The organism is Kitasatospora griseola (assembly GCF_044999035.1).
Lineage (GTDB): Bacteria > Actinomycetota > Actinomycetes > Streptomycetales > Streptomycetaceae > Kitasatospora > Kitasatospora griseola.
Map to the genome: position 1 here is coordinate 1 of NZ_CP173361.1, position 181,153 is coordinate 181,153.

Annotated in this window: 162 protein-coding genes, 3 pseudogenes and 4 CRISPR repeat arrays; of the genes and pseudogenes, 90 read left to right on the top strand and 75 right to left on the bottom strand. The window is 71.2% G+C overall.

The window, feature by feature from the left end:
• Window positions 1-130: 130 nt before the first annotated feature.
• A complete protein-coding gene (locus tag ACI1MP_RS37120) occupies window positions 131-934 on the top strand; it encodes a hypothetical protein (protein WP_404870890.1) in 804 nt (267 codons plus the stop codon).
• Window positions 935-1,069: 135 nt separating this feature from the next.
• Here ACI1MP_RS37120 and ACI1MP_RS37125 read toward each other — a convergent pair whose 3' ends face one another.
• Window positions 1,070-2,665, bottom strand: coding sequence for a replication-relaxation family protein (locus ACI1MP_RS37125; protein WP_404870891.1), 1,596 nt, complete (start codon window positions 2,663-2,665; stop codon window positions 1,070-1,072).
• Window positions 2,666-3,158: 493 nt separating this feature from the next.
• A complete protein-coding gene (locus tag ACI1MP_RS37130; RefSeq protein WP_404867251.1) occupies window positions 3,159-4,211 on the bottom strand; it encodes a hypothetical protein in 1,053 nt (350 codons plus the stop codon).
• 631 nt (window positions 4,212-4,842) lie between these two features.
• Here ACI1MP_RS37130 and ACI1MP_RS37135 point away from each other — a divergent pair.
• The 4 genes from ACI1MP_RS37135 (at window position 4,843) to ACI1MP_RS37150 (ending at window position 6,148) form a co-directional block, all read left to right on the top strand.
• A complete protein-coding gene (locus ACI1MP_RS37135) occupies window positions 4,843-4,983 on the top strand; it encodes a hypothetical protein (RefSeq protein WP_404867252.1) in 141 nt (46 codons plus the stop codon).
• A 108-nt stretch (window positions 4,984-5,091) separates the two neighbouring features.
• Window positions 5,092-5,373 (top strand): hypothetical protein, encoded by a 282-nt coding sequence (locus tag ACI1MP_RS37140; protein WP_404867253.1) that lies wholly within the window; start codon window positions 5,092-5,094, stop codon window positions 5,371-5,373.
• A gap of 24 nt (window positions 5,374-5,397) precedes the next feature.
• Entirely contained in the window at window positions 5,398-5,703 is a 306-nt protein-coding gene (locus ACI1MP_RS37145; protein WP_404867254.1) for a hypothetical protein, read from the top strand.
• An 88-nt stretch (window positions 5,704-5,791) separates the two neighbouring features.
• The gene (locus ACI1MP_RS37150; protein WP_404867255.1) at window positions 5,792-6,148 is read left to right on the top strand and encodes a hypothetical protein; all 357 of its coding nucleotides are present in this window, start codon (window positions 5,792-5,794) and stop codon (window positions 6,146-6,148) included.
• A 672-nt stretch (window positions 6,149-6,820) separates the two neighbouring features.
• Here the strand turns inward: ACI1MP_RS37150 and ACI1MP_RS37155 are convergent.
• Window positions 6,821-7,351, bottom strand: a complete 531-nt coding sequence (locus tag ACI1MP_RS37155; RefSeq protein ID WP_404867256.1) for a hypothetical protein — start codon at window positions 7,349-7,351, stop codon at window positions 6,821-6,823.
• A gap of 79 nt (window positions 7,352-7,430) precedes the next feature.
• On the opposite strand from ACI1MP_RS37155, the gene ACI1MP_RS37160 reads away from it, so the two are divergent.
• Complete coding sequence (locus ACI1MP_RS37160; protein ID WP_404867257.1) at window positions 7,431-7,751, top strand: hypothetical protein; 321 nt, start codon at window positions 7,431-7,433, stop codon at window positions 7,749-7,751.
• A 68-nt stretch (window positions 7,752-7,819) separates the two neighbouring features.
• Complete coding sequence (locus ACI1MP_RS37165; protein ID WP_404867258.1) at window positions 7,820-8,254, top strand: hypothetical protein; 435 nt, start codon at window positions 7,820-7,822, stop codon at window positions 8,252-8,254.
• Window positions 8,255-8,324: 70 nt separating this feature from the next.
• Here ACI1MP_RS37165 and ACI1MP_RS37170 read toward each other — a convergent pair whose 3' ends face one another.
• On the bottom strand, window positions 8,325-8,849 hold the full coding sequence (locus tag ACI1MP_RS37170) for a hypothetical protein (protein WP_404867259.1): 525 nt from the start codon (window positions 8,847-8,849) through the stop codon (window positions 8,325-8,327).
• A 277-nt stretch (window positions 8,850-9,126) separates the two neighbouring features.
• Between ACI1MP_RS37170 and ACI1MP_RS37175 the strand changes: the two genes are divergently transcribed.
• Both ACI1MP_RS37175 and ACI1MP_RS37180 read left to right on the top strand, forming a co-directional pair.
• Window positions 9,127-9,342, top strand: coding sequence for a hypothetical protein (locus ACI1MP_RS37175; RefSeq protein ID WP_404870892.1), 216 nt, complete (start codon window positions 9,127-9,129; stop codon window positions 9,340-9,342).
• 321 nt (window positions 9,343-9,663) lie between these two features.
• On the top strand, window positions 9,664-9,885 hold the full coding sequence (locus ACI1MP_RS37180; protein WP_404870893.1) for a hypothetical protein: 222 nt from the start codon (window positions 9,664-9,666) through the stop codon (window positions 9,883-9,885).
• A gap of 165 nt (window positions 9,886-10,050) precedes the next feature.
• On the opposite strand, the gene ACI1MP_RS37185 is transcribed toward ACI1MP_RS37180, so the two are convergent.
• The 5 genes from ACI1MP_RS37185 to ACI1MP_RS37205 all read right to left on the bottom strand — a co-directional run bounded on the left by ACI1MP_RS37185 (window position 10,051) and on the right by ACI1MP_RS37205 (window position 13,424).
• The gene (locus ACI1MP_RS37185) at window positions 10,051-10,197 is read right to left on the bottom strand and encodes a hypothetical protein (RefSeq protein WP_404870894.1); all 147 of its coding nucleotides are present in this window, start codon (window positions 10,195-10,197) and stop codon (window positions 10,051-10,053) included.
• 10 nt (window positions 10,198-10,207) lie between these two features.
• Window positions 10,208-10,639 (bottom strand): hypothetical protein, encoded by a 432-nt coding sequence (locus ACI1MP_RS37190; RefSeq protein ID WP_404870895.1) that lies wholly within the window; start codon window positions 10,637-10,639, stop codon window positions 10,208-10,210.
• A gap of 222 nt (window positions 10,640-10,861) precedes the next feature.
• Window positions 10,862-11,500, bottom strand: a complete 639-nt coding sequence (locus tag ACI1MP_RS37195) for a hypothetical protein (protein WP_404870896.1) — start codon at window positions 11,498-11,500, stop codon at window positions 10,862-10,864.
• 675 nt (window positions 11,501-12,175) lie between these two features.
• A complete protein-coding gene (locus tag ACI1MP_RS37200; RefSeq protein ID WP_404870897.1) occupies window positions 12,176-12,796 on the bottom strand; it encodes a hypothetical protein in 621 nt (206 codons plus the stop codon).
• Between the two features lie 91 nt (window positions 12,797-12,887).
• Window positions 12,888-13,424: a YrhB domain-containing protein gene (locus tag ACI1MP_RS37205; RefSeq protein WP_404870898.1), complete on the bottom strand. Its 537-nt coding sequence runs from the start codon at window positions 13,422-13,424 to the stop codon at window positions 12,888-12,890.
• A 270-nt stretch (window positions 13,425-13,694) separates the two neighbouring features.
• Between ACI1MP_RS37205 and ACI1MP_RS37210 the strand changes: the two genes are divergently transcribed.
• Window positions 13,695-14,402 (top strand): hypothetical protein, encoded by a 708-nt coding sequence (locus tag ACI1MP_RS37210; protein ID WP_404870899.1) that lies wholly within the window; start codon window positions 13,695-13,697, stop codon window positions 14,400-14,402.
• A gap of 116 nt (window positions 14,403-14,518) precedes the next feature.
• Here the strand turns inward: ACI1MP_RS37210 and ACI1MP_RS37215 are convergent, their stop codons facing one another.
• A complete protein-coding gene (locus tag ACI1MP_RS37215) occupies window positions 14,519-16,021 on the bottom strand; it encodes a hypothetical protein (protein ID WP_404870900.1) in 1,503 nt (500 codons plus the stop codon).
• Window positions 16,022-16,367: 346 nt separating this feature from the next.
• Between ACI1MP_RS37215 and ACI1MP_RS37220 the strand changes: the two genes are divergently transcribed.
• Window positions 16,368-16,811, top strand: a complete 444-nt coding sequence (locus tag ACI1MP_RS37220; RefSeq protein WP_404870901.1) for a hypothetical protein — start codon at window positions 16,368-16,370, stop codon at window positions 16,809-16,811.
• Window positions 16,812-16,901: 90 nt separating this feature from the next.
• On the opposite strand, the gene ACI1MP_RS37225 is transcribed toward ACI1MP_RS37220, so the two are convergent.
• Window positions 16,902-17,111, bottom strand: coding sequence for a hypothetical protein (locus tag ACI1MP_RS37225; protein WP_404870902.1), 210 nt, complete (start codon window positions 17,109-17,111; stop codon window positions 16,902-16,904).
• 551 nt (window positions 17,112-17,662) lie between these two features.
• On the opposite strand from ACI1MP_RS37225, the gene ACI1MP_RS37230 reads away from it, so the two are divergent.
• Together ACI1MP_RS37230 and ACI1MP_RS37235 are read left to right on the top strand one after the other, a co-directional pair.
• The gene (locus ACI1MP_RS37230) at window positions 17,663-18,064 is read left to right on the top strand and encodes a peptidase inhibitor family I36 protein (RefSeq protein WP_404870903.1); all 402 of its coding nucleotides are present in this window, start codon (window positions 17,663-17,665) and stop codon (window positions 18,062-18,064) included.
• A 93-nt stretch (window positions 18,065-18,157) separates the two neighbouring features.
• Window positions 18,158-18,625, top strand: a complete 468-nt coding sequence (locus ACI1MP_RS37235) for an RICIN domain-containing protein (RefSeq protein WP_404870904.1) — start codon at window positions 18,158-18,160, stop codon at window positions 18,623-18,625.
• Between the two features lie 208 nt (window positions 18,626-18,833).
• On the opposite strand, the gene ACI1MP_RS37240 is transcribed toward ACI1MP_RS37235, so the two are convergent.
• The 3 genes from ACI1MP_RS37240 to ACI1MP_RS37250 all read right to left on the bottom strand — a co-directional run bounded on the left by ACI1MP_RS37240 (window position 18,834) and on the right by ACI1MP_RS37250 (window position 19,814).
• Complete coding sequence (locus ACI1MP_RS37240; RefSeq protein ID WP_404870905.1) at window positions 18,834-19,043, bottom strand: hypothetical protein; 210 nt, start codon at window positions 19,041-19,043, stop codon at window positions 18,834-18,836.
• A gap of 109 nt (window positions 19,044-19,152) precedes the next feature.
• A complete protein-coding gene (locus tag ACI1MP_RS37245; RefSeq protein WP_404870906.1) occupies window positions 19,153-19,479 on the bottom strand; it encodes a hypothetical protein in 327 nt (108 codons plus the stop codon).
• A complete protein-coding gene (locus tag ACI1MP_RS37250) occupies window positions 19,476-19,814 on the bottom strand; it encodes a hypothetical protein (protein WP_404870907.1) in 339 nt (112 codons plus the stop codon). Before ACI1MP_RS37250 ends, ACI1MP_RS37245 begins: the two co-directional genes overlap by 4 nt.
• 180 nt (window positions 19,815-19,994) lie before the next feature.
• On the opposite strand from ACI1MP_RS37250, the gene ACI1MP_RS37255 reads away from it, so the two are divergent.
• Entirely contained in the window at window positions 19,995-20,225 is a 231-nt protein-coding gene (locus ACI1MP_RS37255) for a hypothetical protein (RefSeq protein WP_404870908.1), read from the top strand.
• A 383-nt stretch (window positions 20,226-20,608) separates the two neighbouring features.
• On the opposite strand, the gene ACI1MP_RS37260 is transcribed toward ACI1MP_RS37255, so the two are convergent.
• Both ACI1MP_RS37260 and ACI1MP_RS37265 read right to left on the bottom strand, forming a co-directional pair.
• Window positions 20,609-20,731 carry a hypothetical protein gene (locus ACI1MP_RS37260; RefSeq protein WP_404870909.1) on the bottom strand — a complete coding sequence of 41 codons (123 nt, stop codon included), beginning with the start codon at window positions 20,729-20,731 and terminating at the stop codon, window positions 20,609-20,611.
• A 463-nt stretch (window positions 20,732-21,194) separates the two neighbouring features.
• Window positions 21,195-21,419, bottom strand: coding sequence for a hypothetical protein (locus ACI1MP_RS37265; protein ID WP_404870910.1), 225 nt, complete (start codon window positions 21,417-21,419; stop codon window positions 21,195-21,197).
• A 125-nt stretch (window positions 21,420-21,544) separates the two neighbouring features.
• Between ACI1MP_RS37265 and ACI1MP_RS37270 the strand changes: the two genes are divergently transcribed.
• Both ACI1MP_RS37270 and ACI1MP_RS37275 read left to right on the top strand, forming a co-directional pair.
• Window positions 21,545-21,865 carry a hypothetical protein gene (locus tag ACI1MP_RS37270; protein WP_404870911.1) on the top strand — a complete coding sequence of 107 codons (321 nt, stop codon included), beginning with the start codon at window positions 21,545-21,547 and terminating at the stop codon, window positions 21,863-21,865.
• A 361-nt stretch (window positions 21,866-22,226) separates the two neighbouring features.
• On the top strand, window positions 22,227-23,441 hold the full coding sequence (locus tag ACI1MP_RS37275) for an IS30 family transposase (RefSeq protein WP_404871018.1): 1,215 nt from the start codon (window positions 22,227-22,229) through the stop codon (window positions 23,439-23,441).
• Window positions 23,442-24,097: 656 nt separating this feature from the next.
• On the opposite strand, the gene ACI1MP_RS37280 is transcribed toward ACI1MP_RS37275, so the two are convergent.
• Window positions 24,098-24,811: an HNH endonuclease family protein gene (locus ACI1MP_RS37280; protein WP_404870912.1), complete on the bottom strand. Its 714-nt coding sequence runs from the start codon at window positions 24,809-24,811 to the stop codon at window positions 24,098-24,100.
• 171 nt (window positions 24,812-24,982) lie between these two features.
• Here ACI1MP_RS37280 and ACI1MP_RS37285 point away from each other — a divergent pair, with 171 nt between their 5' ends.
• Window positions 24,983-25,741 (top strand): hypothetical protein, encoded by a 759-nt coding sequence (locus ACI1MP_RS37285; RefSeq protein WP_404870913.1) that lies wholly within the window; start codon window positions 24,983-24,985, stop codon window positions 25,739-25,741.
• 315 nt (window positions 25,742-26,056) lie between these two features.
• Here ACI1MP_RS37285 and ACI1MP_RS37290 read toward each other — a convergent pair whose 3' ends face one another.
• The 5 genes from ACI1MP_RS37290 to ACI1MP_RS37310 form a co-directional block, all read right to left on the bottom strand.
• Window positions 26,057-26,812, bottom strand: coding sequence for a hypothetical protein (locus tag ACI1MP_RS37290; protein WP_404870914.1), 756 nt, complete (start codon window positions 26,810-26,812; stop codon window positions 26,057-26,059).
• Window positions 26,813-26,949: 137 nt separating this feature from the next.
• Window positions 26,950-27,717, bottom strand: a complete 768-nt coding sequence (locus ACI1MP_RS37295) for a hypothetical protein (protein WP_404870915.1) — start codon at window positions 27,715-27,717, stop codon at window positions 26,950-26,952.
• 69 nt (window positions 27,718-27,786) lie between these two features.
• Window positions 27,787-28,191, bottom strand: coding sequence for a DUF6009 family protein (locus tag ACI1MP_RS37300; protein ID WP_404870916.1), 405 nt, complete (start codon window positions 28,189-28,191; stop codon window positions 27,787-27,789).
• A complete protein-coding gene (locus ACI1MP_RS37305; protein WP_404870917.1) occupies window positions 28,188-29,882 on the bottom strand; it encodes a phage/plasmid primase, P4 family in 1,695 nt (564 codons plus the stop codon). The genes ACI1MP_RS37300 and ACI1MP_RS37305 overlap by 4 nt, the downstream gene beginning before the upstream one ends.
• Window positions 29,879-30,907, bottom strand: coding sequence for a bifunctional DNA primase/polymerase (locus tag ACI1MP_RS37310; protein WP_404871019.1), 1,029 nt, complete (start codon window positions 30,905-30,907; stop codon window positions 29,879-29,881). Before ACI1MP_RS37310 ends, ACI1MP_RS37305 begins: the two co-directional genes overlap by 4 nt.
• A 1,180-nt stretch (window positions 30,908-32,087) precedes the next feature.
• Here ACI1MP_RS37310 and ACI1MP_RS37315 point away from each other — a divergent pair.
• The 5 genes from ACI1MP_RS37315 (at window position 32,088) to ACI1MP_RS37335 (ending at window position 39,412) form a co-directional block, all read left to right on the top strand.
• Window positions 32,088-32,297 (top strand): hypothetical protein, encoded by a 210-nt coding sequence (locus ACI1MP_RS37315; RefSeq protein ID WP_404870918.1) that lies wholly within the window; start codon window positions 32,088-32,090, stop codon window positions 32,295-32,297.
• Window positions 32,298-32,520: 223 nt separating this feature from the next.
• Window positions 32,521-36,660, top strand: coding sequence for an SNF2-related protein (locus ACI1MP_RS37320; protein WP_404870919.1), 4,140 nt, complete (start codon window positions 32,521-32,523; stop codon window positions 36,658-36,660).
• Window positions 36,660-37,931, top strand: coding sequence for a hypothetical protein (locus ACI1MP_RS37325; RefSeq protein WP_404870920.1), 1,272 nt, complete (start codon window positions 36,660-36,662; stop codon window positions 37,929-37,931). The genes ACI1MP_RS37320 and ACI1MP_RS37325 overlap by 1 nt, the downstream gene beginning before the upstream one ends.
• A 263-nt stretch (window positions 37,932-38,194) precedes the next feature.
• Window positions 38,195-38,539, top strand: coding sequence for a hypothetical protein (locus ACI1MP_RS37330; protein WP_404870921.1), 345 nt, complete (start codon window positions 38,195-38,197; stop codon window positions 38,537-38,539).
• 15 nt (window positions 38,540-38,554) lie between these two features.
• On the top strand, window positions 38,555-39,412 hold the full coding sequence (locus ACI1MP_RS37335; RefSeq protein ID WP_404870922.1) for a hypothetical protein: 858 nt from the start codon (window positions 38,555-38,557) through the stop codon (window positions 39,410-39,412).
• A gap of 175 nt (window positions 39,413-39,587) precedes the next feature.
• On the opposite strand, the gene ACI1MP_RS37340 is transcribed toward ACI1MP_RS37335, so the two are convergent.
• Complete coding sequence (locus ACI1MP_RS37340) at window positions 39,588-40,463, bottom strand: hypothetical protein (protein WP_404870923.1); 876 nt, start codon at window positions 40,461-40,463, stop codon at window positions 39,588-39,590.
• Entirely contained in the window at window positions 40,460-41,125 is a 666-nt protein-coding gene (locus tag ACI1MP_RS37345; RefSeq protein WP_404870924.1) for an RNA polymerase sigma factor, read from the bottom strand. The genes ACI1MP_RS37340 and ACI1MP_RS37345 overlap by 4 nt, the downstream gene beginning before the upstream one ends.
• A 1,290-nt stretch (window positions 41,126-42,415) precedes the next feature.
• Here ACI1MP_RS37345 and ACI1MP_RS37350 point away from each other — a divergent pair.
• Together ACI1MP_RS37350 and ACI1MP_RS37355 are read left to right on the top strand one after the other, a co-directional pair.
• A complete protein-coding gene (locus tag ACI1MP_RS37350) occupies window positions 42,416-42,802 on the top strand; it encodes a hypothetical protein (protein WP_404870925.1) in 387 nt (128 codons plus the stop codon).
• 630 nt (window positions 42,803-43,432) lie between these two features.
• Window positions 43,433-46,627 carry a Tn3 family transposase gene (locus tag ACI1MP_RS37355; protein ID WP_404870926.1) on the top strand — a complete coding sequence of 1,065 codons (3,195 nt, stop codon included), beginning with the start codon at window positions 43,433-43,435 and terminating at the stop codon, window positions 46,625-46,627.
• Between the two features lie 34 nt (window positions 46,628-46,661).
• Here ACI1MP_RS37355 and ACI1MP_RS37360 read toward each other — a convergent pair whose 3' ends face one another.
• Window positions 46,662-47,465, bottom strand: a complete 804-nt coding sequence (locus tag ACI1MP_RS37360; protein WP_404870927.1) for a hypothetical protein — start codon at window positions 47,463-47,465, stop codon at window positions 46,662-46,664.
• Window positions 47,466-47,858: 393 nt separating this feature from the next.
• Here ACI1MP_RS37360 and ACI1MP_RS37365 point away from each other — a divergent pair, with 393 nt between their 5' ends.
• From ACI1MP_RS37365 to ACI1MP_RS37380, 4 genes and pseudogenes are all read left to right on the top strand, one after another.
• A complete protein-coding gene (locus ACI1MP_RS37365; RefSeq protein WP_404870928.1) occupies window positions 47,859-48,527 on the top strand; it encodes a recombinase family protein in 669 nt (222 codons plus the stop codon).
• Between the two features lie 968 nt (window positions 48,528-49,495).
• Window positions 49,496-49,645, top strand: a pseudogene (locus tag ACI1MP_RS37370) (endonuclease domain-containing protein); the annotation flags it as partial.
• Window positions 49,646-49,776: 131 nt separating this feature from the next.
• Entirely contained in the window at window positions 49,777-49,983 is a 207-nt protein-coding gene (locus tag ACI1MP_RS37375; RefSeq protein WP_404871024.1) for a hypothetical protein, read from the top strand.
• A gap of 576 nt (window positions 49,984-50,559) precedes the next feature.
• Complete coding sequence (locus tag ACI1MP_RS37380) at window positions 50,560-50,844, top strand: hypothetical protein (protein WP_404870929.1); 285 nt, start codon at window positions 50,560-50,562, stop codon at window positions 50,842-50,844.
• A 59-nt stretch (window positions 50,845-50,903) separates the two neighbouring features.
• Here the strand turns inward: ACI1MP_RS37380 and ACI1MP_RS37385 are convergent, their stop codons facing one another.
• The 4 genes and pseudogenes from ACI1MP_RS37385 to ACI1MP_RS37400 all read right to left on the bottom strand — a co-directional run bounded on the left by ACI1MP_RS37385 (window position 50,904) and on the right by ACI1MP_RS37400 (window position 52,698).
• On the bottom strand, window positions 50,904-51,896 hold the full coding sequence (locus tag ACI1MP_RS37385; RefSeq protein WP_404870930.1) for a hypothetical protein: 993 nt from the start codon (window positions 51,894-51,896) through the stop codon (window positions 50,904-50,906).
• Window positions 51,897-51,900: 4 nt separating this feature from the next.
• Complete coding sequence (locus ACI1MP_RS37390) at window positions 51,901-52,053, bottom strand: hypothetical protein (RefSeq protein ID WP_404871025.1); 153 nt, start codon at window positions 52,051-52,053, stop codon at window positions 51,901-51,903.
• Window positions 52,054-52,072: 19 nt separating this feature from the next.
• Window positions 52,073-52,546, bottom strand: a pseudogene (locus tag ACI1MP_RS37395) (transposase); the annotation flags it as partial.
• A complete protein-coding gene (locus ACI1MP_RS37400; protein ID WP_404870931.1) occupies window positions 52,543-52,698 on the bottom strand; it encodes a hypothetical protein in 156 nt (51 codons plus the stop codon). The pseudogene ACI1MP_RS37395 and the gene ACI1MP_RS37400, both read right to left, overlap by 4 nt.
• Before the next feature lie 172 nt (window positions 52,699-52,870).
• On the opposite strand from ACI1MP_RS37400, the gene ACI1MP_RS37405 reads away from it, so the two are divergent.
• The gene (locus ACI1MP_RS37405; protein ID WP_404870932.1) at window positions 52,871-55,828 is read left to right on the top strand and encodes a tetratricopeptide repeat protein; all 2,958 of its coding nucleotides are present in this window, start codon (window positions 52,871-52,873) and stop codon (window positions 55,826-55,828) included.
• Window positions 55,829-56,266: 438 nt separating this feature from the next.
• Here the strand turns inward: ACI1MP_RS37405 and ACI1MP_RS37410 are convergent, their stop codons facing one another.
• From ACI1MP_RS37410 to casA, 10 genes are all read right to left on the bottom strand, one after another.
• On the bottom strand, window positions 56,267-57,382 hold the full coding sequence (locus ACI1MP_RS37410) for a hypothetical protein (RefSeq protein WP_404870933.1): 1,116 nt from the start codon (window positions 57,380-57,382) through the stop codon (window positions 56,267-56,269).
• The gene (locus tag ACI1MP_RS37415; protein WP_404870934.1) at window positions 57,379-59,559 is read right to left on the bottom strand and encodes a hypothetical protein; all 2,181 of its coding nucleotides are present in this window, start codon (window positions 59,557-59,559) and stop codon (window positions 57,379-57,381) included. Before ACI1MP_RS37415 ends, ACI1MP_RS37410 begins: the two co-directional genes overlap by 4 nt.
• Window positions 59,560-59,562: 3 nt before the next feature.
• Window positions 59,563-59,841: a hypothetical protein gene (locus ACI1MP_RS37420; protein ID WP_404870935.1), complete on the bottom strand. Its 279-nt coding sequence runs from the start codon at window positions 59,839-59,841 to the stop codon at window positions 59,563-59,565.
• Window positions 59,842-60,767: 926 nt separating this feature from the next.
• Window positions 60,768-62,321: direct repeats of the CRISPR family, unit length 29 nt; unit sequence CGGCAGACCCCCGCTCGCGCGGGGAGGAC.
• A 21-nt stretch (window positions 62,322-62,342) separates the two neighbouring features.
• Entirely contained in the window at window positions 62,343-62,663 is a 321-nt protein-coding gene (gene cas2e, locus ACI1MP_RS37425; protein WP_404870936.1) for a type I-E CRISPR-associated endoribonuclease Cas2e, read from the bottom strand.
• Between the two features lie 40 nt (window positions 62,664-62,703).
• Entirely contained in the window at window positions 62,704-63,699 is a 996-nt protein-coding gene (gene cas1e / locus ACI1MP_RS37430; protein WP_404870937.1) for a type I-E CRISPR-associated endonuclease Cas1e, read from the bottom strand.
• Window positions 63,696-64,352 carry a type I-E CRISPR-associated protein Cas6/Cse3/CasE gene (gene cas6e / locus ACI1MP_RS37435; protein ID WP_404870938.1) on the bottom strand — a complete coding sequence of 219 codons (657 nt, stop codon included), beginning with the start codon at window positions 64,350-64,352 and terminating at the stop codon, window positions 63,696-63,698. The genes cas1e and cas6e overlap by 4 nt, the downstream gene beginning before the upstream one ends.
• On the bottom strand, window positions 64,349-65,161 hold the full coding sequence (gene cas5e / locus ACI1MP_RS37440; RefSeq protein WP_404870939.1) for a type I-E CRISPR-associated protein Cas5/CasD: 813 nt from the start codon (window positions 65,159-65,161) through the stop codon (window positions 64,349-64,351). The genes cas6e and cas5e overlap by 4 nt, the downstream gene beginning before the upstream one ends.
• Window positions 65,158-66,318 carry a type I-E CRISPR-associated protein Cas7/Cse4/CasC gene (cas7e, locus tag ACI1MP_RS37445; RefSeq protein ID WP_404870940.1) on the bottom strand — a complete coding sequence of 387 codons (1,161 nt, stop codon included), beginning with the start codon at window positions 66,316-66,318 and terminating at the stop codon, window positions 65,158-65,160. The genes cas5e and cas7e overlap by 4 nt, the downstream gene beginning before the upstream one ends.
• 71 nt (window positions 66,319-66,389) lie before the next feature.
• Entirely contained in the window at window positions 66,390-67,160 is a 771-nt protein-coding gene (gene casB / locus ACI1MP_RS37450; RefSeq protein ID WP_404870941.1) for a type I-E CRISPR-associated protein Cse2/CasB, read from the bottom strand.
• The gene (gene casA, locus ACI1MP_RS37455; RefSeq protein WP_404870942.1) at window positions 67,157-71,800 is read right to left on the bottom strand and encodes a type I-E CRISPR-associated protein Cse1/CasA; all 4,644 of its coding nucleotides are present in this window, start codon (window positions 71,798-71,800) and stop codon (window positions 67,157-67,159) included. The genes casB and casA overlap by 4 nt, the downstream gene beginning before the upstream one ends.
• Before the next feature lie 560 nt (window positions 71,801-72,360).
• On the opposite strand from casA, the gene ACI1MP_RS37460 reads away from it, so the two are divergent.
• Window positions 72,361-72,486, top strand: coding sequence for a hypothetical protein (locus tag ACI1MP_RS37460; RefSeq protein ID WP_404870943.1), 126 nt, complete (start codon window positions 72,361-72,363; stop codon window positions 72,484-72,486).
• Between the two features lie 732 nt (window positions 72,487-73,218).
• On the opposite strand, the gene ACI1MP_RS37465 is transcribed toward ACI1MP_RS37460, so the two are convergent.
• Window positions 73,219-73,890: a Uma2 family endonuclease gene (locus tag ACI1MP_RS37465; RefSeq protein WP_404870944.1), complete on the bottom strand. Its 672-nt coding sequence runs from the start codon at window positions 73,888-73,890 to the stop codon at window positions 73,219-73,221.
• 301 nt (window positions 73,891-74,191) lie between these two features.
• A CRISPR array of direct repeats spans window positions 74,192-75,145; the repeat unit is 29 nt; unit sequence GTCGTCCCCGCGCGAGCGGGGGTCAGCCG.
• Window positions 75,146-75,533: 388 nt separating this feature from the next.
• Here ACI1MP_RS37465 and ACI1MP_RS37470 point away from each other — a divergent pair.
• Window positions 75,534-76,778, top strand: a complete 1,245-nt coding sequence (locus tag ACI1MP_RS37470) for a hypothetical protein (RefSeq protein WP_404870945.1) — start codon at window positions 75,534-75,536, stop codon at window positions 76,776-76,778.
• Between the two features lie 178 nt (window positions 76,779-76,956).
• On the opposite strand, the gene ACI1MP_RS37475 is transcribed toward ACI1MP_RS37470, so the two are convergent.
• The 12 genes from ACI1MP_RS37475 to ACI1MP_RS37530 form a co-directional block, all read right to left on the bottom strand.
• Entirely contained in the window at window positions 76,957-77,133 is a 177-nt protein-coding gene (locus ACI1MP_RS37475) for a hypothetical protein (RefSeq protein WP_404870946.1), read from the bottom strand.
• A gap of 1,039 nt (window positions 77,134-78,172) precedes the next feature.
• Window positions 78,173-78,346 (bottom strand): hypothetical protein, encoded by a 174-nt coding sequence (locus ACI1MP_RS37480; RefSeq protein ID WP_388001610.1) that lies wholly within the window; start codon window positions 78,344-78,346, stop codon window positions 78,173-78,175.
• Entirely contained in the window at window positions 78,343-79,341 is a 999-nt protein-coding gene (locus ACI1MP_RS37485) for a hypothetical protein (RefSeq protein ID WP_404870947.1), read from the bottom strand. The genes ACI1MP_RS37480 and ACI1MP_RS37485 overlap by 4 nt, the downstream gene beginning before the upstream one ends.
• Before the next feature lie 1,436 nt (window positions 79,342-80,777).
• The gene (locus ACI1MP_RS37490; RefSeq protein WP_404870948.1) at window positions 80,778-81,200 is read right to left on the bottom strand and encodes a PIN domain-containing protein; all 423 of its coding nucleotides are present in this window, start codon (window positions 81,198-81,200) and stop codon (window positions 80,778-80,780) included.
• Complete coding sequence (locus ACI1MP_RS37495) at window positions 81,197-81,520, bottom strand: hypothetical protein (RefSeq protein ID WP_404870949.1); 324 nt, start codon at window positions 81,518-81,520, stop codon at window positions 81,197-81,199. Before ACI1MP_RS37495 ends, ACI1MP_RS37490 begins: the two co-directional genes overlap by 4 nt.
• Window positions 81,521-81,887: 367 nt before the next feature.
• Window positions 81,888-83,213 carry a hypothetical protein gene (locus ACI1MP_RS37500; protein ID WP_404870950.1) on the bottom strand — a complete coding sequence of 442 codons (1,326 nt, stop codon included), beginning with the start codon at window positions 83,211-83,213 and terminating at the stop codon, window positions 81,888-81,890.
• Entirely contained in the window at window positions 83,198-83,761 is a 564-nt protein-coding gene (locus tag ACI1MP_RS37505; protein WP_404870951.1) for a hypothetical protein, read from the bottom strand. Before ACI1MP_RS37505 ends, ACI1MP_RS37500 begins: the two co-directional genes overlap by 16 nt.
• A complete protein-coding gene (locus tag ACI1MP_RS37510) occupies window positions 83,758-84,483 on the bottom strand; it encodes a hypothetical protein (RefSeq protein WP_404870952.1) in 726 nt (241 codons plus the stop codon). The genes ACI1MP_RS37505 and ACI1MP_RS37510 overlap by 4 nt, the downstream gene beginning before the upstream one ends.
• A complete protein-coding gene (locus tag ACI1MP_RS37515) occupies window positions 84,480-85,061 on the bottom strand; it encodes a hypothetical protein (RefSeq protein WP_404870953.1) in 582 nt (193 codons plus the stop codon). Before ACI1MP_RS37515 ends, ACI1MP_RS37510 begins: the two co-directional genes overlap by 4 nt.
• On the bottom strand, window positions 85,058-85,816 hold the full coding sequence (locus ACI1MP_RS37520; protein WP_404870954.1) for a hypothetical protein: 759 nt from the start codon (window positions 85,814-85,816) through the stop codon (window positions 85,058-85,060). The genes ACI1MP_RS37515 and ACI1MP_RS37520 overlap by 4 nt, the downstream gene beginning before the upstream one ends.
• Before the next feature lie 56 nt (window positions 85,817-85,872).
• Window positions 85,873-86,271, bottom strand: coding sequence for a hypothetical protein (locus ACI1MP_RS37525; RefSeq protein WP_404870955.1), 399 nt, complete (start codon window positions 86,269-86,271; stop codon window positions 85,873-85,875).
• Entirely contained in the window at window positions 86,268-86,507 is a 240-nt protein-coding gene (locus ACI1MP_RS37530) for a YozE family protein (RefSeq protein WP_404870956.1), read from the bottom strand. Before ACI1MP_RS37530 ends, ACI1MP_RS37525 begins: the two co-directional genes overlap by 4 nt.
• A 387-nt stretch (window positions 86,508-86,894) precedes the next feature.
• Here ACI1MP_RS37530 and ACI1MP_RS37535 point away from each other — a divergent pair, with 387 nt between their 5' ends.
• The 3 genes from ACI1MP_RS37535 to ACI1MP_RS37545 all read left to right on the top strand — a co-directional run bounded on the left by ACI1MP_RS37535 (window position 86,895) and on the right by ACI1MP_RS37545 (window position 90,808).
• Complete coding sequence (locus ACI1MP_RS37535; RefSeq protein WP_404870957.1) at window positions 86,895-87,134, top strand: hypothetical protein; 240 nt, start codon at window positions 86,895-86,897, stop codon at window positions 87,132-87,134.
• A gap of 185 nt (window positions 87,135-87,319) precedes the next feature.
• Complete coding sequence (locus ACI1MP_RS37540) at window positions 87,320-87,991, top strand: hypothetical protein (RefSeq protein ID WP_404870958.1); 672 nt, start codon at window positions 87,320-87,322, stop codon at window positions 87,989-87,991.
• A 1,508-nt stretch (window positions 87,992-89,499) separates the two neighbouring features.
• Window positions 89,500-90,078: a CRISPR direct-repeat array (repeat unit 29 nt).
• Window positions 90,079-90,232: 154 nt separating this feature from the next.
• Window positions 90,233-90,808, top strand: a complete 576-nt coding sequence (locus ACI1MP_RS37545) for an SMI1/KNR4 family protein (protein ID WP_404870959.1) — start codon at window positions 90,233-90,235, stop codon at window positions 90,806-90,808.
• A 1,165-nt stretch (window positions 90,809-91,973) separates the two neighbouring features.
• On the opposite strand, the gene ACI1MP_RS37550 is transcribed toward ACI1MP_RS37545, so the two are convergent.
• The 3 genes from ACI1MP_RS37550 to ACI1MP_RS37560 all read right to left on the bottom strand — a co-directional run bounded on the left by ACI1MP_RS37550 (window position 91,974) and on the right by ACI1MP_RS37560 (window position 99,859).
• A complete protein-coding gene (locus ACI1MP_RS37550; protein WP_404870960.1) occupies window positions 91,974-92,483 on the bottom strand; it encodes a hypothetical protein in 510 nt (169 codons plus the stop codon).
• 264 nt (window positions 92,484-92,747) lie between these two features.
• A CRISPR array of direct repeats spans window positions 92,748-94,545; the repeat unit is 29 nt; unit sequence GTGTTCCCCGCGCGAGCGGGGGTCTGCCG.
• Window positions 94,546-97,493: 2,948 nt separating this feature from the next.
• Window positions 97,494-98,210, bottom strand: coding sequence for a DciA family protein (locus ACI1MP_RS37555; protein ID WP_404870961.1), 717 nt, complete (start codon window positions 98,208-98,210; stop codon window positions 97,494-97,496).
• Window positions 98,210-99,859, bottom strand: coding sequence for a hypothetical protein (locus ACI1MP_RS37560; RefSeq protein WP_404870962.1), 1,650 nt, complete (start codon window positions 99,857-99,859; stop codon window positions 98,210-98,212). Before ACI1MP_RS37560 ends, ACI1MP_RS37555 begins: the two co-directional genes overlap by 1 nt.
• 863 nt (window positions 99,860-100,722) lie before the next feature.
• On the opposite strand from ACI1MP_RS37560, the gene ACI1MP_RS37565 reads away from it, so the two are divergent.
• Window positions 100,723-101,637 (top strand): IS982 family transposase, encoded by a 915-nt coding sequence (locus ACI1MP_RS37565; protein ID WP_404867869.1) that lies wholly within the window; start codon window positions 100,723-100,725, stop codon window positions 101,635-101,637.
• Window positions 101,638-102,022: 385 nt separating this feature from the next.
• Here the strand turns inward: ACI1MP_RS37565 and ACI1MP_RS37570 are convergent, their stop codons facing one another.
• From ACI1MP_RS37570 to ACI1MP_RS37580, 3 genes are all read right to left on the bottom strand, one after another.
• The gene (locus ACI1MP_RS37570) at window positions 102,023-103,258 is read right to left on the bottom strand and encodes a tetratricopeptide repeat protein (RefSeq protein WP_404870963.1); all 1,236 of its coding nucleotides are present in this window, start codon (window positions 103,256-103,258) and stop codon (window positions 102,023-102,025) included.
• A 179-nt stretch (window positions 103,259-103,437) separates the two neighbouring features.
• The gene (locus ACI1MP_RS37575) at window positions 103,438-103,977 is read right to left on the bottom strand and encodes an AAA family ATPase (RefSeq protein WP_404870964.1); all 540 of its coding nucleotides are present in this window, start codon (window positions 103,975-103,977) and stop codon (window positions 103,438-103,440) included.
• Window positions 103,974-104,723, bottom strand: a complete 750-nt coding sequence (locus ACI1MP_RS37580; protein ID WP_404870965.1) for a GntR family transcriptional regulator — start codon at window positions 104,721-104,723, stop codon at window positions 103,974-103,976. The genes ACI1MP_RS37575 and ACI1MP_RS37580 overlap by 4 nt, the downstream gene beginning before the upstream one ends.
• 313 nt (window positions 104,724-105,036) lie before the next feature.
• Between ACI1MP_RS37580 and ACI1MP_RS37585 the strand changes: the two genes are divergently transcribed.
• The 26 genes from ACI1MP_RS37585 to ACI1MP_RS37710 all read left to right on the top strand — a co-directional run bounded on the left by ACI1MP_RS37585 (window position 105,037) and on the right by ACI1MP_RS37710 (window position 126,338).
• Window positions 105,037-105,849 (top strand): hypothetical protein, encoded by an 813-nt coding sequence (locus tag ACI1MP_RS37585; protein WP_404870966.1) that lies wholly within the window; start codon window positions 105,037-105,039, stop codon window positions 105,847-105,849.
• 99 nt (window positions 105,850-105,948) lie between these two features.
• Complete coding sequence (locus ACI1MP_RS37590; RefSeq protein ID WP_404870967.1) at window positions 105,949-106,539, top strand: hypothetical protein; 591 nt, start codon at window positions 105,949-105,951, stop codon at window positions 106,537-106,539.
• Window positions 106,540-106,719: 180 nt separating this feature from the next.
• On the top strand, window positions 106,720-107,136 hold the full coding sequence (locus ACI1MP_RS37595) for a hypothetical protein (protein ID WP_404870968.1): 417 nt from the start codon (window positions 106,720-106,722) through the stop codon (window positions 107,134-107,136).
• 7 nt (window positions 107,137-107,143) lie between these two features.
• On the top strand, window positions 107,144-107,266 hold the full coding sequence (locus tag ACI1MP_RS37600; RefSeq protein ID WP_404870969.1) for a hypothetical protein: 123 nt from the start codon (window positions 107,144-107,146) through the stop codon (window positions 107,264-107,266).
• A 328-nt stretch (window positions 107,267-107,594) separates the two neighbouring features.
• On the top strand, window positions 107,595-107,756 hold the full coding sequence (locus ACI1MP_RS37605) for a hypothetical protein (RefSeq protein WP_404870970.1): 162 nt from the start codon (window positions 107,595-107,597) through the stop codon (window positions 107,754-107,756).
• Window positions 107,753-108,181, top strand: a complete 429-nt coding sequence (locus ACI1MP_RS37610) for a hypothetical protein (protein WP_404870971.1) — start codon at window positions 107,753-107,755, stop codon at window positions 108,179-108,181. Before ACI1MP_RS37605 ends, ACI1MP_RS37610 begins: the two co-directional genes overlap by 4 nt.
• Before the next feature lie 120 nt (window positions 108,182-108,301).
• Complete coding sequence (locus tag ACI1MP_RS37615) at window positions 108,302-108,664, top strand: hypothetical protein (protein ID WP_404870972.1); 363 nt, start codon at window positions 108,302-108,304, stop codon at window positions 108,662-108,664.
• A 26-nt stretch (window positions 108,665-108,690) separates the two neighbouring features.
• Window positions 108,691-108,933 (top strand): hypothetical protein, encoded by a 243-nt coding sequence (locus tag ACI1MP_RS37620; RefSeq protein WP_404870973.1) that lies wholly within the window; start codon window positions 108,691-108,693, stop codon window positions 108,931-108,933.
• Between the two features lie 33 nt (window positions 108,934-108,966).
• On the top strand, window positions 108,967-109,497 hold the full coding sequence (locus tag ACI1MP_RS37625) for a hypothetical protein (protein ID WP_404870974.1): 531 nt from the start codon (window positions 108,967-108,969) through the stop codon (window positions 109,495-109,497).
• A 310-nt stretch (window positions 109,498-109,807) separates the two neighbouring features.
• Entirely contained in the window at window positions 109,808-111,370 is a 1,563-nt protein-coding gene (locus ACI1MP_RS37630) for a DUF2637 domain-containing protein (RefSeq protein WP_404870975.1), read from the top strand.
• A 124-nt stretch (window positions 111,371-111,494) separates the two neighbouring features.
• Window positions 111,495-112,061, top strand: a complete 567-nt coding sequence (locus ACI1MP_RS37635) for a hypothetical protein (RefSeq protein WP_404870976.1) — start codon at window positions 111,495-111,497, stop codon at window positions 112,059-112,061.
• A 147-nt stretch (window positions 112,062-112,208) separates the two neighbouring features.
• Window positions 112,209-114,797 carry a hypothetical protein gene (locus ACI1MP_RS37640; RefSeq protein ID WP_404870977.1) on the top strand — a complete coding sequence of 863 codons (2,589 nt, stop codon included), beginning with the start codon at window positions 112,209-112,211 and terminating at the stop codon, window positions 114,795-114,797.
• A gap of 3 nt (window positions 114,798-114,800) precedes the next feature.
• Complete coding sequence (locus ACI1MP_RS37645) at window positions 114,801-115,202, top strand: hypothetical protein (protein ID WP_404870978.1); 402 nt, start codon at window positions 114,801-114,803, stop codon at window positions 115,200-115,202.
• 13 nt (window positions 115,203-115,215) lie between these two features.
• Complete coding sequence (locus ACI1MP_RS37650; protein WP_404870979.1) at window positions 115,216-117,519, top strand: hypothetical protein; 2,304 nt, start codon at window positions 115,216-115,218, stop codon at window positions 117,517-117,519.
• Between the two features lie 147 nt (window positions 117,520-117,666).
• Window positions 117,667-118,233: an ATP-binding protein gene (locus ACI1MP_RS37655; protein ID WP_404870980.1), complete on the top strand. Its 567-nt coding sequence runs from the start codon at window positions 117,667-117,669 to the stop codon at window positions 118,231-118,233.
• Window positions 118,234-118,274: 41 nt separating this feature from the next.
• Window positions 118,275-118,640 (top strand): hypothetical protein, encoded by a 366-nt coding sequence (locus ACI1MP_RS37660; RefSeq protein WP_189277907.1) that lies wholly within the window; start codon window positions 118,275-118,277, stop codon window positions 118,638-118,640.
• A 175-nt stretch (window positions 118,641-118,815) separates the two neighbouring features.
• Window positions 118,816-119,301 carry a hypothetical protein gene (locus ACI1MP_RS37665; protein ID WP_404870981.1) on the top strand — a complete coding sequence of 162 codons (486 nt, stop codon included), beginning with the start codon at window positions 118,816-118,818 and terminating at the stop codon, window positions 119,299-119,301.
• A 561-nt stretch (window positions 119,302-119,862) separates the two neighbouring features.
• Complete coding sequence (locus tag ACI1MP_RS37670) at window positions 119,863-120,387, top strand: hypothetical protein (RefSeq protein ID WP_404870982.1); 525 nt, start codon at window positions 119,863-119,865, stop codon at window positions 120,385-120,387.
• 160 nt (window positions 120,388-120,547) lie between these two features.
• Entirely contained in the window at window positions 120,548-121,111 is a 564-nt protein-coding gene (locus ACI1MP_RS37675) for a hypothetical protein (RefSeq protein ID WP_404870983.1), read from the top strand.
• Between the two features lie 80 nt (window positions 121,112-121,191).
• Window positions 121,192-121,608: a hypothetical protein gene (locus ACI1MP_RS37680; RefSeq protein ID WP_404870984.1), complete on the top strand. Its 417-nt coding sequence runs from the start codon at window positions 121,192-121,194 to the stop codon at window positions 121,606-121,608.
• A 131-nt stretch (window positions 121,609-121,739) separates the two neighbouring features.
• A complete protein-coding gene (locus tag ACI1MP_RS37685; protein ID WP_404870985.1) occupies window positions 121,740-122,213 on the top strand; it encodes an NUDIX domain-containing protein in 474 nt (157 codons plus the stop codon).
• A 123-nt stretch (window positions 122,214-122,336) separates the two neighbouring features.
• A complete protein-coding gene (locus ACI1MP_RS37690) occupies window positions 122,337-122,762 on the top strand; it encodes a hypothetical protein (RefSeq protein ID WP_404870986.1) in 426 nt (141 codons plus the stop codon).
• Window positions 122,763-122,870: 108 nt separating this feature from the next.
• Window positions 122,871-123,344 (top strand): hypothetical protein, encoded by a 474-nt coding sequence (locus tag ACI1MP_RS37695; RefSeq protein ID WP_404870987.1) that lies wholly within the window; start codon window positions 122,871-122,873, stop codon window positions 123,342-123,344.
• Between the two features lie 90 nt (window positions 123,345-123,434).
• Complete coding sequence (locus ACI1MP_RS37700; RefSeq protein WP_404870988.1) at window positions 123,435-124,280, top strand: hypothetical protein; 846 nt, start codon at window positions 123,435-123,437, stop codon at window positions 124,278-124,280.
• Window positions 124,281-124,299: 19 nt separating this feature from the next.
• Window positions 124,300-124,788, top strand: coding sequence for a Pycsar system effector family protein (locus ACI1MP_RS37705; protein WP_189277932.1), 489 nt, complete (start codon window positions 124,300-124,302; stop codon window positions 124,786-124,788).
• 335 nt (window positions 124,789-125,123) lie between these two features.
• Window positions 125,124-126,338: an IS30 family transposase gene (locus ACI1MP_RS37710; RefSeq protein WP_404871018.1), complete on the top strand. Its 1,215-nt coding sequence runs from the start codon at window positions 125,124-125,126 to the stop codon at window positions 126,336-126,338.
• Window positions 126,339-126,570: 232 nt separating this feature from the next.
• Here the strand turns inward: ACI1MP_RS37710 and ACI1MP_RS37715 are convergent, their stop codons facing one another.
• Both ACI1MP_RS37715 and ACI1MP_RS37720 read right to left on the bottom strand, forming a co-directional pair.
• Window positions 126,571-127,659 (bottom strand): ParB/RepB/Spo0J family partition protein, encoded by a 1,089-nt coding sequence (locus tag ACI1MP_RS37715; protein ID WP_404870989.1) that lies wholly within the window; start codon window positions 127,657-127,659, stop codon window positions 126,571-126,573.
• Window positions 127,656-128,750, bottom strand: a complete 1,095-nt coding sequence (locus ACI1MP_RS37720; RefSeq protein ID WP_404870990.1) for a ParA family protein — start codon at window positions 128,748-128,750, stop codon at window positions 127,656-127,658. The genes ACI1MP_RS37715 and ACI1MP_RS37720 overlap by 4 nt, the downstream gene beginning before the upstream one ends.
• 315 nt (window positions 128,751-129,065) lie before the next feature.
• On the opposite strand from ACI1MP_RS37720, the gene ACI1MP_RS37725 reads away from it, so the two are divergent.
• Together ACI1MP_RS37725 and ACI1MP_RS37730 are read left to right on the top strand one after the other, a co-directional pair.
• The gene (locus ACI1MP_RS37725) at window positions 129,066-129,500 is read left to right on the top strand and encodes a hypothetical protein (protein WP_404870991.1); all 435 of its coding nucleotides are present in this window, start codon (window positions 129,066-129,068) and stop codon (window positions 129,498-129,500) included.
• A 146-nt stretch (window positions 129,501-129,646) separates the two neighbouring features.
• Entirely contained in the window at window positions 129,647-129,910 is a 264-nt protein-coding gene (locus ACI1MP_RS37730; protein ID WP_404870992.1) for a hypothetical protein, read from the top strand.
• A gap of 659 nt (window positions 129,911-130,569) precedes the next feature.
• Here the strand turns inward: ACI1MP_RS37730 and ACI1MP_RS37735 are convergent.
• Complete coding sequence (locus ACI1MP_RS37735; protein ID WP_404871020.1) at window positions 130,570-131,226, bottom strand: DUF1906 domain-containing protein; 657 nt, start codon at window positions 131,224-131,226, stop codon at window positions 130,570-130,572.
• A gap of 890 nt (window positions 131,227-132,116) precedes the next feature.
• Between ACI1MP_RS37735 and ACI1MP_RS37740 the strand changes: the two genes are divergently transcribed.
• Together ACI1MP_RS37740 and ACI1MP_RS37745 are read left to right on the top strand one after the other, a co-directional pair.
• Window positions 132,117-138,371: a DNRLRE domain-containing protein gene (locus ACI1MP_RS37740; protein ID WP_404871021.1), complete on the top strand. Its 6,255-nt coding sequence runs from the start codon at window positions 132,117-132,119 to the stop codon at window positions 138,369-138,371.
• A gap of 1,151 nt (window positions 138,372-139,522) precedes the next feature.
• A complete protein-coding gene (locus ACI1MP_RS37745) occupies window positions 139,523-141,133 on the top strand; it encodes an SMI1/KNR4 family protein (RefSeq protein ID WP_404870993.1) in 1,611 nt (536 codons plus the stop codon).
• Between the two features lie 993 nt (window positions 141,134-142,126).
• Here the strand turns inward: ACI1MP_RS37745 and ACI1MP_RS37750 are convergent.
• On the bottom strand, window positions 142,127-145,036 hold the full coding sequence (locus ACI1MP_RS37750) for an ATP/GTP-binding protein (protein WP_404870994.1): 2,910 nt from the start codon (window positions 145,034-145,036) through the stop codon (window positions 142,127-142,129).
• A 192-nt stretch (window positions 145,037-145,228) separates the two neighbouring features.
• Here ACI1MP_RS37750 and ACI1MP_RS37755 point away from each other — a divergent pair, with 192 nt between their 5' ends.
• Window positions 145,229-146,473, top strand: coding sequence for a serine/threonine-protein kinase (locus ACI1MP_RS37755; protein ID WP_404870995.1), 1,245 nt, complete (start codon window positions 145,229-145,231; stop codon window positions 146,471-146,473).
• Window positions 146,474-146,694: 221 nt separating this feature from the next.
• On the opposite strand, the gene ACI1MP_RS37760 is transcribed toward ACI1MP_RS37755, so the two are convergent.
• Both ACI1MP_RS37760 and ACI1MP_RS37765 read right to left on the bottom strand, forming a co-directional pair.
• Window positions 146,695-147,717, bottom strand: coding sequence for a DUF4238 domain-containing protein (locus tag ACI1MP_RS37760; protein ID WP_404870996.1), 1,023 nt, complete (start codon window positions 147,715-147,717; stop codon window positions 146,695-146,697).
• A 25-nt stretch (window positions 147,718-147,742) separates the two neighbouring features.
• A complete protein-coding gene (locus tag ACI1MP_RS37765) occupies window positions 147,743-149,971 on the bottom strand; it encodes a zeta toxin family protein (protein WP_404870997.1) in 2,229 nt (742 codons plus the stop codon).
• A gap of 143 nt (window positions 149,972-150,114) precedes the next feature.
• On the opposite strand from ACI1MP_RS37765, the gene ACI1MP_RS37770 reads away from it, so the two are divergent.
• The 5 genes and pseudogenes from ACI1MP_RS37770 to ACI1MP_RS37790 form a co-directional block, all read left to right on the top strand.
• The gene (locus tag ACI1MP_RS37770; protein WP_404870998.1) at window positions 150,115-150,372 is read left to right on the top strand and encodes a hypothetical protein; all 258 of its coding nucleotides are present in this window, start codon (window positions 150,115-150,117) and stop codon (window positions 150,370-150,372) included.
• A 5-nt stretch (window positions 150,373-150,377) separates the two neighbouring features.
• Window positions 150,378-150,746, top strand: a complete 369-nt coding sequence (locus ACI1MP_RS37775) for a hypothetical protein (protein ID WP_404871022.1) — start codon at window positions 150,378-150,380, stop codon at window positions 150,744-150,746.
• Between the two features lie 247 nt (window positions 150,747-150,993).
• Window positions 150,994-151,170, top strand: a complete 177-nt coding sequence (locus ACI1MP_RS37780) for a hypothetical protein (RefSeq protein ID WP_404870999.1) — start codon at window positions 150,994-150,996, stop codon at window positions 151,168-151,170.
• A 292-nt stretch (window positions 151,171-151,462) separates the two neighbouring features.
• Window positions 151,463-152,209 carry a hypothetical protein gene (locus ACI1MP_RS37785; protein WP_404871000.1) on the top strand — a complete coding sequence of 249 codons (747 nt, stop codon included), beginning with the start codon at window positions 151,463-151,465 and terminating at the stop codon, window positions 152,207-152,209.
• 498 nt (window positions 152,210-152,707) lie between these two features.
• A pseudogene (locus ACI1MP_RS37790) lies at window positions 152,708-152,885 on the top strand (IS5/IS1182 family transposase); the annotation flags it as partial.
• A 37-nt stretch (window positions 152,886-152,922) separates the two neighbouring features.
• Here ACI1MP_RS37790 and ACI1MP_RS37795 read toward each other — a convergent pair.
• Window positions 152,923-153,414: an RICIN domain-containing protein gene (locus ACI1MP_RS37795; protein ID WP_404871026.1), complete on the bottom strand. Its 492-nt coding sequence runs from the start codon at window positions 153,412-153,414 to the stop codon at window positions 152,923-152,925.
• A 142-nt stretch (window positions 153,415-153,556) separates the two neighbouring features.
• The gene (locus ACI1MP_RS37800) at window positions 153,557-154,045 is read right to left on the bottom strand and encodes an RICIN domain-containing protein (RefSeq protein ID WP_404871001.1); all 489 of its coding nucleotides are present in this window, start codon (window positions 154,043-154,045) and stop codon (window positions 153,557-153,559) included.
• A gap of 547 nt (window positions 154,046-154,592) precedes the next feature.
• Here ACI1MP_RS37800 and ACI1MP_RS37805 point away from each other — a divergent pair.
• The 6 genes from ACI1MP_RS37805 to ACI1MP_RS37830 all read left to right on the top strand — a co-directional run bounded on the left by ACI1MP_RS37805 (window position 154,593) and on the right by ACI1MP_RS37830 (window position 160,696).
• Complete coding sequence (locus ACI1MP_RS37805) at window positions 154,593-155,990, top strand: peptidoglycan-binding protein (protein ID WP_404871023.1); 1,398 nt, start codon at window positions 154,593-154,595, stop codon at window positions 155,988-155,990.
• Between the two features lie 26 nt (window positions 155,991-156,016).
• The gene (locus ACI1MP_RS37810; protein ID WP_404871002.1) at window positions 156,017-156,721 is read left to right on the top strand and encodes an ABC transporter ATP-binding protein; all 705 of its coding nucleotides are present in this window, start codon (window positions 156,017-156,019) and stop codon (window positions 156,719-156,721) included.
• Complete coding sequence (locus ACI1MP_RS37815) at window positions 156,718-157,956, top strand: ABC transporter permease (protein ID WP_404871003.1); 1,239 nt, start codon at window positions 156,718-156,720, stop codon at window positions 157,954-157,956. The genes ACI1MP_RS37810 and ACI1MP_RS37815 overlap by 4 nt, the downstream gene beginning before the upstream one ends.
• Window positions 157,957-158,030: 74 nt before the next feature.
• A complete protein-coding gene (locus tag ACI1MP_RS37820; RefSeq protein ID WP_404871004.1) occupies window positions 158,031-159,032 on the top strand; it encodes a hypothetical protein in 1,002 nt (333 codons plus the stop codon).
• Window positions 159,033-159,386: 354 nt separating this feature from the next.
• Window positions 159,387-159,638, top strand: a complete 252-nt coding sequence (locus tag ACI1MP_RS37825) for a hypothetical protein (RefSeq protein ID WP_404871005.1) — start codon at window positions 159,387-159,389, stop codon at window positions 159,636-159,638.
• A 281-nt stretch (window positions 159,639-159,919) separates the two neighbouring features.
• Entirely contained in the window at window positions 159,920-160,696 is a 777-nt protein-coding gene (locus ACI1MP_RS37830; protein ID WP_404871006.1) for a hypothetical protein, read from the top strand.
• A gap of 62 nt (window positions 160,697-160,758) precedes the next feature.
• On the opposite strand, the gene ACI1MP_RS37835 is transcribed toward ACI1MP_RS37830, so the two are convergent.
• Entirely contained in the window at window positions 160,759-161,028 is a 270-nt protein-coding gene (locus tag ACI1MP_RS37835; RefSeq protein ID WP_404871007.1) for a hypothetical protein, read from the bottom strand.
• A gap of 367 nt (window positions 161,029-161,395) precedes the next feature.
• Between ACI1MP_RS37835 and ACI1MP_RS37840 the strand changes: the two genes are divergently transcribed.
• The 6 genes from ACI1MP_RS37840 to ACI1MP_RS37865 all read left to right on the top strand — a co-directional run bounded on the left by ACI1MP_RS37840 (window position 161,396) and on the right by ACI1MP_RS37865 (window position 167,071).
• Window positions 161,396-161,554: a hypothetical protein gene (locus ACI1MP_RS37840; RefSeq protein WP_404871008.1), complete on the top strand. Its 159-nt coding sequence runs from the start codon at window positions 161,396-161,398 to the stop codon at window positions 161,552-161,554.
• A 76-nt stretch (window positions 161,555-161,630) separates the two neighbouring features.
• Window positions 161,631-162,578, top strand: coding sequence for a hypothetical protein (locus ACI1MP_RS37845; RefSeq protein WP_404871009.1), 948 nt, complete (start codon window positions 161,631-161,633; stop codon window positions 162,576-162,578).
• Between the two features lie 118 nt (window positions 162,579-162,696).
• Window positions 162,697-163,368 carry a helicase associated domain-containing protein gene (locus tag ACI1MP_RS37850; protein WP_404871010.1) on the top strand — a complete coding sequence of 224 codons (672 nt, stop codon included), beginning with the start codon at window positions 162,697-162,699 and terminating at the stop codon, window positions 163,366-163,368.
• A gap of 74 nt (window positions 163,369-163,442) precedes the next feature.
• Window positions 163,443-163,706, top strand: coding sequence for a hypothetical protein (locus ACI1MP_RS37855; protein WP_404871011.1), 264 nt, complete (start codon window positions 163,443-163,445; stop codon window positions 163,704-163,706).
• Between the two features lie 90 nt (window positions 163,707-163,796).
• Window positions 163,797-164,213: a hypothetical protein gene (locus tag ACI1MP_RS37860; RefSeq protein ID WP_043912985.1), complete on the top strand. Its 417-nt coding sequence runs from the start codon at window positions 163,797-163,799 to the stop codon at window positions 164,211-164,213.
• Window positions 164,214-164,512: 299 nt separating this feature from the next.
• The gene (locus ACI1MP_RS37865; RefSeq protein WP_404871012.1) at window positions 164,513-167,071 is read left to right on the top strand and encodes a collagenase; all 2,559 of its coding nucleotides are present in this window, start codon (window positions 164,513-164,515) and stop codon (window positions 167,069-167,071) included.
• A gap of 370 nt (window positions 167,072-167,441) precedes the next feature.
• Here the strand turns inward: ACI1MP_RS37865 and ACI1MP_RS37870 are convergent, their stop codons facing one another.
• The 3 genes from ACI1MP_RS37870 to ACI1MP_RS37880 form a co-directional block, all read right to left on the bottom strand.
• On the bottom strand, window positions 167,442-167,840 hold the full coding sequence (locus ACI1MP_RS37870; protein WP_404871013.1) for a type II toxin-antitoxin system VapC family toxin: 399 nt from the start codon (window positions 167,838-167,840) through the stop codon (window positions 167,442-167,444).
• Between the two features lie 249 nt (window positions 167,841-168,089).
• Window positions 168,090-169,343: an RICIN domain-containing protein gene (locus ACI1MP_RS37875; RefSeq protein ID WP_404871014.1), complete on the bottom strand. Its 1,254-nt coding sequence runs from the start codon at window positions 169,341-169,343 to the stop codon at window positions 168,090-168,092.
• A 56-nt stretch (window positions 169,344-169,399) separates the two neighbouring features.
• Window positions 169,400-170,035 (bottom strand): hypothetical protein, encoded by a 636-nt coding sequence (locus ACI1MP_RS37880; protein ID WP_189278509.1) that lies wholly within the window; start codon window positions 170,033-170,035, stop codon window positions 169,400-169,402.
• 451 nt (window positions 170,036-170,486) lie between these two features.
• Between ACI1MP_RS37880 and ACI1MP_RS37885 the strand changes: the two genes are divergently transcribed.
• Both ACI1MP_RS37885 and ACI1MP_RS37890 read left to right on the top strand, forming a co-directional pair.
• Window positions 170,487-170,798, top strand: a complete 312-nt coding sequence (locus ACI1MP_RS37885) for a hypothetical protein (protein WP_404870731.1) — start codon at window positions 170,487-170,489, stop codon at window positions 170,796-170,798.
• 80 nt (window positions 170,799-170,878) lie between these two features.
• Complete coding sequence (locus ACI1MP_RS37890) at window positions 170,879-171,808, top strand: endonuclease domain-containing protein (RefSeq protein WP_404870732.1); 930 nt, start codon at window positions 170,879-170,881, stop codon at window positions 171,806-171,808.
• 152 nt (window positions 171,809-171,960) lie between these two features.
• On the opposite strand, the gene ACI1MP_RS37895 is transcribed toward ACI1MP_RS37890, so the two are convergent.
• A complete protein-coding gene (locus ACI1MP_RS37895; RefSeq protein WP_404870733.1) occupies window positions 171,961-172,398 on the bottom strand; it encodes a hypothetical protein in 438 nt (145 codons plus the stop codon).
• Between the two features lie 36 nt (window positions 172,399-172,434).
• On the bottom strand, window positions 172,435-172,980 hold the full coding sequence (locus tag ACI1MP_RS37900; RefSeq protein ID WP_404870734.1) for a hypothetical protein: 546 nt from the start codon (window positions 172,978-172,980) through the stop codon (window positions 172,435-172,437).
• 290 nt (window positions 172,981-173,270) lie between these two features.
• Here ACI1MP_RS37900 and ACI1MP_RS37905 point away from each other — a divergent pair, with 290 nt between their 5' ends.
• The 4 genes from ACI1MP_RS37905 to ACI1MP_RS37920 all read left to right on the top strand — a co-directional run bounded on the left by ACI1MP_RS37905 (window position 173,271) and on the right by ACI1MP_RS37920 (window position 178,121).
• A complete protein-coding gene (locus ACI1MP_RS37905) occupies window positions 173,271-173,891 on the top strand; it encodes a DNA-binding protein (RefSeq protein WP_404870735.1) in 621 nt (206 codons plus the stop codon).
• A 5-nt stretch (window positions 173,892-173,896) separates the two neighbouring features.
• Window positions 173,897-176,365 carry a helix-turn-helix domain-containing protein gene (locus ACI1MP_RS37910; protein ID WP_404870736.1) on the top strand — a complete coding sequence of 823 codons (2,469 nt, stop codon included), beginning with the start codon at window positions 173,897-173,899 and terminating at the stop codon, window positions 176,363-176,365.
• Entirely contained in the window at window positions 176,365-176,916 is a 552-nt protein-coding gene (locus ACI1MP_RS37915) for a hypothetical protein (RefSeq protein WP_404870737.1), read from the top strand. The genes ACI1MP_RS37910 and ACI1MP_RS37915 overlap by 1 nt, the downstream gene beginning before the upstream one ends.
• Before the next feature lie 488 nt (window positions 176,917-177,404).
• Window positions 177,405-178,121: a hypothetical protein gene (locus ACI1MP_RS37920; protein ID WP_404870738.1), complete on the top strand. Its 717-nt coding sequence runs from the start codon at window positions 177,405-177,407 to the stop codon at window positions 178,119-178,121.
• A 35-nt stretch (window positions 178,122-178,156) separates the two neighbouring features.
• Here the strand turns inward: ACI1MP_RS37920 and ACI1MP_RS37925 are convergent, their stop codons facing one another.
• On the bottom strand, window positions 178,157-179,053 hold the full coding sequence (locus ACI1MP_RS37925) for a PIN domain-containing protein (protein ID WP_404870739.1): 897 nt from the start codon (window positions 179,051-179,053) through the stop codon (window positions 178,157-178,159).
• 85 nt (window positions 179,054-179,138) lie between these two features.
• Between ACI1MP_RS37925 and ACI1MP_RS37930 the strand changes: the two genes are divergently transcribed.
• Window positions 179,139-179,603 carry a hypothetical protein gene (locus tag ACI1MP_RS37930; protein WP_404871015.1) on the top strand — a complete coding sequence of 155 codons (465 nt, stop codon included), beginning with the start codon at window positions 179,139-179,141 and terminating at the stop codon, window positions 179,601-179,603.
• 344 nt (window positions 179,604-179,947) lie between these two features.
• Here the strand turns inward: ACI1MP_RS37930 and ACI1MP_RS37935 are convergent, their stop codons facing one another.
• Together ACI1MP_RS37935 and ACI1MP_RS37940 are read right to left on the bottom strand one after the other, a co-directional pair.
• Window positions 179,948-180,424 carry a hypothetical protein gene (locus tag ACI1MP_RS37935; protein WP_404871016.1) on the bottom strand — a complete coding sequence of 159 codons (477 nt, stop codon included), beginning with the start codon at window positions 180,422-180,424 and terminating at the stop codon, window positions 179,948-179,950.
• Window positions 180,421-181,065, bottom strand: a complete 645-nt coding sequence (locus tag ACI1MP_RS37940; protein ID WP_404871017.1) for a helix-turn-helix domain-containing protein — start codon at window positions 181,063-181,065, stop codon at window positions 180,421-180,423. Before ACI1MP_RS37940 ends, ACI1MP_RS37935 begins: the two co-directional genes overlap by 4 nt.
• Between the last annotated feature and the right edge of the window lie 88 nt (window positions 181,066-181,153).

A 181,153-nucleotide genomic window follows, 5' to 3' on the forward strand; every position in this document is an offset into this window, starting at 1 on the left:
CGGGACGGAACAGACGAGCAAGCGAGCGAGCGCCAGCCAGGGCGGCAGACAGACAACCTGCCGCGCGTTCGACGGCAGTACCTTCGCACTTCGCTCATACGCTGTCAGGGCCCGGTGAGATGATTGGACGATGAGTGAACCCCGGTCCCTGGATGACATGTTGGGCAAGCCGGACGGCATGTCCGACGCTGAGGTCAATCGAATCAAGAACGAACGGGTCCTCGGTGCCACCGCGCTCATGCTGTACGAGCGCGGCCACGCGGACGCGTCCACGTTGCTGGCCGAGGTCAACGCCTTGGACCTGGACTACTGCGGTGAAGACTGGAACATCACCCAGCTCGAAGCCATCCTCGACATCGAATCGAACCTGGCTGACCGGTTCACCGAAGAACTGCTGGAGCAGATTCGGGCCGCCATGTGCTCAGTCGTCGAGCGGAACAGCGAGACCATCACGCAGGTCCGTACCCGCCCTCTGATTCCTCCGGTCCAAGTTGACTGGCGCTCACAGCTGAAGGCCGCAGTGAGCACTCGTCAGTCCAATGTGGCCCGCCGGGTGAGAACTGAACCCCAACATCCAGTTGAGGACTCGCTCCACTTCTCCAACGAGTGGGAGCTGAGGGTCTACCAACTCCTCAAAGAGAAGCAGGAGAGCCTGCCTGATAACGAGACCCTCGGCATCATGCCTCTTGGGGCAATGCGAGTCCGCGGGCACACCTACGAACCGGATCTGCTCGTCACCTACCGCGGACGCGCAGGCATCATCGAGATCGACGGCCCCCATCACAAGGGACGCCGCTCGGACGACGCCAGCCGGGAACGCCTGCTGCGCAACGCCGGAGTCAAGCACATCGACCGACTGGACGTTCGGGAGACCACATCCAAGCCAGAAGTTGAGAAGTTCATCACGGACTTCCTCAAGCATCTGGGTGCCTAAGCGCAGGGCGCCCATGAGCCGGTGCCTGGAGCGGCGACCGGGCCGCACGGCCCGGGCCAGCAGCCGGGCCGTGCGGCCCTGCCCGACCAGTTGGTGAGCGGTCTTCCCAGTACTCCTCGACGGGTCGGTGTCGCGTCAGCGGTCGGGATGCTTCTCGGCATGGGCCAGGCGGATGTGCCACCAGGGGTCGTCGAGTTTCCCGGCCTTGGCCTGCCGTCGTTCGCGGTGGGTGGGCGCGGGCAGGATGATCGCCGGGCGGCCGTTCATGCGGCGGCGGCTGTCGCAGGCGGGGCACTCCAGCTGGTGGGGGTCGGCTCTCTCGCGCAGCTCGATGATGGTGTCGGGTTCGCCGCCGATGGAGCCCTTGCACGTGTAGCAGGGGTGCATGGCGGCGTTGGCTTCCCGGGCGGCGAGCAGCGTGTTCCGCTCCTGGGCGTCCCGGGCTTCCCGTCGGCAGTCGGTGCAGGGCTCGGTGCCGTCGCTGGCGCTGTACTTGTCGTCGAACTCGTCTTCGCGGCGGCGGCAGCCGGGGCAGCGGGTGGCCTCCAGGCGGGCCTGCTCGGCGTCCTGCAAGGCATGCTCCTCCGCGGCCAGGCGAGCCTTGGTGCGGGTGGTGTATTCGGTGTTGGCGAGGGCATCGGTGAGGGTCTGCCAGCCGTGGCTGCCGAAGCGCCACCAGATCGCGGCGTGCGGGCCGTGTTCGGTGAGCTGGTCGAAGTGGCAGGCCAGGATCGGGATGCTGGCGGTGAAGTCGAACGGGTCGCGGTGCCAGCGGTCGCCCTTGCCCGGTCGCCAGTGCTCGCGGGTGAGGTCCTGAACCCGGTTGATGGTGTTGTTCAGCCCGCGGGGCCCGGCTCCGGCGAGGACCAGGGCGATGGGCGGAAGGGAGTCGGTGCCGGCCATCGGGAAGCGGCGGCGCCACACCGGGAGGCGGCCGGCGTTGTTGTGGTGGCCGTCGTGGGCGGGGTCCTTGTAGGTGAGGGCGAAGTACTCGGCGTAGCGGGTGAACTTCTCGGCGATGAACTGCGGGGTCTCGTTGTGGAGGTCGACCTCGACCAGGAGCAGCGGGACGCCGTGGGCGGGGGCGGTGAGAACGGCGTCGGCGAACTGGGTGCGGTCGCCGGGCAGGGGGAAGGGGGCTTCGGTGGTCCAGTCGGCGATGGTGCCGATCGGGTCGCCGGGGGTGGCGGGGCTGGTGAAGGCGACGATGGTGTCGTTGACGGTCATGGCGTGGGGGGCGCCGGTGGCGCGGCCGACCGAGCGGGCGCGGCCGCCGGCCTTGCGGGAGGAAGGCAGGGTGGACTTCGCGGCGTCCAGGCCGAGGTCGGTCAGTCCCCAGATCTTGGCTCCCGAGCCGGGCGGGCGGACAGGCTTGCGCTTCGGCTTCGGCTTCGGCTTCGGCGCGGAAGGCGCGGTGGCGGCGTCGTCCGGGTCCGGGTCGGTGGTGAGGCCGGAGGTGCTGCCGCGCTTCTCGGTGAGCTTGTTCTTCTCCAGGTCCCGCAGGCCCGAGGCGACCGTGTTCGGCTGCTCGTGGTCGGGCTGGGCCAGGAGCCAGACCTGCTTGACGGTGGCGACCTTCAGCACGCCGAGCACCCGCAGGATGCTGTGGCGCAGCGGGCCGGTGGAGCCGTTGGGGTAGGCCTTCGCTCGGACGAACGCGGTGCGCTCCTTCGGCGGCTTGGTCGTGGTCGTGGTGGTTGGGCTGGTGCCGTCCGGCTGGTCGTCGGTCATCGTGGCCGCTCCCCCGCTGGTGGTGATCTATCTGGCCTTCTCGATACCTCACGGCACCGACAACCCGCCCCGGCCGCCGCCCTCCCGCCCTCCCCCCACCCCGCCCGATCGCCAGAGCGGGCAGGCCACTCGGCCAAGAGAGAAGGGCCCCAGCGGCCCGGGAGCGCGCAAACCCCGCACGCTCCCAGACCGCCAACTACCAAAGACAAGGACACAGAGGGGTTGTCGAGGTTTCTCTCGGCCTCGAATTCGGGCACTGACCTGCGGAAACAGCCCCTCTGGGCCGTTAGGTGGTGGTCGGGGAGTTGGTCGGGGAACATGTCGGGGAGTTGGAGGGGGAACCGTAGGCGCTCCGGGGAAACTCACCGGGGCCTGTGAGGCCGTCTGCGGGGCGTTCCCGGCCTTCTCCGGCAAGCTACCCGATTCGAGTGCCGCGCACGCCTCCCGGCAGTGCTCCAGGGCGCTGCCGGACCCGTTGGAGGGCGGCAGCCGGTCAGGTGCGGGCCGGGGCGGCGTCGGCGTCGATCAGCCCTTGCTCCAGGGCTTGGCGCACGACCAAGGCGGCGGCGCTGTCGGAGTCGAGGAGCAGCGGCTGGGTGCGGTCGGCGGGGTTCGCGACGAAGCCGTCGTCGACCACGACCACCCAGCCGTCCCGGCCGCCGACGCCGTACTCGATCCAGGCGAGTGCGCGGCCGAGCCGGCGGACGTAGTAGACGCTGGGCGCGCGGGTCCAGCCGGCGAGGTCCCAGCCGTGCTGGTCCATCAGGCGGCTGGCGTCGCGGATCCGGTCGAACTTGCCCAGGTTCCGCAGGTACGGCTCCTGGGGCACCGCCAGCGGGCCCGCGGGCCGCTGGCGGAGCGTGGCGGGTGTGCCCGGCCGGGCCTGGGCGGTGCTGGCCAGCGAGGCTTGGACGGGCTGCTGCTCGTCGGCCTGGTCGTCGGGGTCGAGGACGTCGTCGTACTGGTCGAACTGCTCGTCCTGGTCGTCCGGATCGGCGTCGCCCCACCGGTCGATGCGCTCCATCATGCGGCGGCGGACGCGCTCGTCCTGGTCGGCGTCGGGCCAGCGGGCCTTGTCCCGGATCTCCTCGGCGGTCCGATAGAGGCGGGTGCTGTAGGAGGGCAGCAGGTCGGCCAGCGCCTTGAACGCGGCGGCCGGGTCGGCGCCGGCCTCGATGTCCAGCAGGTAGTTGGTGAGCTTGCGGCGCAGCGCGTCGGCGGTGCCCAGGAGGCGCTGGCCGTCCTCGCCCCAGCGCTCGCCGTCGGCGGCCCCGGTGCTGACCACCGGCGCGGCGGGCGCGGCGGGCTGCCCGGCGGCGGGCACCGGGGCGGGGGCGGGCGGCGGCACCGCGGCTTCCGCCGCTGCCTTCTTGGCCTTGGCCTTGGCGTGGTCGACCTTGCTGCGGCAGGCACGGGAGCAGTAGGTCCGCGGCCGGGTGCGGGACGGCGGGAGGGGCGTCTCGCAGCCGGTCCGGGCGCACTTCCGGGCCGCGGGCGCGCCGTCGGTCGGCTGGTCGGTCGAGGTGGGCTGCGGGGCGCTGTCCATGCCGGGGATGGTAGCTGCCCAGGTCAGCGGCCGTCCGGAGTTTCGCCCCACATACCTTGATGGGGCGTAACCCGAACCTTGGTGCCGGGGCGCGGGGGCGAATCCCGAGCCTTGGTGGGGCGAATCCCGGACCTTGGTGGCTGGGGCGCGGCGGGCAGAGTGCAGCGCCGACCGGGGTGTGTGCAGCATGTGAAGACGGCGGTCCGGGCGGGCATGCTGCACAGTGCAGCGGCGACCGGCGGCGCAGCCCTGCGCAGAGCGTTGCGCAGCACCAGGTCCGCTGCGCAACGCTCTGCGCAGGGCTGCGCAATCCGGCTCTGCGCATGCGCGGGGCGGGGATTGCGCATGCGCGGGGCAGGGTGGGCCGAGGTGCGACTGCGGAGCGGAACGGCGGCCGGTACGGGTGCGGAGTGCGGGCGGCGGACCGGGTGCTGCGCAAGGCCGGCTGACGACTGCGCATGCCATCGCAGTGCCCTGACCTGCGATGGCAAGGTTGGTGCGGGGCGAATCTCCAACCTTGGTGAGGCGTCTCGGCGATTCGCAGTGAAACTCACCGGGTGCGGAGGTGGGGCGATGCGCAGGAGTACGTTGCGCGCCCGTACACGCTGACCTGCGACGGGGAGTTCGGGCGGTGCGAAACTCGCCGGCGCTCGGGGCGGAACTCACCGGCCGCCCGTGCCCTTCCCTGCCTCCGTCGAGTTGGCCGGGCATGACGAACACGACCTTCCTGCCGACCGAGCAGGCCGCCGACGGCGAGGACCAGGAACAGTAGAAGCAGCACGCGCTGAACGTGTTGCTCGCCGAGGCGGCGGAGGCGGGCCGGCGGGGTGCCGGGTGAGTACGCAAGCTCGCCGGACGGCAGGCGGAGCACGGGCACCGGGTGGTGCTGGAGCGGGCCGCCGACGCGGTGGAGCGGGCGTGCGGCCCAGAGGCGGTACCGGGCGGCAGAGGGGTGCTGACGGGGGAGCTGGCGTACGACCTGGCGGCCGACGTCGTCACCGGCAGCTGCTGCGCCGAGGGCCTCCCGGTGCTGTCGGCCGGCGAGCGGGTCGCGCTGGCGGCGGCGATGCCGACGGCGGTGGGCGGTGACGGCACCCCGGAGCGTGAGGTGCCCGCGCTGGCCGCCGCAGTGGCCTCCGGCCGGGCCGCCCGTGATCTTTGACAGGCGACCCTGACGGATTGACAGGTGAGTTTGACCGCCCGTTCAGGCTCCGATGTCGAGGGGACGGATCGCCTGGTCGGTGAGCTCTCACAATTGGGCGCGCTGGCGTTCCTCTTCGGCGATCCGGGCGACAAGTACAGCGCTGTCGATGTGCGGTTCGACGGCGGCAAGCACCAGGCGCCGGAGCTCGGCGGGGTCGATCGCCTCGACCTCCCACTGAACGGGCCGGGCGGGGTCGAGGTGGTGCTGGTGGCCGAACGCGGGCCGGCGGGGATCGTCGGCCTGTTCGCTCCCGGGCGACAGCCGACGCTGAAAACCCGTTCGGAGTAACCGGCTTGAACGCCGCGTGACGGTGCGGCTCGCTGGATAGGTTGCCCAGGCAGCAGTAATCAACGTCTCAAAGCCCTTGGGAGAGACCATGCCTGACAACACGACAGCACAGCAGACCACCGAAAACAGCAAGGGCCCGGCGCCGATCACCGTGCCGCCGGGGGCGTTCGCCACCGCCGACCTGCCGCCGGAGGCACCCGCTGCGGCCGAGGCCCGCGATCGGCTGCTGAACGCCATCGGCCAGCAGGCGCAGTCCGTCGCCGGCCTGGACCCGGAGCAGGCGGCCAAGGTGCTCGGGGAACTCGCCCGCAGCTACGCGCTGGTGACGCGGACCCGGTTCTACCAGCCGGTCGACTTCCTGTGGCAGCCCACCCTGTTCCAGCCGGTCGGGGGCATGGATCAGGTACAGCAGGGATTCATTGCTGGAGCCGACCAGCTCGGGTGAGCCCCGGAGTGCTCAGGCAGCCGCTCGTACGAGCGTCGGACCGGTGCGTCTGCGGCCCCGACACCCGCACCGGTCCACGACGCTGCAGCCGGTCCAGCTCCGAGACCCGCTGACAGGCCCCTGATCACGGTTGCCCGGTCCGCCGGTGCCCACCCGGGCGGTGCGGGCGCGCAGTCGGCCCGGCGGTTGAGCTGGGCCATGAGCTCGCGGTTGGCGGCGAGGTCGTCGCCGCGTTCCTGAAGCTTCAGCTCCAGGTCGACCGCCTGCTGTTCGAGCCTGGTGATCCGAGCCTTGAGCTGCTCGGTGTCGTCCGGGCCGCCGATGCCCACCTCGCGCCAGACCTGCTCGCCGAACGCTTCGCTGAGGCGCTGTTCGAGGTGCTCACACCGGTACATGTACCCACCCGCCGGTCAGGATCGAGTGGCAGGAACCTGGCGGTGGTCAAGGTCGGGTGGCAAACGGTCAGGGCCGCCTGTCAAAGGTCAGCCGCAGCTAGACACAGGTGGAGACAGGTCGGGCCTGTAGACGCCCCCATCAGGCAGAACGGGGGGTCGATGACACAGACAAAACAGATGTTCCGGGGCAAATAGGACGTCCGGAAGACAGGTTGCTGATGATCTATCTCCACCTGTCTCCGCCCCTCGGTGATCTGTCTCCCGAAGGCGGAGGGGGTCAGGCGTGGCGGGCGGTGAGCTCGGCAAGGATCTGCGGCCAGGGCGCGGTACCCCGGCGGTGCAGGGCCTCGCGCTTGGCCGCGATGGGCAGCGCCATGAACACCGCGCGCTCCGCCTGCCCGGCCTCGGTGGTGTCGCGGTCGTAGAACCAGACCCGCTCGGCGATGGCCATCTCCCCTCGTTCGGCCCAGCCCTCGGCCGTATCCGGTCCGGTCGCCGGGCGGCGGGAGCGGGCCCGGCCGCCGCGGTCGGCGCCGGATCCAGTCGCGGCGGGGCGGTCGAGGTCGGCTTCGGCGAGCAGCAGCCGGCGCACTTCGGCGAGGGCGCCGTGGGTCGGGGCGAGCAGGGCCAGGGCGCGGGGGCCGCACTGCTGGAGCGTGGCGGTGAGGGTGGCGAGCACCTCCAGGACGGCGACGGCGTCGGCGGCCGGGAGCTCGTCGGCGTCGAGGACGGCGTTCAGCAGCTCGCCCGCCGCCGTGGCGGCCGCGGTGGTCGCCCGCTCGATCCGGGCACGCTGTCCGGTGCTCACCCCCGGTCAACGACCGCACCGCCGGCCGGGTCACCCGGGCGGGCAGTGACCTCGGCGGCCCGGGGTCGGTTGAACGAGGGTGAGCTCCTCCTCCCCCGCCCGGGTGCTCGGCACCGGGCTGGCCTCCCTGATCCCCACCGACGGCGCCGCGGACGTCGACCCGGTCGCCGCCGCGACCGGCCGGCGCGTGGTCGCGCGGCTGCTGCAGCTGGAGGCGGTCGAGGTGCCGGTGGCGGTGGTGAACGCGGCCGTGGAGCTGCTCGGTCTGCTGGCCGGCCATCCGGACCCGCAGGCCCGCGAGGCGGTCGACGCGGTGGTGGAGCGGCTGCGTGCCGCCGCCGGGAGCTCTGGGGCGGGTGTCCCGTCTCATCGAACTTTGACGAGTCTCACCGGAGTTTGACCGGGGTCTGCGGGGCTGGGCCGAAATACCCTGGAGCCCTGACCGGGCCGTCTGCGATCCTCGTGCGCGTGCCAGCTCGTAACCGCCGCCTGCCGCGGCACCTGTCGTGGCCGCTCACCTCGACGGACATCTCCTCCGCCCTCGGTGAGACGCCCTCCCAGGCCCTCCAGCTCAGCTTCTTCGACCACCGCTGGACGGACGGGACTCTCCTCAAGGCCGACTGGACGCCGCCGATCGGCTCGAACTACGGCGCCGGCCTCCCTCCCGACTGGTGGTCGAGTGTCTGGATCACCGTCGGCCCCGTCCCGGGCGGTGAGCGGGCCGCCGCCCGTCAGATCCTGCGCGAGCAGGCACTGCCCGAGCTCCGGAGCTGGGTGGAGAAGGCCCGGAACGGGTCCGAAGCATGGGCGCTGAGCAGGCACAGCATCGCCTGGCAGTACGCCGACCATCTCCTGTGCATCAGCCATGACGAGCAGCTGTACCAACCGGTCAAACTTCCCTGAGACTTGTCAAAGCTCGATGAGACGGGTCAGCTGTCCTTTGCCAGATGACCCTGACTCTGACTGACTGACGCTATTCGCTGGGCGGGAACACCCGAGTCACGGCAACGCCATCAATGAGGCTGGCAAGGCGCTCAAGGATGTTCTTGTTCAGCGCCTCCCTCGTACGCCGCATCTCGTCGAGCTTCGAGCGGGGACTCGTTGAGGTGCGGCCAGCAACCAGACGCTGAACCGCCAATGATGCGAGCTCAAAGGGCATATGGTGCGATCCGATCCACCATCCGTCTCGCATTGCCGCGTCGGTGGCGCTCTGGGCGGCTGCACGAAGCTCGGAGATGCGTTCGCGGACCGTTTCCTCGGTCTCATGCAGGGCCCGATACGAGGAGGCTGTCTGCTCCAGGTAGTCCTCCCAAGCCCGGTATGCGGAACGAATCGCGATGAGCCGCTCAAGTTCCCCGGTCTTTTGCTCACGCTGTCGTTCGTCGGCTTGTCGCCTCCGCTCAGCGTGGCCTGCCCGTGCTGGCCCCAAGTAACCCGCGGCAGCCGTGAGGGCAGCACCCCCCAAAGCACCAATCGTTCCCCAGATCGCACCGTCCATGGCTCCCCCTCCGGCCGTTGACCGCTGATGGACACCTGGCCCAGGCACCCAACGGCCAAACTTCGCTGAGATCCGCCAAAGGTCGCTGAGACGGGTCAGCGGGTGTCCTGTGACAGGTGATCTTGACCGATTGCCACCCGATCTTGACTGCCAGCGGGTTCCTACCACTTGATCTTGGTCAGGGATCTGATCCCTGCGGGCTCGCCGCCCGATGCGGTGCGCTTCGAGGGCGGGAAACCTGTCGCGGTCGCACTGGGCCCTCCGGGATGCTCGATCCATGCGTATCGACTTCGACGGCGTCACTCCGGTGCCGCGGATGCTGCTCCTCAGCGAGTTCCAGCTCCGCTCCGACTTCCATGTCGAGCTGGAGAGGCCAGTGTTCGTCGCGGCGGGCGACCGCGTTTCGTACAAGGGCGGTGCCGTCGTGGTGACCCGCTCGACCGGTGAGCGACACAGGTATCTGGAGGGCGACAGCTACTGGATCTGCCGCTGACGGCCTGGCGGTCAAACTCACCTGTCAATCGGTCAAGATCAGGTGTCAGAGGACAGCGGGCCGGTAGCCGACGGGTTGTCCCAGATGCGTCCCAGGTGAAGCGCGAAACGCCGCTACCTGGGGAAATGGCCTGAGGCTGTCCCAGCAAAACGGACATCCCGGGCGTGCTGGGACGGTGCTGGGACAGGGATGTCCCAGGCTCCCAGGCCGCGATCGGGCGCGGGGGAGGCGGACGTCCGTGCCCGCACACCGGCGGGGTGTTCGCCGCCGATCACCGCTGGGTAGGGCTGAGCCAGTCACCGACCTGGAGGGGAGAACACCGTGAGCGAGTCGACCGCGTCGGCCGAGACGGAGGACTTGAAGTCGCTGATCATCAGCGCGACGTCGGCGCTGTGGGAGGACAAGGAGGCCCTGGGCACGTTCCTCGGTGTGGTGCGGCGCAGCCCGACCTGGGCCAAGCTGGCCGACACCTTGGAGAGCAACCCGGTACGCCCAGCGAAGCCGTCGTTCTACGGGGTGCAGAGCAGGGAGTTCCAGGAGTAGCCGGCCCCCGTTCCCGGCCCGCCGGACAGCGCAGCGGCCGGGCCCGGGGAACGAAGTGACGTTCAACGGGCCCGGCCGTGGGAGGCCAACCGCACTGACCCAGGGCGCGGCTGTGCTGCTCGGCGGCCCGGTGGTGCCTGTGGCGGGGCCGCCGTGGCGGGAATGCTAGACCCGACCGTTGGCGGTGGCCAGGGGTTTGACCTGCGATCTTTCGGCCGCGAACATGTCAGACGCCCAGTAGTCGACGCCGCCCAGGACGGCGCGCGGGGTGCCGCCGGGGTGCTGGATCGGGCCGGTAGCCGGCGGATTCACCCAGCCCGGATCAGGCGGGGGCGCCCTGCTCGGAAGGCAGCCACGGGGCCTTCGGCCAGCGGGCCGGGTCGGTGTCGTCGCTCATCACAGTGGTCAGCAGGGCGGTGGCCACGCTGTCGGGGTCCGTGTCGGCGGGCAGGTCGAGGCGGGCCAGGTCGAAGGGCAGGTGCTGGTCGGCTTCGTGGTCCCAGATGTACGACCAGCCGTCCCGCTGGTGCCAGTGCACGGTGAGCAGCAGGTCGGCGTCGTAGGCGTCCGGGTCGCCGTCGGGGTCGTGGGCTCCGGCGCCCCAGTCGAGACGGGCGGTCAGCGCGCCGTCCGGGTCCTGGTCGAGGAGCCAGCCGCCGGGGCCGCGGCCGGCGGCTTCGAGCGCGGTGACGACCTGGGCGATGTGGTCGTGGTGGGGCAGGTGCCGTCCGGAGTCGGGGGTGGTCATGGACACGGTGCTCTCCCTCGCGGTGCGGCCCGGACCGGTGCCGGGCCTGCTGGGGAAAAGCGTCGTTCCGGCGGCCTGTGGACAGACTCGCCATCCCGGCCCGCGTTTCGTTGCGCAAGTGGGTACGTGGCGCCGCAGTGCCGGGCAAGCCGCCATCGCGTGCTCCGGCGCGCTCTTGTGGGGCACTTGCACCTCTCGGCGCACCTGCCATGAGCACGGAACTGGGCGCTACGGTGCTGGCGTCTCGGGGGCGGTGGCGGGCCGGTTGGGCTGCGCGCGACGGCCCGGGGCGCGCCGCGGGGCCGGAACCGGGGCGGCGGTGGCGCGGTGCATCTCTTTGCCGCTCTCCAGAACATCGCCGATGATGCGCTCCAGCACGACAGCCCGGCGTTCTTGCGGAAGCTGCTCCGACATGCGTTCCGCGGTCAGGAAGTAGCCGTTCAGCACCGGCTGGTTGAAGTACTGGTTGAGCTGCTGCAGGGCGCGCTCGTAGGTCTGCATGTAAGTGCGGCTGAGGTAGGCAGTGAAGGTCGTGCCGATCGCGGCGACAGCCCCCACCATGGCCCGGTCGACGGTTCCCTGAGCATTCCAGCCCGTGACCACGGCGGCCACCAGGATGATCAGGCCTACCCCCATGGCGAGCCTGCTGCTGCGGTAAGCCTTCGTCGCCTGCTCGGTGGCGATGCCGTGGTACTTGTCCAACAGGACCCGGTTGAAGTTGACCAGGCTGGCCAGCTCCATCTTCTCCCGCAGCCGGTCGGCCGCCGACTCCAGAATCTCCTGCTCCCTGGCCGCCCGCTCCCGCTCCTCGCGACCGGACCAGTAGAGCGCGAGGAACAACGTGCACAGCACGAGCGTGACGCACACCCCGACCACGAGCCAGCCCCACCACGGCCAGGTACTAGTGGTGCCTTTATCGCCAGCGGCCGCACCCAGAACTGTGACAACTGAGGCGGTACCAATGGCTACAACGGAAAACCCACCCCTTGTACGCGAGGAAGGCAGAGGGCCACGTGAGACCTTGCGGGCTGCGGTCAGAACATGGCGCGCACGTTCCGTGTGCTGCCCCCTCGCAGGCTCCTCTTCCGCCACTGTTCATCCTCCCGAACATCGAAACCCGTCCCCCGATGACGGGGGAAGCGCCCAGCATGCCGTACGAGGTACACGCCCCGGGACGTTTCGCTTCGTTCCGCACAACGATGGGTGCTACAGGCCGGGCAGGGCGGCCTCGCCGGGGCGGCGGGCGGCGGTGGTCCCGGCGGCGAGGTGGACCAGGTGCAGTAGACGGTCCGCGGTGCCGGGCGCAGCCGGCCGTCGGCGCCGACGTCGGCGCGCCAGCGGGTGATGGTCTCGTGCAGGCTCCGGGAGCCGCGGAGCAGGTAGGCGGGGGCGTCGATCGCGGCGCGGCGCAGCGCGGCATGCAGCGGGTCGAGGTCCTCCAGTCGCCACATCAGGACGGTTCGATCGGTGAGGATGCCGGACAGTTCGTCGAGGGTGTCGGCGGCCGGGACGGCGCCGCCGGCACGCCAGTCGGCCGAGAGGTCAGCGGCCCTGCTCGGGATCGGTCCCCGGCTCGAAGACCACCGCGCCGGGTGTGTGGTGGTCGCGGAACCCCTCAACGACTCGGACGCCGCGGGAGCGGAGTCCGGCGTAGGCGATCAGGCCGGGCCAGTCATCGGCGTCGACGAGCCGGCGGCAGGTCGGGCAGGCGTAGAAGCGGTCGCCGGACTCCCAGTCGAAACCGTCGAACCGCAGCACGGACTCGGCGGTGGAGAAGTAGACGACCGCCCGGGGCGCGAGCAGAAGTCGCAGGCCGGCACAGGCGGTGCGGGCCGATCCCGTACACGGAGGTGGAGGAGTCGTCGCTGTCCGGCGCGCTACGCGTCCTGGGGCCGCGCGGAGGTCGTGGACGTGAGCGTGGTGGATGGCGTGGGCGGCCAGCTCCGGGGTGGCATGCAGGGCGGCCTGCTGGGTGACCGGGTCGCCGAGGCAGAACCCGTCGTGGACGGCGACCCAGCCATCGCCGCCGTCCAGACCGCGCTCGACCCAGCCGACCCGGTGCCCCTCGCCGAGAACCACCAGGACGTCCGGCTGCACCGTCCACCCGGCCAGCACCCAGCCGAAGCCGAAGACCCGCTCGTCGAGCTGGATGCGCACGTCCATGCCGGGGATGGCAGCCGCCGAGGTCAGCGGCCTACGGGGGTTTCGCCCCGTACCGAACGTGACCGTTCCCGGCTGGCTGGTAGGCGGACTGCTACTGAACTGGGCCGGCCAGCGTTTCAATGGGCAGGGGTGGGCAGGTCTCCTCTTCCTGGGTGAGGTCCGCCAGTTCCTCCGGGGGTTCGGCCCCGTCCCGAACAGCCAGGACGTAGTCCCTTGCTCTCTGCGGACTCAGGCGCGGGGCGTGCCTGCGCAGATGGTGCATCGCTGCCACGATCCCGGCGGAGTGGACGAGCGCGCGAACGGAGGCGGCCAGCGGATCAGGTGGTCTGACACCCCTGATCTGCCGCAGGTAGAGCCCCTCCCAGTCCTCCATCCACGTGGTGGTGGGGACGTGGTGGATGCTGCCGTCCTCCACGTCCACCAGGTACGGGCCGCTGCCGACCACATAGTCACGCACGTCGCGGGTGCGGACATACTCCACGGTGTTCCAGAAAACGGCCCAGCAGGCCGCATGCTCTTCCACGTAGTAGACGGCCAGGTCGTGAACCGGTCCTGCCCACATCCATGTCAGCCGTTCCTCGGCCAACAGCGCTTCGACGAGCTCGACGGCACGTTCCTTGGAGATCACGCTCTCATCATCCGCCACCGGCCAACCGGGTTTCCGGCCGGATCGGTGCCGCGATCGCCGATGCCGGGTGCCTGCCCGGCCGGCACCGGACGGCGGCCAGCAGCTCCTCCGCCGGTCGCCATGACTGCGCGAGGCATCGCAGTGCCCTGACCTGCGGTGGGGAGCTCGGCTGGTTCGAAACTCACCAGCCTTGCGAGGCGGATCCCACCAGGTGCGGGCAGAACTCACCGGCCGTTCGGAAGTGCGGTGCGCAGCCCCGAGGCGGGCACGATGAAGACAGGAACGGGCGAGGAGGCGGCGATGCGCACCCGGGACGTGGTGGTCGGTGAGACGTACATCGCGAACATCCCGCAGCGGCTGCCCGCGCGGATCCGCGACGAGCATGCCGGGACCGCCGCCCAGTGGCAGGCCGGGATGCAGCTGCACCTCGCCCGCGGTCGGCGCATCACGGTGACCGTGACCGGCTTCGGCGAGGAACCGGACACGGTGGTCGTCGTCCGGGACGTCCCGGTCGGCCGCGTCACGCTGCGCCTGACCGCCGAGCAGGCCGCCGCCCTCGATCTCGCCGAGGGGATCACGGGCATCGTCACCGACGCGGACGGGAACGCCATCGCGTTCCCCGGCACAGTCGCCCACACCATCCCGGCCCGCCGGCTGCGCCCCCAGGACGAGCGCCTGGAACTCCACCCCGACACCGGCCACTTCCACCGCGCGCTGGCGTGCCGGAACGCCGACGGCATGACGCCGGCCGAGATCGACCAGGCGGCGGCCAAGGCGCTGGAACAGCTCCACCATGTCCGGGGCCTGGCCCTGGAGGACCCGACCTTCGACCGGTCGGTCCTCACCGCCGAGGCGGACCACCGGGAATGGCAGCGGATCGCCGAACGGGTCCGCGCAGCCCGCCTGGCCTCCTACGACCCCAGGGCCGACCCGGACGCGGTGGAACACCCGCCACTGATCCGCTTCCGCCAGGCCTGACGAAGGCCGACAGTCCGGACGGCACGCCGCCCCGCCCTTGTCCCGGGACACGGGTGTCCCCGCATCGTCCCGGCCCCGGGACGCAGTACAGACATGCCGTCGGTGCCCGGGCGGGACTACGGGTTCGTCGGTGAGGGCCTGGCCTCTCGCGGTCGGGGACGTTCGGCGCGGGAACGGGGTTCGGCCAGTTGCCCCGCGGCGCGGCACTGGTCGGCCAGGACCAGGAGGGTGACGGCGTCGACGGGGGTGGCGGACAGCAGCACGCGGTTGTCGGCCGCGTCGATGACCTGGCGGCCGTCGAGCAGGGTGCTCCAGGTGCCGGCCGCGTGGTCCCACTCTTCCGCCCAGCCGACGAGGCGACCGTGCTGCTCGACGCCCTGGACGCCCGGAAAGTCGGGCCAGGTGAGATGGACCAGGCCGCCGCCGAGGGCGTAGGAGCGGTCGGGGGTGCCGAGGCCCCGCTCGGTGGGCGGGGTCCAGCCGGTGGGGCGGCCGAGCGCGAGGTCGTAGGGGACCGGCACATCCATCGCCGCCGCCGGCACCGGCGCCGACTGCACGGGGGCAGGAACGGCAGGCGGACGGCCCGGCCGTGCGGCAGAGCTTGCGGGGCCGGACCCCGGGCGGAGGCGCGGGGCGGTACGGGAGGCCTGGACGGCGCGGTGGAGGAGCTCGAGGGCCTCGCTCGGACGGTCGGCCACCCGGGGCCGGCCGAGGTCGCCCAGGACGAACTCACCCGCCCGACCGGGACGGCGCACGACAGCGGCGTGGCCGCCCCGACCGTCCCGCCCCCAACCGCCCTCGGGGAGCAGCACGGTCCAGCCGGCGACGGTCCCGTTGTGGAGGAGCAGTTGGACGTCGGCGGCCTCAGGAGCGGTCCAGGTGCCCAGTTCCAGGCCGTCGCCGATGGTGAGGGCCAGGTCGTCGATCCGGTCCGGGTCGCCGTACCGGGTGCGGGGGTCGGCGGCGGCCGCGCGCAGCACCTCCGCGACAGTGCGCGGAACCGGCTGCGGCCCGGCGGCCGCCGGGACGGGCACCGCCAGGGCGGGGCCCGAAGCCGGGGTTTCGTTGCCGCCACGAAACCCGTCCGATTCCGGGGCCCGCGTTACGGGGGCGGGATCGTCCGCCGTTTCGTTGCCGCCACGGAACGCGTCCGGTTCACCGCCCGGGTCGCCGTCCGGGGCGGCGGCCGCCCCGTCCCTGTCGGCGCGGCGGGCGGGCGCGGCCGCGCCGGGGGTTTCGTTGCGTGCCGCGGCGACCTCGCGGTCGGCGAGGGAGAGGAGGTCGGCGACGGACGCACGCAGTCCGTCGAGCGCGGCCCGGGGATCCACGACGCCGCCGTCCAGGACGTGGGCGAGGCCGACCGCCGCCGCAGCCACGCCGGCCGCGATCGACTCGAAGGCCACCCGCCGGGACGACCCGCCCGGCGCCTCGGACCCGATCCGGCCACGGCGCCGATGGGCCCGGCTGCGACACGTCGGACCGCAGAACTCGCCGGGCCGACCCGTCGACTTCCGTTGCAGTTCCGTTCCACACTCCCGGCACACCGCCACGGGCACGTCCACGTCGAGCAGCACCGGCTGCTCCACCCGGCGCACCGCCCGGCCCTGATCCACAGTCACCCCCACACCCTAGACGTTTCGTTGCACCGCAACGCAACGCATCCCCGCAGAGCCGGACACGGATCCCGCGCCGACGACAGCAGCTCAAGTGTTGCGTTGCCGCCACGAAACGCGGCAGGCACTGCGCGCGGTGATGCCGCGCGGGTTTCGTGGCGGCAACGCAACGCCCCGCCACGCGGCGGAACAAGAGCGCTGCGCAGACACGCACCGCAGGCGTCCTCCACGGCGGATGCCTCAGGTGCTCCGCCCGGCCGCCGCACGGAGCGGCCGGGCGGCAGGAACGGCCCTGTTGCCCCGTCGGGCGCGGCGGCCGTGACCTCCGCGCCGGGAACGGGGTTGACCGAGTGTGAGACCGTCCTCCGCCGCCCGGCCGCCCGGCCTCGGCTCCGGCCCGAACGCCCTGGTCCCCGCCGGCACCACTGCCGCCGCCGTGGCCGACCGGACCGCTGCGGCCGCCGGCCGCCGGGCCGCCTCCCGGCTCCCGCACCCACGCACCGGTGACCGCCCCGACCCGGAAGCGCGGGAGAATGAGCCGGTGACCAGCACCCCGCACCCGCCCCGCGGCATCAGCGCCCTGATCCCCTCCGTCCGGCCCGCCGCCGCCACCCCGGGCGAGCGCGCCGCCACCCAGCTCCTGCACCTGCGCGAGGCCACCGTCGCTGTGCCGGTCCTCGCCGCCGCACTCGAGCTGATCGCCCCTCAACTCGACGCCCCGGACGCGGCCACCCGCGACGCCGCCGCCGACGTCCACGCCCGCCTACTCTCCGCCATCGAAGACGCCACCCGGTAGCCGGAGCACGCGACACCGCCAGAGGAGAATGGCCGGCAGGTGCGCGCCGCACCCCATTGCCCGCGGCGCGCACCGCACCGCCCCGACGGTTCAGGCCGAGAAGCCGGGGTCGTGGACGGTGGCGAGGCAGCCCCGGCCGAGCCGACGACGAACGGTCGGCCCGGCGGAGACATCGACGACGGTGTCCGGCTCCGCACCCACGACGCGCTCGGCGGGCAGCAGGCGCGCATGCTCGTCGGGTGCGGGAGCAGTGGAGTTCTGGGCGAGGTAGCCGGGTCCGAGCCGGCGGCGGGCGGTCATGCCCCCAGTCTGACCTCCGGTCAGCAGCCCGACGACCACGCGCTCGCCCTCCGGCTCGAACGGGCCGGGGTCGGGCTGCCTGAACCGGGACGGGCGGCGCAGGCCCGGTGCCTACAGGTCCGGGTGCGGCAGGTCAGCCCCGGGTTCGCCGGGATGGCCGAGCGGCTCAATCGCGCGCGGGCGGACCTGGAAGCGGTGCGCCGGGGGATGCTCGCCCTCGGCCACGCCTGGCCCACGGGTCCGCTCCTGCCGGAGTCGGGCTGACCGCAGGCACCGTGCCCGACGCGGGTACCGCACTCGCCGTAGGCCGGCAGCTTCTCCCGCGGTGCCGGGAGGCCCGGGTCCGGCGAACTCGCAGAGCCGTCGCACACAAGTGAGCACACTGCGCAGCCGCACCGACCGGCCGCCACAACGTGCGCCGTCGCGCTGTCCTGGGTACACGAACCCCCTCTATGCGCCCTGTCAGGCTCCTGCCCAGCCTCATAGGTTCGTAGCCGCATCGCCGCGGTGGCGGCGATGCGGGACCTTCGAGAGGGGAAACAATGCCGGTGATGGGCATGGGCAGTCGGATCCGGATGTTCGCGGTCTGCATCGGGATCGCGGCCGCGAGCGTCCTTGTTCCGACGTCCGCCGAAGCCACGACCAGCGGCTGGGCCGACTGCGACCCGGGACTGTTCTGCGCGTGGACGGGAGACAACGGCACCGGCTCCCGGTGCGAGTGGCGGGTCGACGACGCGGACTGGCAGGCGGGCTCACTGGTGTGCAGCTGGTCGGCCACCACCCGGGTGCAGTCCATCTACAACCACGGCACCTCGGGCGCGCCGGTGGCCACCTTCGCCGGCGCGAACTACACCGGAGGCCGGATCGTCTGCACCGCCAGCGGCGCCTACGGCAACTTCTCCGAGAACGGCGGGGCTGGCGTCTTCATCCGCTCCCACACCTGGGCCTGCTGAAAAGTCGAGCAGGCTGGAGTCGGCCCTCTCAGCGAGTCTAATTGGCATGGAAAGGACAAAATAGTGTCTCGTACCTCCAGGTCTCTCGGTGCCGTGATCACCGTCCTGCTCTGCGCGCTGACGGTCCCCGCCTACGGCGCCCCGAGCACCACTGCCCAGCCGGCCTCACAGACGGACGTCGGCCCGGGGGGCCAGCGGCTCACGCCCGCCGAGGTGAAGGACCTCGCACGTCTGACACCCGCACAATTCGCCCGTACGCAAGAGTCTCTGTCGCGATCCTCGACGGCTGCCACGTTCTACAAGCTCATCAACGACAACAGCCGCAGGTGTCTGGCGATCGGATCGAGCAGCACTGAAAACGGCGCCCACGCCATCCAGTGGGACTGCCTCGCCAACAGCCCCGGGCAAATCTGGTACAACGACGGAAACCACATCGTCAACTACGCCAGCGCCAAGTGTCTGGCGATCGGGTCGAGCAACCCCGACAACGGCGCCCACGCCATCCAGTGGGAGGCGACCAACAGTATGGGACAGATGTGGACCCGATCGTGGATCGCGTGACAGGGCGTCAGGCGCCGCTGCCGTACCGATCTCGGTGAGCACGGATTCGAATGCGGTAGCTCGATCGGGCGATCACCGGTCTGTCCGCGCATGAAGACAGGGCCTCTTGGCGCAGCTCGGGGTTGTTGAGACCCTGAGCCCGCGAGGAGGCTCTGTTGTCGCTGTTCTACGCCCTCGCACCGGCCAGCGCCTGCTCGGCCCTGACGGCTCAGGTCGGCACGTCGGGGTCCTGGACGGTGGCGAGGTATCCAGGTCCGAGCCGGCGGCGGCCGGGCGGCGCGGCGGGGACGTCGGCGGCGGTGTCCGGCTCCGTGCTTGCGATGCGCTCGGCGGGCAGCAGGCGCACGTGCTCGTCGGGAGCGGGAGCGGTGGGGTCCTGGGCGAGGTAGCCGGGTCCGAGCCGGCGACGGGCGGCCATGGGCCCCAGTCTGACCGGCGGTCAGCAGCCCGACGACCACGCGCTCCTCCGGTCCAGGCGTGGCCGTCGTTCGGGCCGCCCGGACCGGACGCCGTCGCCGACCCAACGCTTACGGCTCCGGGTGCAGCAGATCCTCGGGAACGACGGCGGCGATCCGCACCGTCGGCGGCCACGGCGGCGCGGGGGCGAAGGCGTGCACGACATTGACCGCGGGCCGTCCGGCGGCCGCGTCGTCCTCGATCCGGGTGGAGTACAGCTCGATCCGCTGACCGCCCTCGACGACCGTGCGGATCAGCCGGCCGAGCCGCGGCCGCAGCTCGAGTTCGGCGCGCAGCGCCTCCAGCACCTGGTCCGCGCCGAGTTCCTTGGCGCGCCGGGCGGCGCGGTCGGTGACCGCCGCAACCACACCGTGCGCGGCGTCGTCCGGGTGGTTCACTCGGCGTCCTGCCGGGCCAGCAGGTCGGCGACCGTCTCGTCGATCGCGGCGGCGGCGTCGCGGTCGGCGGCGAGCAGGACGCGGCCGCGGTAGGCGGCGACGATCTCGGCGACAGCGACCAGGTCGACGACGGCGGGCACCTGGTCGACCTCATCGAGGCGGTCGACCGGCACCCGGCGCAGCAGTTGCTCGGCGAGTTCGGTGTCCAGGCGCTCGGCGTCGCCCGGGTAGCCGTGGCCGGCGCGCAGCGCGGCCCGCAGTTCCTGCACCGTGTTCATCGGCGGCAGCCCGAAGCGGCCGCCGCCGTGCCCGTGTTCAGCGGGCTGGGCGCTCATCCCCATCAACCCCTCTCCCTGTCGGCATGTCCCGGCGCCGGGCCGGGCCCTTGTGGTGTCGACGGTAGCCGCCTTGGGGCCGCCGTGGGGCTGTATGCAGGCGAGGACCCCTGACACTCGACGGACGGCCACCGGGGCGGCAACCCCGGACCGCACGGGCGTGCGGTCGACGATGGGGCGGTGTCCGCCACCGATGACTTCCCTGAGGATCTGCTCGATCTCCAGCACCGCTGGTACGCCGCCGAGGCCGCCTGGGCCGCCGACCCCACCGAGGAGAAGCAGCACGCGTTCGCCGACATCGGTGCCGAGCTGCATGCCCACCCGTACTGGGCCACCACCGACAACCGGCACAAGGCGATCCAGAAGCTCAAGCGGGCGGCCCTCGACGCCGCGCAGAACACCGCCGGCTGATCCCCGCACGGACGAGTGCCGGGAGGCCGGTTCCGACACCCGACGGCGGCACCCGGAGGCGACCCGTGCGCCCGGACAGAAGAGGTACGGTGGCCGCGGGGTTGTATTACCCCTGATGCATCAGGTGGGGGTCGTCCCCACCACCCGGAGCCGAAGGCGAACCCGGCCTGTCGCCCGCCTGGCGACCGGCACCGGGCCCGCGACCGGCACCGGGCCGTGTGCAAAGAACCCCCGGCCACTGCTTCTGGCCGGGGGTTCTTCCGTGTCGGCCCTCTAGGGCCGGGGGCGCGGGCGGCTGGCTGCCGTCCACTGCGGTCCGCTCCCGCATGTGCGGAACGGACGTTCACGGGCGGCTGGCTGCCGCCCGCCCGGACCCGCGGCCGTCATCGGCCGACGAACCCGGCGATCGCCCCCACCACCGCCGCCATCGCGCTGATGACTCCGGCGTTGCGGCGCAGCCAGCGGCCGAACCGCTCCAGGCGAGCTGGATCGTGGTGATCGTTCAAGGTGTTCCTCCTCGCTCGTGTCGGCCGGACTTCCGGCCTTCGGGCGGGAGCGGGTAGGTCACCCCGAAGGGCTGGAAAGGACGCTACTCCACCCACGGCACGCTTCTACGTCGACCGGCCTGGGCGACCACCCGCCGAAACACCCGTACGAAAACATGCCAAATCGCGCCTCCTGCAACGCGCTGACATCCCCTCACCCGGTTGACCTGCGACAATCCCGCAGCCCCGGAACGGGGGCACGGACATCCCGACGCGCTCGAACGCGGTTGCCGACGATCCCGGATCGCCACCGCGCCACCAGGCGAAACCACGGCTCCGGCGCTGCTCAGAGCGCTGCGCCAGGTCATCCCGTACGACAGGCGACGGGCGACGGGCGACGGCCCAACTGCCGGATCGGGTGGATCGGCGGGCCCTCGGCGGCGAGTTCCCACGGAAGATGTCGGAAAAGGTACCCGGCGGCGGATCACGGGTGCGGGCCGATCCGCACCACCTCGATGCCGCCGTCGCTCGTCCAGGTCCAGTGGATGCGCCAGCCGCTGCCGGCGCTGACGCGCGAGCCGTAGACGCGGTCTCCGAGGTGGCCGGGCAGCGCGTGGTGGCGGTGGGTGCGCAGGCCGGGATGGCGCGGGTCGGCGGCCAGTCGCTGGAGGGCGCGGGTGGCGGCCGGGGTGTAGGTGATGGTGGGCACGGCGAGTCTCCTTCTGTCTGCAGGCATGCGAAAGGGCCCGCCACCAGTGGGTGGCGGGCCCTTATTCCTTGGCAGGGTGGTTACTGGTCGCTCGTGGCTTTCTGTTCGGGGTCGAGGGCGATGAGATGCAGCAGGTGGAGAAGACGGTCGGCGGTGCCGGGCGCGGTGTGCGCGCGGAGCTTGCCGTCGAGGCCGACGTCGGCGCGCCACAGGGCGGCCGCGTCGTACAGGACGCGGGTGCGCCCCGGGGCGACGACCGGGCCGGCGTCCGGGCCGATGCGGCGCAGCGCGGTGTGGAGCGAGGCGAGTTGTTCGGCGGGGCGCCGCTGGACGACGGGGGTGTGGTCGGCGAGCGCGTCGCGCTATGCGGCCTTCTGCCAAGCGGGCTACGGCCGTTGCGGAAGCCCTCAACCACCCTGGCACCGTGCGGGCCGAGCCCCGCGTAGGCGATCCGTCCGGGCCAGCCGCCGACATCGACGGGCCGGCGGCAGGGCGGCCGGGCGGTAGGTGACGGTGGGCACGGCGAAGTCCTCCTTCGTGTCTGCGGACATGCGAAAGGCCCGCCCGGGACTTCTTAGGTTCTAGCGGTCCTCGCAACACCCACGATCTGTGGGAGTTGCGAGGACCATGGGCGGCAAGAGGCTCGATCCGAAGTTGAAGAAGCTGTTCTTCGAACGGCTTGATGCCGTGGGGAGTGTTTCCCCCGTAGCGCGCGAGCTGGGGCTGAACCGGAACACGGCGTTCACGCTGGCTCGCAAGGCCGGCATGAGCACCAAGCGCCTGGGACATCCCGCGCGCGAGGAGTACGTGAAGCTGCGGGCTGAGGGCGTCTCCAGGCGGCAGGCGGCCAGGCGGGTCGGGGTGAACCCTCGCACAGCCCAGGATTGGGACTGGGGCATCCGGAAGTCCAGCAACTCGCGGCTCTACCCCGACGGCCGGCGTGTGAACTACACGACGGGAACCGTCACGATGTCCGACGTGATCATCGCTGTCCCGGCGAGGCCGGTGAGCCTCAAGTCCCTGGAGAAGAAGCTCCACCCCAGGCTGCTCTCGCTCTCCGAGCGCGAGCGGATACGCGACCTGCTTGCCGCCGGTCAGTCGATGCGGGCCATCGGACGGGCCCTGGGGCGCTCGGCCAGCACCATCTCGCGCGAGCTGCGGAACAACTCGGCAGCCGCCGACTACCACCCCTACGCGGCGCACAGGGTCGCCGCCTCGCGCCGGCCTCGCCCGAAGGAGCGCAAGCTGCTGCGCGAAGGTCCGCTGCGCGGCTTCGTCCAGGACGGCCTGCGCCGGCGTTGGTCCCCGGAACAGATCTGCCACGCTCTGGCCAAGACCCATCCGGACGACCAGAGCATGCGGGTGAGCGTGGAAACGATCTACCAGGCGTTGTACTGCCAGGCCCGCGGCGGCCTGAAGCGGGAGATCCAGGCGGCCGTTCGCACCGGTCGCACGCGCCGCAAGCCGCGCCGGCACCCTGAGCGGCGCACTTCCCGGTTCGTCGACCCGATGGTGATGATCAGCGACCGTCCCGCCGACGTCGAGGACCGGGCCGTGCCGGGCCACTGGGAAGGCGACCTGATCGTCGGCGCGGGCGGGCGCTCCGCGATAGCCACCCTGGTCGAGCGCAGCACCCGCTACACCATGCTGGTCCACCTGCCGGGCGAGACCCACGACGCCGAGACCGTCCGCGACGGGCTCGTCCGCGCCGTCCAGACCCTGCCCGCCCACCTGCGCGGCTCGCTCACCTGGGACCAGGGCGCCGAGATGGCACGCCACAAGCAGTTCAGCATGGCCACCGACATGCCCGTCTACTTCTGCGACCCGGCCTCGCCCTGGCAGCGCGGCTCGAACGAGAACACCAACGGACTGCTGCGGCAGTACTTCCCGAAGGGCACCGAACTGAGCGTTCACGGTCCCGAAGACCTCGAACACGTCGCCCAGGAACTCAACGGCCGCCCACGCAAGACGCTCGGCTGGGATACCCCAGCCGAGCGTCTACGTGATCTACTCACCGTCTGAAACCAAGCGGTGTTGCGACGACCCCTAGAACCTAAGCTTCCGGGGCGGGCCTTGGTTCTGTGCTGCTGGTCGGATAGAGGTGCGGGCGGGTCAGGTCTCGGTGCGGTCGTCGAAGAGGTATTCGCCGATCCGGGCAATGCTCCATTCCATGAGCTGGGCGAGGCCGGAGCCGGTACGAACACGCGACGATCCGCCCGCTCCCGGCCGCGCGGACGGCGTGACCGGCGCGTCGACTGCGCAGACCGCCCGCCAGGTCAGTCCCTCACGGGGCGACCGTCGAACAGCAGGACCGTCCCACCCTACCGGTGGGCGTGCCGGAGCGAGACGGCCCAGTCGACCTGCTCGGGCTGAAGGAACGCCATCCACCCCTCCCAGGTCCGCCACGCGTGCCCGTCGTGCTCCGCGCTCAACTGCACCGGCCGGCCCGCCGGGACCGGGTCGGCCGCGAACGCGAAGCCGACGACCGGTGGCCAACCCCCGGCCGCGCAGCGGTAGTCGACAGCCGGCGGGCGCAGCGGTGCGGCGGGGCCCGATATCGGTCTCCTGGCGAGTTCGCGCAGGGCGGCGGCCAGGGCGTGCTCGCCAGTGTCAGGGAGGCCGGCGGGCGGCTGCCGCCGTGTCGGCCTCCCCGGTGGTGCGCGGGCGGGAGTCGGTGGTCAGCGGGCGAGTGTGACGGTGAGCGCCTCGTTGGGGCAGGCGGTAGCGAGGCGGTGGAGAGTGTCGGCCTCGGCCTGGTCGATCGACAGGCCCCAGCGGGTCTTCACCACGGTCCAGTCGGTGATGTAGGTGCAGCGGTAGTCGGCCGCGGGCGGGAGCCACTCGGTGACGTCCTTGTCGGCCTTGCTGCGGTTGGACTTCGCGGAGACGGCGATCAGCGCGCGCGGCTCGTCGAGGTCGTTGGCGTAGGCCTGGCGCTCGGCCGCGGACCAGGCGGAGGCACCGGAGTCCCAGGCCTCGGCGAGCGGCACAACGTGGTCGACATCGAGGAGCTTGGCGTCGTTCAGGACCAGGTCGTCGTACTTCGACAGCCACGTGCCGCCCGTCAGCACGCAGCCCGCGCCGATCGCCGGCGCGGTGACCGCCTCCGCGATCAGCACCTCCGCCCGGGTGTTGCAGCCGTTCTTGTCCGCGTCGATCCAGTGCCGGAACTTCGTGCGCTCGTACCCGGTGCGGTCCTCGGCCGCGACGGGCAGCGCGTCGATCGCCTCCCGCAGCGTGGTGGTGACCTCCTCACCCGCTGCGCGATGCCGCGCGGCGGCCGCACGGACGGCCTCTCCTGGCGCGGGGGTGTCGGCGGCGCCGGCCGGGACGGCGAGCAGCACGGCGGTCGCGGCGGACAGGGCGGCGGCGAGAACGGGGCGGATGCGCACGGGCAGCACTCTCCAGAGGGACCGGGTACGGACAGCAGTGCCCGGCCCAACCGCGGTGCCCGCACCTGGTTGCGGCCCCGGGTTCAAAGATCACCCGGACGAGGTGCACGCCCGGACACGGGGTGGCACGGGCTGCACCCGTCGGCTCGCGGCCTGACGCTGGGAGCCGTGATGTCGTGGGCGCTGCCGGAGCCGATGCTCGCCGAGCCGGTGAGCAGCCCGGTGCTGCCCGCGGGGTGGGCAGCGGAGCCGAAGTGGGACGGGTACCGGGCCGGGCCGCTGGTCGGTCGGGGCGGGCGGGTGGTGTTGCGGTCGCGGCGCGGGGCGGAGATGGCGGCGGAGTTCCCGGAGATCGTGCGCGCCGCCCAGGAGGAGTTGGGCGAGGGCTGCGCGCTGGACGGTGAGCTGGTGGTGTGGGAGGCGGGCCGGTTGGCGTTCGAGCGGCTGCAGCGGCGGCTCGCTTCGCGCGGGGCTCGGGTCGGGCAGGCGGCGAAGGAGTGGCCGGCGCACTTCGTGGCCTTCGACCTGCTGCATGACGGTGAGCGGGATCTGACCGGGTGGCCGTTCCGGCGGCGCAGGGCCGCGCTGGAGGAGTTGTTCGCCGGGCTGCCGACGGCGGGGCCGCTGGCGCTGTGCCCGTCGACGACCGGCCCGGCGCCGGCGACCGAGTGGCTCGGGGTGGACCGCGGCCGGCCTGGAGGGCCTGTGTTTCAAGCGGTCGGACGAGCGGTGTCTGCCTGGCCGTCGGGCGTGGCGGAGGTACCGGGTCCGCACGACCACGGCGGCGGTCGTCGGCGCGGTCACCGGCACCCCGGCGGCGCCGGACACGGTGCTGCTCGGCCGCTGGAACCGGGACGGGCAGCTGCGCCACGTCGGCCGCACCGCCACCCCGAACCCCCGCCCTGGCCCGCTACCCGACCGGGCGGCTGACGCCTGCCCGGGCCGGACACCCATGGACGGGGCGGACGTTCTCCGCCGGGCGGGGCAGCCGGGAGACGGTCGACGTCCGCCCGGTCGAGCCCGAGGTGGTGCCGGAGGTCTCCGCCGACACCGCTCGCGACAGCGCAGGGCGTTGGCGCCCACCCCGTCCACGCCCACCGCATCCGCGCCCACCGCATCCGCACCGACCTCACACCGGGCGACCCACCGCCCGCCCTGACCACCAGTGAGACCCGCAGTGCCGAGCCTGGCATGGCGCGACTGAGGTGTGGCGTGCCCGGCGCCGAGTGGGGGCGCGAGCTGTTGTCAGAAGGGCGGGCTGTCGAGGAACCAGCCGGGGGCGGGCGGATCGGTGGTGAAGGGACTGCGGTCGTCGTCGCCGGGGCGGGTGAGGCCGGTGGTGTCGTGTCCCCAGGCGGTCAGGGTGTCGAGGGCCTGCTGGCGGCGCCACCGGACGTCGCCGGCGAGCAGGAGACGGCGGGCACGGGCGGCGAGGTCGTCGCGGTGCGGGGCCAGGGCGGGGTGTTCGGCGAGGGCGAGAGCGGCGGCCAGCGCGGTGTCACGGACGGCAGCGTCCGGGTCGTCGAGGAACGGCGCGACGGCCTGGTGGAGCACCGGCCGCAGTGCGCGGACGGCGACCATGGCCGGGTAGCCGTCCAGGTAGCGCCCGTCGAAGTGACGGTCGCCCACGGCGACGCACGCGTCGTCGAAGTCGAGGGCGAGATCCGCGAGCCAGCCCAGCAGCAGCGCGCCCACACCGTCCGCCGCCCCCGGCCGGCACAGTGCGCGCCGGGCGAGGAGCGCCGCAACGAACAGAGCAGTCGCAGGGGTCGCTCCGTAGATGCTGTTCTGGTGCCGCACCGGCTCAAGACCGCCCAGGGCCTCACGGGCGTCGGACACCGCCAGGTCCTCGTCCAGCAACCGCACCAGAACCCGCGGCAGCTTCACCCCGGCCCCGTACGCAGTCTCCAACGCCGGCCACTTCGTCCCGCGCAGCACCGCCCACGGATCCGGCAGGACATCAGGCACCGGGCCGGCAGGGTGCGGGTCGATCATGATCACCGCCCGAACCTACAACCCGCAACCGACAGACCCGGCGCACGGCGTCCTCTGGCCCCGGAGTGGCACGGTGGGGGACGGGTTCAGGCCTCGATGGTGACGAAGAAGCCGGGCAGCGGTTGGAATCTGGTTCTCCCCGCTCAATCCGATGGCTCGGGTGCCTCGTCGGCACGCGGGGGTGGAACGACGGGGAGCGTGGTCGCGGCCCGTCTCCTTGCGGAGTGCGGGTCGGAGGCCTCGGTGTCCTTCGCGGTTCGGCACAGCTCCCCGAGCCCGGCTCCGCAGGAAGCGCATGATGCGGCCTGGGCGGCGGTGAGGTGGTGGCGGTAGCGGTGCCGGGGCGCGTGGCTGCCGCCGGCGGTGAGTCCGTTCGGCTGCCGACACGCCTCGCCCGTCTCGGCCCGGCAGTACGAGCAGGGAACGGTCAGTGCCTGAGCTTCCTGGCGTCCCCGTTCCTCCGCTCGTGCCCGTGCCGCTTCTTCCTGGACACGGCGCTCGGCCTCCTGCCGGGCCAGACGTTCCTGCTGGATTCGCCTCCAAGTGTCCGGGTGATTGCGGCACGCGCCGTTGACGACGAGGTTCCACTGGCAGGTGGCGCCGTTTCGGGTCTTCGCTCCGCAGCGGTTGCGCTCGTGCCCGTCGCCGTGATGCGGGCAGGGATCGAACCGGGTGTCGACCTTGCAGGGCCGACCCGTGGTCGCACCGATGACTCCGCACAGCTCGCCGCGGACGTCATGCTCGCCCGCCCGCGCGATGCTCTCGGCGAGTTCCGGCCAGTTGTCCGCGGTCGCGGCGCTGCGCCACCACTGCGGGGAGGCGAGGACACTGACCCATCCGGTGCCGTCGGTGCTTACCCGCGCCGCTGGCAGGTCTCCTGTCGGCGGGTTGGTGGTGTCGGTCTTGGTCATGGCCGCACGGTAGGGCATGCGGCCGCCGGCAGATTGCGCGGCTGCGGACGGGCGGGTCCGTTGCGGCGGTCAGGCGCGCGGGAGCAGTATGCCGAGTTCGACCATCGCGGGGGATGCGGGGCCGCCCTGGGAGCGCTCGGTCTTGGCGCCCTTGACGGTGGGGGCGATGGTGCGGGGGTCGACGGCTTCGGAGGGGGCGCCGGTGGCGTAGAGGCCGTGGGGCTCGGTGTCCCGGTCGTGGGGCAGGAGCCAGAAGACCCTGCGTCGGAAGGTGCCGGATGCCCGGGAGGCGCGGGCGGAGGGACCGAGGACGGCGTAGCCGACCATGCGTCCGGCGCTGTGGTAGGGGGGTTTGCCCTTGCGGGAGTTGAGTCGCTCGAGGGATTGGCGGACGTAGTCGAGGTGCTCGGTGTCCTCGAGCCAGACGATGTCCGTTTCGTGGGCGAGGTCGGCGGGGTCGATCAGGGCGCTCACGGCTGCGGCTCCTCGTCGGCCACAAGGAGGCCGATCCCTGGGTAGTACTTGCGGGAGTTGGACAGGACCATCTCTTTCGGGGAGGTCATACCCAGTGTCTCGCGCACTCGTGCGGCGAATGCGCGGGCGCTTGCGGGGGTGGCGCCTTCTTCTGCGCACCAGCGGCTGTAGGCGCCGTAGAGCTGGGATTGCTCGGCGCGCAGTCCGTCGGCAATCTTGCAGGCGTCGGTGAGGAAGCGGCCGGTGCTGTCCTCGGTCTCGGCGTAGGCGGTGGTGGCGAGCTGGACGCTCTGGGGGCCGGTGAGGTCCTTATCGCCGGAGAAGTAGCGGCGGGCGCCGGCGACGAGCCAGGCGAGGATGCCGGGGCCTTCTTCGGCGACGAGGAGGCTCGCCAGGTTGTCGATCTTGCGGTCTTCTGCGACGACGCGTTCGAAGGGGATCAGGCGCATGCGGCGCCAGAACGCGAAGCCGCCGGAGTTGACCTCGGGGCGGTGGTTGCCGAGCAGCCACAGCTTGTGGGTCGGGGTGAAGGAGAAGAAGTCCTGGCGCATCCGCCGCGCCTTGATCTTGTCGCCGCCGGTGAGTTGCTTGAAGCGGCCCTCGTCGAAGCGGTCGCCGGGCTTGAGTTCGGAGCACAGGATGATGCGGCGGCCGTGGAGTTCGGCGAGGTCGGTGGGGTGGCCGTCGAAGGCCTTGGCCATGAGGAAGCCGGGCGGCGCGGCGTCGGCGTAGTCGCCCATGAGCTGGAGCATGACGTCGAGGAGGACGGACTTGCCGTTCTTCCCTTTGCCGTACAGGAACGGCATGATCTGCGCGCCGACGTCGCCGGAGATGGAGTAGCCCAGGCACCGGTGGAGGAAGTCGATCATCTCCCGGCCGGCCGGGTCGGTGCCGAAGGTGTCCTCCAGGAAGCGGAACCACCGCGGGGTGGCCATCTCGACGGGCGCGACGGTGGTGGACCGGGAATGCTTCTGGGTCCGCGGGTCGGGCGGGCGGACCAGGCCTGTACGCAGGTCGACGACACCGCCGGGGGTGCACAGCGCGTACGGGTCGGCGTCCAGTGTGAAGGCGTGCATGACCATGCCCGGTGCGGCCTTGGCCTGATCGAGCATGGCGTTCATGCCGCTGGTGGACAGGGCTCGGCGGCGGTGGAGACGCAGTTCGGTGGTGGTGTGGGTGCCGGTGGGGTCGTGGACGCCGAGTTGTTCGGCGAGGTCACCGGCGGCCCACAGGACGCTGTCGGTCTCGTCGATCTGCCAGCGGTGGCCCGCCCAGCTGTACCAGCCCAGTCCTGGGACGTACCGGTAGTCGCCTCCGTAGAGGCGGACGAACAGCTTGGCGTTGCCGCGGTCGCTGAGGGAGTCGGGCAGCAGCCCCGTCGCGGTGACCGTGGGCACCACGGGTGCCGTCGGCACAACGGCGGCCGGCGGGGGCGTCGTCGGAGGTGTCACCGGCTGCCCTGCGGTCACCGGCCCTGTGGTGGGGAATGCCGGTACGGGAGGGGGTACATGGGTCTGCAGGTCGAAGAAGCTTCCCTGCGTTGCGACGAACGCTGCCAGGGTGGTCTGCCCCGGCAGGACCGCTGCTGCCGAGCCGGCCTGGGCCGTGGTGGGCGGCGCGGCGGCCAGGATCTGCTGAGCGGCGGCCATCGGATCGAACTCTCCCGTCCCAGCGGTGTCGGTGGGGTTCATGAGCGTCCTCGGGGGTGAAACGGGTGCCGGGCGCCCGCCGCCAGCGCGGCGCGAATGATCGACTCGCTGCGGCGGTGCTGGTGAGGGCGGGCTGCCTGGGCTGCGCTGGTCAGGAGTTCCTCGGCGTGGTCTTCGGTGAGCAGTCCGGCTGCGGCGAGTCCGCCGGCGGTGAAGGCTGCCCGGTTGAGCTTTTCGGAGAAGGCGGTGCCTTCGGGGGTGCCGGCGCAGGCGCGGACGTCGTCGAGCAGGGTGGCCAGTGCTTTCGGCGTCGAGGTGTGGCCGGCGTGGGCGGTGACGGCCTGGCGGGCGCGCGGCGGGGGCATGGCGGCCGGTGCGGCGGCGGGCTGGTCTGCGTGGTGGGTGCGCAGTAGTTCGGCGGCGAGCCAGGTGGGCAGGGGGGCGGGGGTTCTGGTGTCGCCGATGGCGGTGTAGGTGCCGGCGGTCGTGGTGGTGCCCGGGGCGATGATGTAGCCGCCGTGGGCTCGGACGTCGACCTGCCAGGCGAGGGCGCGCGTCTTGCCGGAGCCGGAGGAGGAGCGGACGGCGAGGTGGGGATGCGCCTGGTACCAGACGTGGGTGCCGCCGGACGGGGTCCGGACCCGCAGGGTGCCGGTGTCGTCAGCGGGACTGGGCTTGCCTCGCAGGGCTGCGAGCAGGCCGAGGGTGTGGAAGCCGTTGGCCAGGCCGGTGAGGTCGACGTGGTCGGGGATGTCGATGCCGGGCAGGAGCCTGCTGCGGTCGGGGACCGTGGCGGCATGGGCGTCGACGTCGATGACGACCAGGCCGGCGGGGCCGCAGGCGATGCCGACGCCGAAGGCCGGGTTCGCCGTCCACCAAGCGGTGACGGTTGCGGGGTCGGTGGTGGCGGCGAGGAAGCCGTGGCACCAGCGGCCTGCCCTCAGGCAGGGGCAGCCGTCGGCGGTGTGCCTGCGGGCCGCACAGCTGCTGCAGTTGGCGGCAGGGAGCTTGCTGCCCGGGGTCAGCGGGTGAACGGGCCATCCCCTGTTTGCGCACCAGCGGGCCAGGTCGGCGGGGCGTGCAGGGGTGCTGCTGGTGGGCGTGGTGGCCGGCACCTTGGCGTTCCTCCCCGGCTTGTCGGCCCGTGGCGTGGGCCGTTCCTCAGTCGCTGTCGCATTTGTGCTGGTCAGAGCGCTTGCAGCGACTGAAGCGACTCAGTTTCCAACATGGGCCCACACCTTATCCGAGCCGGGGGCCTGTACGTGCGGATCCACCGTTTTGCTGCTCCAGCGACTGGGGGGTGGTGCGAGCGACCGAAGTGCTTCGGTCGCTGGACATGGTCGCTGGGGAAAACTGCAGGTCAGCAGCCTGGTGGTGGCTGTTCAGCGACTGAAGCGACTGAAGGTCGGGTGTATGAACGCGTACACGCGCACGCGAATGTCGTCATATGTCCAACCCAGAGTCGCTTCAGTCGCTGCCAGGCAACGGAAATGGCCTCTGACCTGCGAAAACGTGCAGCGACTCACACCAGCGACCCAAGCGACCCAGCCACTGCCGGTCGCTCCCACCACCTAGCGACCCAAGCGACCGGGGATCAAACAAAGGCCCACCGTCAGTCGATGGTCGGGCGTGTCGCCTTCGAACGTTCCGCTGGTGCGGTAGACCTGGCCCAGCGACTGGGGGGTGGTGCGAGCGACCGAAGTGCTTCGGTCGCTGGACATGGTCGCTGGGGAAAACTGCAGGTCAGCAGCCTGGTGGTGGCTGTTCAGCGACTGAAGCGACTGAAGGTCGGGTGTATGAACGCGTACACGCGCACGCGAATGTCGTCATATGTCCAACCCAGAGTCGCTTCAGTCGCTGCCAGGCAACGAAAGTGGCCTCTGACCTGCGAAAAACCGGAGCAACTCACACCAGCGACCCAAGCGACCCAGCCACTGCCGGTCGCTCCCACCACCCAGCGACCCAAGCGACCGACAGGCGATGGCTGGAGAGGCGGCAGGCACGCGGGTGGTGCGTTTGATGACAGGCAGTCCTTGAGCTGCGGGCCTGGACGACGACCTGCAGCACGCTGCTGAGTGCGCCTGCAAGGCCGATGAGGTCGTCCGGGCCGTCGCCCACGTCTCCCAAGGGCTGGTCTAGGTCGACGACGCCGACCGGGTGTGCCTGGTCCTCCCCTCCGGTCCGAGCAATCCCGGCCACGGCCGGCCGCAGGCCGGTGCCGGAGAGGACAGCAACGGGTGGAACGGGTTGCTGCTCTTCACCGCCGCCTGGCCTGCGGTCCCATCCGCGCTGAACTCCGCCGCCAAAGGTGCCCATTTCCTGTCCCTGTACGGCTACGCCCCGAAAGTGACCGCGGCGCTTCGCGGTGAGCAGCGGGCCGAGTTCGATGGCGTGCAGTCGGTCATGGGCGCTGGCGGTGCTAGCAGCGGCCTGGTCCGGGCCGTATCGGGTGAGTAGGTGTTGCTCGGGGATGGTGGTGGTGGGCAGGACTTCGCGCGCCACGACCGTCGTGGCGGTCGTGATCAGCCGTCAACTGTCTTGCCGGGCAGGAGAATGAGATGTGCTGTTGTTCGCCGCGCCTTTGGAGTGTGCTGTGCCGGTTGACTCCCGTCGCCCTGTCCCCGCCCCGGCAGCTGGGTCCTCCACGTTGGAGCTGCCGGTTTCGAGCAGGTGGGAGGCGATGCCGGAGAAAGCGTTCTCGGTGGCGCTGCAGAAGAGCATCGAGACCGGCCGGCGCGACCCGTTGATGGTGCGGGAGAGCGTTCGGCGGGCCAAGGCCGGGAGGGTGCCGGTTCGCGACGCCCAGGCTCTGCTGCTGTGCACGGGCGACCAGGCGTGGCAGGCGGCCCGGGAGGCCGTGCTGCAGTGGCTGACCAACCGGCCCGAGTTCGCGTCGGCGGTGCTGGCCACGCACACCCAGTTGGTCATGAAGCCCCCGGCGCGGGCTGTCGCCGAGGGATCGGGGCCCAACGGCTTCTTCTGCCGGGCTGCGGTCGACCTCCCGGACGGAACCGTCGAGGGGCCCGTGACGTGGGGGTCGAAGCGGAAGCCCACGCGGCAGCAGGCGATGCTGGCGCTCGTCGCCCAGCTCGCCGGGATGGATCTGCCAGCCTCCGAGGAACTGCCGTCGCCGGGACCGGAGCAGATCGTGGACGCGATTCCCCAGGGCCCCCTCGTGACAACTCGGTGGGACGGCCTGGGCCGCGACCGATTCTCCGACGCGCTCAGGGAACTCGTCGTCTCCGGCGCACCGGAGAGGGACCTGCTGCAGGAGTTGGACGACCGTGCGCTCGACGGCCGCGTGTCGCCCAAGGACTGGCTGGTCATCCTGACCCGGGGAGGGCCTTCCTGGGAGAAGGCCAAGGCGCTGGCGCTGCGCGTCATCGACGAGGTGCCGGGGCTGGCCGCGCACGTCATGAATATGCTGCGGCAGCAGACCGGTGCGCCGCCGGTCGAGTTCAGTGAGGAGCGGCTCGGCCCCGACCACGGCCCGGAGTTCGAAGTCGTCGCGTCCATGGCCACCGAGAACGGTCCCGTCAGCGGCCAACCGCAACGGGCCGGCGCCAGGAAGACGGCGCGGGACCGGGCTGTCACCTCGCTCATGGCCGTGATCGCGGGAATGCCGGATCCGCCGGCGGCCGGCGAGCAGCTCGAGGCGTTGCCGAGGGCGCTGCGGCGCCCGGCCGGCGCCAACCCGTTGACGACGCTGAACGGGGTCGTCGTGGCGGGGCTGGCGTCCAGGCCGGTGTACGACTTCGACATCGCCCAGGGCGTGCACCGGTGCCGGGTACGGACGCTGGTGGACGGCCGGGTGGTGGAGGCCGTCGCGAGCGCGAGCACCAAGCAGGAAGCGAAGAGCGCGTCGGCGACCCGGTTGTTGATGCGTCTTCGAGGTGCGTACCTCGACCCCGACTCCGCGCCCGCCGTGCCCGAAGCGCCTGTGCCCGCACTTCCGGGCTCCGCGGTGCGTGCGCCGGCGGGGGGAGCAGTGCCCGCTCCGCGGGCGGAGCCGTCGACGCCGAGCCCTGACTGGGCGAGCGCCCGCGATGCCATCGGCTGGGCGCTGGCCTCCGGGTGCGCACTGCTGTTCCACCCCGCCTGCCCTGACCACCTGCTCGTCTACCGCGCCGACGGCTCACCCGTGCACAGCGCCGCCCCACCTGCTCCACTGGCGCCGGCCGAGGCGGACGTCGTTCTCCAGATGCCGACCGGGGGCCCCTGGCGAACCACGGTGCAGGCCTGGGCCGCCCCCTTGCCCGTGCTGCTCCCCTTCCTGGCCGCTCCGGAGCCAACCGCGCATCCGGCCGTCCTCGGCTGGGCCGGCGTGGTGCGCCTGGCGCTTCGGGTGGTCGCCGCCGGCGCGGTAGTCCCTTCGATCGACCACGCCGGTCGCGACAGGTGGCGGCCCGCTCCCTGCACCGCCCTGGATGTCGAACTGGCGAGGGCGGCGGCCGCGCTGCCGCCATTCGCCCACGCCGTCACCGCGGCTGCCGGACCGCTGCGAATCCGTCCCCCGCTTCCGGCCGCGGGATCGGTGCTCGACGACCTGGTCGACCTTCTCGTCCGCGGACCTGGTGCCGCCCTGCTCCACGGCGACGGCGCGTTCGCCTCCCCGCCCCGACTGCAGAACCCGAACGTCCAGCAATGGGCCGACGCGGTGGAGCGGAACCTCGACCCGTGCCCCGAGCCGGAGCTGATCCTGGCCGTCCAGGCGCCGGGGCCCGACGGCCCCCTGCACCGCGATGGAGAGCCGGTTCTTGCCGCACGGCTGACGTTCCGCGACGACTCCGCGCCCGCAGCACGGCAGGGCCGCGGCACGCGACGCGTACTGCGCCGCGGCGCGGCCGTCTGGCCCCCGCTGACCCGGCTGGCCCACGCCCGGCTGTCCGATGTTCTCGAGCTCAGCGTCGGCGAGGCCGCCGAGCTGCTCGGATCGGCGGCCGAGGAATTGGAGGATGCCGGGATCCAGCTGCGCTGGCCACCGGAGCTGGCCGACGCGCTCGGCTCCTACACCGTCGTCGGAACAGGTTCGGCGCACGCGGACGACCGCGGCCTGACCATGGAGGCGATGCTCGACTGGCGCTGGCAGCTCACCATCGACGACTGCGACCTGACCGACGCGGAGATGGACGAACTGGCCGAAGCGGCCCGACCGCTCGTGCGCCTGCGGGACCGCTGGATCCTCACCGATCCCCTGCAGCTCGCCCGCGCCCGATCCCGACACCTGGGCCAACTTCCCACCCGCGAAGCGCTGACCTCCGCACTGGCCGGCTCACTGCTCGTCGACGGAGCCCTCGTGGCGTGCCGCCCGGCAGGAGGCTTGGCCGCGATCGTCACCGCACTGCGATCGGGCGACACCGCAAGCCCTCCCGTCCCTCCCCCGCCGGGCCTGACCGCCAGGCTGCGCCCGTACCAGCAACGCGGATACCAGTGGCTGGTCCAGCTCTTCGGCCTGCACCTGAACCCGCTCCTCGCCGACGACATGGGACTGGGCAAGACCCTGGTGACGCTGGCGGCGGTGCTGCACCGGCGCCAGGCCACCTCCCGCCCGGTCCTGGTGGTGTGCCCCACCTCGCTGCTGGACGTCTGGGAGCAGCAGGCCGCGGCGTTCGCCCCGTCGCTGAGGGTGCTGCGCCACCACGGTCAGGGGCGGACGCTTCCGCCGGATCTGTCGGCGGGCGCGGTGGTGGTCACCACCTACGGAACGCTGGTCCGCGACGTCGAGCAGCTCGGTCGGCACCACTGGGACCTGGTCGTCGCCGACGAGGCGCACACGGTCAACAGCGGGACCAGCCAGGCGTCGATCGCGATCCGCACCTTGACGGCCGATGCCCGGCTCGGTGTCACCGGTACGCCGGTGGAGAACCGGAGCGAGGAGATGTGGGCCCTGCAGGACTGGTTGAACCCGGGGCTGCTCGGCAGCCGCGCGGCGTTCCGGGCCCGGATCGGCCGGCACACGGCTCGTGACGCCGACGGCGACGCGGCGTACTTGTTGAGAAGGATCACCGGCCCGTTCGTGCTGCGGCGCCTCAAGACGGACCCCGAGATCGCGCCGGACCTGCCGGCCAAGGTGCAGGCGCTGCATCCGGTGTCGTTGAGCACGGAGCAGGCGGCGCTGTACGAGGCGTTGGTCCGCGAGACGGTGGAGGACCTGCGCGGCCGCCCGCGGGCCGCTCGCCAGGGACGGGTGCTGGCTCTTCTGCAGGACCTGCGGAAGATCGTCAACGACCCGGCGCTCTACCTGGGCGAGCAGGTCGATGCCGTCGCGGCGGACCTGGCGGCGGCCCGCTCGCGGTCCGCGAAGCTGGATGTGCTGCTCGACCTGGTCGCCGAGGCCCGCACCGCCGGCGAACAGATCCTCGTCTGCGTCAACTACCTGCCGATCGGGAACCTGCTGACGGCGTGCCTGAACGCGGCCGGCCACCGGGCGGAGTTCTTCCAGGGATCGACCCCGCCGAAGGCCCGCACCCGCATGGTCGACGACTTCCAGGCCGGCCGCCTGCCTGTGCTGGTGCTGTCCGTCCGTGCCGGCGGCACCGGGCTGACGCTGACCGCCGCCACCGAGGTCATCCACTACGACTCCCCCTGGACGAGCACCGCCCGCGACCAAGCGTCCGACCGCGCGTTCCGGATCGGACAGACCCGCACCGTCCACGTACGGCACCTGGTTGCCCGGGGGACCGTCGAGGAGCGGATCGAGAAGGTCGTCACCCACAAGAGCACCCTCGCCGACGCCGTCCTGCCCGCGGGCGAGCACGCCTTCGCCGACATGGACGAGATGGACCTGACGGCCCTCGTCACCCTCGCAGGACAGAGCTGATGACCACCGACACCATCGCAACCGCCGCCGGCGACCTGTTCGCCGACGCCCTGATGCAGGCCCTCATCGCCTCCGCCGGGAACCTGCACACACTCCTCGACACCACCCGGACACTCCCCCACACCGCCTACACCGGCCAGCTCAACACCACCGTGACCGCCCGTGTCCGTGCCACCGTCGCCGCACCGGGCTCCACCCGGGCCAGCGCGTCCCTCCACCTCGGCTTCCTCACGGAACAGCAGTGGGACGAAACCGCCGGCGCCCTCGCCACCCGGCGCGATGCCCTGGCCGCACTCATGTCCGGCCGAGTCCACCCCGACCTCCTCGACCCCGACAACACCGCCGGCCACACGCTGGTCCCCGCGAACATCGGCTTCGAGTGCACCGCACACCCTCCGACCGCCCTCCACCCCGACGGACGCCTGTGCGAGCACACGGCCATCCTCGCCCACGCCCTGGCCGGCCGCTTCCGCGCCCAACCCTCCGCCCTGCTCACGATCCGCGGCTGCTCCCTGGGACGGCTCGGGGCCAAGCTCCGAACAGCCCTGACCACGACCCACCGGGCTGCCGCCGATACCGCCGCGCCCGCGCCTGCGGTCACCCCGCCGCCGCTCGACGCCGCCAGCAGCCCGGTGCGCGCCGACGACGCCTACAGCCTCTGGCAGGTGGCAGCCGCCCAACCGGCCTCCGCGCCTGCTGACTTCGCCGTGCCGGCGCCGGAGTACGGGCTGCCGACGCCGCCCCCGGGGGTGAGCCCCGGCATCGCCGACATGGTCGCTGCCGCTGCCCAGTACGCCCAGGATGTCCTGCGGGGCGCAGCCGTCGAAGAGCTGGACGAGCTCGTGGACGCTGTCCGCCATCTCTCAACGCCCCTCGGAGCACCGCTGCTGGAGACGGTGGCCGGCCGTCTCGGCCGAAGCCCCGCCGAGACCCGGGAGCTCGTCCTGGCGTACCGGCACGGCGGCGCGGCCGGCGTCCACGCCGCGGCGGGCCCGTTGCCGGCCTCGGACACCGAGGTGGAGCACGCCCAGGAAGCCGTCATCTCGGCGCAGCCGACCGCCCGGGGCTCGCTCCGGGCGAGCGGCAACCAGATCACCAACGACAGCGCCGGAGTTCAGCTACGACTCGGCCCGGACAGGCGCTGGTATCCGTTCGCAGTCGGCCTGACCGGGCGATGGCAGCCCGTCCCCGGACCGTCGCGCGACCCTGCGGCCGCCTACCGCGCGGCCCGCACGGTACGGAGCACACGACCCCGCAGACCGCAGCCCTGACGTTGGCCGAAGCAGGAATCACCAGGTGCTCAGGAGTGGCCCGGCCGCGGTCAGCGGTGGCTTCGTTCAGCGCAGCCGCGCCTTGTGACCGTACGACCATGCAGCAAGCAACAGCGATGGGGTGCCGCGCTCTGCTGCTCCTCCCACCTGCTGCACACCAGCGAGTAGCGCGACCAGTTCGGGGCAGCACCGGTGCTGCCCCGAACTGACGGGGATCCGCGGAAGTTCCCTCGACGGTGGGCCGATGCGGGCAGACTGGGGCGGTGACCACCCTGCGGCTGCTCCACCAACGCCTGCGCACCACCGTGTACTCATGGGTCAACACCGGCGACGCGGCTTCGCAGCGGCGCCGGTGGGGCATCTGGTTCGTCGTCAGCTGTGTCGTGGCGTGGATCTGCACCTTCGCGCTTTCGAGGCTCGGTCCGCTGATGAGCCTCAGCCCGGTCGGGCAGGACCGCCTGGTGCTGGCCTCGCTGTTGAGCACACTCACCGGCGCCCTGGCTTGGGCCTCGTTGAAGCCGGGCCGCTTCTCCCCGTGGACGGTACTGGCCGGTGTCGGCACCGGGGTGGTGCTCTGGGTGCTGGTCATCAGCGCCCTGGTCGTCTGACAGCAAGGAGGATTCATGCGGGCCTGGCACAAGCCGGAGACAGAAACCGAGACCTTTGCGCGCTGCCTGGGGCACTACGCCGCCGCCGTAGCCGAGGCTCTGATCGCCGACGGCCTGTCCGTCCGTGTCGGCAGTGTCTCGGGCCCCTGCATGGTCTGGGAGGACTCAAAGGACGTCGACGGTCCTGACGTCGAGGTCTTCCAGGATGCCAAGGTGCACTTGTACTTCGGCCGCGAGTTCCGCAAGCACGTCGGCTCGGGCAAGGGTTGCGAGCTGATCTGGGCGGCCGACTCCGGCTGGTACTTCTTCATCGACGACGCCAATGTGAAGTACGCGGAGGCGATGGCCGCGGCACGCTGGATGGGCGCCGGTCTGGTCCCCGAACCCAAGCGCGTCGTCCAGTTCGTCTCGGCGCTGCGCCTGGATCTCGGCGCGTCCGGTAGTACGGAGCGTCCGTACTACCGGACGGCGGGCGAGAATCCCGAAGCCGTGGTCTCCCGACTCGAGCCCTATGTGCCGAAGCGATTCCACGGGCAGCTGGTGACCGGGCAGATGCCTTGGGAGTATCGGCACAGCTGGCACCGAAACAGACTCGTCAGCGGCCAGGTCGTCTCGACTATGACCGACGAGCCGAACGAGCCATGGGTAGACGTTCCGATGCGTGCCTCCGAGGTTCGGGCCCTGCTCCGGCTCATCCAGGTCCTGGAGATGACGGCGGACTTCCCTTCGACACTGACGACGCTGAGCCACAGCCTGGTCGAAGACCTGCACTCCCGCCTTGCCGCGCAGGAGGAACCGGAGCAGCACCAGCGAGGCCTGCTGGAAGCCTTCAGGCTCAAGAAGCACTTCGAGAAGTACCCGCTGACGGACTGAACAGCGCAGGCCCTCTCCTCCCCGCGGGAGCGAGTTCCTCGGTGGTGGCGGGTGTCCGGCGGAGAACCTCAGTGCGGCCAGTTCGCCGTCTGGGCCCGTGAGACTGCGGCTTCAAGCGCCCGGTGGGCGTGGTGCACCCGTGCGTGCTCGTGGTTCGGGTGTCCGGGCGGGCGGGTCAGCAGTGTCCTGCCAGTTCCTCCAGCCTGCTGGCGAGTCGGGGGCCGGGGCGGCGGGCGATGCCGTCGAAGTTGGCGGCGTCGGCGGGGTCGGCGTGCACGACCAGGCGGTCGACCTCGTCGACGAGGTCGGCGGTGGGCTGGGCGTTATCGGCCGGGCACCCGGGTGGCATGACGGTCGTGATGACCTTGAAGTAGCCGGGCAGCGGCGGCACGGCGGGCGGCACACTCGGACCGTCGCCATCGGCGAGGCAGCCCTCGGTGAACCAGAACTCCGCCTCGTCGAGTTCGCCGTGCTGCAGGTGGTGGAGGTAGATGGCGAACGCGGCCGTCCGGTCGCCGGCCCCGGCTGCGATCCTCCACCAGAAAGCGGCGGAGAGCGGGTGGCCGGCCAGGTGGAGCAGGCAGCCGAAGACTCTGGCGCCCTCGATCTCCAGGTCGGTGTCGAAGACCGCGATGGGCCCGTTGTCGTTGCGGGCGAAGCGGGCCAGCATGGCCAGCGCCTTGGGGCCGGTGATCGCCGTCCGGGAGAGCGAGTTGAGGCGGAGCCGGGCCCGGTTGTAGACGCGCCACCAGTCGGGCTCCTGGTAGCAGCCCGCCCGGTGGCGCGCGACGTCCTCGGCGATCCGCCCCAGTGCGGCGCCCAGGCCCGGTCCGCCGGCCGGGCCCGCGGCGGGGGGCGGGTCGGCCTCGCGCGCGGCGAGGACCAGGTCCACCGCCACCGCCCGGTGGGCGGTGGACATCCAGCCGGCGGGCCCGGCGTGGCCGCCGGTCGCGGTGTCGGTGACGAGTTCGAGGTCGCGGTCATGGTCGGCGAGGCGGTGCCCGGGACGCGGGGTGTTCCGGTCCGGGGGCCCGGCGAGTGGCTCGGTCACCGGCGGTCTCCTCTGTTGCGGCGGGTAGTGGTGGGCTTCAGGAGGCTCAGCGGGCGCAGCTCTGCGTCGAGCTGGTCCATGGCGCGGCTCAGGTCGCGGTCCACCGTGCTCGGGTGCGTCTTCAGGAACCAGGCGATGAAGTGGCTGGAGCGTCCGGCCGCCTTCAGGATGACGATGTCGAACTGACGGGGTGTGAGGGTGCCGAGCCGGGCGAGGAGTTGGTTCATGGGGTCCCAGTCCTCGGCCTGCTCGCTGCCGATCTTCGCGGTGGGCAGTGCGGAGCGCATCAGTTCCAGGATGTCGCGCAATCGGCCGATGCGGGCGACGAACCGCGGATCGCGTTCGATGGTGCGGACCTCGGCGCGGATGGCGTGGCAGAGCATGCCGAAGGCGGTGACCACGACGTCGGGGCCGGCCAGGAGCTGGTGCCAGTGGATCGAGATCGCGACGAGGACTTCGTGGACCACCTTGTCCGCGGCCTCCGGGCCGCCGAGGACTTCCTCGGCGAAGCGCAGGTAGGAAGCGCGGTGGGTGAGGACGAAGGCCTCGTAGTCGACGGGCATCCCGTCCACCGGCAGCTCTACGGCCGCGCCGAACATGTTGGTGTCGGGTTCGTGGCCGGGCTGGTCGGGGCCTATGGCGAACAGGGAGTCGTCGTTCACTCAGGCCTCCCGCTGCCGACCGGAGCGCGGTCGGGCCGCGCGGCGGCGGCCGCGGGAAGAGGTGTGGCGCGCTGTGCGGCGGCCTGGGGCGCACAGGAGCGAGGTGGTTTTCATGGGGGCGACCTTTTGTGGCTGATGCGGCGTCATCTTGCGTTCGCCGCGGTCCGCTTCGGACCTGCAATCAGCAAATCAGCCGACCCCTGTCTTTCACGCACCCCGGGCGAACGAATTTTACGGAGAGATTACGAACCGCAACGGAGCGTGATGGCTGCGCCTCGGACTAGACCAATACGCCGCCATCTCCGCCGACCGCGCAGCCACCCTCGAAACAGTGACGTCAACACGGACAGTGATGGATGGCATGCCTAACGTGATCGACGCCACAGTGCGGCCGCCCCGCGGCTGCCGGGCCGAGACCGATCGGTGCCGACAGGAACGGTCGCAGCCGATCCAGCGCCTCGGGTGACCTGCCGGGACGGGGAAAGGGTGACCGGATGGCTACCGCCTCGCGCTGATGGAGGGGTCCGGTCCTGGTAGGGGCCGGTGTTCGACTGATCTGTATTCGCCCTTCGCCGCCCCTGATCGTCACCCTCCGTGCATGATGCGCGCCCGTCGCGGCAGTGGCGCAGAAAGTCGGATCCAACAGCCACGCGAGGGGAGGCCCCCGGGAGCTACACCCTTCTCCCGGAGCCTCCCCTCGAAGGCCTTTGCGAAGATCTAGCCGCATAGGCCCGCCGCGGTAGTCGGATTCAAGCTCCGGCTACCTGTCCCCCCACGCCCTGCCCTGCGCCTCCCGCACTGCTTGCGCGTCGGCATTGGCCTTTTTCTCCGCCATCTCCCGCGCGTGCTGCCTGTCCGCCTCCTCCTGCTTCCGGGCAGCCTCCTCTTGCGCGTGCTTCTGAGCGTTGAAGATCTCCTGTGGGTCCGACATATCGGAGCTCCCTTCTTCCTACCTCCAACGCTCCGCTCCCTGGTCTCACGACGCATCCCCAGCGTGGACAGCCCCACGCCCCTTGGACCCCCAGCCTCCAGAGCGTCACGCTCGCCGCGGTGCCCACGCTGTGTGATGTCCGCAGAAGCCTGCTGCAACCGGACCGCGCGGGTAAGCCCAAAGCCCTACGGCTGCGGTGGGGCTACCGGCTGGCCTGCATCGACAACTCGGCCTTGCCGCTGCTGGCCTTCGCGTCGTCCAGACCGAACTCCTCGCGGACCGTCGCATCCAGCTCGGCCACTCTGCCCGCCACCTGGACCGGCGGGGCAATCCGGAGTACACCGGTTCCAGGAGGAGCCATGATCAACGCAACCAAGACCGGTGACGGCAGGGCGGAGGTCACCTGGGACGGCCACGCCGACGACCGATACGGTTGGCTGACCACGGTCTTTGAGCGGAGCCTCATGCAGGACGTCTTGGCCGCGCTCGCCGACCCGATGGAGTCCGCCCAGGTAGCGGCTGAGGACCAGCAGGCCGCCGAGCAGAAACTGCAGTCCGTCTCGTACCTGATCGACCAGCTCACCCTCCGCCAGGACGCGCTGATTGTGGCGCTCAGGGACCGGGGCTCGTCGTGGACCGAGCTCGCGCGCCTGTTCGCTCCGGACGAGGACGAGCCGAACCGGCTCCACCCCTTGCTGCAGCGGCGCTACAACCGAGGCCGCCGCCGCGCCGACCTCGCCAACTGACCACCCCGACCGATCCCTGCGGTTTCAACAGGACGGACATAACCCGGCCTCGGAACGTCGGTGTCGGCACAGAGGAGGAGTGCGCCGGCGTAGTCCATCTCAGGGGCCGCTTGACTGGTGAGGTCGCGTGTTCAGGTGTCGCGTATTTGCCGAAGGCGCTTCCGAGCAGACACTCTGCGTTTGGCTCGAACCTTCGGTCCGGTGTGCCGATGGCCAAGAAGGCAAGCTTGCAAGCCCTGGCCTGCGATCGCCGAACTGACCAGCTTTATGGCGGACGGTGGCAGCCGTCGGCCCACCACCAGCCGAGCGTGGTGTTGAGGGGCCAGGCCCGCGAGGACGGCGGTGGCGAGCAGGCCGTCGATCAAAGCCGGAGGCCAGCACCATGGTGGACTGCACCAGCGGGTACAGAGCAACCGCCGCGAAGGCGCCGCCGATCAGCTTCAGCGCGCGGCGCCGGCGTTCCTGGCCAGTGCCGGACGATTGGGCGGGAGCGTTGGAGTGCACAGCCGGCTGCGGTCATCATCTCCTGCGCGAGTTCACATGGTGGGCGAACATGAGCTATATGAAGGTGAAGGTTCTTGGCGCCGGCATCAGCGTGCCCGCAGGGGCTGGGCATCGGGCGGGGTGGGGATGACTTCGATCGAGCGGACCGCGTATCCGCGGTTCAAGCGGCTGATCACCGCGCGCGAGCTGCACGTTTTCTTCACCCCGTCCGAGGAGGAACGGGCGTGGGCGGAGGAGACCGCGGACTCCGACGCGCACCAGCTCGCGTTGTTGCTGGCCCTGAAGTCGTACCAGCGGATGGGCTGCTTTCCGAAGGCGCACGACGTGCCGGACCAGGTGATGGAGTTCGTGCGCCGGGCGGCGGAGCTCCCGGAGGACACCCTGCCGGTGTACGGCTCGGAGCGGACGGCCAAGAGCCAGCGGAGCATGGTCCGCCTGCGGTGCGGGATGCGCTACGACGGGCCGGGGGCCCGCGCGCTGGCCGAGGAGACGATGCGGATCGAGGCGGCGTCGAAGAACAACCCGGCGGACCTGATCAACATCGCGTTGGAGAAGCTGGTGGAGGCCGGGCTGGAGATTCCCCGGTACTCGACCCTGGACGCGATGGCCTCCACCGTGCGGGCCCGGGTGAACGAGGAGATCCTGGCCGGCATCCGGGAGCGGATGAGCGAGGACGAGCGGGCGCGGCTGCTGGGCCTGGTCGACGTCGTCGGCCTGGACGGCAAGACGCTGTTCAACGCGCTCAAGCACCACCCCGGGCGGGCGACCTGGTCGAACTTCAAGCGCCTCAAGGGTCACCTGACGTGGGTGGACGGGCTCGGCGAGACATCCAAGTGGCTGGAGTCGGTGGCGACGGGCAAGGTCGCGGACTTCGCCGGCGAGGCGGAGGCCCAGGACGCGGCGACGCTCAAGGACTACACCGCCCGCCGGCGGGCCGCGCTGATCGCCTGCCTGGCCGCGAAGGCGAGGATGCGGGCCCGCGACGACCTGACGACGATGTTCTGCAAGCGGATGGCGGGCAAGGCGAAGAAGGCCCGCGAGGAGCTGGAGGAGATCCGGCGCCAGCAGCAGGAGATCGTGGAGCGGCTGGTCGCCAACTACCGCACGCTGCTGCAGCAGGTCGACGTCGGAGGTCCCGCGCAGAGCGCGCGGGCGAAGGCCGCGGCGCTGACCAAGCAGGCGCTGGACGCGCTGGAGGGCTTGGACGAGGAGTCGAGCGCGGCCGAGGCGGTCCGCAGGCTGGAGGGCCAGGTCTCGCCCGTGCTGCTGGCGCTGGCCGAGGGGCTGATGGTGCAGTCGAACGGGCTCGCCTCGCTCACCGCCGCGGTGGAGGGGCTCGGCGGGTTCGACGCCCAGTACGCGCAGATCGAGCGGGTCTCCGCGCACCACGGCGACAACTGGGAAGTTTTCCTTCACGGGCACCTGAAGGCCGACCGGCCGGTGATGTTCGACCTGACCGATGTGATCGAGCTGAAGGCCACCAGCGAGGACTCCTCCGTGCTGGACGCCCTCGCCCACGCCAAGGCCCACCGGGCGATGGTGCGCGACTTCATCCCCGACCGCGACGCGGACGGCCGCAAGGTCGACGTCTCCTTCGCCACCCAGAACTGGCAGAAGGCGATCCGCGACCGGCGCCGGCCCGGCCACTTCGTGCGCCGCCACTTCGAGGCGATGGTGTTCTACTACCTCGCCGACGAGCTCCGCACCGGCGACGTCGCGGTGCTCGGCTCGGAGGAGTACGCCGACTGGTCCGAGCAGCTGCTGCCCTGGGAGCAGGTGCAGGAGAAGCTGCCGGAGTACCTGGTGGAGGTGGGCCTGGCCGCGCCGGACGGCCAGGTGCCGTTCGACGGCCGGGCCTTGGTCGCCCAGCTGCGCGGGCGCCTGTCCGCGGCGGCGGCCGCGGCGGACGGCGAGTACCCGGACAACGACGAGCTGTTCATCGACCCCGACTCCGGGGCGCCCAAGCTCAAGGCCCGCCGCGCGGAGAAGCCCCGCAAGAGCGCGCAGGTCCTGGAGCAGGCCGTCAAAGAGCGGATGCCCGAGCGCACCCTGCTGGGCATCGTGGCCCGCACCGCGTACTGGATCGAGTGGTGGAACCGGTTCGGGCCGGCGTCCGGCAACGACCCCAAGCTGCGCGACCCGTTCGGCCGGTACGTGATCACGACGTTCGTGAAGGGCGCGAACATGACCTTCGCCGAGGCCGCCCGGCACATCGCCGGCGTCTCCGGTCACGAGCTCTCGATCGCGTCCCGCCGCCACGTCACCACCGCGAAGCTGAACGAGGCGATCGGCGACGTGGTCGACCGGCACGCCCAGCTCGACCTGTCCCGCGCGTGGGGCAACGGCACCACCGCGGCGGCGGACGGCACCCACATGGACACCTACCTCGACAACCTGCTCGCCGAGACGTCCGTGCGCTACGGCGCGGTCGGCGGCATCGCCTACCACCACGTCTCCGACCTGTACATCGCGCTGTTCACGCACTTCGTGCCGTGCGGGGTGTGGGAGGCCGTCTACCTCATCGAGGGCCTGCTGAAGAACACCTCCGAGGTCCGCCCGACCACCATCCACGCGGACACCCAGGGCCAGAGCTACCCGGTCTTCGCCATCGCCCACCTGCTCGGCATCGACCTGATGCCCCGCATCCGCAACTGGAAGGACCTGCTGTTTTTCCGCCCCTCCCGCACCGCCCAGTACGAGCACATCGACGCCCTGTTCGGCGAGGCCGGGCGCAACGTCATCGACTGGCACCTGATCGAGACCCACTTCCGTGACCTGATGCGGGTGATCGTCTCGATCCGCGAGGGCGCCATCTCCTCCGTCCTGCTGCTGCGGCGCCTGCGCTCCGGCTCGCGCCGCAACGCCACCTACACGGCCTTCCGCGAGGTCGGCAAGGTGATCCGCACCGTCCAGCTGCTGCGCTACCTCTCGGACGCGCCGCTACGGGCCCGGGTGACGGCGGCGACCAACAAGGTCGAGGCGTTCAACGGCTTCTCCGACTGGGTGCGCTTCGGCCAGAACGGCACGGTCGCGGCTAACGACCCGGTCGAGCAGGAGAAGGACGTGAAGTTCACCTCCCTGCTGGCCAACCTGGTGATCTTCCACAACACCCTGGACATCGTCGACATCGTCCGCCAGCTGCAGGCCGAGGGCCGCCCGGTCGACCCGCTCGACCTCGCGCAGGTCTCCCCCTACCTGACCGAGCACATCAAGCGGTTCGGCGAGTACTCCACCCACGAACTCGGCATCACCCCCGACGCCTACGACGCCCGCCTGGACGTCGACTTCAGCGTGTTCGGCGACGACGAAAAGGCAGCGTGACTGCTCCACCCGCCCTGTTGAACGGAATTGATGTTCATGCCATCTCATCTGTCCATTTAGCACACGCCCGCGCAATCTTCCGCACTTTCGGCTCGGCTGCGCGCCATGGAGTAGCATTCTTGTCTCCACTTCGAGCGGCTATACAGAGTTCCGCAACAATTCTTCGGTAGGCAAAAAAAGGAAGGACCGGCGTTCCGATCATGCGGTAGCCGGTGTTCAAGCGCGTGTCGAGCGCGCGAGCCAGCGCATCGACGTCTTCGAGGCACTTCCGCTGGAGCTCCTTGATTCCTGGATCGGACTTATCGGCATCGCATGTCGCATGAAGGCGGGCAAACGACCTGGCGACAGCAGAGCTTCGCTTGCCGATTTCGCTGCAGAGCTTACGGGTGCGGGCTGCAGACTTGTTAACTGCCACGAGGCCCGCAAGTCCCAGTGTAAGAGCAAGTGTGACGCGAGGCGCCGTCTGCAGGTCAGCGAGAAGGCCAAGGACCACGCCTGCGAGCCCCAGTGCAGCTCCGAGGATCGCCAGACAATGAAAGAAGACTTCGCTGGCAATATGGGAGCCCAAGTCATCGAAGTCCCAGTTGGCACCCGTGACTCTGGGGCTAAGGAGGCGAACAGCGGCAGCAGAAAGGAGAAGGATTCCGCCTGCAAGAAACCTGCCCGTTGCCACAGATAGCAGCGCGGCAATGACAAGAAATATTGAAACGCCTGAGCGGAACGTCAGCCATTCGCGATTGAGAGCAACATCAATCCATCCCCGAGCGCCAGACCGCACCCCGGCAATCAAAGTTACCAGAAACCATCCTACGGACATGATAATGAGCGCCGTTGCCATCTGATCCATTGAACTTCCCCCATCTCAACTCTTCCTGCTTCGGAATGAGTTCCACCATCTGGATACCTCATGGATACCGCCGCCAAGCGAGAATTGAGCAAGATCAGAGGCTCTCCCTCGTCGCGGTGGTGGCCGGACGTGCGGTGAGGTGAGCATGGACGACAGCCCGGCATCCAGGTCTTCATGCCCTCCCGGGATCGAGGAGATGAGGGCGTGCCAGTCCGACGATCCGACAAGCCGGAGCCGTGGCGCGAGAGGAGCCTTCAAGAAACCATCGTTTGTTGAAGATCGCCGCGCAGGGCTCCGGAAGGGCCCCAGGGTCTTCAAAAACCCCTTCAGAAACCCCTGTGGTTCAACAACCCCCGACCACCGTTTTCTGACAGGATTCCGGGCGTGAGCACGCCACTTGAAGACGCCCAGTTCGAACTCCTGGTAGCCGAGCCCGCCGTCCGTACCGAGATCCGCATCGGATACGCACGGGTGTCCACCGGCGGACAGAAGCTCGACCGCCAGCTCGACGCCCTCAACGCGGTCGGCTGCCGCCGGATCTTCGCCGACAAGAAGTCGGGGAAGAACGACGCCCGGCCCGAGCTGAAGGCGTGCCACGCCTTCCTCGCCGCCGGCGACACCCTGGTGGTCCCCGCCCTTGACCGGTACGGCCGGTCGCTGCAGGACCTGATCGCCATGGTCGGCGATCTGCGCAAGCGCGAGATCGGCTTCACCTCGCTGCATGAGCGCCTGGACACCACCACCCCCGGCGGTCGGCTGGTGTTCCACGTCTTCGCCGCGTTGGCGGAGTTCATCCGCGAGCTGATTGTCTCCGGCACCCGCGAGGGCCTGGCAGCCGCTCGCGCCCGCGGCAAGGTCGGCGGCCGGCCAACCGTCGTCAACCCGGACATCATCCGGGCCGCCCGCGACATGCTCCCTAACCCCGAGCACTCGATCACCTCGATCGCCAAGCTCCTCGGCGTCAGCCCCGGCACCCTCTACAACCACATCCCCGACCTGCAAGAACTACGCGCCAGTCGCATCCCCGCCCAGCTCGAAGCAGGCAACCGGTGATCCCCAGCCTGCACCGACTCAAGGGCGGCGCCCTCCAGTTCGGCGCCGACGAGCCGGGCCTGCCGGCCGTCTTCTCCCGGCGGACTGCCACGCCGACTGCCCTCCACCGGCTGGCTGCCTCTGGTCGCGCAGATCTGACGGCACGACCACCGCGCGCCGACAGGCGCCGGTCACGTTCGCGGGGTGCTGTCCGTACGCCCTGGCACCCTGCCCCCGTGCTGATTCCCCTTGCCGCCGCCCGGACGAAGGCCGCGTCCGTGCTCACCGCCCCCGTGCTGCGCTTCGCCGCCGACGGCCTCCACTCCAACGTCCTCCGCGACACCGGCCACATGTACCTGGGCGCCACCGCGCTGCCCGGCGTCAAGCGCAGCGGGGTCGGGCACATCGACGAAGCCATGCTCGACGCGGCGCTGCAGGAACTCGCGGCGGTGGCAGCCGCACCGGGCCGGCTCGTCCCGCTGGGGCTGCCGTGGACGGAACTGAATCGGGGCTGCCGCTTCAACGACGACTGGCGCCTGGCCGTCCAGGGCGAACTCGTCGACCGCGCGGCCCGGGCCCGCCGCCGCGCGCCGGCCGCCGACCTCCTCGACACCGGACTCGCCCCCGCGGCGCAGCGCCTGGCAGTGAAGGAGCTCAACTGCCTGCTCGGAGGTGACCGGGAGCCGGACGGCCGTGACCCGCTGGTGGTGGCCGGTGTGGTCGTGATGGAGGTGGTGCGCCGCCGGGCCGGGATGTGGAGCATCCCCGCGCGGTGGGCGGAGGTGCTGGACCGGTGGCGTGCCGAGTACGTGGCGCTGCTGGCGCGGGCGCAGCGGTGCGCGGGGTGCGGTGCGGTGGAGGACCGGTCCCCGCGGACGATGGCGGACCGGGTGAGGCAGAACCTCGACTGGCGGTCGTCCGGCGCGGACGGCTGGATCACCCAGTGCCCCTCTTGCGCGGGCGGTGAGCACCCCTTGTACGGCGGTTCGATGCGGGGCGTGCGGTACACCAGCGAGCGGCGGCGGGCGACGCGCGCCGACGGCTACCTCTGCGCGGTGTGCGGGCTGCGGCAGGCCGCCGTCTGGGACCACTGCCACGAGGTGGGTCATGACTTTGTCCGCGGGCCGGCCTGCGCGAGCTGCAACCAGGACGAACATGCGCAGAAGGGAATCTGGCGGACCTTCTGGAACCACGGCCCGGCGTACGGCACCTGCTGGGGTGCAACGGCTGCCGCACCACCGGCACCCTTCCGCCCCGGCACCTGTCCGCGTTGGCCGCCGCCCGGCTCGGCGCCAACGCGCGGCACGCCTGTTGCACCGCCGAGCCTTCGGCCGTCCTTGAGTACCTGCCGGACGGCGGTTTCCTCGTCCGGCTGCACTGCGCAGCCCACCCGGGCCGAGAGGTCCGCTGGGAGGAGACCGTCGACGCGGCGACGGCCCTGGGATGGGTCGCGGACCTGGCGGCCGAGCACTCCTGACCCCCGGGCCGGGAAGACCCCGGCTCAGCTGCCGGACGGCGGCCGGGACCACGCGGCTTGCGCACTGGTAGCGGCTGGCCTGCGGAGGGGTGGTGATTGCGGTCTCGACCGCCGGCCCTCGGCACAAGGCGGTCGCGGGCGGAGCTGCGGTTCACCCGATCGTGTGGCTGGGGCTGCAGGGGACCAGGCCTGGACTGGCGGGCGGCGGCCTACGGCGGCCGTACCGGGGTGCCGCTCCCGGCCTCGTGCGGCACCGGGAAGGCAGAGCCGCGCGAGCGCGCGTACCCTCACCGTCTTCAGCAGCACCACGTCGTCCGCGGTCTCCTCCTCGGCGTGCTGGCCGGGCAGTGCGCGACAGGACCTCCATGACCACACGACCCTGTGCCTCGCCGGGCCGCCGTGCGGTCGGCCGGCTCGCCCGGGCCCGGGCGCTGGCCACCGGCGAGCCCCACCGGCTCGCCCTGGCCGAGCTCGCCGCGCACGGCACCGCCGTCCCGGGGCCAGCCACAGCACCTCGGAGTCGTCCTCGTCCTCGAGCTCGACCAGGACGACGTCCTCGGCGAGCAGCCGAGGCAGGTGGACGACGTAGACCAGGTGACGGCGGTGGAACAACCGGCCTTCTCCCGATCCTGTGGCGGCTTGGTGCTGCTCGAACCGCGGGACCGGCTCGACGTCGACGGCCAGGACCAGACCGAGCTCCTCCTGGATCTCGCGGCGCTGGGGCGGCGTCTGGCCGCGGAGCAGCCGGAGTTCCCGCTGAATACGTGGGCCTCGGCGGCAGAACCGGACGACAGGGACATGGAGACCCGGACCGGCGACGCCCGGGTGACGTACCCACCGCCTGCGATCGGCGCGCGGTGAGAGCGAGCGCATCAGGTCGTACGCCGCCGGAGGTGGGGTCGAGCTCGGCCGCCAGGGTGTCAGTACGTGTCGGCCATCCACGCGTAGTCGTCGGGGTTGCGCATCTGGGTCAGGACGGTGCGCAGTCCGTCCCCACGGGCGGCGTCGAAGAGCCAGGGGACGGGGTCGAGGACGGCCACGAGGCGGTCGGTGGCTTCGGTGCCGAGGAGGGTGTCGAGTTCGGCGGGGAGGGGGTCGTCGACGAGGCAGAGCCATGCGAGGGCCGCGCTCACCCGGACCTCGGCTGGCCGGGCGGGGTCCCGCCACCAGGCGTGGGTGCGGGCGATCGTCGCGGTGTCGCGTTCCTCCCACGCCAGCTCGCCGATCCCCAGGACCAGGCTCGCGCGCGTCACCGGGTCGTCCTCGGCGTCCAGGCGCGCGTGCAGCGCGGCCGTCGCACGGTCGCGCGCGGGGGCCGCCGCGGCCGAGACCGCGTAGGCGGCGCCGGTCCGGACGGCCGGGTCGGGGTGGTCGAGCAGGGGCAGCAGCCGGTCCGCGTCCGCGGTGAGGGCCTGCCGTGCGGCCTGGACGGACCAGGTGGCCACGTAGCCGCTGGGCTCGAAGATCAGGCCGCCGGCGAGGGGGCTGGTGCGCAGGAGCCCGCCGCGGGTGCCGTCCCCAAGGTGGGGACGGCGGGCGAGGGCCCCGACCAGTCCGAGAAGGCGAGGGTGGGGACGGCTTGCGGCGATGCGGACGAGGAACGGGAGGGCGAGCGCTCCGACGGCATTGGGGGTGCCCTGGTGGCAGAGCATGTCCGACAGGGCGTTCAGCTCGCGATCGGCCCTCTCCGCGTCGCCGCGCCGGATCCCGATCAGGGCTGCGGGCACGTCGCTGCCGGGCCCGAACGCGTGGTGGAACTTCTCCCACGGCGCCGCGTCCAAGTACAGGCCGTCCCTGGCGCCGGCGGTCATCGCCGCCACGACCACCCGCACGTCCTCGGGCGTGCCCGCGTGGAACTCCAGCCCGCCCTCCTCGTAAATCTTCGGGACACCGGGCCCACCTTGCCAGCTCACGGGCTCAGACCGCCGGGAGCTGGTCGGCCACCAGCGCCTTGTACTCGTGGTCTCGGTCTCCAAGCGGGAAGTTGCCGTCGGTGCAGTACGCCGCGGAAGCATGCACAACGGCGACGGAGTCGGCGAGCGTGGCCTGGCCGGGATCGCGAAGCGTCATGGGCACATCGTTCCGCTCGGCACTGACAGGCCATGCCGCAGTCGGAGGGCCCGGCGGCCGCGGTCACCCACCGGAACAGGATCCCGTTGTCGACCGCACAGCGGACCACTTCCCTCGCGAGCCGGACATTCGTAGCGAACTCGACCCCGTCGCCAGCATCTGTCTCCCGGCACCGCTCACGGTCGTCCGTCCAAGTCTTTGGTAGGTAGAGCACCCGGTCGATCAACGCCCGACCCTGACCACCCGAGTAGACGAGGAACACCCCGCCCCGGTAGTCCTCGGCGCGACCCGTGATGCCTGGGTTCCTGCCGCTGCACACCAGCAGGAACCCGGTGTCATCCACGATCAACACTCCTCCCGGGTTGGCCAGGTGCTCGACCACGCACGCGCCTACGTCGTCGAGCACCCCGCCCGCGTCTCGGCCGATCCGGTCCAGCAACCGCTGGATCCGGTCCGGATCGCCATGGCCGGCCGAGCCCGGACGGTCGGTCACCAGGGGATGTGCGACAGCGCCCAGGCGGCGACGGAGCCGCTGACGGCGGCGGTGACGGAGGTGATGAGGGCGAGGGTCGTCTGGCCGGGGCGGCGACGGGCCCCGACGCGCTGGGCGGGGTGGTGGGGGCGGTGTTGGCTGCGGCGCTTCATGGCCGGTTTCCCTTTCGGTCGGGCTTCGCGGCTGTCCCTGAGCGGGACTTGCTGGTATGACGATGAATCAGCTCGCGGCTCGCACAAAGCCGTTGGAGGTTGTCGTCACGACAACCGTGCGACAACCCCGGTTGCCGAGCGGGCAGCCGGCTGCCGAGACCGGGAGGGGTGCGTGGGAAGACAGTCGGGAAACGAGGGGGCCAGCGGCGGAGGGGGACGTCCTTGGAGCCCGCCGCAGGGGCCGAGCCAGGAGATCAACGATCTCGTCGACCTGCTGCGGCAGTGGCTCGCCAAGGCGGGCCTGAACGTGAAGAAGTTCCATGCCTTGCTGACCGAGGACGACTTCACGGATCTGAAGGTCCCGTCAGTCGAAACTCTCTATCGGCGCTTCGCGGGTATCGGGCTCACCAGGTCCATCGTCGAGGCCGTCATTCGAAGCTGCTCCCCGGACCCCCAACAGGTGGCACAGGCCTGGGCACTGTGGCACGCCGCGGAGCACAGGCCCACCCCGCCGCCGGGCGCCGTTCTGCCGCCTCCGCCCCCGCCGCAGTGGCCGATCATGGTCGGCGCGATTCCGATCCTGGCCAGCGCCTTCCAGCCGCGCAGCACCGTGCGCGCACGGATCGACGAAGCGCGGGCCAGGCACGAGACCGTGGTGCTGTCTCAGGTGCTCGCCGGCGGCGGTGGGATCGGCAAGAGCCAACTGGCGGCGTCCTATGCCTGGCAAGCCGTCCGCGACGGTACGGACCTCGTGGTCTGGGTGCCCGCCGCAGATCCGGTCGCCATCCTCCTCGCCTACGCCGAGGCAGCCGTCGCCGTTCAGCTGCCCGGTGTCTCCGGTGCCCCGGACCGGGTCCAGCAGGACGCTCGAAGCTTCCTGAACTGGCTGAGCACCACCGAGCGCAGCTGGCTCGTGGTGCTCGACGACGTCACGGACTTCATCGTCGCTGCCCGACTGTGGCCGGGGAGTTCACTCCGGGGCAACGGCCGGGTGCTGGCCACCACCCGGCAGCGCGGCGCCCACGCCTCCGGCGGCGGTCGCGCAATCGTCCCGATGGATGTCTACGAACCGGAGGAGGGCGTCGACTACCTGCGCGAACGCCTTACCACCGCCGGATTCCCCTACCTGCTCGACTCGCGGGCGGGGGAGCTCTCCGAGGCGCTCGGACGCCTGCCGCTCGCCCTCGCGCACGCCGCCGCCTACATGGTCAACCAGCACCGCACCTGCGCCGCCTACCTGGAACTGTTCCAGGAACGCACTCAGGCCCTGGACTCGGTGGTGCCGCCGGAGGCCGACACCGAGTTATACGGGCGGCCCGTCACGGCGGCCCTGCTGATCTCCCTGGAGGCCGCCCAGCAGACCGAACCCAGGGGCCTCGCCGTTCCCGCGATCCGGCTGGCGGGCCTGCTCGACCCGGCCGGCCACCCCAAGGCCCTCTGGACCACCCGAAGCGCGACCAGCTATCTCGCCCGACAGCGCGCCGCCGCTTCCCCGGAGCTCCACGGCCCGGACCTTCCTGTGACGGCCGACCGGCCGGAACACAGCACGTCCGAGCCGCCACCGGTCACCGCCGACGACGCGCTGTCCGTCCTCGCCGTCCTGCACACCTACAACCTGCTCAGCAGCTACCCGGCGGGCGTCCCCCTGCCGCACCGGAAGCCGGTCGACGGCCACCGCGAAGTCTCCATCCACGCGCTGACCGCCCGCGCGGCCCGCGACACCACCCCCGAACCGCACCACCAGCAGGCAGCCGTCATCTTCGCGCTGTACGAGCTGTGGCCCGAGCACGACCACACCGACCACCTGCTGGCGCACAGCCTCCGGGCCAACACCGCCGCCCTACGGGAGACCGTCGGCCGAGAGGTCCTCAAGCTCTTCCCCGGGTTCGCGCTGCGCCAGCGCGCCGGCCTCAGCCTCCTCCATGCCGGACTGCACAAGGAAGCCGCCGCCCACTGGGCCGAGGACCTGGAGGCGACTCTCCAAGAACTCGGACCGGGGCACGAACACACCCTGGCCGCCCGGGCGAACCTGGCCGCCGCGCTCTCGCAGGCCGGCCGGGCGGCGGAGGCCGCCGTCCTCGAGAAGCAGGTCGCGGTCGAGTTCGAGCGGATCCGGGGCGCCGACGACCCCAGCACCCTGTCGGCCCTCTCCAACCTCGCTGCCTCCTACACGCAGGCGGGCCTGCACAACGAGGCCGAGGCGCTCAAAGAACACGTCCTGGCCGCACGGGAGCGGGTCCTCGGCCTGCTCCACCCCGACACGGTGACCTCCCGGAACAACCTCGCTCTCACCTACGAGATCACCGGACGGCACGAGGAGGCCCTGGCACTCAAGGAACGGGTCGTCGCCGAACGCGCGCACCTCGACGGCCCCGGCCGGCCCGGCGGACCCGACCACCCGGACACACTCGTCGCACGGCTGGCGCTCGCCTCCTCCTACGCCTGGGCGGGACGGGTGGAGGAGGCCATGACGATCGAGCAGGAGGTGCTGGCGACCCGCGAACGGGTGCTCGGGCCAGACCATCCCGACACCCTCAACACCCGCGTCGCCCTCGCCTCCTCCTTCGCCCAAGCCGGCCGCACCGAGGTGGCCGTCGGCATGCAGCGGCAGGCTGCGGCCGACCTGCGGCGGGTCCAGGGCCCCGAGCACCCCGACACCCTGAAGGCCCTCGCGAACCTCGCCGTCTCCTGCCGGCGGACCGGCCGGTACGGCGAGGCCGTTGAGCTCTCCGAGCAGGTCCTCTGGTCCCGCATCCGGGGACTGGGCCGAGACCACCAGGACACCTTGATCTCCGCGGGCAACCTCGTCACCGCCTACGCCACGGCCGGAGAGACGGACAAGGCCCTCGCGCTCGCCGAGTCACTGGTGCCCCAGCAGACGCGGGTCTTCGGCCCCCGGGACGACACCACGCTCTCCGGGCGCCACGCGGTAGCCCTGCTCCGCGTCCACCGCGGCGAAACCGTCCTCGCCGAGGACCCGGCCCGGGCAGCCGAGGACGCGGCAGCCGCGATCGCCGCCGTCGGTCCGCACGTCCAGCCGCGGCTCCCGCCGCTGGACGAGGTCCTGGCGGACGCCGAGCGCCTCGCCGAGCTCGCACGGACCGCACTGGAACGGCGAGAAAGGACCTGAGACCGCACCCGCGACCTGCGCCGTCGCCGCCACCCACGCTGTGGGGCCCGACCCCGCTGGCTGCGGAGCATACGCGGCATCGCGCTAACCCAGCTGGCCGAAACCCGCCGACAGCAGGGCGCCGGCCCTCAGAGTGAAGCCTTCCCGTGGTCCCGGAATCCGACGGTTCCGAGACCACAGGAAGGCTCACCCGGCAAACAGGACGGGGAAGCGGGTTGGCGGCGGTCGGCACTGCGCTCTCCACCAAGTGACCGAGCCCCGAGAGCCGGCTGGTGTCCCAGCTGCGCAGTCCGAGCTGTCAGGACGTCCAGGCCGGGCGGTCGGCCCGGGCGGCGCGGGCCACGCCGCCGAGGCGATCGAGGAAGCTGCCAGAACCAGCAGGCGGGCTGAGCGGGGACGGCGGGCCCTCGACGCACCGGGCGTCCGGGTGACGGGCTCTCAGGGCAGTGCCGGTGCCGAGCAGCCGTGGCGCTCGGCGGAGTGCCGGGCGAATGCGGCGAGGGCGTCCCGCGCGGAGGCGTTCATCGGTTCGATCCGGTTGCCCAGGTACACGGCCGTGCCGCCGGGGCACTTCGCGGTCGCCCAGCCGAGGTTCCCGTCGATGCCCGGTTCGGTCGATCCCCGGTCCAGGCCGACGCCGTCCTTGGCCTGGTCGGCGAAGGGAGGGTAGTAGGCGGACAGCCTCAGGCCGACGGTCTTGGGGTCGTCGGGCATCAGGACGGCACAGTCCTCGATCGGTGCGGTGCCGTCGGCCGGGCTCTCGCGCACCTGCCCGGCGATCCTGGTGCAGGTGCCGGTCGCCTTCCCGGGCTGGGCGGTCACGATGTCCGCCCGGCCCGGCACCTGCTCGACCTTCCCGCCGAGCGGGGCGCCGCAGCTCCAGATGTCGTTGGCCCGCTGCGCGGTCCGGGCGCCGATCCGGCCCAGCCGGGAGCGTTGCTCGGCCGACGCGAAGTCGTCCTTCGGCCCGTCGGGATCCCGTGTCGGGTCGGCGGTCAGGCTGACGATCAGCTGCCGGCCGGCCTGCTTTCCGGTGCAGGACAACGCCAGCACCAGGTCCGCCCGGTTGTCGCCGGCGGCCGACATCACCCCCGCCCACCCCGCGCCTACCGGTACCACCGGCAGGCCCTCGGACCGGACCGCGCGGGTGCGCCGGAGCTTGAACATGGCGTCGTACGCCCGCGGCACGTCCCAGGCGACGTCGACCGAGAGCGTCCCCGACCGGTCCGGTGCCGTCAGCCCGCAGTTGGCGAGCCACCCTTCCGGGGAGACCTCGTGGCCGCGCAGCCGTCCTGCCCCGCCGAGCAGGTCCTTCACTTCGGCGGTGTCCACCGCTCCCCCGCACAGCCCCTGCAGCGAACGCCCGTCCTGCCACCGGTCGTACCCGCCGCCGAAGTACCACCCGGTCGGCGCCCCCACCACGAGCAGTACCGCGCCGAGCCAGGCCCACCGCCGCAGGTTGCTCCCCGCCTTCCGTACCGCAGGCGGGCCCGGCGGCATCGGCGGGACAGCCGGCCTCGGCGGGACCGGCACGCTGAACTGGTCCGGCGTCATGAGTGGCCCCTCAGTGCCTCGATGGCGGAGTTGTAGGAAGTGCCGCGGGTGTTCTCGGCCTCGCGCTGCAGCACGTTGACGGACGACCCGTCCGCCGCGTCACCACGCTGCCTGGCCCACTCGCCGATCTGGAACTTCAGCTGGCCCTTCGCCTCCAGGTCCTGACGGCCCACCTCGGCCAGCGCCTTGTTGTCGTTCGCCTTCTTGCTGTCGTTCACGACCGAGGTCAGCCACGTGTCCGTCAGCGGGTCGATGACGTCCTTGGCCGGCCCGGCCGGAATGTCGGCCACCGCCACGACGCTCTGCACCACCTTCGCGTCCCACTCGACGGCGTCGTTGTCGTCGTCGCGCTTGTCGTACCGGATGTCGTCCCGGATCGCGTCGTACACCGACAGGGCCGCGGCGCTCTGCTGGATCTGATCGCGCTGCTGGGTCTCGCTCGCGCCCGGCGGAATGTCCTGCAGCACCTCCGACACCTTGCGGGTCTCCGCGGTGTGCAGCACGGCGTACGCGTCGGGGTCCTCCGCCGCGCCACGCATCACCCGGATCAGGGTCCCCTGGTTGACCGCGATGTGCGAGGAGCCGTCCGGCGTGGCGTACACGGACCCGTTCGTCGCCCCGCCGGGCTGCCTGTCGTCGACGCCGCCGAACGCCGCGTGGGTGTCGTCCACGTAGTCCGCGAGCACGTTGGCGATCGGGCCCTCGAGACCGCCGGGCAGCTTCTCCTCGCCGGCCTCGGGATCGATCGCGATCAGGGTCGCCTGGGCCACCCGCGCCTGGGCCTCGGTGTGCCGGCGGTCGCCGTCGGCCTGGCCGGCCGGGTCGCCGGTGGCGGCCGCCTCGAGGGCGGGCCCGAGCGGGCCGGACGTCGCGTGGAACGTCCCGTTCCCCGCGTCGAGGGGCCACTCCCGGTCCTTGAGAAGGTACTTGAGGTGGTCGTTGGCACCGCCCGGACCGGGGTCGAGGAACGCGGTCGCCGCGTCCGGGTTGTTGCCGAGGGCGACCGCGAACCCCGCCATCGGGTCGGCGGTGGTGCCGCGCTCCGCGAGGTGGTCCCAGTTCGCCGCGCCGCCGTCGAGCTGCCACACGTACCCGGTGGTGGCGCCCTTGCCCGCGCTCCGCTCGGTGTCGACCAGCGCCGTGCCGAACTCGTTGAGGAAACCGCTGTCGTACACGCCGGTGCGCATCAGGCTGCCCATCAGCTGGAACCCGTTCGGGTCGTAGCCGCCGCCAGCCATCCGTTCGGGGCCGAGCCCGATCATCTCCTTCTTCCAGTCGCCCATCGCCTGACTGTCGCTCTGGGTGGCCGTGCCGAGGGTCTCGCCCAGGGAGGCCTGGAGTTTCGCCATCGTCTCCGCCCGCCCGGGCACCTGGGCGCCGAACGGGCCGCCGAACGGATCGCCGTACTGGCCGGGGTCGTTGACGCTCCGCCAGAACTCCATGGTGCCGCGCGCACCCAGGCCGGTGGCGAACGCCTCCGCGAACGCCTGGTCGCCCTTGCGCGCCTCCAGCAGGGCGTTGAGCCTGGCAAGCTCGGCCGGTGACAGCTTCCCGCCCTTGCGGGCCAGGTCGAGCGCCTCCGCGAGATCGCGCTCGGCGGCCCTGGCCTGGTCGAGATCGTTGAACCCGTCGGCGTTGAAACCGTCATCCCGCGCCCCGTTCGGGTCCTGCGCGAGCGCCCAGGCGGCGTCCTGGTCCGCCTGGGTGGCCTGCGCCAGCACCGCGTTGACCTTCGCGGTCATCAGCATGACGGCCTGTTGGCGGGCCAGCACGGCGGCCAGGCCACCGTCCGACTGCTGCTGCGCGTCAGGTTCGGGCCGCACGTCGACGACCTCGCCGGCGGCCGTGATCCGCAGCTGCTCGACGGGGGCCTCCTCCTCGACCAGCTGCCGCAGCCGGTTCTGCGCATCGCGGAACTCGCCCGCCGCATCGTTCAGCAGCGCGGCAAGGTCCGCCGCCTCCTCGGCCGCGGCGTTCAGTTGGTCGGCGGCCCGGCCCACCCGGGCCTGCGCCTGGGCGGCGGTGCTGCCCTCCCAGCCGGCCGCCATCCGGTTCACCACCTGCTGCACCAACTGGTCGTGCAGTCCGAGATAGCGGTTACGCAGCGCGCCCCACGCCTCGGCCGCACCGGTCACCCGGTCGAGCTTGGCCTCCATCACGGCCTCGAAGGTGAGCATCCGTCACCACCCCCCACGCACGGCGGCGACATGGTTCTGCGCGGCAGTCTCGGCGGCGCTGTAGTTGTCGGCGGTGCGCTCCAGCCTGTCGGCGACGTCGGCGAGCAGGTTGCCGAGGGTGCTCTCCTGGTCGTCCCACCGGATCGAACGCTCCCGCAGAGCCGGGCCGCTGAGCCAGCCCGACAGCGCCACGTACGCGTCGGTGGTCTCCCCGTCGACGGTCGAACCCGCCGCGCGGAAGGACGTCCCGATCTCCCGGACGGACGCGGCCCACGAGCGCATCTCGCCCGGGGACACCCTGAGTACGCCCGACGGAAGATCCGGTGTGCGCACGCCGCCGGACCCGGTGGCCCCAGTCCGGGCACCGGCCGTTGATTCCCCCATGTTCCCCCCATGAGTATCACTGCGAGTCGCCAGTCCGATCTCCCCCGTAACGACTCGGTCAGTACCCTACCAATTCCCGGTCAAGAGATCGACAACAAGTGACCAAGCATCAACTCAGCGCTCCACAACCTGAATCAACCCCGACGCCAAGCCGGCCACGACGGCAGAGGCACGAAAACCGACACCGAACCTGCCGCAGAAGCACACCACGCAGGCATCCACCACCGCCTCACCGATGAACAGTCGCTCGGAGACCCCCCGACCGGCGAGGCCCCGGCAAAGGGCCGGAGGACTTCGGTGACGGCCACACCCGGCACCACCACGACCACAGACTCCTGGCCGCGGACCACCGCAACCAACCCACGCCGCGGCACGTCGCCGCACTGCTCTCCGCCGACCTCGGAGACCCGCCTTCGCACCGGCGAGGAGACCCGCACCTGGACAACCACGAAGGCGCGGTGCACGCCCTGACCTGACTGCGCCCGGCGCCGATCGCGCCGAGCAGGCCCGCGACGTCGTCGATGTCGCCGGCCCTGAACGGCCCGCCCTCGCCGTCCAGCCCGGGCAGCAGCGGCAGGACCTCGTCCGGGTCGGCACCGACCCCCAGAGCGCGGTGACCGCGGCGAGCGCTGTCTCGGCGTCCCCCGCCCCCGCCGAGCTCGGCCAGCGCACGAATCGCCTACCGGGCAGACGCCGCCGGCCCGAACTGCCGCAGCGCCCGCAGCGCGAAGCGGACGATCGACCACTGTCCGCCCCGCACCGGGCGGTCGAGCACCTCCTCGACCGCGCCCAGCCCCGCATGGCCGCCCGACGGCTCGGCCCCGGGGCAGACCCCCGCTCGCGCGGGGAGGACGGCACGCTCTGGCGAATCGGCCACCTCGGGAACGGCAGACCCCCGCTCGCGCGGGGAGGACTTGGTCGTCTGGTCGGCAGCCTCCCAGACCAACGGCAGACCCCCGCTCGCGCGGGGAGGACGGCCATCAGTCGAGCCTCACCTTGCCCTCTCGCGGCAGACCCCCGCTCGCGCGGGGAGGACATCTGCGACATTGGCCAGCGCTTCCCCTCCGACGGCAGACCCCCGCTCGCGCGGGGAGGACCCCGGCCCTGGTGGGGCGGGCGGGCGGTTCGACGGCAGACCCCCGCTCGCGCGGGGAGGACTTGCGCTCCTTGAGCGTCACGAACTGGGCCATCGGCAGACCCCCGCTCGCGCGGGGAGGACGTCATCCGGGCCTTGATAGGCCGGCTCCACGCCGGCTGACCCCCGCTCGCGCGGGGAGGACTTGCGCTCCTTGAGCGTCACGAACTGGGCCATCGGCAGACCCCCGCTCGCGCGGGGAGGACCATGGCCTGGACTTCGCCGAGAAGGTGCACACCGGCAGACCCCCGCTCGCGCGGGGAGGACTCAGGTTTCTGCCTCTCAGGCCACGTCGGCGGCGGCAGACCCCCGCTCGCGCGGGGAGGACTCGACGATGACCAGGTCCAGTCCTCGGCGCTGCGGCAGACCCCCGCTCGCGCGGGGAGGACTCGGACTCCTCGGCGGCCGCCCGCTGTTGGCGCGGCAGACCCCCGCTCGCGCGGGGAGGACCACCCGCCGGAGGCCGCGCCGACCGGTGCTCGCGGCAGACCCCCGCTCGCGCGGGGAGGACCGGCGCTGGAGGTACCGGTATGCGATCAGCTCCGGCAGACCCCCGCTCGCGCGGGGAGGACCCGGACAGGTCCCGCGCCTCAATCCCCAGCCGCGGCAGACCCCCGCTCGCGCGGGGAGGACTTCAACATCAAGCGCCCCAAGCGCGTCGAGCGCGGCAGACCCCCGCTCGCGCGGGGAGGACGCCGCCCGGGAGCGGGCCGCCACCGACCCCACCGGCAGACCCCCGCTCGCGCGGGGAGGACAGGGTGCCGTTGATGACGCCGCCGGTGATCGTCGGCAGACCCCCGCTCGCGCGGGGAGGACGTGGCAGTCTCCTGCCCGCCTTGGTCGGACGGCGGCAGACCCCCGCTCGCGCGGGGAGGACGTGCTGGTGGACGAGCCGTCGATCGTGTTCGCCGGCAGACCCCCGCTCGCGCGGGGAGGACTCCGACAGCTTCGCCTTGATGTCGGTGAGGTCCGGCAGACCCCCGCTCGCGCGGGGAGGACCCCAAGGGGCAGGAGCAGCCCGGCGACCTCCGCGGCAGACCCCCGCTCGCGCGGGGAGGACGACGCAGATGGACGACCTGTGCCGTAAGGGCCGGGCAGACCCCCGCTCGCGCGGGGAGGACAGCTCGACCAGCTCGCCGCCGAGGGTCGCCGGCGGCAGACCCCCGCTCGCGCGGGGAGGACCCGTCCGTCCGTCCGTCCCGCTGGCCGCCGGTCGGCAGACCCCCGCTCGCGCGGGGAGGACCCTTTGTGACCTGGCTCTTCTCTAGGGCTTTGCCGTTTCTTGACCATTTGGTTCAGGTGATCGGGCCTGGGCCACCAGGAGCAGCCCGTCGAAGTCGACCGGGTTGCGGCGTTGGGCACCGACGGTGCGGAGGTCGAATCCTTGTTCGTTCTGGGTCGGGTGGACGAGGACGGCTACGCCGTCGGCGACGCAGCCGGCGACGGCCGACCAGAGTTCTTCGCGGACCTTGGCGGAGACGGTGCCGACGTAGAGGTGAGGGGTGACCTCGATCAGCCATCTGGTCAGGGCGCCTCGGACGTGGTCCGGGACGGCGGTCACGGAGAGCACGGTCAGGGATGCCATGGCCGGTCCTTGTGTGCGGGGGTGGTTCGGGGCGGGCTGTTCACGAGGCTTCCCCGGACCCGTAGTTGACGCCGCCGGCGACTGTTCCGACGACCGGGTCCCACAGGTCGACGAGTTGCTCGTCGAGGTCGGGGGCGGCGATGTCGGTGCCGGGTGCGAGCAGGCGTTGGACGTCAGTGACGATGCGGGGGAGGAGCTTGAACAGGCGTAGGCCGTCCCGGAAGCTTCGGCGGGCTTCCGATTCCGGTTCGGGGGAGGAATGGAGGGAGAACGCGAGCGGGATGGTCAGTTCGGCCTTGTAGAGGTCGGCGATGTCGTAGACGAAGGCCTGCTGGTTGCCGCTGTGGACGAAGCCGAGGGCGGGTGAGCAGCCGAGGGCGAGGATGGCGGCGTGGACGATGCCGTAGAGGCAGGTGTTGGCTGCGGAGAGGGCGAGGTTGACGGGGTCCTGGGTGTCCCAGGAGTCGGGGTCGTAGTTGCGGCGGAAGCGTCCGATGCGGTGTTGCTGGGCGAGGAGCCGGTAGTGGGCCTTGATGCGTTGGCCTTCCATGCCTCGGAGTTTGTCGAGGTTGAGGTCGGTGGGCATGTCTGTGTCGCCGAAGCGTTGGCGGTACATGGCGGTGGCGATGTCGAGGCGGCGGCGGTTGTCGGCCCAGGCGCGGGCCTGGTGTTCGAGCCAGGTGGTGCTGAGGGATTCCGGGATGCTCGCGGCGTAGCAGCGGACGCCGCCGGATCCGGCGACGACGACGGTGGTGCCGTGTCGGGCGAAGGTGGCCAGTGCGCGGGCGGTGATGGAGGTGCCGGGGCCGAGCAGGACGCAGCTGAGGGCGGCGGTGGGGAGGTAGATGGTCTCGGTGCCGCGCTGGGCGGTGTTGATTTCGGCGCAGACGCCGGTGTCGTCCTGGACGATTCGAACGAGGTCGAGGTAGAGGAAGGAGAGGGAGTCGGCGATGCGGGGCAGCATCGCCACGGTGGGTGCGGCGAGTTTGCGCCGGGCGCCGGCCGGTGTGCCGGCGCGTGGGCGTGGGGGTGTCATGGGGCTTCCCTGCGGGGGGCGATGCTGAGCATGCCGCAGCCGTAGGCCTTGCCGCGGCCGATGCCGTCGCGGATGCGGGTGCGCAGGAGGTCGGGGTCGGTGATGTGGGCGGTGCCTTCGAAGAGGGTGCGGGCGTGCTGGACGCGCTGGTTGTTCTGGCGGCGGTTGCCGACGGCGGTGTCCAGGGGGGTCGAGTGCAGGGTGGTGAGGGCGAGGCCGGAGGCTTCGGCCTGGCGGGTCCACCAGTCGTCGGCATGCGGGCCGTTGAGGGGGACGACCTCGGGGAGGTCGTAGAGGGCGCGGGTGGTGGCGCCGGGTTTGCGGACGGCGTTGGCGGCGATGCGGTAGCGCACGGGCAGGCCTTTGCGCAGGGCGTCGAGGAGCGGGGTGAGGGGTTTGGCGGCTGCGGTGCCGTAGCCGGCGGTGAGTCGGGTCAGGTCGGGTTCGCGGTTGCTCTGCAGCAGGATCCGGTCACCGTCGCGGCCGGTCTCGGTGCGGAAGAGGATGCCGAGGAGGCGGCGCGGTTCGGTGCTGGGGATGTCGTTGGGGAACAGGGACATGATCCTGTGGTGGAGGTTGACGGCGTCGTCGCCGTCGCGGTGGACATCGCGGTTTCGCTGGTCGGGGATGATGCGGGTCAGCCACAGGGTCATGCCGGCGAGCTTTCGGGACGGGGCGGGCGGGGGGCGAGGTAGGTGGCGAGGGCCTTGAGGTAGTCGGCGCCCAGGCCGTGGCAGCGGTCGGCGGGCAGGTGCACGGTTCGCTGGTAGCGGGAGCGGCTGTGGTAGGCGCGGCGCTGGGGGTGGAAGTTCAGCGGCTGGTCGTTGACCTGGCCGGTCGGCTCGCTGCCGTTGTCGGTGCCCGCGGTCGTCGGTGCGAGGTGGGTGAGGGGCCGGTCGCTGTGGAAGACCACTGGCACCGTGCTGGCTGTTCCCCTGCGAGGGCGGGCCAGCGGCAGCTCCACCAGGTGCCGGTGGACGTCGTCGAACTCGCCCAGCAGCAGCGGTCCTTCGGGCGGGCAGGAGCGCCGGCCCAGGTACGGGGGCCAGAACGGCTCGCGCAGCGCCGCGGCGCACGCCTGGAGGATGTCTGCGGGGCCGGTGAGTGCCGCGGTGAACGCCGCGTCCGCGAGGTAGTAGCGGTGGGAGAGCAGCGTCGCGGCGGCGGTGGGGCGTTTCTTGCCCTCGGCGGTGGTCACCGTGTGCCGGGCGGGCAGGCCTCCGCCGACGGTGTGCAGGTCGCGCAGCAGCACCCCCGGTCGGTCGGCGCGCACCGTCAGCGACAGCCGGGCCAGGTCGCCGATGTCCTCGCCGCGGCGGCGGCCGAGCGTGCAGGCGAGCAGGCCGATCACTCCAGAGCGGGTGGGGAAGGGCGCGGTGTCGCGTTCGTTGAACTTGCTGCGCTCGCCCCAGGACTGCAGCGGGCCGGCCAGCCTCAGCAGCAGGCCCGCCTCACCGCTCACCGGTCCGCCTGCGGGTAGGCGGCGGCGATGGCGGCGTCGATCAGTGCGGGAAACGATGCGGCGTGTTCGCCCAGTTCCATCGGGCTCTTCGGGTCGATCCCGGCCCAGCCGGCCGCGACGATGCCGCGGTTGCCGAGCAGGGTGTTCGCGGCCGCCGCGTACTCGGCCAGCGCGTTGCGGGAGGGGGCCGAGTAGCCGCCCTCCTGGTCGGCGCGGACCGGCTTCTCGAACGCGGCGGCGAACGACAGCGGCCGGTCCGAGCGCACCGCGATGTGCACCAGGTCGGGGATGGTGTGCGGCGCGGTCGCGGTCTTCTTCGCCTGCGGCAGCGACAGGACGAAGGCCTCCACGAAGCCGGCCGCGAGCTCGCGCGCGGCGGCCAGGTCGCCGCCGAGGTTGTCCGCGAGCTCCTGCAGGTCGATCGTCGCGAAGCGGTAGAGGACGCCGGCGGAGAATTCGGCGTGGCCCATGTGCGCGCTGCCCGTGGTGTCGTTCCAGACGTCGGTCACGTCGTCGACGGCCGAGAAGTAGTCCAGCTCGATGTCGGTGCCGTGCGTGGTCAGCGCGTGCGCGACCTGCACCGCCCCGTCCACGCCCGCGTCGTCGACCTCTGCCAGCATCCGCCCGAACAGGTTGATCACCCCGTTGCGCGAACGCAGCACCCCATCGATCCGGTCCTTGGGCAGCACGCTCTTGTCGCTCGACTTCTTGATGTCCTTCGCCGCCTCCAACGCGGACCGGAACTCCTCCGCGAGATCGGCGAGGTCGGCGACCGCGCGCTGCGGGACGTACACCATGGCGTTCGTCGTCACCGCCGCATTGTCGCCGTCGACCTCGAACTTGATGCTGCTGCCCGCCGCCACGTGCTGCCCCGCCCGCGCCGCCAGGGCCCCCGGCCAGCCCCGCTCCTCCTCCAGCAGCCGCGCGACCCGCTCGCCGATCCGCCGCGTGCGCAGCGCCGCGTCCCCCATCTCCTCCTGGAAGTAGGTGCGGGCCGCGCGCTTCCACGACTGGCTGCTGACCCGGGTCCGCTCGGTCCCGCCGTAGGAGACCGTCTTCACTGAATTATTATCGTCCCGGTTCAGGTTCGCGAACGGCACGCTCTGCACCACGTGCACGTCCACGAACCGCGCGCCCGTGTTCGACTTCGCCACCATGCTCTTCTCCTCAACTTCCTGTCATGAACCCGAATTGAATGGACGCCACCCGGCGCCCGGCCCTGCATCCGCTACTTGTCGCCGCCGGCGCTTTCCGCGTCGTCCGCCTCCCGCGCCGCCCGCACACCCGACCGGTGCCGCTCGCGGTAGAAGTCCTGCAGCCAGCGCCGCTTCACCTCGCCCCCGTACTGGCGCCAGCCGGCCAGATCCCCCAGCAGCTGCGCCCAGTCCACCGGCGACCCGGTCTCCCGCAACTGCCGCACCGCACCGGGCAGATGCCGGTGCAGGCCGTCCACGCTCTGCCGCGACAGCAGGTTCAGCCGCGTCTCCGCCGAACTCTCCCGCATCCCCCCGGACGCCACCGCCTGCGCGAACGACCGGCCCAGGCTCTGCCGCGACAGCCGTCGCGCTTCCGGCGCCCCGTCGTCCGGACCCGCCCCGGCGGCATCCTGCGGCGCATCCTCGGCGTCCCGGACCGCCCCGCCAGCCCCGGCCGCCTCAGCCTCGCCCTCTGTGCTCGCGGGCACCGTGTACTGGCTGCGCCGCTGCGCGGCGATCATCGCCGCCACCGTGTAGTACGCCCGCTGCACGTCGTCCCCGGCGCCGTCCGGAAGCCAGCGCGCCACGAACCGGTGCATCGACGGCACACGGTCCAGGCCCTTGCCCGCCCCGCGCCGCAGCGCCGACCGCACCCCCGGATCCGCCGCACACCGCTGCTCCACCCACGCCGTGAATGCCGCCTCCGGCCTCCTCGGCCGGCGACTGCCCCGCTGCGCGGGAACGCCGCCCCCCGCCGGCGTCCCTGGCGGTTCCTGCTCGACCACCGTCACCACTCCGCTCACCTCGCCACCTCCTTGCTCGCACCCCGACGGGCAGAGCCGCCCGCCGCCGGGGCCGGGACGCTCTTGCGCCGGCCGCCGTACAACTCGATCCGCGCCGCCTCACAGGCCCGTGCGCCCCGCACCGACACCACCGCCCGCGCGGTCACCGCCTCGAACGCCTCCTCCGCCAGCCGCCGGAACACCACGCCCGCGCCCTCGAAGTCCCGCCTCCCGAACCGGTCCCAGAACTCCGCCTCCGCAGCCGGCCAGTACCGCGCACCCGCGTCCACCGCCCACGCGCAGTCCTTCAGCTTCGGGGCGTCGGTGAACTGCTGCCACGCCCTCTTCACCGCCAACTCCAGCCGCCGCCCGTACATCTCTCCGACCACCCGCAACTTGCTCACCAGCGCGGCGGAGTCCGGCGACCGGCGCTCCGACAGCCCCAGCACGGGCGGCGTCGAGGCATCGACGAACTGGACGTCCCGCGCCTGGCCGTCCTGCTCGAACCCCAGCGCCCGCACCCGCAGCCACTCCGAGACCTCCGGCGCCGTCCGGAACACCTCCGGACGCCGCGGCCGGCTCTCCCCCGGCAACTCACTCAGCAGCAGCGCGTCCACATCCCGCCACAACGCCCTGCCCGAATCCGCCGGCCGCGGATAGGAATTCCCCTCCTTCGAGAGCTGCCAGATCAGAAACGGATCGCCCTCCCGCGCGACCTTCTCCCGCCACGCCCACGTGATGAACGCATCCCGCACCCGCCGCCCGTCCCCGTCCGGCACCAGCAGCAGCGCATGCTGCGAACGCCCCGTCAACGACGAACACGGCCCCTGCACCCGCGCCGGCACCCCCAGCGGGTCGTTCAACTCCGCCTGCTCCCACGGACACAGGTCCTCCTCCCGCCGCACCTGCCCGCCCGGCTCCACCAGATTCGCCAGCAGCGTCTCGAACAGGCTCGCCCCCTGCGGGTGGTACGACAGAGTGCTGCGCAGCGGCCCGGCCTTCGCGTCCGCGGCCTTCACCCGGCCGACCGTCCGGCTCGAGCACCGGCCCGACGGCCCGAAGTAGTGCCACACCAACAGGTGCAGAACCGCCTCGGCCGTCTCCGGCAGCACCGGCGCGCCCGCCGCCACATGCTCGAACCAGGCGTGGTTGTTGCCCGACGGCCTGGTCGTCACCAGCTTGTCCACCCCCGCCGTGTTCGACGCGTCGCACTGCTGCGCCAGCCGCGGGTCCTGCAGGAACGGCCGCACCGCATCGAACACGTCGAACCGGTGCCAGTACCGGTCGAGATACGCGCCGACAGCCTCCGCATCGAACCGCCCGCCGTCCTGGACCCGCTCGCGCCGGACCCCCCACAACCCCGGCCCGCGCTCGTCCAGGCCCGTCACCCGCGCCGTGATCGCCGCCAGCACCCGGTACAGCCCGGCGAGAGCCGGCGGCAGGCCGACGGCGATCTCCTCGATCTCGTGCGCGTCCGCCAGAAGCCGCCGCAGACCCACCGCGCCGGGCCGCTCCCGGCCCTCCGCGAGCGGCGGCAGGCCCGCAAGCCACCGCACCGGGATCCACGGCTCGTCGACCAGGTTGAACACCGCCGGCGCATCGGACACCGTCACAGCCCTTCCCCTTCCCTTCTTCTCGCCGACCACCGGCTCCCGCCGCGATGCCGAGCGCTCTTCCTGTGCTTCCGGTCCTGCGTCGCCGTCCCGGGACGCCGCCGCAGCACCTTGCAGCTGCTCCTCGACCGCAGGCGGAGCTGCCACGGCAGCCATCCGCGGCAGCTCGTCCGGGACGACCGGGATCGCCAGGCACTGGGACTCGTCGACCCTCCAGCCCCGCGTCACCCCGACATCGGACAGCTGCAGTTCCTGACCGCCGACCCGGCCGATCCACCGGCCCCCGCGGTCCTCGCGCAACACCACCACCCGCAGGTCCTTGAGCAGCGCCGTCCTCGCCCACGGCCCCGCGAGCCCATCGCCCTCCGACTCCCCCGCCACCCAACCGGCCGGCAGCGGCACCGAATGCCGCAGCACCTCGACCGCATCCGCCCGCCCGACGCCCCGACCCCGCGACCAGCCCGGCACCCGCACCCGGCCCTCACGATCCAGACTCACCCCACCCCCCGACCGCGCATACACGAACACCACCCGCGCCGTCTCAGCTCCCAACCGCGTCGCCAGCAACTCCTCCGACACCCCCTCGGGAGCATCCGTCAGCACCGACCAGTCACCCTCCACATCCCCCGGCGCCGGAATCCGCACCAGATCGGCGAGCTGTGCCTCCGCCAACTCCCCCGCCTCGCGCCGCACGTCCCACCGCTCGAACTCCCGCCGCGCCGACTCCTCCAACCGCTGCCCGAAGTCCTCCTCGTACACCGCATCGACCAGCCCCTGCACACCCCCCGGCACCGCCACCGCCCGCCCGCCCAACCCCGCCAGCAGCGTGCTCGTCCGCACCAGCAACGACGCGTCGTACACCGACCCCCACGACCCAGGCACCCGCACCCCGCCGCGGTCCCCCGCCGGCTCCAGCACCACCAGCCGCAGCTTCCCGCCGGCCCACCCCGGCCGCTCACCGCGCTCGTGCCGCCACCCCCGCCCCGCCCGCTGCAACAACTGCGCCAACGGCGCCAGATCCGACACCACCAGGTCGAAGTCCAGATCCAGCGACTGCTCCACCACCTGCGTCGCTACCAACACCGAACCCGCCCGCACCCCCGTACCGCTCCCCTTCCCGAACGCCTCCTCGCACTCCCCCGAAACCCGCTCCCGCACCCCCGCCGGAAACCGCGAATGCAGCAGCCGCAAACCCCCCGCACGCCCCGCCAACCCCGGAAACACCTCCCGCAGGAACAAGAACGTCCGCTGCGCCTCCTCGACGGTCGTGCAGCACACCAGCACGCACCCGCCGCCGTCCACCACCGGCGCCACCAACTCCACCAACGCCGCCCGCCGCGACCCCGCCGCCGGCGCCCCGTCCTCGTGCACGTCCCACCGCACCGGCCGCCGCTCCACCACCAGCTCCCGCGCCCGGTCACTGTCCACCGCCTGCGGCTCGCTCACCAGCCCCGTGGCCGCGTCCACGAACAACCAGCCCGGATAGCACGGCTCGACCACCACCCGGTCCTCGAAGCCCGCCCCACGCCGGTACGCCTCCACCAACGACGACGCCGAACGCCCCGTCAACGTCGCCGACAGCAGCACCACCGGCGCCCCCAACGCCCCCAGCCACTCCAGCAACCGCACCAGCAGGCTGTGCATCCACGGCCCGTACGCATGCGCCTCGTCGACGACCACCACCTTGTTCGCCAACCCGAACAACCGCAGAAACCCGTACCGCACCGGCAGAACACCCGTCAGCGCCTGGTCCACCGTCCCCACCGCCAACGGCGCCAACAACCCCCGCCGCCCCGCCCACAACCACTGCGCGGCCTCCGTCGACGTACCCTCCCGCGAGGAGATCCCCCTGCCCTCCCGAACCTCCTCCTCGCCCTCCCCCGCCCCCCGCGCCGGCTTGAACAGCGGGCTGAGCCGCGCCATCCCGTGCACCGGCATCAACCCCCGATCACCCTCGAGATTCCTGTCCGCGAAATCCCGCACCCGCCCGAACATCGCATCCGCCGTCGCCATCGTCGGCAACGCGAAATACAGCCCCCCAGCCCCCGACGCCCTCGCCAGCACCGACGCCGCGAACAACGCCGCCTCGCTCTTACCGTCACCCGTCGGCGCCGTCACCAACACCAGGCCCGACCCCGACACCAAAGCCGGCAACTCCCCCGCCAAACTCTGCTGCAGCGGATTCGCCCTCTCGAAGCCGAACATCTCCTCGATCGCCCGAACGGGGAACACCGCCCGCCCCAGCCCGGCCCCCGCCACCCACCCCTTCGCACCGGAAACCGCCACATCGAAATGCGCCCGCAACGCCCCCTCGTCCGCCACCCACCCCTCGACCGGAACCCGACCCTCGATCACCCCGACCTGGCTCACCAACCAGTCCGCCACCACCACCAGACCCAGCACCACCACCGCCGCCCACCCCGACAACGGCCCCGGCACCGCACCACCACCGACGATCCCCCGCACCGCCTCCGCGTGCGCCGCCCGCTGCTCCGCCCACCGCTCGGCCGTCCCCAGCCCGGGCAGGTACGCCGACGGACGATCCAGCTCCTTGCGCTGCAACGCCCGCTCGAAGCAGCCGTGATGACCACCGAGCAGCTGCGCGACCTGGTGCGCCGGCCACGACCGCACCCTGCGCCCCTCGGCCGGGTAGCCCCATCCCTTCAGCAGCTCCACCAGGCCCCAGTGCGTCGCCGCCTCGTGCCGCACGTACTCCCGGCTCGACGGCTCTCGGTATCGAGGGTCGGATGCCAACTTCGCGAACTCCGCCTCGACCAGTGCCTGAAACGACGGAGTGATCTTTCCGAGGTCGTGCAACCCAGCCCACACCATCACCAGCCGGCGCGCCTCGGCCTCGTCGACCCCCAGCTCCTCGGCCAGACGAACGCGCAGCGGAGCCCCCAGCACCGCATCCCACAGCGCGCCGGCCACCGCGGCGGTGTCGAGGAGGTGGCAGATCAGCGGATACGCCGTATCCAGCCCGTCTTCCTTCCCCCACAACAAAATGTCGATACCGCAGAACGGGATGGCCTTGGACGCATTGCTCATGCCGAAGGAGGTACCAGCCCCCACTGACAAACCGCGAGCCACTCATGGGAACCGATCACATATTGTCAAAGTCGATCAAACTTGCATGGCTATAGTCAAAATTCTCCCAATGTCCGCCAAAGCCGATTGAAGACCGCTGCGGGCTGCATTTGACCCCGCGATGCCGGCGGTGCGACCCGATGACCGTCCGCCGGCCCCGGGGACTGGCACCCCCTTCGGACTTGGGCTTCCATGCCGCCGTCAACGTGATCGCCTTAACGGGAGGGTGACTTTCCTGATGGCCATCAAGGGCTCGATCCCTGTGCGGCACCATTCAACCGGAGAGCGGTTTCCATGCCCAATCTCCCGTCCGGCGCGCAGAGTTGCTCCACCCCAACACGGATGAGCCAAATTCGAACAGTCGACCCCTTTTGCGGGAGTGGGATCGAAAATATGATTTCTGACCCTCGAGTTGAGGCCCCCGTGCCGTAACCTCCGGTTGATCCTCGCTCAACTGCCCACCAGATGAGCCTGCCGACACCCGGATAGGAAACCGCGGCGGCAGGGGAGAGGAGGGTGCCGTGACCGACTGGCTCACGCACCTGTGGGAGGTGGTCCAAAAGGCTGCCACCACCGGATATCCGGTGGTGGCCGTCGCGTACTACCTGATGTGCATCACTGACATGGTGTACCAGCACCTTCAGTGAACATCCCCCGAGGGCCGCCTCGGCATCAACAAGCGGCGGCTCTCGGGGCCCCACCCGGTGCACCCGGGTCAGGTGTCCCTGCGGGACTGTGCGGACTGGACGAAGTCGCTCCACAACCCTACGTGCTAAAGCGGTTTTCCCTGCCAAGGGGTCCTTAACTTGGCGTCTCGGTCCGCGAAACCATTGCTGCATCACATAGAACCTTGCGCCTGCGGTAGCCTTTCTCGTCATCGCTCACGCGTTGGTCTGCCCGTTCTGTGCGAAGCAGCAAAGGGCCAGGGAACCTTCTCTCCGCGCAAGCGGAGGTCATCCGATCTAATCGTTCGCCACTCAAACGAGTGGCGAACTTGTGTACACCTGCTGGCACGAGCTCGACCGGTGAGTGAATGCCGCCTGTGCAGAAGGCGTCGGCCGCGCGCTTCTGGGAGCTCCTTCCTGCGCGAGCGGGGCCAGCCCGCATGTGCGGGCCCATGCCTACGTCTTGCAGGGCTCTCCTCTGGCGAGTGCTTGCCGTCGGTGGATGCCCGCAGTGGAATCCGCGAGCGGGGGTCAGCCGCCGTACGGGGATCCGAGGCCGCGGCGGGGCCGGTCGTCCCGTGCGAGCGGGGGTCAGCCGGCGCCCCCATCCCGGCTTCTGCTCCCTCGGGGGTCGTCCCCGCGTGGGCGGGGGTCAGCCGGCCTCTCGCCCGGCCTCGGCCGACCAGCTGGTGTCGTCTTGGCGCAAGCGGGGGGTCAGCCGGCCACTTGACTCGACCGTTCGGCAGCTGGTCGTCGTCTCCGCGCGAGCGGGGGCTGTCCGGGTTCTGCACCCGGGCCCAGATCACTCTCTGGCCAGCCTGATTCACCGGCGCAGTCGTGCCGGGTCGAGGTCGAGGGGGAAGGGGTCAGTGAGTTGGGTGGTTTCGCCGCTTTGGACAAGGCGGTCGGTGTAGTGGCCGCGTTCGAGGTGGCCGAGGTAGAGGCGTGGGGCGGGTTCGAGTTCGAGGCGCCAGTAGTGTGGGGGATGCCGGCTGCGGCGTACAGCGGCGGTTTCATCTTTTTGTCGGCGACCCGGGTGGAGGGTGAGGCGATCTCGATGGCGACGATGATGTCGTCGGCGTTGAGGGTGGTGCCGGCGTCGGCGGCCGCGGTGGCGTCGGTGATGACGAGGTCGGGGATGAGCAGGCCGTCGGGCACGATGACGTTGACGGCTTCGAGGACCTCGAGTGGGGCTTCGGCGTTGTCGATGGCCAGGCTCAGGAGCATGGCCAGGCGGAGGCTGGCGCGCTGGTGGGGGACGCCGGGGCTCGGGCTCATCAGCAGTGCTCCCCCGACGAGTTCGATCCGGTGGCGGGGGTCTTCGGGCAGGGCCAGGACGTCCTCGACGGTCCACGGTCCGTGGTGCTCGGTAACTGCAACGCTCACGGTCTCCTTCGCCTCCTCTGGTGCCGTCCTCATTGTCCCTGGCGCGGGCTTTGCGCGGTACCGGCTCACGAAGTCTCCCGATCGGGAGCTGCCTCGTCGCGCGCGGCCTGGCGGGCGGCGGCGTCCTCGCGTATCCGGAGGAGTAGCTCCGGCGCAGGCCTTGAGCTCCGCACCGTGGGGCATCGTCGTGCCGCCGTGACACGATGCATCCGCCCATCGGTCCTTGATACCTGAATCTCCCTCAACCACCAGACGTGGCAAAGAAAGTGCAAAGCCGCTATAGCGCTGCAGGTCGCGAAGCGTCGTCCCCGCGCGAGCGGGGGTCAGCCTCGGAAACGCCAACGCCGAGACGCTCAAGCGGCGTCGTCCCCGCGCGAGCGGGGGTCAGCCGCAGCACGTGGAGGTGGGTGTGCTAGCCGTGGAGTCGTCCCCGCGCGAGCGGGGGTCAGCCGTCGTGGGGCCGGCCGATCCGGGCCCGGATGACGTCGTCCCCGCGCGAGCGGGGGTCAGCCGCGGCGGCGCACCTTCGGGTGCGCCGCCGCTTCGTCGTCCCCGCGCGAGCGGGGGTCAGCCGGCACCCTGGGCTGACATTGAGCCTCAGGTGCAGTCGTCCCCGCGCGAGCGGGGGTCAGCCGCCGCCGTCGGCGAGCGGGACGTCCTCCAGCCCGTCGTCCCCGCGCGAGCGGGGGTCAGCCGCCGGTGGAGACGCCCTGGAGGCCTTTCTTGGTGTCGTCCCCGCGCGAGCGGGGGTCAGCCGCTACCGTGCTCCACTCGCGAACTACGGTGCTCGTCGTCCCCGCGCGAGCGGGGGTCAGCCGTTCCAGCTCAGCGCGGTGACGATGCCGCCGATGTCGTCCCCGCGCGAGCGGGGGTCAGCCGTTCCAGCTCAGCGCGGTGACGATGCCGCCGATGTCGTCCCCGCGCGAGCGGGGGTCAGCCGCTCCTGACCGGTCAGTCCACCGAGTACCTGCCGTCGTCCCCGCGCGAGCGGGGGTCAGCCCCGCTCCCCCGGGGCGGCTATGTCCCCGCCACCGTCGTCCCCGCGCGAGCGGGGGTCAGCCGACGTGCAGCGGAGCCGGCTGCGATCCGGGCTGGTCGGTCACTGTCGTCCCCGCGCGAGCGGGGGTCAGCCGGCGAACTCGTACTCGTGACGGAAGAGGCACCGGTCTTCCCCGCGCGAGCGGGGGTCAGCCGTCGACGACGTCTACGACGAGGCGGCCGGCACCGTCTTCCCCGCGCGAGCGGGGGTCAGCCGTTCGGTCGCGTCGAGCTCGACGCCAAGAAGCTGAGGCGGTACACCAGCGCCTGGGACTTCCCGTTGCCGTCGGTCCCGGCGAAGGCGACATCATCCTGCGCCCCTGCCCGCCCCTCGACGTCGACGACGACACCACCGGCGTCCCCGACCTCGGCTGGAACTGCTCCCACCACCTCGCCGCCGCCACCGGCCGCACCGCCTGGAACGCACGGCCAACCGTCAAGGACGTCGTGCGTCAAGCCCTCGGCACCGCTCTCGGCGCCTGCGGCGTCGAAATCTGGTGGCGCAATCTCCCGCATCTGCCCGCACAACTGCCCGCCTACGGGCCCACTGCCGCCCAGCCGATCCGGCGCTGAGCCTGCCGCACCCAGCCGAAAGGACTTCCTGGATGGACCTGTTCAACATGGACAAAGCCGAACTCGAGGCCCGGGTCGCGGAGGCCTTCGCCTCCGCGCCCCCGACCCGGGCCCCGCGCGCGCAGGCATTGCACCTGGCCGCCACGCTCCCAGGCCGCAGCGGCGCCCGCGACCGCGAAGGCGGACCGTGGACGGTGAACCTGGAAGCGGACGGCACCGTACGCGCCGAAGCAGCAGACGGAACTCTCGTCCTGGGCTGGGCCGCCGTGCCCCAAGCCGTCGACGAAGTCCTCGCACCGTTCGAAGCCAGCACGTTCCACCGGCCGATCGCCCAAGTCCCCGATAACGGCTCACTGTTCAACGCCCGGACCAAGCAGGCCTTTCCTTTCCCGGACGACAACGACCTCGGCGCCGCCTTCGACCGCGACCCGCAGGCCCTCGCAGCCGTCACCGCAGCCGTTACCGACCTGCGCCACCGCTGGAACGGGGCTGCTGTCCCCGAACTGGTCGAACAGGCCGCCGCCCGCCTGCGCACGCAAGAGCCGCAGATCCCGGCCCTGACCCTCGACGAGTCGGAGCAGAGGTGGTGCAACTCCGTCAGCTGCGGCTGGGTCCGCACCGAGGCGATCGTGAACACCGGCGACCCCCTTTGGGGCCGCATCCACCGCTCCGGCTACAGCCGCTCCTCCTCCTGGATCCCGCGCGCCGCCGCCGAACTTCTCGACCAGCCGCCCGCCGACCTGCCGGCGTTCCTGCGCCACCACCTGCTCGACAACGAAGGCCCCGTCGATCTCATCACGATCAACGGGCCCGAAGGGCCCGTCTACAACCTGAACAGCGGCGGAACGCACCGCACCCACCTGTTCCGCATCCTGGGCCTGCCCCGCCTGTTCGCCACTCAGAGCGCGCTGACCACACCCCTGCAGATCACCCACTCCATCGACTTCGCCGACCGCTGGCAGGGCCTGATCAACCACGGCCTGCTGACCGGCGCCGTCGACCGGGGCACCTACCTCGCCACCCTGAGCATCCGCCACAGCCCGGCACCGTGGATGCTCGCCGACCCCGGGACCGCCGCGGCCTACAATGCCGCCTACGAGCGGGCCTACCCCGGTGCCCTCGGCCGCCTCGGGGTCCCTTCCAACGCACTGTCCGACCACGTCGCCTGGGAAGCGTGGCTGCTCACACCACCCCTGCCGTCCAACGCCTCGGCCCGCGGGCTCAAGGGACTCCTCGGCCGGCTCCGGCGGACCGGCTCTGGCAGCGCCCGATCTTGAACTCCGTGGTGTCTCGCCGGGCGTCGGGCGCTCCCACCGAGGAGCGCCCGACTTCTCAGCTCGGGCGGTTGGGGGGTGCGTGCCGAGGCCGGGGATCTTGGTGGCGTCGTAGAAGGTGGCCCCGGGTCGCCGGGCCTGCGTATCGGCATCGGCATCGGCTCCTGCTGCGCGCGAGCGTTCAAGACCAGTTGTTGGCACCGTCGTCCTTGGTGACGCCGTCGATGCTCTGGCCGAGGATCTCGTGCCGCATCTCCCAGACGCTGAGGGTCTTCAGTGCCGTCTCCAGTTCGGCGATGATCGTGCCTTCCGGGTCTCGCCAGCTGCGCTGCTCGATCACGGTGGCCTTCGCGTCCACTCCTTGATACGGGCCAAGGGTCCTCCCCGCGCAAGCGGGGGTCAGCCGCGGATGGGCATCGACGACCCGTTCCGCATTACGTCGTCCCCGCGCGAGCGGGGGTCAGCCGGTGCTGATCGCGGCGGGCGGCGTCGCGGCGGCGTCTTTTTCGCGCAAGCGGGGGTCAGCCGCTGCCGCTGTGAGTACTTGCCGCCGCCCCGGAGTCCTTCCCGCGCGAGCGGGGGTCAGCCGGTCACGTGGTGGCTGCACGGGGTGTGGGAGCGGTCCTCCCCGCGCGAGCGGGGGTCTGCCGACGCCGCCGATGCTGTTCATCACGGGCGCGCCGTGTTCCCCGCGCGAGCGGGGGTCTGCCGTGCCAGGAACGGAGCCGGGTTTCGGTCGGGCGGTGTTCCCCGCGCGAGCGGGGGTCAGCCGTCGGCCATTGCTCGGCCGGCGGTCGCACAGGCCTCCTCCCCGCGCGAGCGGGGGTCAGCCGCGGCGTGGCTGTACGTCAGCGCGCTCTGCTACGTCTTCCCCACGCGAGCGGGGGTCAGCCGACGTGATCACTCATGCCCATGTGAGTCCGTACGTTCTCCCTGCGCGAGCGGGGGTCAGCCGGCCCGCAGCCGACGCAACGACGACGGCTCGACGTCCTCCCCGCGCGAGCGGGGGTCTGCCGCTCGGGTCGGCCTGCTTGAGGGCTGCGGTCCAGTGTTCCCCGTGCGAGCGGGGGTCAGCCGGATCCGCCGGTCGCGCCGGTGCCGGTGGTGACGTGTTCCCCGCGCGAGCGGGGGTCTGCCGACACCAGAACAGCGGACGCGGAGTTCGCCGGCCTCCTCCCCGCGCGAGCGGGGTCAGCCGCCGACCTGCACCGAGGAGGAGGCCGTCGGGTACTCCTCCCCGCGCGAACAACGGTCTGGCGTCCTCCCCACGCGACCGAGGGTCAGCCGAGGTACCCCGTGATCGAACGCGTGCTGGGCCGGTCGTCCCCGCGTCAGCGGGGGTCAGCCGGCACCACGATGGACAGCAGGGCCAGTCGGCCGTAGATCAGAGTCTGGCTTCACATCCCGTATCGTGCCTGGACGATGATTCCGATGATGGCGGCGACCCCACCGGTTGCTGCCGTGGCGCGTAGCCATCTGGGCTTGTCGCGCAGGACCACCGTCAGACCACCGATCTTGAGCGACAGGTACGGCTGCTCGCGGCGAGCGGGAGCGCTGTGGGGTGCGGTCATCGGGTCACCGCCGGCACAGCGGCAGCGGCGGTGACCGGGTTGGTGACGATGTCGCGGTGCCAGGCGAAGTAGACCGCGCTTTCCTCGCTGTGAGCGGTACAGGTGCGCCCGTCGAGACCTGAGGCCGCGTTCGTCAGATCCACGGATCCGAGAGTCTTGGCCCCGAGGCGGATCGTGCCGTCGGCGGCAACGTAGACGTACCCGTCCTTGAACAGTGCGTCACAGCCCAACACACACGCCTTCATCACGTTGGCACGATCTGACTGCTCGTCACGGCCGCAGACGGAGTGCCGTTTCACGTGCGCTGCGCGCAGCAGCCGCACAGGGAGCTGCTTGCCGCACAAGTCGCACGCGGCCTCCGCCGCGCTCTGGAACAGCAGGCGTCGCAGAGCCGCCTGCTCGCGTCGGCGAAGCACCATGGCCGGCCGGTTCAGGTCCTCGGGCAGGTCGAGGAACCGCATTTGGGGATCGTCGCCGTCGATCGGATCTGTGGTCGCTGGGGGAAGGGGGGCGTTGGGTGTGGTGCTGGTGGCCTGTGGGCCGGCGAGTGCGTCGGCGAGGCGGTCCACCGCTGCGGGGTCGTGTATGGGAACGGGTGCGCCCTGCTTGTTCGCGGACAGGCGCAGGGCTTCCATCGTGTCGGTGCCGAGCTGGTGGCCGCTCACGGGACCGGTGGTGTCGAGGATCTCCAGGTCGATGCGCTTGGGGTAGTGGTCGTCGGGCCACACCTTGTCGACGCCGTCGTACACCGGTGAGGTGGCGCGGGTGACGACGAACTCCCTTACTGACGCTCCTGACCAGCCGCCGGCCGCTACGCGCGCGTTCGGGCCGCGGTGCCCGAACAGGACGAAGTCACCTGGCCTCAGCGACTTGAGTACTTGCGGGGTTTCAGCCCTGCCGGCGGTCTCATCACGCCAGCACCAGACCCGAAGGTCCATGCCGATCTCGAAGTTCCGCCGGAATCCGGCGGGCACGTACACAACGACGACGGACACGTCGTAACTCCCCACAACTCGACTTCCCCTGTGGGAAGTTCGGTGGACACTGGAAGACCCTGTGTGTCCCGCCGAGCGGGAGATAGCAGGATCGCCCAACAACTACCAGACTCTGCGGACAACACCAAGTCCCTTTCCTGGAGCCGGAACCGCGGGCTGGATATCGTCTGCCTCACTCCGGCGGGCTCAGCTGCATGGTGTCGTTCGAGGCGGGCGAGCGCGTTCGTCTTCCCCGCTCGGGCGGGGTCAGTTGGCGCCGGCTGCGGAGTCCGCGCTCCCGGTGGCATCGTCGTACCGCCGTGGCAGGATGCACTCGCACGCTGCTCCTTGACATCTGGACCTCCCTCAACAGCCGGGTGCGGCGAAGAAAAGTGCAAAGCCGCCATAACGCTGCAGATCGTGAAGCGTCCTCCCCGCGCAGGCGGGGGTCAGCCGGCCACCACCTCCACCAAGCCCGCCGCGGTCCCCTCCTCCCCCGCGCGAGCGGGGGTCAGCCGCCCGCCGCGCAGGCCCACATCGGCCGCTGCTGCTCCTCCCCGCGCGAGCGGGGTCAGCCGGTGCTGGTCAACGGGACGATCCTGCTCAACGGCTCCTCCTCGCGCGAGCGGGGGTCTGCCGTCCCCGAACGCTCCGGCGACCGAGCTGGTGGCGTGTTCCCCGCGCGAGCGGGGGTCTGCCGGGGTTGGGTAGCCGCGGGTCGAGCTCGATCCCCTCCTCCCCGCGCGAGCGGGGGTCAACCGCTGCCGCTCAACTCGGTGCAGCTCACGCACCGGTCTTCCCCGCGGGAGCGGGGGTCTGCCGTCACCAGGCGGGGCTGGCTGCTCGACTTCCACGTGTTCCCCGTGCGAGCAGGGGTCTGCCGTCGGCCCACCGTCGGCCCTCGATTCTCTCCCGGTGTTCCCCGCGCGAGCGCGGGGCAGCCGACATCGGTCTGTTGGGAGGACCGTCACCGGCAGTCGTCCCCACGTAGGCGAGGGTCAGCCGTGTTACGCGGCGTACTGCCTGGCCATCGCCGAGTCTTCCCCACGCAAGCGGGGGTCAGCCGCACTGCGGCATGACCGTGAGGGAATCGCCGGCGTCTTCCCCGCGCGAGCGGGGGTCAGACGGCCCAGGCCGCTTCGACCGCCTTGCGCGTGATGTCGTCCCCGCGCGAGCGGGGGTCTTCCGACCACGTACGCCGACCCGCCGGCCGGCGCCGTCCCGGTCCTCCCTGCGCGAGCGGGAGTCTGCCGTACTGGGGGCGTTGGTGCGGATCTGGGTGACGATCAGTCAGTTTCATCTACTACGTCCACAAGTTCAACACCGCGCTCACCCCGTGGCACCCGGAACCCGCCGTCTGCGGCTTCCTCCACCGCATCCGGATCGAGCTCAGGATCGCCGCGTAGAAGGCAGTGGGCCCCGCAGGCGCTGCCTGCGGGGCCCACTGAAGTGATTGATCAGGGCCGGAAGAGCTCCACCGGCACCTTGATCAGGTGCTGAAGCTCCAGCCACAGCTTGTCGCCGGTGACGGCCGGCAGGTCCATACTCTCGGCGAGCGCCAGGATCATGGCGTCCGCGAGCGACAGGGACCGGTCACGATGCTGCTTCTCCTCCTGCTTGGACAGGTGGAGAAGCTCGCCAGCCCGAGAAGCCAGGCCGACCGGGGTCGTCTCGGCGATCTGCAGCCCCATGGCACGCAGGTCCCCGATGACCGATCCGGAGTAGCCGCGCCGCGAGGTGATGAGCACGATCTCGGCGACGCTGACGGGGCTGACCACCGAGACGGGCAACAGCTTCTCGACGATCTCGGCTCCAGGCTCGTGACGGACGAAGGCCAGAGGAGCCGAGGTGTCGAGAACGACGCGGATGGAAGTGTTCAAGGAAAGAGTCTCCTTAGCAGGTCGGGCCCAGGATCAGGCGGCTCTGGATCGGGTGATCCAGATAGAGGCGCACCTGTGTCCAATGACGGCAATTCATCAGCGGCCAGCTGGTTATGCCGCTCTGAATCACGCAAGGCTCGGACCTCAACGACGGCGTCGTAGACCTCTCCCGGCGGCGGTGGTGCTGCCGCAGCGCGGATGCGCTCCTTGACGGCCTCTACGGTCTCGATCACGAACACGCCAGGCCCTTCGGCCCGGATCACGATCTCGACGCCTTCGCCGATTCCTACGGCCTTTTGGATGGCAACCGGGATGGTCACCCTTCCCCGCGGGCCGATCTTGCTCCGAGAGATCAACGTCTCGGACTCATGGACGAAAACAGGTACTGACACTCCTCTCAGCCCTTCCTTATGTGTGCCTGACTGGGACGCCTGCATGGCAGTGGAGGGCCCTGTGGGCCCAACAGCATGAACGGTACCGAAGAAAGACTTGAGCCGCAATCCCATATCTGGCCCACAGATTTGAATCCTGCCCACAGTCGTCGAGGGTAGCTGCCAGGAGCCGCCCCCGTGACGCCCCCGACCGTGGTGCGCCGCCAACTACCCGCCCGCGGCCCGTACCGCAGTGAAGGCCTGCTGGGCGAGGTCGAGCTGCCTGGTCCAGGCCGCCTGCTGCTCAGTGTCGGTTCTACCGGGCCTTCTCACGGACGGTGCGGGCGACCGCCCAGACGTTCTCGTCGGACGTCTGGATGCGGCGGAAATAGAGCTTCATGGCCTTGCTGCCCTTCGCCCAGTCACTCATCTCGGCTATCTCATCGTTGGGCAGGCCGGACTCATGGAGCTCGGTGGCGCCGCCGGTGCGCAGGCTGTGGGCGGTCACCGCCTGCGCGGTCTCTTCATTGAGCAGCGCGTTGTAGCCGAGCTCGACGCGCTCGTCCTCCGTGAGGTGGGCGACCCGCCGATAGGCCGCGCGGGCCATGTCCTTGACGTAGGCGTTGATGGTCTCCCCCCGCAGGAACGACAGCTCCAGCCAGTCCTCGGCAGTGAGTTCGCGATCTTCCTTCGGGGTGCCGTCCAGGTGCCGGGGACGGGTCTGGGGAGTGAGACGGACGCCAAGCCGACCAGCCTTGTCGAGTGCGCGATACAGCGCCTCGTCCTCGGGCTGGCGGATGAGGCGGCCGTATTCCAGCCAGGCGCGCAGCCGGCGTACCGGGCAGATGTGCGGGGCGTCGTTTCGGGCCGGGATCCACGCCTCGTACACGCTCCCGCTCTTGCGGGTCCTGCGGTCGACCAGGCGTACCTCGATGCCGTCGTGGTGCAGGGTGGTGTGAGCGACGATCAGGCGGGCGGTCTCGATACGCCGACTGAGCAGGTGGTAGTCGAGCGTGGCGATGGAGGCGTTCCGCAGGTCGGCGGGGCGGCCGCCCTTGTCGCAGACCGCGACCATCGCTTCCAGGTCGACCTCGCGGATCGCTGGGCTCTGTTTGTTGGTGTGGTGTCGGCTCCACTCCTTCGTATACGCGGCGAGCAGCGCGGTGACCTCGCGGGTACCGGGCCGGGAGCTGCCGGGGGTGTTTTCCTCGTTCCAGGTGACCACCGCGGACTTGTAGGCCGAGATGGTCTCCGGGTCGAGCTTGCGCAGGATGAGGTGGCCGACGTACGCGATCAGCGTCGCGGTGGTGCACGGCAACGGGATCCGCTTGTTCTTCTCGCACCACTCCCGGAACAGCTTCACCTGATTGTCGCGGTTGCGCCGGGTGTGCGCCGGTCTGGCCTTGTCCAGTAGCGCGGCGACTTCCGGGGGGACGGTGAAGTCGTTCGCGGTGTACTGCGGCGGGGCGAAGGCCTGCGGCAGCGGCCTCCCGGGCAGCAGCAGGACGTCGCGGTGGAACCCGGAGACGTCCAAACCGAAGCCGGCGCCAGCAGTGTGTGCGCTGGAGGGTTCCAGGTCCGTCCCGGTCACCATGACCTCGCCCTCGAGTACCTCTCTGTTGTTCGTCACCTGCTGCTCCACGGTTCGGGCAGCGTACGGTCGAGCGGCGCGCGGCCACGCGCGGCGACCAGGTCGACGGCCAGGCCGTACTGCAGCAGCGGGTAGGCCGAGGCGGGATGCTCCAGGACGCTGGGGTACGTCGGGTGGGTGGGGCGGGGGCCGGTCCTGGCGAGGGGGATGCCGAGGTAGGCAGCGCCGGGGAGGTCGGTCCACGTCGGATCGACCACGTCGCCGTCCGCGGTGGTGCACCAGGCGTGGGCGAGCGCCATCGGCAGGCCCTCCACCATTGCAAAGCCCTCGGTGTACAGCAGCCCGGGGTGCGCGGCCTCGGTGTCGGCCGCGTTCGCGAAGCATTCCTGTTCGGCCAGCGGCCATATTCCGGCCGGCAGCGGCGCGGGTGTGCACCAGCGGCCGTGAGCGAGCACCAACTCGTACACCGATTGGTGCGCCCACCCGGCGAGCGGGTCCTGACGGGATGACCCGGCCGCCCAGCTCAGCGTGATCTGCTCGTGCAGCCAGCGCAGCAGTGTCCCCTCCGCGGCATCCAGCGTGGACGTCTCGGTGCTCACCGCTCACCGCCGTTGTCGGGTGCGGCCGGCTGCCACTGGCACCGGTCTGCGTCGGGGTTGTCGGGGTGCTCGCGCCAGTTGGCGGCCATCCGGTGCAGGGTGTTCAGCGGTGCGGTGGCCGCGGCCGGGTCCCGGTCGTCGAGGGCGCCGTCGATCCGGCCGAGCGCGTAGGCGCCCTTGACCAGCTCGGTGATCACCTCCGGCGGCAGGGTGTGCCCGGTGGCGGCCGCGGCCTCTGCCAGCCGGATGCGGACGAAGCCGAACAGGGCGTTCGCGTGCTCCCGCGCGGCGTCCGGTTCGAGGGACGGTGCGGCGTCGGCGGCCGCCACCGGTTCGCGGTCGGACGCCGGTATCGCGGCCGCGGGGGCGGTCGGTGCGGGCGTGTCGGCGCGCTGTAGGTACATGCGGGCGCTGCCCTCGTGCCAGGTGATCCGGTAGCCGTGGCTCGGGGCGCGGTCGACGGCCCACCGGAAGGTCTCGCGCTGCTCGGGGAAGTCGTCCAGGTCTCGACTGCCCAGGATGTACCCGCCGGCGAGCTGGTAGGTCAGCTCGATCATCTCGGCGGACTTGACCGGCTGGACGCCGGAGCGGCCGCCGCGCGCGAGGGGGACGAAGCCCTCCTGGCCGTCGCTGCCGACGGGTACGCCGATCGCGGCCAGCAGCTGGCGGGCCTGGTCGAGGGTGATCTTCCGGGGTGCGCCCGGACTCTGGCGGGCGTTCACCGGCCGGCCCTGGCCCGAGTGAGGGCACTTCGGCGGATGCCGCCGCAGGGCCCGAACTCGACCACGGCGTACGGCTCCTGCTCGGCGGCGAGCCGGGTGCCGGGGGCACCGTCCACCTCGTACAGGTAGATCCGGGACTCCTCGCTGCCGTAGAACTGGGCGTCCTCGACAGAGGTGCCGTCGGCCCGATTCACGCGGCAGCGGGAGGTGTGCGGGGCTCGGAGTGCGAGCCGCTGCTCCAGGGCAGCGTGGCTGGGCCACCACTCCAGCGGGGCGGCCTCCAGCCCGTCCGTGTCGCCGGCCACCGGCCGCCAGCGGCCCCAAACGATGATGCGATCCATCGTGAACTCCACTTCCAGATAGGTGAGTTGGCGGTAGTCGGTGACAGTGCCGAAGACGGTGTCGGTGGTGAAGTGGTAGGTGATCTCGCCGCGGGTGCCGCACGTCGCACTGGCGGCCAGGTGCTCGCGGGCCTGGGCGTAGAGGGCGAACAGGCAGCTGCGGTCCTCCAGCTCATCGAGGGGGCTGCTGACGCCGAAGGAGTGCAGGGTGCCGCCCGCGCCGGCGGGTGTGCTCATGATCCTGCCTTCGGGTCGGTGGTCGGTGCGGCGTGCGGTTCGAGCGGGTCGATCAGCTTCCGCAGTTGGCGGCGGAAGTCGTCCTCGGTGGTGTTCCACCGGGCGGTCAGCTCGTCCGCGTCGGGGGTGACGTCCAGGGACGGGTAGTGCAGCAGGTCGCCGGCGGCGGCGAGGTGCTGCTGGGCCGTGCGGTAGAGGTCCTCCAGCGCCTGGTGCCGGTCGGCGGCGGCCTGTGCCAGGCACCGGGCGTCGGTGCAGCGGATCTCGCCGCGTAGGCGAACGAAGCCGTCCTCGTCGCTGCCGAAGGCCAGGGGCATGATGCTCAGGTCGGCGTCCGGGCAGCTGTACTCCTCGGCCAGGATCCGGCGGGCCTCCTCCAGCAGGCCCGGGTAGCCGCCGACCTGGTGCATGAGGTCGCCGGTGATGCCGCGCACGTAGTCGTGGACCACCTCGACCCGGTTCGCGGCGACGGCCGGCCGGGCGGGGTGGGCGCCGGGGTAGTCGGGGTGCTCGCGCCAGCGCTGGGCGAGGTTGACCAGGTAGACGCCGCCCTCCGCCAGGCCGGTCAGGGAGGTCGGTTCGGTGCCGTCGTCCTGGGCGGCGATCTGGCCGACCCGGGCGAGTCGGCGCTGCAGGGTGCGCCGGGTGGAGTGGTGCAGGCCGGGGGCGGCCAGCTCCTCGTGCAGGCGGGAGCGTACGAAGCCGACGAAGTCGTGGAGCTGGTCGGTGAGATGGCTGGGCGGTTCGGACGGCACGGGCGGCTTCCTGTTCGGGTAGCTCAACTGCATTGCGGCAACGGAGTGTTGGTGAGTCAGTCTGCTGCTGGGTCGGCCTGCTGTCGGACGTCCTCGAGGTGGCGCAGCGCGGCGTTGGGGTCGGTTGCGGCGAGCTTTTCGAGCCATGGGGTGTCGGGGTGGTCGTCGTGGCCGTACCAGAGCAGCGACATCTCGTTCAGCAGCCGCCACGCGTGGATCTGCTGGGGCGGGCCGACGGAGTAGGCATGGGCGACGATCCGGGAGACGCTGGGTCGCAGCGCGGCGAACTGCTCGCGCTCGGCTGCCGACACCGCAGGGTCGGCGGCGCACTCGGCGAGCCGGGCCTGAACGAAGTCGGCGAGCGCGTCGACGGCCTGGTCGAGGACATCCCCGGCGGACGGCGGCACGGCCGGGTTCGTCGGCGCACTCCGTCCTGGCGCGGGCGGAGTGCTCATGCTCGCACCAGCTCCTGGTGGCGGTTCCACGCCGCTTCGAACGCGTCGAGTGCGCCTTGACAGGCATTCACGGAGTCGAGGTAGTCGTAGTAGAACTCGAACGAGTCCTCTGCGGGCTCGGGCCACTCGCCTTCTTCGATGTCGCGTTGGACGTCGCGGGCGAGGTCGCCGACGGGCGACCGTTCGTCGGTCAGGAGCAGGAGCCAGGATGTGAAGTCGAGCGGCCCGTCGGACATGCGCACCCCTGGGGGTCGTGACGCCGGCCCGGGTGGCGGGCGTCCCTCGCCGGGGCCGTTCGCGCCGCGGAAGGGTCCGACGGGAGAAATCTTCCCACAGCGGTTACCGCGAATACTGGAACTTATACGCGGTTAACCACCGTTAACGCGCGACAGAAGCCCCAGCGAGGGTGTAGGGGCCCGACGGGGAAGCAGTTCGACCGAACCACCTCCCGGACACCCGTTCGACGGGTGGTCCGAACCGGCCCGCGACCGGAGATCCGAGGCGGCGCGGCGGCCCGGCGGCGGGCGGGAAGGCCCCCGACCTGCACGGACATACGCCTGACAGATCGTCAGTACACCTACAGGCAAAGGGAGTTGTCGGTGGCTCCCGGTACAATCGGGCGCATGAGTGACATAGTCCACCTCGACGCCGACGCCGCGAACCACATCGCGAAGATCCTCACCGGCCTGGCCGACCTGGTCGACCCGGAGGTCAACGAGAAGCACCCCCTCACCGGGCCGCAGCTCCTGCTCGTGACCGGCGGCCACGCGATCAGCGACCACCCCGGCCAGTGGGCCGCGGCCCTGCGCGACCGCGTGGCCACCATCACCGGCCAGCTCGGCGAGCACGGTGCCGAACTCTGAGGCACCACCCCCTGGGTTCCGGCCGCCACCACAGGGCGACGGTCGGAACCCAGGGCGAATCACCGCAGTTCAGCTAAGGTGCGATGCCGCGGCCGCGCACCGTCAGCCACAGACTGACGCCCGGCGCCACCGTCAGAATCTGACGGAGCCCCGGCCGGTCCGGGCGCCGACAGGCACCTACTCACGTGAGGAGGTGGTCGGCGCCGTACGCCATCATCGACCCCGGAACCCGGTGGACGAAGGAGGACCTGGTGGTCGAGCAGGCCGTACGCGAGCGCGCCGCCAAGCTGCAGCGGCTCGCCGACGATCCCGCGGCCGCGCCCGGCGAACGCGCCAACGCCACCGCCCAGCTCGCCGAACTCGTCGCCCGGCACGGCGACCTGGCCGCCGCGCCGACCCGGCCCGCCTTCGCCGACCGCCGCACCTACGGTGCCAAGGCCCGGAAGACGGCGGAGTTGACCAGCAGGCAGATCGTCGACCTCATCAAGGCCGACATCAAGGCGGCCCGTCGGCCGGCACCGCGCGGCACCACGGCGGCCGCCGTCCCGGTGCCGCGCAACCCGATCTGCGACGCACCCCGCGGCGTCCGCTTCCACGTGAAGTGCCAGATCAACACCGGCTGCGCCGCCATCGACATCACCATCGGCGGCGTCCCGATCGAGCGGGCCGTCGACGCTCCCCACGGCGAGGGGAAGCGGAAACTCTCGAAGCAGTGCCAGACGCTCGTCAACGCTCTTCACGGGATCAGCTTCACCTGCAACTGGCACGGTGACGGCTTCATGCAGGACTATGCGGACTGTCGCTACTTCTCGCAGATCAGGATCAGAACAACAAACGGGGACGTTCTTCCGACCTGAGAAGTGAAAAGGTGGTGCGGAACATGTTCCGCACCACCTTTTCACTTCACTGTGTTGGGCTTAAGCACCTGGGAACGTTCCTAGGTGGCGTATCTACCTTCGAGCAGAGTAAAAGTCGAAGATGAGGTTCACACATTCCAGTCCGAGAAGAACCTCCGCAAGGAAGTCATATCCGGGAACAAAGAGCGTGACAACATTCCCGACGAACGTCAACCCATGCACACCCGAAGTGATCGCCGGATGCTTCCACCACCGTGATGCTTCCGATGGACCTTCCTCATCAACAACATCTGCAGAACTTGATGACGACGTTGTGGTTCGCTTCAAAGTTGCCGTAGTCTTCTTGGTGACTGTGGTGGACACAGTGGTGGTCTCAACGATTGTCCATCCCTGATCGAGCAAGACAGTTTCCTTAACGTGGGTGACTGAAAAAAGAGAAAGCGGAACCAGGGCCCCCGAGTCGCCGGCAAGCTCACGCGGGGGTCCTGGTGCTGTGCTTTTCACGTGTGCGCCAGACAATACACCCCTCCGGGGTCGCGCCAAAAGCTTTCGTCGAAACCCTTCGGAGGGAATAGATCCACTCCTCCCGAAGGCGTCGGTGAAAGGGCGGCAGCGGTCTGAAGAATTTCCCAAGAAATGGCGGTCCGTGTGTGTGCGCCCGACTTTCCGGGGCGGCGGTCCACCCACTCGGCCAGAGTCGGCTCCCGGCAGTACGGGGCCCGGCCACGACACAAGGCGCAGCGGCGGTCATCGTGCACCGGTGACTGACCTCGACCTCCGCCTGCACCTGGTGCCGGTTCGCTCCCGGGACGCCCGCGCGTTCGTCGCCGCTTGGCACCGCCACCACCGGTCGCCGCCCGGCCAGGTCTTCGCCGTAGGCGCTGCCGACCAGCACGGCGTGCTGCGCGTTGTCGCCGCCAACATCGAGAGCGACCGCATCGTCTTCCCCGCGCGAGCGGGGGTCTGCCGCCCTTGCACCGCTCGGGCATGGACCGGGCGTTGTGTTCCCCGCGCGAGCGGGGGTCAGCCGTGGATCGTCGCCTCCGGGGCGCTGGGGATCTAGTCTTCCTCGCGGGAGCGAGGGTCAGCCGAACACGTTGCCACGCGACGCGCACCACCGCACGTCCTCCCCGCGTGAGTGGGGGTCAGCCGGAGGCCGAGTTCGCCCGGCTGAAGGTGTACGCATCCTCCCCGCGCCAGCGGGGGTCAGCCGTCTGCAGACCCCCCGACGCCGAGGTGCTGCAGCGCTCCTCCCCGCGCGGGTGGGGGTCAGCCGGTGACGATCGGAGCCGTGTGCTCCGTGCTGGAGTCCGCCCCAGCGTGAGCGGGAGTCTGCCGTACTGGGGGCGTTGGTGCGGATCTGGGCGACGACCAGATCCGTCCACGGCAACGTCGCACCACCGTGGCACGATGCACCTGCATGCCGCTCCTTGATATCTGAACCTCCATCACCAGTCAGACATGGCAAAGAAACAGCAAAGCCTCCATGGCGCTGCAGGTCGCGAAGCGTCCTCCCCGCGCGAGCGGGGGTCAGCCGTCGCTCTCGTCGTCGTCCTCGAACTCGTCGTCGTCCTCCCCGCGCGAGCGGGGGTCAGCCGTACGAGATCCAGTCCATCGGCACCCTGCACCCGTCCTCCCCGCGCGAGCGGGGGTCAGCCGAACGGGCTCCTGGGCAGATCACAGGCGCGACAGTCCTCCCCGCGCGAGCGGGGGTCAGCCGTCACCCCCGAACGGATCCAGCGGGCCATTGACGTCCTCCCCGCGCGAGCGGGGGTCAGCCGCCACCGGCGGTCGATGATCGAGTGGCTGATGCGTCCTCCCCGCGCGAGCGGGGGTCAGCCAACCGCGCGAGCGCCGCTGGTGGTTCAGCTACCGTCCTCCCCGCGCGAGCGGGGGTCAGCCGGTCTGCGCGCCGATCCCGTCAGCGATTTCGGTGTCCTCCCCGCGCGAGCGGGGGTCAGCCGTCGTCCATTCCGGGGTCGGTGCAGTCGGGGTGGTCCTCCCCGCGTGAGCGGGGGTCAGCTGGACGACATGGACGGGCGTGCGGGGGCCGAAACGTTCTCCCTGCGCGAGCGGGGGTCTGCCGACGCCGCCCCAGGTGGTCTTCCCCGTGCGGGGAGTCAGCCTGTCTGCGTACTCGTCAAAGTGCTCAGCCAAGTACAGATGAACGTGCACAACCCGTTGACCCGATCATTCACCTGGTAGCGATCGGTGTCTGTGCCATGCGGTCTACTCCTTGGCGTGGACAGCGCTGATGATCTCGCCGCGGAACCTGCTGAGTCGTTGTGGGCCGAGGAGGTGGCCGCGCTGACCGGCTGGAGCGGGGACCGCAGGCTTATCAAGTGGGCGTCCGCGGAACGGGAGCTCGGCCTTCGTCTTCCCCAGGACTACAAACTGCTGGGGGAGACCTTCGGCGCGGGGACCTTCGACGACAACCTCGACTTCTGTGTGCCTGGATCGCACCGTCTGGCCCTTGAACTGATCCGTGCGGACCGTACCGAATTCGCCGGTGCCATCCCCTCCGGCCAGTCCGCGGTCAAACTCCTGCAGTGGGCGACGACCTCGGCTGGGCACTCGTTCTGCTGGCTGGTGAAGGACTCGGATCCGGAGTATTGGCCGATCTTCGCCCGGAGCGACAAGTGGGAACCCTGGGAGCGCTTCGACTGCTCCGCTGGGGAGTTCATTCACCGGATGCTGAGCGACCCGCAGCACCCCTACTCCCTCGCGAAGTACTTCGAGACCCACTGGTTCGCCCCTGCCGGGGAGGTCGAGCCTGCTGAGGAAGCCTTCTGGGACGAGTACTACCCGCGTTGGTGAACTGCAGCCACTGGTCCCCCGCGCTCAGGCGGCGTCGACGACGTGTTCCCCGCGCGAGCGGGGGTCAACCGCCTCGGGTACTGGTCAGCGGTGGTGCGTTCGGCTCCTCCCCGCGCGAGCGGGGGTCTGCCGCTGCTCCGGAGGCTGCCGCCGCAGTACGTGCTGTGTTCCCCGCGCGAGCGGGGGTCTGCCGCCGCCCACAACGGAGGCGTCGCCCGCATCGAAATGTTCCCCGCGCGAGCGGGGGTCTGCCGCCCCAGGGTGACGACCCCGCGAATCCAATCGAGTGTTCCCCGCGCGAGCGGGGGTCAGCCGCCTGGGGGGATCTCGGGGCCGGTGACGGCGAAGTCCTCCCCGCGCGAGCGGGGGTCTGCCGCATGTACGCGTAGGCAACGCAGCGATGCTCGAGTGTTCCCCGTGCGAGCGGGGGTCAGCCGCTATCGCGTGTCGGCTACGTACCGTCAATTCCGTGTTCCCCGCGCGAGCGGGGGTCAGCCGCCGCGGATGCCCTGGATCTTGCGGGCCTTGACCTCCTCCCCGCGCGAGCGGGGGTCAGCCGCGGTCCCGCAGGTCGGCCGGGATCTCCACGTTCTTCTCCCCGCGCGAGCGGGGGTCAGCCGCTGGCCTTGCGGCGGTCGTAGCGGGCCAACCGTCCTCCCCGCGCGAGCGGGGGTCTGCCGCGCATCGGGCTGGAGGTCTCCACCGAGCAGGCGTGTTCCCCGCGCGAGCGGGGGTCTGCCGCACGAGGAGCCCGAGCCCGGGCTCGTCCCCTCGTGTTGCCCGCGCGAGCGGGGGTCTGCCGACTGCTGCCTGACGGACCGGCGCAAGAGCCCCCTCCTCCCTGCGCGAGCGGGGGCCGGCCGATCCGCTTCCGCCTGGATCACATCCTGGCGATCTCCTCCCCGCGCGAGCGGGGGTCAGCCAGACGACACCCCGCCCGAGCCGGCTGAGCTCATGTCCTTCCCGGGTCGCTCGCCACCGCACCAGCATCGTCTCGACGAGCTGCCACTGATCGTCCTTCAGGTTCGAGGGGTGTGCCGACGTCGCTCCGTCACAGTTGATCGCTTTGCGGACACAGGCCCGGCCGCCACGAGATCGCGGAACCGGGCCGTGCAGTCGTGACCAAAGGCCGGACAGTTGGGGGGAGGCCCTGTTGAGCACCCTTTCAGGCTTTGTGCTGCCACATGGGGCTGTAGGTCTGGTTGTAGTGCTCGATGACTTCGCGGACGTCGGGGCTGGCATGGGTCTCGGCCTGTTGGACGAGTCGTTCCAGAAGAGACCACGCTTCGCAGCGGGCAGCCAGGCTGCCCAGGTTCGGGTAGTCGTCGTCCTCGGCTGCTGCGAGGTGGTCCAGAAAGAGCGGCTCCAGCAGTGGTATGCGCTGGTCGCTCGGGATGCGGGCGATGATCTCGCGGGCGGGTCCGGCCCAGCGCTCGGATTTGACGGCCCAGCGGAACAGGTCGGGTAGCAGCGGGATGACGTCGTGGTGGAATCCCTTGAGGTAAGTAAAGGCGGTGCTCTGCTGCCAGGCCCCTGCTTCCGGAGCGAGGGCGGCTCGAAGCGCGGCCTGCCTGTCGCTTGTCTGCTGATAGAAGTCGGCCTGTCGGCGGTGCAATAGGCGATTGGCCTCGACGAACGAGTCCCGCAGTTCCTGGTCGGGCGGCGTGGTGCTCACAGGTCCTCCAGTTGTCGAGGTGTGCCCTGGTCGGGCAGGCGTCCGGGATCAATGTGGTCGGCGAGGTAGACCATGATGCCTTCAGGATTCGTCCTCCCCGCGCGAGCGGGAGTCGGTCAGCGGCACACCTCCATTCCCAGCGGCAACGTCGTACCACCGTGACACGATGACCTTGCTTGTCGTCCCTTGATATCTGAACCTTCGCCAACAGCCAGGCACGGCAAAGAAATTGCAAAGCCGCCAGGGCGTTGCAGGTCGCGAAGGGTGTTCCCCGCGCGAGCGGGGGTCTGCCGATGGCCGACGTCCACCCGTCCCGCACCGACGCGTGTTCCCCGCGCGAGCGGGGGTCTGCCGTCTGCGATGGAGAGGATGCTCCTGCTCGCGGAGTGTTCCCCGCGCGAGCGGGGGTCTGCCGCACCTGCGCGCCGCGTACATGGACACGATGGCGTGTTCCCCGCGCGAGCGGGGGTCTGCCGGCCAGCCGATCGGCAGGACGGTAGCCGGATCGGTGTTCCCCGCGCGAGCGGGGGTCTGCCACCCATTGCGCATGTATTGGGTTTCAAGTACTGGTGTTCCCCGCGCGAGCGGGGGTCTGCCGGCGACTGTGCTGGTGCAGATGGTCGACGTGGAGTGTTCCCCGCGCGAGCGGGGGTCTGCCAGCAGCTGAGCGATCCGGTGGACGTGCTGTTCGGTGTTCCCCGCGCGAGCGGGGGTCTGCCGTCGTTCCTCGACGCGATCGGAAACCTGTCGAAGTGTTCCCCGCGCGAGCGGGGGTCTGCCGACTTCCCCCGGCTCGATTGAGTGGACGCTCGGGTGTTCCCCGCGCGAGCGGGGGTCTGCCGTTGCCGTCGTTGTCATCGACGGGAATCCCGGCGTGTTCCCCGCGCGAGCGGGGGTCTGCCGGAGCGGTGCGAGAAGGCGGGAGGGACGCACTGGTGTTCCCCGCGCGAGCGGGGGTCTGCCGCTTGCGGACAACTGGATGAAACGCCAGAAGCGTGTTCCCCGCGCGAGCGGGGGTCTGCCAGCCACACCTCCTTGAACGCGTCGCGGTCGTGCGTGTTCCCCGCGCGAGCGGGGGTCTGCCGGAGAACCTCAGCCCCTGCGGCCAGCAGCTCACGTGTTCCCCGCGCGAGCGGGGGTCTGCCGTCGTCGCCGGCGCTGGTGTCGGCCTCGACCACGTGTTCCCCGCGCGAGCGGGGGTCTGCCATGCGCTGGTCAGAGCACGAGACACGCCGTGTGGTGTTCCCCGCGCGAGCGGGGGTCTGCCGGATTCTTGGGTCTCGCTCCGGTGGGGTGCCGTGTGTTCCCCGCGCGAGCGGGGGTCTGCCGCACCACACGTACAGGTTGTCGGTCATGTCTGGGTGTTCCCCGCGCGAGCGGGGGTCTGCCGCTGCCGAGCACGTCTGAGCTCCAGGCATCCGAGTGTTCCCCGCGCGAGCGGGGGTCTGCCGGCCGAGACGGAGGTGGACGAGCCGGAGGACCGGTGTTCCCCGCGCGAGCGGGGGTCTGCCGGCAGACGTCGTCCTCCTGACGGGGACTCCCTCGTGTTCCCTGCGCGAGCGGGGGTCTGCCGACAATTCGGGCCTGCTCCTTGCCGCCGGCGCAGTGTTCCCCGCACGAGCGGGGGTCAGCCGTCGCCGTTCTGGCAGCGGTTCAAGGCGGATATCTCCTCCCCGCGCGAGCGGGGGTCAGCCGGCTCGGCAGCAGGCGTGGCGGGACCGGAAGAACTCCTCCCCGCGTGAGCGGGGGTCTGCCGATCAGCGCGTTCGGAACCGTGATCAGCTCGAAGTGCTCCCTGTGCGAGCGGGGGTCAGCCGCTCGCGGCCGTCCAGGAGGAGCGGGCCCGGGAGTTCTCCCTGCGCGAGCGGGGGTCTGCCGTTCTCGATGATCCGGGCCATGCCGCCCTTGCCGTGTTCCCCGCGCGAGCGGGGGTCTGCCGGCCCGCGAGTGCACCGTGCTGGTGACGTGGCAGTGTTCCCCGCGCGAGCGGGGGTCTGCCGGTCCCCGAGCTGTCCGACCTGTGCGAGTCCGGGTGTTCCCCGCGCGAGCAAGGGTCAGCCGTACCGCACGATCGAGCAATACGGGCTGGAGCGCTCCTCCTCGCGCGAGCAGGGGTCAGCCGACGGTGGCGCACTGGATTTTCATCACGAGGCACTCCTCCCCGCGCGAGCAGGGGTCAGCCGTGGCTGGTGACCTGCATGAATGCAGGTACCGGCTCTTCCCCGCGGGAGCGGGGGTCAGCCGGCACTCCTCCGCGACGCCGGCATCAGGTACCGGTCTTCCCCGCGGGAGCGAGGGTCAGCCGCCTCTGCCGTCCGCGTAGACCTCTGCGACGACGTCTTCCCCGCGGGATCGGGGGTCAGCCGCGCCGGGTGAGGTAGTCGGGGTGGTAGCCCTGGTCTTCCCTGCGCGAGCGGGGGTCAGCCGCCGGTGCGCGACCAGATGAGCACGGGAACGCCCTCGTCCCCGCGCGAGAGCGGGGGTCAGCCGTCGATCAGGCCGGGCTGGTCCTGGAGGGTGGTCTCGTCCCTGCGCGAGCGGGGGTCAGCCGAGCAAGGGCTATCGGGGAGAGGTTGAGGCAGTGTCCTCCCCGCGCGAGCGGGGGTCAGCCGCCGCAGCCTGACCCGCTCCCCCGAGCCGCCCCCTCCTCCCCGCGCGAGCGGGGGTCAGCCGCTCGCGGCCGTCCAGGAGGAGCGGGCCCGGGAGTTCTCCCTGCGCGAGCGGGGTCTGCCGCACGCGAGCGGGGGTCAGCCGCCGGCCCAGGACCACCCGTTGTTCTGCCGGTACTCCTCCCTGCGCGAGCGGGGGTCAGCCGCGTTCCCCGACAAGCCGCCCTTCTACGACGAACTCCTCCCTGCGCGAGCGGGGGTCTGCCGATCGTCCCGCACCACACTGAGCGCGCCGGCACCTCCTCCCCGCGCGAGCGGGGGTCAGCCGCGGTAGAGGGACACGAGCGGCGCTGACTGCTCGTCCTCCCCGCGCGAGCGGGGGTCTGCCGCCCTTCACGAAGGTCTGCGCGGCCGTCGCGCCGTGTTCCCCGCGCGAGCGGGGGTCTGCCGACCGAGGTCACCGACCCGGGGGCGCTGCAGACGTGTTCCCCGCGCGAGCGGGGGTCAGCCGCCCTTGACACCGGTCCCGTACCCGTAGCCGATCTCCTCCCCGCGCGAGCGGGAGTCAGCCGCACGACAGCAGGGTCCGGGACGCGCACCAGGCCTCCTCCCCGCGCGAGCGGGGGTCAGCCGGAACCCCAACTCATGAGCGCCCTCGCCGACGTCTCCTCCCCGCGCGAGCGGGGGTCAGCCGCCGACCCGCTCCCGCAGGACGTCGCCGACTACCTCCTCCCCGCGCGAGCGGGGGTCTGCCGGATTGACGGACGAACGCGTACTCAGCAAGGTGGTGTTCCCCGCGCGAGCGGGGGTCTGCCGGTCCGCACGACCACCGGCGCCGGAGGGCCCCGGTGTTCCCCGTGTGAGCGGGGGTCAGCCGCCGATCAGGCCCGAGGTGGTGGCGGTGGCGATGTGTTCCCCGCGCGAGCGGGGGTCTGCCGTCACCGCCGGTCCGGGGCTCGACCGCCAGTTCGTGTTCCCCGCGCGAGCGGGGGTCTGCCGTCACCAGGCGGGGCTGGCCGCTCGACTTCCACGTGTTCCCCGTGCGAGCGAGGGTCTGCCGTCGGCCCACCATCGGCCCTCGATTCTCTCCCGGTGTTCCCCGCGCGAGCGCGGGGCAGCCGACAACGGTCTGTTGGGAGGACCGTCACCGGCAGTCGTCCCCACGTAGGCGAGGGTCAGCCGTGTTACGCGGCGTACCGCCTGGCCATCGCCGAGTCTTCCCCACGCAAGCGGGGGTCAGCCGCACTGCGGCATGACCGTGAGGGAATCGCCGGCGTCTTCCCCGCGCGAGCGGGGGTCAGACGGCGGGGACGAGCGGTCCGGTCGGTCCTGCTTGGTCTTCCCTGCGCGAGCGTGGGTCTGCCGTTGACAGCGTCGAACTCCTCGCCAGCGCCAGCGTGTTCCCCGCGTGAGCGGGGGTCAGCCGCCCATGCCGCCGGTCCACACCGCGGACTCCAGCTGCTCCCTGCGCGAGCGGGGGTCAGCCGTACCTCTCGCACCATGGCGCCACCACTGGCGGCTCCTCCCTGCGCGAGCGGGGGTCAGCCGGAGAACAAGGACGAGTGGGAGAAGAGCAGCTCCTCCTCCCTGCGCGAGCGGGGGTCAGCCGGAGGCGATCGCCGACGTCGCGGAGATCCCGCTCTCCTCCCCGCGCGAGCGGGGGTCAGCCGCAGACCGAGCAGGGCGTGACGGCCCCCTTGGGGTCTTCCCCGCGCGGGAGCGGGGGTCAACCGTGCGAGCGGATCGCAGACGCCCTGCGGGAAGAGTCTTCCCCGCGCGAGCGGGGGTCAGCCGCCGCAGGAGGCGCGCGAACTCCTCGACGGCATCTTCTCCTCGCCGCGCGTCAATGTGGAGGAGCTCGAGGAGCTCGGCGCTGACGGTGTCCTCTCCGTGCGAGCGGGGGTCTGCCGCCGCCGCTCCCGAGGGCGATGATGCTGCTCATGTCCTCCCCGCGCGAGCGGGGGTCAGCCGTTCGTGCCCCGCGCCATGCGTGCGCTGCTGCGTTCCTCCCCGCGCGAGCGGGGGTCAGCCGTCGCCAGGGGCGGGTGCGATGCCGGGGGCGGTCGTGTTCCCCGCGCGAGCGGGAGTCTGCCGCGGCTGCAGCCGGTCCCGGCCGGGGCGGTGGCGTGTTCCCCGCGCGAGCGGGGGTCTGCCTCCTGGGCGAGCCGGATGGTGGTCCGGCCGAACGCGTTCCCCGCGGGAGCGGGGGTCAGCCGGGCTCCGGCACCCGGTCCCGGGTCAGCTAGGGGTCCTTTTGCACGAGCGGGGGCTGCCGAGCTGGTGCCGTCCGGTTCTGATCGCTCCTGCGCCCACCTCGCTGCTGATCGGCTGCGGCCCAGGACCGGGTCAGCGAACGGGTTGTCGCGGCCACCGTGTCGCATCACCTGCGGCCGGCCGCGGCTCACGCCGCTCCGGTCTGCAGTGGAGCCAGGCGGGTGGTGCGCAGCGGGATCGCTCCGGCCCGAGTGGCGCGGGCGACGGCGAGAGCGGCGTGGTGGCGTTCGCGTTGCTGGAGGGTGTGCTCGTCGACGTCCGGGGTCGGGGAGTCCTCGATCGCGGGCCGGTGGGCGTTCTCGGGTTCGCGCAGCCGGTTGTAGTGCCGGTGCAGGATGGCCTCCCGCTCTGCAGCGGCCTCGTCGAGCGCGGCCTGGCGGGCGGGCCGGTCATCGAGGCCCTGGTCGTACTGCGCCATGGGAGCGTGGCCGACGCGTACGTCGATGGCCCGGACGGTGCCGGGGCGCAGCTGCTCGAGGTCGGTGAGGATGCGGCGGGTCTGGTAGCGGAGCTGGGCGGCCCAGGCAGGGGAGTCGGCGACCACGCGCAGGCGGCGGGTGGTCGGGTCGTACCCGGCGAGGTGCCAGTGGGCGGCCGCCTCGGGGCCGACGATCGCGGGCCAGCGGTCGCGCAGGCTTCCGCCGGCGGTGCCGAGGGTCCAGCCGTGTGCGGCGACCAGGGCGAGGAACACGTCCGCGATCGGTTCGGGTTTGCGCAGGCCTCGCCGCACGACCGTAGCCTGCCGGGTGGTGCGCTGGGTGGAGGCGTTGCCGCTGGTGCGGGCGACCTGGCGGGCGGCGCGCAGGGCGGTGCGGGCGAGGTCGGCCCCGGTGGACGTGGTCATCAGCGGCTCCCGACGAGTTCGCGCTCACGGCGGCGGGCGGCCAGCTGCTCGCGGAAGGCGACGCCCTCGGAGTTGTCCACGGTCATCCAGGCCGGGACCGTGACGGGGGGCAGCTCGGCTCCGTCGATCGCCCGAGGCACCTTGGGCATGGTGGGCTGCTGGTCCAGCAGCGGCGCGCACAGGCCGCACGGCAGCACGGTCCGCACGTGCCGGTCGCAGTAGGCCGGGTGCTGTTCCTCGGCCTGGTCGGCGTGGCCGTCGGTGTCCGCCAGCACCGGGGCCGGGGCGGTGCGGGCCTCGGCCAGGACTTGGTCCCGCTCGGCCTGGCGGCGCTTCGCGTGCCGGTGCTGGGCGCCCTCGACGTGGTACGCGCAGGTCTGGCACTCGCCGCCGAGTTCCACGTCGGTGCCAGACTCGCAGGTGGGCAGGTGGCAGCCGCGCCGGACCAGGCCGCGGTTGCGTCCCGGGGCGGCGAGCCAGGCGTACGGGTCACGGATCTCGTCGCGCTCCAGGACGTACCGGCGCTCAAGGCGCTGGGCGACGCGCTCGACGTCGCCGCCGACCTCGCGGATCGCCTGGCCGACCGCCCGGGCGACCTCCCGCTGCTGCCAGCGGTCCATCCGGTTCACCAGATCGGGCACCAGACGCAGGACCTGGTGGACCTCGGCGCTGACCGTCATCGACGGCACGGCGGAGGTCCCGTTCGTGGGGTTGGTCGTGGTCGCGCTGGGAGTCTTCGGCGGTTCCGGCGAAGCCGCAACCAGGCACGCCACGACGGCGGCTTGCTCGGCGACGGCGGCCACCGGATCGGCCGGCGCGGCGTCGCGCGGTACGGACGTTTCGGCTACGCCGGAACCGCAACCACCAACGGCGCGCAGGGGCTTGTTCACAGGAGCTTGATCAAGAGAGCTTGATTGTGGAGCCGAAACGAGGGGGGAGGGTGGAGCCAGATCGAGGGGGGAGGGCGGAGCCGAAACGAGGGGGGTATCCACCGCCTCCGGCAGGGAGAACAGGTCGAGCTGACCCGGGCAGCCGGACACCTCCTCGACGTCCTCGACGTCGGCCGACTCCGCCTGGGGGCGGCCCTTCTGGGGCTGCGCGAACAGTGCCTCCTGCGTCACCACGCCGACCAGCGGGACCGGGTGCACGGTGTACCGGAACGCCCCGCCGACCTCCCCCTCCCGGCTAACCCAGCCCTCCGCCACCAGCTCGGCAGCGACCACGCGGGCGGTCTCGGCCCGCAACCCGCACAGCGCGGCCAGCTGCCTCGCCGACGTCGTCGTCTCCAGGTGCTCCCGGTAGGACAGCGCGCAGTACACCTTGAACCTGGTGCCGGACAGCAGGTTCCGGGCGACCGCCGAGATCCACACCGCGCGCACATCCCGGCCGGCCTGCTCGACCCGCCGCGCGACAGTGCCGCCTGCGCGGTGATCGCACTCCACCAGCACGCCCTCCACCTCGCGCAGCAGTGAGGCCGCCGTCTTCTCGTGCAGGCCCAGCCCGCCCGCGATCGTCGCGTTCGATGCCCAGCAGTACCCCGCCTTGCTCCGGCAGTAGTCGCCCACCACGGTCACAGCCCGGATTTGGTCCCCGGTGAACCGGGCGAGCCAGGCGACCGGGAAGCGGGTGCCGAACGCATCCTCTGCCACGTCGGCCTCGGTGCGTACGGGGGCCGTCGACCCGCCAGCACGCTGGCCGGGAATGTGCGGGCCGACCGCTTCTACACCCAAGGGGCCGTCAAATTCCCCCTCGACACCATCATCCGGACGAGTGATGTGCGTCACGGTTTCGGAGCCGCGCGCGGTCGGTCCGACAATCCGTCCGACAACCCGTCCCCCGGCGAATGCCAAGGCCGGAGCGGGGGAGGGGATCCTTCCCCGCTCCCGGATCCCATCGTTCGAGGTCAAACTGGGGACACCATGATCGACAACCATGGGGCGGGGAGACTGGAAAGGGCTCGTGAGCTGGGGCAAGATGACAACGCCTCCTTCTGTACGTAAATGCGCAGAGGGCCGGCCCGCCTCGGCGGGACGGATGGTGCGGCCCCCGCGAGGGGGCTGGAACTGGATCGGTGACCTCCTGTCTGTCTTTCTTCTGGGCGGTTGTGGATCTGGGCGCAGCCGAGGCCCTGGGAGGGGCCCCGACTGCGGATGGCTCCTCGTCGGAGCCGGTGCTGCAACTGCTTGTTGCGACCGGTTGGAAGCCGGTAGCGGCACTGCGACTGCTGGTGCTGGTGCTGGTCCTGGCTAGGGACCTATTTGGGTTGGCCTCCTGGCGGAGGCCGGTAGTACCGCTGGTGACCGGGTGGAAAGTCCGATCTCCAGCAACCTGCTCAACGGTTGGGAAGCCCGAGAGCAGGTGGTCGCGTTGATCCGGGGTGGAAAGTCCCGGGGAGCGGCCGGCGGAGCAAGACCCGTGGAACGGTCGGGCACCGTAGATGATGGCCTAGATGATTGATGCCAAGGGCTCGCTGGCGTGCATGAAATGACGCGAGGGAGTCCAAAGGTCGGTTGTGACGCCTGACCTGGACTCCCTCGCGACCGCACTCTACGTGAAGACCGACGACCTGCTGAAGGAATCGCCCCATCTGGCGCCGTGGCGACCCGAGATCGGGATCGCGCCCCGGCTCAGCGATGCCGAACTGGTCACCCTGGCGGTGATGCAGGCCCTGCTCGGCTTCACCTCCGAGCGCCGCTGGATCCGTTACGCCACCGCCCGCCTGCGGCACCTGTTCCCGTACCTGCCCGGGCAGTCCGGCTACAACCGGCGCCTGCGCAAGGCCGCCGGCCTGATCGCCCGCGTCAACCGCCTGGTCGCGATCGACACCTCGCTGTGGACCGACAGCGTGTGGGTCGTCGACTCCACCCCGGTGGAATGTGGGCGCTCACGCGAGACCGCCAAGCGCTCCGACCTGGCCGGATGGGCCGAGTACGGCTACTGCGCCAGCCACTCCCGCTACTTCTGGGGTCTGCGCCTGCATCTGGTGTGCACCCTGCACGGCCTGCCCGTCGCGTTCGCGCTGACCGGCGCGAAGGCCGACGAGCGCCAGACCCTGCTCGGCATCCTCCACGCCGAACCCGACCTGGCCGGTTCCCGACCGGGCCAGACCCTGATCGGCGACCGGCACTACTACGGCCGCGCCTTCGAACACGAACTCGCCGAGTGGGGCGTCCACCTGCTCCGCCCGGCCCGCAAGGGCGAACCCGAGCGGGCCGGAGCCAGGCTGTTCAAGCCGCTGCGGCAGATCATCGAGTCGGTCAACCAGACGTTCAAGGCCCAACTCGACCTCGAACGCCACCAGGGCCGCACGCCGGCCGGGGTGATGGTCCGTGTCCTGCAACGCATCCTCGCACTGACCTCGGCGATCTGGCACAACGACCGGACCGGTCAGCCCGTCATGCGCTCGCTGACCGCCTACGACCACTAACCCTTCGCATCATTCATCTAGGTCACGGAACACCCCCAGCCTTGGGGGCCGCCGTGACCGGCCACACATACAGAGACGGCACCCCGCCGGAGCGAGACCCGAGAAACCTCGGTCGACTCCACGGCGGGGTGCCGCGCGTTCAGGAGGACCCGGCTGCGGGTACCCTTCATCACGTCACCACCCCTTGCGTGGCTGACCGGGACGGGCCCCTGGCCGGGCGCCGCTCCACTTGACCGCCGTCCGGACCCTCGGGTCCGGGCGGCGAAGTCATTTTGGATCACTGACGGGGCAAGACTACCCCTGTGGACAACGCACGGAGTAACTGCCAGCTCACCGTGTCGATCTGATGATCCAATGATCAGACGGAGGGTCAAGTTCGTTTCCATCAGCCCGAACCTCGCAGTTCGCGCAGATGCTGGACAAACTCGACGGCCTCCGGCGCATGGCCGAACCGACTGTGGAGGACCTGCCCGAGGTCGGCGGAGACCATCGCCAGGGACGGAAGTGACCGTCGGTCACCCTGCAGAGCACGCTCGCCGAAGGCCAGCGCGGTGTCGAGGTCGCCGTCGCGGGCCGCGACCACACCGAGGGTGACCCGGGCCTCGGCGATCCGCATCGGCGCCCGCTCCGTCCCGTCGAAATCGGTGCTGGCCCGGATCACCTCGCCCGCCAGCTGCTCCGCCAGCCGGTCCTCGCCCACCTTCCGGTAGGCGTCCATCCGGTAGAAGTCGAATTTGGCCGGGTCCACCACGAAGTGGTTCTCGATGTCATCCGGGTACGGCAGCCGCTCCAGCAGCAGGCGCCCCTGGTCGAGGGCCACCTCGGTCTGCTGGCGGTCGCCCAACCTAGCCCACGCCTTCGCCTTCTGGGCATAGAGCTGCGCGGCCACCGACTCGGTCGGAGCGACCGCAATGCCGGCCTCGGCGGCCGCGATGACGCCGCGGTGGTCCCCCCGCGTCAGGCAGAACCACGCCCGCATCTCGTGCGCCCAGCCCTGAACCCCGAGCTCGCCCGCCTCCACGCCGAGGAGCAGCGCGGCCTGACGGGTGGCCTCGGCATCGCGCGGCCGTCCGGAGTCGTACTCCACGCACCCCACAAGCAGCGACAGCTGGCCCGCGAGAGCAATCAGCTCGCGGTGCTGGGCCAGGCTGACCCGCTGGTGTTGGAGCCCGACGACCCTGCCCAGCCACGCCCTGCCCTCAACCAGCAGTTGGTCGGCCGGCATGTAGGCGTACTCGCAGGCGAGCCGGTCCGCCGTGATCCGCAGGGCGTCCAGCGTGGCCTGGTCGATGTCGCTCTGGCGCAGCCGGGCGATAATGTCGACGGTGTCCATGCCGCTGACCTGGAGGATCTCGGCCCGGCCGTCCCGCCGTCCGCGCTCGGGGAAGAACGCGCCGGTAGTGGTGCCGAAGGTGCTGGCGATCTGCCGCTTGTATTTGGTCGGCTGAGTCTCGCCGGCTTCCCACCGCTTCCACTGCCGCAGCAGATCCTGCTCCACCACGACCTGGCCCGCCGGAAGTCGAGCCATCATCGCGCGCACCGCGTCGGCCTGCGACCACCCCCGTGCCGCACGCTCTTCCACCATGCGCTGCGCCCACGTTGGCCTGTCGTCAGCAGCCATAGCAGATCCCTCCCACAGTCGGTGTTCAGCGAGTCTGGCAGTGCAGTACGAGTGTTCGGAGGTGACAACCACCGGTGACATCTGGCTTGTCACCGCCCGCTGTCACTTTTTGCTCGTTGGCAGTTGATGCACCGTGATCTCCCAGCCAGGGACTGGAGGGGGAACCGGTGGCGACGCGGTCAGGTGCAAGTGCGGCGCTTATCCACGATGGCCAGCACCGATTCGGGGTGGCCGTCGTAGACGATGTGCTGTTCGTCAGGCCCGGGCGGATGGAATCGTCCGCTGAACCGTTCGAGATCGTTCTCAGAGATGAACATCGAGTTCGGGTCGGTGTAGGTGTTGTGGTTACGGACCTGGAGGCGAGTCCAGAGCTCGTCCGACGTAGCTGGCAGGTAGACGAGCAGCGGAGCGGCCCCTGCCGACACCACCCGCTCGCACCACTCCCGACGCTCGGCCTCCGTCCACAGCCCATGGTCGAAGACCACCGACTGTCCTGCACCCAGATGGCTAATCACTTCTGCTGCGAGCTCAGCCAGGACCGGGCGCTCGCGAACGAGGTACTCGCCGCGGGGGAAGTCCCGACCGTAGTGTCCGTGTCTGCGCCACACCTCCTCGTCCGGGCTGATCCGGACGAGGCCGGCGGATTCCAGGGCTCTGGCCAGATGCGTCTTGCCCGATCCGGGCAGGCCCACCATCAGGACACAGGTCGGAACGGTCATTTCGGCATATCCTCGACTTCGGTGCGCGTGCGTCCTGGGGCGCCCAGATCGACGCCGTACTCGATCACCATGTCGTTGGTGTCGATGAACTCGGAACCCAGGACAAGGATCGCCGCCACGGTGTTTGGGCTGAGCTCAAGCAGAGTGAGGTCGTCCGTAGTGGCGATGCGTGCGCCTGTTGTATGGCAGCAACGGGCCGGGCGGCGATTGGCCTTGGCGGCGATCACGTCCAGCGAGGTTCCGGCGGCAAGTCTCTCGCCGCGCAACAGTTCCGGTGCGACGTCCGCGAATTCTCCCGGGATCCAGGATGTCGAGTGGGCAACAACGCCGTGCGAGTCTCGGTACACGCGCGATCGACGGATGACCTCCGTGCCAGCCTCTATGCCCATCGCCCGGGCGACGTCGGCCGGCGCTGGCACAAGAGCCGCGGTGTGTGAGTCGGATCGCTCGCCGGTCCCCCAGGATGAACCGGTGTGCTGGCCCCGGTCTTGGCGCTGCGATCCAGAGGACAGCGCGATGGGCGAGCCGATGACCTCGGTTCCTACACCGGGGATGCCGCGGATGAGGCCCTCCTCTCGGAGCAGCTTCATGGCCCGGTCCACGGTGGCCTTGCTGACGTCCCATTCAGCAGCCAACTCGACCTTGCTCGGCATCACTGCCCCCGGAAGCAGATCGCCGGTGCTGATGCGGTCGCGGTAGTGGCTGGCGATCCGCGCGTACGGCGGTCGGTTGTCGGGCCTGCTCATCGTGCTGTCGCCTCCTTCGCTTCTCTCTGGCAGCCTCACTATACCGCTTGACACCTGAGGCTGCCTCAGGCAACCTAAGGTTAGTTCAGCGAGGCCTTCACCAGAAGACCTCGTCGACCCGACATCTGAATAGCTCCACCTGAACCGGGCCAACCACGGCACAGGGGTGACGAACCACGAGGTCCCCCGCCGCCGGGCTACGGCAGTTCCTACTGCAGCGGTTGCGCTGCCCGCTCTCCACAGCCCTCGGGGCTGTGGCGGGCGGAGAACTCAACCGCCCCCGCCGATCGCCCCGAGCCTGAGGGAGACCCAGATGCGTCACAACGGCCGGCCCGCCGTGAAGGCCTCGAAGATCCTCGCCACCGATATCAACCTCCACCCCGACGAGCCCGTCACCGTGGTCTGCGCCGACTGCCGTACCTGGCGGAAGCTCATCCGGGGGATGATCCCGGCACACCGCTCCACCGACCTCGGCCGCCAGCGGTACGACGTCGACAACCACCTGGTCCGATGCGACACCCGCTGCCCCGGCAGCGGCCAGCGCATCGTCCTCGACCTCACCGTCGCCCAGTGGGTGGCCCGGATCGAGGACGGCCTGACCGAGACCGCGGCCTGCCGCCCCACCAAGGTCCTGCGCAAGGTCAAGACCCCGACCGAGCCGGCGCTCCACCAGCTCCCGCCGGTCCGGCCCACCGCCGGCTCCGCACGGACGCAGTACCTGACGCACCGCTCCCGCTGCGCCGCCTGCACCGGCCGCGCGCACTGCACGGACGGCAGCCGCCTGGCCTTCGCCTACCTGCAGCTGCTGCGCCAGGAGCCGCAGCGCCGCGCAGCCCAGGCCCGCACCGAGCAGGAGCAGCGGGTCGCCGAGCGCGGCCAGGCCGAGCAGCAGCTGCGGCGTCGGGTCGCCGAGTGGGCCGAGCGGTCCCCCGCGGCCGAGACCGCCGACATGATGCGTCGGAGCACCTCCTACGCCCTGCACGCGGACAGCCGTCGGCGCCTGTACGGGCCCGACCTGCAGGTCGAGGAGCGCGACACCCGCGAGGAGTCCCGCGCGCTGGCCGAGACCCGAACCGAGGCCGCGATCCGCCAGGCCAGCCCGGTGCGCCGGACCGCGGCTGCCTGAGTCGCCCGCTCGGCACCACCACCTGAATATCTGTTACCCCCGCTGCGGCGGCCCGGAATTCCTCCGGGCCGCCGCTTCTCGTCGCCCCCGGAGGCCACGATGACCACCACGCTCGACACCCCGACCACCACCGCCCCGGCCGCCACCGACATCGGCACCGCGTTCCGGGCGACGTTCCTCGGCCTGTCCGGCCTCGCCACCGCCCCGCTGCACCGGCTCACCGACGCCCGCCTCGTCACCGCCACCGCCACGATCACCGACCGGCGTTTCACCGGCCGCACCGTCTGGCTGCACCTGCGCGCCGACGACGGCGCCTGCGGCCTGGCGCGCCTGGACCTCGCCGCGGCGATGACCACCCCCGCCGACCACTACGCCGTCGGCCAGCACGTCCGGCTGGTCGGCGTCGCCCGCACCCACCGCAACCTGGCCGTGCCGTACATCGCGGTCCGGCAGCTCGTTCCGGTGCCCGTCGCGCGGCCGGTCGAGGAGACGTTCCTGCTGCGGTACTCCTACGGCCCCTACGCGCGCCTGATGGAGCGAACTCTGACCCGGCGCCAGATCGGCCTGATCGGTTCGGTCGTGATGCGGGCCGCCGACCGCGGCCACGCCTGGAACGTCGAGGTCCTCGACGCGGCCGGCGTGGACGTCACCGACGACTTCGACTGCTTCGCCGAATCCCGCGCCGCCTGACCCCACCGCCGCCGCACGGCCCGTCACGGCCGCCGCCCACCCCCAGCACACCACACCGGGGCGGGCGGCGGCCGTGGTCGTCCGTACGACCAGCACACAGAAGAGGGCCCCAGGGACTGCACCCCCGAGGCCCGACCGGCCGCACACCACCACGCCAACCAGACGAGAGGAAGAACGACCGTGGACACCATCATCCCCCACCGCCCCACCGACCTCGACCACCTCTACACCCGCTACGCGTGCCGCCTGCAGGCCGCCGTCACCGAGCTCCTCGCCGCCGTCGGCCCGACCGCGACTGTCCTGGACGAGGACGTCGCCCAGGACGTGTGGCTGCACGTCGCCGAGCACGGCCTGCCCGACGGCCACACCGGCCTCGACGCCCTGACCGCTGTCGCCAGCCGCCTCGTCGACCGCGTCCACACCGACCAGGCGCGCCGCCGCGAGATCCCCGCCGGCCTGGTCCGCGCCACCACGAACACCCCGACCGCCCGGCCCGCCCCCGCCCCCGCCAGCCGCCACCGCTCCCGCACCGTCGCCCACCCCCGCACGGCGGCCGACGCCCTGACCACCCTCCGCACCCTCCCCACGGCCGTGTGACCGCGCCATGGCCTCCAAAGCACTGATCAAGCTGCTCGCCGCCAAGGCCGCCGCTGCCGCCGCGAAGGTCACCGCCCGCGCCGCCACCGAAGCCCTCAAAGCCATCACCCCCTCCGGAGGACCGAAGTGACCCGCACCGAACTCGCCCAGTGCCGCGCCTTCGCCGGCGGAACCCCCGTCCCCACCCCGCCGCCCACGCCCTCGGCACCGCCCACCTCGCCCGCGCCCGCACAAGGAGGCACCCGATGACCCCCGAGGAAGCCCAGCGCCAGCAGATGGAAGAAGCGCTCCGCCGCGCCAGGGCGGCGAGCACCGGTGCCGGGTCCGGCACCGGCCAGCAGAGCTGAGAAGGAGAAGCCCCGTGCCCGACCACCAGTTCAACGGCGGCTACGGCGTGCCGCCGATCCCCACCCCGCCGCCCACCCCGGCCCCGCCGCCGACCCCGCCCACCCCCGGCGGTGGCGAGTGACCCGGACCTGATGCTGCGCATCGCGGAGGCGCACCAGGCGATCGAGGACAACGACGCCGCGGACCTCACCCCGACCGCCACCCGCGCCGCCGCGCCCGCCACCGGGCGCGGCGGCGCTCTCAACTCCCCCGCCTCTGGAGGCTGTTCGTGAAGCACCGCACCGCCACTCTCGTTCCCGCCGGCCGCGCCCACGACGCCGTCTCCTACCGCCGGTGGGTCGCCTGCCAGATCGGCCCCCGCCGCGTCGGCGGGATCTACCGCTCCGGCTACTCCGGCGCTGTCTACGAGGTCGTGGCCGTCGACCCGGGCCCTCGCACCGAGTGGCCCATCTGGCAGATCACCACCCGCATCCTCGGCGCGACCATCGCCGTCCGGCACTGCACCGCCTGGGAGGACCGCGACCAGGTCCTCGCCGAGCCCGGCGAGGCCGCCCTGCGCTACTGGGCCGAGCACGTCCTCGCCGACCCCGCCCCCACCGCCGGCCCGACGGCCGGCGCGCTCTTGGAGCAGCGCCACCTCCTCGACGAGGTCGCCCACCCCGAGCAGGTCGCCGCGCTGCAGCGCCTGGCCGCCTGATTTCGCATCGGTTGCTGTCGTTCGCCGTCGTGCTCCGCCCCGGACCACCTGGGGCCGGGCGCGGCGGTGTTCGAAGGTGCCCGACGCACCGCCCGTCCCGCCTCGCAGAAGGAGCATCCGATGGCTCACACCCCGCCCCCGCGCATCGACCTGCAGCCCCTGATGACCCTGGAGGACCCGCTGCCGCCCGGCCACGAGGACCTGGCCGCCAGGATCAGCGTCCAGCTGGCCCAGGCCCGCCTCGCCGCGACCGCCTTCACCACCGCCGACTACACCGACGACGCGGTCACCCCCGACGAACTGTGGGCCCGCTTCGGCGCCATGCGCGGCGAGGCCGCGGCCCTCGCCGCGCTCCTCAACAAGGCGCTCCCGCTGATCCCCCACCAGCGGGTGCCCGGCGTGCCGTTCGTGAGCACCGCATCCGTCGTCGACTACCTGACCGTCCCCCGCCACCCGCTGCGCCAGCGGGAGCTGCACTCCTGACCAGCGCCCACTCCGAGGAGGGCTGCATGTTCGGTTTCGTGCGCGACACCGTCACCGAGGTCCGCGACCACCGCCGGTTCACCCGCACCATCACCGCCCGCATCGCCTCCGGCGACCAGGACGCCGCCGACACCTTCCGCACGGGCACCCTCGCCGCCGCCCTCACCCGGCGCGGCCACACCGCCCGCGGCCAGGAAGTCACCCAGTACGTCCAGCGCGTGCTCGACACCGACGGCGCCCCCGACCGCACCGCCTGGCTGCACAGCTGACCGACCGACCCCGCCCTCGCACAGGAGGACATGATGCTCAAGCTCATCACCGCCGGAGCCCTCGCCGACCTGGTCCAGCGCGCCGAGACGGCCGAGACCTCCCTCGCCGACGCCAACCGCAAGCTGGCAGACCTCACTGCACGGCAGGAACTCGCCCCGGAGCGCGAGGGCGAGGCCGCCGAGCTGCGCAAGGAGCTGGCGGCCGTCAACGTGCGCCTGCGCCAGCGCGACGCGGACGGCGAATCCTTCCGGTTGGAGACGAACATGCGGCTCGCCGCCTGCGACCGCACGATCGCCGAACTGGGCGCCGAGCTGAAGCTGGTTCGCGCCGACCGCCCGGCCGGGCCGGAGCTGCCGGAGCGCACCGTGCTGACCTTCCGCACCGTGGGCGGCGGCCTAGTCGCACTGATCGCCACATCGGGCCCCTGCAACTACGGCTACCAGTGCTTGACGTGTGGCGACGAGGCCGGCGGCGCCTACTCGATGGAAAACGCCCGCCGGTGGGCCAACGAGCACGCCGCCGAGTGCCGGGCGATCCCGACCGCCGTCGCCACCCGCACCTGACCGAGGCCCGTTTCGGGCCCGGCCGCCCCCACTTCGCCGACAACGGCGGCCGTTTCGGAAGCACCCCAGGTGCGTTTCGGGAGCAGCGGCCGCCGTTTCGGCTCCACCTGATTCGAGCCCTCCGGAGGCCTTCGTGACGATCATCGACATGCCGCCGAAGGCGGTCCCGCCCACTCCGTCGCGCCCTGTCGCGCGCCCCGTTTCGGCACCGGCCGTGTCCGCTTCGGGCGCGGCCGAGACCGTTTCGGCGACGTCCGGCGTCGTTTCGGCGATGCCGGGCATCGTTTCGCCCCTGCCGTCCGAGGGGGCGTTGACGACTCCCCAGAAGTGGGCGGCCGCCGGCATTGTGGCAGCGGCGCTCGCCCTTGCCGGGATCGGCCTCTACCTCAGTTTCGAGCACGTCGCCGGCTTCGCTTTCGACCGGCTCGGCTTCGGCACCCTGCGGCAGGGCCAGCTGTTCACCGGCGGTGTCGACACCGGCATCATGGTGCTGATTGCGATCGACCTGCTCATGGCATGGCTCCGGCGCCCCGTCGGCTGGATCCGGTACCCGGTGTGGCTGCTCACGGCGGCCACGGTGGTTCTCAACGCGGCGTCCGCCGCGCCGAAGGGCCACTGGGGGTGGCTGGACTATGTCGCAGTCGCCGCGCACGGCATCGTGCCGGTGCTGTTCATCGTGGTCGTCGACGTGGGCCGGGATTCCATCGACCGCGTCGTTCGGCCCGAGCGGGCCGAACGGGACTCGATTCCGCTGATCCGCTGGTTGCTCGCCCCGGTGCGGACGGGGCGGGTCTACCGGCGGATGCGCCTGTACGACGTCCACTCCTACCCGGAGATGGTCCGCCGCGACCAGGAGCTCATCGCCTACGAGCTGTGGCTCAAGCGCAAGTACGACGGAGACCTGTCGGCGGCCGGGCAGGACGAGCTGCTGCCGATGACGATGGCCCCCTACGGCTACACCGTCGCCCGGGCGCTGGCCATGCCCGCAGAACAGGAGCAGGCGGCCGAGATCCGCGACGAGGAGGCCGCGCTCCGCAAGCTGGAGGCCGGAACCCGGCGCAGGCTGGCCGAGACCGCGGCCCAGGCCGAGGCGCTGCGCGCGGACGGTGCGCTGGAGACGGTGCGTGCCGCGGTCGACGGTGAGACCGGGCAGGCCCGGGCGCACGCGCAGGCACAGGTCACCGCCGCGGAGCGGGCCGCCGCGAAGGAGGAGGAGGCGCTGGAGTCGGCGCTGGTCGCCGAGGCCAGGGCCCGTACTGCCGCCGCCGAGAGCGCTGAGGCCAAGGAGCGTACGGCGGTGGCTGCGGCGGACCGGGAGACGGCCCGGCTGGAGCTGGCTGCCGCCGAGGACCGCAGGAAGGCGGCGGACGCCGACAAGGCTGCCGCTGCCGAGGCCGCGGCGATCGATACGCAGACCATCGCGGTGGCGCGGAAGGCCGCCGCCGAAGCCGATGAGCGTGCCGCCGAAACGGAGCAGCGTGCCGCCGAAGCGCGGCTCGCCGTCCTCGAAATCGCCCGGAGGGAAGCCGAGGAGATCGCCCGCCGGGAGTCCGCAGCGGTCGCGGCCGCGCAGTCGCGGGAGGCCGCTGCCGAAGCGGAGCGGCGCGCCGCCGAAACGCGGCTCGCCACCGCCGAAATCGAGCGGCTCGCGGTCGAAGCGGAGGACGTCGCGAAGCTGACGCCGCGCCAGCGGGCCGTCCGCAAGGTCGCCCGGATGTGTCTGCGGACGGCCGACCCCGAAACGGGCGAGCTGCGGCCGATGAGCCTGCCGCTGGCGGACATCCAACGCGAACTGGACGTCTCGTCGTCCGCCACCGCCTCCGAGTACCGCGTGGAGGCCGCCGAACTGCTGGCCCAGGGCTACCGGCCCTGACCGCAGCCACCATGTGTCGGCTTCTCCGGTGGCCACCAGGACGAGTGCCTGGTGGCTGCCGAAGGCGCCGAGCGCCGAATGCAGCACCCGTACGTTTCCCCAGCTCAGAGGAGGCACATCCGTTATGGCCGAGCAGCAGTCGGTCTACAACGATCCGGCGTACGACATCTCGTCGGTCCCGTCGTGGAAGAGCCCGCCGCTCCATGGTGCCTACGCCCCGAACGCGAAGCTCTCGCCCCGTGCGAAGGCCGGCATCGGGGTCGGCGCCGTGGTGCTGGCCGCCACGGGCATGGTCACCTGGTCCAACTATGCGGCCGCGCAGGCCGATGCGGAGGTCCGCAAGGCGCAGATCGCGCTCGACGCGTCCCGCGTCGAGCTGGAGCTGTCCAGGCAGCAGGCCGAGACGGCGAAGCAGCAGGCCGAGACGGGCGGGCAGGAGAGCCCGTCGCAGAAGGCCCGCCGGGAGGCGGTCCAGGCCTGCGTGGCCAAGGCCGGCGGCGGCTACAACGCCGTCTCGGACTGCGGCAAGGCGTTCCCGGCGGAGGTGTCGCCGGGCATGGTCAACACCGCCTCCGCCGCCTCCGCAAAGGGCGAGCAGGACGCTCCGGTGCCGATGGCCGGACTGGTCGTTCTGGGCGCGGTCGTGGCCGTCACCGGCTACGGCTGGGCGAAGAAGCGCCTCTCCCGTTAGTGACAATCCGTGACCTCCCTCCCCCCTCCCTCCCGCCTCGAGAACCCCCTCCCGGAACTCCCCCTGGCCGATCAAAGGCCGGGGGAGTTCCTTCCGGGCCGGGGAGGGAGGGGGGAGGGAGGTCACTTACAGTGAGGAATTTTGGTGATGGCGACGCCTCCCGCACCGCCCGCTCCGACCACACCGCCCACCGTCCACCTCCCCTTCCAGCCCCCCGCGCAGCCCTCCGGCGACGCCCCGCAGGCCGGTCCCGCCCCGGCGTCCCCGGACCCGGTCGCGCCCGGTTCCCTCGCCCAGATGCTCGCCCCGGTCGCCCCGGCCCGCCCGGTCCCGCTCGGCTCCACCGCGACCCTCGGCCGGGCCGCCGAGGCCGGCCCGGACACGGCCGCGGGCGGCGACGCCGCGAGCAAGAGCGGCAGCGGCGCCGCGAGCGCGGAGGGCCCGCTGTCCGCGCTGGTGCGGGCGCTCGCCGCGCGCTGGGGCCGCACCGGCACCGCCACCACCGTCAAGCGCAACCACGACGTCAAGGAGACCCGGGTCTCCGGCACCTCCACCGAGACCACCAACGCCAACAAGTCCGACCGCACGGCGAAGAGCGAGAACAGCGCGCAGCACCGCTCCAACCAGGACGCCAAGAGCAGCCGGGACGCCAAGGTCGCCGACCTGAACAACAAGACGTCGGCGCAGCACGGCAAGAGCAGCAACGAGTCGAAGAAGGCCGCCAGTACGGACGCGAAGACGTCGTCGGACGCCAAGCGCGCCGACACCCGCGACGCCAGGACGTCGGCCGCCAAGGACGCCAAGACCTCCGGCGCCACGTCCGACACCAAGTCGGCCAAGGCGGACCACTCCTCCAAGACCGCCAAGACCGCCAAGACCGCCGAGCACGGCCGCGCCGGCGCGGACGCCAGGACGGCCGGGGACTTCGACTCCAAGGGGCCGAAGGCGTCCGGCGGCTCGGGCGGCTCCAAGCACTCGGGCGGCTCGGGCGAAGGCAAGAGCGGCAAGGAGGGGCCGGGCCGGGAGGGGAAGAACGGGGCGCAGCCCGGTTCGGGCGCCGGGAAGGACAGCGCCTCGGACGAGTCGGGCGACAAGCGAGCCAAGGGCCCGGGGCCGGACGGCACGGACGGGCAGGCCGGTGCCGGCGTGCCCGCCTCCAAGCCGGGCGGGCCCGGCCGGGCCGGGGCCGAAGCGGAGAAGCCGGCGAAGGAGGAGGACGCTCAGGGCGGCCGGAGCAAGGCCGACCTGGAGAAGAAGGCGCAGGCCGAGCCCGGCGCGAACCTCACCGGCACCAGTGCGGCGGGTGGACGGGAGCGGGCCGAGTACCTCCGTACGCAGGCCGCCCGGGAAGCCGGGTACCGGGACGGAAAGCGTGCGGCCGGCGTGGTCGGTCAGGCCCAGGCCTACCGCGACGGCGTGAAGGACGGCTGGTCCGACCGGCAGGCCGCCGACGAGGCCGAGCGCAAGAGGATGGACGACGCCAAGGTCCGCAACGCCCAGCGGCCCAAGGAGCCGCCGAAGCCCGAGATGGCGCCGGCCGCCGGGTCGACCACCGACCTGCAGAGGAAGGACACGGCGGGCACGGAGGCCGGGGCGGAGAAGCCGGTGGTGCCGCCCAAGCCCACCACTCCGCCGACCATCCCGGCCCGGGCCGAGGCCGACGCGGCGTCCAAGCCCGGCGGCCGGCCGGGCGTCGACCTGTCCAAGAAGCCGAAGCCGAAGCCGGGCGACGGGCCGGAGGCCGGGGCGGAGAAGCCGGCGGTGCCGCCCAAGCCCACCACCCCGCCCAAGCCCACCATCCCGCCCACCATCCCGGCCCAGGCCAAGACCGACGCGGCGCAGCAGCCGAAGGCGGGCGTGGATCTGGCCAAGGCGTCGAAGTCGGGTGTCGATCTGACCAAGCCGCTGAAGGCGGGTGACGGCAAGGAGGCCGACGCGGCGTCCAAGCCCGCCGCCCGGCCGGGCGTCGACCTGGCCAAGGCGTCGAAGTCCGGCGACGGGCCGGGCGCGGTCGAGATGGAGAAGCCCGCCGCGGACCGCCCGCTGGGCGGGGCCGACAGCACGAGCCTGGGCGGGGCCGACAGCAAGAGCGCCGGCCTTCAGCCGATGGCCAGCACCACCGTCCTGGCCCAGGCAGCCCTGCCACCTGATCAGGCCGCGGCCGCCGCCGTGACCGGCGCTGTCCGGCCCACCCCGCACACCTCGCCGGACAGTCCGGCCACCCCCAGGAGGTCGCACGACCCGATGCCCGACCAGAGCACTGCAGGCGGGGCCGCGCCCGCGTACGACATCGAGGTCACCCCCAGCACGGTCCGCTTCACCGTCGACGGCGAGGAGCGCGAGCTGGGGCGCACCGAGGTCCGCACCCTCAAGGGCTTCGAGAACACGATGCGGACGCGGGGCGCCGACCTGGTCAAGATCGCCGAGCAGAGCAAAGACGCGGTGGCCATGGCCACCCAGCACGCCCTCACCGCGCAGAGGCTCCACGAGCGGGCACGGGCCGTCAAGGGCGGCGAAGACCTGGTCTGGGCGCTGGCTCATCTGTCCTCGGAGTGCCGGAGGCTGTGCACGAAAGCCGAGCAGACCGAGCGCTACGCGGCCAAGGGCGCCGAGGCCGCTGCCGCGCTGGTCGTCAACGCCGACAGCCGGCACGGCGGCATCTACAAGGCCGTCGCCGACAGCCCGCTCACCATCCCCGCCGAGAAGGCGTTCTACATGGACCAGCAAGGAGGCTGACCGGTGCCCGCATCGAACAAGAACAGCAGCGGCAGGGCGGACATCTCCTACCGCGAGTTGAAGCGGGAGGTGGTCAAGCTCGCCAGGGACGTCATGCGCGGCGCCGACGACCAGAAGGTGTTGGCCTCGCGCCTGGCCGAAGGGGCCAGGAACGTCGGCCGCACCGCGGACAACATCGCGTCGCTGAACGTCGACGCCGCCACCGTCGCGGAGACCCGCGAGCTCGCCCAGGCCATGAAGGGCCTGGGCGAGAGCGCGACCGGCTACGCCAACCGCGCCGACACCACCTCCCGGACCGCCGACCGCGTCGGTCGCGAAGCGGCCAGGTTCCACGAGGGCATTCAGCAGGCCGTCGACAACGCACCGGTCCAGATGGCCGACCGCACCTGGTACGCCCAGGAGTAAGGAGCACACCGCAATGAGCACCGACACCTCTCCCGCCGAGCAGGCGGTTCGCAGCCCGACGGTCGAGCGGGCGGTGGCCGTCGTGGAGACGGCCGCCCCGGCCGCGGTCGCCGCGGTCCTGCCGTTCCTGGACAACCAGGCCGCCAGCACCGTCTCGTGCCTGCTGGCGGCCCCGGCCGCGGTCGCGGCCGCGAACTACGCCGGCCTCATCTCCGAGCGGACACTGGCCGCTGTGCCGGGCGGCGACATCCTCGCCGCCCACAGGACCCCGATGCTGGTCTCGGCGGTGGCCACCGCCACCGCCGCGGCCACCGTCACCCTCCAGGGCCTGCCCGGCGCGGACGCCCTGCTCGCCGGATGGACGACCCTGCCCTCGCTCCCCGGCGCGGTGTCCGTCGCCTGGTGGGGCGCGAGCTGCTACGTCGCGTTCGTGCTCCGCAAGGTCCTCGGCAACCGCCGCCCGCGCCGCGCCGCCGCCACCCCGGCCCCGGCCCCGCAGCCGGGAGGGCAGGACACCCTCACCCCGGCGCAGCGGGAGGTGCTGGAGCGCTGGCTCGCGCACATCTCCAGTGAGCGGGGCACCCACCCCGGCCAGGACCTCCACCTGACCGCCCACGGCCCCCAGGCGTGGGAGGGGATCATCGAGGCGGCGCCCGGCCGGCCGGTCACCGTCACCGCGGAGACCGTCTCCGGGGTGTACCGGCTGCCGCCCGCGTGGATCCGCATCACGGAGGGCCCCCACGAGTCCGCCCGCCAGATCCTGGTCCACACCGTCCAGCCCGCCACCGAGCAGGCGCAGTACGGGCCGCTGGAGACGCTGTGGCTCCAACGCGTCGGAAGCAGGTCCGGGTGCATGCCCGGCACGCACCTCGAAGGCGCGGTGCAGGACCCGGCCACCGGCGGCGTCGCGGCGTGGATCGTCGCGGACGAGGACACCGACGCGATCACCATGCCGGACATGGCCCGCATCGCCGGCGCCCTGCGCAGGACCGCCCTGCTGGTGTCGGTCGAGCCGACCCAGGACCCGCGCCGGGCGATCCTGCGGCTGATGGACCACTCCCCGCTGGAAGCAGGTAAGCCGCTGCCCGGCCCCGACGCACTGCGCTCGAACGGCAACGGGTTCGTCCAGCTCGGCCTCGGCATCAGCGGCAGGCCCGCGCGCCTGCAGCTGTTCGACCCCCGAGGCGGCGCCCGCCACGCCCTGGTCGCCGGCGTCACCGGCTCCGGCAAGGGCGGCGTCCTGCAGCTGCTGTGCCTGAGCTACCACGTCAACAAGATCGCGATCGTCTACGCCGACCCCAAGGGCTCCTCCAACCCGGACGTGGAGGACATGGCCGCGTTCGCGGGCACCGGCAAGGACGGCGCGATGGGCGCCCTGCGCCTGGCCTACGCGATTCTGCTGCACCGCATCGAGCAGTCGCAGCAGTTGCGGATGAAGAACTTCACCGCGACCGACACCATGCCGTACATCGCGGTCGTCCTGGACGAGTTCGCCCAGCTCCTGTCCGAGAAGAGCGAGTACATGAAAGAGGCGGCCTTCATCGTCGCGGCCATCGCCGAGCAGGGCCGCTCCCTCGGCATGGCCATGGTGCTGTGCGGGCAGATCCTCAACCTCGACAAGATGGGCTCCGACACGTCGATCCGCGACAACATCTTCTACGGCGGCGCCCTCGTCCTGTTGAGGTCCGACGGGGCGCAGAAGCACCGCGTCGACCTGCCCGACAGCTTCGACGGCATCGACCCGAGCCGGATCCCCGCCTACTGGCGCACCGGCACCGACAGCCTCGTCTACGACCCGAACGTCCCCGAGGACGACCCCTCCCGCACGTTCGGCGTCGGGTACGTCGTCGGCCCGGACGAGCGGGCCGAGATGATGCGCGCCTGGATCCTGGAGTCCGCCGCCGGCCTCTGGGACGAGGACGCCGTCGTCCACCCGGCGGACTTCCCCGGCTGGGACGACCGCGACCTGATCGCCGCCGTCCCCGTCGGCCCCGCCGCCGAGGACGGCGACGGCACCACCGCGGCGCCTTGGACGCCCGGGCCCGCGCCCGCGCTCGTCAAGGAGCCCACCGCGAAGGAGAAGATCCTCACCGCCCTGGACGAGTGGCGCGACCCGGCCGGCCTCGACGTCACCTACCTGCACATCGACCAGATCATCGCGATGACCGAGGTCGCCAAGAAGACCGTCGAGAACAAGCTCACCGAGCTCACCAAGAGCGGCGCGGTCGTCCGCAACCCGCAGGTGTCCGGCGAGTACGGCCTGCCCCTGACCACCGGGAACACCGAGACCCTCGACACCCAGCCCGTCGAGGCGTAGCCGGGCACCCCACCCTCCACCCGCCCACCCGCCCCACCCTGCCCCGGCCGGGCGGGGCGGGGCGGCGGGCCCCGCATCACCGCATCCAGGCCCCGGCCACCCCGGCCGAGGGCCCCTCACCCATGCCCACAAGGGAGACACCCCGCCATGGCCCACACTCACCTGCTCGTCGGCACCACCGGCTCCGGCAAGACCCACACCCTCCAGCAGCTGATCGACCAGGCCACCACCGACTCCACCGTCACCACCTGGGCGATCGAACCCGCCCGCCGTGGCAACCTCACCGCCGCCGACCGACACACCACCACCGAGACCGCCGAGCAGCTCCTCGACCAGGTCCTCGACCTCGCCCGCCAGCGCGCCACCGCCTGCCAGCAGCAGGGCCACACCGCCCATACCCCGACCGAGGACCAGCCGCGCGTCCTGCTGCTCATCGACGAGGCCGACCACCTCCTGCGCCGGCAGCCCGCCCGGGCCCGGCAGCTCGAGGAGATCGCCGCCACCACCCGCCCCCTCGGGATCGAGACCGCCGTCGCCACCAACTCCGTGCTCCTGGACGTGTGGCCGCTCGGTCTGCGCGAGCAGCTCCTCGCCGGCGACATCACCGTCCACGGCACCCCCGACCGGAACACCGAAGCCCTGCTCCGCGAGCGCATCGCCGACGGCACCGCCACCGGCCCGGCCTGCCTCGAACCGGCCCGCACCGGCCGCTGACCCACCCCGCCCCGCTCGCACCCTCCAGGAAGGACACCACGATGAACACCACCCCCACCGCCCCGGCCGCGCCCGCGCCGGTGATCGCCACCGACCAGAGCACCGACCCCACTACCGCCCGGGACGAGAGCCTGACCGAGGTCACCCTCACCATCGCCACCGAGGACGGCTCCGACTACCGCGACGTGCGGAAGCTGACCCTGGGCCAGCTCACCGGCCTGCTCCTCGCGTTCGACGCCGGCGAGGTCGACGCGGACTTCCTGGACGAGGAGGAGCCGCGCGAGATGACGCTGGAGTACGCGCCCTCCGAGTACAGCGGCCGGCCCTGGGGCGAGACCCGTTTCTTCGAGGAGAGCGCGGCGGACCAGCTGCTGCAGGCCTTCGAGGCCGGCGCACCGCTGGAGTGATCCAAGCGGCCAGGAATCCCGCCAGCCCCCACGCCGCAGCCGAACCGGCCCCCGCTGTGCTGCGCCCTGGCGCGCCGTCCGTCGACTGCGTCACCGGCCCGCTCGACCTCGGGTCGGCCGCAACGCCCGCTGACCCGCTTCGTCCGTCTCCGCCATCTTCAGGAAGGACAGCACGATGAACACCACCACCCCCACCCCGGCCGCGCCGGTGATCGCCTCCGCCGCCTCCGCCATCGTCCGCCGGGGCCTGTTCGCCGAGCAGCTCCTCGACCAGGTCCTCGACCTCGCCCGCCAGCGCGCCACCGCCTGCCGGCAGCAGGGCCGCACCGCCCACACCCCGACCGAGGACCAGCCGCGCGTCCTGCTGCTCATCGACGAGGCCGACCACCTCCTGCGCCGGCAGCCCGCCCGGGCCCGGCAGATCGAGGAGATCGCCACCACCACCCGCCCCCTCGGGATCGAGACCGCCGTCGCCACCACCTCCGTGCTCCTGGACGTGTGGCCGCTCGGCCTGCGCGAGCAGCTCCTCGCCGGCGACATCACCGTCCACGGCACCCCCGACCGCCACACCGAAGCCCTGCTCCGCGAGCGCATCGCCGACGGCACCGCCACCGTCCTGCCCCACGCCCTCCGCTCCCGCACCACCGCCTCCGCCACCTGACCGCTCCCGGCCCCTCCGAGGGCCGACGGCCCCGCCCCGCCCCGGCCACCACGGCCCGGCCCGGGGCGGGACCGCCGGCCCCAGAAGGCGCCGCGGCGCCCGCACCGACCGTCCTGCCGCCGACCCGACCGGAGACCCGATTCACCGTGCTCGCCACCCGCGTCACCGACGCCGCCCTGCGCCTGCTCGACTCCACCACCAACGCCTGGCAGGCCACCGCACCCCTGCGCGCCCGCGCCGCCACCACCTGGCGCACCCGCACCAGCCCCGCCCAGCGCGCCCGGACAGATCACCGCCACCGCCCTCGCCGCCGTCCTCGCCGCATCCCTGACCATCACCCTCACCACCACCGCGGTCCGCCTGGCCGCCGCCGCGGCCGCCAACCTCGCCCGAGGCTGCATCCACACCATCGCCTACCTGTGGCACAGCGACACCGCCGACGGCACCCGCGACATCCTGCGCATCCCCCTCGACGGCGTCGCCGCCTGGCTGCGCCAGAACGGATCCGGCCTGCCCGCCACCCCCGGCCGGATCGGCGCCGTCGCCCTGATCCTCACGCTCGTGCTGTTCACCGCGGCCCGGCGCGGCTCCACCGCCGCCCGCGCCGCCTGGGCCCTCCTCGGAGCCGCCGCCTGCGCGGCGACCTGGCAGGCCGGCCCCGAGAGCCAACGCACCGCGGCCGCCGCCGTCACCGCCGGCGTCTGGCTGTTCCTCGCCCCGGCCGCGTACGCGAAGCGCCGGCGGACGACCGAGCGCCGCATCCGCCTGCTCCTCAACCCCGCCGTCGAAGAAGCCCTCACCGCCCTGGCCGCCGCCCACACCCCCACCGGCCCGGCCACCGCTGCGGCACCGACCACGACCGTGCACACCGTGCCGCCTTCGCGGCCCCGGCTGAGCCCCCTGCAGACCCTGGCCGCCATCAAGGTGCCCGGCCCCGCCGCCGGCGGATTCCGCTGCCTCCACTGCGACCAGCCACTCGCCTGGGCCGCCACCGAAACCGACTTCGAACGGACCTGGCGCACCACCGACGGCACCACCGCCTGCCCCGCCGCGCCCACCACCCCCGCCCTGCACCACGCCCTCTGACCGCCCGGACGTCAACCACCACCCACCAGCCGATCGCCTCCGATCGGCCCCGCCCCCCGCCGCACCCCGCGCCCGCCCCGCCGACCACCGGCCGGGCGGGCGCGGCGCACCCGGGGACAGGGACCGGCCGCCCGGCCGACACCATCGACAGGAGAACCGCATGGCCAGCACCTGGACCACCGAAACCGACATCGAGCAGCTCTTCACCGGCCTGGAACCCGACCGCTTCACCGGCCACCTCGACCGCGACGAGGCCTACGACGTCCTGCTCCGCTACCTCGCCTACGCCCGCACCCTGCGCCAGTCCCGCACCACCCCCGACGAGATCCACACCGCCATCCACCAGCTCGACGGCAGTCACGTCTTCGGCGGCCGCGGCACCCTGCGCGTCCTGCTGCGCAACGCGGCCGACGAGCACGAGATCCGCATCACCGCCGCCGGCCACATCCTGCTGCGCTCCGACGCCCCCACCGACGGCGGACCCGAGCACGCCTGGATCCGCATGGAGAACCGGGGCGGAGCGGAGATCGACGTCATCGGCGCGAACCCGTGGCCCGACCACCACCCCCACGCCCCCGGCCCGGCCTGGTGGCGCTGCAGCGGCTGCCGCACCGGAAGCGGCGCCCACGCCCAGGACCTCGACCTGATCCGCATCGAGGCCGCCCAGCACGCCCGGGACTGCGCAGCCCTGCCCGCGCCGGTCGCCTCCGAGCCCGGCCGCTGACCGGACGACCCCCACCACCCCCGCCGCCGAGCCGCTCGGCCGACCCCGCCTCGTCCAACACCCTCTTCCTGGAGGAACCCGTGCGCCAGAGCCTGCTCCGCCTGCTGCCCGCCCGCATCGTCCGCCGCCTCGGCTACGAACCCGCCCTGCACGACCCGGCCGCCCTCGCCGCCGCGATCGAAGCCAACCTCGACCGCGCCCGCGCCGGGCACGACACCGAACTCCGCGCCGCCCTGCGCAAGCTCACCGGCCCGCTGGAGTTCCAGCCCGGCCTGCTCGACCTGCACCAGGAGAGCGCCGACATCGTCGTCTACCTGCGCGGCGTCGCGGCCGCGTCCGAGACCAACCTGGACCTGAACGACCCCCGCCAGCGCGCCCTCTACCGGGCGCTGCTGGACGCCCTCTCCGCGTCCGAACAGTTCCGTGCCCGCGTCGCCGAGGCCGCCTCCCTCGCCCTGCCGGCCGACGAGAGCACCGCCGAACTCCAGAACTTCTGACCCCCTCCGGGCACTGACGCTGCCCACCACGACGCCCGCCCGCCGCTGCCCGCCAGGTGCGGCGGGCGGGTGCCGTGGTGCGCGGCGCGGCCGCCCGGCCGACACCCCGCCACCACCTGGAGAGCGAGCCCATGACCGACACCACCGCCACCACCTCCACCGCCACCGCCGAGACCGGACACGGCGCGGCCGAGACGATCCGCTACACCGCGGACGTCGCCGCCGTGGATCCCGACGGCCGCGTGCTGCTGATCGAGCGCGGCCACCCGCCGTTCCAGGGCCTGCTGGCCCTGCCCGGCGGCCACGTCGACGCCGGCGAGACGGGCCTGGCCGCCGCCGTCCGCGAGCTGTACGAGGAGACCGGCGTCCAGGTCGCCCCCGCCGACCTGGCCTTCATCGGCGTCTACGACGAGCCCGACCGCGACCCGCGCGGCCGGTACGTCGGCGTCGCCTACCTCGCCCGCGTCCCCGCCCACACCGAGGCCCGCGCCGGGGACGACGCCGCCACCGTCCAGTGGGTCCCGCTCGACTCCCCGCCCGAGCAGCTCGCGTTCGACCACGCCCGGATCCTCGCCGACGCCCGCCGGATCATCTCCGGGCACTGACGCTGCCCACACCGCGCCCGCCCGCCGCGCCACCCAGGCACGGCGGGCGGGCGCGGTGGTGCGCGGCGCGGCCGCCCGGCCGGACACCACCACCTGTTCAACACCCTCTCCCTGGAGGAACCCGTGCGCCGGAGCCTGCTCCGTCTGCTGCCCGCCCGCATCCACCGCCGCCTCGGCCACGAACCCGCCCGGCACGACCCGGCCGCCCTCGCCGCCGCGATCGAGGCCACCGACCACCAGACGCCGCTCGCGGCCGCCGAGCCCCTCGCCCACGCGCAGTGCACGATCACCTGCCCGCGCTGCCACACACCCGGCGCCGAGGAGTACAGCGAACCGATCCGCGCAACCCACGACGACTACGCGGAATGCGCCCGCTGCCGCTCCTGCGGCCTGGAGTGGGCCCTCGACCCCGGAGCCGACGCCTGCTGCACCACTTGCGGCGGCAGCGGCACCCCCGGCGCCGGACCCAGCCGCCGACGCACCGCCGACGGCTGGGAGCCCACCCCGACGTGCCACTGCCACCAGCTGCACGAGGAGCCCGGGCACTGACGCTACCCACCACCGCGCCCGCCGGCCGAGCCATCCAGGCCCGGCCCGCGGGCGCAGTGGTGCGCGGCGCGGCCGCCCGGCCGACACCCGCTACGGGAGGACTACCGCGTGACCGTCATCCCCCTCCACCCCGACTCCCCCGCCTCGCACGCCGTGGGCATCGACTTCGACCAGACCCTGGTGGCCCACGACCGCGGATGGCAGAACGGCCTCATCTACGGCGACCCGATCCCCGGCGCGATCGGTGCCCTGCTCCTCCTCGCCGACCACCGCGCCGTCTTCGTGTGCACGGCCAGGCCCAACTCCCACCTGGCGGCCGTCGCGGACTGGGTCACCCGCCACAGCGGACTGCCCACCCTCGTCGACACCTCCCAGGACTGCTCGTACTGGCTCGAGCGCGGCCTCGCGCTCGTGACGAACCGGAAGCTGGGCGCCGCGCGGTACGTCGACGACCGCGCGGTCGCGTTCAACGGCAACTGGGCCGAGGCCCTCGCCGCTGTTGCCCACGGCATCGGCCTCCCGCTCGACGCGCTTTCCCACCGCCACCCCGCCAAGGACCACCACCCGCACACCGCGCACTGACCAGCCGTGCCCGCCCCGGTCCGCACAGGGGCGGGCACCACCCCCACCACGTCCTACAGATAAGGAGAGGGAGAGCTGTGATCCTGACCATTGCCGTACAGAACCTCAAACGCGGAGGCCTGCTCGACGGAGGCGGCGACCGGGAGGACCGCTGGCCACTCCTCGCCGAGCGCATCGCCGCCGTCGACCCGGACCTGGTGCTGCTCCAGAAAGCCGAAGGGTGGGCCGACGCCGGCCACCGCCAGCTCGTCCGCGCCGAGCAGGACCTCGGCATGGACGGACTCCTCGCCCCGTCCCGCTCCGGCCGCGGAACCGCCCTGCTACCGGCGCGAGACCCTCGGCCGGCGCATCGCCTGGAACACCGACTACACCGGCACCGAGACGCACCACGGCTTCGGCGTCGCGGGCTTCACGATTCCCGGCCTGCCCGCACCGCTCGCCGTGACCAGCGTCCACCTCACCCCCTACAGCGCCGACCGGGCCGTCGCCGAAGCCGACTTCGCCGCCTCCCGCACCTACCGGCACGGGCCCTACTGCATCCTCGGCGGCGACATCAACTACCCGCCCGCCGCCGGCCCGGATCCGGCTTGGGACCGCATGCGCCCCTACAACCGCGGCTCCCGAACCCTGCTCACCGACCCGACACTCCAGAAGACCGCCCCAGTGCCGGACCGCCGGATCGCCTGGAAACTCGCCGCCAACGGCCTCACCGACACCGCCTGGCACCTGTACCAGCAGACCGGCGACGAACTCCTACTCCGCCGCACCGGCAACGACGACCGGATCGACCAGCTCTGGGTCTCCACCCCGCTCGCTCCCGCCGTCCTCTCCTACACCCTGCTCGACACCCCGCCCGACGCCAGCGACCACCACGGCCTGGCCGTCGCCCTCGACACCAGCCGCATCGACACCACCCAGCCCTGGACGTACGAGTGACCACCCGAGGGGAACGCCCGTGACCACCACCGAAACCAGCGCCGCCCAAGCCGACACCGACCGCACCGACCAGAACCTCACCGAAGCGCTCGCCCACACCGTCGGAGACGTAGGGCGAGTCGACCAGAAATCGGGCGTCCTGCTCGGCCTCGACGGCGTCCTCGCCGCGGCGGTCGCTATCCTCGCCCAGTCGCACGGCGCCCGGCTCACCGTCATCGCCCCTGCCGCCGCGCTGCTCCTGGCCGCCACCGTCCTCGCCGTCCTCGCCATCCGACCCCGCGCCGAAGTCCGAGCCCCCGACGACCCCCACCGGAGCTCCCCCGCCTACTGGGCCGACCTCGACCCCGACCAGCTGCGCGCGGCCCTCGCCCAGGACCGCCGGCTCCACCGGCTCGCCGACCTCGGCGCGATCTTCCGCTACAAGATGACCCTGCTGCGCTGGGCTTCCGACACCTCCATCGCGGCCCTGATCGCGCTCGCCGCAGCCGCGCTCCTCACCGCTGCCTGACACCCGAGAACGGGGGCGCACAGCGGTAGAGACGTTGATTCGGCGGCGCGTCCTGGTGACCCGGCACACAAGAAGGGCCCGCTTCCTCCGGCGTCGACGCCCTTAGGTTCTAGCGGTCCTCGCAACACCCACGATCTGTGGGAGTTGCGAGGACCATGGGCGGCAAGAGGCTCGATCCGAAGTTGAAGAAGCTGTTCTTCGAACGGCTTGATGCCGTGGGGAGTGTTTCCCCCGTAGCGCGCGAGCTGGGGCTGAACCGGAACACGGCGTTCACGCTGGCTCGCAAGGCCGGCATGAGCACCAAGCGCCTGGGACATCCCGCGCGCGAGGAGTACGTGAAGCTGCGGGCTGAGGGCGTCTCCAGGCGGCAGGCGGCCAGGCGGGTCGGGGTGAACCCTCGCACAGCCCAGGATTGGGACTGGGGCATCCGGAAGTCCAGCAACTCGCGGCTCTACCCCGACGGCCGGCGTGTGAACTACACGACGGGAACCGTCACGATGTCCGACGTGATCATCGCTGTCCCGGCGAGGCCGGTGAGCCTCAAGTCCCTGGAGAAGAAGCTCCACCCCAGGCTGCTCTCGCTCTCCGAGCGCGAGCGGATACGCGACCTGCTTGCCGCCGGTCAGTCGATGCGGGCCATCGGACGGGCCCTGGGGCGCTCGGCCAGCACCATCTCGCGCGAGCTGCGGAACAACTCGGCAGCCGCCGACTACCACCCCTACGCGGCGCACAGGGTCGCCGCCTCGCGCCGGCCTCGCCCGAAGGAGCGCAAGCTGCTGCGCGAAGGTCCGCTGCGCGGCTTCGTCCAGGACGGCCTGCGCCGGCGTTGGTCCCCGGAACAGATCTGCCACGCTCTGGCCAAGACCCATCCGGACGACCAGAGCATGCGGGTGAGCGTGGAAACGATCTACCAGGCGTTGTACTGCCAGGCCCGCGGCGGCCTGAAGCGGGAGATCCAGGCGGCCGTTCGCACCGGTCGCACGCGCCGCAAGCCGCGCCGGCACCCTGAGCGGCGCACTTCCCGGTTCGTCGACCCGATGGTGATGATCAGCGACCGTCCCGCCGACGTCGAGGACCGGGCCGTGCCGGGCCACTGGGAAGGCGACCTGATCGTCGGCGCGGGCGGGCGCTCCGCGATAGCCACCCTGGTCGAGCGCAGCACCCGCTACACCATGCTGGTCCACCTGCCGGGCGAGACCCACGACGCCGAGACCGTCCGCGACGGGCTCGTCCGCGCCGTCCAGACCCTGCCCGCCCACCTGCGCGGCTCGCTCACCTGGGACCAGGGCGCCGAGATGGCACGCCACAAGCAGTTCAGCATGGCCACCGACATGCCCGTCTACTTCTGCGACCCGGCCTCGCCCTGGCAGCGCGGCTCGAACGAGAACACCAACGGACTGCTGCGGCAGTACTTCCCGAAGGGCACCGAACTGAGCGTTCACGGTCCCGAAGACCTCGAACACGTCGCCCAGGAACTCAACGGCCGCCCACGCAAGACGCTCGGCTGGGATACCCCAGCCGAGCGTCTACGTGATCTACTCACCGTCTGAAACCAAGCGGTGTTGCGACGACCCCTAGAACCTAAGCATTGCTGGGTACGGGCCTCTCTGTGTTTAACGGGACTATCCGATTCGCACCCATGAGGGGCTGCCCGATGAGGACAGCTGAGTCTCCGATGCCAGCCCTTGCAACCGGCCCTCGGAAGGGAGGTGTAAACCCGGTTTACACGTGCAGGCCCGTCCAGACAGCCTTGGGGGCGCGCTCATGGTGGGTAAACCGGGTTTACACCGGCTGCATCGCTGCCTCGGTACCGCGCGCGGAGTCCAGGAGCTCGATCAGTGCCCGCGCGACTGCAGCAGCCTGACGGGAGGTCAACGCCGAGTGGAGGCTTCGGGCAAGCGCCTCCGGGTCGACCGGCTCGATCGTCAGGGTCAGCATCTGCGGTCCGGCTCCGGCGGAGTCCTGCAGCGTGGTACTCGAGCCGCCGGCGGCCGTCGTGGACGGCGGGTCCGCCGGCAGTTGGGTGTCGGGGTAAACCGGGTTTACCCCGACACCCGAAGCAGCTGAAGAGGAGTCCGCCGCATCTGTGGTGTAAACCGGGTTTACCTGCGGCTCGGTTCGAGGACGGGCCAACCTCGGCTTGTCGCGGGTCGCGCGGGCCTGAGCGACCTGCTCGTCGGTCGACAGGGTGCCGGCCCGAGTCGCGGCACCGAGCCGTCGGGCGTCCTTGACGCCAATCTCCTTTGCCTCGACCATCTCCTTCACCTCCGGAGCCAGGTGAAGGAGCGCCATACGCTGGCCGACCCAGGCCGAGGTCTTGCCGAGCCGCCTAGCTACGGCGGCCTGATTGCCGTCGTAGACGGTGTCGAGGAGTTCCTGGATGGCCTCGGCTTCTTCGACCGGCGGGACGTTCTCGCGGTGGATGTTGGCGATCAGCGCGGCTTCGAGCATCGCAGAAGCAGTGAGCGCGAGGTCGTCCTGCAGGTCGACGCGGATCCGCTCGAGTCCCGCGCGGGCGGCAGCCCGGAGGCGCCGGTTGCCGTCGAGGGCGACGAACGACGCGTCACCGAGACGTTCTTCGGCCACATCAGGGTGGGCGTCGAGGAACGCCATCCTCGACACCACGGTGATGGCGGTGATCTGCCCGATCTCCCGCATGCTCGCCGCAGTCTCGTCGATCGCCTCCTCGCTGTACGACTTGCGATGGTTGCGAGGGTTGAAGACGACATCCGCCAGCGGGACGCTGGACGCCTTGCGGGGCCGGCCAAGGGCCTCACTGCGGGCCGCGGCCGACGCCATGTCACCGCCCCGGGAAGCGTTGAGATTGCCGAACGCGGACCCGCCGCCGGCGAGCTTCTTGGCGATGCTCATCCGAGCCTCCTGCGGATCTCGCGCATACGCTGCGCCTGGGTGGAGGACGGCGCGTACTGCAGCAGGGGCTGCTTCAGGTGCACGGCCTCACGTTGTTCCTTCAGGTCGGGCAGGATGCTGAGCACCGGCGGGTCCTGGAGGCCCTCCCACTCCTGCAAGGCGTTGATGACCACGTAGCCCTTGCGGACGTCGTACTTGTTGACGACCAGGCCGAGGCGGTCGATGTCGACCTCGTAGTCGAGCGAGACGGTGTTGATCTGGCTCTCGAGCATCATGTACGCGTGCGCGGAGGAGTCTTCGGCCTCGACGGGGATGACGACCCCGGAGTTGCCCTTCGGTTCGTTCTTGCGGCGGTGCGCGTAGTAGATGCCGGCGTCCATTGCCAGGCCGAGGTTCGGCGGGGCGTCGATGACGATGACGTCGAAGTGCTCTTCGAGGGGGGCCAGGGCTCGCTGCAGCAAAGCCTCCCGGGGGCCGCGGACACCGCCGAGCCTCGAGTCCAGCAGAAATGCCTCGAACGAGGACGGCAGCAGAAACAGCCGGTCCTCGAAGAACTCGGGAGCGATCGGGACGACGTGGTCCATCAACGAGCCGACAACGCGCTCACGTTCGACCATGTGCGTCACCAGGCTCTCGGTGCCCGGCGCGATCTGCTTGCACCCCAATTGCTCGGTGAGGTGACCCTGCGGGTCGTAGTCCACGAGCAGGGTGCGAAGGCCGGGAAGGGCCGGCCGCTTCGACGAGCCCGTGGTGGCGGGCAAGCCGAGCGCGATGGCCTGCGCGAGACCGGCGGCGACCGTCGTCTTCCCGACACCGCCCTTCTGGTTGCAGACGATGAAGCGCCGGGTGAGGCGGGGGATCGTAAGGTCCGACAGCGGCGCCCCGTGGGAGTCCACCCACGCGCTGATCGCCTGGCCCAGGCCCTGCACGAAAGAGATCTCCCGTACCGTGCACTCGGACTTGAAGGTGTCGTACAAACCGACCGGTAGCCAGGTGTTGAAGCTGTCGGCGCCTGAGGTATCGACAGCCGAATCCTGGCCGGCCTCGCGAGCCAACCACTGCTCGACGGCCCCGGTCACCGCGACCTGCATGTCGATACCGAGCTGCGCAGCCCGGGTCTTCAGCGCTTGACGGAGAGTCGGCGGAAGCTTCGACGCAACCTTTTCCCGCTCTCCCCCAGAGTATGGAGATGCCATAGCGTCACCATAGTGGCGTCTGATCGGATTTGATGCATCGCTGGCAGGGTCGGCGCGTCGCACATCGCCTCGGAGCCGTGTCGGACACCTCGTGGCGTGGGCACTGGGTCCGCCACCTGTCCCGCGAATACGGCCATATGTGACAGAACGTCGCGCTCGACGCGCTCCGCCCCGTACCGTGGGAGACCCATCGTCGAGGGGGAGAAGACAGTGTCGTGGCGAGACGCGGTACCGCTGGCCCTGCGGATGCTGCTCCAGAGGAACGACCACGTCGATCCGCACCTGGAAATCCTGCGCTTGGGTGCCGAGCATCAGGATGTCGACGCCCGCGACGTCACCGTCACCCTGGTGCTGGACGGCGCGTTGGTGACCGGCACGGTGATTTCCACCGACACGTGGGAGCGTTTGCACCTGCGCCGGCTCGGCGACCACGACGACACCCTTCGCCGTGTCGTCCGGGACGCGGTCGGCCACCTTGACCAGGCCGCCGGTGAAGGCCGCCGCCGAAAGGACACTGACTGTCGCTTCCTGCACCTGCGCGACGTCACCTATCGCGCAGGCCGTACCGCCCAGGCGCTGCCGCTGTGGCGCGGCCCGATCACGGCGGTGAGCGGTTGGATGGTCGGGGAACCTGACAAAGACTGAAAGCTGACAGCTTTGCCACTCGTCCCGGGCCGGACCTGGCTGTAGTGCACGTACCGCCCGACTGCCGCCACGCTCTTGACGTGCCATCACCCACGGGTGGGGTGCCGCGCAAAGCCGCGCAAGAGACTTTGGTACGGGAGGGCACCATGACGCTACGGTTCGCCGGAGTGCACCCCAACACCGGCAAGGACGAGAGCCCGATGGTGTGGGTGGACGGCGAGCGCAAGGAGCTGGTCGTCCAGAGCCTCAAGCCCGGCGCCGAGCTCCAGGTGGAGATCGGCACCACCGAGTGGGTGCCCGGCCACTCCCTCGGCACCCCCGACCACGAGAACGTGACCCGCATCCCGCTGCACATGGCGGACATCATCAGGAAGGCACTCGACGGTGCCGAGCGTGACGGCGTTCTCTGAACTGCTGGCCGCCGCCCGCTACTCCGCGGTGCACCTGTAGATGCGCGACTCCTACGGCGTGGCCGGCGAGGCCGAGCAGTACGAGGTCTTCCGCCGCACCGGTGTGCGCCCGGACCTGGACCCGGAGGGCGAGGACTGGGCGCGTCCGCCAGTACGGCGACCACCGCCTGTAGGACGACTTCGAACGGACCCTCACCTGGTGGCAGCTGTCAGGCGAGCCCGGCGTCGAGCGCCCGGACTCACCGTCACCCCGACCGGCTGGCACGCCTGGCTCGACGACCCCGACCAACCGATCTGACCAGCTCGCCCGTCTGGTCCGATGCCGCGATGATTTGCTGGTTCGGCGTCAGCCTTCGGTCTTTCCGAGCATCCGGTCGGCACCGAGGTGGTGCCACAGTCGTCGACGTTTCGGGGACGATTGGTGCGCTCAGCCCGCTCCACTGCCTCTACCTGTTGCGCGCCACTGCGCATCCGGTGCCCGCTGTTCCCGTCCACGCTGGGGCCTCGACGTCAACGAAGCCCTGGGTGCCGAACGACTCACATCGCTCGACCGTCAACCCGGACTGCGCCTCGTCCTGTCAGCCCTGCTGTTGCTGTGACGCAGCGATGGACTCACTACCCTGCCCATGGGACTGAGTGCGGCAGGGCGGGCAAGGAAGTCAGCCGGTGACGGCGACGGGGGCGTCCCAGGCGTTGCGGTCGACGGTCAGGGTGGCACCGCCGTAGGTCTCGCGTTGGTTGACCTGGTACTGGTGGGCACGGCGGTGACCGGCGAACAGGCTGCCGCCGTACGGGAAGCTGCCGGTGGTATCGGCGGCGCCGTCGTACTTGGCGTACCACAGGGCTTCGGGGAGGTCGGCGGCGCCTGCTTCGGCGGCCTTGGCGATGCCTGCGGCGCTGGAGGAGGCGAAGCCGTAGAAGCCGGGCCGATACGAGCGGGCTTTCACCGCGCGGTTGAAGGACTGGGTGTAGGCGAGCACCGCGTCCGCGCAGGCGGTGTCGGCGGTGTTGTAGGCCTCCATGTCGAGGTAGAGCGTGCTGCCGGGGCGCATCCCGAGCGCCGAGGCCTTGCCGACCGCGTCGGCGCCGTCCGCAGCCCCCAGCGCGACTGCGGTGTCGGCGGTGATCTTTTCGGGGCTGGCACCGGTCTGGCACGGCGGCTGCGCGCCCACATACAGCGGCACCAGCTTCCAGCCCGAGCCGGTGACCGCGTTGACCCAGGGCGCGGTGAGCTGAGGTTGTGCGCAGCCGCGGTTCTTGCCGCCGACGTAGACGGCGATCGCTCCGTAGGGGGAGGTGCTGCGCCAGGCGTTCATGGTGGCCAGTGGCGGGGCGGTGCACGTGTCGAAGGCAAGGCCGGTGAACACGCTTCCGCTGGAGACACCCGCCGGCGCTCCACCTATGGGACCAGGGGCCTTGGAGACGCCCGGCGGCGCTGAGGGGGTCGGCGCGATGGCTGATCCCGAAGTCGATGCGGGCGCGGAGCCCGACGCAGGTGCCGATGGCGCCGCGGAGGTGGAAGCTGATGCGGACGCCGATGGAGCGTCAAGTGCAGATGGTGACACCGACGGTTGCCCGGCGGCTTCCACCGCTGCGCTGCGTGGATCGTCGGCCGGCTTCGCGCACCCTCCGAGCGCCAGGCTGATGGCCGAGACCAGGCAGGCGGTGGACAGCGCGGTGCGATGACCCGGACGGATGGGGTCGTGCGGCACGGAAGGTTCCTCACTGACGAAGTGTCCGCGAGAGCGGCGAGCGATTGCCGATATGAATATCACCTGACGACCAGTCAGTTCCATGTCGGCCGAGCGCTTGGCGGGCGCGTTCCTGCAACGGCGACGGCTCTTCGGCCGCTGAGGCGATACCGATGACGCGACTGGCAAGCCTCACCATGTAGGAAACGGTCTTACGAGCCCTGCCGGCTTGATTGGTGCGGCCGAGCTGGCACGCCATGGCGCGAAGGCGGATCGCGACTCTCCTGTGAGAAGTCAAGTCAATCAGCGCCTGGGGGCAGCTGTATGACGTTTAGTCACGCTTTGGTTACAAGCTGAACGCACTAGGGGATCTCGTTGTCCCCATGTAGGGAGATCTTCACCCTTTCCGCCCGCTTTCCCCTCGCTTTAGCATCCGTGCACGCCCTATCTGAGTGATGGGTCTATGACAAGGAGTAGGTGTGCGCGAACGCATATCAGGGCATCGCAGGCAGTTGATGCTGCCGGGTGCTCGAGGGGTGAGCGCCGCTCTGGCGATGGCCGTGGCGGTGTCGCTGCTTGCCGGAACGGAGAGCGCGCTTGCCTCGCCGAAGCCGGACAAGTCCAGTGGGACGCAGGGTGCGAAGGGTGTGAAGTGGGCTGCCGAGGCCGCCGACATCCCGTCAGCGCGGGTCGCGGCGCGGCTGTCCGGGCAGCGGGTGGAGGCGCTGTCCGAGCGGACCGAGACGTCGACGACGTGGGTGAACAAGGACGGTTCGCTGACCACGGAGCTATTAGCCGGGCCGGTGCGCTTCCAGCGCGACGGCCGGTGGACCGACGTCGATCTGACGCTGCAGCAGCAGGCGGACGGCTCGGTCGCGCCGAAGGCGCACCCCGGTGGGTTGAAGCTGGCCGCGCCGGGGGGCACCCGGGCGAAGTCCTTCGCCGACTCACAGGCCGGCAGGGGCGAGGACCGCACCCTGGTGACCCTCGGGGAGGGCGACCAGCAGGTCGAACTGCAGTGGAAGGGCGGCCTGCCCGCGCCCGTGCTGGACGGCACGAAGGCTACGTACCAGGACGCGATCAGTGACGGCGCTGCCGACCTGGTCGTCGAGGCCACCCGGACCGGATTCGAGCAGTACACCGTCCTCAAGCAGCGCCCCGCGGTGGCCGGCTACTCGTACACCATGCCGCTGAAGGCCAAGGGGCTGAAGGCCGAGGCGCAGGCCGACGGCAGCGTGCTGTTCACCGACCGGAAGACCGGCGAGAAGCGGGCCGTGCTGCCCGCGCCGGTGATGTGGGACTCCACCGTCGTGGCGGAGGGTTCGCGTGAGCACGCGAGGCGGGCGAAGGTCGATCTGAAGATCGTTCAGCGCGGCGAGAACATCGACCTGGTGTTCACGCCCGACGCGGCGTTCCTCGCCGATTCGAAGACCCAGTACCCGGTGACCGTCGATCCGTCGACCATCGCGCTGGGCAACGTCTTCGACACCCGGGTGCAGAAGGGCGAGACCGTCGACTGGTCGGCGGACACCGAGCTGTACTGGGGCAACCCGGGCAGCACGAACGCGGACGGTTCCTCGCGCGAGGCCCGCGCGTTCATCAACTGGAACACCGCGCCGATCGCGGACGCGCTGGTGATGAACGCGACGCTGAGCCTGTGGAACTTCCACTCCGGCAACAGCGATTGCGCCGGCTATGCCTGGGACGTCTACGACACCGGCCTCGCCTCCACGGCCTCCCGGTGGGCATCCCAGCCCGCCTGGACCTCCAAGCTGGCCTCGTCGAACGAGACCGCGGGCCGAACCGGCTGCCAGAACGACGGCTGGATCAACGCGGACGTCACCAACCTGGTGCAGACTTGGACTTCGGCGAAGAAGCCGACCGCCGGCATGGGCCTGCGCGCGCCGGACGAGACCAGCACCAAGTACTGGAAGGAGGTCAACTCCTCCGAGGCCGGCTCGAACGTGCCGAAGCTGACGGTTACCTACAACTACCGCCCGCGCACCGGCACCGACCAGCAGGCCGGCTCGCCGTTCTACAAGGACGCGGGCGGCACCTGGTGGGTCAACTCCACCACCCCCACGCTGCGCGACACCTTCGTCGACCCGAACAACGACAAGGTCGACGGCACCTTCCAGATCTTCGACAACGACACCAACGCGCAGGTCGGCAACGTCCTGGTCTCCCCGTACGTCGCCTCGGGCCAGCCCGCCTCGGTGACCGTCCCGGCGGGACTGCTGACCAACGGCAGGACGTACCGGTTCCGCACCTCGCCGTACGACGGCATGCACTACAACAACACGTGGTCTCCGTGGGCGTACTTCACGGTCGACACCTCCGCGCCGTCCGCGCCGGGCGCCGTCTCCTCGACGGACTACCCGTCCGGGCAGTGGGTCAAGGGCGCGGGCCAGGCCGGCGTGTTCACCGTGATCCCGCCGCCCGGTGACCAGAGCGCACTGGAGTGGACGCTCGACGGCACCAACTGGACGAAGGCACCCACCGGCGGTTCCACCGCGCCGGTCAACCTGACGGTCACCCCGGACAAGGCCGGCACCCAGACCCTCCAGGTCCGCACCGTGGACAAGGCCGAGAACAAGTCCGAGGCGGTGTCGTACACCTTCCAGGTCGGCGCCGGCGGCGTGATTTCGCCCAACGATGGCACCCGCACCGCCGCCCGTCTCCCGCTGATCGCCGAGGCCGACGCCGCGAAATACAACGCCGTGAGCTTCTCCTGGCGCCGTTCCGACGCCGACCCGTGGACCACCGTCCCGGCTGCCGACGTCACCAACGGTGGCAGCGCGGTGAGTTGGCCCGTCGCACTGGACAGCGGCAAGAGTCCGTCGCTGACCTGGAACGCCACCTCCACCGTCAACCCCGACGGCACCGTGCAGCTTCGCGCCGACTTCACCGGCCCGAACAACGCCGCGGTCTCCTCCGAGGGCATTAAGGCCGTCATCGACCGCAAGGCGACCGGCGCCGCGACACAGCAGGTCGGCCCGGGCACGCTCAACCTGCTGACCGGTGATTTGACGGTCTCCGCCACCGACGCCTCGTTCTTCGGTCTGACAGTCGGTCGCACCAACACTTCGCGCAACCCGAAGGCCGCAGCGGGCAAGGACGGCCAGGCCCCGATCTTCGGCCCCAACTGGACCTCCGGCGTGGCGTCCGAGGTCTCCCAGTCCGGGTACACCGAGATCCGCAAGACCTCGAACACCTCGCTGGACGTGGTCCTCGCCGGGGGCGACACGATCGGCTTCACCGCCAACGCGGCCGGCAACGGCTGGGTGCCCGAACCCGGCAGCGAAGCGCTGACCCTTCGCGGTTCCTTCGCCTCTGGCGACTTCACGTTGTCCGACACCGAGGGCACCGTCACCACCTTCGGCAAGGTCGACCCGGCCGCCGTCACCTGGACGGTCTCCTCCAGCCTGCTCGACGGCCTCGCCAACTCCACCACCACCGTCGTCTCCGAGAAGACCGTAGCGGGCGGCAAGACCCTGGCTCGGCCGAAGTACATGATCGCGCCGACCTCCGCCGCCACCGCCGCCGCCTGCGCGGCCGACCCGGCCACCAAGGGCTGCCGCGTCCTGCAGTTCGTCTACGCCACGACCACGACCGCGACCGGCTACAGCACCTCCAGCCAGTTCGGTGACTACGCCGGCCAGGTCAGTGCCATCAAGCTGTGGGCCACCGCCCCCGGCGCGGCGAACGCCACTGCCACCGACGTCGCCACCTACCGCTACGACCTCGGCGGCTCGCTCCGCCAGACCTGGGATACTCGGATCGGCCAGCAGGCCCAGACCCAGTACGCGTACGTGGTCGGCGGCGCCTCCGACGGCGCCGTGGCCGCAGTGCTCCCGCCCGGCATGAACGGCGGCTACCACATGGCCTACGGCAACATCGCGGCCAACCCTGCCGCCGGCGACGGCATGCTCACCAAGGTGTGGACCAACACCCTCGCCCCGGGCACCAACACCGTCAACGGCACCGCCAACACCACCATCGTCTACGGCGTTCCGACCAGCGGCAGCAAGGCGCCCGAGGACCTGTCGGTCACCGCCGGCGCGACCTGGGGCCAGACCGACCTGCCCACCGACGCCACCGCCGTCTTCCCCGCCGACCAGGTCCCCGCCTCCAACAGCGGCACCGACCTGAACACAGGCGACTACACCCGGGCCACCGTCAACTACCTGAACGCCTCAGGCCGCCAGGTCAACACCGCCGCCCCCGGGCACCGCATCACCACCACCGAGTACGACAAGTGGGGCAACAGCGTCCGCACGCTGACCGCCGCCAACCGCGAACTCGCCCTCGGCGCCACCGACGCCGCCAAGGCCCAGCTGGCCGACCTCGGCATCAACACCCTGCCCAGCGGCGAGCGCGCCCAACTGCTCTCCAGCACCAGCGTGTACAGCGCCGACGGGCAGCGCGAGACGGAGAACTCCGGCCCCCTGCACCGCGTCACCCTGGCCGCCGACGTGGCATCCGGCGGCGCGACCGTCGCCAAGGCCGGCACCCAGACCGTCGCCCGCACCCGCACCGTGAAGACCTACGACGAGGGCCGGCCCACCGACGGCACCGCCAAGGTCAAGGACCAGGTCACCACCACCGTCACCGGCGGCGCGCTGCGCGCTTGGCCCGAGGTGTTCGCCGAGACCCGCACCGACAAGAGCGTCTTCGACTGGGCGCTCGGCGTCGCCACCCAGCAGATCCAGGACGCCGGCGGACTGAACCTCACCACCGCCACCGGCTACGACAACCAGGGCCGAGAGGCCTCCAAGTCACTGCCCAAATCGAACGGCTCCGACGCGGGCAGCACTCGCACCACTTACTGGTCCGCCACCGGCACCGGCACCTGCGCCGGCCGACCCGAGTGGGCCGACCTGCTCTGCCAGACCGGCCCGGCCGGCGACATCACCGGCGGCGGCACCAACCCGGTCCAACTCCCGACTAAGACCGTCCAGTACGGACTGTTCGGCCAGAACACCCAGACCGACGAGACCGCAAATGGTGTCACCCGCACCACCACGATCACCCCTGACGCGGCCGGCCGACCGGTGACCACCACCGTCAGCGGGGGCCTCGGCACCGCCGTCCCGGCGGTCACCACCACCTACGACAGCGTCACCGGCAAGATCACCAAGCAGACCTCCGCCACTGGCGGGACGATCACCAGAGTGTACGACGTGCTCGGCCGCCCGACCTCCTACACCGACGCCGACGGCGCGACCACCACTACCGAGTACGACGCCCTGAACCGGACCGCTAAGGTCACCGACAGCGCACCGTCCACCACCACCTATACCTACGACACCGCCGTCGATCCGCGCGGCCTGGCCACCTCGGTCACCGACTCGATCGCTGGCGCCTTCACCGCCCGCTACGACGCCGATGGCACCGCCGTCACCCAGGGCCTGCCCGGCGGCTACACCATGACCGACCGCCGCGACCCGTCCGGCACCGCCGTTGGCCGCGCCTACACCCGCGACAGCGACGGCACGGTGCTGGTCTCCGACAGCATCACCGAGACCGTCCAGGGGCAGTGGGCCACCCACACCGGCACTCCCGGCGTGACTGCGGCCCAGACCTACGCCTATGACACGGCCGGCCGTCTCACCGGCGTCCAGGACACCTCTCCGGACGCCGTCTGCACCACCCGCGGCTACGGCTTCGACAACAACACCAACCGCAGCTCCCTGACCACTGCGGTCGCCGCCCGCGGCACCGAGTGCAGCGCGAACGGAGCCACCACCCAGACCAACGCCTACGACAGTGCCGACCGCCTGGTGAACCCCGGCTACACCTACGACGCGTTCGGCCGCACCACCGCGCTGCCCGGATCCACCGTCGCCTACTACAACAGCGACCTGGTCCAGCAGCAGACCACCGGCACGGACCGTCAGACCTGGACTCTCGACTCCAACCAGCGCCTGCGCGCCTGGACCGTCGAAACCAACAGCGGGGGCACTTGGACCACCAATCTCACCAAAACCAACCACTACGGCAGCGACGGCGACAGTCCGCGCTGGATCGGCGACAACCTCGCCAACAACACCCGCAACGTCACCGGCATTAGCGGCGACCTCGCCGCCACCACTACCAACACCGGACTGATCACCCTCCAGTTCGCCAACCTCCACGGCGACATAGCCCTGCAACTGCCCCTTAACGGCAGCGCCCCCACTGTCCTCGACTTTGACGAGTACGGCCAGCCGCGCGCGGGGCAGGCAGCCGCCCGATATGGGTGGATCGGAGCCAAGCAGCGCGCCAGCGATACCCCCGGAGGCTTCACCCTCATGGGTGTCCGTCTCTACAATCCCGGCACCGGGCGCTTCCTGTCCGTCGACCCAGTCTATGGCGGCAACGCGAACGCCTACGAATACGTTCACGGCGATCCGCTCGACAAGTACGACCTCGATGGGCGCAACTGGTTCTGGAACACCGTTAGCTTCTTTAGCTATAGGTCCTGGATCAACGCGGGAATCGCGGGAGCGCAGGGGCACTACTCGCAGTCATGGCACTACGCTTCGGGTGGCACCGGGGCCCCGGCCGCATCTCACTTCAACAACGTGGTACAGAACCGATGGGCTCCTGCCGCTGCCAGGCATGCCGCCCCTGGTCTGCTGAGGTTCGGCACGCGGCTTGTGGGGCGGGCGCTCGGATGGCCAGTTAGCGCGGCTGCAACCGTCCTGGACTACATCCACTCGCCGCCGAAGGTGCGTTTGAACTTCAAGTTCAAGCTGAAGGGAAAGATGTGGCGCAACATTCCTTGAGTGATTGCCGAACAATGCGTGGCGGCATGTAAGTTCCGATAGAATCCCAGTCGGTAGGGGTTCGGGTGGCTTCCTGAACCCCTACCGACTGGGATCATCTTCTTGGAGGAGGGGATTAGAGAGTTGAGCTCGAAATTTCGGAAGAAGTACATCCTGCCTAACCCGGAGATGGGAAGGAAGGTTGCAGTAGTACACATAGTTATCTGGTCTTCGCTTGTGGCCCTGTCGGCCCTGACGCCCGTCTTCAATGCAGGGGCTCCGATTCAAATATGGCTCGTTGCTCTGATTTGCTCAGTCACCTGTCTCGGCCTCAGCATAGAGGCTGTCATCAGGAGGGCGGGCAATGAGAAGAACGGTTGATCCGGATTTTTTGAAAATGTGACGAGGTCCAGGGCCTACGTGCCAAGATGGTGCGACGGATGATGCAGAAGTTGTTGGACGGGCAGACCCGTCGCTACGGCAAGCAGTGCACGACCTGCTAAGGAGACCCAGGCGGTGGCCGTAGTTCACCTCACCGCTGTGCTGGTGCGGTACTTCTCGTCCGGCACGATCGCGAGTAGGTTCGACTGCCCGTCAATCAGTCTCTTGCGGCCGTGGACACGCTCGGCGGCGATCCCACTGCGGTGATGTGGGCCGGGCGGCGGCCCGGCCCACATCCGCGGAGAGGGGGAACCCCCGTCGCGGCGCAGGCATGACAAGCCTGCCGAATGGTTCAGGGCAGTGACGGTGCGGAACTTGAGTCGGTGACGGCCGGTCACATTGGTGACATGAGCACCGACTGCCGCCCGTTTGGGCTGCACTTCTCCGAGTCCGCCGTCGACCAGGCCGTGGCCGCTGACACCGCGACGTGCCTGTTACCCGGCGAGCGCTCGCCGCTCCTGGAGCCCGCCACCACACCGGCCGCGACGGTTGGCGGCCACTTGCCGTCAGGGAGGCGGTAGGTCAGATGGCGTGAGGTCGGTGCGGATGCGGTGGGCGCGGACGGGGTGGCGCCAGCAGGCAAGTACCAGACCTACTCGCTCTTGTAGGGAACCGTCCGGGAGGAATCGCACCGCGGGTGACGCGCTTCACCACCTCCGCGACCTGGTCGGCCGTCCTGTCTCTGTCCGCTGGCATGATCGTCCGAACAGCGCGGGCGTGAGGGGACGGGCATGGACCTGACGGTGGAACAGACGGCACGGCAGATGGCGGCGGAGATCGTCGCGGCGGCGCCGGAGGGCTGGACGGAGTATCTGCTGCGCGGGCGCGGGAGTCAGGGCGGCAGCTCGATGTCCGGGGGCGGTTACGTGGCGCCGAGCCGCCCGGGCGAGTTCTTCCCGCCGGGGCTTCCCGCGCACATGCGCGACCTGCTGACACACCTGAACCTGCCCCCGAACCTGAGCGCGCCCCGGTTCCTGGACCTGCATCCGCACATCTCCTCGCTGTCGTCCGCGTTCCGGGAGAGCCGCGGCTGGGAGGGCATCGCTCTGGAGGTCGCGTGCCGCCCTTCGGGGGCCTTCGAGCTGGTGGTGTTCCGGGACGACTTGGAGCCCGGGGGAGGTCCGGAGAGCGGCTGGACGCTGACCGTAGACCCCTCCTTCCAACTGCCCGAGCCGGGCGCGGCCGAAGGCGCGGAAGCGTCCCGGGGCCCAGCCGGCGACCCGGCCGAGGCGGTCGAGCGACTGCGGGCCGTCCTGCGTCAGCACGCCGAACGCTCCGGCGCGGAAATCAAGTTGGCGGCACCCGTCACCGAGGAGCAGCTCGCCGCAGCCGAACGCAGCCTGGGCCGACCGCTGCCCGCCGACGTGCGGGCGCTCTACCTGGAGGCCGACGGCGACGGAGGCAACGCGGCACTGGCCGGGTACGGCTGGCTGTCGCTCGACGATGCCCTGGCCGAGCATGACGAGTACATAGGTGCGCCGGCCTGGTTCGGCTGGAGCCTCGACTGGAACAGGGTGGTGTTCGACGCCGACCCGCCGAACACGGTGCGCCGCTGCTCGGGGCACCCGGGCTGGCTCCCGTTCGCCACCGGGTTCGACGGCAACTTCCTCGCCGTGGACCTCGCGCCGGCCACGGACGGCAGCCCCGGCCAGGTGATCGAGGTCGGCCGCGACTTCGACCGCGGCCCACGCTACGTGGCCTCTTCCATCACCGCCTGGCTCGGCCAGGCCCTGGGCCTGCCTGACCCGCACACCCCGCAGCCGACCGACGACTCGAGCCGACCCGTGGTCGAGGCCCTAGGCGAGCAGCTCGCACCGGACGTTCAGGACCTCCACCTCAACGACCTCCCCTCACCCGCCGACCTCACCCCGCTCTCCGCCACCCCCCACCTGCGGCGCCTGCACCTCAACCGCTGCTCCACCGCCGACCTCTCCCCCCTGGCCGCGCTCCCCGTCGAAGACCTGGCCGTCGACCTCGCGGCCGGAGCGGACCTCGCACCCCTCACCGGCCACCCGCGCCTCGCCTCACTCGCCGTCGGCTCCCCGACCCCGATCGACCTCGCCCCGCTGCCGACCCTCCCGGCGCTGCGCTCCCTCGACCTGTCCCGCTGCCCCGTCACCGACCTGACGTTCCTCGCCGATATCCCCGGCCTGTGCTACCTCGCCCTCTCCGCCGACCAGTGGAACGCCCTGACCGTCGCTGGCCGCCTCCCCACCCGCCTCGCCGCCGCCCGCCTCGCCGGAGCCCCGTCCTTCACCGCCGCCCTCGACCTGCTCGCCGCCCTCGGCACCGACACCTCCACCGCCTACCGACTCTCCGGCACGGCCGAGGGAGCCTCCTGACCTTCAGTTCGCCGCCCCCGGGGCGGGTCCGCACGGCCGTCGCTGCCGGACGGCCCGGCCCCGGCGAAGGTGGCCGACAGCGGCCACCGCGACACCGGCGCCGACCTCGCCATCCTGCGCTGCGCTGCCGACATCGCCGCCCTCCACCCGCGCCCCGGCGCCCGCCGTCCTGTCCGCGGTCGGTGAGGACGCGCAGGCCGGCGTTGCGCAGGATCGCGGCGAGAGCGGTGTCGAGGGTCTCGTCCACGGCCCGGGCGAAGCGGTCGACGGGATCGCCGATCTCGGCTTCGTCGTCCAGGGTGGTGAGGGCGGCGCCGACCCTCCACGAGACGGCGACGGATCCGGACGGCCAGCTGGCGGACGCCTTCCCCAGCAGGGTGACGACGATGCCGGGCGTGTCGGGGGCGGTGCTGACAGGGAGCCCGACGAGGTCGAGGGCGCGCTTGAGACGGGGCAGGATCCGCTCGGTGCGCATGTCGCCGCGCAGGGCATCGGCCTCGTCGGTCATGCCCATGAAGTCGGTCAGCTCGAGAAGCTCCTGCCTGTGCTCCGGGCCCAGGCCGGGCTGCTCGTCGGTGGTTGCGTCGGGCACGGTGTGAGTCATTGGTGCTCCATTTCCTGGACGGGCTGGTGGACTTGGGCGCCGTGGCCGGCAGGGATCGGGGCCCGGCGCTTCCTGCCTCAGAGGCGGCCGGTTCACCGCGCCGGGCCGCGCGCTGAACAGCACCGGGTTCCCCTGGCAGGCCCGGCCCGCGTACGGGCCGCCGGCCTCCCCGGGCTGAAGGCCTGTGGTGCCGAGCGCGAGGTCGACCCACCGCTTCGTCACCCGGTCGCACACCCCCGGGGCCGCCGACTCATCACCCATGCCGTCGATCATCCCGCTTGGGCATGCGGCGTGTCCGGCACTTCGCCACCAGACGCGTGCGGTGGGTTCTCGGCGTGGGGACGCCGCCTCCGGCGACGCGTCCCGTGCGACTGCGGCGCGGTCGGTGCTCACAGTGGCGGGAGGCTGCCTCGCCGATCGGTGACCAGGGCGTGCCAGCGGGTGCGGACGGTCTGCTCGTCGGTGTTCCACCGGGCGGTTGACGGGCTGTCGGGGTTCTGGTCGGCCATGTAGTGGGCGATGTCGGTGTAGTAGGCGTAGTCGCCGTCGCGGGTCAGGTCGTGCAGGCGGGTGACGGCGGCGGTGTGTTCGGTGTGGTTGTCGCGGACGGCGTGGTGGAACGCGGCGGCGAGGTCGACGGCGGCTTGGGCGGCGGTGATGCCGGAGGCGAGGGCGTCGGTGCGGAGTTGGTCGATGCGCTGGTCGAGGTGGTCGGTGCCGGCGTCGCGCAGGAGTTGGGCGGTGCGGACGGTGAGGGCGGTGGCGCGGAGGTCGAGTCCGGTGAGGAGTTGTTGGGCGAGGTCGATCTCGTCGTCGGCGAGGCCGGGGTCGGTGAAGGCGAGGGCGAAGGCGCGTTGGGCCTGGCAGGTCGCGGTTTCGCCGGCGACGCGGTGGTGTTCGGCCTGGGTGCGGGCGGTGAGGTAGGCGGCGGCCGCGGTGGTCATGTCGCCGTGGGGCCAGTGGAGGTCGCCTTCGACGCGGTGCTGGCGGCCTGCCCAGCCGAGGTGTTGGGCGGCCTGGTGGGCGGCGGGGAAGTCGCCGGCGAGGCGCAGGAGGTGGACCAGGCCGCGGCGGGCGGCGGGGGCGAGGCGGCTGGTGCTGTCGGCGACGGTCTGCATGCCGTGGCGGGAGCCTGTGCGGTGGCCGAGGTCGCGTTGGGCTTTGGCGAGGTAGTAGAGGGCCATCAGGTGCAGGTCCTCGGGGAGCAGGTGGCTGTCCACGACGGCGGCCAGGCGCTGGGCGGTGCGGGCGCGGTGTTCGTGCTGGCGGCGGGTGAGCGCGGAGAGCGTCTCGACGAGCATGTCGGCCGGCGTCGCGGCGGGCGCGGTTTCACTGTGGCCGGTGTGAGACGGGGTGGCGTTCCGGGACGGCAAGGGGGCCGGTGCGGGTGGGGCGAGGGGCTCCCACACGGAGTCGCCGATGTAGGCCCAGGCGGCGTCGGTGAGCCAGTCGAGGTCGAGGCGGTGGTCGCGGGCCAGGCGCAGGCCCTGGCGCAGGCAGGCGACGAGCACTTCCCGGCCGACAGTACCCGCACCCGCACTAGCACCAGCCGTGCCAGCGTCGGTGCTGGTGCTGGTGGTCCAGTGGTCGCCGATCGCGGTGAAGGCGCGCTGGGCGGCGGTGTGCCAGTCCTGTTCGCTCCAGCTGTCGTCGGTGCGGTCGTCGGCGTGGCGCAGGGTGGAGCGGACCACGCCGTGGAGGTGGTAGGGCCACAGTCCGGCGGGGTGTTCCAGGACCAGCGGCCGTTCGACCAGGCGCCGGGCCGGGGCTTCGCGGGGGAGGCCGGCGGCCGCGGTCGCGAGGGGGATGTCGAAGGCGTCCAGCAGGCAGGCGGCGCGCAGGACGTGGCGTTCGGCTTCGGTGAGGTCCTGCAGGGTGCGGGCGAGCAGTGCGGGGAAGTCGTGGTCGACGTCGGCCAGCTCGGGGGTGCGGGTGCGGCGGACTTCGAGGAAGCGCTGGACGGCGAGGTCGAGGTACAGCGGAAGGCCGTGGGAGCGCTCCGCGATGACGGCGCGCAGTTCGGGTTCGATGAGCGGCCGGCCGTCGGGGTGGGTGAGGCGGCGGGCGAGGTAGTCGTCGCGGTCCTCCGGGCTGAAGTCGCCGATCAGCACCTGCCGGTCGGCTTCGACCGCCCGGCCGCCGTCCGCGTCCCCGGCAGTCCCGGTCCGGCCGCCGTCGTTCGCCGCGCCGACAGCGCCGACAGCGCTGCCCGGGTCGCCGCCCGCCGCGGCGCTGCTGCTGCCGCTGGCGCTGCCGTCGGCGGAGGGGGCGTCGGTGTGGCGGGCGGCCGGGATCGGGATGGTGCGGGGGTGCGGGAGGTGTGTGGCGAGCTGCGGCCACGCGGTGGGGCCGGTGTAGTCGAGCTGTCCCTGGAGTGCGGGGTCGGCCCATTGCAGCCAGCTGCGGCCGGTGATGACGAACAGGGCGTTCGGCATCAGCCACACCACCCGCTGGATCAGGCGTTCCAGGTCGCGGTGGGTACGGTCGCCGACGTCCTCGAAGGTGTCCAGCAGCACGATCGGTGTGACCTTCTTCTTCTCGGGGAGCCGGTCGAGCTCGTAGGCGAGCAGGTGCGGGTAGAACGACAGCGCGTCCAGGTCCGGCTCCGCTTCCAGCAGGTCGGCGAGCCTGGGGCACCCGGCGAGCGCCCGGGCGGTGGTGCGGCGCTCTTGCACCGCCCGCACCACCGCGGTGGTGACCTGTCCGACCGCCGATCCCACCGCCCCGGGCAGTGCCAGCTCCTCCGCGGCCTTCGACAGCGCCCCCTGCATCTGGCCAGGCAGCGCCTTCGCCAGCCGGTGCACCAGCCCGGCCCGGCGCAGGTACTCCTCCAGGCTCTCCCCCGGGTGGTTGTGCCCCCAGTAGCGCAGCAGCGCCAGGTCGAACGCCGGCATCGACCGGTCCAGGCCGGCGAACGCCATGCGCAGCGTCAGCACCAGGCGCTCGAAGTCCATTCCCGCCGACCGGGCAAGGTCGATCCGCACCGGCAGCAGCACCGGCGACGTCGGCCACGACGGCTCACCCCACTGCGCCGGCCGCCCCGGAGCCCCGCCGAGCGCGGCCTCCACCTTCCGCGACAGCGTCGACTTCCCGATCCCGCCGATCCCGTGGAACACCAGCACGTTGCGTCGGGCCGTCTCCAGGTCCTGCACGTCGAAGCCCGGCTCCGAGATCCGCCGCAGATGCTCCGAGACCGCGGCGGCGACCTGCGCCCACTGCCGCTCCCGGTTGGTGAACGCCTCGTCCGTGCCCACCCGGTCGTTCGACCCGAACAGCGCCCGCAGATCCCGCCCCGCCACAATCCGCCCCTCCGACAACACCCTGACAGGTCATCAACCTACGCGCCCGAAGCGCGCTGCGAGATCAGTGACCGGGTTCTCCACCCGCCCTCCGGCGCTGTACCGGGTTGCCTCGGCGGCACTCCGGCGGCGGGGTCGCCCGAAAGTTCCAACCGCCCAACTGCGCAACGGCTGCTGCCTATTCTGCTGTTCATGACAGCGATGGCGGGGGATCTGGTCGGCGGCAGGTACCGGTTGGTCGAGACGGTCGGCGAGGGCGGGATGGGGAGGGTGTGGCGGGGCCGCGACGATCTGCTTCAGCGGGACGTCGCGATCAAGGAGCTGACTGTCCCCGGGAATCTGACGGCCCATGAGCGGGACCGCCTGGTCGTGCGCGTGATCAGGGAAGCGAGAGCGGCCGCCCGGCTCAGCCATCCGGGGATCGTGACAGTGCACGACGTCGTGCAGCACCGGGGCGCACCGATGATCGTGATGGAACTCGTCCGCGGCCGTTCGCTGAGTGCTGTTCTCCGAGACGAGGGCCCGCTGGCCGGAGAACGCGTGGCGGCGATAGGCGCGGCCGTGGCAGACGCCCTGGCTGCGGCCCATGCCGCGGGCATCGTGCACCGCGACCTCAAACCGGACAACATCCTGATCGACGGCAACCGGGTCGTCGTCACCGACTTCGGCATTGCGAGCATGGCCGATGCCACGATGCTCACCAGCGAGGGGGTGGTGCTGGGGACGCCGGCGTACATGTCGCCGGAGCAGATCGAGGGCCGGCACCTCACCACCGCCACAGACCTGTGGTCGCTGGGCGTCACCCTGTACGTCGCAGTCGAGGGCGAGCTGCCGTTCAGCGCCCCATCCCTCAGATCGCTCTTCGCCGCTGTCCTGACCCAGGAACCACGCCCTGCGCACAAGGCCGGTGCACTGTGGCCGGGGCTGTCGGCGCTGCTGCGGAAGGATCCGGCCGAGCGTGCCGCGGCTGAACAGGTCGCAGGACTGCTGCAAGCCGATGAGGCAGTCATGCGGAAAGAACTGCTCACCAGGGTGGCCACCACGGCCAACGCCATGGTGGAGCTGCGGCGGGCCCGGAGCGTTCAGCGGCGCGCGAAGGCCCCCGAGCAGCGATCGGCAGGCAGCCCCAAGCCCGACGCCGAGACGGACGCTCCGGTGACACCTGACGAGGTGTCCAGGGGAGCGGTCAAGGCAATCCTGGGCCTCGGCATCCTGACCGGCCTGCTTATCTGGAGGTCTACCAAGCCCAATGCTCCTGCCAGTTTCCTCTGGTTCATAGCCCTCCCCGGCTTCCTTGGATCGGCCATGGTCGGAGAGGGGATGGAGGATGTCCTGCGGAGCTGGCAGTCGAACAACGACGCGAAATGGGTGGGAAGGATCATCCTCGGCATCACTTTCGTGATCTTCCTGATCCTCATATTCCGTTCACAGCTCTGACGAATCCTCCGGGCGGGACTCTGGCTCTGCGGGCCGCCCCCGCTTCCTGCGGGCCTTCCCCAAGGCCGCTCTAGGAGCCACCTATGGATCGATTGTTCACCCGAACAGCGCCCGCAGATCCCGCTCTGCCACAACCGCCCTCCGGCAACGGCCTGACCGGACATCAACTACGCCCTGCCGGGCAGGGCGACGGGCAGTCGGGTCGGTCAGCTTTGGCTGGGTCAGCGCTGGGGCGGGACTTGCGGAAGTGGCTGGCGTTTGCCGGACGCGCACACCGTCCGCACGAACCTGGGGAGGCTGGAGCCGGGGCGGAAGTAGACGTGCCGGACGGCGGCCTGGATCTGGACCGTGTTGAGCGCGTCGACCTCGTCGCGCGGGATGCGCCGGACTTCTGACGTCGGGCCGCCGATGGCGATCAGGTGCTGCGGGCCGACCGGCAGGACAGCGGTGTGGGCGTTGCCGAGCGGTACGCCGAAGACGCCCTGGGTGGGGACGTTGGTGTAGGCGAACGTGATGGCGGGGCTGTCGCCGATGAGGAACTCGCCCTCCGCCGGGACGAGGACGTTCACGGAGTGCGGGGCAAGGATCTCGCGTGCGCGGTGGAAGCGTTCTTCGATCGCGGTCCGCAGCACGGCGCCGCTGTCGACCAGGTGCTGCGACGTCTCCATGAACCGCTGGGCGAAGTACTCGGCGGCCGCCTGTGTGCCGGGGTAGATGCCGAACTCGGCCACGGCGGCGGCATCGAGCCTGCTCCGGTCCTCCCCCAGCAGCCGGCGGAGGCCGGCGTCGTAGGTCTCCTTCCAGGCCTTGTTGTGGACTTCGCGGAAGCGCAGGCTGCGGATGAAGTGCAGGGCGACGGTGTCGCGCAGTGTTCCCGCGATCTCGCGGTCGCCGAGCGCCGCCGGGTCGTCGAGAACGGCGAACGCCGCTCCCATGCGTTGTTCGGTCGCGTTCCATAGTTCCTCCAGGGAACCGGAGGCGAAGGCGACGAAGTCCGTCTCGAAGCCGAGCGCTTTCGTCCCCTTGTCCTTGCAGTGCCGTTCCGGATGGTGGAGGTCCAGCCAACTCACCAGGTTCCCCGTGCTGCCCCGACCGGGGGCAGCGAATCGCCGCAGCAGCACCTGCGAGACCACATGCTGCCGCGAGACCGGCTTGTTCGGCTCGGCCTCGAGCTGGCGTATGTGCGCCAAGAGCTCCTGGGCGTCGGTGCGCCCCGGCGCGGGAGGGGTGGGGAACTGATCCATCGTCCGATGCTGCCAGCGACGGCTGTCACCGCCAACCGGTTTGACGTCTCGACCGTTCTGCGGCAGCCCGGGGCGACAGTGCGCCCGTAGGCTCGCTGCTGCGCCGGAAGGGCCGGCGAAGCTCGACCGACAGCAAGGTGGTCTTCCCGTGCACGATTCCGACCAGCCCGCCCCCCATATCGGTGGCGCCGGATCCCCGGATCCGGGCGGGGTCGACGCGGACGCGGTCGGCCGGGTAGCGGAGAAGATCGACGAGATGGCCGCCCGGCTGACCCGGCACGTCTTCGACGAGCAGCGCCGCCCGGGCGCGGACAGGGCCCTGGTCGAGCGTCTGCTCGCCGAACGGGCGGCCTGCGCGGCGGACCGCGCCAGGCTGGTGGACGCGGACGCGCGGGAGCTGGCGCGGATCGAGGCCCTCTACGACGCCAAGCTCGCCGAGAACACGGGCCGGTAGGGCCGGACGGGGAGCGCGGCGGGCGCGGCGCAGGCGAGCCGTCCCGGCCTCAGCCGCTCCGGCAGCAGAGGCACGGCGAGGCGGGTGATCGCGTCGATCTCCCGCCGGTACTGCGGCAGCGCGGCCCGCAGGGCGCGCTGGCGGCCGAGGAACGCCAGCGCCTCCTGCTCGCTGTAGGGGCGCTGCTGGCCGAGGCGGAAGGCGTGCGCCGCGCCGGTGGGTCCGCTCCACCGGCCGTCGGGCCCGAGGGCGTTGCTGAAGGAGGCGGCGTTGTCGCGCCGGACGATGCCGAGGCGGTCGACCATGCTGCTCGGCGAGCCGAACGCACGTCAGCACGGCCGTCAGGCAGCGGTCGTGGCCGACGGCCGTGGTGAACCGGCCCGGCCGGGTGCCGCCCCGGCTGACATCCGCGTAGCGCTGGGCGGTGCCCTGGCGGCTGTCGGCGGCGCGCACGTCCAGCACCAGCAGCTCGACGCGGTACCCGGCCCGTCGCCACGCGGCGGCCGTGTCGGTGAACTCGGCCGCGCTGCCCGGCGCGATCTCGACCACCGCGTCGCCGCGCCCGTCGCGCACCAACTGCTCGGCACGGGCCTGCCAGGCCTTGTAGTCGGCGCGGATGCGGGCGGAGGCGGTGCGCGGGTGCTCGCGCAGCAGCTGGTGGTAGTCCGGGTGGGCGGCCTTGAACATCCCCCCGGAGATCCAGACGGGGCGGCGCGAGCGCATCGCCCGCAGCACCGTGACGGCGGCCCCGGTCTTGCCCGCGCCGGGAGCGCCCATCACGAACACCGCCACCGGCCGCTCCTGCGCGGTGATCGGCCCGAGGTCCGGGACGATCAGGTTCTCGAAGATCCACGCGTGCTCGTCGGCGGACAGCCGGTGGAAGTCCACACCCGGCGGCACACTCAAGGGCTGGGCGGTGCGGCGCACCGGCTCGGCCAGCGCGGCCGCCCGCTCCGCATCCCGCACCACCGCCAGCACCCGATCGGACGCGAGCCGCTCCTCCGCCCGCACCAGCTCCCGCTGCGCACCGGCGAGCGAGCGGCGGAACCGGGCCGTCTCCGCCGCACCCCACCAGCGCCCGCGCTCCGCCTCCACCGCCGCTCCGGCGCCCGGCGGCCGCACCCACCTGCCGCCCGCGAACTCGTTGGCGTAGAGCACCTCCAGGCCGCGCCGCACCACCGCGACCCGGTCCACCAGCCCCTCGGCCTCCAGCACGCCCAGGGTGCGGGCCAGCTGCCCCGCGCACTCGTCGTGGTTCGCCCACGACACCCACCGCTGCGCCCCGTCCTGCCCGTCCGGGCCGAGGTAGCGGGCCAGCACGCCGAGCTGACTGACCGCCAACGGGACCGCCACCGCCACCACTTCCACCCGGTACCCGGCCGCCCGGTACGCCGCCGCCTGCGCCCTCGCCTCGTCGGCGTCGGCGAGCGCGGTCTCCACCACCACGTCCAGGCCGAGGTCGCGGGCGTGCCGCTCCACCCCGGCCTGCCAGCGGCGCACGTCCGCCCGCACCCCCGGCCCGGCCGCCCGCACGTCGCCCTCCAGCAGCGGGGCGTCGAAGGGGTGTACCGCCTTGTACAGGTCGCTGCCGACCCGGACCGCGCCGCCGCGCCGCTCCAGCACCGCGTGCAGCACATCGCCGACCGTGGTCTTGCCGCTGCCGGGCGGCCCGGCGACGAGCACCGCCACCGGCCGCTCCTGCGCCACCGCCCCGGCGGTGGCCGCAGGGAGGATCACCTCGGCCAGCACCCGCCGGTGCTCCCGCTCGGACAGGACCGGCCCGACGTCCCGCTCGCTCAACCCGCTGCTCCCGTTCACGGAACCGGCCCGCCGCACGGCGGGCAGGAGTGGACCGGGTCAGGGCGATCCGGACGCTGCTACTGTAGCGGGTATGGGTACGGGTACGTACCCATACCCATCTGTCGAGAGGACGGAGCACCGCCATGGCCGACGCCAACGTGCGCATCCCCACCGAGACCCGAGACCGCCTCGCCCAACTCGCCGCCGGCGAACACATGTCGCTGCGCGCCTACCTGGCCCGCCTCGCCGACACCCAGCTCACCCCCGCCGAACGCGCCGCACGCGCCGAACAGGCCCGCCAGAAGCTGCAGGCCTGGAACGGCTACAACCCGGACGCCGAACACGCCCAGCGCCTCGACGCCGAACTCGACCGCCGCCTCGACCTGGCAGCCGGCCTGTGACCGACATGCACATCGTCCTCGACGACACCGCCATGGTCGCCGCCGGCCGCGGCAACCTCCTCGCCTCCCGCCTCATCCACCGCGCCCACGCCGAACCCGGCTGGCACCTCTACGCACCCGCCTGCGCCCTCGTCGAAGCCGACCGCGCACGCCCCGGCACCGCCGAACACCTCGCCGCCCTGCCCGCCCTCACCGTCCTCGACCTCGACCTGCCCGCCGCCCTCGCCCTCACCGCGGACGCCACCTGGGCCCAGGCCCACACCCGCTACGCCGCCGCCCCGACACCCGAGCGCCCCACCGGCGCCGTCGTCGCCACCGCAGACGCGGAACGCTGGAAGGGCGAATCCGTCCGCGTCATCGACCTCACCCCGTAGCCGCACAGCCGGAACCGACCCGACTCGACGGTTCCCGGCCGCGCCAAAGCGCCTTCCGCCGCCTCCCCCGCCGGCCGGGACATGATCGGTCGGAGATCCGTACGGGGCTGTACGCGGCCCGGCGGGCAGGACTTCGAAGCCGCGGGGCCGGTTCTGCTTCGGGGGCGCTGTGCAGGGAGACCGGCCCGGTGCCACAGGCACTGGGCCGGTGACGGTTCGTCCGGTGACGGTGGGGCAGACTGTGCCCATGAGTCCCGATCGCCGCCTGCTGGAGCTGGCTTTCTCCGAGCCCGCCGTCGACCAGGTCCTCCCGGCCGCCGAGCAGACGTGCCCGCTGCCCGCCGGGAGTTCGCCGTTCCTGGAGCCGGACCTGATCGTGCCCGGCCCGTCGGCCGCCCCGCGCTCGCTCGCCCCACAGGCCTGACCCCTGGACCAGCCGCCCGCAACGCGGCAATCAGCGCGTATCGAGCTCGACGACCAAACCGCCCCTGAACCCCGCCGGGCGAACGAGGCGGGGACTCCGCGGCCCTTACCGTCCCGCGTTGCCCCGGTAGTCGGATGCCGACGTCCCGCGATGTCCGCGGTCCCGGGCCCGTCGGTTTCGGGCCGTGTCTTCGGGACGGCGCGCTCGTTGAACGCGGCGGCGCGTACGACAGTCGCCGCGCTGGTGCGGCGACGTGAATGGCCGTCGCCGACTTCGACGGGAGGGGAACGCTGTGACCAACGGCGAGCGCGCGATGGACGAGGAGACCCGGGCCCTGCTGGATACGGCCAGGCACGTGGTGGAGGCGCTCGCGGCGGCGCACCGGCTGCTCGGCCGCGAGGACCAGGCGCTCCTCGATCTGCAGGCGCACACCGCGTCCGCGGCCGGCGGGGACAGGGCCGCGACCCTGCGCAGGATGCGAGACCGCGTCGGCGAGACCGCTCGGCACCTGGCCACCGGTGTCGGGATGCTCGCCCAGTTCGTCGGCATGGTGCAGATCGGGATCGACGGCCAGTACTCCCAACGGGCCGACGGCAAGCTCCACACCCCGCTGGCGGCACTCGAGAGCCGCGACTACCTGCTGTCCGAGGCGGTCGACATGCTGGTCGGGGCGATCGACGCGCTGCGCGCCGCGTATGCCCCGACGCGCAAGCACCCCGGTCTCACCCGCCCGCAGGACCGGCAGGCCATGGCCCAGGTCGTCGGGCATCTGCTCGACGCCGCCCGGGAGATGGAGACGATGCTCGGCACCGACCCGGCCGACATCGAGTCGTACGCCGCGAACGTCCTCGAGCAGCTGGCGCTCCTGGAACGGATCTGCCGGCCGCTGCCCGACCGACCGGACGCCGCGATGAGCGACGACGCCGCCGTCCAACGCATCCTGATGGATCCGGAGCTGACCGCCAAGGTCCTCCAGGGCGCCAAGCACATGAAAGTGCTCGCGCCGCAGGCCGACCGCGAGGCGACCGGCATCGCGTGAAACGGGACGCGGCGACCACCTCCTGGGGCCGTCGGCCCCGGCGCGCACCCACCGTCGGCCCGGCTGCGGCCTGCCGGCGGTTCGCCGCCGCGGTGCGCGAGCACGGCACGCTGCTGGGTGTCGGTCTGGCGATCTGGCACGACGCGGCGGCCGGCTCCGCCGCCGCGGACGCGCTCGCCGCCGACCTCACCCTGCTGCAGGTGTCGCACCAAATCCTGCGCGCTCCGGCTGCCTCGAATGCCGGGCCGCCGGCCCCGGCTCGGCACCGAAGTCCGCATCCTCCGGGGCCAGGCGCTGGAGACGCTCCGGGGCCAGGCCCCGCTCGCCCTGCGCCTGGCCGCCTGCGGCCCGCTGGTGGACTCCGAGTTTGACTTGGCGGCGTGGACCCTGGGAGCGGATGGCGTCGCGGTGCCGGTCAGAGCGGTTTCCCGCCCGGACATCATGCTGGCCATCCAGGGCTACGGCCACGACAAGTACCGGCGGTTGGTGTGGAAGCAGGGCATCAAACCGGTGATCGCCTGCCGCGGAGTGCCCCGCGGATGCGGCCTCGGCGTCCACCGACGGAGTCGTTGAGCGCACCATCGCATGGCTCCACGGCTCCCGCCGTTTACGCATTTGCTGGGAACGACACGACGACATCCACGAAGGCTTCCTCGGCCTCGCCACCTGCCTGATTCACCCACCGGTACGTCCAGCGCCTTTGTCAGAACCTCTTAGGTCCAACGCTGATAGTTGCCGCCGTTGTCGCCAATGGCGTAGACGCTGCCCGCACTGTTGCTGTCGAGGATGTTATGAGTGGCCACGTTCTGGAGCTTCCAGCCGGTCTGGGTGGCGTTTTCCCACCAGCTCTCGTAGGAGTTGTAGTCAAGGCTGCAGCCCTCGATGTAAACCGAGTTGTCCGTGTAGCTGGTCAGGCAGTTGTAGGGTTTGCCGTTAGAAATGCCATACCCGAGTTCCATCCACGAGCCGTCCGTGTTCTGCATGTCTATCCAGAGGGCATTGTTGGTGGTTATCGTTCCACAGTCCCCCGTGCTCACCTGGTCCGTGTCAGTGTAGATGTTGTGGCGCAGGCACCGTTCGGTGGCGACGTTCTTCCAAGTGATCAGCGGAGAGGAGGCGAAGGCGTCGCCGGCTCCGGTGCTCACCAGGAGCGCCGGAATCGCGGCGAGTCCGACGAGGGCTTGGGCGATGCGCTTTTTTTTCATCGAGATCCTCGTGATCTTCGGTGCCGCCGCACGTCTCATCGTTCGGCAGCGGTGCGGACAATGAGGCCGCCCGCTGGTGGGTCCGCGGGCGGTTGAGGATTGTGGAGCTAGGATGCCGAGGTTCGCACTATCTCAGCGGGGGTTACGTCCAGCGCTGGTAGTTGCCGCCATTGCTGCCGATGGCGTAGACGCTGCCCGCGCTGTTGCTGTCAAGGATGTTCAGAGTGGCCACGTTCTGAATCATCCAACCGGTTTGGGTGGCGTTTTCCCACCACTTCTCGTAGGAGTTGGGGTTCGACCAGTCGCAGCCCTCGATGTACACCGAGTTGTCCTTGTAGGCGGTCAGGCATACCCCGTTGGGATTCACGCCCCCCTGCATGCCTACCGGGGACTCCACCCACGTCCCGTCGGCGTAGTCAATGTCGAGCCATTTGGTGCTGTTGTCGGTGCCACAGCTGTCCGTGGTGACCTGGTCGAGCGAGTAGTAGATGTTGTGGTGGAGGCACCGTCCGGTGGCCACGTTCGTCCATGTGACATAGGCGCTGGCGAATGCGTCGGACGTCCCCACTGTCAGGAGGAGAGCCGAAGCTGCCGAAACCCCTATGAATGCCTGCGCGATTCGCTTCTTCATGCAGATACCCCCCTTGAGGATTTTCCTCTCGATACTGATTTTCGGCGAGGCGGATAGCGTCAATGAACCCGCCGAGGCCATCGGCAAGGCTAGTGGTCGACTCGAAATCCCTGCAAGCCCCTCCCGCTATCTTCAAGTTTGGGTGCGGTGCACTCCAAATGATCGACAATCGATAATGATTGACCGATTGGCGGGCAAATGGGCCCTTGGGGGCGTATGGAAAATTTGGCCATTTTGTCCGGATAGTGACCCTGCGGCTCGCATATTTTCTGAGTTTCCTGGAGTGGCGGGACGATGCGTGTACGCTCGCGATGGCACTGGCAGAGTCGGGGGAACTGGCCGTACGGGCTTTCCTCCCGGACTATCAAGGGTGGGAAGCGTGCAGCAGGATGCTGAGCCGGTAGCGATGGTTGACAGGCTCAGGGATGCCTCGGCAGTGGACGGCTCTCCCACGGCGGACACAGGGACTGGCAAGAGGGGACTGGGTCGGCGCCGTAGGGCTCTGCTGGTGGTGGTGGCCAGCGCTGTGGTGATCTCTGGTGCAGGGATGGCGGCAGTGCCCCTGATCAAGAGCCCGGCACAGGCGGCCGCCGACACAAAGCCACCGGAGCCCGACGTGTTGACCGCCCAAGTCGAGAAGAGGGTGCTCACGAGTTCGGTGGTCGTACGGGGCACGGTGACGGCGGGTCAGTCGATCGATGTGGCTCCGGTGGGCGGCGGGGCGGGCACCAAGTCTGTGGTGACCAAGTTGCCGGTCAAGGTCGGGGACTCTGTTTCCGCCGGGCAGCTGCTCCTTGAGACGGCGGGCAGGCCGGTGTTCGCGTTGCGCGGCGACCTGCCGGTGTACCGGGATCTGAAACCGGGGTCCAAGGGGCAGGACGTCAAGCAGTTGCAGGAAGCCCTGTTTCAGCTCGGTTTTGGGTCGGGCGACGACACGGCGGGGACATTCGGAGTTGGGACCAAGGCAGCAGTGGCTGCTTTCTACTCTGCCCGTGGCTATGACCCGCTGCCGGCCCTACCAGACGGCGACGCGCAGGTGGAGGCCGCGCAGGACGCGGTCACCGCTGGCCAGCAGTCGTTGTCCGACGCACAGGACGCCCTGAAGGCCGCCCAGAGGACGACGGGTGCGGTGCCGTCGGGACAAGCGGGCACCGGTGCCACCACCCCCTCGGCCGGTAGCGGAGATAGTGGGGCAAGCAGCGTTAACAGCCCCAACGCTGGTCAATCCGTGGCCATGGCGCAAAAGCAGGTGGATCGCGCGGCTGAGAGCCTGGCGAAGCTGAGGAAAAAGCTGACGGACATCCAAGCCCTGGTCGGACCTCTGGTGCCAGCAACTGAGGTGGTGTTCCTGTCAGGCTTCCCTGCACGAGTGGACAATGTCGCCGGCCGGGTCGGCAGCGAGGTATCCGGCAAGGTGCTCACCGTTTCGGCAGGCGCACTGGTGGTCAAGGGCAGTGTAAGCGCTTCGGACAAGGGCCTTGTGCATCCTGGACAGAAGGTCGAGATCCTCTCGGAACTGACAGGGACAAAGGCGTCCGCAGTGGTCGCTTCGGTGGCGGACACCACCGACGACCCGGCGCAGGCGACCGGCTCGGTCAGCGGAAGCGGCCAGTCGGCCACGGGCTCGGGCGCGAGAGGCGGCTATCAGCTGATCGTGACACCCGACCAAGGCTTGGACCCCAAGCTGGCCGGCCAGGACGTGCGACTGACGGTCCTGGCCGCATCGTCGCCAGGTCCAGTGCTGGTGGTGCCGGTGTCCGCTGTCTCGGCGACGGCTGACGGCAAAACGGTGGTGACGGTCTTCGCGGGCGGGCAGCGGCGACAGGTGGAAGTCACCCCGGGGACGGTCGGTGGTGGCAGTGTCCAGATCACACCATTGGTTGCCGGCGCCATCGGGCAGGGCGACCAGGTCATCGTCGGCATCAAGGACGCAGGTGCCAGGTGACCCCAGTGGATGGAAGGGACCAGGCAATGCCACCGGTGATCGAGTTCCGCGGCGTGGGTCTGACATATCCGGGACCGCCGCCGGTGACTGCGCTGAGGCCCTGCCACCTGACTGTGCAGCAAGGCGAATATGTGACGATTGTCGGACCGTCAGGGTCCGGAAAATCGACGTTCTTGAACATCGTGGGGCTGCTGGATGCCCCGACGACAGGACAGTATCTCCTGGACGGCATCGACACTGCAGTGCTGCCTGACACGGACCGCACTGCACTGCGTGGCAGACGGATCGGCTTCGTGTTCCAGTCCTTCCACCTGTTGGCACACCGTTCGGCAACCGAGAATGTAGCCCTCGGAATGCTGTACACAACGGCCAAGGGACGACGGGGCGCGGCGGAACGGCGCATGCGCGCACAGGACGCACTGCTGAAAGTCGGACTGGGCCACCGCCTGGATTCCCTTCCCACCCGGTTGTCGGGCGGCGAACGGCAGAGGGTGGCGATCGCTCGGGCCCTGGTGGGCAACCCATCTCTGCTGCTGTGCGACGAGCCGACAGGAAACCTGGACTCCCGCACTGCGGACTCGATCCTCGCCCTGCTGGACGAACTGCACGAAGCCGGCATGACAGTGCTGCTGATCACCCATGACCCGCAGGTCGCCAGCCGCGCGCAACGCATGATCACGATTCGTGACGGCGTGCCGACCGAGGCCGCTTGCGAGGCGATGGCGCGATGAACCTGAAACGACGGAAGAACCCGATCGTGGAGCCGTCCCGACTCGCCTTCCGAGACCTGCTGTCAGAGGCAGCGGCCGGAATCCTGCAGCGGCCGGCACGTTCGGCCCTTACCGGCCTGGGAACGGTACTCGGTGTAGGAACCTTCGTGGCAATCCTCGGACTGACTGCCACGGCCAGTGCGCAGATCGACGGTCGCTTCAGCCTGCTGACCGCGACTGAGGTAGCGGTGGAAGACGTCGGCGGAAGCGACCCCGCGCAAACGACGGTCTCCTTCCCTTCGGACGCGGACACCCGCATCGGCCGCCTACACGGCGTCGAAGCGGCTGGGGTCTACTGGCCGGTGAAACTCGCCCCTGACGCGGTGCAAGCAGCGCCGGTGGGATCCGGCGCCGCAGGCGAGCAGATACCCGTGATCGCAGCCTCGGCCGGGCTGCTCAACGCAGCGGGCCCGCACGTCCGCCAAGGACGAACCTTCGATGAATGGGCCGACTCCACCACCCAACAGGTTGCCGTGATCGGATCAGGTACAGCAGCCCAACTCGGCATCACCACTCTGGATACCCGGCCGGCTATCTTCATCGCCGGCAGCCCGTTCATGGTGGTCGGCATCGTGGACGACGTCCACCGCAAGCCGGACCTCCTGCTGTCCGTCATGGTCCCACGCGGGGCAGCGGAAAAGCTCTGGGGCAACTCATCGAACCAAGGCGCCAAGATGCTGATCACCACGAAGATCGGCGCTGCCCAGCAGATTGCGGCGGAGGCCCCGTTGGCGCTCGATCCCACCCACCCCGAGTACTTCAGGGCGGCATCGCCACCCGATCCCAAGGCACTGCGCACCAGCATCACCTCCGATCTCAACCAGTTCTTCCTGCTGCTGGCCGGAATTTGCCTGGTCATCGGCTCTGTGGGGATCGCCAACACAACACTGGTCGCTGTTCTGGAACGAACCGGGGAGATCGGACTGCGCCGCGCTCTTGGTGCCAAGGGGCGGCACATCACCGCTCATTTTCTAACCGAGTCGGGCCTTATCGGTCTGATCGGTGGCATCGTTGGTACTTCGCTGGGTGTGCTGACAGTTCTCGGGGTTGTCATGGCCCGAGACTGGACTCCTGTAATCGACCCCGCCACCGTCGCGGCTGCCCCTGTGATAGGGCTCTCCACCGGCCTTGTGGCGGGTTTGTACCCGGCCTGGCGATCCTCCCGGATTCAGCCTGCCGAAGCCCTTCGGAGATGAAACCCTAGGCCGTTACAAGCCAAGCGTCACGAAATTACTGGTATTTCAGTCGCAAGATTTCTCGAAGTGAGGAAATGAATATTCGTATCGGCAGGCCACTTTGGATGGCTGGCGTAGCATTGACGGTCGTATCCGTCCTGTCAGGATGCGGCGGCCTGGGAAGCAAGACGCTTCCGCCCGGGCCGCAGCGGCCGGTCCTCAAAGATATCTCAGGGCCTGAACCCTCCATTCCTCCTCTGCCAGCGACAGCGGACGATCCGTCGAAGCCGCTTGACTTCCAAGCGGGCGGCGCTGCAATTCGGCCCGACGGATCGCTCATCCTGCCGCTGGACGCCTACGAACCGGCAGGAGCTCGGGATGTCCTGGCCCGAGCCACAACTGTTCTTGCGCAGCAGTGCATGCGAGCCAAGGGCCTTGAACTCCCGGCCTCCCTGATGGAGCAGGCCGCTTCCAAGCCCCCGCCCCCCTCGGTCATCTACGGGATTTTTGATCTGAATGATGCCAAGGCCTATGGATACCGATTGCCGCCCCAGCCGGCAGACTCCGTGGCACCCACCGGAGGTGGAGAGGTGACAGAAGCCGTCAAGCAGGCCTATTTCGACGACCGCAAGCAGAAAAAGCCCGGATGTCGGAGCGAGGCGCAGAGTCAGCTCAATGCTGAGAGGGCTATGGACGACGGCGTCTATTTGCAGGATCTCAGGTCCGAGGCGCGAACGGCTACATATCAGGACAGTCGTGTCAAAGCCGCGACAGTCAAGTGGAGTGGATGCATGAAGGCCGCCGGGTTTGATTACCCCGATCCCAAGGCACCCGCCCACGACCGGTCGCTTCTTGGCAAGGGCCTCCCCACTCCGGCGGGAGCCGCCTTGCCCCCGACCTCTCCCGCTGAAATCGTCGTCGCCGTCACTGACGTCACCTGTAAACGACAGACCCAGTACCTTGAGACGGTTGCACTGGTCACTGCCGCCTACGAAAAGGAGATTATCGAGAAGCAGGTCCAGCGGCTCCAGCAGGGGCAGGAGAACTGGAAGCAGCAGGTGCAGAACGCTAACAAGGTCCTGGAAATCTCACGCTGACCGTGGATCTCCTGCAACGGCCCCTAGCGGTCGTCGCAACACGTGGTCGGTTTGATCAGGCTACGAGCAGTTTATGCAGGCGCTCGGCCGGGGTTTTCCAGCCGAGCGTTTTTGCGTGGGCGGCCGTTGAGCTCGGCGGCGACGGCGTCGCGCCCCGGCGCACGTCGGCCGCCGACCCGGCCGCCGCCTGCCGGCGGTTCGCCGCCGCGGTGCGCGAGGACGGCACGCTGCTGGGTGTCGGTCTGGCGATCTGGCACGACGCGGCGGCCGGCTCCGCCGCCGCGGACGCGCTCGCCGCCGACCTCACCCTGCTGCAGGTGCCGCACCAAATCCTGCGCGCTCCGGCTGCCCCGAATGCCGGGCCGCCGCCCGGCCCGGCTCGGCTCACCGGCGATTCTGTCCTGTCTGGTCAACGCGCGCCTGAACGCCGAGTCCGGCCGCGGCCTGGCCCTGGTCCACGACCTCACCGGCGGGCAGTGGGGCGCCAAGCTCGAGACCGACGGCAAGACCGTCCACGCGGACTACTGCGCACCCGCACCCCCGTCCCCGCGCAGCCGAGCGGCTCCGCACTCGCGACCGGGACGGGCCCAGGGCACCACACGGTGACGCCCTTCGGGCGGCCGGCCCGTGAACAGCCCGGCCGCTTGGATGCTGTGCTGTGTCGGTCCGACGGAAATCAGCAGCGCCGTGTCACCGGGAATCGCTACCGTTTCTCCATGTTTGAGCGATTCTTCCGGCGCCGTGAGGCCATAGCCGCGACAGACGAGATCGTGGTGCCTCCCGCAGAGGACGTACCGGAACACCTTGAGGTCCCCCTGCTTCGATGGGTTGTGGAATCCTTCAACGGTGACGAACGGGGTGCCGAGCAGGTCGCCATCCACTTGCGGATGACGGTGGAACCGACGCGCTACGAATACTCCCCGATCAAGTTCCTGTACGAGCGCACCACCGCGGAGCAGCTGCCCGCGGTCATCGACGCCATGCTTAGCCTCAGCGCGCCGCCGCCCCGGCCGGAGCTCCCCGCGAACGCCACGCCGATGCAGAGGATCACGGCTGCCGGCATCGACGGACTGCGTCGCCGCGAGGGTGTCCAGTTGGAACGACGCTGGGAGGCCGTCGAGCAGTTGGACAAGCTGCTGACCGCGGGTGGGTCGGCGCTGCGGGTCAACGTCGACCGCACAGGACTGGAGTCCCGTGTCGGCGAGACCACTTTCCGGGGCGTGAACCGCGCAGTGTCGGCGGCTTCCGCGCGGACGGAGGCGGGCTCCGCCGGCCAGCACCTGGCAGCGGCCTGGGCCGCGTTCTACGGGCGCAACCCGGATCCGTCGAAGTCCTACAGCGAGAGCATCAAGGCGGTCGAAGCGGCGGCCCAGGCCGTGGTGGAGCCGCGCAACGCGAAGGCGACGCTCGGCACCATGCTCAAGGTCCTGGAGCGGTCGGCGCCAGGGACGTTCAGCACGGCGATCTCGGAGAAGGACTCCGCCCGCAAGGACGTCGACCTGGTGGTCGACATGATGCGGCGGCTCTGGCAGGGGCAGACCTCGCGCCACGGCTCACAGGCCGGCACCACCCTGGAGACCAAGCCGCAGGCCGAGATGGCGGTGTTCATCGCGATGACCCTGGTGGAGTGGTTCTCCTCCGGCCACGTGCGCCGCAACCCCTGATCCAGCCGGAGGGACATCAGGGCCCGCCCGCCTTCCTGGCGGGCGGGAAGGATGTGCTTCGGTCAGCTCTCCGAGACCGTGCTGGCGGTCTTCTCCCGGCCGCCGTGGTCGGGGTGGTCGGCGTGGCAGTTTGGGCAGAGCTCGCCATCGGGGGTGTACCGGCGGTCGAAGGCGGCGCACGTCTCGCACCAGGCGATCATGAACTCGAGCGCTTCTCCGCCGTCAGACTCCGTACCGTCCTGGTAGACCACGTGCCAGTTCTCCGGGCCGACCGAGCCGACGGCGAGCAGGGGCAGGGTGCTCCCGTCGGAGAAGGCCAACCACCCGACCACGGGAACGGTCCAGGTGTAGCCCGGCTTCGGCTTGTCCGCGTCCGGCTCTCCCGGGTTCCAGTGTCGTACGCGCAGGCCGGGCTCGGCCGGGAGTGCGCCACTGGCTGCCGTTGGCTGGGGGACGGTTCATGCACTCTCCCTCTCCTATGAATGCGTCGTGGTGACCGTACGGCGCGGAACGGTCACAGGAGGGGGGGAACCGGGAATCTCACCGTTCTCGAAGGGAGTGCCCGCGTCCCTGCTGCGGGCCGCCCCGGCGTGGCCACGGGCACCCGGGCGACTCCACACTCGCGACCGGGACGGGCTCGGGTCGCCAGTTGGAGCCGGTCACGCACGCGGGCTCTGCTGTTGCGGCATCGTCGGCGTTGTGACTCCTTCTCCTGAAGAGATCGAAGCCGCCCGTACGCCTGCTGGGGGCTGGAGCCGGGCGCAGCTGGCGCAGTGGGGTGTGCCGTGGCCGCCGCCGAAGGGCTGGAAGCAGAAGCTCGCGGAACAGTGGCAGGCCGAGCAGGACAGCGCTGGCTGAGTCTCCTGCGAAGGGTGCCCGGGCTCGGCGTCAAATGCCGGTGCTGGTCGGCAGGGTGAACCTCTACGGTGTCGGAATGACCTTGTGGACTCCTCTTTCCTTCCGCGATGGCGGCACCGTGGCCTTGCGCGCGGAGGTCTCCGCCACTCTGGAACGGCCGCTGCGCGACTGGCTGTACTTCGCGCTGTGCCGTGAAGGCGGGGAGTTGTGGCAGCGGGTCGCGCTCCGCTGCGACCTGGTGTTGGAGGCCGGGGACGGCGGCGACGAGAGTGATGATGTCGCCTACGAGGCGGCCCTCGCCTACGGGATTCCGACGAATCTGCTGCTGGAGGCCGTCGACGCGGCGCTGGACCTGCTTCCGGTACCGACGCCGGTGCCACTCGTCCCTGCCCGCCGGGCCGAGGACCCGCCCATGGACCGGAAGACCGTGGCTCTGGTGACGCTGGCGAGCATGAGCGAAGCGCTCACCCAGCAACGGAAGGTGGACCGCGCCCCGCTGCAGCAGTTGCTGGACGACGCGCGTTCGCGGTACACCGTTCGCGCGGACGGACGCGCTCTGGTCGCCCGGGTCGATCCGGCGCTCGTGCGGGCGCTGGAGGCCGCGGTCGAGAGCGGGGAGCAGCCGGAACGGGGCTCGGCGTCGGAGCACCTGCAGGAGGCGTTCGAGCGGGCCTATGCGTTCACGCCGGATCCGGTGAAGGCGTTCAGCGAGGCGATCAAGGCGGTGGAGTGCGCGGCCCACTCCACCCTGCAGCCCAACCACCGCCGGGCGACGCTCGGCACGATGCTGGGCGAGATGTCCAACCTTGCCAGCGCGCTGGTCTTCGAGATCGAGGGCGCCGATCCGCAGGACGGCGTCGAGATGGTCCGCCTGATGATGCGGCAGCTCTGGGACGGCCAGACCAGTCGGCACGGAAAGAAGGGTCCGACCCGCAAGGAGACCGAGGCGCAGGCGGTGGCCGCGGTCCACCTGGCGGCCGTGCTGGTGCAGTGGTTCTCCTCCGGCGCGATCCGCCGGGCGTAGGTCCCGGGTCGGACCGGCCGGGTTCGTTGTTCGCGGACACGTCCGGTGCCCGTCTCGCTACGGTGGCCGGGTTCGGGCGGCCGTGCCCGGACCACGCTCGCGGCGAAGGGGAACCACCGTGTCCAACGCAGTACTCCAGCCCCGCTACTGGCTCGCCCACGCCTTGGAGTGGCCGCAGGGGGAGAGCCCGTACCGGGAGTGCGCCCAGGCGCTCGCACCGCCGATCATCCCGAGGCAGATGGTGTCCCGGGACGTCGCGGACATCCTGGCCGTCGCCGACGCCTACCAGAACGAACACCCCACCCGGCGCCTGGTGTTCTTCAGCGACCTGACCCTGTGGCTGGACGGACACGGCAGCGACTGGGGCCAGCGCGGCACCGACTGGGAGGGCGGCTACGCCTACGCGAAGGCGTTCCACCGCCGGCACGGTCACCTGGCGATCCCGGCGACCGCGAAGCTGGACGACTATGCGGTCGGGGCGTGGATGCGCCGCCAGCGCAAGGCCGAGAACCTCACCGCGGACCAGGTCGCCAAGCTCGACGTGCTGGACGAGTTGTGGCGTCTGGAGCCGGACTGGAACCGCTCGTATCGCCGCCTGCTCGCCTACCTCGCCGTCGGCGGCACCCTCGACGGCCCGGCCAACCGCACCGGCCTGGGCGACGATCCGACGTTCCGGCCCGGCACCTGGCTGCGCAAGCAGGACAAGGCCCGCACGGAAGGGAAGCTGACCGACCAGCAGACCGCGCTCCTGGACGCGCTCACCCGGCGCGCCGAGACCGTCACCGGCTGACCCCGCCCCGCGTCACCACTTCGCCTCCCTGCCACCAGGCCGGGACGGCCCACCCCAGTTCCCGAGGAGAGGCCGTGACGACCCGGCAGCACACCTACAAGCCGTCGACCGTGAACTGGTGCGCCGACTGGTGCTGCGGTGCCTGCGGCAGCACGGGCGAGGCCTGGGTCGAGGACGGCATCATCGTGGACGCCAGCCACGACTGCGAGGAGGGCGGCGGCGGCCAGATCGGCTGGGACGGCCGCGCCGAGTGCGGTGAGTGCGGCTGGACGCTCGACGTCGACTTCGCGGACGGCGACCACGTCGAGGCCGACCACGACTGCGACACCGACCAGTAGCACCGCCGCCCCGGGGCGGCCCGCCACCTACCGGGCCGCCCCTCACTCGTCGAGGAGTGCGCCCTTGCACGGCACGGAGAGGACAACCCGGTGAACGCCCGAGAACGGCTGCAGTCGATGATCCGCACCGACCACGGCCCCGCGACGGTCTGGTCCGAGGGCGAGGTACGCGACGCGCTGGACACTCCCGCCGCCGAAGTCCCTGCCACCGCCGCCCAGGCCTCGCGTACGGAGACCGGCAGGGACCGGCGGCAGGTCTGGGGCACCACCCGTCGGGCGCGGCTTGCCGTCGGCCGGCCGGCCCGCTCCCTGGCCGAGAAGTCGGACCCGCTGCCTGGCGTCGACCTGGCCGCCCTGGTGGAGGAGTTCGACCGGATGCGGACGGAGCTGGCCGCGTCCTGGCGGCAGGCCGCGAACCAACTGGCAGCCGTCCGGCGAGGAGTTGGCCGAGCTCGTCGACCGGGTGGTCGCCGACCCGGAGGCGCCCCCGGGTCAGCCGGGACCTGATGACCGTCGAACTGATCGCCCGCGACTCCTCGTAGAGCCCTTCATCGCACCCTCGCCGTCGCTCGGCGGGGGTCGCTCCCGGGTGCGCGGACGCCCGGGGGAGTGGCGTGTTGACGGACCGTCGACGCCCGGTCGCCGAGGGGCCGGCGGTGTGACCGGGGACACATCAGTGACATGTCACACCCTATTGCTGGGTCTGTTCATTACATGAAACGGTTCCTCACGCGCTCGAACGCCTCCACTTTCCCTCCACGGCGCGTTCACCCGTGTTCCCCACGTCCCCACCCCCATTTCCAGGAGTGACGTTGCGTCAGCTTCCTCGCCTGCCCGGACTGCTGGCCGCAGTCGCCGCGGCAGGCGCCCTACTGCTCGGCGTGTCCACCACGCCTAGCCTCGCCGCGACCCCCGCCCCCAAGCCGGCGGCCACCCCCGCGGCCGCCCCGCTCGGGAACCCGACGGCCGGTGACCACCTGCCCCCGAGCGGCCCGTCCAACGCGGACCCTGCGAGCCCGGCCGCGCCGCTGGACCACCGTCTGACGGCGGCCCAGCTCCCGCCGCTCAGCCCGCCCGTCCCGGCGGCGGACACCGCGTCCGCACGGACACCGCGGTTCCGCGCCCTCGCCCAGGCGGTCCCGGCCGCCGCCGCGTCCTGCACGGCCGGCGACTTCAGCGGCCGGTCCGGGGCGGACCTGGTCTCCTTCGTCAAGGCCTCGACGCCCGACTGCATCAACACCCTCTTCAGCGCCTCCGGCTCCAACGCCTACTGGACGTTCCGCCAGGCCCAGATGGCGACGGTCGCCGACGCCCTGCGGACCGCCGCCTTCACCTACCCCGGTGACAACTCCACCGGCGCCCTGCAGCTGGTCCTGTTCCTGCGCGCGGGCTACTTCGTGCACTACACCTCCCCGAGCACCGTCGGCAACTACGACGCCGCGCTCACCGACGCGGTGGCGCGCGGCCTCGACGCCTTCGTGGCCTCCCCCCACTTCACGGACGCCACCGAGTCGAACGCCCCGATCGCCGGCGAGGCCCTGGTCCTCACCGACAGTGCCGATCTGCAGGGCCGCTACCTCGCCACCTACCGGCAGGTCCTGAACGGCTACACCAGCGCCTACAACGACTCCCCGCCGCTGGTGAACTTCGTCAACAAGGTCTTCACCCCGCTCTGGCGCGGCCACCAGAACCCGGCCTACGTCGCCGCCGTCACGGCGGACCCGGGCATCATCGACACCCTCGACGCCTTCGCCCTGAACCACCAGGACGTGCTGGGTACCGCCAACTCCTTCCTGGCGTCCAACGCGGGCGTGGCGATGTCCCGCTTCGTCAAGTACCCGGCCCTCCAGCCCAAGGTCCGCCCGCTGATCAAGGGCCTGCTCGACATCTCGTCGATGACCGGCCCGACCGCCACGCTCTGGGTCGGCGCCGCCAACTCGGCTTCCTCCTACGACCAGGCCCAGTGCTCCTACTACGACGTCTGCGACCTGTCCAAGCGGCTGGTCAAGGCAGTGCTCCCGACCAGCCACACCTGTGACACCCGCACCATCCTGTCCCAGGACCTGACCGCGGCCGAACTCGCTGCCGTCTGCGACGACCTCAAGGGCGAGGACGCCTACTACCACCGGCTGGTCCGCGACAACGGCCCCATACCCGGCCAGTACGAGTCGACCGTGCAGATCGTGGTGTTCGCCAGCCGCGAGGACTACCAGACCTACGCCGGGGCGATGTACAACGTGCCCACCGACAACGGCGGCATCACGATGAACGGCGACCCGGACGACCCGGCCAACCTGCCGTACACGCTGATGTACCGGCACCCCAACGAGAACGGCTTCACCGCCCGGATCTGGAACCTCAACCACGAGTACGCCCACGTCCTGGACTCCCGCTACAACATGAAGGGCAAGTTCGGGCAGCAGATCAGCTACCCCGCCCTGTGGTGGATCGAGGGCTCCGCCGAATACGCGTCGTACGCCTACCGCAACATCACCGACACCCGCGCGATGGCCGAGGCCGCCAAGCACAGCTACCCGCTCAGCAGCCTGTTCCAGAGCACCTACGACAACAGCGACACCAACCGCACCTACATGTGGGGCTACCTCGCAGCCCGATACATGATCGAGCGCTACCCGACCACGGTGCAGACGGTGCTCTCCAAGTACCGCACCGGTGACTACGCCGGCGCCTACAACTACGTCAACTCGATCGGCACGCTCTACGACAGCAGCTTCGACAGCTGGCTCGACCGCTGCGCCGCGGGCGACTGCCTGGCCGACGGCACGCCGACCGCGGACTTCGACTCGGCCGTCTCGGGCCTGAGCGTGAAGCTGACCGACCGCTCCACGCAGACCGGCAACGGCTCGATCGCCTCGCGCGTCTGGGACTTCGGCGACGGCACCACGTCCACCGAGGCCGCCCCGACGAAGACCTACGCCAAGGCCGGCACCTACAAGGTCGCCCTGACCGTCACCAGCAGCACCGGGCAGATCGCCACCCTGAAGAAGTACGTCACGGTCTCCGTCCCCGTCGCCCAGCCGTGCACCGGCAGCAGCCGACAGGAGATGGGCCAGTTCTGCTACCGCACCGACCGGGCAGCCGGCGCCGGCCAGCTGGACTACCTCTACATCTACATGCCGGCGGGCATCACGACCCTCACCGTCACCACCACCGGCGGCACCGGCACCGCCTACCTGTACTACAACCCCAGCACCTATGCGACGGCCGCCAACGCCACCGCCTCCTCGACCAACAACGGCACCACCCAGAGCCTGACCGTCACCAACACCACGAGCGGCTGGCGCTACATCAGCCTGTACGGCGCGACGGCGTTCAGCGGCGTCACGATCACCACGCAGTACTGAGTCACATCGCCCCACCGGACCGCCCCGCACGGCCGGCGGCCCGGGCGAGTTCCGGGCGCACGGAGCCGCGGCGGCCCGGACGATCTGGGACGCTGTTCCGGCGCAGGTCCGCCGCGGGGCGGCCGCCCAGATGGCCGTCGTCTACTGCCGCTCGATCGGCGGCGAGGCCGGAGTCCTGTCCCCGACCGCGGCGGTCCGGCTGCTGCGCGAGGTCGTGCCCGGCACCTGGTGACCGCCTTCGGCCGGGCTGCGGCGGCGGTCGTCGGTGCGGACCGGTTCTCCAGTGGACCGCCGCGCGCAGGGGCCGGTGAATGCGCAGAGGGTGGCCGCACCCCTCGGGGTGTGCCACCCTCACGGGCGCCGCGCGGGTTCATCGCCTCGGGATGTGGGCGATTTCGCAGGCGATGCCGGGGACGCCGGCCATTTTGGAGTCGGTGGTCAGCAGCGGGCACAGCAGGGTCTCGGCGAGCGCGATGTACAGCGCGTCGCCGACGTAGGTGTTGTCCCGCAGCTCCCAGGCCCGCAGGAGCAGGCTGGGGATCGGGATCCGCTGGACGTCCAGCGCGTCCAGGTCTGCGATCGCCGCGCCGGCGTCCTTCTCGGCGAGCGCGCCGCGCTGCATCATCCGTACGATCGCCCGGCTCGCCTCGTGGTCCAGGTGTGCTGGCGCGTACACGTCCTCGCCGACCAGCCGCACCCGTACCCGCTCCGCGACGGCCCAGTGCCGGTCAGCAGCTCCACCGTCGCGCTGGCCGACCGGGAGACTCACAAGTAGCGGCCGTTCTCTCGCACTTCGCTACTCGACATCTCGAAGCGTGGAGAACGGCCGCATCACGTGCTGCCGGATCCGGAAGCTGTCAGCAGGTCGAGTGACCCACGAGGTTAAGCAGCAACGGGGAGCCGAAGATCCGGTTCGTAGCGGTGCCGTCGTCCCTGGGGCCACACCTCTCTCCGTGCCGGGGCCCCGTGGCCCTGCGTCTGCGGGGCCACGGGCCTTCGGCCGTCCGGCGGTCTGTGCTCAGTAGGTGGTTGCTTGGAACATCTGGTTGGGGGCCTTGGGCGTGCACGCGTACAGGGCGAGGTATCTGGGGGAGATGCCCATCGTGTCCACGCACAGGCCGGTCGCATTGCTGACGATTGCCCAGGTGCTCGGTTCGTCCGCCCAGATCTGGATCCTGAAGGACTGGGAGGGTATGTCCATGCAGGTGTACTCGTCGAGGAGGTCGCCGCTCTTCGAGTACGCGCCGTTGTAGAGGTCGAGGCACTTCCCGGAGTCCAGATTGACGATGTTGAAGTCGCTCGCTCCGCCGCCCTGGGCACGGCGCAGGTTCCACTGGCTGCGCCGGGGGCGGTAGGTGTCCATGATGACGGTGGTGCCGTTGGCGGTGCTGCCGCCGTTGAACGTGGCGAACATCCCGGGGTTGCTGTCGGCGGTGAGGTCGATCAGGTCTCCCGGCTGGGGGCTGCGCAGGCGGAAGTAGACCGGATCGTGGTCGGAGGCGCCGAAGTTCTGCCGCACCGCGTGGTAGTTCGGGATGTTGAGGGACGTGACCATGTAGTCGAGTTCATTGCCGCCGACGTGGGTCGGCTGGTTGGGATGGACGACGAATGCGCGGGTACTGGTGGCCCAGCTGTGGACGCTTCGTCCGTCGGTGTCCGCCATCGACGGGGCGCGGTTGAAGTCGCCCAGGGCAGCCCATTGAAGGCCGTAGGAGCTTGCCTGTGCCCTGATGTTGTCGAGCAGGGTCAGCGCCTCGTTCCTCACGCCGCAGGCCTGTGCGTGAACGTTGTAGTAGATGGTGTCGCCGAACCGCAGTCCCAGCGCGGGACGCGCGTTCTGCGACGGCAGCGGGGAGGGGACCACGTAGAGGGCGGCCGGCTGGTTGTAGGTGACCATGGCCAGGGTGACCCGGCTGTTCGTGCAGCCGTCGTTCGGATCCAGCCAGTAGATGTACCGGGTCCCCCTGTCAGTTGCCCACCGGTACTCGCGGACGTTGTAGCCGCTGATGGCGTAGGTGTTGAGGAGTGTCCTGTTGGCGTTGGCCGGGTCGACTCCCGCTTCCTGGACCGCGACGATCTCGTTGCTGTTTCCGATGGTCCAGACTTCGTCCCAGCGGGAGCCGAAGGTGTTGTAGGTCGCGATGGTGTGCTGGTCGGGCCGGGCGCTTGCGGTGGAGACAGGCAGGCCGATCAGAATGCCGACGAGGGTGGCCAGCACTGTCAGGACGGACGGTATGCGGGTACGGGCGCGCAGGAGGTTTGCGGGCAGCAAGGCAGGACCTTCGGGTGCGGAGTTCGTGATTACAGGGCCGGTCGGACGACGGGTGGTCAGGCGCGGTACATCTGGGTCGCGGAGGTGATCCGGCCCTGCTGGTCGAACTGCACGATGAACTGGTTCGCGTAGCAGAGGTAGGGGGCGGGCGCGGTGTGGGCGCTGCCCTTGCAGCCCTGGACGAGCTTGACGAGGAAGTCGACGGAGGCCTGCTCGGGCTTGGCCTGGTTCAGGACGTACGCCTTGGCGCCCGGGGCGAACTCGTACGTCTCGGTGCTGCCGGTGGCCTCGAAGTAGGGCTCGCCGGGGACGTTCGGACCGCAGACGAACTTGGTCGGACGGGCTCTCAGGACGAACTTCGCGCCGGCGGTGGCTTCGACGGCCTCGACGACGGCGCCGCCGTCCACCACGCCGCCCTTCCGGGAGCAGTCGTCGGCGGGCGCGCCGGTCGGCTTGGCGGAGGTCCCGCCCGCGGGCTTACCGGTGCTGGCGGCGGGGTTGGGGGAGGCGGCGCCCGCGTTGCCTGGTGCGGTGGGGTTCTGGCCGCCGTTCGCAATGCTGGTCGCGGTGGCGGAGGGGGCTGCGGAGGCCGGGGCGGCGGCACCGGTGCCGGAGCTGTCCGGCTCGCAGGCGGTGAGGGCGAGGGCGGAGGCGGCCAGGGCGGCGGCCACGGTCAGGCGGTTGAAGCGCATGCTGATTTTCCCCAAACGGGTAGCGGTGAACATGGGGACCCTGGCTGTGAATCGGTCGACGCCCCCGCGGCCCGACCTTCACTTCCAAGATCCAATGGATGGACATCCTGCCCGATCCAATGAACCGCATTACGCCAATCCGGCCCTTGACGGTTCCACTTGAAACCAACCCGTGACGGTGATTGCATACCCTGCCCGGTATATCGCGGTCAGGCAACGGGTCTGTCCCGACACCCGCCGGGGTATCCGGCGAACCGGTTCTCTCCCTCAGCACACCGACCGACGTGCCGCCAGGACGCGCCGTAGAGCAGGCTCCTCGCATCGCACCGATTGTGAGGGCGGGTGGCGGTATGTCGGCGGCGCCGGGCTGAAGAAGGCCGGGTTCGAGCCGTGGACTAGCTCGAACATGAACGCGGGCAGGATGTGGACAGGAGCGGAGCTTCCGCTGGAGATGACGGTCTATCACCGCTACGGCATGGTGCCCCGCTTCGCGATCGACCTGTCCGGCAATCAGGACGGCACCATCCTCACCGCCTATGCCGCAGAGCTACCTGACGTGATGGATCTGATCGCGCGCTGGGCGCCGGCCGTGCAGGCCCTGGCCGCAGCCGCAGGCCGGGCAGTGGATCCTGTCCTCGGTGGGGGTCATGGGTTCCTCCTTCCTGGGCGCTGTGGGCGCGCCCCGCCTTCGAACGTAGGAGGCCGTTTCGACGAATCGGCCTGGTCGTCGCCGCCCGGCGTGTCGCACCGGCCGAATGGGTGACATGCCGTCAGTACCACCTGCCAGCGTGGTGACGGAAAGTCATTCCCCGTCACTGGAGGTGCAGTATGGACTATCGGCGGATGTCGCCCGAGGCCAAGGCCGCGTTCCTCGCCGAGCGCCCGTGGTGCGAGTTGCGCTGTGGGCGGCCCTCGGTCCAGGTGGATCACGACCACATCAGCCACGAGGCTCGCGGTGCCCTGTGTCGGCGGTGCAACTCGCGCCTGGGCTCGCTGGAGGCGGCGCTGCGCCTGCCGGAGCGGTTGTTCCAGAGTCTGGCGGGGGACCTGCATCACGAGTTCTGGAAGAACGGGTCGGTCAACCTGGCCGCCTACCGCCGGGACCTGGGTTACCTGGGGCTGACCGCGAAGCAGTACGCCGCTCGCCTGCGCCGGGTGAACGAGCAGCTGGTGCTGCCCCACGTCTACTGGACCGGGGTGGCGGCCAGGCCGCCCGGGCGGGACACGCTGTGGACGAAGATCGGCCCGTTGTGCGACGACGACGAGGCCCGTCGCCACTTGGAGCGGATCGCCGCGACCGCGCCGCCCACCCAGTTGTGGGTGCAGATGACCCGGGAGCCGGACGACGGCGTGAACAGCCCGGCGCCGCGCTGCCTCATCACGGCGACCAGATCCACCGAAGGTGCGAGGGAGGCCTACCTGGCGCTGCACGCGGCTCTGCCCGACACGAGCGGCTACGAGGCCAGGGACCGCGCCTTCGCCGAGTTGGCGGTGCCAGTGCTGCTGAGTCGGCCCCTGACGGCGGAGCAGTTCCGTGCTGCGCATTGGCGCGACGACGAGCAGCTGCCGGCGACCGACCGGGAACTGCGGGAGCTGTTGCTGCGCTACGGCTACATGGCCGGCTGGATGGACCTGGCGGTGCGCATCGTGCTGGAGGACCTGGCCGGGGACCTGCCGGACGCGCGGTGGGCGGTGTTCAGCCGGGCCCGGCACCACTGGCTGGTGCTGTTCGCCCACTGGCGGGAGCGGCGGGGCTCCCCGTCGGCGGCCTGAGAGGCGCGCCCGGGGTGCGGGGCGGCGCCGTATGCGGGCTTCCTGACGTCGAGTCTGCCGAGGTGGCTCGGGGGGCCGCACCGGGTTGTCTCCGGTGTGGCCCCGCGGGTGCCTGCCGTGTGCCGTAGGTCGGGCTGCGGCGTCGGCCGGCCTTACAGCTGCTTGAGGGCCTCGTCGGTCGTGGCGGCCTGGACGAAGGCGTTGATGTCGAGGCCTTCGGGGAGCGGCTCCTGGCTGCCGCCGCCCCAGATGATGTTCGAGGCCAGCCAGCCGGCGGTGAAGGTCGTCGGGATCTCGAACTGCCCGCGGGCGCTGAAGGCGATCACGCCGTAGGTGACGGAGGCGGTCTCCGGGTGGCGGGCGAGCAGCCACCGCAGCGTGGAGGCGAGGTTCACCGAGGCGTCGGGGGCGATGATCCGCGCCCTGTCGTAGGTGGCTTCCCCCTGCTCCCAGCGGCCCCGGGCATCGGTGGTGATCTCGTCCGTCAGGGAGAGGATCGCGGCGTCCTGGACGAGCTCGCGCAGCGTCTCCCGGGGGATCTCGACGATCTCCTGGTCGAAGAAGGAGTGCGCGAAGTGGCGGCCGATCATGTGCTTCTCCGATCTCGTTGTCCGGTGGTGCGGGGTTCAGTCGCGCTTCCAGGCCGCGGTGAACTCCTCGGCCTCTTCCGGGGTGCGGGGGAAGCGTTCGGCCACGACGGCCTTGAAGGCGGCAGCTTCGGCGGCTTGGATCCAGAGTTCGCCGAGCCGCAGCGCGTTCCCGGCGTGGAACTCCAGGCGCTCGCCGATCAGGCGGGCCACGTCGACCCGCTGTTCGGCGGTGAGCTCGGTCAGGCCCGCGAGGAGGCGGCCGGCGAGGGCGGTCTCGACCGAGCGCATCAGCGTCAGCTTCACGCCTTGGGGCAGGTTGCCCGGGTGCAGGTCCAGGGAGTTCGATGCCTTCTGGATCGCCCACCAGAACTCCGAGTCGTCGGGTTCGGGGAGCACGTTCAGCAGCGCCAGGAGTTCCTGGTTGGCCGCGTACACGGTGGGCCTGGCGGACACCAGCGCCGCGATGTCGCCGATCCGCTCGACGCTGAGTTGGCCGGCCTCCAGGTCGGGCGGGCAGTTGAGGTTCTTCTTGACGGCCGCCGCGCGCAGCTCGTCGCCCTCGTCGACGTACCTGGTCAGCATGGGTGCCCCCTCCTCGGTGGTGTGTGATCGCGGTTCCCCATCACGGTCGGTGTGCGGGTGATCACGCGATCCGGCCCAGGATGGCAGCGCTGCGGTGATGTCGGCGGCGGTTCGTGCAAAGCCGTCTTGTTTGCGATCGTGCGGGGCCGAGGAGCGGACCCGTCCTCGGCCGACCACCGGCCACGTTGGTAGGACTTACTCGAAAGACATGGACAGTGTCGTGGGGGAGGCGTAGAGTCCTCCTAGTTCTTTTAGCTAGTTCGATAGGCGTGGAGGTTGTGGGTGTGTTCGTGACGACGGGTCAGGCCGCGTCGGCCCTGGAGTGCTCGATCCCCACGGTGAAGAAGCTGATGTCTACCGGTGCGGTGCCCGGCGTTCGCGACACCGGCCGGCAGGTGTTCCCGCTGGCCGCGCTCCAGCAACTGGCGGCCCGCCCGACCGCGGACCTGACCGCGCTCGGCGCATCCGAGATCGCGGTGCTGCGTGTGGCCGCCCCGGCCCGGGTCGAGGAGCCAGGCCGGGAGTGGATCGGCTTCGGCGCCGCGCTGGACCGGGACCAGCTGCTGGCCGCGCTGTCGGGCTGGTGGCGTTGTGATCCGGCTCGGGTCGCCGCCGGCGGTGTGCTGCCGGTGACGGTGGCCGGGTTCGTCGTCGCCGTGCTGACCGGCCTGGAGCCGCCGTGGGAGTCGGACGGCACGGTCGGCACCACCGCCCGCCACCGCTTCCCGGCCGCCCGCCTGGCCGGCTACCTGACCGACCTCACTGCCCCCGCCAACGCCGCCGAACCGGCAGGCGCGGACGACGCCCGCCTCGCCGAGCTGCTGCTCGGCACCCGCCTGCCGTCCGTCTCCAGCGGCCCGATCGCCTACGTCACCACCCACCCGACCACCAGCACCGACGAGGAGGAGTAGACCCGATGTCCGACGAGCTGTTCGAGTCCGTGGACGCGCTGCTCGCCGCCGTGAGCACCGGACTTCCGGCCCCGGCGGAGCGCAAGCGACTGCGCCTGGCGGCCGGGCTGACGCCCGCGCAGATCGCCGCGGCGCTGCGCGTCAACTCCGCTCTGGTGTCGCAGTGGGAGGACGGCAGCGCCCACCCGGGCCCGGACGTCGCCCCCGCCTACATGCGCCTGCTGGAGGGCCTGGCCGCCCGCTTCCCCGCCCCCGAGCAGCCCGCCGCGCCCGCCCCGGCCACGTTCGTCGCGCCGGTGCAGGGGACGGTGCTGGACCAGCACCCGGACGGTTCGCTGGTGACGGGCCCGGCCGAGCCGTGCGTGCAGTGCGGACAGCCCGCGATCTACCGCGTCCAGGGACGCCCGATGCACCTCGGTGGTCTCTGCCGCCCCGCCGCTCCCGCCCCGGCCGAGACGGAGGTCGAGCAGCAGGCGCCCGCGGCCACCGCCCCGGTGGCCGACGTTCCGGCCGCCCAGGCCGAGTCCGTCGAACCGGCCCCTCCCGCCCCGGCTCCGGCCGCTGCCCCGCCGTCCCGGCCCGCACCGTCGGCGGCCCCTGCTCCGGCGCGGTCCAGTCAGCGCCCGGCTCCGGCCCGTGCCCAGGGCCGCCCGGCTGCACCGCGCGCCGCCGCTCCAGCCGCCGGTCCGGCCGCGCCGACGCCGGGGCGGTGGGTGCCGGTGGTGGCGCTGGACGCCGACCCGGACGGCGGCTGGGTGCTGGACGTCCCCGGCTTCCCGGCCCCGGCCGGGCCCAAGCTGGGCGACTGGTTCGCGTGGCTGGGCACAGGGCTGCCGCTGCGCGTTGAGCGCGCCCACCCGCAGGGCCGCGGCGGGGACGGCGCGGTCTGCCTGACCGCCGCCGCCCTCAAGCAGCTCGGCCTGCCCGCCACGCTCCCGAGCACCGACAAGACGCTCAACGCGCTGCAGGCGAAGCTCGCGAAGGCCGCCGCGACGGTCGGCATGGAGATCAGCGAGAACATCGGCCCGGTCTTCCGGGCGTTCCGCCGCGCCGGGTCGGCCGGCGGGCCGAAGACCTCGCTGCAGATCACCGTCGCACCGTGGCTGGGACAGGGCGACGCCCGCCAGCAGGCCGTCAGCGCGCTCGCCGCCCCGCTCGCCACCGCCCCCGACCACGCCCGGGACGGAGCGACGTTCGCCCGCCGCTACCGGGCCTTCACCGCCGACCTCGGCGTCGCCCCGGGCGCGACCACCGCCTCCACCGCGATGCTGCTCCTGGACGCCGTCCGCCCCCGGGTCGAGTGGGTGAAGGACGAGGCGACGGGCGAGTGGTCCTCGCACCTGCGCGACGGCGCCCTCCCGGCCGGGGACCGGTGCGTGCCCATCGCGGCCGGCGCCCGCCACCCCCTCACCCGCGAACTCCTCTCCAAGGGCCGGGCGGTGTGCGAGGAGGAGGACTACAAGTGGTGGGCACGCGAGCTCACCGACGACGAGGCCGGCCGCTCGTTCGCGGTCGCGGTCGACGTCTGCGCCTCCTACCTGTCCGTCACCGACTCCCTGCCCCTGCCGATCGGCGAACTGGAGCACGTCACCAACCCCGCGTGGGGCAAGGGCAAGACCGCCGGCCTGTGGCTTTGCGACTTCACCGGCATCGAGGTGGACGAACCGCTGCCGCACCCCGCGACCTTCCACGGCCGCCCGCCGACCGGGCCGGGCTGGTACGCCACCCCCACCGTCGCCTACATGGCCTCCACCTACGGCTTCGACCCGGCAACGATCACCGAGGCGTATCTGTCGACGCACACGGCGCCGCTGCTCAAGGAGTGGACCACGCGGATCCGCGCCGGCTACAAGCGCGCCTACGCCGACCTCGGCCTCACCGACGGCCAGACCCCCGAGGAGTTCCTCGCCGCGTACGCGGTGCACAAGGACGTAGACCAGGATCCGGTGCGCGCCGACGCGCTGACCCTGGCAGGCCTGTACAAGAACATCTACAAGGGCGGGATCGGGAAGTGGTCCGACTCCGCCCGCCACCTCGACGACGAGCAGTGGCTGGAGAAGGTCGCCGGGTCCTGGTCATACCGGCCCGAGATCCGCTTCCACATCATCGCCGCCGCCCGGATCGCCGCCCACCGCCGCATGCGCAAGACCTACCTGCTCACCGGCCGGGCCCCGTTCGCGGTCAACGTCGACTCCTACCTGTACGCCGCCGACGCCCCGTCCCCGATCGAGCTCCTGCCGGTGAAGGACGACGGCACCCCGGTGCCGGGCGCGCTGCGCCTGGGCATCGCGCCCGGAAGCCACAAGCACGAGGCCTCGATCCCGCTGCAGAAGGCGGTGGAGGCGATGGGTCGCCGCGAGCACCCCTCCCGGCTCACCCACGACTACGCCACCGACGGCACCTACACCGGCCCGGAACCGGCCGTTGAGAACGCCGACACCGACACCGACGAGCAGAAGGAAGGCGAGCGCTGATGGCCGGCGGATTCAGGGGCATGTTCGGACGGGTCCGCGAGGCGCTGTTCCCCTCCCGCAAGGCCCCGGTGCAATCCACCACCCAGGCCGGGCAGGTCCGCGACCGCAGGTACGGCGGCAGCACGAAGGCGATGGCGGCCGCCTACGGCGTCTCGCCACGTACCGTCCTGCGCTGGGTCGACGGCTCCCGCCACCCTGCCGGGCGCCACCAGGAGAAGCTGCGCCTGGACGCGGTCGATGTGCAGACCACCGAGCGCGGCCGCGAGCGCAAGGCCAAGCAGCTGCAGAAGCTCGGCGCGTACTCCGGTGTCACCGTCCGGGTCGGGCGCGCCCACACGTTCGACATCCGCGGCTCGGACGCGGTCCGGGCCCGCGACGTCCATCTCAGCCTCACCGGCGAGCAGGCCGCGGCCCTGGCCCGCGCCAAGGACGAGAGCGAGATGCGCGAGGTGATCGGCGAAGCGCTCGCCGACTACTTCAACGGCGGCGCATACGGCGGATTCACCGCCGATGACTTCGAGTACGACGTCGACGACTTCGACCTGAACTGACATCGTCCTCGGGGAGGCCCGCACCAGGGCTTCCCCGAGGCGTGATGCACTCAACCATCTTGCAGCAACAGCAAGTTGTCGAGAACTCTGCGGCTGCTCTCCGGGCTTCGGAGCTCCGTTTCCGCTGAGGCCCCGTCCAACCTCCGCTGATCTTGCGACCGGCTGACGGTGCCAACGAGCCGAGGAACCCGCCTAATCCCAGGCCGAAGGAACCATCGGTTCCATGCCGGGGCGGAGCACATCCGAGCCGCCTACCGGAATCCACGTGCCGCAGAAGAATCCCATCCGGGCATATTCCGGAGCGGACCGGACGGTGGAAAAGAATTCCTTGCAACAGACACTTCCCCGCCGAATTCGGCTACACCACTGTCGGCCAGAAACCGGACACGGTCGCCGCCCTGGAGATCTCCCGGCCCATCATCTTCGGCGCGCCGAGTGAGCCGCGAGGATCGCCTCGCCAGCTCCAACCAGCGCCTACGAACAGCGACGTGTCCGAGGTGGACCGTAGCGTGGTCGGCCAGGTCGCACTGCGCGCGGCCTGCTTCCGGAAGAGAAGGGAGTCGACCGTGGCGATCAGCATCGTGCGGGCGGCCTGGGTGCCGGACGACGATCCCGAGCGGGACTCGGAGTTGGCAGCCGACCTGGCTGTGTCCTGGATACGGCGCGAGTGTGCCGAGCAGCGGACTTCGGGCGTTCTCGTGCTCAACGCCTTCGGCGTGGAGCAGCAGGTTCCGTCGTTGCGCTCCTTCGCAGCCGAGCACACCGTTACGACTCCACGCGCCTCCCGCGATCGTGTCGGACGCGGTACCGGACCCGTACTGGCCTACCTGCCCGACGAGAAGACCCTCGACTTCGCTACGCACCTCGCTCGCGGGTCGTCGTTGGCCGTCGTGGAGAGCACCCAGGACTTCGCGCTCCGGGGCTGGGCGAGCGCGCTCGGGGCCATCGACTTGACCAAGCCCGACGAGCGCCCGGAAGAGGCCAGTCCCGGATTCGCCAAGGCCATCGACCGGCTGGACCTCTACAAGAACAACGGCTTCGGCGACCCGTTCGGCAAGCAGCAGGCCCTGCACATCCTCCAGGACCTGGTCCGCTCGGAAGGGCTCGACCCCGAGGCCGTCCTGGGCGCCCTGGCTGCCCGGGGCGCTTCCAGCCGAGCTCTCCGCAACCTCGCGAAGCTGATCGACGGGCTCGGCCAGCGCTGAACGCACCCCTGAGCGAAGGGCGGGAAGTCCGCCGCTCAGGACTCGATGAAGGGCAGCGAGACGGCGGCCAGCTTGGTCTGCAGGTTGAGGTCGCTGGTGACCACGTACCAGGCCGAGCCGGGATGACGGGACTGCAGCAGCAGAGTGGAGGCCACGAACCGGTCGTCCGGGACGTCCAGGTCCAGCCAGGCCGGCAGGGCGTCCGACTTCGGCTCGATGTGCTCGAAGACCGCGTGCACGTCGCCGGCGACCCGGACGCCGCGGGTCACGTCGCCGCCGTTGCTGCGCAGCCCCTTGAGCCGCCGGTCCGCCTTCTTCGCCGCCTCCCGCAGCTCCGGCGTCCGGCCGCCCCGCTTGTGGTCGTCGACCTCCCTCAGCACCACCGGCAGCAGGTGCGCGATGTACCGCGGGCCCGCCTCGGCCGTGTACGCGGCCAGGTCCGGGTTGTCGATCAGCGCGTTGGTGTCCACCACCAACCGCACCGACCACTCGTCCTCAGGCAGCAGTTCGGTCAGGCCGCGCAGCTGCACCGCGGTGGCGTGCAGCACGTCGACGGCCTGGTGGACGTGCTGAGGAACGGAGTGGTCGTAGCGCTTCTCCGGGCGGATCAGCCAGCGCTGCAGGAGGCCGAGGTTCTCGTCGAGCTTCTTGGCGGTCTCGGGGGTCGGGTGGGGGAACAGGAGCCGGAAGCGCGGCTCCCAGTCCCGCAGCCGGCCGAGCAGGGCCATCCGCTTCCGCTCGACCTCGGGCGTGCTGGGGCCCCAGCCCCAGTTCGCGGCGCCGAAGGTGTGCATCATCGAGCCTCGACGGTTGGGGTTCACGTAGTGGATGGTCGACGCTTCGAGGACGGCGACGAAGTCCTCCTCGATCGCGGCCAGTTGTTCCAGGAGGCGGTCGCTGTAGGTCGGCGGGAGCGGCTTGCGGTTCGACATCCCCTGATGATGTCCGACGGCTCCGACACCCATCACCCCGTTTACGCGATCTCTGTCCGCAGGCCGCCGAGCGAACGCCGGCCCGGTGACAGACCCGACAGGCGACACCAACTCCAGCCTGGTGCCCGGCGCGTACGGGCGCCGTCGCCGCCAGATCCAGCGCCTGGTCGACGGCGGCCGGCTGAACGACCTTGCTCCCGAGCCCGGTGACGAACGCCTCCTGGACGTGCTGACTCGCACGGGTCACCGCGCCGCCCTGGACGTCCAGGGCTGGCTCACCAGGACCTACCTGGCCGGGACCGGCTGCTACGCCGATCCGGCCGTCCGAGCGGTCTTCCGGCTCCCCGCCTTGGTCCTGGACCAGGCCGAGCTCCGCCATCCCTGCCCGCCGGCCTGCTCGGGCCCTGCCGGTCTGCGGTGCGACGGCTGCGCGCAGGCGTGCGGGAGCGGCGCCCACTGCGGCCTGGCGCTGCTGTTCCGGAACCTGTCCCAGGCGCTCAGCGCCCGCCAGCAGCACGCCCAGCCCCTCCTGAACGCCCGGCCCGAGTAACAGCTTGCTTGTTGGCGGCCCCGGCCGGAGTCGGTCACGGGCTGCTGCGGGTTCGTTCATCGGCGTTGCCCGCAACGGCTCGGACTCCCCAGGCCTGGTCCCTCGCTCAGCATCCGCCGTGGTTTGTCCGCGTGATCAGGGATCTTTGTCCCCGTCGGCGTGACCCCTTGGTGTCGGAGGCGACACAAGGTGTTGGCGCGCGGGGCGCCGGAACCGTTGCTGAGCAACGCAGTTGCGTTTGTCTTCCTCCGGGTGCCAAATCCCGACCGGGGCTGGCTGTTGACGGACACGAAGAGCGTGTGCGTCCCCGGTGGGTTGTGGGGCGCACGCGCTCTGGTGGCAGGTCAGCCGGTGGTTACGGACTTGAGCCGGGGCCGGCTGATGTCGGTGACCTTGCGCTGCTTGGCCTTGCGGGCTTTCTCCTCCTGGTGCTGGAGCAGGCGCCGCTCGTACTCGTCCTCGAAGTCGCCTTCGTCGAGGCGCATCTCCCGGGGCAGCGCCCGCATGGCCTGCTGCTGCTCGCGCGGGGTGTCGAAGGCGGCGATGGCGGGGTGGAGTTGGAAGCGGCCGCGACGAAGGACGGTGACGAGCCGTGCGGCGACCAGGTGCTGCATGGCGCGGCTGATCATGCCGCGTTCCATGGCGAGGCCCTCGCCGAGTTCCTCGTGCGTGGCCTCGATCAGCCCGCCCGGCTCCTGCTCGGTGAGCAGGTGCAGCAGCAGCGTGTAGCCGGTGGGGGGCAGCCGCGGCACGTAGGCCAGGCCGTTGAAGCTGCCCCACAGCGGGCGACGCGCGGTCCACTCGCCGGCGGTGACGGTCATGACGGCTCCCCTTCCTTGAGCTTGCGCGGGTCCAGCTTCGCACCGGGCTGCGCCATCGCCTTGAACGCCTCGGGCGCGTTCGGGTCTTCCAGCAGCGCGTGCAGCAGGTCCAGCTGCTCCACCCTCTCGGCCTTGGCCCCGGAAGCGGCCTTGCGGCCCTTCTGCGGCTTCCGGACGCCCCCGCGCAGGCTCGCGGCCGGGTTGAGCTGGTAGAGGCCGTTACGGACCCGCATGAGGGCTCCGTCGGCCTCCAGGACGTGGAAGACCCGGGTGACGTGCGAGCGGCTGTAGCCGAGGTGCTCGGCGATGTCCCCGTGGTTGGCCTCGATCACGCCGCCGGGCTCCTGACTACCCATCAAGGTGAGGAGCACGACCAGGACGAAGCGGTCATTGTCGTAGCGGCGGGCGGCCCAGCGCATGAACTCGAGCGAGTCCATGCTGAACGCCTCGCCGACGAACCCGGTGCTGCTCGGCAGCGGGAACACCTGGGCCCCGTGGCCGGGCGGGAGCTCCACCGTCGCGGAGCTCGGGATCCGGCTGTACGAGGTGGGCGGCGGCTTCGGGCGCCGCCGCCGGGTGCGGGCCGGCTTCGGCTCCGGCATCCGGGCGGCCGAGCCGTCCTCGGTGGGGCCTGCGCTCATCCCGTGGTTCTCCTTGATCGGATCGGACGTCGACATCCTGTCACGACCGTGGCAGTACAGCCACGAATTTGGTGGCAGGACACGCACG

What these genes read in the sequence shown, in the direction of transcription:
- ACI1MP_RS37120 (WP_404870890.1), top strand. Translation starts at nt 131, where the DNA reads ATGAGTGAACCCCGGTCCCTGGATGACATGTTGGGCAAGCCGGACGGC.
- ACI1MP_RS37125 (WP_404870891.1), bottom strand. Translation starts at nt 2,665, where the DNA reads ATGACCGACGACCAGCCGGACGGCACCAGCCCAACCACCACGACCACG.
- ACI1MP_RS37130 (WP_404867251.1), bottom strand. Translation starts at nt 4,211, where the DNA reads ATGGACAGCGCCCCGCAGCCCACCTCGACCGACCAGCCGACCGACGGC.
- ACI1MP_RS37150 (WP_404867255.1), top strand. Translation starts at nt 5,792, where the DNA reads ATGCCTGACAACACGACAGCACAGCAGACCACCGAAAACAGCAAGGGC.
- ACI1MP_RS37170 (WP_404867259.1), bottom strand. Translation starts at nt 8,849, where the DNA reads ATGGACGGTGCGATCTGGGGAACGATTGGTGCTTTGGGGGGTGCTGCC.
- ACI1MP_RS37175 (WP_404870892.1), top strand. Translation starts at nt 9,127, where the DNA reads ATGCGTATCGACTTCGACGGCGTCACTCCGGTGCCGCGGATGCTGCTC.
- ACI1MP_RS37200 (WP_404870897.1), bottom strand. Translation starts at nt 12,796, where the DNA reads ATGGACGTGCGCATCCAGCTCGACGAGCGGGTCTTCGGCTTCGGCTGG.
- ACI1MP_RS37210 (WP_404870899.1), top strand. Translation starts at nt 13,695, where the DNA reads ATGAAGACAGGAACGGGCGAGGAGGCGGCGATGCGCACCCGGGACGTG.
- ACI1MP_RS37225 (WP_404870902.1), bottom strand. Translation starts at nt 17,111, where the DNA reads ATGACCGCCCGCCGCCGGCTCGGACCCGGCTACCTCGCCCAGAACTCC.
- ACI1MP_RS37230 (WP_404870903.1), top strand. Translation starts at nt 17,663, where the DNA reads ATGGGCATGGGCAGTCGGATCCGGATGTTCGCGGTCTGCATCGGGATC.
- ACI1MP_RS37240 (WP_404870905.1), bottom strand. Translation starts at nt 19,043, where the DNA reads ATGGCCGCCCGTCGCCGGCTCGGACCCGGCTACCTCGCCCAGGACCCC.
- ACI1MP_RS37250 (WP_404870907.1), bottom strand. Translation starts at nt 19,814, where the DNA reads ATGAGCGCCCAGCCCGCTGAACACGGGCACGGCGGCGGCCGCTTCGGG.
- ACI1MP_RS37270 (WP_404870911.1), top strand. Translation starts at nt 21,545, where the DNA reads ATGCAGCAGGTGGAGAAGACGGTCGGCGGTGCCGGGCGCGGTGTGCGC.
- ACI1MP_RS37285 (WP_404870913.1), top strand. Translation starts at nt 24,983, where the DNA reads ATGTCGTGGGCGCTGCCGGAGCCGATGCTCGCCGAGCCGGTGAGCAGC.
- ACI1MP_RS37295 (WP_404870915.1), bottom strand. Translation starts at nt 27,717, where the DNA reads ATGACCAAGACCGACACCACCAACCCGCCGACAGGAGACCTGCCAGCG.
- ACI1MP_RS37305 (WP_404870917.1), bottom strand. Translation starts at nt 29,882, where the DNA reads ATGAACCCCACCGACACCGCTGGGACGGGAGAGTTCGATCCGATGGCC.
- ACI1MP_RS37320 (WP_404870919.1), top strand. Translation starts at nt 32,521, where the DNA reads ATGCCGGAGAAAGCGTTCTCGGTGGCGCTGCAGAAGAGCATCGAGACC.
- ACI1MP_RS37325 (WP_404870920.1), top strand. Translation starts at nt 36,660, where the DNA reads ATGACCACCGACACCATCGCAACCGCCGCCGGCGACCTGTTCGCCGAC.
- ACI1MP_RS37335 (WP_404870922.1), top strand. Translation starts at nt 38,555, where the DNA reads ATGCGGGCCTGGCACAAGCCGGAGACAGAAACCGAGACCTTTGCGCGC.
- ACI1MP_RS37350 (WP_404870925.1), top strand. Translation starts at nt 42,416, where the DNA reads ATGATCAACGCAACCAAGACCGGTGACGGCAGGGCGGAGGTCACCTGG.
- ACI1MP_RS37355 (WP_404870926.1), top strand. Translation starts at nt 43,433, where the DNA reads ATGACTTCGATCGAGCGGACCGCGTATCCGCGGTTCAAGCGGCTGATC.
- ACI1MP_RS37360 (WP_404870927.1), bottom strand. Translation starts at nt 47,465, where the DNA reads ATGGCAACGGCGCTCATTATCATGTCCGTAGGATGGTTTCTGGTAACT.
- ACI1MP_RS37390 (WP_404871025.1), bottom strand. Translation starts at nt 52,053, where the DNA reads ATGACGCTTCGCGATCCCGGCCAGGCCACGCTCGCCGACTCCGTCGCC.
- ACI1MP_RS37400 (WP_404870931.1), bottom strand. Translation starts at nt 52,698, where the DNA reads ATGAAGCGCCGCAGCCAACACCGCCCCCACCACCCCGCCCAGCGCGTC.
- ACI1MP_RS37410 (WP_404870933.1), bottom strand. Translation starts at nt 57,382, where the DNA reads ATGACGCCGGACCAGTTCAGCGTGCCGGTCCCGCCGAGGCCGGCTGTC.
- ACI1MP_RS37415 (WP_404870934.1), bottom strand. Translation starts at nt 59,559, where the DNA reads ATGCTCACCTTCGAGGCCGTGATGGAGGCCAAGCTCGACCGGGTGACC.
- ACI1MP_RS37420 (WP_404870935.1), bottom strand. Translation starts at nt 59,841, where the DNA reads ATGCGCTCGTGGGCCGCGTCCGTCCGGGAGATCGGGACGTCCTTCCGC.
- cas2e (WP_404870936.1), bottom strand. Translation starts at nt 62,663, where the DNA reads ATGGCATCCCTGACCGTGCTCTCCGTGACCGCCGTCCCGGACCACGTC.
- cas1e (WP_404870937.1), bottom strand. Translation starts at nt 63,699, where the DNA reads ATGACACCCCCACGCCCACGCGCCGGCACACCGGCCGGCGCCCGGCGC.
- cas6e (WP_404870938.1), bottom strand. Translation starts at nt 64,352, where the DNA reads ATGACCCTGTGGCTGACCCGCATCATCCCCGACCAGCGAAACCGCGAT.
- cas7e (WP_404870940.1), bottom strand. Translation starts at nt 66,318, where the DNA reads ATGGTGGCGAAGTCGAACACGGGCGCGCGGTTCGTGGACGTGCACGTG.
- casA (WP_404870942.1), bottom strand. Translation starts at nt 71,800, where the DNA reads ATGAGCAATGCGTCCAAGGCCATCCCGTTCTGCGGTATCGACATTTTG.
- ACI1MP_RS37470 (WP_404870945.1), top strand. Translation starts at nt 75,534, where the DNA reads ATGGACCTGTTCAACATGGACAAAGCCGAACTCGAGGCCCGGGTCGCG.
- ACI1MP_RS37480 (WP_388001610.1), bottom strand. Translation starts at nt 78,346, where the DNA reads ATGACCGCACCCCACAGCGCTCCCGCTCGCCGCGAGCAGCCGTACCTG.
- ACI1MP_RS37515 (WP_404870953.1), bottom strand. Translation starts at nt 85,061, where the DNA reads ATGAGCACACCCGCCGGCGCGGGCGGCACCCTGCACTCCTTCGGCGTC.
- ACI1MP_RS37525 (WP_404870955.1), bottom strand. Translation starts at nt 86,271, where the DNA reads ATGAGCACTCCGCCCGCGCCAGGACGGAGTGCGCCGACGAACCCGGCC.
- ACI1MP_RS37530 (WP_404870956.1), bottom strand. Translation starts at nt 86,507, where the DNA reads ATGTCCGACGGGCCGCTCGACTTCACATCCTGGCTCCTGCTCCTGACC.
- ACI1MP_RS37535 (WP_404870957.1), top strand. Translation starts at nt 86,895, where the DNA reads ATGAGTGACATAGTCCACCTCGACGCCGACGCCGCGAACCACATCGCG.
- ACI1MP_RS37555 (WP_404870961.1), bottom strand. Translation starts at nt 98,210, where the DNA reads ATGACCACGTCCACCGGGGCCGACCTCGCCCGCACCGCCCTGCGCGCC.
- ACI1MP_RS37570 (WP_404870963.1), bottom strand. Translation starts at nt 103,258, where the DNA reads ATGGCTGCTGACGACAGGCCAACGTGGGCGCAGCGCATGGTGGAAGAG.
- ACI1MP_RS37575 (WP_404870964.1), bottom strand. Translation starts at nt 103,977, where the DNA reads ATGACCGTTCCGACCTGTGTCCTGATGGTGGGCCTGCCCGGATCGGGC.
- ACI1MP_RS37580 (WP_404870965.1), bottom strand. Translation starts at nt 104,723, where the DNA reads ATGAGCAGGCCCGACAACCGACCGCCGTACGCGCGGATCGCCAGCCAC.
- ACI1MP_RS37585 (WP_404870966.1), top strand. Translation starts at nt 105,037, where the DNA reads ATGCGTCACAACGGCCGGCCCGCCGTGAAGGCCTCGAAGATCCTCGCC.
- ACI1MP_RS37590 (WP_404870967.1), top strand. Translation starts at nt 105,949, where the DNA reads ATGACCACCACGCTCGACACCCCGACCACCACCGCCCCGGCCGCCACC.
- ACI1MP_RS37600 (WP_404870969.1), top strand. Translation starts at nt 107,144, where the DNA reads ATGGCCTCCAAAGCACTGATCAAGCTGCTCGCCGCCAAGGCCGCCGCT.
- ACI1MP_RS37615 (WP_404870972.1), top strand. Translation starts at nt 108,302, where the DNA reads ATGGCTCACACCCCGCCCCCGCGCATCGACCTGCAGCCCCTGATGACC.
- ACI1MP_RS37620 (WP_404870973.1), top strand. Translation starts at nt 108,691, where the DNA reads ATGTTCGGTTTCGTGCGCGACACCGTCACCGAGGTCCGCGACCACCGC.
- ACI1MP_RS37625 (WP_404870974.1), top strand. Translation starts at nt 108,967, where the DNA reads ATGCTCAAGCTCATCACCGCCGGAGCCCTCGCCGACCTGGTCCAGCGC.
- ACI1MP_RS37635 (WP_404870976.1), top strand. Translation starts at nt 111,495, where the DNA reads ATGGCCGAGCAGCAGTCGGTCTACAACGATCCGGCGTACGACATCTCG.
- ACI1MP_RS37640 (WP_404870977.1), top strand. Translation starts at nt 112,209, where the DNA reads ATGGCGACGCCTCCCGCACCGCCCGCTCCGACCACACCGCCCACCGTC.
- ACI1MP_RS37650 (WP_404870979.1), top strand. Translation starts at nt 115,216, where the DNA reads ATGAGCACCGACACCTCTCCCGCCGAGCAGGCGGTTCGCAGCCCGACG.
- ACI1MP_RS37655 (WP_404870980.1), top strand. Translation starts at nt 117,667, where the DNA reads ATGGCCCACACTCACCTGCTCGTCGGCACCACCGGCTCCGGCAAGACC.
- ACI1MP_RS37660 (WP_189277907.1), top strand. Translation starts at nt 118,275, where the DNA reads ATGAACACCACCCCCACCGCCCCGGCCGCGCCCGCGCCGGTGATCGCC.
- ACI1MP_RS37665 (WP_404870981.1), top strand. Translation starts at nt 118,816, where the DNA reads ATGAACACCACCACCCCCACCCCGGCCGCGCCGGTGATCGCCTCCGCC.
- ACI1MP_RS37675 (WP_404870983.1), top strand. Translation starts at nt 120,548, where the DNA reads ATGGCCAGCACCTGGACCACCGAAACCGACATCGAGCAGCTCTTCACC.
- ACI1MP_RS37685 (WP_404870985.1), top strand. Translation starts at nt 121,740, where the DNA reads ATGACCGACACCACCGCCACCACCTCCACCGCCACCGCCGAGACCGGA.
- ACI1MP_RS37715 (WP_404870989.1), bottom strand. Translation starts at nt 127,659, where the DNA reads ATGAGCATCGCCAAGAAGCTCGCCGGCGGCGGGTCCGCGTTCGGCAAT.
- ACI1MP_RS37720 (WP_404870990.1), bottom strand. Translation starts at nt 128,750, where the DNA reads ATGCAGGTCGCGGTGACCGGGGCCGTCGAGCAGTGGTTGGCTCGCGAG.
- ACI1MP_RS37730 (WP_404870992.1), top strand. Translation starts at nt 129,647, where the DNA reads ATGACGCTACGGTTCGCCGGAGTGCACCCCAACACCGGCAAGGACGAG.
- ACI1MP_RS37735 (WP_404871020.1), bottom strand. Translation starts at nt 131,226, where the DNA reads ATGAACGCCTGGCGCAGCACCTCCCCCTACGGAGCGATCGCCGTCTAC.
- ACI1MP_RS37740 (WP_404871021.1), top strand. Translation starts at nt 132,117, where the DNA reads ATGCTGCCGGGTGCTCGAGGGGTGAGCGCCGCTCTGGCGATGGCCGTG.
- ACI1MP_RS37745 (WP_404870993.1), top strand. Translation starts at nt 139,523, where the DNA reads ATGGACCTGACGGTGGAACAGACGGCACGGCAGATGGCGGCGGAGATC.
- ACI1MP_RS37755 (WP_404870995.1), top strand. Translation starts at nt 145,229, where the DNA reads ATGACAGCGATGGCGGGGGATCTGGTCGGCGGCAGGTACCGGTTGGTC.
- ACI1MP_RS37760 (WP_404870996.1), bottom strand. Translation starts at nt 147,717, where the DNA reads ATGGATCAGTTCCCCACCCCTCCCGCGCCGGGGCGCACCGACGCCCAG.
- ACI1MP_RS37770 (WP_404870998.1), top strand. Translation starts at nt 150,115, where the DNA reads ATGGCCGACGCCAACGTGCGCATCCCCACCGAGACCCGAGACCGCCTC.
- ACI1MP_RS37775 (WP_404871022.1), top strand. Translation starts at nt 150,378, where the DNA reads ATGCACATCGTCCTCGACGACACCGCCATGGTCGCCGCCGGCCGCGGC.
- ACI1MP_RS37780 (WP_404870999.1), top strand. Translation starts at nt 150,994, where the DNA reads ATGAGTCCCGATCGCCGCCTGCTGGAGCTGGCTTTCTCCGAGCCCGCC.
- ACI1MP_RS37795 (WP_404871026.1), bottom strand. Translation starts at nt 153,414, where the DNA reads ATGAAAAAAAAGCGCATCGCCCAAGCCCTCGTCGGACTCGCCGCGATT.
- ACI1MP_RS37800 (WP_404871001.1), bottom strand. Translation starts at nt 154,045, where the DNA reads ATGAAGAAGCGAATCGCGCAGGCATTCATAGGGGTTTCGGCAGCTTCG.
- ACI1MP_RS37805 (WP_404871023.1), top strand. Translation starts at nt 154,593, where the DNA reads ATGGCGGCAGTGCCCCTGATCAAGAGCCCGGCACAGGCGGCCGCCGAC.
- ACI1MP_RS37810 (WP_404871002.1), top strand. Translation starts at nt 156,017, where the DNA reads ATGCCACCGGTGATCGAGTTCCGCGGCGTGGGTCTGACATATCCGGGA.
- ACI1MP_RS37815 (WP_404871003.1), top strand. Translation starts at nt 156,718, where the DNA reads ATGAACCTGAAACGACGGAAGAACCCGATCGTGGAGCCGTCCCGACTC.
- ACI1MP_RS37820 (WP_404871004.1), top strand. Translation starts at nt 158,031, where the DNA reads ATGAATATTCGTATCGGCAGGCCACTTTGGATGGCTGGCGTAGCATTG.
- ACI1MP_RS37825 (WP_404871005.1), top strand. Translation starts at nt 159,387, where the DNA reads ATGCCGGGCCGCCGCCCGGCCCGGCTCGGCTCACCGGCGATTCTGTCC.
- ACI1MP_RS37830 (WP_404871006.1), top strand. Translation starts at nt 159,920, where the DNA reads ATGACGGTGGAACCGACGCGCTACGAATACTCCCCGATCAAGTTCCTG.
- ACI1MP_RS37845 (WP_404871009.1), top strand. Translation starts at nt 161,631, where the DNA reads ATGACCTTGTGGACTCCTCTTTCCTTCCGCGATGGCGGCACCGTGGCC.
- ACI1MP_RS37880 (WP_189278509.1), bottom strand. Translation starts at nt 170,035, where the DNA reads ATGCGCTTCAACCGCCTGACCGTGGCCGCCGCCCTGGCCGCCTCCGCC.
- ACI1MP_RS37885 (WP_404870731.1), top strand. Translation starts at nt 170,487, where the DNA reads ATGACGGTCTATCACCGCTACGGCATGGTGCCCCGCTTCGCGATCGAC.
- ACI1MP_RS37890 (WP_404870732.1), top strand. Translation starts at nt 170,879, where the DNA reads ATGTCGCCCGAGGCCAAGGCCGCGTTCCTCGCCGAGCGCCCGTGGTGC.
- ACI1MP_RS37895 (WP_404870733.1), bottom strand. Translation starts at nt 172,398, where the DNA reads ATGATCGGCCGCCACTTCGCGCACTCCTTCTTCGACCAGGAGATCGTC.
- ACI1MP_RS37900 (WP_404870734.1), bottom strand. Translation starts at nt 172,980, where the DNA reads ATGCTGACCAGGTACGTCGACGAGGGCGACGAGCTGCGCGCGGCGGCC.
- ACI1MP_RS37910 (WP_404870736.1), top strand. Translation starts at nt 173,897, where the DNA reads ATGTCCGACGAGCTGTTCGAGTCCGTGGACGCGCTGCTCGCCGCCGTG.
- ACI1MP_RS37915 (WP_404870737.1), top strand. Translation starts at nt 176,365, where the DNA reads ATGGCCGGCGGATTCAGGGGCATGTTCGGACGGGTCCGCGAGGCGCTG.
- ACI1MP_RS37925 (WP_404870739.1), bottom strand. Translation starts at nt 179,053, where the DNA reads ATGTCGAACCGCAAGCCGCTCCCGCCGACCTACAGCGACCGCCTCCTG.
- ACI1MP_RS37935 (WP_404871016.1), bottom strand. Translation starts at nt 180,424, where the DNA reads ATGACCGTCACCGCCGGCGAGTGGACCGCGCGTCGCCCGCTGTGGGGC.
- ACI1MP_RS37940 (WP_404871017.1), bottom strand. Translation starts at nt 181,065, where the DNA reads ATGAGCGCAGGCCCCACCGAGGACGGCTCGGCCGCCCGGATGCCGGAG.